This is a genomic window from Kitasatospora sp. HPM-01-4 (assembly GCF_051374625.1).
In the GTDB taxonomy this organism is placed as follows: domain Bacteria; phylum Actinomycetota; class Actinomycetes; order Streptomycetales; family Streptomycetaceae; genus Kitasatospora.
On record NZ_JBPQGP010000005.1, the window covers coordinates 6290700 to 6519183 of the forward strand.

A 228484-nucleotide genomic window follows, 5' to 3' on the forward strand; every position below is an offset into this window, starting at 1 on the left:
GTTGTCAGCAACGAGACGGAACCGCAGGCCCGAGAAGGGGGCACCCGAGGCCCATGAGCGACGGAATCATGAAGCGTATGGGGCTGATCTTCCGCTCCAAGGCGAACAAGGCCCTGGACCGGGCGGAGGACCCGCGCGAGACGCTCGACTACTCCTACCAGAAGCAGCTCGAACTGCTGCAGAAGGTCCGCCGGGGCGTCGCCGACGTGGCCACCTCCCGCAAGCGCCTGGAGCTCCAGCTGACGCAGCTGCAGCAGCAGTCGGCGAAGTACGAGGACCAGGGCCGCAAGGCGCTCTCGCTGGGCCGCGAGGACCTTGCCCGCGAGGCCCTGACCCGCAAGGCCAACCTCCAGTCGCAGATCAACGACCTGGAGACCCAGTACCAGCAGCTGCAGGCCGAGGAGGAGAAGCTCACGCTCGCCTCCCAGCGCCTTCAGGCCAAGGTGGACGCCTTCCGTACCAAGAAGGAGACCATCAAGGCCACCTACACCGCCGCCCAGGCGCAGACCCGGATCGCGGAGTCCTTCTCCGGGATCTCGGAGGAGATGGGCGATGTCGGCCTCGCCATCCAGCGGGCCGAGGACAAGACCGCGCAGATGCAGGCCCGGGCCGGCGCGATCGACGAGCTGCTCGCCTCCGGCGCGCTCGACGACATGAGCGGTATGGGCCGCAAGGACGACATCGAGGCCGAGCTGGAGCGGGTGGCCGGCGGCAACGACGTCGAGCTGGAGCTGGCCCGGATGAAGGCGGAGCTCACCGGTGGCCCGGCCGCCGGCCCGCAGGCGATCGAGCAGGGCAAGCCGGCCGCCACGCCGCAGGACGCGCCGCCCACCATCAACTACAAGAAGTGACCTGAGCCGCACCGTACAGAGCTGCAACGAACAGGGAGACGCACCGGCATGATCATGAGGGTCATGGGTGAGGGCCAGTTCGAGGTGGGCGAGGACCACCTCAACCACCTGAACCAGCTCGACGACGAGCTGCTGAAGGCGCTGGACTCGGGTGACGAGGCGAAGTTCCGGGAGGCGTACGGCAGGTTGCTGGACGCGGTCAGGCGACTCGGTACGCGGGTGCCGGACGACTCGCTGGAGCCGTCGGACCTGATCCTTCCGGACGCCGAGGCCAGCCTCGACGAGGTCAGGCAGCTGCTGCTGAGCGAAGGTGAGGGGATAATCCCCGGTTTCGCGGAGTAGGTTCCGCGGCGACATGCGAAAGGGCGGGCTCCCCTCGGGGAGCCCGCCCTTTCGCATGCGGTGCGGGGAGCGTTACGGCAGGGCCAGCATCCGGTCGAGCGCGGCCTTGGCGTGCTTCTCGGTCTCCGGGTCGACCGTGATCACGTTCGGCACCCGGCCCTCGACCAGCGACTCCAGCGCCCAGACCAGGTGCGGCAGGTCGATCCGGTTCATGGTGGAGCAGAAGCAGACCGTACGGTCCAGGAAGACGATCTCCTTGTCCGGGTGCGCCTTGGCCAGGCGGCGGACCAGGTTCAGCTCGGTGCCGATGGCCCACTTGGAGCCGGGCTCGGCGGCGTCCAGCGCCTTGATGATGTACTCGGTCGAGCCCACCATGTCGGCGGCGGCGACCACCTCGTGCTTGCACTCGGGGTGCACCAGGACGGTGACGCCGGGGATCCGCTCGCGGACCTCGCTCACCGAGTCCAGGCTGAACCGGCCGTGCACCGAGCAGTGCCCGCGCCAGAGGATCATCTTGGCGTCGCGCAGCTGCTCGGCGGTCAGGCCGCCGTTCGGCTTGTGCGGGTTGTAGAGGACGCAGTCGTCCAGCGAGAAGCCCATCTCGCGCACCGCGGTGTTCCGGCCCAGGTGCTGGTCGGGCAGGAAGAGCACCTTTTGTCCCTGCTCGAACGCCCACTCCAGGGCGCGCTTGGCGTTGGAGGAGGTGCAGATGGTGCCGCCGTGCCTGCCGGTGAACGCCTTGATGTCGGCCGAGGAGTTCATGTACGAGACCGGGACGGTCACGTCGGCTATCCCGGCCTCGGTCAGCACGTCCCAGCACTCGGCGACCTGCTCGGCGGTCGCCATGTCGGCCATCGAGCAGCCGGCCGCGAGGTCGGGCAGGACCACCTGCTGGGCGTCGGAGGTCAGGATGTCCGCCGACTCGGCCATGAAGTGCACACCACAGAAGACGATGTACTCGGCCTCGGGGCGGGCGGCGGCGTCACGGGCCAGCTTGAAGGAGTCGCCGGTGACGTCGGCGAACTCGATCACCTCGTCGCGCTGGTAGTGGTGGCCCAGGATGAAGACGCGGTCGCCCAGAGCGGCCTTGGCGGCGCGGGCGCGCTCGACCAGACCGGGGTCGGAGGCGGCGGGCAGGTCGCCGGGGCAGTCGACGCCGCGCTCGCTGTTCGGGTCGGCCTGGCGGCCGAGCAGCAGCAGCGCGAGGGGCGTCGGGTTGGGGTCGACGCCGTAGGTCTCGGTGGTGGTCACGGGCGGGTGCCCTCCTGTGCGGCCGATCTGTTTCGAACAGCCTTCTCGTCTATCTGACGCTATTGATGATAGCCGGTTAGCGTCACTCTGACGATGGCCATCGTGTCGATGTGATGAGAACCGCTCACCGGTATGGCAGCTTCCCGCGGCCCTTCCGGCGTGGCCGGATCGGCGGCCGCGCCGGATCGCGTTGGCTGGTGCCATGAAGGCAATCGCGATCAGACGGTACGGCGGCCCCGAGGTCGTCGAGTACACCGAGCTCCCCGACCCCAAAGTGGGCCCGGACTCGGTGCTGGTGCGGGTCAGGGCGGCCGGGGTGAACCCGGTCGACTGGAAGATCCGTGAGGGGTATCTGGACGGGATGATGGACGTCCACTTCCCACTGATCATGGGCTGGGACCTGGCCGGAGTGGTCCAGGCGGTGGGCGGCGCGGTCACCGAGTTCAGGCCCGGCGACGAGGTGATCGGCTACGTCCGCAAGGACTGGGTGGAGCACGGCACCTACGCCGAACTGGTCTCCGCGCCGGTCCGTACCCTGGCGCGCAAGCCCGCCGCCCTCGACTGGGCCCAGGCGGGCGGCCTCCCGCTGGCCGGGCTGACCGCCTACCAGAGCCTGGTCGAGGCGGCCCGGCTGCGGTCCGGCGAGACGGTGCTGATCCACGCGGCGGCGGGCGGGGTCGGCAGTCTGGCGGTCCAGATCGCCAAGGCGCTCGGCGCCCGGGTGATCGGCACCGCGAGCGAACGCAACCACGCCTACCTGAGGGGCCTGGGCGCCGAGCCGGTGACGTACGGGGAGGGGCTGGCCGATCGGGTCAGGGCGCTCGCACCCGACGGGGTGGACGCGGCGGTCGACCTGGTGGGCGGTCCGGCCGTGGCCGTCTCCCTGGAACTGGTCGCCGATCCGGGCCGGGTCGCCTCGATCGCCGACTACGGTGTGGCCGCCAAGGGCGGCCGCTACGTCTTCGCCCGCCCGGACGCCGCCGATCTCACCGAACTCGCCGCCCTGGCCGACGCGGGGAAGCTGACCGTGCCGGTGGCCTCGACCTTCCCGCTCGCCCAGGCGGCCAGTGCCCAGGCCCTCAACGCGGAGGGGCGGACCAGGGGCAAGATCGTCCTTCTGGTGGACTGATCGAGACTTCGTCAGAATAGGGCGGTGCGACGGTCGCGCGGACACCCCGTGAGACCGTCCCACCGCCCGACCGCCTGCCCGGTACCCCCGGCTGCGGCGAATCCTCGCCCACCGGCGACGCCAGACCAGCACGACACCCGTGGAGCCAGCACCGATGAGCACGCACCGACCGTCAGACCGCGGCGGAGCGTCACTGCTGGACGAGACGGACCGGCTGCTGCTGGAACACCTCAGCAGGGACGGCCGCGCCTCCTACGCGGAGATCGGGCTGCTCGCCAACCTCTCCGCCACCGCCGTCCGCCGCCGGATCGACCGGCTGCGGGCCCGCGGCGTGGTCCGCGGCTTCACCGTGGTGCTCGACCCCGCCCTGCTCGGCTGGCGTACCGAGGCCTTCGTGGAGGTCTACTGCCGCGCCCGCACCTCGCCGGAGGAACTGCTCGCCAGCCTGCGCCAGTTCCCCGAGGTGATCGCCGCCTGGACGGTCACCGGCGACCCCGACGCCCTGGTGCACCTGAGAGCCGCCGACACCCGCCACCTCGAAGCCGTCATCGAACGGATCCGCAAGGAACCGGGCGTCCAGCGCAGCCGCAGCTCGGTGGTGCTCTCCCAGCTCATCGGCTGAACCGTCCGGCGCACACATGCGCAGGAATCCTGCGCGGCGCGTTCTCAACACGCCCGAATCCTGCCCGAGCAGCCCCGTTCCGACGCGCGCGGCACCACGGCCGCTGCCTACGCTGATCGTGTCCGGAAGGCCCCACACGCCCCGGCCCTCCCTGCCACCCCACAGCGAAGGGGACACCCGTGTCCGCAGCCCCGAACCGCATGCACCGGCCCAACGCAGAGCTGGTCGACCTGGTATTCGACTACATGCGCGAGAGGCTGCAGTACGACCCCGTACCGCTGGACCACCCCGGTGACGGCGAGCATCTGAGAACCCAGCTGGCCGGCCTGCTGAACGAGCACGGGAACAACCCGGCCGACGTGCTCAAGCTCTACGACCACGAGCTCTCCCGGGCCGTCATCTCCGCCGACAGCCCGCGCTACCTCTCCTTCATACCGTGCGCCCCGACGAAGGCCGCGCTGCTCTTCGACATGGTGGTCTCCTGCGCCTCCCTGCAGGGCATCTCCTGGCTGGAGGCGGCCGGCGCGATCGCCGCCGAGAACCAGGTGCTGCGCCTGATCGCCGACCGGGCCGGGCTGCCCGGGACGGCCGGCGGCACCTTCGTCTCCGGCGGCTCGGCGGGCAACCTCTCCGCCCTGGTGGTCGCCCGCGACACCGCCCGCCGCAAGCTCGGCGTCGGCCCGGAGGCCCGGCTGCGGATCGCCGTCGCCGACCAGGTGCACTCCTCGGTGAAGAACACCTTCAACATCATCGGCGTCGAGGCGTTCAAGGTCCCGACCGTGGACCGCCGCTTCACCGGCGAGGCGCTGCGCGCCGCCCTGGCCGCCGACCCCCACCCCGAGACCGTGATCGCCGTGGTCGGCACCGCCGGCACCACCAACGAGGGCATCGTCGACGACCTCCAGGGCCTGTCCGAGGTCACCCGCGAGCGCGGCATGTGGTTCCACGTCGACGGCGCGTACGGCGGCGCGGGCCTGTTCGCCCCCTCGGTGCGCGAGCGCTACGACGGCATCGAGCACGCCGACTCCTTCGTGGTCGACCCGCACAAGTGGCTCTTCGCACCGTTCGACTGCGCCGCCCTGATCTACCGCAACCCGCAGCTGGCCCGCGCCGTGCACACCCAGGACGCCTCCTACCTGGACGTCCTGCACACCGAGGGCGACGAGTGGAACCCCACCGACTACGCCTACCACCTGACCCGGCGCGCCCGCGGCCTGCCGCTCTGGTTCTCGCTCGCCGTGCACGGCACCCAGGCGTACACCGACGCGATCGAGGAGGGCCTGACGCTGGCCCGGGAGACCGCCCGGCTGATCCGGGAGACCGGGCACCTGGAACTGCTGCACGACCCGCAGCTCTCCACCGTCTGCTTCCGGCGCAGGGGCTGGACCAACGACGACTACTACCGCTGGTCCCAGCAGCTCCTGGCCGACCAGATCGGCTTCGTCACCCCGACCGGCTGGGACGGCGAGACCGTCGCCCGCTTCGCCTTCCTCCACCCGGGCACCACCATGGACATGGTCCGCGAGATCCTCGACACCATGGCGTAGGCGGCCGCGCCCGCAGGGGCGCGGGAAACCGCGCGAGAGGCACAGGTCTATCGCACGGCTCCCCGCGCCCCTGGACGCGGCTTTGCCGGCCGGACGCGAGTCGCCCGGCGCCTCACAGCAGCATCCCGCTCGGGAGGTAGGGCGCGGGCGGCCGCATGCCCCGCAGGGCCAGGTACCCCCGGTTGGAAAGGGTGAGCCCCAGCTCCAGCCCGACGTCCACGGCCCACTCCTGCTCGGCGGTGACGAACTCCAGCCGGGCCTCCATACCGTCGGGCACCCGCGCCAGCGCCTCCCGCAGCAACCGCACGGCGATCCGCCGGGAGGTCGCCGCGAGCAGCCTGACCTCTCCGCCGTCCCGGTAGCAGTAGCCGCTGCCCGCCAGGGTGTCCGCGATCAGCACCTCCTCGAAGTGCGCCAGCATGTACTCGTGGTCGACCCCGTGGGCTGCCCCGCGCAGACTCCGGTCCACCGAGTCCAGCAGGTGGAGGTGGGTCGGGTTGCCCGGGTGAACCGGGATGTCCCCCGGATCGAGCAGCCCGGAGCGGTCCACCCGCCCGCTGAGGGCCATCGCGGGGTGCAGCGTGAACCCGGCCCGCCGGAAGCGCCGTGCCGCCGCAGGGGACGGCGGGGCGCACACCATCCCGCGCAGACAGCCCCGGCCGTACTCGCCGGCCCGCTCCAGCAGCAGCCGGCCCACCCCCTTGCCCTGGGCGCTCGGCAGTACCGCGTACCGCGCGAGCAGCCACAGCCCCTCCCGCCGCATCGACTGCGCCACGCCGACCGCCTCGCCGTCCTGTTCGGCGATCCAGCCGCCCCCGGCGTCGCACCGCACCAGATGCCGGGTGAGGGCCAGCTGCTGCACGGTGCCGCGGTGGTCGTCCGGCTGGTCGGCCGGAAGGCCGCAGAGGCCCCGGAAGGCGGCGCGGGCCACCCGCTGGGCGGCCAGCGCGTCGGCGGGGGTGTCCTGGAGCTGACGAATGATCACGCCTTCCATCCTGGCCGCCGCAGCCACCCCGGGTGGGCGCTTCGTTGGGATCGGATACCCGGCGAGTGCGCGGGGTGTGCGAGCATGGGTGCGTAGGGGAACGGGTTCCACGAACCGGCCCCGGGGAAAGAAACACCGACCGGAAATGAATCCGGGAGGCCGCTGGTTGGTACTGGCGGCACATTGTCGTCAAGACCGGGAGTAAGCATGACCGTCCAGGACGAGACCACTGTCGAGAGTGGCATCCTCCTCACCGATGCCGCCGCGGCCAAGGTCAAGGGCCTGCTTGAGCAGGAGGGCCGCGACGACCTGGCGCTGCGCGTCGCCGTTCAGCCGGGCGGCTGCTCCGGCCTGCGCTACCAGCTGTTCTTCGACGAGCGTTCGCTCGACGGCGACGTCGTCAAGGACTTCGGCGGTGTCAAGGTCGTCACCGACCGGATGAGCGCCCCGTACCTGGGCGGTGCGACCGTCGACTTCGTCGACACCATCGAGAAGCAGGGCTTCACCATCGACAACCCGAACGCCACCGGCTCCTGCGCCTGCGGCGACTCGTTCAGCTAAGACCGGTCGGTCTAAGCCTCACAGCTTCGGCAGCCCCTTCGGTATGAACGGCGGCGGCCCCCGGGATCACCCGGGGGCCGCCGCCGTTCGTGTGCCGGCTCTCCTACTGCGGACCGCCGATCGGCGGCGGGTCCATCGAGAGCGTCTGACCGGTGGCCGCGTCCACCACCGTGCGGCCGGCCAGCGGGTGGCTCAGCTTCGCCGTCACCGAGTTCCGCCTGACGAGGGCCGGGCACGCCTGGCCGCGCGGCGCGGTCTGGGTGACCACCACCCGGACGTCCACCTCACCCTGCTTGGACTCGTCGGCCTTCAGCCCGTACTTGTCGCAGGCCCCGCCGTAGAACCAGACCATCAGCTGGTCGTCCTGCGCCTGGTAGGCGAGTGCGGGCAGCTTGACGGGCGCGGGTTCGCCGACCGCGATGCCGGGGTTGCTCGGCGAACCGCCCGGGGCCTGGGTACCCGGATCCGGGGTGGCGGACTGCGTCGGGCCGGCGCTCGGGGTCGAGGGCGCCGCACTCGAGGGCGCCGCCGAGGCGGCCGTGGGACTCGCCGAGGCCCCGGCGGCCGCGTCAGAACCCCCGCCCGATCCGGTGGGCCCGCAGGCCGCGACCGCACCGATGGCGAGTACCAGCCCTGCCAGCCCGGTCACCCGGCGCCGAGCTCGCCCGCGCACGGGCCGGACCGCTGCGGCTGAGGTGTTCTCGTCCATGCTCTGACTTCCTCCCGAGGGCTCGCGCTCCGCCACACGGCGGCGCTGCGCGGATCTGACGTGCCCCGGGCGAATCCGGTTCCCCTCGCGGAGGGCGGGCGGTCAGCCCCCGTACTCGGGCATCTCGGCCACCAGCCTCCGGGCCCGGGACGGCACCGACACGCCCGCAGGCCGCAGCGCGACAGCGGCCTGCGGAGCACTGCCCGACGGCGGCCAGAACCGGCCGAGCCGCCGGGAGGAGCTGACCAGGGAGGCGATCGAGTCGGCCTCGATCTCGCCCGTCCAGGAACGGGCGGAGGGCCGGGCCGGGCTGGGCCGCAGCGCGGACGGGTTGGGCATCATCGGTGTCACCGCTCCGATCGCCGAGCCGTGGCGGCACTGCCACGGATCCGGGGCCGAGGGGCCTTCTGAGTGCGACCCTAGGCGGCCACCGGCCCCCGAACCAGTGGTACCGGCGGGTAGTACTCATTCGAGTGGCCGAGCCGCAGGTACGGGTACGGCGCTGCTGCCGGGTACCGTTGGGGGGTTCTGTCAACAGTTTTTCCCGGCCCAGCGCCATCAGAGGAGACCTTCGTGCGCATCGCCGTCGCCGGCTCGATCGCCACCGACCACCTGACGACCTTCCCGGGCCGTTTCGCCGACCAGCTGGTGGCCGATCAGCTGCACACGGTCTCGCTGTCGTTCCTGGTGGACACCCTCGACATCCGCCGCGGCGGGGTCGCCCCGAACATCTCCTTCGGCATGGGCGTGCTCGGCCTGCGCCCGATCCTGGTCGGCGCCGCCGGCGCGGACTTCCAGGAGTACCGCAGCTGGCTGGAGCGCAACAACGTCGACACCGCGTCGGTGCACATCTCCGAGACCCGGCACACCGCCCGCTTCATGTGCACCACCGACGAGGACCACAACCAGATCGCCTCCTTCTACACCGGCGCGATGGCCGAGGCCCGCAACATCGAGCTGAAGCCGATCGCCGACCGCGTCGGCGGCCTCGACCTGGTCCTGATCGGCGCCGACGACCCGGCCGCGATGGTCCGCCACACCCAGGAGTGCCGCACCCGCGGCTACGCCTTCGCCGCCGACCCCTCGCAGCAGCTGGCCCGCCTGGAGGGCGACGAGATCCGGCTGATCGTGGACGGCGCCTCGTACCTGTTCACCAACGAGTACGAGGCCGCGCTGATCGAGTCCAAGACCGGCTGGAGCGCGGACGAGATCCTCGGCCGGGTCGGCACCCGGATCACCACCCTCGGCGCCAAGGGCGTCCGGATCCAGCGCGAGGGCGAGCCGGACGTCACCGTCGGCTGCCCGGCCGAGGAGCGCAAGGCCGACCCCACCGGCGTCGGCGACGGCTTCCGCGCCGGCTTCCTGGCCGGTCTCTCCTGGAACCTCGGCCTGGAGCGCTCCGCCCAGCTCGGCTGCATGCTCGCCACCCTGGTGATCGAGACCATCGGCACCCAGGAGTACGAGCTGCGCCACCGCCACTTCCTGGACCGCTTCGCCGCGGCCTACGGCGAGGACGCCGCCGCCGAGGTCCGCGCCCGCATGGCCAACTAGCACCGCGTACCCGCGGGGGCGCGGGGAGCTGTCCGACCGACCGCGCGCCCTCACGGGGGACCGGTCGGGCAGCGCCCCGCGCCCCTCGGCGTACCGGTCGGGTCAGCCGGTCCGGCGGACCAGGTACGCCGAGCCACGCTCCCGCCCGTACTCCGCGGCCGGCCGCTCGCCCAGGTACTCCTGCTCGCGCATCCCGCACCAGGCCGGGATGTCCAGCCGCGCCGCCTCGTCGTCGGACAGCACCGCGACCGTCCCGCCCGGCTCGACCTCCCCGATCCGCCTGGCCAGCTCGATCACCGGCAGCGGACAGCGCTTCCCGAGCGCGTCGATCACCAGCGTCTGCCGCTCCGCCGCGGGCGCCGCCAGATCGAGCCCCAGCGGAGCCCGTACGCCCGCCACCACCTCGGGCAGGACGGACAGGAAGCGGTCGACGTCCGCTTCGGCGACGCCGTAGGGGAGCGAGACCCGGACGTTGCCCTCGGTCAGCACGCCCATCGCCGCCAGGACGTGGCTCGGCGTCAAGGTGCTGGAGGTGCAGGAGGAGCCGGAGGAGACCGCGAACCCGGCCCGGTCCAGCTCGCCCAGCAGCACCTCGCCGTCCACGTAGAGGCAGGAGAAGGTGACCAGGTGGGGCAGCCTGCGCACCGGGTCGCCGACCACCTCCACCTCCGGGACCAGCCGGGGCACCCGGGTCCGGATCCGGTCCACCAGCGCGTGCAGCCGGGCGTTCTCCCGTTCGGCCTCGGCCCGGACCGCCCGCAGCGAGGCCGCCGCGGCCACGATGGCCGGCACATTGACGTACCCCGGTGCCCGGCCGCCCTCGCGTTCGTCGGCGGGCAGCGGTGAGACGTACCTGACGCCCTTGCGGACGGCGAGCACCCCGACCCCGGGCGGGCCGCCCCACTTGTGCGCGCTGGCCGTCAGCAGCGACCACCCGGCAGGCACCGCCAGCCGTCCCACGCTCTGCGCGGCGTCCACCAGCAGTGGCACCCCGCCGATCGCGGTGGCGGTCTCGGTGACCGGCTGCACCGTACCGACCTCGTGGTTGGCGGACTGCAGGACCGCCAGCGCGGTGTCGGGGCGGACGGCGGCGGCGAAGTCCTCGGCGGCGGCCCGTCCGTTGCGGTCGACCGCGACCTCGCTCACCTCACCGCCCTCGGCGGCGTGCCGCTCGGCGGTGTGCAGAACGCTGGAGTGCTCCACGGCGGAGTGCACCAGATGACGGCCCGTCCGCCGGCGGCCGGCCAGCGCGCCGAGCATGCCCAGCTGGACGGCCTGGGTGCCGCTCGCGGTGAACGTGATCTCGTCCGGACGGGCGCCCAGGACCTCGGCGACCGTCTCCCGGGCCGCGTCCAGCAGCATCCGGGCCTGCCGCCCGGACCGGTACAGCCGGGCCGGATCCGCCCAGCCCTCGTCGAGCGCGGCGTTCAGCGCCTGCCGGGCGACGGGGTGCAGCGGAGCGGTCGAGGCCACGTCGAAGTAGGACACGTAGGACAGTATCTCGCCCGGATCCCCGGCCGGCCGGGTCGGGCGGTCCCGGACGTACCGGTCCGCGGTCGGCACCACCCGCCCGTCCGGCCCCTTCGCTCACCCCCGCGGGGGAACCGGTGGTCTCGACCGCAAGCGGCGGAGTGTCCTTTGAATCGCTCGTGGTGACCTCGTTTGTCCGATTCGCGAAGGCCCGACGGTCCGTCACCCGGGTGTCGCACTGCCATCCCACGATTGGGTGTGCAAAGCTCGAACGGCCACGATGACCAGGGATTCCGTGCGTGCCGGGGCTGATCGGGTAGGCGGGCGGCGCGTTAGCGGGACCTGCCCGTCAGGAGCGCATAAGGCTGGAGTAGGGTTTGGCCCGCATAAGCATTCAAACCGTGCCCGTGGCCGGGTCGCCGGGGAGGCGCACAGCACTCCCGGGGGCGACGCGATCCCCGGGCGAGACTTCGGGAAGGCGCTACGTGAGTCCCAACGGCTCCGACCGCTCGCCGCGGCGCACGATGCGGCGGAAGCTGCCTCAGGCGCTGGCACTGGGCCTCGTCATCGCGACCGCTACCGGCTGCTCGGCCAACGACCTGCCCAGGCTTGGCCTCCCGTCGCCCGTCACCAAGGAAGGCCCACTGGTCCTCCACATGTGGCAGGGCTCGTGGATCGCGGCGCTGGTAGTCGGCGTACTGATGTGGGGTCTGATCATCTGGAGCGTGATCTTCCACCGGCGCAGCCGCACCAAGGTGGAGGTCCCGGCTCAGACCCGGTACAACGTGCCGATTGAGGCGCTGTACACCGCGGTCCCCATCGTCATCGTCTCGGTGCTGTTCTACTTCGTCGCCCGCGACGAGGCCCGGCTCACCCAGACCTCCGCCAAGCCGCAGCACTACGTCAACGTGGTCGGCTTCCAGTGGAGCTGGGCGTTCAACTACGAGAACACCGAGAACCCCAACCCGGCGAACACCAACGCCGCGTACGAGGTCGGTACCCCCGCCGAGGCGCCGACGCTGTACCTGCCGATCAACGAGACGGTGCAGTTCCGTCTCACCTCGCGGGACGTTATCCACGACTTCTGGCCCGTCAACTTCATGATGAAGATGGACGTCGTGCCGGGTCTGGTCAACAGCTTCGAGGTCACCCCGACCTCGTACGGCACTTTCCGGGGCAAGTGCGCCGAGCTCTGCGGCGTCGACCACTCCCGGATGCTGTTCAACGTCAAGGTGGTCTCGCACGACGAGTACGAGCAGCACCTGAAGGAGCTCCGGGCCAAGGGCCAGAGCGGCGCGGTGCCCTCGGGCATCACGGGCATTGAAGGTGAGAAGTGACTATCCTCAACGAGCCCGCCGCCGCCGGCGGGACTTCCGGGCTCTCGGCAGGCGGGGCCACCAGGACCCGTAAGCCGGGTTCCACGATCATCAAGTGGCTGACCACCACCGACCACAAGACGATCGGCACGATGTACCTCGGTACCTCGTTCGCGTTCTTCCTGATCGGTGGCATCCTCGCGCTGGTCATGCGTGCCGAGCTGGCTCGTCCCGGGACCCAGATCCTGTCGAACGAGCAGTTCAACCAGGCGTTCACGATGCACGGCACGATCATGCTGCTGATGTTCGCGACGCCGCTGTTCGCCGGTTTCGCGAACTGGATCATGCCGCTCCAGATCGGCGCTCCTGACGTCGCGTTCCCGCGACTGAACATGTTCGCCTACTGGCTGTACCTGTTCGGCTCGCTGATCGCGGTGGCCGGCTTCCTCACCCCGCAGGGTGCCGCCGACTTCGGTTGGTTCGCCTACTCGCCGCTGTCGGACGCGGTCCGCTCGCCGGGTGTCGGCGCCGACATGTGGATCATGGGTCTGGCCTTCTCCGGCTTCGGCACGATCCTCGGTGCGGTCAACTTCATCACCACGATCATCTGCATGCGCGCGCCCGGCATGACGATGTTCCGGATGTCGATCTTCGTCTGGAACACCCTGCTGACCGCCGTGCTGGTCCTGCTGGCCTTCCCGGTCCTGGCGGCCGCGCTGTTCGCCCTGGAGGCGGACCGCAAGTTCGGGGCGCACGTCTTCGACCCGGCCAACGGTGGAGCGCTGCTCTGGCAGCACCTGTTCTGGTTCTTCGGCCACCCCGAGGTCTACATCATCGCGCTGCCGTTCTTCGGCATCATCTCGGAGATCATCCCGGTCTTCAGCCGCAAGCCGATGTTCGGTTACTCCGGTCTGATCGCGGCCACCATCGCGATCGCCGGTCTGTCCGTGACGGTGTGGGCGCACCACATGTACGTCACCGGCCAGGTGCTGCTGCCGTTCTTCTCCTTCATGACCTTCCTGATCGCGGTCCCGACCGGTGTGAAGTTCTTCAACTGGGTCGGCACCATGTGGAAGGGCTCGCTGAGCTTCGAGACCCCGATGCTCTGGACGGTCGGCTTCCTGGTCACCTTCCTCTTCGGTGGTCTGACCGGTGTTCTGCTGGCCTCCCCGCCGATCGACTTCCACGTCTCGGACTCGTACTTCGTCGTCGCCCACTTCCACTACGTGGTCTTCGGTACCGTCGTGTTCGCGATGTTCGCCGGCTTCCACTTCTGGTGGCCGAAGATGACCGGCAAGATGCTCGACGAGCGCCTTGGCAAGATCACCTTCTGGACGCTGTTCTTCGGCTTCCACACCACCTTCCTGGTCCAGCACTGGCTGGGTGCCGAGGGTATGCCGCGACGCTACGCCGACTACCTGGCTTCGGACGGTTTCACCACGCTGAACACCGTCTCCACCATCGGCTCGTTCCTGCTCGGTCTGTCGATCCTGCCGTTCCTCTACAACGTCTGGAAGACCGCCAAGTACGGCGAGAAGATCACCGTCGACGACCCGTGGGGCTACGGCCGTTCGCTGGAGTGGGCGACCTCCTGCCCGCCGCCGCGGCACAACTTCCTCACCCTGCCCCGGATCCGCTCCGAATCCCCGGCCTTCGACCTGCACCACCCGGAGATCGCCGCGCTGGACTACCTGGAGAACCACGGTGAGCCGGCCAAGCACTTCGAAGGTGTGACCCCCGCGAAGTACGACGCCCCGGCGCTGGGCAAGGGCAAGAAGGGTGGGAACGCCTGATGAAGGAACAGGGCAAGATCTTCCTGGGCCTGGCGGTCTTCGTTCTGGCGGTCGCCATCACCTACGGCCTGTGGGCCAAGGAGGCGGCCGGTACCACCGCGCTGTTCCTGGCCTTCGGTCTGTGTGCCTTCATCGGGTACTACCTCGCCTTCACCGCCCGCCGGGTGGACAGCGGCGCCGGTGACAACCCCGAGGCCGAGGTCGCGGACGACGCCGGTGAGCTGGGCTTCTTCGCCCCGCACAGCTGGCAGCCGCTCTCGCTGGCGGTCGGTGGCGCCCTGGCCTTCCTGGGCATCATCTTCGGCTGGTGGCTGATGTTCTGGGCGGCCCCGATCATCCTGATCGGCCTGTACGGCTGGGTCTTCGAGTTCTACCGGGGCGAGAACCAGAACCAGTAGGTTCGCATCGCTCCCCTCACGAGCCACCGGGGCGAGATCGCCCGTGGGTGAGTGAGGAGCAACGGCGTCGGGCCGGTCCCCTTCGGGGGGTCGGCCCGACGCCGTTCTGTTAATCGGATAAGTCCATAGGGATGTATCGCTTACCCGTTCGGTCCAGCCGGGGCTGTGAGCGGTAGTCCGTGCCGAAGCCGCCTTCCTACGCTCGGAAGCATCGTCAGAATCCTCTTCTGGGTGCGACCTGGAGGCAGCGTTGAGCGGCATTCACGGAGCGGGCCCCCGGCGGGCAGCAGTCGTCGTGGCACTTCTGGTACTGGCCCCGCTGGCGGGTTGTTCGGTCGGTGGTGACGGTTCGGTGGAGGCGGTCAGCGCCGTGGACGTGAAGCCCCTGGTGCGTCTCCCGGGGACCGAGGCGGTCGACCCGAACCTGCCCATCACGGTCACGGCCGAGCGGGGCGGCAGGCTCACCGACGTCACCGTCACCGGGCCGGACGGCCGGCAGGTCACCGGCAAGCTGGCCGACGACCAGCGCAGCTGGCAGAGCGTGGGGCGGCTCGCGGCCGGTACCAGGTACCTGATCCGGGTGGCCGCGGACGACGGCGACGGCGGCCGCGGCGAGACCGTCGGCTCGCTCACCACGGCGACGGGACAGGCCAGGCTGACCGCCGAGCTGGGCCCCGACGCCAACCACTCGGGCGTGTACGGCGTCGGACAGCCGCTCACCGTCAAGCTCTCCCAGCCGATCAAGGATCCGGCGGCCCGGCAGGAGGTCGAACGCAGCCTCACGGTGGTCTCCGATCCCGCCGTCACCGGTTCCTGGTACTGGGTGGACGACAGCAACCTGCACTTCAGGCCCAAGGAGTACTGGCCCGCCCACGCCAGCATCAAGTTCGGCTTCGACCGCCCCGGCGGCCGGATCGCCGACGGCCTGTACGCGGGCGACGCGGTCACCCGGACCATCAGGACCGGCGACCGGGTGGAGGTGCTGATCGACGCGGCCGCGCACTACCTGACCTACCGCCGCAACGGCGAGGTGGTGAACACCATCCCCGTGACCACCGGCAAGCCCGGGTTCTCCACCCGCAACGGCATCAAGGTGGTGCTCGGCCAGGAGGCCGACGTCCGGATGAAGAGCGAGACCATCGGAATCGCCGCGGACAGTCCCGACGCCTTCGACACCGACGTCAAGTGGGCCACCCGGGTCACCTGGAGCGGCGAGTACGTGCACGCGGCGCCCTGGTCGCTCTCCTCCCAGGGCGTGGAGAACATCAGCCACGGCTGTACCGGGATGAGCACGGCCAACGCCAAGTGGTTCTTCGACGAGACCAGGATCGGGGACGTGGTCCAGGTGGTGAACAGCCTGGGCCGGATGATGGAGCCGTTCGGCAACGGCTTCGGGGACTGGAACATCGCCTGGTCGGAGTGGACCAAGCACAGCTCCCTCGGCCGGACCGTCGAGACGTCGGGCAGGGCGGACGAGGCCGGGGCGGTCGGCACCCTGCTGCCGCAGGTCTAGGCTCCGGCCGTCAGGCCCCGTACGCCAGCCTGAGAGCGTCGTGGACCGTGCTCATCGCCTCGTCCTGGGAGAGACCGAGCCGGTGGGCACGGTCGGCGTACTCGGCGGCGGCGGTGGCGGCGAGGCGGTGCGCGGTGTCGCCGACGGCGGCGATCAGGGTGCCGCGCCGGCCGTGCGTCTCGACCACACCGTCCGCCTCCAGCTCCCGGTACGCACGGGCCACGGTGTTGGCGGCCAGGCCGAGCTGCTCGGCCAGTGCCCGGACGGTCGGCAGCTTGAGACCGGCCGGCAGGGCGCCGCTGCGGGCCTGCTCGGCGATCTGCGCGCGGACCTGCTCGTACGGGGGAGTGGCGGATGAGTGGTCGATGCGCAGCTGCACTGATGGGCTCCTGACGGTTCGTTGGATCCCATTGTGCCCGAATGGTCGCCACGCCAGGCCGTCGCGGCCCGGCAGCCCCGGTGTGCCCCCGGCGGCCCGGGCCGGCCGCCGCCGGAGCCGCCGGAGCCGACGGATGCGGGAGCGCACGGCGTCGCGGCGGGCGGGAGCAGCCCGGAGGCGGGTGGGCGGGAGCAGCCCGGAGGCGGGTGGGCGGGAGCAGCCCGGAGGCGAGTGGGCGGGAACGGCCGAGGGCCCCTGCCCGGCGTGTGCCGGGCAGGGGCCCTCAGGTGGCGATCAGCGGCGTTGCCGCGCGGGATCAGTGGTGGCCGTGGCCGCTGGTGATCTCGCGGTGCTCCTCCGCCGTCGGCTTGGGGATCTGGCCACCCTCGCCGAAGTAGCCCTGCGAGAGCTTGGCGCGGGTCTTCTCCATGCGGCCGACCTTGCGCTTGACGCCGTTCTCGTCGACCTGGGCCGGGAGCTCGAGCGGCTCGTGCTGCTCGTGCGCCACGTACTTGTAGAGCTTGTCCTGCGGCAGCTGGGCGTGGACCTCGACGAACTCACCGTGCGGCAGGCGCTTGATGACGCCGGTCTCGCGACCGTGCAGCACCTTCTCCTTGTCGCGGCGCTGCAGGCCGAGGCACCAGCGCTTGGTGATGAAGAAGACCAGCACCGGCACGACGAAGAAGCCGACCCGGACGAAGTACGTGATCGAGTTGAGCGACAGGTGGAAGTGCGTGGCGAACAGGTCGTTGCCACCACCGATCAGCAGGACCAGGTACTCGGCGATCCAGGCCGCACCGAGGGCGGTACGGACCGGGGCGTTGCGCGGGCGGTCCAGGATGTGGTGCTCGCGCTTGTCGCCGGTGATCCAGCTCTCGATGAACGGGTAGACCGCGATCGAGACCAGGACCAGCGGGAAGATCATCAGCGGGATGAAGACACCCAGGTTCAGGGTGTGGCCCCAGGCCCGGACCTCCCAGCCCGGCATGACACGGATCAGACCCTCGGAGAAGCCCATGTACCAGTCCGGCTGGGCGTCGGTCGACACCTGGTCGGGGCGGTACGGACCGTAGGCCCAGATCGGGTTGATCGTGGCGATCGCGGAGATCGCCGCGATGATGCCGAAGACCAGGAAGAAGAAGCCACCGGCCTTGGCCATGTAGACCGGCATCAGCGGCATGCCGACGACGTTCTTCTCGGTCTTGCCCGGGCCCGCCCACTGGGTGTGCTTGTGGTAGAAGACCAGGATCAGGTGCGCCACCAGCAGGCCCAGCATGATGCCCGGGATGAGCAGCACGTGGATGGTGAAGAACCGCGGCACGATGTCGGTGCCGGGGAACTCGCCGCCGAACAGGAACATCTGGATGTAGGTGCCCACCAGCGGAACGGCGAGGATCGCGCCTTCCATGAAGCGGATACCGGTACCGGACAGCAGGTCGTCGGGCAGCGAGTAGCCGAAGAAGCCGTCGAACATGCCGAGGATCAGCAGCAGGAAGCCGAAGACCCAGTTGATCTCGCGCGGCTTGCGGAACGCGCCGGTGAAGAAGACGCGCAGCATGTGCACGATCATCGCGGCGACGAAGACCAGCGCGGCCCAGTGGTGGATCTGGCGGATCAGCAGACCGCCGCGGACCTCGAAGCTGATGTTCATGGTCGAGGCGTACGCCTCGGACATCTTGATGCCGTCGAGCGGGGCGTACGGGCCGTGGTAGACGACCTCGGCCATGCTCGGCTTGAAGAACAGCGTCAGGTACACACCCGTGAGGATGATGATGACGAAGCTGTAGAGGCAGATCTCACCGAGCATGAAGGACCAGTGGTCCGGGAAGATCTTGCGCAGGTTGGCCTTGGCGAGGGAGTAGATCCCCAGCCGGCCGTCCGTCCAGTCAGCTGCCGCCTCCCACTTGTTGGCGGGCTTGGCGCGCGTGCTGCCGCTGCTGGGCTTGGCGTCGGTGCTGACGCTGCTCGCGGAACTCATGAGCGCTCCCAGAAGCTCGGGCCGACGGGCTCGGCGAAGTCGCCGGTGGCGACCAGGAAGCCCTTCTCGTCAGTGGTGATCTTCAGCTGCGGCAGCGGGTGACCGGCCGGGCCGAAGATCACGCGCGCACCGTCCGCCAGGTCGAAGGTCGACTGGTGGCAGGGGCAGAGCGCGTGGTGGGTCTGCTGCTCGTACAGGCTGATCGGGCAGCCGACGTGGGTGCAGATCTTGGAGTAGGCGAGAACACCCTCGAAGCCGAGGTCGCGGGACTTGGCGTCCTTGATGTCCTCCGGAGCGATCCGGACGATCATCAGCGCGTCCTTGGCGATGCGCTGCTGGAAGTCCTCGTCGGACTCCTCCAGGCCCTCCGGCTTGGCGAAGGTCAGCGAGCCGACGGCGATGTCCTCGGCCTTCATCGGCTGGTTGGTGTTCATGTTGATCAGCTGGATCGGCTTGGCCGTGGTGGCCTCGCGCCAGTTGGTCGACGCCAGCTTCTTCTCCGGCAGCGGGCCCAGGTCGCGCAGCAGGACGACACCGGAGAGCGGCACCAGTGCCATCGAGCCGATGAGGGTGTTGCGCAGCATCTTGCGGCGGCCGAAGCCGGACTCCGCGGCGCCGGTCTTGAACTGCTCGATGACGTCGTTGCGGACCTCGTCGTCAGCCTCGATCGCGTGGCGCTCGGCCGGCATCTCGACGTCGGACATCAGGGTGCGGGCCCAGTGGACCGCGCCCGCGCCGATGCAGAACAGCGCCACGCCCAGGGTCAGACCCAGCGCGAAGTTCAGCGCGCTGATGTGGCCCAGCGGGAAGACGTAGATGATCTTGTCGATCGGGAAGATCACGTACGACGCGATGAAACCGATCGTGGCGAGCATCGAGACGATGAACATCAGCGAGACCTGGCGCTCGGCGCGCTTGGCGGCCCGCTCGTCGATGTCGGTACGGCGAGGCTCGTGGGCCGGCAGGCCCGGGTCGGCGAACGGGTCGCCGTGCTCGGCCACCTCGTGGCCGTGGGAGGCGTCGTGCGCCTCCGGCAGCTTCTCTTCAGGAATGTCGTGGCTCATGACTTCTTGGCCTTGGTGGTGTGGGCGGCGACCCAGATCGCGACCGCGATGAGGGCACCGAGACCGAAGATCCAGCCGAACAGACCCTCGGTCACCGGACCGAGGCTGCCCAGGGCGAGACCACCGGGGTTGGGCTCCTCATTGGTGGTGTGGCGGACGAAGGCCACGATCTGCTTCTTCTGCTCCTCCGGCATGGTGGTGTCGGGGAACGACGGCATGTTCTGCGGGCCGGTCTGCATGGCCTCGTAGATGTGCTTCGCGTCGACGCCCTCCAGCGTGGGGGCGAACTTACCGCGGGTCAGGGCACCGCCCTGGCCGGCGAAGTTGTGGCACTGGGCGCAGTTGGTGCGGAACAGCTCGCCACCCTTGGCCACGTCGTTCGGGTCCGTGGAGGTGTACTGGTCCTTGGTCGGGGCAACCGGGCCGGGGCCGAGCGAAGCCACGAAGGCGGCCAGCTGGTCGATCTCGGTCTGGCTGTAGACGACCTTCTTGCGCGGGACCTGGGCGCCCGGCTGCTGCGCGGGCATACGGCCGGTGCCGACCTGGAAGTCGACAGCGGCGGAGCCGACGCCGACCAGGCTCGGGCCGTCGGAGGAACCCTGGCCGTTCAGGCCGTGGCAGGAGGAGCAGCCCACGGCGAAGAGCTTCCTGCCCTCATCGATCGCGAGCGACTGCGCCGAGGTGTCGGCCTGCGCCTTCTCGGCGGGCGCGAACGCGGCGTACAGCCCCCCGGTGGCCGCCAGGGCGAGAAGTAGGACGACCAGCGCCGCCAGTGGGTGGCGCCGTCGTGCGGAGAGCTTTTTCACGGAATAACCCCGGTGTCAGGATCTGGTCGTCGGCTGGTGGGCGTGCCCGGCGGCGCGGTCTGCTCTGGGCCGGCTTCGGGAACGCGCGTTCAGGTCGGAGCGGCACAGCCCTCTGGCGGGCGAGCGCTGCCTCCGACCGGCGGCCAGCGACCTGATCAGCTGGTTACTTGATCAGGTAGATGGTCGCGAACAGGCCGATCCACACGACGTCGACGAAGTGCCAGTAGTACGACACCACGATCGCGGCGGTGGCCTGCTCGTGCGTGAACCGCTTGGCTGCGTAGGTCCGTCCCAGGACCAGCAGGAAGGCGATCAGACCACCCGTCACATGCAGGCCGTGGAAGCCGGTGGTCAGGTAGAACACCGTGCCGTACGGGTCGGAGGACAGCGAGAGGCCGTCCTTCTTGACCAGTTCGGTGTACTCGAAGATCTGGCCGCCGATGAAGATCGCGCCCATCACGAAGGTGACCACGAACCAGGAGCGGAGCTTCTTCACGTCACCGCGCTCGGCGGCGAAGACGCCGAGCTGGCAGGTGAGGGAGGAGAGCACCAGGATCGTGGTGTTCACCGAGGAGAAGGGCACGTTCAGGGCGTGCGCCTTCTCGGTCCAGAACTCTGCGCCCTTGACCGAGCGGAGGGTGAAGTACATCGCGAACAGGGCCGCGAAGAACATCAGCTCCGAGCTCAGCCAGACGATGGTTCCGACGCTGACGAGGTTCGGCCTGTTGACCGCTCCGTGCGCGTGTCCGGTTTCTGTTGCTGTTGCTGTCGCCACGACGGACATTATGTCGGTCCCTTATTCCGTCTTCACGCCGGGGGTCTCCCTTCGGAGTGTCCGGTGCGTGCGGTATGCCCAGTTGGGCTCCGCCCGGGTGCCCGGGGGCGGGCCGAGTGGACCGGGGGCCCTTTTCTGATGGTTCTTCGGGCCGATCGGGGCTGGTCCGCGGGTCGGCGGCACTCCTCTGCCCCGCGTGTCGCTACCGCCCGAGCGGGTCCGGATGGGCTAGGGCATCCGCTGTACGGGTGGTGTGGCCGGGCCGGGGTGACGACCGGTCCTCCGGGTGGGTGAGAGTCGCGCGTGATGGCTTGAGCGAGATCGTGCCAGGGGCTCACCTCGGGCGGTGGGCGGGAGTAGCATCCGGAAGTGGACGTGGTCCGGATCACACTGGACTCGTCGGAGCAGACGTTATAAAGGACGAGCACCCGGGAGCAGGGCCCATGGCGCACACGACCGACGAGACGCTCACCGTTCTGGTCTACAGCGACGACCGCAACACTCGGGAGCAGGTGACCCTCGCGCTCGGCCGGCGGCCCGCCGCGGACCTGCCGGAGCTGCGCTACCTGGAGTGCGCGACGGTTCCCGCGGTGCTGAAGGCGCTGGAGCGCGGTGGGGTCGACCTCTGCATCCTCGACGGCGAGGCCGTCCCGGCCGGCGGACTCGGGGTGGGCCGGCAGATCAAGGACGAGATCTACGGCTGCCCGCCGGTGCTGGCACTGATCGGCCGGCCGCAGGACTCCTGGCTGGCCGCCTGGAGCCGGGCGGACGCGGCGATCTCCCAGCCGGTCGACCCGGTGGCCCTGGGCAAGGCCGTCGCCACCCTGCTCCGGGCCCGGATCGAGGCGCGGACGCCGGCCCGGAACTGATCCGCGGGTGCGGGCCGAAGGTCTCGGTACGCACCGACAGGAGAGAAGGCCACGGCACGGCCACCCGCCCGGTGGATAGGCTGACTCCATTCCTTTCGGTGAAACACGAGAGCTGGAGTCAGCCATGGTGAACGTGAACCCTGCGAACGGCGGTATCGACCCCGCGCAGGTGATCCGCACCTGGCCGGACATCCTGAGCACCCTGCTGTCAGGTACCGACCTCGCCCAGGCCGACGCGGCCTGGGCGATGGACCGGATCATGAGCGGTGAGGCGACCCCGGTGCAGGTGGCCGGGTTCATGGTGGCGCTGCGGGCCAAGGGCGAGACGGTGGACGAGATCGCCGGACTGGTCGAGTCGATGTACGCGCACGCCGAGCCGCTGCACATCCCCGGTCCCGCGGTGGACATCGTCGGCACCGGCGGCGACCGGGCGAAGACCGTCAACATCTCCACCATGTCGGCGATCGTGGCGGCGGCCGCCGGGGCGAAGGTGGTCAAGCACGGCAACCGGGCGAGCTCCTCGGCGAGCGGTTCCTCCGACGTGCTGGAGCGGCTCGGCGTCAGCCTGGACCTCAGTGCCCGCCGGGTCGCCGAGGTGGCCGAGGAGGTCGGCCTGACGTTCTGCTTCGCCGCCAGGTTCCACCCGGCGATGCGGCACGCCGCGCCCGCCCGGCGTGACCTCGCGGTGCCGACCGCCTTCAACATCCTCGGGCCGCTCACCAACCCGGCCCATGTCACCGCGCACGCGATCGGCTGCTTCGACACCCGGCTGGCCGGGCTGATCGCGGGCGTGCTGGCCCGGCGGGGCTCCTCCGCGCTGGTCTTCCGCGGTGACGACGGCCTGGACGAACTGACCGTCTCGACCACCTCGCGCGTCTGGATCGTGAAGGACGGTCGGATCACCGAGAACGCCTTCGACCCGCGTGACGTCGGCATCGAGCTGGTCGGTATCGAGGCGCTGCGCGGGGCCGACGCCGAGTACAACGCGGGTGTCGCACGCCGGGTCCTCGGCGGGGAGCGCGGGCCGGTGCGGGATGCCGTCCTGCTCAACACCGCGGCCGCGCTGGTGGCGCTGGACCTGACGGCCGCGCCGCTGGCCGAGCAGCTCAAGGCCGGGATGGAGCGGGCGGCGGCCGCCATCGACTCGGGGGCCGCGCAGGACGTCCTCAAGCGGTGGGCGGAGGCGACCACCCGGCGTTGAGGCCCGGCCCGGTCCCTTGGACAGGGGCGGGCGGACCAGGGCGAGGGGCCCTTGTCCGCCCGCCCCTGCGGGTGCGGGACCCGGGTGTGTCCGAACTCCGGGATGTCGGTTGACCGTTCTTCGAAGGCTGCCCTAGAGTCCAGCGCAGGTCATGAGTGACAGCGTCAAGCCCCAGCTTGCTGTCCGGCAACCCTCCGTCCGTGGCGGGGTGCCCTGGGTGAGGACCGGGCTGCGTGGCGATCCGTCCGCGCGGCAAGCGCGGACACCCGGCACATCCGTACTCCCGGGGTCCCCGACCTCGCAGGAGTGCATCCATGTCCGCCACCTCCGCCACCGCCGACGTCAGCGTCCCGCTCACCGTCCTCGGCCATGACGTCCAGGTCCCGCTGGTCAGCGGTGAGAAGGTCACGTACGCCGCGCTCGACTACGCCGCCAGCGCCCCGGCGCTCCAGCGGGTCTGGGACGACGTCGCCGCCTACGCCCCGTACTACGGTAGCGTGCACCGCGGTGCCGGCTACCTCTCGCAGCTGTCCACCGACCTGTTCGAGCAGAGCCGCCGGACCGTCGCCGACTTCCTCGACCTGCGGGAGGACGACCAGGTGGTGTTCACCCGGGCCACCACCGACTCGCTCAACCTGCTGGCCGGGGCGGTTCCGGCGGACACCCGGGTGTTCGCCTTCGAGACCGAGCACCACGCCTCGCTGCTGCCGTGGCGCCGCCGCGGACTGACGGTCGGTTACCTGCGGGCCCCGCGCTCGCACGCCGAGGCGGTCGCCGCGCTGGACGCCGCGCTGGCCGAGGCCGCCTCGAACGGGCCCGGGTGCCCGCTGCTGTTCTGTGTGACCGGTGCGTCGAACGTGACCGGGGAGCTGTGGCCGGTCGCCGAGCTGACCGAGGTCGCCCACCGGCACGGTGCCCGGGTCGTGCTGGACGCCGCGCAGCTGGCCCCGCACCACCGGGTCTCCGTCCGCGAGCTGGACGTCGACTGGATCGCCTTCTCCGGCCACAAGCTGTACGCGCCCTTCGGCGCGGGAGTGCTGGCCGGGCGGAGCGACTGGCTGGACGCGGCCGAGCCGTACCTGGCGGGCGGCGGTGCCAGCCGCACGGTGGCCAGGGCGGCGGACGGTGAGGTGGCCGTCGCATGGCACCAGGGGCCGGCCAGGCACGAGGCGGGGTCGCCCAACGTGATCGGCGCCTATGCCATCGCCTCGGCCTGCCGGGCGCTGACCGAGGCCGGGTTCGACGCGCTTCAGGCCCGGGAGCGGCGGCTGGTGGAGCGGCTGAAGGCCGGCCTGGCCCGGATCCCCGAGGTGAGGGTGCTCAGCCTGTTCGGCGCCGACTCCGCGCGGGTGGGGGTGCTCTCGTTCGTGGTGCAGGGCTGGAACAGCTCGCACTTCGCGGCGGCGCTCTCCGCCGAGTACGGGATCGGAGTGCGGGACGGGCTGTTCTGCGCGCACCCGCTGGTCCGTACGCTGCTGGGCGGCGAGGAGGCGGCACCTTCGGAGTGCGGTGCGCCCGAGCCCTCGCTGCCCGGTGAGCGCGGTCTGAACGCGATCCGGGTCAGCTTCGGCGCGGGGACGCCCGACGAGCACCTGGACCGCTTCCTGGCGGCCGTCCGCGAACTGGTCACGGACGGCGCGCGGTGGACCTACCGCAGCGAGGGCGGGCGCTGCGTGGCGGACACCCGGCGCGAGCGCGCGTAGCCCCTCCTGCCGGGCGCGGCGCCCGTGGTCCGCGCAGGGGACCGCTACTCGTCGAGGCCCAGCGCGAAGGCGGCCTCCAGGTCGTGCTGGGAGTAGGTGCGGAAGGCGATCTGGGTCTGGGTGTCCAGCACTCCGGGGACCTTGTTGAGCCTGCCGGGGATCACCTCGGCCAGATCGTCGTGCCGCCGCACCCGGACCATCGCCACCAGGTTGTAGCTGCCGGTCACCGAGTACACCTCGCTGACGCCCTCAAGGGCGGCGATGGCCTCGGCGATCTCGGGGATCCGGTCGACGCTGGTCTTGATGAGTACGATCGCGGTGATCACTCGTCGGCTCCTGTCCGTGGGGAGGGGGCCAGCGTATCGGGGCGGGTCAGCGTCGCCGCCCAGGTGGCCAGGTAGCCGGCGGTGAAGCCGATCACGTGCACCAGGTACGCCACCTCGGAGCCGCCCGAGTGCACCGACCACCACTGCGTCGCGAACCACAGCCCGAGCACCAGCCAGGCGGGGAAGCGCAGCGGCAGGAAGAACAGCAGCGGCACCAGTGCGGTGACCCGGGCCCTCGGGTAGAGCCGCAGGTAGGCGCCGAGCACCCCGGAGATCGCCCCCGAGGCGCCGACCAGTGCGCGTACCGCCTCCTGGGAGTGCACCTGCGCGCAGGCGTAGCCGTAGGTGGCCAGCGCGCCGACGGTGAGGTAGCCGAGCAGGAAGCGGGTCCGGCCGAAGCGCTCCTCGACGCCGGGGCCGAAGACGAAGAGGAAGAGCATGTTGCCGAGCAGGTGCAGCCAGCCGGCGTGGACGAAGAAGGCGGTGAGCACCGACAGGGCGGGGATCTTGCCCGGGTCGGGGGAGAACCGGCAGCCGGGTACCACCGGCGGCAGGGTGGCCAGCTGAGCGGCGGTCAGCGGGCGGCCCGAGACCAGTTCGGCGGGTACCGCTCCCCAGCGCTGTTCGTAGCGCTGTTCGGCGCAGACCCGGGCCGGGCCGGTGCCGTAGGCCGGGTTGAGGCCGACGCTGGGGCCGGCCAGCAGCAGTGCCGCGCTGACCGCGATCAGGGCGAGGGTGACCACCGGGGCCCTGACGGGCGGGACGCCGTCCTGAGCGGGGAGGTGGTCGAGGACGGGGGTCGCCATGGAGACGAGCATTCCTCGGGCGGTCCCGGACGACACCGAGGGGTACTGCGTGCGGGCTAGACCGACCGGCGATAGGGCCCGCGGCGTCGCGTGCCGATAGCTCTCTCTCCCTCCTTGCCCGCCATCGGGCGGGAGGGGCCGTCCTTGCCCGCCATCGGGCGGGGGGACCCCCTTCTTCACCCACGCTCCCTATCGCCGGGCGGTCTTGTCCGCCGGTCGCGGCCGCGCAGGTCCGCACCGGGTGGCGGGCCGGGTACGGGCAGGCAATAGGCTTGGGCCGCCATACCTACCGCACCAGCCACCGCAGCCGACCTGGGCGAGAGTCCGGGGAACGCACCGAGAGAGGACCGGCCCGATGAGCATCGCCGCCCCCACCGCCGAGACCCGCTGGCGCTGCACCCTCTGCGGCAACCTGACACGGTTCGACGTGACCCGCTCGGCGAAGGTCGTGGAGTACCTGCACTTCGACCTCGCGGGCGAGTCCAGGGTGGAGGAGACCGAGGTGCTGGCCGAGACCATCGAGTCGGTGCGCTGCCGCTGGTGCAACGCGGTGGACCAGGTGGAGCTGGTGGCCCGTCCCGGTGCCGGGGAGCGGCCGGGCGCCTGAACCCCGACGGCCCCGTCCCGGTACCGAGCGCCTGGCGGCGCGGTCCGGGAGGGGCCGCTGTCCCATGGGGCGGGGCTTGTCGCCCCGGTGTGTGACCGGGTCCCGGGCGGGGCACGGTACACGGGACAATTGCAGAGAGCGGTGGGTGTGAGGGCAGCGGCAAGGGGCCGTGCGGGACCCGCAGAGCAGGATCGGAGCCGAGGACGTGGTGGACACAGCGAGGGGGCCGGCCGAGCCGCAGGGGCGTCCGCCCGCTGTGGATCGGACCGGTGCCGTCCCGGTGGCCGGTGCCGCGCCCGGGCCCGAGGCCGAGCCGACCGGGCTCGAAGCCGTCGGGGCTGAAGCGGCCGCGGTCGAGGCGCCGGCGGCAGGGACGCCCGCTGCCGAGGCTGCGGATGACGCCTCGGCCGAGCCCGAGGTGGCCGAGCCCGAGGTGGCCGAGCCCGAGGTGGCCGGGGCCGCGGAGGCCGAGCAGCTGGACCGGCCGCTGCCCGAGGGGGTGCGCCGCCGGGTGGTCGGGATCGCCGCCGACGCGCTGGGCGGACTGCCGTCGGCCGATGTGCCCGCCTCGCTGCGCCAGTACGCGAAGTTCACCGCGGCCCGCCGGGCCAAGTACGCGGGCACGGCGCTGGCCGCCGCTCTGGAGTCGGAGCCGCTGTTCCGGCTCCGGATAGCGGACCGGCTTCGGCTGGGCCAGCCCGATCTGGTCAAGGCGCTGGAGGCCGGGAGTGTGCCCGGCGCCGCTGACCCGATGGACGTCGCCGCCGCCGCGTATCTGCTGCGGCCGGCCGGATGGGCCAGGCTGGTGGCCGAGGCCGGGGAGCAGGTGGAGCGGGCGGGCGCGGAGGGCGCGGCGGCCGAGGCCGCCCGGCTGGTGGAGAAGCTCCAGGAGGAGCTGGCCGCGGTACGCGCCCAGACCCGGGCCGAGCTGGACCGTCAGCGGGCCGACGCGGAGGGTGTCCGCCGGGAGGCGGAGTCGCTGCGCAAGCGGGTGCGCAGTCTGGAGAGCGACACCCGGCGGGCGCAGGCCGAGGCGCGCAAGCTGCAGCTGGAGCTGGACGCGGCCAGGGCCGCCGCGGGGGCCGAGCGCAGTGCGGCGGAGGGCGAGGCCCGGCGGCTGCGGCACCGGATCGCCGAGCTGGAGACCGCCCTCGAGGCCGGTCGGCGGTCGGCGAGGGAGGGGCGCGGTATCGAGGACATGCGGCTGAGGCTGCTGCTGGACACCGTGCTGCAGTCGGCCCAGGGGCTGCAGCGCGAGCTGGCGCTGCCGGTCTCGCAGATCCGTCCGGGCGACCTGGTGGACGCGGTGGTGCCCGGTTCGGCCTCGCCCAACGACGTGGCCCGGCGGGGGCTGGCGGAGGACGACCCGGCGCTGCTGGACCAGCTGCTGGCGATCCCTCAGGTGCACCTGGTGGTGGACGGCTACAACGTCACCAAGACCGGCTACCCGTCGCTGCCGCTGGAGCAGCAGCGGATCCGGCTGCTCGGCGGTCTGGCGATGCTGGCCCAGCGCACCCAGGCGGAGGTCACCTGCGTGTTCGACGGGCAGGACCTGGACGTCCCGGTGATCATGGCGCCGCCGCGCGGTGTCCGGGTGCGGTTCAGCCGGACCGGGGAGACGGCGGACGAGCTGATCCGGCGGCTGGTGCGGGCCGAGCCCAAGGGGCGTCCGGTGGTGGTGGTCTCCGCCGACAAGGAGGTCGCCGACGGGGTGCGGAAGGCAGGGGCCCGTCCGGTGTCCTCGGTGCTGCTGCTGAACCGGCTGTCCCGGTCCTGACCTGCGGGTTCGGTCTCCGCTGACAGCCTGCCGGGGGTGGCTTTGACGACACTTCGGACATTTTCGACAATGTGTGACGGTCCAGTGAATCCCGTGCGGGGGCTGGGGGTTGGGGCGGCAGGGGGAGTGGCGCTAATCCGTCATCTTCACTAGGGTCTGGAGTCAAACCTATTTTCCGGAATTCCGCCCGAACGGGCGGGTCCAGCAGGAAGAAGGAGCCAGTCCCTTGGCCAGCCACCGCCGTCCCAAGCAGCCGAGCCGCGCGCGGGTGTCCGTGCTGACCGCTGCAGCTGCGACCGCGGTCGCCCTGTCGGCCAACGCGAGCGCCCACGCGGCGCCCCAGCCGAGCAAGGACGAGGTCAAGGTCCAGATCGACCAGCTGAACAAGGAGCAGGAGCAGGCGGCCGAGAAGTACGACGGCGCCCAGGAGCACGCCGACCAGCTTCGCAAGCAGGCCGCCGATCTGCAGGACCAGGTCGCGCGGGGCCAGGAGCAGCTGACGCAGCTGCAGACCAGCCTGTCGGCGGTGGCCGCCGACCAGTACCGCTCGGGCGGGATCGATCCGTCCGTGGCCCTGATGCTCTCGTCGAACCCGAACGGCTACCTGGACCAGGCCTCCAGCGCCCAGCAGGTCAACCAGACCGAGGCCGACATCCTGAAGGCGCTGAAGGAGCAGCAGGCCCGCCTGGACCAGCAGAAGCAGGAGGCGGCCTCCGTCCTCGCCGAGCTGGACCGCAACACCCAGCAGCTGAACGACGCCAAGGCCCAGGTGCAGCAGAAGCTGCAGGACGCCAACAACCTGCTGAACTCGCTCACCGCGCAGGAGCGGGCCGCCGTCCAGGCCGCCGACCGGGCCTCGCGCGGCGACGCGCGCGCCGACCTCGGCTCGCTGCCGACCGCGGGCGGCTACGCCGGTGTCGCGGTGGCCGCGGCGCTGAGCATGCGCGGGCACGACTACCACTGGGGCTCGGCGGGTCCGGACGAGTTCGACTGCTCCGGACTGATGCAGTGGTCGTACGCCAAGGCCGGTGTCTCGCTGCCGCGTACCTCGGAGGAGCAGATGGGGATCGGCTCCCGGGTGCCCTCGCTGTCCCAGGCGCAGCCGGGTGACCTGGTCATCTACGAGGGCGGTGGCCATGTCGGGATGTACATCGGCAACGGCATGGTGGTGCACGCCCCGCACACCGGTGACGTGGTGCGGACGATGCCGGCGGACGCGATGACGATCGTCACCATCCGCCGCGTCTGACGGCCGCCGCGATCCGGGCTTCCGGCCCGCCGAAACCGTCCTGTGACGCAGGGCACTTCGGCGGGCCGTTTCCATGAGGACCTGTCAGCAAGTGGTGTCCGGTTCGTCACTCTCGGTCGGTTCACAAATGAACTTGTCGCTGATTCAGAATTTTTTCTGACAAGGATTTGAATGAATCACGGTTTGGTTACTAGGGTCGGGACTTGAACCACCGCACAGTTGATCACCCAGCCAGGGTGGCGGCGGGGGTTACCGTCGAGTCCGAGAGGCAGCTGGGCAGTTCAACTCCTCACAGGGAAGCCCCTGTTGGGGGTGCTGCGGATCGGAGCCGGGGAACCACGTTCCTCGGGGTGAATCGGCGCCAGGTCGGTCGGCCGTCGTGGGCGGCGACCGGTGAGGCGTCGTAGGGCATCTCTTCCAGCCCGAACCCGTCAGCTCACCCGGTAGGCGGACGTAGGAAGAAGGAGTCCGCCTTAGTGGCGTCCCATCGTCGTCCCAAGCCTCCAAGCCGTGCCCGCGTCAGCATCCTGACCGCGGCCGCCGCGACCGCGGTGGCGCTCTCCGCGCAGACCGGCGCGCACGCCGATCCGAAGCCGACCAAGGACGAGGTCGCGACCCAGGTCGACCAGCTCAACGAGCAGGCCGAGGTCGCGACCGAGAAGTACAACGCGGCCACCGAGAAGCAGCAGACCCTGCAGAAGCAGGTCAACGACCTGCAGGACCAGGTGGCCCGCCAGCAGGCGCAGGTGAGCACCGTGCAGGGCCAGCTCGCCCAGGTCGCGGCCGAGCAGTACCGCAACGGCGGTATCTCCCCCACGGTCCAGCTGATGCTCTCCAGCTCGCCGGAGAACTTCCTCGACCAGGCCGGCTCGGCCCAGCAGGTCGGCATGTCGCAGGCCGACGCGCTCAAGACGCTCAAGGGCGAGCAGGAGAAGCTCGACCAGCAGAAGTCCGAGGCGCAGTCGAAGCTGGCCGAGCTGGATGCCACCACCAACGAGCTCCGGGCCTCCAAGGAGGACGTCCAGGCCAAGCTGGCGAAGGCCAAGGATCTGCTCGACTCGCTGACCCAGCAGGAGCGCGACGCGATCCAGGCCGCCCAGAACCAGGCCGCCTCCGACGCGGCCGCCAACGCCCGTGCCTCGCGCGGTGACAGCCGTACCGACCTCGGTTCCGGCGGCGGTGGCGGCAGCAGCAACGGCGGCAGCGGCAAGGGCGGCGGTGGCAGCGTCAACGCGCCGTCCGGTTCGTACGCCGCCGCCGCGGTCGCCGCGGCCGAGAGCCAGGAGGGCAAGCCCTACCTGTGGGGCGCCGTCGGCCCGGGGGCCTTCGACTGCTCGGGCCTGATGGTCTGGTCGTACGCCAAGGCCGGTGTCTCGCTGCCGCGCACCTCGCAGGAGCAGGCCACGGCCGGGACCAATGTCGGGACCAACATCGCCAACGCCCGGCCCGGCGACCTGATCATCTACTACGACGACCAGCACCACGTCGGGATGTACGTGGGCGGCGGCCAGGTCATCCACGCCCCGCGCACCGGCAAGCCGGTCCAGTACATGAGCGCCACGGCGCTGCCGATTTCGGCCATCGTCCGGGTCTGACCCGGAGCCGGCCCGCCGCAGGCCCGACCCTCTTCCGGGGGCCGGGCCTGCGGCGTTTCCGAGCATCCGGATCGATGTCCGATTTGTGGTCAAATATTCGACACTGCAGGGGCTTGGACTAGATCCTCCGGAATCGCTAGTGTCTGGCGCCGGTCGGTCTTAGCCGAGGACGAATGGAGCAGCCGCCCCCATGTCGATGCACCGCCGTTCCCCCCTGTCGGGCCAGCCGCGGCTGGCCCGCGCCCTGGTGTTCACGGCAGCGGCCACCACCGCGCTCGGCATAACGTTCGGCGGTGCGGCCCAGGCGGCCCCGCACGCACCGGCGGACCCGTCCAAACAGGAGATCAGGGCCCAGGTCGACCAGCTGTACGAGGAGGCCGAGCGGGCGTCGGAGCGGTTCAACGCCGCCGAGGAGCGCCAGCGGCGGCTGCAGAGCGAGGCCGAGGGCCTGCAGAACCAGGTCGCCGCCGCACAGGAGGAGCTGAACCGGCTGCGCACCGATCTCGGCGCGGTCGCGGCCGCCCAGTACCGGGCCGGGGGTATCGACCCGGCCGTCGCGCTGATGCTGGACTCCGACCCGGCCGGGTACCTCAGCCGGGCCCGCAGCCTCGACCAGGCCGCCGAGCGGCAGAGCGCCACCGTCCGGCAGGTGATCGACCGGCAGCTGAGGCTCGACCAGCGCCGCGCCGAGACCGTCGCCAGACTCTCCGAGCTGGAGGACGCCCGCCGCGCCCTGGCGGAGAGCAAGCAGCAGATCCAGCAGCGGCTCGACCAGGCCCAGCGGCTGCTCAACACCCTCGGCACGGCCGAGCGGGTCAGGATGGCCACCGAGGACGCCAAGGAGGCCGAGTGGCGCGCCACCCGCGGCACCGACCGGCTCGATCTCGGTGATCTGCCGGCCTCCTCCGACCGCGCGGCCACCGCGCTGGCCGCCGCCGTCTCCCGGATCGGCTCGCCCTATGTGTACGGATCCACCGGTCCGCGTACCTTCGACTGCTCCGGTCTGATGTACTGGAGCTGGCGGCAGGCCGGAGTGACCCTGCCGCGCACCTCGCAGGCGCAGATGTACGCGGGGCGGCGGGTGAGCCTGAGCGAGGCGCGACCGGGAGACCTGGTGATCTTTTTCAGGGACATGCACCACGTCGGCATGTACGCCGGCGGCGGGGTGGTCGTGCACGCGCCCCACCCGGGCGCCAGGGTCCGCTACGAGAGTGTGAACGCGATGCCGGTGGCCGGGGTGGTGCGGGTCTGAACACGGACCAGGAACCGCTGGTCACCGACCTGCCCCGGCCGACCGGGGCAGGTCGGCCCGTGCTGTCCCGGCGCGGCGCGCTGCTGCTGGCGGCCGGCGGACTGGCACAGCTCTCCGGCCGGGGCGCGCGCCCCATCGCCCGCCCGGCCGCCGAACCCGCCGGGGCGGGCCCGTCCGCCAGGCCCCGGATCGAGGCCCTGCTGTCCCGGCGGGCCAGGGCGCTGCTCACTGCGGACCGGGCCGGGCTGCTCGCCGACGTCGCCCCCGAGGCCCAGGGCGCCCAGCAGTCGGCGCTGGCCCGCTGCCGCGCGCTGCCGTTCGCCGAACTCTCCTACCGCATGACCGACTTCACGCAGTCGCGGAGCGTGGACCGGGTCACGGTCCTGGCCGATCTCGGCTACCGGCTGCGCGGTGTGGACGACCACCCGGCGCTGCTCGGCCGCACCCTGGAGTTCGTCCGGCGCGACGGCACCTGGCTGCTGGCCGGGGACGAGCCGACCGGGGCCGCCGCGCTCTGGGACCTGGGTACCGTCCAGGCGGTGCACGGCAGCCGGTCCCTGGTCCTCGGGCTCGCCGGGAGCACCGAGCTGCAGATGATCGCCCAGATCGCGGACCAGGCGGTACCGGCGGTCCGGGAGGTCTGGGGCGACGGCTGGGCGGACCGGCTGCTGATCGAGACCGCGCGGAGCGAGGAGCAGTTCGCCCGGCTGCTGAACGTCTCCGCCGCCGACTACCAGGGCATAGCGGCCGTCACCACGGCGGCCGCCGGCGCCCCGCACGGCACCGCCGCGGACCGGATACTGCTCAACCCGGACGCCTTCGCCGGGCTCAGCGACCTGGGCCGCAGGGTCGTCACCACCCACGAGGCCACCCATGTCGCGACCCGGGCCGACACCAAGCCCTGGACCCCCCTCTGGCTCTCCGAGGGCGTGGCCGACTACACCGGCTACCGGGGCAGGGGCCGCACCGCCCGGCAGATCGCCCCGGAGCTCGCCGGCGACGTGACGGCCGGCCGGCTGCCCACCGCTCTCCCCCTGAACGCGGACTTCGCCGCCGGCTCGGCCGGCATCGCCCAGGCCTACGAACTCGCCTGGCTGGCCTGCGAGCTGATCGCCACCCGGTGGAGCGAGCAGCACCTGGTCGCGCTCTACCGGGCGGTCGGCGCGGCCGAACCGGCCGGGCCCCAGGGGCTCGACGGGCTGTTCCGCACGCAACTGGGCATCGGCCTGGACGAGTTCACCCGCCGGTGGATCGACGAGGTCCGCCGGCTGCCGACGCTCTCGTAGGGGTATCCGGCGTCGCGGACCGGCGCTACTGCCGCGCGGTCTCGGAGTCGAGGCCGTCCAGCAGGTCCTGCTCGTAGGCGATGCCGGGACGGACCGGGTAGCCGGTCCGCTCCAGTGCCGGCAGGACGACGGTGCGTTCCGCGTCGGGCCCCCGGGTGGAGCGCCACAGGCGGCGGCAGGAGACCACGGTGGCCGCCAGCAGCAGTCCGTTCCGTGCGGTCAGCACCGCCACGCCCCACGGCTGGCTGTGGTGCACCTGGCCGAACAGGAGCGGGAACTCCAGGGTGGTGAAGAACGTGGCGAGGAGGATCAGCGCCGCGACCGGCCGTTGGCTGGTGCCGCGTACGGTCAGACAGACCGCCGCCACCCCGACCAGCCAGACCAGGTACTGCGGGCTGATCACCCGGCTGGTGACGGTGAAGATCAGCAGAGCGGCGAGTGCCGCGTCGTACGTGGTGGCGGGCTGCCAGCGCTTGGCCCGCAGCCGCCACAGCAGCAGCCAGGCGAATCCCAGGGCGGTGGCCGCCACCGACAGCTGGGAGATCAGCGGCACCCAGGGGCCGAGCAGTTCCAGCGAGCCGTAGTTCATCGAGACCTGGCCGTTCCAGGTGCCCGCCAGCCGGGCGAAGTGCAGCGGCAGCGCGCCGAGGGACTCCACCTCGATGCCCCGGTCCCGCTGGAACTTCAGGAACTCGAAGGCGCCGTTCATCCCGGCCGCCAGCAGGAAGCACAGTGCGCCCAGGGTGGCCGCCGCGGCCGTCCAGGAGCGCCGGGTACGGCGGCCGCGAGGGGTGCCCGCCAGCGCCAGCACCGGCCAGATCTTCACCAGGCCGCCGATGCCCAGCAGGATCCCGCCGATCGCCGGGCGGCGCACCAGCACCAGCAGCCCGGCCACCGCGACGGCGGTGACCAGGATGTCGTACCGGCAGTAGACCGTGGGGCCGAGCAGCGGGACGCCCGCCACCCAGACCCAGGCGCCGCTGAAGCTGCGGCCCCTGCGGGTGCCGGCCCGCATCAGCAGCACCATCGTCAGCGCGTCCAGCACGCCGCAGACGACGAAGAAGGAGACCAGGTAGGACCAGGGCAGCAGGCCGGGCAGCAGGATCACCAGGGCCGCGCCCGGCGGGTACTGCCAGGTGACGTCGTCCAGCGGGAAGGTGCCGGTCTGCAGGACCTCGTACCAGCCGTGGTAGATCACCGAGACGTCGGAGGTGACGTCCGTGCCGGAGACCCACAGCACACCGGAGACCATCAGCACGATCAGGACCCGGGTGATCACCCAGCCGCCCGCGAGACCCCACAGCGCTCCGCCGGCCGGACGGCGGGGCGCGGGCAGCGCGGTACTACCGGTGTTGCCGGTGACACCGGCCGGGACCAACTCCACTGCGCTCCCTCGTACGACTGATGGGGCTGTACTCTTCCATGCCCCCGGGTGCTCGTGCCCGGTGCCCTGCGACATGGGGGTGGCGCCGATGGCGCCTCGGCCGTCCGACCGGCACGGGAGGGAAACGGTTGCGGTGCCCGGCCGCGTTCCCGGCGGGCCGCAGTGTTGACCTATGGTACGGATCACCGACCGGTACACCGAGCACCCCCTGACCGAGCGAGCCGTGGCATGCACAAGACCCTGATCGTCACCAATGACTTCCCGCCCAGGCCCGGCGGAATCCAGGCGTTCGTACACAATATGGCCGTGCGGCAGCCCGCCGGAAGCATTGTGGTGTACGCCTCCACCTGGCGTGACGGCAGCGAGGTCCGGCGGTTCGACGCGGAGCAGCCCTTCCCGGTGATCCGGGACCGGACGAAGATGATGGTGCCCACCCCGAGGGTCACCCGGCGGGCTGCCGAGATCCTGCGGGCCGAGGGCTGCGACTCGGTCTGGTTCGGCGCCGCCGCACCGCTCGGGCTGATGGCCCCCGCACTGCGCCGGGCCGGCGCCGGACGGCTGCTGGGCATGACCCACGGGCACGAGGCCGCCTGGGCCCAACTGCCCGGCTCCCGGCAGCTGCTGCACCGGATCGGCGCGGGCACGGACACGCTCACCTACCTCGGCGAGTACACCCGCTCGCGGATCGCCGCCGCGGTCGGTCCGGCGGCGGCGAAGCGGATGGTGCAGCTGCCGCCCGGGGTGGACGAGCAGACCTTCCGGCCGGACTCCGGCGGCGCTCAGATCCGGGCCCGGCTGGGCCTGAGCGACCGGCCGGTGGTCGTCTGCGTGTCGCGGCTGGTGCCGCGCAAGGGCCAGGACACCCTGATCGCCGCGATGCCGCAGATCCTCGCCTCGGTGCCGGACGCGGTCCTGCTGATCGTCGGCGGCGGCCCGTACCTGGCGGACCTGCGCAAGCTGGCCGAGGCCAAGGGGGTGAGCGGATCGGTGCGCTTCACCGGCGCGGTGCCGTGGGAGGAGCTCCCCGCGCACTACGGCGCGGGGGACGTCTTCGCCATGCCCTGCCGCACCCGCCGGGGCGGCCTGGACGTCGAGGGGCTGGGCATCGTCTACCTGGAGGCCTCGGCGACCGGGCTGCCGGTGGTCGCGGGGGACTCCGGCGGTGCGCCGGACGCCGTCCTGGAGGGCGAGACCGGGTACGTCGTCTCCGGGCGGTCGGCGGCGGCCGCGGCGGAGCGGATCACACGACTGCTGCACGACGAGGAGCTGCGCAGGCGGATGGGGGAGGCCGGGCGGCGCTGGGTGGAACGCTCCTGGCGCTGGGACCTCCTCGCGGGGCGGCTCACCTCGCTGCTCGCCGCTTAGGCCGCGGGGCCTTTCAGCAGCAGAGGGTGACCAGCGGTCACCAGGGGCGCGGGGAACTGCGCGCAGCGGAAGGCTTCGGCCCGCACGTACCTCGGATGAGCAGGGTGCACCGCCCCACCGGGGCTGTCGGGGTGCAACCGGCCCGACGGGCCCGGCTGACCGCAGCCGCCTTCCGCTTCGCGCCGTTCCCCGCGCCCCTGTCTGCTCGTCCGAGGGCCCTTGAACGCGGGCACGAGCTCCCCCGGAGCGTTCTCTCAGCGCTGGTAGAGCGCCTCGACGTCGGCCGCGAAGTCCTTGAGGACGACATTGCGCTTGAGCTTGAGCGAGGGGGTCAGATAGCCGCTGGCCTCGGAGAAGACGGTGTCGAGGATGCGGAACTTCTTGACGGCCTCGGCGTGCGAGACGGCCAGGTTGCCGTCGTCCACGGCCGCCTGGACGGCCGCCAGCAGATCGGGGTCCTCGCGGAGCTCGGCGAGCGTGGCCTCGGCGGGCTTGCCGTTGAGCTCCTTCCACTTGGGGAAGAAGTCCTCGTCGATGGTGACCAGACAGGAGATGAACGGCTTGCGGTCGCCGACCACCATCACCTCGCCGATCACGGCGTGCGCGCGGATCCGGTCCTCGATCACGGCGGGCGCGACGTTCTTGCCGCCCGCGGTGACGATGATCTCCTTCTTCCGGCCGGTGATGGTGAGGTAGCCCTCGTCGTCCAGGGAGCCGAGGTCACCGGTGGCGAACCAGCCGTCATGCAGGGCCTCGGCGGTGGCGGCCGGGTTGTTCCAGTAGCCGGTGAACACCTGCGGGCCCTTGAGCAGGACCTCGCCGTCCTCGGCGATCCTGGCCGAGGAGCCGGGCAGCGGCTGGCCGACCGTACCGATCTTCGGCTTGTCGTGCGGGTTGAAGGCGGTGGCCGCGCAGGTCTCGGTCAGGCCGTAGCCCTCCAGGACGGTGAAGCCGATGCCCCGGTAGAAGTGGCCGAGCCGCTCGCCGAGCGGGGCACCGCCGGAGATCGCGTGGGTGGCCCGGCCGCCGAGAGCGGCGCGCAGCTTGCTGTAGACCAGCTTGTCGAAGACCGCGTGCCTGAGTCTGAGGAACAGGCCGGGGCCGCCCTGGTCCAGCGCCCGGCTGTAGGCGATGGCGGTGTCGGCGGCCCGGTCGAAGATCTTGCCCTTGCCGTCGGCCTGCGCCTTGGTCCGCGCGGTGTTGTACACCTTCTCGAAGACCCGGGGCACGCCCAGGATGAGGGTCGGGCGGAAGGAGGCCAGCTCGTCGGTGACGTACTTGATGTCGGAGACGTGGCCCAGCTTGATCGGCGCGATGGCGGCGGCGATCTCGGCGATCCGGCCCAGGACGTGCGCCAGCGGGAGGAAGAGCAGTACCGAGGCCTCGCCGGTCCGGAAGAGCGGTTCCAAACGGGCCGTCACATTGCCCAGCTCGGCGAGGAAGTTGCCGTGCGTCAGCTGGCAGCCCTTGGGGCGCCCGGTGGTGCCCGAGGTGTAGACGATGGTGGCGATCGAGTCGGCGTCGGCGAGGGAGCGGCGCTCGGTGACCGTGTCGTCGTCGACCCCGGCACCGGCCTCGGCGAGGGCGGCGACGGCGCCCGTCTCGATCTGCCAGGTGTTCTGCAGCTCCGGAAGCCGGTCGCGGACACCGGCCACCACCGAGGCGTGGGTGTCGGTCTCGGTGATCACGGCGACCGCCCCGGAGTCGCCGAGGATCCACTCCACCTGCTCGGCGGAGGAGGTTTCGTACACCGGCACGGTGATCGCGCCCGCGGTCCAGATCGCGAAGTCCAGCAGCGTCCACTCGTAGCGGGTGCGGGACATGATGGCGACCCGGTCGCCCGGCTGCACACCGGAGGCGATCAGGCCCTTGGCCGCGCTGTGCACCTCGGCGAGGAACTGTACAGCCGTCAGATCCGACCAGTGCCCTCCCACCTTGCGGCTGATCACCGCAACACCCGGGTGCCGCTCGGCGTTCTGGTGGACGAGGTCGGCGAGGTTACCGGCGCTCGGTACCTGGTAACGGGCCGGAAGGCTGAACTCGAGCAAGACTGCTCCTCGTCTGCGACGCTGCGGGACGGCAGGACGTTACTGCCCGGTATACGGATTCGACCAGGGGGGCAGGTCCGGTTGTTCCGAGAGTCACACCGTTCGGCCGGGTCTGGCGGGATACCGGTCCGCCGGGGCGGGCGAACCGGGAGGTTTCGACACGCACCATACGACAGCGGCGATGTGACCCGCCGGTAGCCCGTTTCTCCCCTCCGCCCCCGGTGCCCCGCGGCACGGAAGCGCCCGTGCGGCGCGATAACCTGCCCTGGGCGCACATCGGAAGAGACGCGGAGGACCGTTCCATGGCGGAACACACCAGGTCGAGCATCACCATCGCCGCGACCCCGGCCGAGGTGATGGCCGTGATCGCGGACTTCGCCGCCTACCCGGCGTGGACCGGCGAGGTCAAGGAGATCGAGGTCCTGGAGAGCGCCGGGAACGGCCGGGCCACCCAGGTCCGCCTGCTGCTCGACGCCGGGGCGATCCGCGACGAGCACGTCCTCGCCTACACCTGGGACGACGACCGCGAGGTCTCCTGGACGCTGGTCAAGAGCCAGATGCTGCGCGCCCTGGACGGCTCCTACACCCTGATGCCGGTCGGTGGCGGCACCGAGGTCACCTACCAGCTCGCCGTGGACGTCAAGATCCCGATGCTCGGCATGATCAAGCGCAAGGCGGAGAAGGTCATCATCGACCGGGCGCTCGCCGGGTTGAAGAAGCGCGTCGAGGGCTGAGGCGCCGGTGCGGACGATCCTGGTCAGCGGAGACGGCTCGGCACTGATCGCCGCGGCCACCGCCCTGCACGCCGCCGGCCGGGGCCGGCGCACCCTGCTGCTCGCCGCCGACGACCCGCACCGCACGCTGGACGCCGCCCTCGGCATCCGGCTCACCGAACTGCCCACCCCGTGCACCGAGCACCTCACCGCGGCCCGGGTCGACCAGCAGCAGACCTTCCGCTCCGTCCTGGAGGGCTTCGGCGGCCGCCTCGGCCCCGCCCTCGACCTGATCGGCGCCACCCCGCTCGACCCCGAGGAGCTCACCCCGCTCCCGGGCACCGGCCGGCTCGCCCTGCTGCGCGCGCTGCGCACCGCCGACGCCGAGGTCCTGGTGGTCGCCGCCCCCGACCCGGCCGAACTGATCGCCACCCTCGCGCTGCCCGAACAGCTCGCCCGCTATCTCGACCGGCTGCTGCCCGAGCAGCGCCAGGCCGCCCGTGCGCTGCGCCCGCTGCTGGCCGCCGTCGCCGGAGTGCCGATGCCCGCCGACTGGCTCTTCGAGGCCCGGACCAAGGCGGCCGACGTGCTGGCCGAGGCCCGTGCGGCCGTTGAGCGGCCGGGCACATCCATCCGCCTGGTGGTGGACGCCGACCACCACAGCCTCGACGAACTGCGCCGGATCCGCGCGGGGTTCGCCCTGTACGGGCAGCGCCTGGACGCCGTGGTCGCCCACCGCGCGCTGCCCGCCGCCGCGTTGGAGTCCCCCGACCCCTGGCTCGCCGCCCAGGCCGCCCGCGAACGCGACCGGCTCGCCGAACTGGCGGGGGAGCTCGGTGGGTTGCCGCTGCTCGTGGGCCGCAGGACCGAGCCGACCCTGGAGGGGATGGCCGCGCAGCTGTACGACGAGCGGGAGTTGGTCCCGTACGACACCCCCTGGCAGGTCGTGGACCGGCTGGCCGACGAGGGGTTGCTGCTCTGGCAGCTCGCGCTGCCCGGCGCCGACCGCTCGGAGCTCGAACTCGTCCGGCGCGGCGACGAGTTGGTGGTCGGCCTGGGTGCCTACCGGCGGATCCTGCCACTGCCCTCCGCGCTGCGCCGTTGCACCGTGCAGGGCGCCGGGCTGGCCGAGGGCGTGCTCTCGATCCGCTTCGCGCCCGATCCGGCGCTCTGGCCGACCGGCTGGAACCAGGACATCAGGTAGCGTCTCGGACACGGCGGCCGCCGTGGCCGCCCCAGCAGAGAGGCGCCCGATGGCCGAGGAGAAGACCGACCAGCCCCTTGCCGGCGAACTCGGACCGCTGGTCGAGGAGGTGCGCCGGTTCGCCGCCGCGGTGGGGGAGAGGGCCCAGGAGGTCGGCGGCCGCCTGCGGGAACAGCACCCCGAGGTGTACGGACACCTGGCCGCCGCCGGGAGCGAACTGCTCGCCGCCTACCGTGCCGCCGTCTCCGGCCACGAACGCCGCTGGTCGGCCCCCGAACAGTCGGACCCGCAGCACATCGACCTCGACGCACCGTCGGACAATTAGTGAAAACACGGGCCATAACCCGTGGTCACCCGGTTTCACAACGTCACTGACCAGGGCATAACGTACGACTTTTGAAAGCGCACTCCCGGGAACTCGGCTAAATGTCTTCGGATAATGTATGCAGCGCTGTGTACGGGAGCGCCGTTGTCCGGGTACCGTTCGAGACAGCGGGAACGAGTGAATAGCTGAGGCACACATGGCTCTGACCATCGGCGTCGATGTCGGCGGTACCAAGATCGCGGCCGGCGTGGTCGACGAGAACGGCGGGATCCTCGCCCGGACCCGGGTACCCACCCCTGCCGACCCCCAGTGGGCGGTCGATGCCATCGCCCAGGCCGTTCGCGAGCTCAAGGAGCAGCACCCCGCCGTGACCGCCGTCGGCGTCGGCGCCCCCGGCTTCGTCGACCGCGACCGCTCCACGGTGATCTTCGCCCCGAACATCGCCTGGGAGAACGAGCCCCTGCGCAACCGGATCGAGGAGCTCACCGGCCTGCGCGCGGTCGTCGAGAACGACGCCAACTGCGCCGCCTGGGCCGAGTTCCGCTTCGGCGCCGCCGCCGCGTACGAGGACATGGTCCTGATCACCGTCGGTACCGGCATCGGCGGCGGCATCGTGCTGGACGGCCGTCTGCACCGCGGCCGCTTCGGCGTGGCCGGTGAGATCGGCCACCTCAACATGGTCCCGGACGGCCTGCTCTGCGGCTGCGGCGGCAAGGGCTGCTGGGAGCAGTACGCCTCCGGGCGCGCGCTGCGCCGGTACGGGCGCGAGCGTGCCGCCGCCGACCAGGTGCGGGGCAAGCGGATGCTCGAGCTGAACGACGGGGTCGCCGAGACCATCCGCGGCATCCACATCACCGAGGCGGCGGAGGGCGGCGACCCGCTCGCCCTGGAGTGCTACGAGGAGCTCGCCGAGTGGCTGGGCCGCGGCATGGCGGACCTCGCCGCACTCTTCGACCCGGCGGTCTTCGTCCTCGGCGGCGGGGTCTCCGACTCCGGCCAGCTGCTGCTCGACCCGGTCGCCAAGGCGTTCGAGAAGTACCTGACGGGCGGGGTGCACCGCCCGCGCGCGGAGGTCGTACTGGCCTCGATGGGCTCCGCGGCCGGCATCGCCGGTGCGGCCGACCTGGCCCGGAACTGACACCTCCCGGGGTAGTGCCCCGGCGCGCCCGCCCCTGAGACCGGCGGAGCCCCGCAGGAGTGCGGGGCTCCGCCGGGCCGGCCGAGGGCGGCGCTGCCGCACCGGCCAGGGGCCGGTGCGGCGGACCGAGTGCTTCTGCCGGGCCCGGATGTGGCTGATCATGGGGACATGTCGCTTCCTCAGCTGCCGGCCTCCGGGGACGAGCCCGACGGCGGGCGGCGTGTCCGCCTGCTGAGCTACAACATCCGCTCCCTGCGGGACGACCGCCGGGCCCTGGTCCGGGTGATCCGCGCCTGCCGGCCGGATCTGGTCTGCGTCCAGGAGTCCCCGCGCTACTGGCGCCCCGGCGGCCAGGCGGCCTGGCTGGCCCGGCGGACGGGCACCGTGATCCTCGCCGGAGGCGGCCGGATCGCCGCCGGCCCGCTGCTGCTGGGCAGGCCGGACGTCCGGGTGGTCGAGACCCGGGACCGCCTGCTCCCCAAGACCCGAGGCCTGCACGCCCGGGGCTTCGCCACCGCGGTGGTCCGCCTCGGCCGTGCGGCCCCGCTGGCGGTGACCAGCTGCCACCTCAGCCTCGACCCCGAGGAGCGCCACCGGCAGTTCGGGCTGCTCCCCGGCCAGCTCTCGCCGGGTGAACCCGGCGTCGTCGCGGGCGACTTCAACGAGCACCCGGAGGATCCGGGCTGGCAGCGCCTCGCCGCCCGGTTCCAGGACGCCCACGCCACCGCACCCTGGGGCGGTACCTGGACCTCGGTCCCCGAGAACCCGTACCAGCGCATCGACGGGGTCTTCGCCACTCCGGACATCGAGGTGCTGGCCTGCGGCGTCCCGCACGGTCTTCCGGGCGTCGCCCCGGCCGACCTGCTCGCGGCCACCGACCACCTGCCCGTGCTGGCGGTGCTCCGGGTACCGCCGGCCCGGGGGTGACCCGGGGTCGGGCGACGCCTTGGGCCGACCGGCGACAGGGAGCGTGGATCAAGGAGCCGGTCGGTCTCAGACGACGGCGCCGCCGTTCGGGTCCGGGGGCTCGTCCTCGTCGCGGTCCTTCATCCGGGCGATCAGCGTGACGAAGCCGCCGAGGAAGGCGCCGACGCCCACCCAGGCGGGCCAGCCGGAGAGTTCGCGCCAGACCAGGACGTCGAAGAGCAGCAGCGCCGGGCCGCCGAGCACCGCGAGCCAGGCGAACTTCGCCGTGGTGTCCATGGTCGGGAGGGGCGGGTCGGGCTGGACGAAGTGCTCCTCGTCCGGTTCCGCGGAGAGTTCGTAGTCGCGCGGTCCGGGGCCGGCCGGGCGGGGGCGCGGCTGCGGGGTGAACTCGGCGAGTTCGGGCGCGGTGCCCGGCCCGGTGCGGGGCTCGCCCTTGGCACGGAGGTTCTCGATCTCCGGCCACTGGGGGTCGGTGAGGTCCACCGGGTCGTCGAACTGGGCGACCAGGGCCGCGAAGATCGCGTCCTGCTCGGCCTGGCTGCCGGCCGCCGGCCGCCGGGGAGGTGTCTCGGACTCGCCCGGGGAGTCCCCCTTGGCCTCGCCGTCCCGCGGCAGCTCCTCGTCGCCGCCCGCCGCCGTGCTCATCGGTACCGCCTCTTCTGCACAACCAGCCCTTCAGCCCAGGTGGTTCACGGCCTCGGCGGTCGCCAGTGGTGCCAGCCGCCGGATGAAGTCGAGGCTCGCCTCGAAGATCAGCTCGGCGTCGTGGTCCAGCGTCGCCACGTGGAAGCTGCGCTCGCAGAGCAGCTCGGCCACGTCGGTCGAGGATATCCGGGCGAGCACCAGTGCGGAGTTGGCGGGGGAGACGACATGGTCCTGCGGACTGCGAAGCAGGAGGACCGGCTGCCGCACCTCGGGCAGTTCGGCCTGCACGGTCCGCCACAGCCGCCCCAGCGACCAGGCGGCGTGCAGCGGCGTACGGTCGTAGCCGGCCTCGGCGGCGCCCTCGAGCGCGATGTCGCCGGACACCCCCCTGGTGCTCGGCAGCAGGTGCCGCAGCACCGGCAGCAGCACACTCGCGGGGTTGTCGGAGCGGACGGACGGGTTGACGAGCACCAGTCCGGCGACGGCCGGACCGTGCCGGGCGGCCAGGTGCAGGGCGAGCGCGCCGCCCATCGAGAGCGCGCAGACGAACACCTGGTCGCAGCGGTCGGCCAGTTCCCGCAGCTCGCGGTCGACCTCGGCGTACCAGTCCTCCCAGCGGGTCACCTGCATGTCCTGCCAGCGGGTGCCGTGACCGGGCAGCAGCGGCAGCGAGACGGTCAGTCCGGCGGCGGCCAGCCGCTCGGCCCAGGGGCGCAGCGACTGCGGGGAACCGGTGAAGCCGTGGACGAGCAGTACGCCGGTCGGCCCGCCCCGGTGGCGGAACGGTTCGGCGCCGGGCAGCAGCGGTGACACCGGCATCTGCGGGCTCCTTCGCGGGCAGCACTGGGACCCGAATCGTCGCACGCGGCCACCGGCGCCGTACAGGCCCGCCGCCCCTGGCGGACCGGCCCGAAGCCGCCGGGCGTGGGCGCTCGCGGGCGAGCGGGCGAGTTACGGCCCCGGCGCGGGTGCGCATCGCGCAGGCCGAAAGCATTAGGATCGACCGGTCCGCGATACAGGAGGCCCGGGTTGTTCTACCGACTGATGAAGATGATCGTCGCACCGCTGCTGCGGATCTTCTTCCGGCCGTGGATGGAGGGCGCGGAGAACATCCCCGAGGAGGGGGCCGCGATCATCGCGAGCAACCACCTCTCCTTCTCGGACTCCTTCTTCCTGCCCGCGCTGATGAAGCGCCGGGTCACCTTCATCGCCAAGGCCGAGTACTTCACCACGCCCGGACTCAAGGGCAGGCTCACCGCCGCTTTCTTCAAGGGCGTCGGCCAGCTCCCGGTGGACCGCTCCGGTGTCCGGGGCGCGGGTGAGGCGGCGATCCGCAGCGCCATCGCGGTGATCGAGCGGGGCGAGCTGTTCGGCGTCTACCCCGAGGGCACCCGCTCGCCCGACGGCAAGCTCTACCGCGGCAAGGTCGGCGGCCTGGCCCGGGTCGCGCTGGCCACCGGCGCCCCGGTGATCCCGGTCGCGATGATCGACACCGAGAAGGTGCAGCCCCCCGGCCAGGTGATCCCCAACTTCGGTATCCGGCCCGGTATCCGGATCGGCCGTCCGCTCGACTTCTCCCGCTACCAGGGCATGGAGAACGACCGCTTCATCCTCCGTTCGGTCACCGACGAGGTGATGTACGAGATCATGCGGCTCTCCGGCCAGGAGTACGTGGACATCTACGCGACCGCCGCCAAGCGCCAGATCGCCGAGGACAAGAAGCGCGCCGATGCCGAGCGCAAGGCCGAGCAGAAGGCCCTGAAGGCCCAGCAGGACGCCGAGAAGGCCGCCGCCGAGAAGGACCGGGCCGAAACGGAGAAGGGCACGGACTAGCCCCGGACTTCGCATGTGCGAAGGACGGGACTGGCGGGGAGCCGGGCAGGGGGGACGATGGCGGACCACGGATCGGGGACCGCACCGGCCCCCGGCCCCGGCGGGACCGTCACCGCCGGCGGCATGTCGGTCGAGATGCCGATCTGGCGCGCCATCTCCTTCTTCCGGATCCTGGCCCTCGGCTACGCGGTCGTCCGCTACTTCCACTCCTACCTGCACTTCCTCCACCCGGTCTCCGGCTGGATCTACCTCGGCGTCCTGACCCTCTGGACGCTCGCCAGCACCCGCGCCTTCGCCAACCCGCACCGCTGCTCCCGGTACGTCCTGGGCACCGACCTCGCCATCGCCGTCACCGGCATCGTGCTGAGCGGCGCCATCGACACCCCCGCCCGGATCCACGCCGGTGCGCTCACCCTGCCGACCATCTGGGCGGCGGGCACCGTCCTCGGCTTCGCGGGCAGGAGCGGCCGGCGGGCCGCCGCCTTCGCGGGCACCGTGATCGGCCTGGCGAACTTCGCCGGCCACGGCGGCCTCACCGGCGACAACGTGCACAACACCGTGCTGCTGCTGGTGGCCGGCTGCGCCATCGGGTACGTGCTGGAACTCGCCCGGGCCGGCGAGGCCGCCCTGGTGCGGGCCCTCCAGGTGGAGGCGGCCACCCGCGAGCGCGAGCGGCTCTCCCGGGACATCCACGACGGAGTGCTCCAGGTGCTCGCGCTGGTCCAGCGCCAGGAGGGCGGCCTCGGTGAACTCGGCCGGCTGGCCGGTGAGCAGGAGCGCGCGCTGCGCACCCTGATGACCGGTGCGCCGCTGCCCCGGCAGTCCGCCGGCGCCGAAGCGGACCTGCGGGTGCTGCTCACCCCGTACGCCGACGACCGGGTCACCCTCTCCGCCCCGGCGACCCCGGTGCTGCTGCCCGGCAGGGTCGCCGGCGAGCTGGCCGCCGCCGTCGGCGCGGCCGTGGACAACGTGCACCGCCACGCGGGCGAGCGGGCGCGCGCCTGGATCCTGGTCGAGGACGAACCGGAGGCCGTCACCGTCAGCATCCGCGACGACGGCCCCGGTTTCCCGGCCGGGCGGCTCGGCGAGGCGGAGCGGGCCGGCCGGCTCGGGGTGGCCCAGTCGATCCGGGGCCGGCTGCTGGACCTCGGCGGCACCGCCGAGCTGTACTCGGTGCCCGGTGAGGGCGTCGAGGTGGAACTGCGAGTGCCCAGGGAGGGTGAGTGACCGTCGAACTGATCCGCGTCATGGTGGTGGACGACCACCCGATGTGGCGGGACGCGGTCTCGCGGGATCTCGCCGAGGCCGGTATGACCGTGGTCGCCACGGCCGGCGACGGCGAGGAGGCGGTCCGCCGGGCCCGCGCCTCCACCCCGCAGGTCCTGGTCCTCGACCTCAACCTGCCGGGCCTGTCCGGAGTCGAGGTCTGCCGCCGGGTGCTGGCGTACGACCCGTCGGTGCGGATCCTGATGCTCTCCGCGAGCGGCGAGCACGCGGACGTGCTGGAGGCCGTCAAGTCCGGTGCCACCGGCTATCTGGTCAAGTCGGCCAGGCGCGAGGAACTGCTGGACGCGGTCCGCCGGACCGCGCTGGGCGATCCGGTGTTCACCCCCGGCCTCGCCGGCCTGGTCCTGGGCGAGTTCCGCCGCCTGGCCGCCGAACCCGCCGCGCCCGCGCCTTCGCCCGCCGTCCCCAGGCTGACCGCCCGGGAGACCGAGGTGCTCCGGCTGGTCGCCAAGGGCCTGTCGTACCGCCAGATCGCCGACCGGCTGGTGCTCTCGCACCGCACGGTGCAGAACCACGTCCAGAACACGCTCGGCAAGCTGCAGTTGCACAACCGGGTCGAGCTGGTGCGCTACGCGATCGAGCAGGGGCTGGACGACGTGAGCTGACCCTCGGGGCAGCGCCGCCGGCCAGGCGCTGCCCGTGCCCCTTCGACGGTGGCAGGTGAGTCAGCTGCGGACGGCGCTCGCCGCGCGCAGGAGGTCGGCGACGATGGTGACCCCCTCGCGGGTGAGGACCGACTCGGGGTGGAACTGGAGGGCGGCGAAGCCGGGGCCGCGCAGGGCGTGGACGTCCCCGGTGAGGGGGTCGCGGGCGGCCTCGACGCCCTGGGCGGCCAGCCGGCCGGCGTCGGCCTCGGTGCAGCGGGCGGTGAAGGTGTTGTAGAAGCCGACCGTCCGCCGGGTACCGAAGAGGTCGATGGTCTCCTGGGCGCCCTGGTACGGCACGGCCTTGCGGGCCAGCGGCAGCCCGAGCTCGGCGGAGAGCAGCTGGTGGCTGAGGCAGACCGCGAGCAGCGGAGCGGTCCTGGTGCCCGCCCGGGCGGCGGCCAGCGCGTCGGCGGTGATCGGCCGCAGCAGCGCCATCTTGGGGTCGGCGGGGTCGGCCGGGTCGCCGGGGCCGGGGCCGAGCACCAGCGGGCCGGTGTGGGCGGCGGCCAGCGACCGCAGCCCGGGGGTGTCGAAGCGGCGCACGGTGACCCGGTGGCCGAGCGAGGTGAGCAGATGGGCGAGCATCGAGGTGAAGGTGTCCTCGCCGTCCACCACCAGGGTCTCCAGCGGTTCGGTGACGGAGGCCGGCTCCTGCATCCGCAGCCAGAACGGGGCGAGGCCGAGGCGGCGGGCGTCCAGCGCGCGCTGGACCCGGTGGTCGTCGGCCAGCCGGGGGCCCTGGGAGCCGGCGGTGCCGCGGGCGGGCGCCGGGCGGGCGCCGATCGCGGCGAGTACCCCGGCGGCCTTGGCGTGGGTCTCGGCGACCTCGGACTCGGGCACGGAGTGGCGGACCAGGGTGGCCCCGACGCCGACCCGCAGCCGTCCGGTGGCCGGGTCGATGTCGGCGGTACGGATGCAGATCGGCGAGTCCAGCTGCTGGGCGCCGCCCGCGGAGCGGCCGATCAGCGCCAGCGCGCCCGAGTAGTAGCCCCGTCCGGTGGTCTCGTAGCGGCGGATCACCCGGGTGGCGTTCTGCACCGGGCTGCCGGTGACGGTGGCCGCGAACATGGTCTCCCGCAGCACCTCCCGGACGTCCAGCGAGGTGCGCCCGCGCAGCTCGTACTCGGTGTGGGCGAGGTGGGACATCTCCTTCAGCCGGGGGCCGAGCACCTGGCCGCCGAGGTCGCCGACGGTGCACATCATCTTGAGCTCCTCGTCGACCACCATGGTGAGCTCCTCCAGCTCCTTGGGGTCGTGCAGGAAGGCGAGCAGCGAGTCGATGTCGGGGCCGCCGGCCGGATGGCGGTAGGTGCCGGAGATCGGGTTCATCACCACCGTGCCGCCGCTCTGCCTGACGTGGACCTCGGGCGACGCTCCCACGAGCACTCGCTCCCCGGTGTGCACCAGATAGGTCCAGTACGCGCCGCGCTCCTGCTCCAGCAGCCGCCGGAAGAGCGAGAGCGCGAGGGCCGGGGTGAAGTCGTCCAGCCGGGCCCGGAACTCGCGCCGGATCACGAAGTTGGCGCCCTCGCCGCGCCCGATCTCGTCCCTGATCACCCGGCGGACGATCTCCGCGTACTCGGCGTCGTCGACGTCGAAGCCGCCGCCGGAGAGCGAGACGGGCAGCCGGGGCAGCGCCGGGCGCAGCTCGGCGAGCGGGAAGGCGTACTGCTCCTGGATACGGATCGCCTGCAGCGGGGTGCCGTCCTCGTGCGCCTCGAAACCGCGCTCGCGGATCTGCCGGTACGGGACGAGCGCCAGCAGGTCGTGGCGCGGACCGCCGTCGGGCACCCCGGCGGGTACGGGCAGCTCCGCGAGAGTCGGGTACTCGCCGATTTCACCGAGCAGGATCTCGACGGTGTCGGGGGCGAGCCGGGGTGTGCGGCGGTGCAGCAGGGCGAAGGCCGGGGCGCCGGGTGCGGTGAGGCGGGCGAGCAGGTCGGTGAGGTGCACGGTACGGCTCTCTTCCGGTGGTCGGCAGGGCGGTGGCTGGTCCGCTCTTCCCGGAGGGCCTGCGTGCGAGAACGCCGACGGCCGCCCCGAGGGGCGGCCGTCGTGTCGTCTAGGAACGCGCGAGCTGTGGGCCACCCGGAGGGTCGGCCCACCACCAGCAGAGGGTGTGCGGCGCGGTCATGGGCATGAGGGTAGCCCATCGGGTCCGGGGGCGAGAGCGATCACCGGGAATGACCAGATCTCGTCTCACCCATCGGGCGATGGTCACAAACCGCTTGCCTCACCCCGTAGCCTTGACCCCGTGACCGTGACAACTGAGACAAACGGGGCCGGCCAGTACAGCTGGCAGTCCCTTCCCGCGGCGCAGCAGCCTGAATGGCCGGACCAAGAGGCTCTGCGCAAGGTGCTTGCGGAGCTCGCCTCGTATCCGCCGCTCGTCTTCGCAGGCGAGTGTGACCAGCTGCGCGCCCGGCTCGGTGCCGTCGCGCGCGGTGAGGCGTTCCTGCTGCAGGGTGGTGACTGCGCCGAGGCGTTCGACGCCGTCTCCGCCGACCACATCCGTAACAAGCTGAAGACCCTGCTGCAGATGGCGGCGGTGCTCACCTATGCCGCCTCCGTCCCCGTGGTCAAGGTCGGGCGGATCGCCGGCCAGTACTCCAAGCCGCGTTCCAAGTCCACCGAGACCCGGGACGGCGTGACCCTCCCGGTGTACCGGGGCGACTCGGTGAACGGCTTCGAGTTCACCCCCGAGTCCCGGATCCCGGACCCGGAGCGCCTGAAGCGGATGTACAACGCGTCCTCCTCGACGCTCAACCTGGTCCGCGCCTTCACCACCGGTGGTTACGCCGACCTGCGCCAGGTGCACGCCTGGAACCAGGACTTCGTCCGCAACTCGCCCGCCGGCCAGCGCTACGAGCGCCTGGCCAAGGAGATCGACAACGCGCTGGCCTTCATGAAGGCGTGCGGGGTGGCTCCGGAGGAGTTCAAGACGGTCGAGTTCTTCTCCTCGCACGAGGCGCTGGTGCTGGACTACGAGACCGCGCTGACCCGCACGGACTCGCGGACCGGCGACCTGTACGACGTGTCCGGCCACATGGTCTGGATCGGTGAGCGCACCCGTCAGCTGGACCACGCGCACATCGAGTTCGCGTCCAAGATCCGCAACCCCGTCGGGGTGAAGCTCGGCCCGACCACCACGGCCGACGAGGCGCTCACCCTGATCGACCGGCTCGACCCGGACCGCGAGCCCGGCCGGCTCACCTTCATCACCCGGATGGGCGCGGGCAAGATCCGCGATCACCTGCCGAACCTGGTGGAGAAGGTCACCGCGACCGGTGCCAAGGTGGTCTGGATCTGCGACCCGATGCACGGCAACACCTTCGAGGCCGCCACCGGCCACAAGACCCGCAGCTTCGACGACGTGCTCGACGAGGTCAAGGGCTTCTTCGAGGTGCACCGCGCGCTCGGCACCCACCCGGGCGGCATCCACGTCGAGCTGACCGGTGACGACGTCACCGAGTGCGTCGGCGGTGGCGACGAGGTACAGGTCGACGACCTGTACCAGCGCTACGAGACGGCCTGCGACCCGCGGCTCAACCGCAGCCAGTCGCTGGACCTGGCGTTCCTGGTCGCGGAGATGTACCGCGGCAACTGACGCCGGAGCGCCGCCCTGAGGCGAGCGGGCGAGTAGCTGTGACGAAGGCCCCTCCGTTTTCGGTGAATCCGACAGCGGAGGGGCTTCGTCGTACCCGCGGGCTTTAGGTAAGGTAAGGCTTAGCGAGCTAAGGCAAGCCTTGGCTAAGATCGTTTAGTGCGACCCCCGGGAGAGACCGCGATGTACGTCTGCATGTGCCATGCGGTCACCGAGGACGAGGTCAAGCGGCAGATCGACGGCGGCGCCGGCACGCCGCGCCAGATAGCCAAGGGCTGCAAGGCCGGCACCGACTGCGGCTCCTGTGTGCGGCGGATCCAGGCGATGCTGGGCGAGCACGGGGCGCGCCCGTGTCCGACCGCCCGGCTGGCCGCCAGGCTGGGCCTGGCCGAGCCGGACACCGGGCTGGTCGAGCCGCTGCGCGCGGCCTGAGCACCCGGGGCTCAGGAGTCCGGCTGCTCGATCACCTGCGCGATGTAGAGGGCCTCTCCGAGCTTCTCCACCAGTTCGAGCTGGGTGTCGAGGTAGTCGATGTGGTGCTCCTCGTCCGCCAGGATGTCCTCGAAGATGTTGGCCGAGGTGACGTCGTTCTTGGCCCGCATCACCACGATGCCGCGCTTCAGCCGGTCGATGGCCTCGGCCTCGATCTGGCGGTCGGCCTCGAACATCTCCCTCACCGTCTGCCCGATCCGGACGTGGAACAGCCGCTGGTAGTTGGGCAGTCCTTCGAGGAAGAGGATCCGGTCGGTGAGCACCTCGGCGTGCTTCATCTCGTCGAAGGACTCGTGCCGGGTGTACTTCGCGAGCTTCGTCCAGCCGAAGTTCTCCTGCATCTTGGCGTGCAGGAAGTACTGGTTGATGGCGGTCAGCTCGGCGGTGAGCTGCTCGTTCAGGAACTCGATGACCTCGGAATCGCCTTTCATGGCGGTGCCTTCCTGCTCGTGCGACGCGCGAAACCCACGGCTGTGACCGCATCGTGACACTCTCTTGGGCGAAAATTCCAGTAAGTTCACACTTAGTGGAGCTTGCGGCGGAATATCCGATTTGCCGGTGAGGTGCTCGGCAGGTAGTCGGCCAGGGCCGCGCGCGGTGTCCGGGCCCCGGTCTGTCACCATGGATCCATGGGTCAGCACGAACGAGAACAGCTCCAGCCGTCTGACCCGAGGCTCCCTCCCGGCCAGCGGCTGCAGCGCGGCTGGCCGGTGCTGCACTACGGGCCCGTTCCCCGATTCAAGCCGCTGACCTGGGACTTCCAGGTCTTCGGTGCCACCGCCTCGGCCGAGAAGCACAGCTGGGACTTCGAGGGTTTCCGCGCGCTGCCCAGGACCACCGTGCGCGGTGACTTCCACTGCGTGACCAGGTTCTCGATGCTCGACAGCGAGTGGAGCGGCGTGGCGGCCCACACCATCCTCGACCTGGTACCGCCGACCCCGGACACCACGCATGTGATGGTCTGGGCGGAGTACGGGTACAGCTCCAACCTGCGGCTCGCGGACTTCGCCGATCCGCGTACGGTCTTCGCCACCCACCACAACGGCGAACCGCTCACCGTGGAGCACGGTTTCCCGGTCCGCCTCGTCGTTCCGCACCTGTACGCCTGGAAGGGGCCGAAGTGGGTGCGCGCGGTGGAGTACATGCGGGCCGACCGCCGGGGCTTCTGGGAGGAGCGCGGCTACCACAACCTGGCCGACCCGTGGGCCGAGCAGCGCTACTCCTACCAGGAGGAACCCGGCGACGGGCCGCTGCGGTGAGCCGGCCGGGGCGCGGAGCCGGCTCCTGTGTTCCCCGCTCCTGAGAGGGTCAGAAGGCCGGGAGCCTGAGGGTCACGACGGTGTCCTGCGGGGAGGGCGTACCGGCGGCCGGGGTCTGGCTGACCACCCGGCCGGTGCCGAAGAAGTCGAGGCCGCTGCTCTGGGTCTGGAAACCGGCGTCGGCCAGGGCCTTGGCGGCCGCGTCCTTGGTCATGCCGACCACGTTCGGTACCGGGGTCATGCCCTTGGAGACCACCATCGCCACCGGGGTGTTCAGAGCGACCTGCTGTCCCGTGGCCGGGGTGGCGCTGATCACCGAGCCCTGCGGGACGGTGTCGCTGTAGGTCTCGGTGGTCGTCCCCGGGACGAGTCCCGCGCCGGTGAGCGCCTTGCGGGCCTGGTCCAGCGGCCGGCCGGCCAGGTCGGGCACGGTGATCCGCTGCGGCCCCTTGGAGAGCGTCACCTTCACCGGATCGCTCTTGCGCACCCGCTGCCCGACGCCCGGGTCGGAGGCCATCGCCTGCCCGGCCGGCACGTTCTCGCTGAACTGCTGGCTGAACACCCCGTGCAGCCCCGCCCCGTCCAGCGTCCGCACCGCCTGCTCCTGGGTCTGCCCCAGCACGCTCGGCACCGTCGCGTAGACCGCGCTGGACAGGAAGTACGTCGCCCCGCCGACCAGCACCAGCAGGACGGCCGCCACCGAGGTCCAGATCAGCGGCTTGCGCGAGCGGCGCCGCCGCCGGGCGGGCCGTACGTCCTGGGGTTCGTCGTAGGGACGCGGGCGGGCGAAGTCGAGCGCGGCGACGTCCATCACGCTGGTGCGCTCCACCTGCCGGTCGACCACGGCGGTGACCTCGCCGGTGGGATACCGCGGGCTGGTCAGGGAGGAGGCGGGGGGCTCGGCGTCCAGCTGCTCGGGCGTGAGCGAGCGGCGGGCCCGCTGGAGGACGGCCAGCAGCTCGACGGCGTCGTACGGACGGCCTTGCGGATCCCGGGCGGTGGCGGCCGTCACCAGGGCGTCCAGGGCGGGCGTGACGGCGGGCGCCACCAGTGAGGGCGGCGGGACGTCCTCGTGCAGATGGCGGTAGATCACCTGCATCGGGTTGTCGCCGGTGTGCGGCTTGCCGCCGGTGAGCATCTCGTACAGCAGGATGCCGGCCGCGTAGACGTCGACCCGCTGGTCGGTGGGCCTGCCGGGCTGGATCTGCTCGGGGGCGAGGTAGGAGACCGTACCGAGCACGCTGGTGGCCGAGGTGGTGTCGGTGGCCGCGCCGTCCTCGCCGGACAGCACCCGGACCAGGCCGAAGTCGGCCACCTTCACCAGGCCGCCGTCGGTGATCAGGACGTTCTCCGGCTTGACGTCCCGGTGCACCAGCCCCGCCCGGTGGGCGGCGCCGAGGGCGGCCAGCACCGGCTCCAGGATGTCCAGGGCGGCCCGGGCGCTCAGCGCGCCGCGCTCGCGCAGCAGGTCGCGCAGGGTGCAGCCGGGAACGTACTCCATGGCCAGGAAGACCGTGCGGCCGTCCGCACCCTGGTCGAAGACGTTGACCACGTTGGTGTGGGTGAGGCGGGCGACGGCCTTGGCCTCGCGGATGAACCGGGCGGTGAAGTCGGGGTCGTCCACCAGGGACGGGTGCATCACCTTGAGCGCGACCACCCGGTCGAGCCGGGTGTCGGTGCCCTGGTAGACCGTGGCCATGCCGCCGGCGGCGATGCGCTGATCGACCCGGTACCGGCCGTCGAGGAGGGTACCGATCAGGGGGTCGTACAGCGTTGTGTCCACCAGAGGAGTGTAGGGGCTCGGGCATTTTCGGCGGGGCACGGAAGCGTGTCGGGGCGGGGTGCGCCCGGGGGCACACCCCCGCCCCGTGGGGCGCCGGGCCCGGTCAGAAGGCGGGCCGTTCGCGGTGGTCGAGGTCGGCGCGGCCGGCCATGGCGGAGGAGGCCTCGGCGTGGAAGCGGCGCGGGATGCGGCCCGCGCGGTAGGCGAGGCGGCCGGCCTCGGCCGCGTGCCGCATCGCCTCGGCCATCAGCACCGGCTCCTGGGCCCGGGTCACCGCCGAGGCCAGCATGACGGCGGCGCAGCCGAGTTCCATCGCCAGCGCCACGTCGGAGGCGGTGCCCGCGCCCGCGTCCAGGATCACCGGGACCTCGGCGCTCTCCACGATCAGCTGGAAGTTGTGCGGATTGCGGATGCCGAGACCGGAGCCGATCGGCGAACCCAGCGGCATGATCGCCGCGCAGCCGACGTCCTCCAACTTCCGTGCCAGCACCGGGTCGTCGTTGGTGTACGGGAGCACGGTGAAACCGTCGTCCACCAAGGTCTCGGCGGCGTCCAGCAGTTCCACCGGGTCGGGCAGCAAGGTGCGTTCGTCGGCGATGACTTCGAGCTTGACCCAGTCGGTGCCGAGGGCCTCGCGGGCCAGCCGGGCGGTCAGTACGGCCTCCCCGGCGGTGAAGCAGCCGGCGGTGTTGGGGAGGATGCGGATGCCGTTGCGGGTCAGGACGTCCAGTACCGAACCGTGGGTGTTCGGGTCGACCCGGCGCATCGCGACGGTGGTCAGCTCGGTGCCCGAGGCACGCAGCGCCTGTTCCAGGATCTCCAGGCTCGGCGCACCGCCGGTTCCCATGATCAGACGGGAGTCGAAGGTGGTGCCGGCGATGGTGAGACGGTCTTTTTCGTCGTCCGGGCGAGTGTCGGCCATGGTGCGGTCAGCCTCCCTGCACGGCGGTGAGGATCTCGACGCGGTCGCCGGAGCCGAGCACGGTGTCGGCCCAGGCGCCGCGCGGGACGACGGTCTCGTTCAGTGCGGCGGCCACTCCGGTCGGCGCCTTGCTCAGCGCGGCCACCACCTCGGCGAGCGTGGTCGCGGGCGGGATGCGGCGCGGTTCGCCGTTGACGGTGAGTGAGATCTCGTTCATGCGGGGACCTTCGTGCCGAAGCGGCTGGGGGAGAAGGGGACGGCGAGCGGGGGGACGGTGCCGGTGGCCAGGTACTCGCCGAGCAGGTCGCCGGTCACCGGGGTGAGCAGGACGCCGTTGCGGTAGTGGCCGGTGGCCGCGACCAGCCCGGCCATGGCGGTCGGGCCGAGCAGCGGGGCGTTGTCGGGCGAGCCGGGCCGCAGTCCCGCACCGGTCTCCACCAGCGGGAGTTCGGTCAGCCCCGGTACCAGCTCGTGTGCGTCCCGCAGCAGTTCGTACACCCCGCCGGCGGTGACGGTGGTGTCGTAGCCCTGCTCCTCGGTGGTCGCGCCGATCACCAGCTCGCCGTCGGCACGCGGTACCAGGTAGACGTGCCGGCCGCGCACCACCGCGCGGACGTTGCGGGAGAGGAACGGCGCGTAGGTCCGCGGAATGCGCAGCCGCAGCACCTGGCCCTTCACCGGCCGGATCGCGGGCAGCACGCCTTCGGGCAGACCCGGCAGCAGGTGGCTGCGGCAGCCCGCGGCGAGCACGGTGCGCTCCGCGCGCAGCAGTTCGCCGGTGGACAGGCGCACGCCCGCCGCCCGGTCGCCCTCGACCAGCAGCTCGGTCGCCTCGGCGCGGTGCAGGCGCGCTCCGGCGAGTTCGCAGGCGCGCACCAGGGCCTTGGCGAGCCGCCGGCCGTCCACCTGGTGATCGCCCGTCACCTGGAGGCCGCCGCGCACCCCCGGGGCCAGCATCGGCTCCAGCCGGCGGCACTCGCGGCCGGTCAGCCAGTGCGACTCCAGGCCGAGCCGCTGCTGGAAGGCGTGCAGTTCGCGGAGTTCCTCGCGGTCGTCGGAGTCCAGCGCGACCGCGAGGGTGCCGGTCTGCCGGTAGCCGGTGTCCAGGCCGGTGAGCTCGGAAAGTTCGGCGGTGAAGGCCGCGTACCGCTCGTTCGAGGCCATACCGAGCCGCAGCAGCGGCTCCTCGCCGTACTGGAGCTCGGTGACCGGCGCCAGCATCCCGGCCGCGACCTGGGCCGCACCGCCGCCGTGGGCCGGATCGACCACGGTGACCGCGAGCCCGCGCTGGGCGGCCCGCCAGGACACGCCCAGACCGATGATGCCGCCGCCGATCACCAGGACGTCGGTGCCCGACCCGCTCACAATGCGTGTCAAAGCTGCTCTTCTCCCTTCGCCGGCATGACCCGGATCAGGTTCGGACGGTCGCGGGCCGCCTCAGCCCGCCTCTCAGCCCGGTGCACCGGGCTCCCGTGATGGTCCAACCACCATAACGCCGGGCCCGGCCCGGGCCGAAGGCGCGTGCGGGCGGCCAGGGTGCGTACGGCCCCGCCGGAGGCGCGTACGGCGCGAACCGAAGACGTATGCGGATTGCGGACAACCACCCGGATGCCGCGCCCCGGCTCGGTAGGGTGATCGCGTGGCTGAGCTGAACATCACGGATCAGGTCGTCGTCGTGGGCGCCGGAATGGCGGGGGCCCAGACGGCCCTCGCGCTGCGGCAGGGGGGCTGGCGCGGGCCGATAGCCCTGGTCGGCGAGGAGCGGCACCCGCCGTACGACCGGCCGCCGCTGTCGAAGGACGTCCTGCTGGGCAAGCGCGACTCCACCGAACTGGACATCGACTGGCAGGACCTCGGCATCGAGCTGCTGACCGGCCGCCGGGCCACCGCGGTGGCTCCGGGCATCCTGCACACCGACGGCGGTGAACTCCCGTACCGCGGTCTGGTGATCGCCACCGGCGCCGCGCCGATCGCCCTGCCGGGATCGGACGGCGCCCGGGTGCTGCGCACCGTGGACGACGCGCTGGCACTGCGAGCCGATCTGGTGCCGGGGGCGAGGCTGGTCCTGGTCGGGGCGGGCTGGATCGGTGCCGAGACCGCCACCGTGGCACGGCAGTCGGGCTGTGAGGTGACCGTGGTCGAGGCCGGCCCGGCCCCGCTGGCGGGCGCCCTGCCCGCCGGACTCGGCGCGCTGATGGCCGACTGGTACGCGGCCGCCGGGGCCGAACTGCGCTGCGGCACCGGCGTTTCGGCCATCGAGGCGGACGCGGTCGTCCTCACCGACGGCACCCGGCTGCCCGCCGACCATGTCGTGGTCGGCATCGGTGCCCGCCCGGCCACCGGCTGGCTCGCGGGCAGCGGAATCGAGCTGGACGCGGCCGGCGCGATCCTGGTGGACGGGTGGCTGCGGACCAGCGCCGAACACGTCTGGGCGGCCGGCGACTGCGTCTCGTACCCCTCGGCCCGCTCCGGTACCCGGCTGTCCGTCCAGCACTGGGACCACGCGCTGCAGTCCGGGCGCGCGGTGGCCGCCTCGGTGCTCGGTACGGCCCTCGGGCAGGCGGCGGGCGAGGCCTACGACCCGGTGCCGTACTTCTGGTCGGAGCAGTTCGGGCGGATGGTCCAGTACGCCGGGCGGCACACCGAGGGGGACCTCCTGGTGTGGCGCGGCTCGGCGCAGGACCCGGACTGGGCGGTGCTCTGGCTGCGCGAGGGCCGGCTGGCCGGGGTGCTCGGGGTGGACCGGCCGCGCGACGTCAACCAGGCGCGGCGGCTGATCGCGGCGGGCACCGTGCTCGATCCGGTGAAGGCGGCGGACCCGTCGGTCCAGCTGAAGGCGGCGGTGGCCTGAGGACCTCGGCTGAGGGTGACGGGCGGCGGCGCCGCGCGGGGGTTAGGTGCGCGGGGGCGCCGGAAGGTGAGAGTCTGGTGCCGTGAGTGAGATCGATCCCAAGATTGAAGCCCTGGTCCCCGACTGGATGTACCTGCCCGACATCTCCGAGCAGTGGGGTGTCCTGGTCACCGAGGTCCGCAACCAGGTGAAGGCGGGCAGCCTGCTGGCTGTCCGGCGCGGCGAGAACAAGTCGCTGCAGGTCCCGGCCGCGTTCATCGACGCCGACGGCCCGGTCAAGCACCTGGTCGGCACGCTGACGGTGCTGCGTGACTGCGGGTTCAACGACGAGGAGATCCTCGAGTGGATGTTCACCGAGGACCCGTCGCTGCCCGGCAGCCCGATCCAGGCGCTCCGGGAGAACCGGGGCACCGAGGTCAAGCGCCGCGCGCAGGCCATGGCGCTCTGATGGCGGACCCCCGTACCCGGCTCGCCGAGGCCAGGCTCTACCTGTGCACCGACGCCCGGCGGGAGCAGGGTGACCTGCCGGAGTTCCTGGACGCCGTGCTGGCCGGCGGCGTGGACATCGTCCAGCTGCGCGACAAGGGGCTGGAGGCCAGGCAGGAGCTGGAGTACCTGGAGGTCTTCGCCGACGCCGCCCGGCGGCACGGCAAGCTCCTCGCGGTCAACGACCGCGCCGACGTCGCCCACGCCGCCCGTCCGCACGTGCTGCACCTGGGGCAGGACGACCTGCCGGTGCCGGCGGCGCGGGCGATCCTCGGCGACGAGGTGATCATCGGGCGGTCCTGCCATGCCGAGTCCGAGGTGGACGCGGCGATCGCCGAGCCGGGTGTGGACTACTTCTGCACCGGGCCGGTCTGGCCCACCCCCACCAAGCCGGGCCGCCCGGCCCCCGGGCTCGGCCTGGTCTCGTACGCGGCCAAGGCGGGGACGGACCGCCCGTGGTTCGCGATCGGCGGTATCGACCTGTCCAACCTGGACGAGGTACTCGCGGCCGGCGCCCGCCGGGTCGTGGTGGTCCGCGCGATCACCGCGGCCGAGGACCCCGGCGCGGCGGCCGTCGAGCTGGCCCGCCGAGTCCGCGCGGTCTGAGGCGGGAGGGTGCGGCCGGGGCCCCTGGGCCCGGCCGCACGGCGGTCGTCCCTCCTGCCGCGCAGTTCCCCGCGCCCCCGCCGGCCCCGCCGGGATCAGTACTTGCGGACGGTGGCCGCCTCGGCGAGGGCGAGCAGCGCTGCCCTGGCCGGGCCGTCGGCCAGCGGAGCGCTGTCGAGGGCGTCGAGGGACTGCCGCATCAGCTCCGTGATCCGCTCCTCCACCAGGTCGGCCGCGCCGCTGCGCTCGACCAGGCGGCGCAGCGCGGGTACCTCCTCGGCGGTCAGGTCCGGAGCCCCGAGCCGCTCGTCCAGCAGGCGGGCGTCGGCGGCGCCCAGCCCGCGCATCGCGTGCGCGATCAGCAGGGTCCGCTTGCCCTCGCGCAGGTCGTCCCCGGCGGGCTTGCCGGTGACCGCAGGGTCGCCGAAGACGCCGAGCAGGTCGTCGCGGAGCTGGAACGCCTCGCCGAGCGGCAGCCCGAACTCCGAGTAGGCGGTGAGCAGTTCGGGGCCGGCCCCGGCCAGCAGGGCGCCGATCTGGAGGGGGCGCTCGATGGTGTACTTGGCCGACTTGTAGTGCAGGACGGTCCGGGTGCGCGACAGCGCGCCCTCGTCGGTGGAGTCCCCGGCGACCGGCTCCAGCACGTCCAGGTACTGACCGACCATCACCTCGGTCCGCATCAGGTCGAAGACCGGCTTGGCCGCCAGGACCGGCCCGGCGGGCAGCCCGGAGCGCAGGAAGAGCTCGTCGCACCAGATCAGCAGCAGGTCGCCGAGCAGGACCGCCGCCGAGGCGCCGTACTGCTCGCGGTCACCGCGCCAGCCGCTGCCGCGGTGCAGCGCCTCGAAGCGGCGGTGCACCGAGGGCAGGCCGCGCCGGGTGTCGCTGCGGTCCATCAGGTCGTCGTGCACCAGGGCGCTGGCCTGGAGCAGCTCCAGTGCGGCGGCCGCCCGGGCGATGGACGGGTCCTCGGCGGCTCCGCCCGCGCCGCGCCAGCCCCAGTAGCAGAAGGCCGGGCGCAGCCGCTTGCCGCCGTCCAGCAGGAACTCGCGCAGCGCCTCGGTGACGGGCAGCAGCTGGGTTGAGATCCCGGAGAGCAGTGCGGACTGCCCGTCCATGAACTCCGCGAGGGCCGTGTTGACGCGCTCGCGGACATCCTCCATGGCTATGGGGTCGACCGACTGGCTGCTGGACGAGGGCACGAAGAACTCCGGATCACTGGGGTGACAATCAGACTAACGGGAGGGGGGTCCAAGGGCCCCATCAAGGACGTCCGCAGGCCGTCCAACCGACGTCTCAGTTGGTGGACAAGTGTTGTCAGGCCCTCGATCGTGCCCGCTAACCTGCCAGCATGGCACTTGGCATCTCGTCCACCAGGACTGACCGCGCACAGACGGTTCACGACCTGCTGGCAGCGGGGGACCGTTCGTTCTCCTTCGAGTTCATGCCCCCGCGCAGCGAGGACGCCGAGCGCCGCCTGTGGGACGCGATCCGCCGGCTGGAAGCGCTCAGCCCCAACTTCGTCTGTATGACGTACGGCGCCGGCGGCTCCTCCCGGGGCCGCACCGTGGACATGGTCGGCCGGATCGCCACCGAGACCACCCTGACCCCGGTCGCCCACCTCACCGCCGTGGACCACTCGCTGGCCGAGCTGCGCAACATCATCGGCCACTACGCGGACCAGGGCGTCCGCAACGTCCTCGCCGTCCGGGGCGACCCGCCCGGTGACCCGCAGGGCGAGTGGGTCCGTCACCCGGAAGGCGTCTCCTACGCGTACGAGCTGGTCGAGCTGATCAAGGGCATCGGCGAGTTCTGCGTCGGCGTGGCCGCGTTCCCGCAGATGCACCCGCGTTCGGACAACTGGGACGACGACATCCGGCACTTCGTCAACAAGATCCGCGCGGGTGCCGACTACGCGATCACCCAGATGTTCTTCGAGGTGGAGGACTACCTGCGGCTGCGCGACCGGGTCGCCGCGGCCGGCTGCGAGGTGCCGATCATCCCGGAGATCATGCCGGTCACCAACATCCGCCAGCTGGAGCGTTTCCCGCAGCTCTCCGGGTCGGCGTTCCCGGTGGAGCTGGAGCGCCGCTTCCGGGTCGTCGCCGACGACAAGGAGTCGGTGCGCGCCATCGGTATCGAGCACGCCACCGCGATGTCCGAGCGGCTGCTCGCCGAGGGCGCTCCCGGCCTGCACTTCATCACCCTCAACCACTCCACCTCGACCCTGGAGATCTACCAGAACCTCGGTCTCCACCAGCGCTGAACCGGCCGCTGGGAGCAGCCCGTCGGCGATGCGGCTCCGGGGCCGCCGAGACGGTACAGTCGCCCGCAGACGCGCGGTTCGCGACTGGAGGTAGCGGATGGGCATCGGATATCTGCTGCTGTACGTCGCGCTGGCGGTGGTGGCGCTCTGGCTGTTCGCCGAGCTGCTGCTGCAGAACCGCGCGCCGCTGCACTGGAGAGCACTCGCGCTGGCGGGCTTCCTCACGGTGGTCGCCGGGATGCAGCTCCGGTCGGTGGTGGTGATCGGGGCCGGCGGGGCGGCCTTCGCCCTCGGCCAGACCCTCGTCACCCTCGCGGTCAAGCGCGGTACGGCCACCGCCTGGTCGCTGCGCGGCCGGGACGGCGGCCTGCCGGGCCCGCTCGCCCGGATCCCGCTGCTCAGCGCCGCGACCGGCGGCGCCGTCGCCGCCGCCGCGGTGGTGCGGCAGGTCGGCGAGGTCGGCCCGGTCGAGGAGGCCGGACCGGTCGCGGCGGTGCCCGGCCCGCGCGACCCGAGCCCGTTCGAATCGGTACCGTCCGATCCGGCCGCCTACGGTGTGGTCGCCCATGACCCGGTCGCCCATGATCCGGCTCCCTACGACCCGGCTCCCTATGACCCGGGTGCCTATGCCCCGTACGGGCAGCCGTCCGCCTACGATCCGTACGGGCAGGCATCCCCGTACGGGCAGCTGCAGGAGATCGGCGACGGCAGCGTGTACGTCGAGCCCGTCCAGCAGCCGGAGCCGTATCCGCCGACCGCCTTCCAGCCGCAGCCCGGAGCCTCCCCGTACACCGACCAGCACTGGCCGCAGCAGCCCGGGGCCGGGTACGACCAGTCGTACGCGCAGCCCGGGTACCAGGACCCCTACGCCCAGCCACAGCCCCAGTACCAGGACGTCCCCCAGCAGTACGCCCAGCCCTGGGAGTACCAGCAGCCGCAGGCCGTGGAGCAGCCCGGCTACGGCCACAACCCCTGGGGTCACCAGCAGCAGGGCTGAGCCCCGGCCCGGTCAGGACTCGTAGGACTCGACCTGGGAGGCCGGGCGGACGTGGGCCTCGTCGGGGTTCTCGCCGTACTGGGTGCGGGCGCGGCGCTGGCGCAGCAGGTCCCAGCACTGGTCGAGCCTGATCTCCAGGGCGGCGAGTTCCTGCTGGGCACTGGCGGTGTCCGCCTCGCCGGCGGCGATCCTGGCCCGCAGGACCTTCTCGGCGGCGACCATGTCGCCGATGGTCGCGAGGATGTCGGCGTCGGTCATGGCGTCCTCCCTGGCGGGAGCGCGGTTGGTTCCACTGCTCATCCTCGGTTCGCCTCCGCCGGGCCGCATCCGGCGGAGCCCTGACCGCCGGGCCCGGAACACAGCGCCCGGAACACATCGGCGGCCGCGGTGGTTGAAGCGGCCGTCCAGCCCGTCCGTACCGGGAGGAGCCGTTCCGGTGAGCTATCACGAGTACCAGCGCGCGGTCCTGTTCTTCGACTCCGAGGACTACGTCGGGGCGGCCCGGATCCTCGAACCGCTCGTCGAGCAGGACCCGGCCAACCGCTCCGCCGTCGAACTGCTCGGCCGTGCGTACTTCCACAGCGCCCGGCTCGGCAGCGCCGAACGGCTCTTCCGGCGCCTGGTGGAGCTCGACCCGGCCAACGGCTGGGCGTACGAGGCGCTGGGTCGGACCCTGGAGCGGCAGGGCGACGCGGCCGGCGCGGATCGGTTCCTCAAGCTCGCCCGGGCGATGGGCGGTTAGCGCCCTGGGGGCGCGAACCGGTGTGAACTGCCCATTGCCACCGGATGGTTCACCGGGCAGGCCGGTCGCGCCCCTGTCGCGGAACCCGTGACCGATCGGACAACCGAGCCGTACGCTGGTCGAGTTGACGTGCCGTCGGTCAGTTGCGGGGGTGCCCGTGTCCCATACCGTCACGGTCGAGGTCGCGGCTGTGCCCGCGCGGATCTGGCAGGTGCTCACCGAGGTCGAGCGCTGGCCATCCTGGACCGCCACCGTCTCCGAGGTGCGCCGCCTGGAGGAGGGCCCCTTCGGTGTCGGCAGCACGGTGCGGATCCGGCAGCCCAGGCTCCGCCCGGCCGTCTGGCAGGTGACGGTGTACGAACCCGGGCGCTGCTTCGCTTGGCAGAGCGGCGCCCCGGGGGTGCTGACCGTCGCCGACCACCGGATCGACCCGCGACCGGACGGCGGCGCGGAGGTCACGCTGACGCTCAGCCAGTTCGGCCCGGCCGCTCCGGTGCTCGGTGTGGTCTACGGGCCGCTGACCCGCCGCTATCTGGCCATCGAGGCGGCGGGCCTGAAGCGCGCCGCCGAGCAGCCGCCGGGCTGAGGGCGGCCGGCGACAGGGGTCGTGCCGGCCGCTCGATCCGCACTCCCCGCCGCCGGTCGGCGCGGCCCGGTCCGCGGCCCGTTCAGGCCGGGCCGATCCCGGTGGCCGCGATCGAGGCGGACATCCCGGCCCTGGCCAGGCCTCCACCGGGATGGACGGTGGCGCCGACCAGGAGCAGGCCCGGGATGCCGGACTCGTTCGGCGGGTTGAGGAACCGCCCGCCGAGCCCCGCCAGCGACGGGTGGGCCAGGGCGGCGGACGGCGGCAGCACCTCGCGCCACAGCACCCGCTCGCGCAGATCGATCCCGGCGGTCGCCAGGTGGTCGAGCAGATGGTCGGCATACGCCTCGAAGTCCGGTGCGAGATCGGCGAGTTCGTCCGGATCTGGCACGGTGACGGTGAGCGTGGCGGCCTCGTGCGCATCGTCCGGGCGCAGTGTGGCGTCATCGGGCCGGTGCACCTGGACCGTGGGGTACTCGGGCAGATCGGGGTGCTCGAAGACCTGGTCCAGTTCGCGCTGCGAGTCCCGGGCGTGCACCACCGTGCGGTACGCGGTTCCGGCCGGGCGTGCGCCCCGCAGGGCCAGCAGGACCGTGAGCCGGCCGGTGGACCCGCCCGCGCCGAACTTCGGGTCGAGGCCGGGCACGATGCCGCGCCGGGCCAGGGTGGCGGCGTCGACCGCCGAGAGCACCAGATCCGCCTCGAAGCGGCGCTCCCCGGCCGCGACCCCGCAGGCCCTGCCGCCCGCCATCAGCACCTCGGTGACGCGGGTGTCGAAGTGGAACTCCACCCCGCGCTGTTCGCACCGCCGGTACACCGCCTCGGCCAGCGCCCGGTTGCCGCCGGTGACGTACCAGACGCCGAAGGACTGCTCCATGTACGGCAGCACACTGGCCCCGGCCGGTGCGTCCTCGGGGGAGAGCCCGAAGCGCAGCGCGTACTCGTACAGCAGCGCGGTCAGCCCGGGGTGGCCGCCGAGTTCGCGTTCGGCGACGTCGGAGAGGGTCTTGGTGCGGTGGGACAGCCGGGCCAGTCCGCGGCGCGGCGGCGCCGGGTAGGGGTCGGTGTGCAGCGGACGGGGGTCGGCCGGCAGCGGCTCTTCGAGCAGCGGCCGCCGGGTGGCCTCCCAGACCGCGCGGGCCCGGATCATCACCTCGCCCCAGCGCTCGCCCGAGCCCGGGCCGAAGGCCGCGTCCAGGGCCTGGGCGACCCCGCCGCGCGAGGCGTTGGGCAGCAGCAAATCCGTACCGTCCGGGAACACGTGCCGGCTCTCCGGGGACAGCGGCGCCAGCTCGACCAACTGCTCCAGCGGGTCGCGGCCGGACTTCAGCGCCAGGTCGCGGTAGACGGCGGGCAGAGTGAGCAGACCGGGGCCGGTGTCGAAGGCGAAGCTGTCCCGCTCGTAGCGGCCGAGCATCCCCCCGTACGTCCCGCTCGCCTCACAGACCGTCACCCGGTGTCCGAGGGTGGCCAGCCGGGCTGCGGCGGCCAGTCCGCTGATTCCTGCTCCGATGATGACGATCCGTGCCATGGGATCCGATCCTAGATCCCGCCCGCCACCTCCCCGAGCCACCTCTCCGGGCCACTCCAGGGACGGACGGTCCGTGTCCGCACTCAGTACCGTTGTGCGCCGACCGGCTGGGGCTGCCGCCCGGCGGCCCGCTGCGCCCTGCGCTCGCGGCGCCGCTGGCGGAAGCGGCGGATCCGGGAGAACGCGAACCAGACCAGCACCAGGCCGGCCGCCAGCAGGATCGCGGCGACGGAGGCGGCGAACCACGGGTGGAAGATCGCCAGGGTGACCAGCCCGGCCACCGAGAGGTCCTCGACCAGACTGACGATGATGTTGCTGGCCGGCTCGGGGGAACTGTTGACCGCCATCCGCAGTGAGGCCTTGACGAGATGGCTGACCAGCGCCGTGGCACCGCCCATCGCGCCCGCCGCGACCTCGCCCAGCGAGCCCGGGTGCGCACTGGCCAGCAGGGCGCCGACCGTCGCACCGGCGATCGGGCGGATCACCGTGTGGATCGCGTCCCAGACCGTGTCCACGTACGGGATCTTGTCGGCGACCGCCTCGCAGAGGAACAGCACGGTCGCGGCGATCAGCACATCGGTGCGCTCCAGCACCGGTGGGACCGACTCCGCCCCGGCGAAGCGCCCGAGCAGACCGAGCAGCATCACCACGGCGTAGGCGTTGATCCCGCTCGCCCAGCCGCTGGTGAAGATCAACGGGACGATGCCCACTTTCGTGCCCCCTTGGAAACCACGTCTAACGGTCGGGCCACACGGTACCCGGGCCGGCGGACGGCCCGGGTTCTCAGGACGCCGCCGGCCGCCGGCCGGTTCCGGCGACCGGACCGGTCGCCGGGGTCGCCGGGGTCGACGGCTCGTGCGGCCTGCGCGGCCTCTGCGGCTTCGCGGCCCCCGCGGCCTCCGCGGCCTCCGCGGCCTCCGCGGCCCCCGCGGCCTCCGCGGACGGATCAGCGGACGGATTGTCAGTGGTGCCGTTCAGGATGGAATCGCACGGGCCACCCGGCCCGCGCCATCCGCTTTGGACCGGGGGATGCCATGACCATCAGCCGCCCTGAGACCGTCACCCGCCGCCAAGTCGCCGATCCTCGTGTCCCCGCTCCCCAGTACGCGCCGTCCCGGCAGGAGCCGTACCGGAGCCCGCCGCCGCAGGGCCGGGGAGCCGACGTCCACCCCGTGCAGCGCAGGGCCGCCGCCCCGCCCGCCGCCCTGGACCTCCTCCACCACGCCGACCTGACGCTGCTCCGCGCCCGCCAGTTCGAGGACCCGCTGGAGCGGTACGCCGCCGCGCACCTGGCCGCGCTGCGCACCACCGCGGCCGTGCTCGCCGTGCGCGGGCGGCCGGAGCGGAACCCGCGCCGCCGCCGGGCCATCCGCAGCGCCTGGGACGTCCTGCCCGAGGTCGCCCCCGAACTCGCCGAGTGGGCCGTCTACTTCGCGGCGGGCGCCCGCCGCCGGGCCGCCGCCGAGGCGGGCATCCGCGGTGCGGCCAGCCCGCGTGACGCGGACGACCTGATCCGCAACACCGCGCTCTACCACCGCATCGTGCAGCGCCTGCTGGGCCTTCACCCCGACCCGCCGGCCCAGCCGCTACCGCTCGACCCGCTCGCCACCGCGGCGGAGGAAGGCTCCCCGGGGTAGGCCCCGGCCGGCCGCCGGCAGGGCCGTGGTGTGGAGGCGCTGTGCCGCCGGTGTGGCCGGGGTGGGGCGGGGCCCGGCAGGGGCCGGTCGGTCTAAGGTGGTGGCAACAGCGAACCCCCGCCACGAGGAGCCCCAGCCTTGTACCCGACGCGTCCCCGCAGCGCCCTGCGTACCGCCGTGGTGTGGGAGGTGGTGAAGACGGCCCTGGAACGCCGGGCCGCCGAACTGGACCAGCCGGTGCTGGACGTGCTCGACACCGGCGGCGGCACCGGTAACTTCGCCGTGCCGGTGGCCCGGCTGGGCCACCGGGTGACCGTGGTCGACCCGAGCCCGGACGCGCTCTTCGCGCTGGAGCGCCGGGCCGCCGAGGCGGGTGTCACCGAGCTGATCCGTGCCGTGCAGGGCGACACCCAGACCCTGCCCGAGGTGATCAGCCCGGCCAGCGTGGACGCGGTGTTCTGCCACGGTGTCCTGGAGGTGGTGGACGACCCGGCCGAGGCGCTCGGCAACCTCACCGCGACCCTGCGCAAGGGCGGTCTGGTGAGCCTGCTCGCCGCCAACCGCAACGGTGCCGTGCTGGCCCGCGCCCTCGGCGGGCACTTCGCCGATGCCCGCGCCGTGCTGGACGCCCCCAACGGCCGCTGGGGCGAGCAGGACCCGATGCCGCGCCGGTTCACCGGCGAGGAGCTCGACCGCCTGGCCCGCGCCGCCGGTCTGCGGGTGGATTCGGTGCACGGCGTACGGGTCTTCGCCGACCTGGTCCCCGGCGTCCTGGTCGACACCGAGCCCGGCGCGATGGAGGCACTGCTCAGGCTGGAGCAGGCCGCGGCGGCGGAGCCCGCCTTCCACGCCGTGGCCACCCAGCTGCACCTGCTCGCCTCGCTCACCTGACCCTTCGGCCATAACTGCGAGAGATTCCTCCGTCTCGGGCACTTGTCCGTGCACTGCGGCGTTGGGAACCGTACGGAAAGCGCACACGCGAGCGGCCCGAGCCACGTGTGCCCGACCGTCCCGAACCCGGCCTCCGGACCGTATGATCTGGGTAAAGCCGGAAAGCATGACAGCCAGAACCATGGGGCATATGGACCACACAGGGCCGAGCCAGGGGTGGCGGACCGGTCGCCCCGCGACCGACGAGTAGGAGGACTCCGTGCCGCTCTCGGAGCACGAGCAGCGACTGCTCGAGCAGATGGAGCGAGCGCTGTACGCAGAAGATCCCAAGTTCGCGTCAGCGCTCGAGGGAACCGGGCTGCGCACCTACACCCGTCGGAAGGTCTACCTGGCCGCCGCAGGGTTCGTCGTGGGTGTGGGCCTCCTGATGGGGGGCATGGTCGCTCAGTACATCTGGGTGGGCGTCGTCGGGTTCCTCGTGATGCTGGGCTGCGCGGTCCTCGCCGTTACCTGGTGGAGGCGCGGCCCTGCCGGGCAGGGGGCGGGTCCGAGGACGGCCCCGGCTCCGCGTCGGAAGGCCGGTGTGATGGACCGGATGGAGCAGCGCTGGCAACGCCGCAGGGATGAGCACAACGGCCTGTAGCCGGTCGGTGTTCTGGACGTACGGGTGAGGGCGGGCAGTCGGTGGACTGCCCGCCCTCACCCGTGTACGTGGCCGCGGTGGCGGAGCCCCGGGCGCTCGGCCCGGCTCCTCGGGGTGCGGGGCACCGTCCGGCCGGGACGGCGGGAGCCGGGCATGCGGCCGCCCGGGGCGCGGGAACGGAGGGAAGCCGCCCACCGCCGTCCGCGGGCCGGCCACGCGACTCCCCGCGCCCCTGGGCGGTGCTACCGCCTGCGGAACACCGCCGTGAGGCGGGTGGGCAGCCGGGCCACCGCGTCCCGGGCGGCGGCGGTCCGCTCCTGGTTCCGCCACCGCAGCCGTGCCGAGGACGGCGGCAGCAGGACGGCCCTGGCCCGGCCGCGCCGCCCGGCCGCGGCCCGCAGGCCCGCCGCGGTGGTCCGTACGTCGGCCCCGAGCCCGGACTGGGGCTGCGGGAGGCGCGCGTAGAGCACCTGTTCGGCGGCCAGGGCGACCCGGCCGGCGGCGGCCGCGGCGGACTCGTCCAGCTGCCCGGCCTCGGCGATCCGCTGCGCCGCCCGGCGCGGGGTCCGCGCCTCGTCGGGCGGGACCCCCAGGTCCCAGGCGGTGTCGATCAGCTCCTCCCAGGCGGCCAGCACCTGCTGGTCGGTCATCCGGGCGGACGGGCCGCCGGGCTGGTGCCGGCCGGTGCCCAGGCGCCGGCGGCGCTGCCGGACCCGCCAGAGCATCGGCGTGGCCAGCAGGGCGAGGACCAGCAGGCCTGCGGCGGCACAGGCCAGGGTCTGGCCGCCGACCCTCCACGGTGCCGACGCCGTGGAGGCGCGCGAAGCGGGCTTGCCCTGGTCCCCGCAGTCCCCGGCGCGGCGCTGCTGAGCCTTGCAGCCGCCGTCGGCGCTGGGCGCCGCGGAGGCGCTGGCGGTCGGCGTGGCGGTGGGCTGCTCGGAGGGGGCACTGGGCGCGGGCGCGGTCCGCTCCTGGGAGTAGCTCGGGGTGACACCGCGGCTGGGGGTCGGCTCGAAGCGCAGCCAGCCGGAGCCGGGGAAGAACAGCTCCGGCCAGGCGTGGTAGTCCTGCGCGTGCACCACGTAGCGGCCGTTGCCCTGGTCGGTGCCGGGCGCGAACCCGATGGCGACCCGGGCGGGGATGCCGAGCGTCCGGGCCATGGCGGCCATGGTGGCCGCGAAGTGGACGCAGAAACCGGTCCGCTCCCGCAGGAACCGGACGATGGCGTCGCTCCCGGTGGCGGCCGGGACCGACAGGCTGTAGTGGAAGTCCGGCGAGTTGAACCAGTTCTGCAGGGCCACCGCCCGGTCGTAGGCGTCGTTCTTCCCGGCGGTGACGCGCCGGGCGGTCTCGGCCACCACCGGCGGAAGGCCCTGCGGCAGCCCGAGGTACTTCTGCGCGAAGTCGGCGGGTGCCTCCCCGGCCGAGCGCAGCTGCGCCGGGCTCGGCTCGATGTCCAGGCTGTCGACCCGGTACTTCAGGCCGTTGCTCTGCTGGCCGTTGTCGGCGACCACGGTGCGGGTGCCGGGCTCGTACCTCCAGCGGCCCGGCACCGTGACGGTGTCGGCGGGGTACGGCATCGGCAGGGTGTCGGTGCTGAGGCTGTCGGAGATGGTGACGTTCGTGGACACCGGGGTGACCGGCACACCCGAACCGAGGCCCTCCGGGGCGGGGAAGGTCGTGGGCAGGGGCTGCAGCGGCTGGTCGGAGTACTTCCACTCGACGCCGTCGAAGTCGTCCAGCGCGTTGATCCGCAGGTACATCTGGCTGGCGTTGCTGGCGTCCGTGGTGTAGCTGAACATCTCGACGTTGCCCGGCCGGTTCAGGCTGGCGGTCAGCGCCACCACCGGATTGAGCGAGGTGATCCGCCCGGCGGAGCCGGACCCGTGGCCCGCCCCCGAGCCCTTGCCGATCAGGCCGAGGCTGCCCTGCGGGACCAACCCCGGGAGGACCAGCGCGCACACCAGGGCGAGCAGTCCGACCAGGTGGCCGTTGTGGGAGAGGCTACGGCTGCCGTGCCGGGCGGTGCCGTGGAAGATCCGGCCCCAGCGGGAGAGCCGGTCCTGGCCCTCCGCGAACAGCAGCAGCAGGTAGCCGACCGCAGTGGGCAGGAACCAGGCCCAGGAGTGCCCGGCGGGGTTCAGGCCGGTGCCGACCGAGTACAGCGCGAGCAGCGGCAGACCCGCGACGGCGGCCCGGCGGAAGGTCACCGCGAGGGCGTCCACCAGGACGGCGACCAGGGTCACCGAGCCGATCAGGATCAGCCTGAGCCCGGGCGAGGCGGGTGCCGGGATCGTGTAGTCGCGGATGGTCGCGACGCCGTCGGCCACCAGCGTGCCGACCGCGTCGATCGCCCTCGGGCCCGGCAGCACGCCGCCCGTCAGCGAGGACGCGACGGTCAGGAACATCAGCAGGTACAGCACGGCCAGCAGCTGGAGCGGCACCACCAGAACCCGGGAGAGGGCGAGGCGGCGCAGCCCGGCGCCGACCGCGGCGACCGCGATGATCTGGACGGCCGCGGCGAGGTACCAGGCGCTCTGGGCGACCAGGGGGGTCAGGCAGAGCGTCGTCAGCGCGGTGGCCAGCGCCGAGTAGAGCGTCAACTTGGCCCGGGTGGTCACGAACCGGCCTCGTCTCGGTAGGGGCCCCGCACCGGGGAGCCCTGGGCGGAGCGGTCGGCGAGGCGCCAGAGTTCGGGCACCGAGTCGACCGACCTGGCGGGCAGTACGGTCCAGCCGGCCTCGCGGAGCAGCCGGATTTGCCGGGCGCTCCGGTGGTCGGGAGCGTCGGGCAGGACCGCGCGCAGCCCGGCCCAGGTCTCGACGGACAGGACGAAGGCGATGCCGACGGCGGCCCGGCGGCGGAGCTTGCAGAGCCGGGTGATCTGCTCCTCGTCCAGTTCGCCGAGGACGGCCACCAGCAGGCCCTCGCCGCCGGACCGCAGTACGTCCTCGGCGCGGCCGAAGCCCCCGCCGTCGGAGTGCTCGATCACGGCCAGCGCGTCCAGCAGCAGTCCGGCGGACTCGCCGGCGGTGGCCGCGCCGGCCTCGGCGCCGGCGACCGAGCCGCCGGCGTCGGTCAGCAGCCGGGTCCGGTAGCCGAGTTCCAGCAGATGGACGCCGACCGAGGCGGCGCAGCTGACGGCCCACTCGAAGGAGGAGGCGAGGCCGGTGCCCCGGTGGGCGAGTTCCCGGGTGTCCAGCAGCACGGTGGCACGGGCCTGGACGGGCTGCTCCTCCCGGCGGACCATCAGTTCGCCGTACCGGGCGGTGGACTTCCAGTGCACCCGGCGCAGGTCGTCGCCGTGCCGGTACTCGCGCGGGATGACGTCGTCGTCACCGGCCAGCGCGAGGGTGCGGGTGTTGCTCTCACCGCGGCCGGGCGACTCGCCGGCCAGCCGTACGGGGGGCAGCGGCTGCACCTGCGGCACCACGGTGAGGGTGTCGAAGGCGGCGAAGGCCCTGGTCAGCTCGCACATCCCGAACGGGTCGGCGACCCGCAGCTGGAGCGGCCCGAGCGGGTAGAGCCCGCGCACGTCCGAGCGGACCCGGTAGGAGACCTCGCGGAAGCCGTGCGGCTCGACCCGGTCCAGCACGAAGCGGGGGCGCGGCCCGAGGACGTACGGGACCTGGTCCTCCAGCAGCAGCAGTCCGGTGGGGACCCGGGAGACGTTGTCCAGGCGCAGGTGGACCCGGGCCTCCTGCCCGGCCGAGGCGCGGTGCGGGGCGAGCCTGCGCCCTCCGGCGACCCGGTAGCGGGTGCGCAGCAGCAGGACGGCGGCGCACAGCGGCAGCGCGGCCAGCAGCACGCCGACCTGGAGCAGGGTCTCCTGGCCGAAGACGTACGCGCACCCCATGGCGGTGATCCCGGCGGCGAGGAAGGAGCGGCCCCTGGTGGTCAGGCCCTGCAGCCCGGTGCGCAGGCCTGCGGGCTTGTCGGGCTGAGCCACCTCAGCCGCGCCCCTGCGGACGCGGGATCGGCAGCCGGGTCACCAGGTCGAGCACGATCTGCTCGGCGCCGCGGCGGCTCAGCTGGGCCTCGGCGGTGGGCATCAGACGGTGTGCCAGGACGGGGACGGCGAGGGCCTGGATGTCGTCCGGCAGCACGTACTCGCGGCCGTCCAGCGCGGCGGCGGCGCGGGCGGCGCGGACCAGGTGCAGGGTGGCCCGGGGGGAGGCGCCCAGGCGCAGCTCCGGGTGGTTGCGGGTGGCGCCGACCAGGTCGACGGCGTAGCGGCGGACCGGGTCGGCCAGGTGCACCGTGCGGACCAGGCCGATCAGCCTGAGGATGTCGTCGGCGTGCGCGACCGGCTTCAGGCCGTCCAGCGGGTTGGCGCCGGCGTGGTGGTCGAGCATGGCGAACTCGGCCTCGGGGCTTGGGTAGCCGATCGAGATCCGGGCCATGAAGCGGTCGCGCTGGGCCTCGGGCAGCGCGTAGGTGCCCTCCATCTCGACCGGGTTCTGGGTGGCGATCACCATGAACGGGGAGGGCAGCTCGTGGCTGGTGCCGTCGATGGTGACCTGGCGCTCCTCCATCGACTCCAGCAGCGCGGACTGGGTCTTGGGCGAGGCCCGGTTGATCTCGTCGCCGACCACGATCTGGGCGAAGATGGCGCCCGGGCGGAACTCGAAGTCCAGCCGCTGCTGGTCGAAGATGTTGGTGCCGGTCACATCGGAGGGCAGCAGGTCCGGGGTGAACTGAATCCGGCGGACCGAGCAGTCGAGCGAGCGGGCGAGCGTCTTGGCGAGCATGGTCTTGCCGACGCCGGGGACGTCCTCCAGCAGCAGGTGGCCCTCGGCCAGCAGCACGGTCAGCGCGATCCGGACGGCCTCCGGCTTGCCGTCGATGACGCTCTCCACCGAGGCGCGGACCCGCTCCGCCACCGCACTCAGCTCGTGCAGTCCGGGCTCGTGCAGTCCGGCCGGACGCGGGCCGCTCGCCCGCACGGCGGCGGTCTGTCCGTTGTAGGTCGTCACCCGTAAGCTCCCATGGCCCAGTCGCCGGCCCTCGTCCCGGGTCCGGCCCCACCCCGATTACGCGGCCCGCCGCCACTTCGGTTCCGGTAGCGGACCCGCGGTTCCGGAGGGGGACCTGAGTGTCTTCGGGAATCAGGCGGAGGACCGGTGCGGGGCGGTGGCGCGGTCAGGCAGCCCCAGGTGGTACGGGGTCAGCCTGCAGGCGCATTCTTCCCTGCCGGGTGGCCGAAAGTCACCCGGGAGGGCGAGACGCGAGCACTGTCCCGGTTCGTCCCCCGGACGGAGCGCGGTCCCACCGGCCCGGACGCCGTCCGCCGGGCCGGTGGGGGTGGCGGTCCTAGTCGATCTCGCGCAGCAGGCCGGTGTGGACGTCGAAGACGAAGCCCCGGACGTCGTCGGTGTGCAGCAGGAACGGGGAGGTGCGCACCCGCTGCATCGACTGGCGGACATCGCTGTCCAGGTCCACGAAGGCCTCGACGGCCCACTGCGGGCGCTGGCCGACCTCCAGTTCCAGCTCGCGGCGGAAGTCCTCGGTGAGCCCGAGCAGACCGCAGCCGGTGTGGTGGATCAGCACCACCGAGCGGGTGCCGAGGGCGCGCTGGCTGATGGTGAGCGAGCGGATGGTGTCGTCGGTGACGACGCCGCCGGCGTTGCGGATGATGTGTGCGTCGCCGAGCTCCAGGCCGAGCGCGGCGAACAGGTCGAGCCGGGCGTCCATGCAGGCCACCACGGCGACCTTCTGGACGGGCCGGGCGTCCATGCCGCCGTCGCGGAAGCCGACCGCATAGGCGCGGTTGGCCTCGACGAAGCGGTCGGTGATGGTGGGGGCGGCAGCGGTGGACGGCGTGGGCCGCTCAGGGGTCACTGTCATGCCGACGACGGTAATAGGATTTCTCGCTCCGTGGTGGGGGAGGACCGCCGGATCGAGGGCGGTGTGATGGAGCGCATAGCGGAGCGCGCCCGGCGGACGGGACGACTTGACCGCTTGTGCCCCGGTCTGTCCGGCGCGCGCGGTACGCGGTGCGCGCCTCGCCCGGGCCGTCCCCCCACCGGCCGCGGAGCCCGTCGCACCCCCGCCGACCTGCGGAGACCCGATACCTCCGGCTGGGTGGTGCGCCGTCGCGGACGATTGACTGACCACCTCCGCGCGATAGAGTTGCGGCGCAGCGAAGCAGTGGTGTCACACACCGTCAACCACGCCTTTCCGGCCGGTCGGTGCGGTCCGTACGCCGCCTGCGGCCTCCACCCGCTCCGTGCCACCTGGCGCACCTTCCCCGGTGCCGGGCGGTACTCCTTCCCCAGGTGAGCGGGCGGGGACCGGAGGCGGCGTGTGTGCTGCCCCCGCCCGGTGGTCCAGAATGGTGGGATGAGCAGCGAGAACTCGGCACCCAAGCACGTCCCGGTGATGCTCCAGCGCTGTATGGACGCGCTGGCCCCCGCGATCTCCGCCCCCGGCGCCGTGGTGGTGGACGCGACCCTCGGCCTCGGCGGGCACAGCGAGGCGCTGCTCACCCAGTTCCCCGAGGTCCGGCTGGTGGCAGTGGACCGCGACCCGGCCGCCCTGAAGCTCTCCGCCGAACGGCTGGCCCGCTTCGGCGACCGGGCCACCCTGGTGCACGCCGTGTACGACGAGATCCCGCGGGTGCTGGCCGAGCTGGGCATTCCCGAGGTGCAGGGCGTCCTCTTCGACCTCGGGGTCTCCTCGATGCAGCTGGACGAGGCCGACCGTGGCTTCGCGTACGCGCAGGACGCGCCGCTGGACATGCGGATGGACCAGTCCCGGGGCCTGAGCGCCGCCGAGGTGCTGAACACCTACAGCCACGGCGAGCTGGCCCGCATCCTCAAGTTCTACGGCGAGGAGCGGTTCGCCGGGAAGATCGCCTCGGTGATCGTGCGGGAGCGCGAGAAGGAACCGTTCACCAACAGCGCGCGTCTGGTGGAGTTGGTGCGCAACGCCATTCCGGCCGCCACCCGGCGGACCGGGGGCAACCCGGCCAAGCGGACCTTCCAGGCGCTGCGGATCGAGGTCAACGGTGAGCTGGAGGTCCTGGACCGGGCCATCCCCGGTGCGCTGGACGTGCTCGCACTGGGCGGCCGGATCGTGGTGATGTCGTACCAGTCGCTGGAGGACCGCCTGGTCAAGCAGTACTTCGCGGCCGGGGCGACCAGCACCGCCCCGCCCGGCCTGCCGTTCGTCCCGGAGGAGCTCCAGCCCTGGCTGAAGCTGCTCACCCGGGGTGCCGAGCTGGCCACGGAGGAGGAGATCGAGGAGAACCGGCGCGCCGCGCCCGTACGGCTGCGCGTGGCGGAGAGGATCAGGGAGACTCGGGCCTGATTCCGGCCGGGGGGAGAGCAGGCGAGGGAGAGACGCGGTGCCGGTGGCCGGTGGTGGGCCCCGCTTGCCCGTGGGCGGGCAGGGAGGGCGGGTCCGTGGCGGCAGGACGCTGCCCGGTCAGAGTGGAAGAGCGCGGATCACCGTACGGCCGGGCCGGCGGTCGACGCGGGGGCGGACACCGTTCGCGGTGCTGGTGGTGGTGCTGCTCTCGGGCGGGCTGCTCGGGCTGCTGATGCTGAACACGGCGCTGAACGAGGGCTCCTTCGAGCTGTCCCGGCTGCAGAAGCAGACCACCGGGCAGACCGATCAGCTGCAGACCCTGCAGCAGCAGATCGACCAGGCCTCGGCGCCGGACGCGCTGGAGCGGCGGGCCCGTGAGCTGGGCATGGTGCCCGGCGGCGATCCCGCCTTCCTGCAGGACGACGGAAAGGTGCTCGGCAAGCCGGGCCAGGCGCAGGACAGCCCGCCGGTGAAGCGTTCCAGCACCGAGCTGTGGCAGCAGCAGAACCGGACCGCCCAGCCGTCCGCCCCCGCGTCCGCCGCACCCTCGCCCAGTCCCACCGGGGACGGCACCGTGCAGATCGATCCGGCACCGCCCGCCACCCCGTCAGCTCCGGCCGGAGGTTCGCCGCGATGAGTACTCCCCGTCAGCCCTCGCGTGGCTCCGGTGACCGCAAGCCGCGGCGCCCCGACGGCGCCCGTTCCAGACCCGCCGGTGACACGGGCCGCAAACCGGCGCGCGGCGCAGCCCGTACGCCGTCGCGCAATCCGGGCGAGCGCCCGCGCGCGCCGCGACAGCGCACCTCCGATCAGCGCCGTCCGCAGGGCGGCCACCCGCGCCCGCCCGCCCGTCCGCAGCCGCGCACGGTCAAGCTCGGCGACTCGCGCCGCCGGCTGCGGCTGATCACGGTCGCGCTGACCCTGGTGTTCTCGGTCTTCGCGGGCCGGCTGGTCCAGCTGCAGCTGCTCGACTCGGACACGCTGGCCGTCGCGGCGGGTGCCAACCAGTACTACGACGCCAAGCTCTCCGCCGAGCGCGGCTCGATAACGTCGTCGGACGGCGTCGCGCTGGCCACCACCGTGGACGCGTACGACGTCGTCGCCGATCCGACCTTCTACCCCGCCGACAAGACCAGGATCCCGGACGCGCCCGAACAGGCCGCCGCCCTGCTGGCCCCCATCCTGGGCCGCAGCAAGGAGCAGCTGGCCGCGGCCCTGCACACCCCGAAGACCAAGTGGGTGATGCTGGCCCCCCGGCAGAGCCCCGAGGTCAAGAAGCAGATCACCGACCTGCGCACCTCGCTCACCAAGCAGACCGACACCAAGGAGTGCCGGGCCCAGCGGTTGCTCCTCGGCAAACCCGCCGAGCAGGGCGGCCGCCAGTACCTGGACAACGCCTGCGTCAACCCGCTGGTGGGCCTCGGCTTCACCGACAGCAAGCAGCGGGTCTACCCGGCCGGCGGCCTGGCCGCCAACCTGGTCGGCTTCGTCAACTCGGAGGGGGTCGGCACCGGCGGTCTGGAGCTCCAGTACCAGAAGGACCTGGCCGGCAGGGACGGCCGGGTCACCTACGCCTCCGGGGCCGGCCGGGTGGTGCCCACCTCCGCCGGCGGCAGCCAGCAGCTCCCGGTGCCCGGACTCGACCTGCGGCTGACCGTCAACCGGGACATCCAGTGGGCGGCCCAGCGCGCCATCACCGACCAGGTGGCCAACGCCGGGGCCGAGAAGGGCTACGTGGTCGTCCAGGACGTGAAGACCGGCCAGATCCTGGCCATGGCCACCTCGCCCGGTTTCGATCCCAACAACCTGCGCGCGGCCAAGGCGGACCAGCTCGGCAACGCGGCCGTCCAGGACGCGTACGAGCCCGGCTCCACCGCCAAGCTGATGACCATGGCCGCCGTGCTGGACAGCGGCTCGGCGCAGTGGGACACCCACGTCACCGTGCCCAACACGCTGCAGCGCTCCGACCGGGTCTTCCACGACGACATCGACCACCCGACCTGGTACCTGACGCTGGCCGGGGTGCTGGCCAAGTCGTCCAACATCGGGACCATCGAGGCCGCCGAGCACCTGGGCAAGAACCAGCAGGAGTCCAACCGGATCCTCGGCGACTACCTGCACCGCTTCGGCATCGGCCAGCCCACCGGGCTCGGCTTCCCGGGCGAGACCAGGGGCATCCTGGCCAAGCCGGAGACCTGGAGCGGCTCGCAGCAGTACACCATCCCGTTCGGCCAGGGCCTGTCGGTCAACGCCCTCCAGGCCACCTCGGTGTTCTCCACCATCGCCAACGGCGGGGTGCGGGTGACCCCGAGCCTGCTGGCCGGGACCACCGGACCCGACGGCCGGTACACCCCGGCGCCGGCCGGGGAGCAGACCCGGGTGGTCAAGCCGGAGACCGCCAAGACCCTCTCCGAGATGCTGGAGTCGGTCGTCTCCGACGAGCAGGGGACCGGTGGCTCGGCGCAGATCCCCGGCTACCGGGTGGCCGGGAAGACCGGCACCGCCAACCGGGTCGACCCCAAGACCGGCAAGTACTCCGGCTACACCGCCTCCTTCATCGGCTTCGCCCCGGCGGAGGCGCCCAGGGTGACGGTCTCCTGCGTGATCCAGGACCCGGTCAACGGCCACTTCGGCGGCCAGCTCTGCGGGCCGGTGTTCAAGCAGGTGATGGAGTTCACTCTGAAGACCCTGCACGTCGCTCCCAGCGGGAGCGAGGCGCCCAACCTGCCCGTCGACTGGAAGCCCTGATGAACCACCGCCCAGACCTCCTTCCCGACCCGACGCCGCGGCCCGAGCAGGCCGGTGGAACCACCGGAACCGCCTGGCAGGCCGAGGGCGGCGCGGCCGCCGGTGCCCGCCCCGGGAGGGACGGCCGAGGGTCGGGGGAGCAGGCCGGCACGGGTGGCCCGTCCGGCCCGCCGGCGGACGAGGAGGGCGGCCGCCGGCAGGTGCGCCGGGCGCCCGGCGGCGGCTCGGGCCGGAGCGGGGGAACGGCCCGGTTTGGCCCTGGAGGCCCATCGGCAGATAGCCTTCCCGCCGTGCCGAAACCCGATCAAACCAACGCGACCCCGCCCCGTCCGACCAGCCCGGCGGTGACCCCGCTCGCCGAGGTCGCCCGTCTGCTGGGCCTGGAGCCCGTCGAGGGCGGGCAGGTCACCGGCATCACCCACGACTCCCGCGCGGTGCGCCCGGGGGACGTGTACGTGGCCTTCCCGGGCGCCAACCACCACGGAGCGGCCTTCGCCGCCCAGGCGGTGGCCGCCGGAGCCGTAGCCGTACTGACCGACCGGACCGGAGCCGAGCTGGCCGCCGACACCGGCGTGCCGCTGCTGGTGGTCCCCAGCCCGCGCGCCGTGATGGGCCTGCTGGCCGCCGCGATCTACGGCGGCCCCAGCGAGCAGCTGCTGACCATCGGCCTGACCGGCACCAACGGCAAGACCACCACCTCGTACCTGGTCGAGGGCGGCCTGCGCGGCGCCGACCTGGTGCCCGGCGTGATCGGCACCGTGGAGATGCGGGTCGGCACCGAGCGGATCAAGAGCGAGCGCACCACCCCCGAGGCCACCGACCTGCACGCCATCCTCGCGGTGATGCGCGAGCGCGGCGCCGACGCGGTGGTCATGGAGGTCTCCAGCCACGCCCTGGTCTACGGCCGGGTGGACGGGGTCGTCTACGACGTCGCCCTGTTCAACAACCTGACGCCCGAGCACCTGGACTTCCACCCGGACATGGAGGACTACTACCGGGCCAAGGCCCGGCTCTTCCAGCCGGACAAGGCCCGCCGCGGCGTGGCCAACCTGGACGACCAGTACGGCCGCCGGCTGGCCGGCGAGGCGCCGATCCCGATGACCACCTTCTCCGCCAAGGGCGACCAGGACGCCGACTGGCGCGCCGTGGACGTCCAGCTCGGTCCGGTCGGCTCGACCTTCCGGGTACTCGGCCCGGAGGGTGCCGCCGCCGACGCCTCGGTGCCGCTGCCGGGGCCGTTCAACGTCGCCAACGCGCTCGGGGCGATCACCGCCCTGGTCACCGCCGGGATTCCGCTGGAGGCGGCCGTCGCGGGGGTGGCCTCGATCGCGGGCGTCCCCGGCCGGCTGGAGCGGGTCGACGCCGGCCAGCCGTACGTCGCCGTGGTCGACTACGCGCACAAGCCGGACGCCCTGGAGGCCGTGCTGAACTCGCTGCGCGAGATCACCAAGGGCCGGCTGCACGTGGTGGTCGGCTGCGGCGGCGACCGGGACCCGCACAAGCGCGGCCCGATGGGCGCCATCGCCGCCCGGATCGCCGACACCGCCGTCCTCACCAGCGACAATCCGCGCTCCGAGGACCCGCTGGCGATCCTCGCCACCATGCTGGCCGGCGCCGCGGGCGTGCCCGAGGCCGAGCGCGGCGAGGTCCTGGTCGTCCCCGACCGGGCCGAGGCCGTCGCCGCCGCCGTCGCCCGCGCCCACGCCGGGGACACCGTCCTGGTGGCCGGCAAGGGCCACGAACTGGGCCAGTACGTACGGGACGAGATCCGTCCCTTCGACGACCGCGAGGTGCTGCGCGAGGCCATCGCGCACGGAACCTGCGAGCGGGCGAGCAACGGAGTGGAGCAGCAGTGATCGCACTGACCCTGGCAGAGATCGCCGCCGCCGTCGGCGGCACCCTGGACGCCGCGGACCCGCAGGCGCAGGTCACCGGCCCGGTCGAGGTGGACTCCCGGCAGCTGCGCCCCGGCGGCCTGTTCGCGGCCATCGTCGGCGAGCACGTGGACGGCCACGACTTCGCCGACAGGGCGGTGGCCGCCGGAGCCGTCGCGGTGCTGGCGACCCGTCAGGTCGGCGTCCCGGCCGTACTGGTGGACGACGTGGTGGTCGCCCTCGGCCGGCTCGCCCGCGCCGTGGTGGACCGGGCGAAGGACACCGAGGTGGTGGCGGTCACCGGCTCGGCCGGCAAGACCAGCACCAAGGACCTGATCGCCCAGGTGCTCCGGCGCCGGGGCGAGACGGTCTTCCCGCCGGGATCGTTCAACAACGAGATCGGCATGCCGCTGACCGCGCTGCGGGTCGAGGAGTCCACCCGGCACCTGGTGCTGGAGATGGGCGCCCGCGGCAAGGGCCACATCGACTACCTGACCGGGATCGTGCCGCCGCGGATCGGCGTGGTGCTCAACATCGGCACCGCGCACCTCGGCGAGTTCGGTTCCAGGGCCGCGATCGCCGAGGCCAAGGGCGAACTGGTGGAGGCGCTCCCCTCGGAGGGCGTCGCGGTGCTCAACGCGGACGACCCGCTGGTGCGGCCGATGACCGAGCGGACCAAGGCCAGGGTGCTGCTCTTCGGCGAGCACCCGGAGGCCGACGTCCGGGCGGCGGACGTTCGTCTGGACGCCACCGGGCGGCCATCGTTCACGTTGATCACCCCGGCCGGTTCCGCAAGTGTCCAGCTGCGCCTGTACGGTGAACACCACGTCTCGAACGCCCTCGCCGCCGCCGCGGTGGCGGTGGCGCTCGGCATGTCCGTCGACGACACCGCCGCCGCCCTGGGCGAGGCGGGTGCGCTGTCCCGCTGGCGTATGGAGGTCGTCGACCGGGCCGACGGAGTCACCGTCGTCAACGACGCCTACAACGCGAACCCCGAGTCCATGAGGGCCGCGCTGCGGGCTCTGGTGTCGATCGGGGGCCGGGGCCCGGAGCGCCGCCGTACCTGGGCGGTGCTCGGCGAGATGCGGGAGCTCGGCGAGGACAGCCTCGACGAGCATGACGCCATCGGCCGGCTCGCGGTCCGACTGGACGTCACCAAGCTGGTGGCGGTCGGCGGACGCGACGCGGCGTGTATGGAACTCGGCGCGAGGAACGAAGGTTCGTGGGGTGAGGAGTCGGTGCTGGTGTCCGACGCGGACGCGGCGATCGAGCTGCTGCGGGCGGGGCTGCGACCAGGGGACGTGGTGCTGGTGAAGGCGTCCCGGTCGGTGGGGTTGGAGAAGGTCGCCGAGGCGCTGCTCGCGGACGGTGAAGCCCGGTGAAGCAGATCCTGTTCGCGGGCATGATCGGCCTGGTGCTGTCCCTGCTCGGCACCCCCGCGCTGATCAAGCTGCTGGCGAGGAACGGCTATGGGCAGTACATCCGCGATGACGGCCCCAAGGCCCACCACAGCAAGAAGGGCACGCCCACCATGGGCGGCATCGCCTTCATCATGGCGACCCTGATCGCCTACTTCGTCACCAAGGCGATAACGGGCGAGAAGCCCACCTACTCCGGTCTGCTGGTGCTGTTCCTGACGGCGGGGCTGGGCCTGGTCGGCTTCCTGGACGACTACATCAAGGTGGTCAAGCGCCGTTCGCTGGGCCTGCGGGCCAAGGCGAAGCTGCTCGGCCAGTCCTTCGTGGGTCTCGCCTTCGCGATCCTGGCGCTCCAGTTCAGGGACGACCGGGGGCTGACCCCGGCCTCGACCCACCTGTCCTTCGTCAGGGACTTCAGCTGGTCGATCGGCCCGGTGCTGTTCGTCATCTGGGCCTATTTCATGATCGCCGCGATGTCCAACGGCGTGAACCTCACCGACGGTCTGGACGGCCTGGCCACCGGCGCCTCGGTGATGGTCTTCGGTGCCTACACCTTCATCGGTGTCTGGCAGTACGGCCAGCGCTGCTCCTCGATGATCACCGCGACCGCCAACTGCTACGACGTACGCGACCCGTTGGACCTCGCCGTGGTGGCCGCCGCCCTGATGGGCTCCTGCTTCGGCTTCCTGTGGTGGAACACCTCGCCCGCCAAGATCTTCATGGGTGACACCGGCTCGCTGGCCCTCGGCGGCGCGCTGGCCGGTCTGGCGATCTGCTCCCGTACCGAGATGCTGCTGGCGCTGCTCGGTGGCCTCTTCGTGATCATCACCCTGTCGGTGATCATCCAGGTCGGCTCCTTCCGGATGACCGGCAAGCGTGTCTTCAAGATGGCCCCGCTGCAGCACCACTTCGAGCTCAAGGGCTGGAGCGAGGTACTGATCGTGGTCCGGTTCTGGATCATCCAGGGCCTCTGCGTCGCGGTCGGCCTCGGCCTCTTCTACGCGGGATGGGTGACCGGATGACCGAGCTCGTCTGGGACGGCCTGCCGGTCACCGTGGCCGGTCTGGGCGTCTCCGGGATCAGCGCGGCGAGGGTGCTGCGCGAGCTGGGCGCCGAGGTCACGGTGGTCGACGGCGGCGACGGCGAGGGCCTGCGCGGCCGCGCCGCCGAGCTGGAGCGAGCGGGCGTCCGGGTCCGGCTCGGCGACGGCGACAGCCTGCCCGAGGGCACCCGGCTGATCGTCACCTCGCCCGGCTGGCCGCCGAGCAGCCCGCTGTTCCTGGCCGCCGCCGAGGCGGGCATCGAGATCTGGGGCGACGTCGAGCTGGCCTGGCGCCTGCGCAGGCCGCTGCCGTCCACCGGCGAGCCGGCCCCCTGGCTGGCCGTCACCGGCACCAACGGCAAGACCACCACCGTCCAGATGCTGGCGTCCATCCTGACGGCCGCCGGGAAGCGCACCGCCGCCGTCGGCAACGTCGGCGTCTCGGTGCTGGACGCGGTACTCGCCGAGGAGCCGTACGACGTCCTCGCGGTCGAGCTCTCCAGCTACCAGCTGCACTGGGCGCCCTCCCTGCGCCCGCACTCGGCCGCCGTGCTCAACCTGGCGCCCGACCACCTGGACTGGCACGGCTCGATGGCGGCGTACGCCACCGACAAGGGCCGGATCTACCAGGGCAACCAGGTCGCCTGCGTCTACAACCTGGCCGACCCGGCCACCGAGGCGCTGGTCCGCGAGGCCGACGTCGAGGAGGGCTGCCGGGCCATCGGCTTCGGCCTGGGCTCGCCGGGCCCGTCGCAGTTCGGCGTGGTGGACGGCCTGCTGGTGGACCGGGCCTTCGTGCCCGACCGCCAGAAGAACGCCGCCGAGATCGGCGCGGTTTCCGACGTCGTGCCGCCGGCCCCGCACAACATCGCCAACGCCCTCGCGGCGGCGGCCCTGGCGCGGGCCTACGGGGTGGACACCAAGGCGGTCAGGGACGGCCTGCGGGCCTTCCGCCCGGACGCCCACCGGATCACCGAGGTGGCGGTCGTGGACCAGGTCACGTACGTCGACGACTCCAAGGCGACCAACACCCACGCCGCGGCGGCCTCGCTGGCCGCCTACGAGCCGATCGTCTGGATCGCGGGGGGCCTGGCCAAGGGCGCGACCTTCGACGAGCTGGTGCAGGGCGCGGCTTCGCGGCTGCGCGCGGTGGTGCTGATGGGTGCCGACCGCGGGCTGATCCGCGACGCGCTGGCGCGACACGCGCCGGATGTTCCGGTGATCGAGGCGGCAGCGGGCCAGACTGGCGCGGTGGCGATGACCGAGGTGGTCCGTGAGGCCGCCAAACTCGCTCATCCGGGTGACACCGTCCTGCTGGCCCCGGCGTGTGCCTCGATGGACATGTTCACCAACTACGGCGAGCGCGGCGACCTGTTCGCCGCGGCCGTTCAGGATCTGCGGAAGTAGGGCGAGCGAGCCGCGGGGTGCCGTCAACGGCCCCCGCGGCTCGTCGCCCCCAGCTGTGTGAGGGGGAGCCGCCGTGGCGGGTGAGGGCAAGGCGGGCACGGCTGCTCCACCCGAGCGCACGAGCTCCCGGCTGCGGCTGATCTCGGCGACCACCACCACCTTCAAGTCCGCGGGCCCGATCGCCCGGCTACGGGCCTTCCGGGACCGCGCCCGCTACACCCTCGGGCGGCCGCTGACGCCGTACTACCTGATCCTCGGCTCGGCACTGCTGCTGGTGGTGCTCGGCCTGGTGATGGTCTTCTCCTCCTCGCAGATCCTGGTGATGCAGCGGCACCTGCCGATCACCTTCTTCTTCCGCAAGCAGCTGATCGCCGCCCTGCTCGGGCTGGTGCTGGCCGTACTGCTGGCCCGGATGCCGGCGAAGCTCCAGCGCAGACTGGTCTACCCGCTGCTGATCTGCGTGATCGGGGCGCTGGTACTGGTCGCCATCCCGGGCATCGGCATGGAGGTCAACGGCAACCGGAACTGGATCAACCTGGGCTTCTTCCAGATCCAGCCCTCGGAGTTCGCCAAGCTGGCGCTGGTCCTCTGGGGCGCCGACCTGCTCGCCCGCAAACAGAAGGCCAAGCTGCTGGACCAGTGGAAGCACCTGCTGGTGCCGCTGGTCCCCGGCACCGTGCTGCTGATGCTGCTGATCATGCTCGGCGGCGACATGGGCACCACCATGATCCTGATCGCGATGCTCTTCGGCCTGCTATGGATGGTCGGCGCTCCGCTGCGGCTGTTCGGCGCCACCCTGGGCATCGCCGTGGCCGCCTGCACCGCGTTGGTGATCACCGTGCCGCACCGGCTCGACCGGCTGGCCTGCGTCGGCGTCACCAGCCCGCCGCCGGACTCGGGCGTCGACTGCTACCAGGCGCTGCACGGACTGTACGCGTTCGCGGCCGGCGGCCCCTTCGGATCCGGACTGGGCGCGGGCGTGGAAAAATGGGGCCAACTGCCCGAGGCGCACACCGACTTCATCTTCGCCGCGACCGGTGAGGAGCTGGGTCTGGTGGGGACGCTGTCAGTACTGGGTCTCTTCGCGGCACTAGGGTATGCGGGTATCCGTGTGGCCATCGGTACGAAGGATCCTTTCGTCAGGTACGCGGCGGGTGCCGCCACCACGTGGATCATGGCGCAGGCCATGATCAACCTGGGGTCGGCACTGGGACTCCTGCCCATCGCGGGTGTCCCGCTCCCGCTGTTCTCCTACGGCGGCTCCGCCATGCTGTCGGCCATGTGCGCCATCGGGGTGCTGCTCTGCTTCGCACGCAACACCCCGGGGGCGAAGGCGGCCCTGGCCGCCCGGAGCAAGAACTCCCGGTCCAGGGCATTCCTGGCCCGGGTGCTGCCACGACGACGAACCACAGCGCGCCCTGCTCCCCGGCCGGCGCGCAGGGAGCGGTGAATTTCGGTGCATGTCGTACTCGCCGGCGGCGGGACCGCCGGTCACATCGAGCCGGCCCTCGCCCTCGCGGACGCCCTCCGCAGGCACGACCCGAGCTGCGGGATCACCGCCCTGGGCACCGAGCGCGGACTGGAGACCAGGCTGGTCCCCGAGCGGGGCTACGAGCTGGCGCTGATCCCGGCCGTTCCGCTGCCACGCAAGCCCACCCCTGAGCTGATCACCGTCCCGGGCCGGCTGCGCGGTACCGTCCGCGCCGCCCAGGACATCATCGAGCGGGTCCAGGCCGACGCGGTGGTCGGCTTCGGCGGCTACGTCGCCATGCCCGCCTATCTGGCCGCCAAGCGCGCCGGCGTGCCGATCGTGGTGCACGAGGCCAACGCGCGCCCCGGTCTGGCCAACAAGATCGGCGCCCGCTACACGGACTACGTCGCGGTCTCCACGCCCGACTCCAAGCTCCGGGACTCCCGCTACATCGGCATCCCGCTGCGCCGCACCATCGCCACCCTGGACCGCAACGCGGTGCGCCCCGAGGCCCGGCACTACTTCGGCCTCGACCAGCGTCTGCCCACCCTGCTGGTCTCCGGCGGCTCCCAGGGCGCCCGCCGCCTGAACGAGACCGTCCAGGCGATCGCCCCGCGCCTGCAGCAGTACGGCGTGCAGATCCTGCACGCGGTCGGCCCCAAGAACGAGCTGCCGCACGTCGACGACATCCCCGGGATGCCGCCGTACCGGGCGCTGCCGTACCTGGACCGGATGGACCTCGCCTACGCCGCCGCGGACATGATGCTCTGCCGGGCCGGGGCGATGACCGTCGCCGAGCTGGCCGCGGTCGGGCTGCCCGCCGCCTTCGTGCCGCTGCCGATCGGCAACGGCGAGCAGCGGCTGAACGCTCAGCCGATGGTCAAGGCCGGCGGCGGTCTGCTGGTGGACGACGCCGAGCTCACCCCCGACTGGGTGCTGCAGAACGTCCTGCCGGTGCTCACCGACCCGCGCCGGCTCTGGGACATGAGCCGGTCCGCCGCCGAGTTCGGCCGCCGCGACGCGGACGAGCTGCTGGTCGGCATGGTCTACGAGGCGATCGAGGCATCCAGGGGCGGCCGCCGCCGTGGCTAAGGCCTCGGTCCACGACCCGCTGGACGAGGAGCCGGAGTCCGGTCCCGGACTCCGGCTCTCCCGGCGCGGCATCGTGGTGCTGAGCGTCTTGGGCGCCCTGGTGCTGGGGGCGCTCGGCTGGCTGGTCTTCTTCTCCTCGGCCCTGGACGTGCGCACCGTCGCGGTCCAGGGCCTGGAGAGCGGCAAACTGACCGACGACCAGGTCCGGGAGGCGCTCGGCGGGCTCCGGCACGGTCCGCTGGCCCGGATCGACCTGACCGAGGCGGAGCACCGGGTGGAGGGGCTTCCCCGGGTCGCCAAGGCCGAGGTCTGGCGGGGCTGGCCGCACACCCTCAGGGTCAAGCTGGTGGAGCGCAGACCGGTCGCGGCGGTCAAGAACCAGGACGGCACCTTCTCGCAGGTGGACGCCGGCGGAGTGAGCTTCGCCACCGAACCGTCCGCCCCGACGGGCGTCCCGCTGCTGGAGCTGGCACTCAGTCAGCAGGCGAACGACGCCCTGGCGGTGGTCGACCGGCCGACCCTGCTGCGAGCGGCGGTCACGGTGGCCGCAGGGCTGCCCCCCGAGGTCGCCAAGCGCACGGGCGCGCTTCAGATTCACTCGTACGATGACATCCGACTGCAGCTCAGCGGGGGTGTGACGGTGCGCTGGGGGAGTGCGGAGCGCACCGCGCGCAAGGCCGTCGTGCTCACCGCGCTGCTCGGCCAGCGGGGGACGAATTATGACGTGAGTGCGCCGGACGCCCCAGCGGTGTCGCCTTGATCCGGTAAGTTCTCCTCCCGAGGGCGATGTTGACGCAGTCACAGCTCCGCACCGACCCTTGGTGGTCCACCCCCCGGTTTCGCCGGGCGGTCGATGATCACATAGGCTCAAAAGAAAAACGGGAAGCTCGGCGTGTTCGTTGAACACGAGCCGGATGCGACCTACTGTCCTGTGTCACCAGGCTGTGTCCAACGGTGATATGACGCAGGCACAGCGGTAACCCTAAACCTCAAGTTTAGGGTTCGGGTCGGTGGTCGGCATTTCGGACATTCAGTCCTGAAACCCTGCTCCCCACCCATCGACATCCGTCGGCCTTCACGACAGGGGGAAGCCGACCCCGGAAAATTCGAGGCGAGAGGCCTTCGACGTGGCAGCACCGCAGAACTACCTCGCAGTCATCAAGGTCGTCGGTATCGGCGGCGGTGGTGTCAACGCCATCAACCGGATGATCGAGGTCGGTCTCAAGGGCGTCGAGTTCATCGCGATCAACACCGATGCGCAGGCCCTCCTGATGAGCGACGCCGACGTCAAGCTCGATGTGGGCCGGGAACTCACCCGGGGCCTCGGCGCCGGCGCCAACCCCGAGGTCGGCCGCAAGGCCGCCGAGGACCACCGCGAGGAGATCGAGGAGGTCCTCAAGGGGGCCGACATGGTCTTCGTGACGGCCGGCGAGGGCGGCGGCACCGGCACCGGCGGCGCGCCGGTCGTGGCCAACATCGCACGCTCCCTCGGCGCGCTGACCATCGGTGTGGTCACCCGCCCGTTCACCTTCGAGGGCCGCCGCCGCGCCAACCAGGCCGAGGACGGCATCGCCTCGCTGCGCGAGCAGGTCGACACCCTGATCGTGATCCCGAACGACCGTCTGCTGTCCATCTCCGACCGCCAGGTCAGCGTGCTGGACGCGTTCCGCTCGGCCGACCAGGTGCTGCTCTCCGGTGTCCAGGGCATCACCGACCTGATCACCACCCCGGGTCTGATCAACCTCGACTTCGCCGACGTCAAGTCCGTCATGTCGGACGCCGGTTCGGCCCTGATGGGCATCGGCTCCGCCCGGGGCGAGGACCGCGCCAAGGCCGCCGCCGTGATGGCGATCTCCTCGCCGCTGCTGGAGGCGTCCATCGACGGGGCCCGCGGCGTCCTCCTCTCCATCTCCGGTGGCTCGGACCTCGGTCTGTTCGAGATCAACGAGGCGGCCCAGCTGGTCAGCGAGGCGGCCCACCCCGAGGCCAACATCATCTTCGGCGCGGTCATCGACGACGCGCTCGGCGACGAGGTCCGGGTCACCGTGATCGCGGCCGGCTTCGACGGTGGCCAGCCGCCGGCCATCGTCCGCGATCCGGTGGTCAAGGCGACCCCGCCGAGCACCCCGCCGGCCGCTCCCGAGCGGCCCACCACCCGGCCCTCGTACGGGAGCATCGGCTCGGTGACCTCCCGTGAGGAGTCCCGCCCGACCGAGGCCCCGGCCACCACGACCGCTCCGCCGGTGCCGCCGCAGGTGCAGCCGGTCCGGCACCCCTTCGTGGAGAGCCCGGCCGAAGAGCTCGACGTGCCGGACTTCCTGAAGTAAACAGTCTTAAGTGATCGATACGACTGAACGCTACGGTGCTCACTTCGCCTTCACCGACCGGTGGGGCGGGGTGAGCACCGGGCCGTACGGGGAGCTCAACCTCGGCGGCGCGGTCGGGGACGACCCGGCCGCCGTGCGGGAGAACCGCGAACTCGCGGCCCGCGGGCTGGGCATAGACCCGGCCGACGTGGTCTGGATGAACCAGGTGCACGGCGCCGAGGTCGCCGTGGTGACCGAACGCCAGTCGCACGGAGCGGCGCCGACGGTGGACGCGGTGGTCACCGACCGGCCGCTCGCTCTCGCGGTGCTCACCGCGGACTGCACGCCCGTCCTGCTGGCCGACCCGGTCGCCGGGATCGTCGGTGCCGCGCACGCGGGCCGTCCGGGGCTGGCCGCCGGGGTCGTCCCGGCGCTGGTCGAGGCGATGCTCGCCAAGGGCGCGTCGGCGGAGCGGACGGTGGCCGCCATCGGACCCGCCGTCTGCGGCCGCTGCTACGAGGTGCCGGCCCCACTGCGCGCCGAGGTCGCCGCCCTGGTCCCCGCCGCCCACGCGGAAACCTCCTGGGGCACACCCGCACTGGACGTCCCCGGTGGCGTCGCGGCGCAGCTCGCCGAGGCAGGGATCACCGAAGTAGTGCGATCATCTGTCTGCACCCTTGAGTCGGCAGATCACTTCTCCTACCGCCGTGAGCAGCGCACCGGCCGGCTCGCGAGCTACGTCTGGTTGGGCTCTGAACTCTCATGACGAATGACATCTACGGACCGTTCCCGGGCCGGGCGGACTTCCCTGCCCGGCTCACGGAACGGCAGCGGGCCCGCTACGAGCAGCTCGGAGCCAACCTGGAGGTCGTCGAGCGCCGGATCGCCGCGGCCTGCGAGGCGGCGGGGCGGCCCCGCGAGGACGTCACGCTGATCGTGGTCACCAAGACCTACCCGGCGGAGGACACCGCACTGCTCGCCGCGCTCGGGGTGACGGATGTGGCGGAGAACCGCGACCAGGACGCCGCCCCCAAGGCCGAGACCTGTGTCCAACTCCCGCTGACCTGGCATTTCGTGGGTCAGCTGCAGACCAACAAGGTGCGCTCGGTGGTCCGTTACGCGGACGCGGTGCACTCGGTGGACCGGCTGCGGCTGGTGGAGTCGCTCTCCGCGGCCGTCCTCAGGGCCGAACGGCCGCCCCTGGACTGCCTGGTGCAGGTCGCGCTGGACAAGGACGTGCCGGCCGGCGGCATCGCCGAGCAGGGCGGGACCGGGCACCGGGCCGGGGTCGCGCCGGCCGATGTGCTCGCACTGGCCGACCGGATCGCCGACACGCCCGGGCTGCGAATGGCCGGTGTGATGACCGTCGCACCGCTGGCCGGACCGCTCGCCGACAGGCCGGACCAGGCCTTCGCGCGGCTGGCGGAAATCGCAAGCACCGTACGGGCGAGCCATCCTGCTGCCACCATGGTGTCGGCAGGGATGAGCGGTGACCTGGAGCAGGCCGTGGCTGCCGGGGCGACACATGTACGCGTCGGTACGGCGGTACTCGGAGTGCGGACACCGCTCGGGTAACGTCACCGAGTAAGTAGATCAGACTGCAGGACAAAACAGGACATAAAACCTAGCAGCTTGCCACAGCGCTAGCGAACCGTGGATCGCATCCCCCGCAGCCGCCCCACCCCACCATTGACGAGCCGTCATCGAGATGACGGTGCGTCGGCGGCTGACGGGAAGCCAACAGGTCAGGACTCGGGCCGCAGGTGACGATCCACCACAGAGCGGAGGAGACAGGAGCATGGCCGGCGCAATGCGCAAAATGGCGGTCTACCTCGGCCTCGTGGAGGACGAGACGTACGACGGCCAGGGGTACGACCCCGACGACGACTACGACGCGGACCCCGAGCCGATCAGGACGGGCCGGACCGAGGACCTGCAGCGGCCTGCCGCGGTGCCGGCTCCGGCGCCCGTCGCGCACATCGCGCCGCAGCCGGTCCCGGCCGCCGCGGTGCCGGTTCGGCAGGAGACCCCGAGGATGGCCCCCGTGTCGTCCATCACACCCGAACGCCGCCACAATCTGGAGAAGAGCGCACCGGTGATCATGCCCAAGGTCGTCAACGAGCGAGAGCCGTACCGCATCACCACACTCCACCCGCGAACTTACAACGAGGCCCGCACAATCGGCGAGCAGTTCCGCGGCGGTACCCCGGTGATCATGAATCTGACCGAGATGGACGACACCGACGCCAAGCGGCTCGTAGACTTCGCGGCTGGACTCGTCTTCGGTCTGCACGGCAGTATCGAGCGAGTGACACAGAAGGTGTTCCTGCTGTCGCCTGCTAACGTCGATGTAACGGCGGAGGACAAAGCTCGGATCGCCGAGGGTGGGTTCTTCAACCAGAGCTGACCCGGCCACGACTTCATGTGTGGATCCAACGACAGTGAGAAGTAGTGACTGACGGCACGTCGGTCGGGGAGAGGGAGACGCGATGGGGATCGTGTGGGAGGTGCTCTACTACGCGCTGACCGTCTTCCTGCTGTTCCTGCTCTTCCGGCTCGTCATGGACTGGGTCTTCCAGTTCGCCCGCTCGTGGCGTCCGGGGAAGGCCATGGTCGTGATTCTTGAAGCCACGTACACTGTCACGGATCCGCCACTCAAGCTTCTTCGGCGATTCATCCCGCCGTTGCGTCTCGGGGGCGTGGCGCTCGACCTGTCCTTCTTCGTACTGATGATCATTGTGTTTGTCCTGAGATCGCTCGTGCTGACTCTGCCGTCTTGAGCGCTGCGACAGGATGCCGGTGTGCCGACGATCACGTTGAGGTGAAGAGATGCCATTGACCCCCGAGGACGTTCGGAACAAGCAGTTCACGACCGTCCGGCTGCGTGAAGGCTATGACGAGGACGAGGTCGATGCCTTCCTCGACGAGGTCGAAGCCGAGCTGACGCGTCTGCTCCGCGAGAACGAGGACCTGCGCGCCAAGCTGGCGGCCGCCACCCGCGCCGCCGCGCAGAACCAGGCGAACATGCGCAAGGAGCAGGCGCCGCCGCAGGACGCCCGTCCCGGCGCTCCCGTGCCCGCCGCCATATCCGGCCCGCCGGTTCCTGGTCAGCAGAACGGCCCGCAGCCGATGGGCGGTCAGCCGATGGGCGGCCCGCAGCAGATGGGTGGCCCGCAGCAGCAGATGGGCAACCAGCCGCTCGGCCTGCCGTCCGGTGCCCCGCAGCTCCCGGCCGGCCAGGGCGCTCCGATGGGTGCCCCGCAGCAGCAGATGGGTCAGACCATGGGCGGCCAGCAGCAGCTGGTGCAGCCGATGGGCGGACAGATGCTCCAGCCGCTCGGTGGCCCGATGGGTCAGCAGCCCCAGCTCGGTGGCCCGCAGCCGATGGGCGGACAGCCGATGGGCGGCCCGCAGCAGCAGATGGGTCAGACCATGGGCGGCCAGCAGCAGCTGGCGCCGATGGGTCAGCCGCAGCAGCTCGGCGGCGGCCCGCTGGGCGGCCCGATGGGCCAGCAGCAGGGCCCCGGTGGCGACAGTGCCGCCCGCGTGCTCGCGCTTGCCCAGCAGACCGCCGACCAGGCGATCTCCGAGGCCCGTTCCGAGGCCAACAAGATCGTGGGCGAGGCGCGCAGCCGCGCCGAGGGCCTGGAGCGGGACGCCCGCGCCAAGGCCGACGCGCTGGAGCGGGACGCGCAGGAGAAGCACCGCGTGGCGATGGGCTCGCTGGAGTCCGCCCGCGCGACGCTGGAGCGCAAGGTCGAGGACCTGCGTGCCTTCGAGCGCGAGTACCGCACCCGCCTGAAGTCCTACCTGGAGACCCAGCTGCGTCAGCTGGAGTCGCAGGCGGACGACTCGCTCGCCCCGCCGCGGCTCCCGGCCACCGCTTCGCTGCCGCCGGCCGCGTCGTCGATGACCCCGGCTCCGGCACCGGCGATGAGCAGCTCCTCGCCGAGCTTCGGCAGCCAGCCGTCCTTCGGCGGTAACGGCCAGTCCTTCGGCGGCCAGAGCTCCTTCGGCGGCGGCAGTGGCAGCCAGCCCTCCTTCGGTGGGCAGGCCGGCAACTCGACCGGTTCCGCGCAGATGGCTCCCGCCGGGATGACCCAGCCGATGGCCGCGGTCCGTCCGCAGCCGCCGCAGCCGATGCAGCAGGCTCCGGCCCCGATGCGCGGCTTCCTCATCGACGAGGACGGCGACAACTAAGAGCAGTACCCACTTCGAGGGCGCCCCCACTGTGACGACCGGTCACGGCGGGGGCGCCCTCGTTGTGTGAGGCAGGGGCGCGAGGCAACCGGCAGGGGCGCGCGGAACCGCGCGAGCACCCGGGGATGGCCTCCGGCAGGGCAGCCGATCACCTGGGGGCGCGAGGAGGCGGGCGAGCGGCGTGCTCCGAGTCGCGGGGGCCCGCTCATCTCCTCGCGCTACGGGGGAAGCCGGGGCGGTCCGGACCGGTCGCCGAGCTGCCGGGCAGGCTGCGAGATGCCGAGCGCCGCCGCACTCCGCCCGGCCCCTCGCGCGGTGCGGGGCGGACGGCCGTCGTGCGGTGGAAAGCGAACGGCCGGTGGCCGCCGTCTCCCGTGGAGGAGACGGCGGCCACCGGCCGTTTCGGTGCGTCAGGCCTTGCGGAGCTGGAAGGCGAGGCCGAGGCTGTCGTCGGAGAAGGTCTCCGACTCCCAGTCGGCGGCGCCGGCCGCGAAGTCGGTCGCGAGGACCTCTTCGGCGACCAGCCGGCCGTGCTCGGCGATGGCCTCGGCGGTCTCCTCGTCGGTGGCGCGCCAGCGGAGGACGATGCGGTCGGCGACGTCCAGGCCGGAGTTCTTCCGGGCCTCCTGGATCTGGCGGATGGCGTCGCGGGCGACGCCGAGCCGCTTGAGCTCCGGGGTGATGGCCAGGTCGAGGGCGACGGTGGCACCGGACTCGTTGGCGACGGCCCAGCCCTCGCGCGGGGTCTCGGTGATGATGACCTCGTCGGGGGAGAGCTCGATCTGTTCGCCGTTCAGTTCGACGCTCGCACTGCCGCTCGCGCGCAGCGCGGCGGCGAGGGCGGCGGCGTCCGCGGCGGCGATGACCTTGGCGACGTCCTGGACACCCTTGCCGAAGCGCTTGCCCAGCGCGCGGAAGTTGGCCTTGGCGGTGGTGTCCACCAGCGAGCCGCCGTCCGCCCCGGACGGGGACGACGCGGAGAGCGATTCGAGCACCGAGACGTTGAGCTCCTCGGCGATCTGCGCGCGCAGGTCCTCGGGCAGCTCCTCCCAGCCCTGAGCGGCGACCAGCGCCCGGGACAGCGGCTGACGGGTCTTCACACCGGACTCGGCGCGGGTGGCGCGGCCCAGCTCGACCAGCCTGCGGACCAGGGCCATGTGCCGGGAGAGCTCGGTGTCGATCAGCGACTCGTCCACGGCCGGCCACGCGGCGAGGTGCACCGAGAGCGGAGCCTCAGGGTCGACCGGGACGACCAGGTCCTGCCAGACCCGCTCGGTGATGAACGGGGTGAGCGGGGCCATCAGCTTGGTGACGGTCTCCAGCGCCTCGTGCAGGGTGGCGAGCGCGGCGGCGTCACCCTGCCAGAAGCGGCGACGTCCGCGCCGGACGTACCAGTTGGAGAGGTCGTCGACGAAGCCGGAGAGCAGCTTGCCGGCCCGCTGGGTGTCGTACGACTCCAGCGCGGCGTCCACCTCGCGGACCAGGGTGTTCAGTTCGGAGAGCACCCAGCGGTCCAGCTGCGGACGCGTCGCGGGGGCCGGGTCGTTCGCGGAGGGGGCCCAGCCGGTGGTGCGGGCGTACAGGGCCTGGAAGGCGACGGTGTTCCAGTAGGTGAGCAGCGTCTTGCGCACCACCTCCTGGATCGTGCCGTGGCCGACCCGGCGGGCCGACCAGGGCGAGCCGCCGGCCGCCATGAACCAGCGGACCGCGTCGGCGCCGTGCTCGTCCATCAGCGGGATCGGCTGCAGGATGTTGCCCAGGTGCTTGGACATCTTGCGGCCGTCCTCGGCGAGGATGTGGCCGAGGCAGACCACGTTCTCGTAGGAGGACTTGTCGAAGACCAGGGTGCCGACGGCCATCAGCGTGTAGAACCAGCCGCGGGTCTGGTCGATCGCCTCGGAGATGAACTGGGCCGGGTAGCGGCCCTCGAACACCTCCTTGTTCTGGTACGGGTAGCCGTACTGGGCGAAGGGCATCGAGCCCGAGTCGTACCAGGCGTCGATCACCTCGGGGACCCGGACCGCGGTGGCGGAGCACTGCGGGCAGGCGAAGGTGACGTCGTCGATGAACGGGCGGTGCGGGTCCAGGCCGCTCTGGTCGGTGCCGGTCAGCTCGGAGAGCTCGGCCAGCGAGCCGACGCAGGTGAGGTGGCCCTCCTCGCAGCGCCAGATCGGCAGCGGGGTGCCCCAGTAGCGGTTGCGGGAGAGCGCCCAGTCGATGTTGTTGTTCAGCCAGTCACCGAAGCGGCCGTGCTTGACGTTCTCGGGGAACCAGTTGGTGTTCTCGTTCTCCCGGATCAGGGCGTCCTTGACCGCGGTGGTGCGGATGTACCAGGACGGCTGCGCGTAGTACAGCAGCGCGGTGTGGCAGCGCCAGCAGTGCGGGTAGCTGTGCTCGTACGGGAGGTGGCGGAAGAGCAGGCCGCGCGAGTCGAGGTCGGCGACCAGGGTCTCGTCGGCCTTCTTGAAGAAGACACCGCCGACCAGCGGGACGTCGGTCGCGAAGGTGCCGTCCGCCTCGACCGGGTTGACCACCGGCAGACCGTACCTGCGGCAGGTCGCGAGGTCGTCCGCACCGAAGGCCGGGGACTGGTGGACGATACCGGTGCCGTCCTCGGTGGTGACGTAGTCGGCGTTGAGGACGAAGTGCGCGTCCTCGCCCCCCTCAACAGGAGGAATGTCCACCAGATCGAACGGGCGCCGGTAGGCCCAGTACTCCATCTCGGCGCCGGTGAAGCGCTGACCGGTGGGCTCGAAGCCGTCGCCGAGTGCCTTGCCGACCAGCTGCTCGGCGACGACCAGCTGCTCGTTGCCGTCGGTGGCCACCACATAGGTGACCTCGGGGTGCACGGCGGCGGCGGTGTTGGAGACCAGGGTCCACGGGGTGGTGGTCCAGACCAGCAGGGAGGCCTGGCCGGCCAGCGGGCCGCTGGTCAGCGGGAAGCGGACGAAGACCGAGGGGTCGACCACGGTCTCGTAGCCCTGGGCCAGTTCGTGGTCGGACAGGCCGGTGCCGCAACGGGGGCACCAGGGGGCGACCCGGTGGTCCTGGACCAGCAGGCCCTTGTCGAAGATCTGCTTGAGCGACCACCAGACCGACTGGATGTAGGAGGGGTCCATGGTCCGGTACGCCTCGTCGAGGTCGACCCAGTAGCCCATGCGCTCGGTGAGCTTGGCGAACTCGTCGGTGTGCCGGGTGACCGAATCGCGGCACTTGGCGTTGAACTCGGCGATGCCGTACCGCTCGATGTCCTGCTTGCCGGAGAAGCCCAGCTCCTTCTCGACGGCCAGCTCGACCGGGAGGCCGTGGCAGTCCCAGCCGGCCTTGCGGGCGACGTGGTAGCCCTTCATGGTCCGGTAGCGCGGGAAGACGTCCTTGAAGACGCGGGCCTCGATGTGGTGGGCGCCCGGCATGCCGTTGGCGGTCGGGGGGCCCTCGTAGAAGACCCACTCCGGGCGGCCCTCGGACTGCTCCAGGCTGCGCTGGAAGACTTTGCTGTCACGCCAGAAGCTCAGGATCTGGTGCTCGAGGGCAGGCAGGTCCACCTGCGCGGGGACGGGGTTGTAGGTGCTCATCGCGGGTGTCTACCTCCGGCGGATGCTTGGACTGGATCCTCCGGAGGGACGAGACGGCGAGCCGTCCCGCGGTACCACCCTCCTTGACCGCGGTACTGCTGGTCGCGGCCCTCTTGTTTGGGTTCTGCTGCCGGTTCTACTTGGCCCAGTGGCCGTTCTTCCGGCGGCTCAGGGTGATCTTCCCGCCGCGCACACCCCCGGGCTCGCACCGTCCCCGGGTCGCTCATGGCTGCGTACGTCGGTACTCGTCCCGTCAGCGCCTCGCAGGCTCAGTGTATCCGGCCTCGTGTCCGGCCTCACAAGTCGAATTCGAGGTGGGGCCGACGGGCGCCGTGACCCGCCGTCCCGCCTCCGGCCGCGCCGCCGCCGGGGTGCGGTTAGCGGATGACGATCTGGGCACAACTTGGTCAGCAACCCGCTGGGGCGGCAGCGGCGGCTGCTCGGGTGGGTTGAAAACGAGGCATCGGTATGTCCCGTTGTGACCGGATTCGTAGGGGATTATCGTTCCGGCACTGGAGGCCGCCGGGAACCGGCGGTTCATTTCGTTCGTAGATGAGGTCGAAGCCATGGCTGACAAGGCAATCGGCGGTACCGCCACCAAGCGGGCACGCAAGGCCGTGGCGGGCGACCCAGGGGAGGGGACCGTGACCACTGCACGGCACAAGACCAGCACCACGACCGGCCACGCTGCCACCACCACCCGCAACCACACCCCGGTGGGCACCGGAGCCCGGGGCGGCGCCGAGTCGGTGGACCCGGCGGAGCTGCCCGTCCGACCCGGTGAGGACCCCTGGACCTCGGCCGAGGTCGCCGAACTGCACGCCGAGCTGAACGACGAGCTGGAGCGGCTGCGGGCCGAGATCGAGGCCGCCGAGGCCGCCATCACCGGCCTGATGCGCGACTCCAACGACGGCGCGGGGGACGACCAGGTCGACGCCGGCACCAAGAACATCAACCGGGAGAGCGAGCTCGCGCTCGCCAACAACGCCCGCGACAGCCTCGCCCAGGCCGAGCGGGCGCTGGCCCGCCTCGAGGGTGTGGGCTTCGGCGTCTGCGAGTCCTGCGGCCAGGCGGTCGGCAAGGCCAGACTGCAGGCGTTCCCGCGGGCCACCCTCTGCGTCAGCTGCAAGGCGAAGCAGGAGCGCAGGTAGCCGACGCCTTCGCGCCTCCTCGACCGGATCGCTGTGTCGGCCGGGTCGAAGTGGACCTGGGGGTCCGGCGTTGCCGTACGCTCGACCCCGTAACGTCGGCCCTCTTTCCCCCAGCCCTCGGCCGGGGGTAACCCCTAGGCAGCGGAGCGGATCATCAGTACGCCAGGTTCCCCCCAGACCCAGGACGACTCCGTCCCGACCGCGTCCGTGGAGGCCGCCGTGGACGAGCCAGTCGGTGCCACCGCCGCCGGAGCGGTAGCGGGAGCCGTCCGGCGCCGCCGGATCGGCGTGCTGCTGCTCATCGCGCTCTTCGCCTACCTGGTCGACCTGGGCAGCAAGGTGCTCGTGGTGGCCCGGCTGGAAGGCCACCAGGCGATCCAGGTGATCGGTGACGTGGTCACCCTCCAGGTGATCCGCAACGGGGGCGCGGCCTTCGGCATGGGCCAGGCGATGACGGTCGTCTTCACCATGATCGCCTCTGCCGTGATCGTGGTGATCTGGCGGATCGCCCGCAAGCTCTACAGCCTCCCCTGGGCGATCGCGCTCGGCCTGCTGCTCGGCGGTGCGCTCGGCAACCTCACCGACCGGCTGTTCAGGACCCCCGAGGTCTTCCGCGGGCACGTGGTCGACTTCATCTCGGTGCAGCACTTCGCGGTCTTCAACCTGGCCGACTCGGCCATCGTCTGCGGCGGCATCCTGGTGGTCCTGCTCTCCTTCCGCGGCAGCAACCCGGACGGGACCGTCCACCAGGCCGGCAAGGGGGAGTAGGGCCCAGCCCGGCGGCGGGGGCGCGGGCCGCCCCGGTGGGCGGTCCGGGCGGGGTCCGTGTTCCGGCATACTCGTACGGGTGAGTACCGCAGCGCAGACCCGCAGCCTCCCCGTACCCGACGGCCTGGAGGGCGAGCGACTCGACGCCGCCCTCGCCCGGATGTTCGGCTTCTCCCGGACCAAGGCCGCCGAGCTGGCCGCCGACGGCAAGGTCACGCTCGACGGGGCCAGGGCAGGCAAGTCGGACCGGGTGATGGCCGGCAGCTGGCTGGAGGTCGAGATCCCGGCTCCCGCCGCACCCGTGCAGATCGTCGCCGAGGCCGTCGAGGGCATGCGGATCGTGCATGACGACGACGACATCGTGCTGATCGACAAGCCGGTCGGGGTGGCCGCGCACCCCAGCCCGGGCTGGACCGGCCCGACCGTGATCGGCGGCCTGGCCGCCGCCGGGTACCGGATCTCCACCTCGGGCGCGGCCGAGCGGCAGGGCATCGTGCACCGTCTGGACGTCGGCACCTCCGGTCTGATGGTGGTCGCCAAGTCCGAGCGCGCGTACACCGACCTCAAGCGGCAGTTCCACGACCGGATCACCGAGAAGCGCTACAACACCCTGGTCCAGGGCCACCCCGACCCGCTGAGCGGCACCGTGGACGCGCCGATCGGCCGCCACCCCAGCTCGGACTGGAAGTGGGCGGTGACCAGGGACGGCAAGCCCTCGGTCACCCACTACGACCTGATCGAGGCGTACCGGGCGGCCTCGCTGCTGGACATCAAGCTGGAGACCGGCCGTACCCACCAGATCCGGGTGCACATGTCGGCGCTGCGCCACCCCTGCGTCGGGGACATCACCTACGGCGCCGACCCGACGCTGGCCAAGCGCCTCGGGCTGACCCGGCAGTGGCTGCACGCCGTCGCGCTCGGCTTCGAGCACCCGGCGGACGGCCAGTGGGTCGAGTTCACCAGCTCCTACCCGGCCGACCTGCAGAAGGCCCTGGACATCATCGCCTCGGAGAGCTGAGATGGCGCGGATCCGGGTCGCCGCGACCGAGGACGAGCTGGCACTGGTCTACGGCGTCCGGCGCGAGGTCTTCGTCGACGAGCAGGACGTGCCCGCGGAGCTGGAGTACGACGAGCTCGACGCGACCTCGGTGCACCTGCTGGCGCGGGCCGAGGACGGCTCGCCGCTCGGGACCGGCCGGCTGATCCACGGTGAGCAGGCGCTGGAGCTGACCGGCCGCCAGGGCCGGGTGCTGCTCGGGCGGCTCGCCGTGGTCAGGACCGCCCGGGGGACCGGGCTGGGCGCCGAGCTGGTCCGCGCGATCGAGCGGGAGGGTCGTGAGCGCGGCGGAGTGGAGCTCGAACTGCACGCTCAGGTAAGGGCGTTGGGGTTCTACGAGCGGCTCGGCTATGTCGCCGAGGGGCCGGTCTACGACGACGCCGGGATACCGCACCGGACGATGACCCGGGTGCTCTGAGGGACTTCGTACGGACCGGGGGCCGCGGGCGGACTGCCCGCGGCCCCACGTCCAGCGCTGCCGCCGGGCCTCACTCCTCGCCGGTGCGGACCCGGGGGAGGGCGTACGGGTGCTCCTCGCGGAGGTAGGCGAACAGGTGCTCGCGCACCTCGAAGCGGAGGGCGGCCGCGTCGTCCGGGGTCCGGGCCGTCATGGCGGCCCGGATGACCAGGGTGCTCGGGGTGGAGTCGGTGACCTGGAGGGACCACTCCATGCCGTCCCAGAGCGGTGAGTCCACCAGGAACCGGTGCAGGACGGCGCGCAGCACCTCGACCGGTGTGGTGTGGTCGAGGTGCAGCAGCACCCAGGCGAGCAGACCCGGGTCCTTGCGGGTCCAGTTCTCGAAGGGCTTGCTGACGAAGTAGGAGACCGGGACGATCAGGCGGCGGTAGTCCCAGAGCCGTACCACCAGGTAGGCGAGGGTGATCTCCTCCACGGTGCCCTGCTGGTTGTCCACCAGCACGGTGTCGCCGATCCGCACGGTGTCGCCGAAGGCGATCTGCAGACCGGCGAAGAAGTTGCCCAGGGTGCTCTGGGCGGCGATGCCGGCGACGATGCCCAGGAGGCCGGCCGAGGCCAGCAGGCTGGCACCGACGGTGCGCATGGCGTGGAAGGTCAGCAGCATCACCGCCGCGGTGACCACGGCGATCACGGCGCTGACCACCCGGCGCAGCATGCTGATCTGGGTCCTGACCCGCTGCACCCGGGCCGCGTCGTCGGTGATGCTCTCGTAGCGGCCGAGCACCGCCTCCAGCGCCGCCGCCACGATCCTGACGGTCAGCCAGCCCAGGCTGGCGATCAGGAGCAGCAGGACGGTGTGGTGCAGACCACCGTCGCGTACGGCGAAGAGCCGCTCCAGGGGGCGTCCGGTCAGCAGCAGTCCGGCGGCGACGACCAGTTGGAGCGGTACCCGGCAGCGGCGCAGCAGCGGCCAGACCGGTGTCTGCGGGTGGCGGGTGGCGACCCGCTGCAGCACCTGGTCGACGATCCAGCCGACCGCCAGGGTGACGGCGACGACGGCGAGCAGGGTGGCGAGCGGCCAGAGCAGCACGGGACACCTCGACGAGGTCGGCACCGGGTGATCTTCCGGGGTGGTTCGCACCATATCCCGTGGATTCGTCCCACCCGGTGATTGGCGTCAGGTGAGGGCGTTCCGGGGTGCGGGGGCTTACAGGTTCCCTACCCGAGAGACGGATAGGATCGCTGCCCATGGGCTTCGGTGGGGCATGGCGCCGCTGGCGCGGACGGCTGACGACCCGCAGGGTGCTGGCCGGCTCGGTGGCGCTGGTACTGCTGGCCGGGGGCGGCACGGCCGCGGTGGCGGCCGGGTCCGGCGAGGCCGCGGTGCACCAGGAGGATCGTTTCCTCGACATGCCCGAGACTCCGGGCAGCAAGCAGACCGTCCGGCTGGACACCTCCTTCTTCACCACCGGCGGCAGCCCCCGTCCGGCCGTCCTGCTGGCACACGGGTTCGGCGGCAGCAAGGACGACGAGCGCGCCCGGGCCCAGCAGCTGGCCCGCTCCGGGTACGCAGTACTGACCTGGTCGGCGCGCGGTTTCGGGGCCTCCGGCGGCCGGATCGGACTGGACGCGCCGGACCGGGAGATCGAGGACGTCAAGCACCTGGTCGACTGGCTGGCCACGCGCCCCGAGGTGCAGCTGGACGCCCCGGGCGACCCCAGGGTCGGGATCACCGGTGCCTCGTACGGCGGCGCCGCCGCGCTGCTGGCGGCGGCGTACGACCCCCGGATCGACGCGGTGGCCAGCGGGATCACCTGGTGGAACCTGGCGGACGCGCTCTTCCCGCAGGGCGTCCGGGGGAGCGGCGCGGCCGACGGGGTGTTCAAGAAGCTCTGGGCCGGGATCTTCTTCACCACCGGTTCGGCCGGGGACCTGACCGCGCCTTCCGCCAAGCGGCAGGGCGGAGCCCCGGGCCCGGTGGGCTGCGGACGCTTCCTGGACTCGCTCTGCGCGATGTACGACCGGATCGCCACCGCCGGCCACGCGGACGCCGACGCGATCGCCACCCTGGAGCGGTCCAGCCCGTCCTCGGTGGCCTCGCGGATCAAGGTGCCCACCCTGGTGGTGCAGGGGCAGCAGGACTCGCTCTTCCCGCTGGACCAGGGCGACGCCATCGCCAAGGCGGTCGCCGCCAACGGCGCGCCGGTCGACGTCGACTGGTTCGCCGGGGGCCATGACGGCGGCACCGAGGGCAGCGCCCGGACGGACGGCCGGGTGACCGCCTGGTTCGACCACTACCTGAAGCACGCCGGGAACGACACCGGCCCGGCCTTCCGGGTCACCCGGACCGGCGGGGTCGACTCCACCGGCTTCCAGGCCGTGCTGCGCGGCGCCGACGCCGACGGCTACCCCGGCCTGTCCGGTACGGGCTCGCGCGGCATCAAGCTCACCGGCCGGCCCCAGGACGTCGCCAACCCGCCCGGCGGTGCGCCGCCGAACATCTCCACACTTCCGGGAATCGGCGCGCTCTCCCAGTTCGCCTCGGTCGGCGGCGGGCTCTCGGTGGACTTCCCCGGCCAGTTCGCCTCCTTCGACTCCGCGCCGCTGGACACCGGCCTGCACCTGACCGGCGCACCCAGGGTCTCCGTCCACGTCCAGGCCGACCGGCCCGACGCGGTGCTGTTCGCGAAGCTGTACGACGTCGCCCCGGACGGCAGCAGGCAGCTGCCCCAGCAGCTGGTCGCCCCGCTGCGGGTGACCGGCGCGGACGCGCCCGGCGGACGGACCGTCGAGATCGCCCTGCCCGCCGTGGACCACGGCTTCGAGGCCGGGCACCGGCTCAGGTTGGTGCTGGCCTCCACCGACCTGGCGTACGCCTCGCCCGCCCAAGCCGCCACCTACCGGATCTCGGTGGCGTCGCCGCTGACCGTGCCCACCGTGGCGGGGCTGCGCACCGAGGCGGCCCCGCTGCCGGTGCGGACCTGGCTGCTGCCGCTGGGCGCCGTGGTGCTGGCCGCGCTGCTGCTGTTCGGCCGCCGGCTGCGCCCGCGCCGGGAGCGCAGGCCGGCACCCGATCCGGCCCTGGCCGAAGTCCCGCTGCAGATCAGCTCGTTGAGCAAGCGCTACCACGGGGCGGCGGACCGGTACGCGGTCCGGGACCTGAGCTTCAGGGTGGAGCAGGGCCAGGTGCTCGGCCTGCTCGGCCCCAACGGCGCCGGTAAGACCACCACGCTGCGGATGCTCATGGGCCTGATCCGGCCGGACGCCGGGGAGATCAGGCTCTTCGGGCACGCGGTGCGCCCCGGCGCGCCCGTCCTCTCCAGGGTGGGCTCCTTCGTGGAGGGCGCCGGCTTCCTGCCGCACCTCACCGGCCGGGCCAACCTGCACCTGTACTGGCGGGCCACCGGCCGCCCGGCCGAGGACGCCCACTTCGAGGAGGCCCTGGCCATCGCGGACCTGGGCGAGGCACTGGACCGCGCGGTGCGCACCTACTCCCAGGGCATGCGCCAGCGCCTGGCGATCGCACAGGCCATGCTCGGGCTGCCGGACCTGCTGATCCTGGACGAACCCACCAACGGTCTCGACCCGCCGCAGATCCGCGAGATGCGCGAGGTGATGATCCGGTACGCCGCCGCCGGACGCACCGTCATCGTCTCCAGCCACCTGCTCTCCGAGGTGGAGCAGAGCTGTACCCACCTGGTGGTGATGGACCGGGGCCGGCTGGTCAGCGCGGGCGCCGTCGCCGAGATCGTCGGGGCGGGCGAGCTGCTGCTGGTCGGCACCCCGGCCGACTACCCGGCACACCGGCTGGCGGCGGCCGCCGAGAAGGCGGCCGCACTGGCGGGCGTCGGCTCGGTCTCGGCGGTGGAGCGGGGCCTGCTGGTGCGGCTGGACGGCATGACGGCCGGTCAGCTGGTCGCCGAGCTGGTCGGGCTGGATGTCCCCGTGGAACGGGTCGGGCCGCACCGGCGGCTGGAGGACGCGTTCCTGTCCCTGATCGGAGGCTCGGCGTGAGCACCTTGGCGGCTGACCACGCGGCGGGGTACCGGGCCGGCCGGACCCTGCCGCTGCGGGTGGAGATCGTCCGCCAGCTGCGGCGGCGGCGCACCCTGGTGATGACCGGGGTGCTGGCGGCGATGCCGCTGGTCATCCTGGCGGCGTTCCAGATCGGCGGCACCCCGAGCCGGCCGGACCGCACCACCTTCATCGAGCTGGCCACCGCCTCCGGGCCCAACTTCGCCGCCACCATGCTCTTCATGGGCACCGGCTTCATGCTGGTCATCCCGGTCGCGCTGTACTGCGGGGACACCGTGGCCTCCGAGGCCGGCTGGTCCTCGCTGCGCTACCTGCTGGCCGCGCCGGTGCCCAGGGCCAGGCTGCTGCTGCGCAAGTTCACGGTCGGGCTGCTCTTCTCGGCGGCCACCATCGTGCTGCTGCCGCTGCTCGGCCTGGCGGTGGGCACCGCCGCGTACGGCTGGGGCGACCTGAAGCTGCCCACCGGGGTCAGCCTGCCCGCCTCGGCGGCGCTGCCCCGGCTGGCGATCGCGGTGCTCTTCGTCCTGCTCAGCGAACTGGGCGTCGCCGCACTGGCGTTCTGGCTGTCGACGGTGACCGACGCCCCGCTCGGCGCGGTCGGCGGGGCGGTGTTCATCACGATCGTCACCGGGGTGCTGGACGCGGTCACCGCGCTCGGCTCGCTGCGCGAGTGGCTGCCCGCGCACTGGCAGTACTCCTGGGCGGACGCACTGCAGCCCCAACTGGAGTGGGGCGGCATGGTCCAGGGCGTCTCGCTCTCGGTCAGCTACGCGATCGTGCTGCTCGCCCTCGCCTTCCGGGGGTTCGCCCGCAAGGACGTGGTGTCGTAGCGGACGCGCCGCTCGGGCGGGGCCTCCACCGCGCGCGGCCGGTCCGGCCCGGGAGCCGGGTGGCTGCCCCGCGGTGTCAGAGGGATGGGCGATGATGGTCGGGACCGTGGTGTCTGTCAGTGAAGGATCGAATCCGTGGCCCAGATCGTGCTCATCCACTCCGCCTACGGACTGCGTCCTGCGGTGTCGGCCGCTGCCGAGCGACTGCGTGCGGCCGGGCACGTGGTGCACACCCCCGACCTGTACGAGGGACGGGTCTTCGAGGACGTCGAGGCCGGGATGGCCTACCGGGACGAGGTGACCAACGACGAGCTGCTGCGGCGGGCCATCAAGGCGGTCGCTCCGCTGCTGAGCGCGGGCGCGGGCACCGAGCAGGGGCTGGTGTACGCCGGGTTCTCGCTCGGCGGGGCGCTGGCGCAGAACCTGGCGCTGGCGGACGAGCGGGCCCGGGGCCTGCTGCTCCTGCACGGCACCTCGGACATCCGGGAGGACGCGCGGACCGGGATCCCCGTCCAGCTGCACGTGGCCGAGCCCGACCCGTTCGAGCCCGAGGACTGGCTGAACACCTGGTACCTGCTGATGACCCGGGCCGGTGCCGACGTCGAGGTCCACCGCTACCACGGTGCCGGCCACCTCTACACCGACCCCGAGCTGCCGGACTACGACGCCGAGGCCGCCGAGCTGACCTGGGCCGCCGCACTGGACTTCCTGGCGGAACTGGACGGCTGACCGGCCGGTCCGGGGTCCGGGAGCCGCCCACGGCGGCGGCCCCGGACCCGCTCCGGGAGGTGCGGCAGGGAAGCACGGTGAAGGACTAGACTCGTTGGCGCGGATGCGAAAGTCGTGGTCCGGGCCCTGAGAGTGGCTCGGGCCTTACGTGTTTCACCGCCCCGTGATCCAGTACCGAGACCCCGGAGGCCCCGCCTTGAGCGACCAGCCGTACGCGCATCTGCACGTCCACACCGAGTACTCGATGCTGGACGGTGCCGCGCGGCTGAAGCAGCTGTTCAAGGAGGTCGACCGGCTGGGCATGACCCATGTGGCGATGACCGACCACGGGAACATGTTCGGCGCGGCCGAGTTCCACAAGCAGGCCAAGGACGCCGGGATCACCCCGGTGATCGGCATCGAGGCGTACGTCGCACCCGAGGCCCGCCACAACACCAAGCGCATCCTCTGGGGCCAGCCGCACCAGAAGAGGGACGACGTCTCCGCGTCCGGTGCGTACACCCACAAGACCATCTGGGCCCGTGACAGGCAGGGCCTGCACAACCTGTTCCGGCTGAGCTCCCGCTCCTACGCCGAGGGCTGGCTGGTCAAGTGGCCCCGGATGGACAAGGAGATCATCGCCGAGCACGCCGGCGGCCTGATGGCCTCCACCGGCTGCCCCTCGGGCGAGCTCCAGACCAGGCTGCGGCTGGGCCAGTTCGACGAGGCGCTCAGGTCGGCCGCCGAGTACCAGGAGATCTTCGGCAAGGAGAACTACTTCCTGGAGCTGATGGACCACGGCCTGGACATCGAGAAGCGGGTCCGCGACGGTCTGATCGAGATCGGCAGGAAGCTCGGCATCCCGCCGGTGGTCACCAACGACTCGCACTACACCACCGAGGCCGACGCCACCGCCCACGACCTGCTGCTCTGCGTCCAGACCGGCAAGAACCTCTCCGACCCGGACCGGTTCAGGTTCGACGGCACCGGCTACTACATCAAGTCCGCCGCCGAGATGTACGCCGTCGACTCCTCCGAGGCCTGGCAGGAGGGCTGCCGCAACAGTCAGCTGCTGATCGCCGAACGGGTCGACACGGCCGGCATGTTCGAGTTCCGCAACCTGATGCCGCGCTTCCCGGTGCCGGAGGGCTTCGACAGCGAGGACGCCTTCTTCCGCGCCGAGGTGTGGAAGGGCATGGACCGCCGCTTCCCGAACGGCTACGACGAGGAGCACCGCCGGCAGGCCGAGTACGAGATGAACACCATCTGCCAGATGGGGTTCCCGGCGTACTTCCTGGTGGTCGCCGACTTCATCATGTGGGCCAAGAACAACGGGATCGCGGTCGGCCCGGGCCGTGGTTCGGCGGCCGGCTCGCTGGTCGCCTACGCGATGGGCATCACCGACCTCGACCCGATCCCGCACGGGCTGATCTTCGAGCGCTTCCTCAACCCCGAGCGCGTCTCGATGCCCGACATCGACGTCGACTTCGACGAGCGCCGGCGCGCCGACGTGATCCGCTACGTGTCCGACAAGTGGGGCGCCGACAAGGTCGCCATGATCGTCACGTACGGCACCATCAAGGCCAAGGCCGCCATCAAGGACACCTCGCGCGTCCTCGGCTACCCGTACGCGATGGGCGACCGGATCACCAAGGCGATGCCGCCGGACGTCATGGGCAAGGGCATCCCGCTCTCCGGCATCACCGACAGCTCGCACCCGCGCTACAGCGAGGCCGGTGAGATCCGCGGCCTGTACGAGAACGACCCGGACGTCAAGAAGGTCATCGACACCGCGCGCGGTATCGAGGGCCTGATCCGCCAGCCCGGTGTGCACGCGGCCGGTGTCATCATGTCCGCCGAGCCGCTGGTCGACCACATCCCGGTCTGGACCCGGCACACCGACGGTGTGACCATCACGCAGTTCGACTATCCGACCTGTGAGGGCCTCGGCCTTCTCAAGATGGACTTCCTCGGCCTGCGCAACCTCACCATCATGGACGACGCCGTCAAGGCGATCGAGAAGAACAAGGGCGTCAGGATCGACCTGCTCGAGCTGCCGCTCGACGACAAGCCCGCGTACGAACTCCTCGCCCGGGGCGACACGCTGGGCGTCTTCCAGCTCGACGGCGGGCCGATGCGCTCGCTGCTGCGCCTGATGAAGCCCGACAACTTCGAGGACATCTCCGCGGTTCTCGCGCTGTACCGACCGGGCCCGATGGGCGTCAACTCGCACACCAACTACGCCCTGCGCAAGAACGGCCAGCAGGAGATCACCCCGATCCACCCGGAGCTGGAGGAGCCGCTCAAGGAGATCCTGGAACCCACCTACGGCCTGATCGTCTACCAGGAGCAGGTGCAGAAGGCCGCGCAGATCCTGGCCGGCTACTCGCTCGGCCAGGCGGACCTGCTGCGCCGGGCCATGGGCAAGAAGAAGAAGGAGATCCTGGACGCGGAGTTCATCCCGTTCCAGAAGGGCTGCCGCGAGCGCGGCTACTCGGACGCGGCCATCCAGGCCGTCTGGGACGTCCTGGTCCCCTTCTCCGGCTACGCGTTCAACAAGGCGCACACCGCCGGGTACGGACTGGTCTCCTACTGGACCGCCTACCTCAAGGCCAACTACCCGGCCGAGTACATGTCCGCGCTGCTCACCTCGGTCAAGGACGACAAGGACAAGTCGGCCGTCTACCTCAACGAGTGCCGCAAGATGGGCATCCAGGTGCTCCCGCCGGACGTCAACGAGTCGGACGCGGACTTCACCCCGCACGGCAGCGAAACCGTGCGATTCGGTCTGACCGCCGTCCGCAACGTCGGCGGTCCGGTGGTGGAGTCGATGATCCGCACCCGGAAGGCCAAGGGGAAGTACGTCTCCTTCCCGGACTTCCTGGACAAGGTCGAGTCGGTGGTCTGCAACAAGCGGACGGTCGAATCCCTCATCAAGGCGGGCGCGTTCGACTCGCTCGGGCACACCCGCAAGGGACTGAGCGCCCAGTTCGAGCCGATGATCGACAACGTGGTCGGGATCAAGCGCAAGGAGGCCGAGGGGCAGTTCGACCTGTTCGGCGGGGATGCCACCAGCGACGAGCCGAGCTTCGGCCTCGACGTGGTGTTCTCCGAGGAGGAGTGGGACAAGGGCTTCCTGCTCACCCAGGAGCGGGAGATGCTCGGTCTCTACGTCTCCTCGCACCCGCTGCACGGCATCGAGCACGTCCTCACCGAGAAGGCCGACTGCGCCGTCGCCGACCTCGCCGAGCGCCCCGACGGCGCCATCGTCACCATCGGCGGCATCATCTCGGGCCTCCAGCGGAAGATGACCAAGCAGGGCAACGCCTGGGCCATCGCCACCGTGGAGGACCTGGCCGGTTCGATCGACTGCATGTTCTTCCCGGCCAGCTACCAGCTGGTCTCCTCCCAACTGGTCGAGGACACCGTGGTGTTCGTCCGCGGCAAGCTGGACAAGCGGGAGGACGTACCGCGGCTGATGGGCATGGAGCTGTCCGTGCCGGACCTCGCCAACGCGCACGCCGAGGCGCCGATCGTCATCTCGATCCCGAGCGGGAAGATCACCCCGCCGCTGGTGGCCCGGCTCGGTGAGGTACTCGCCCACCACCGGGGCACCACGGAGGTGCGGCTGCGCCTGGAGGGGGAGCGGCAGACCACGGTGCTCCGGCTCGACCGGCACCGGGTGAAGTCGGATCCGGCGCTCTTCGGGGATCTCAAGCAGCTGCTCGGGCCCAGCTGCCTGGCGAGCTAGCGGAAGCGGGGAGCCGCGCGAACGGCCACCTTCGTGGTGGTCCGTTCGCGCGGCTCCCCGCGCCCGTGCGCTAGCCCTCCTTGACGACGAGGGTCCTGGCGGCCTTGTCGTGGAGGCACTGCTGGAGCGGCTTGTCCCACAGGTGCCAGAGGACGTTGAGGATCCAGAAGAGCGTGCCGAGGCAGTAGACGGCCAGCGGGAGCGAGAAGACCGCCGCCCTGGTCCAGAGCGCGCCGTCGGCCGGGCGGCCGCCCTGGGCCAGGTCCACCGCCCGGATCTTCATGACCTTCTTGCCGACCGTCTGGCCGCCCTGGGTCAGCAGCATCGCGGCCTCGTACCCGAAGTTCACCAGGCCGGCCGCGAGGTAGTACAGGATGCCGCTCTGCGCTGCCAGCAGCACGTACAGCACCAGGGTGGGGATCAGCAGGACCGCGGTGTCGATCAGCCGGGCCAGGAAGCGGTCACCGGCGGAGGCCAGGGTCCTGGTCCCGGGCGTGACCGCGCCGTACGGGCCGGGGGCGGACAGCCAGTGCGGCCAGTTGGCCTGCGGGGCGCCGCCGTAGGGCGGTGGTGGCGGAGCGCCGTACGGCTGCTGCGGGGCACCGTACGGCTGTTGCGGTGCGCCGTACTGTTGCTGAGGTGCGCCGTACGGTTGCTGCGGGGCACCGTACGCCTGCTGGTCGTACGGCGACTGCGGTGGCGGTGGTGCCTGGTCGTACGGCGACTGAGGCGGTGGTGGCGGCGGCTGCTGCGGGTAGCCGTACGGCTGTTGCGGCGGTGTGCCGCCGTGGCCGGGCCGGCCCTGCGGGGGCTGCTGCCCATAGGGGTTCTGCTGAGGATCTGTCGGATATCCGTAGCCCGACGGCTCGTTGGCGCTCATATCCCCCGGCTCGTTTCGTGGGGTCTCCGTGACCGCAGTTCTATCGGGCCTGGACTCCGCATGGGGAAAACTGGACCAAATCGTTACCCACTCACCGATATGACGCGCGGTCGATCCGACGTCCGGTCAACCCCGCTCGGCCTCAGGCGGAACGGCCACCCAGTCCGGCCGGGACTGCGGTGTGCAGGGCGGCGATGAAGGCGGCCACGGCCGGGTGCGCACCGGCTCCGGCGCGGAACGCGGTACGGGTGCGCCGGTACATCGGCAGCCGGGTGAGGACCACCCCCGGATGCGCGCCCTCGGTCACCCCGAGGTGCGGGACCAGGGCCACCCCCTGGCCGGCCGCCACCAGGGCCAGCACGGTGGTGAAGTCGTCGATCCAGTGCCTGACCTGAGGGGTGAACCCCGCCGCCTCGCAGGCACGTTGGGCCATCGTGTGGCAGAGCGTGCCGAGCGGCGCCATGATCCACGGCGCGTCCCGGTGCTCGGCGAGCCCGCCCTGGGAGAGCGCGGCGAGGTACATCGGTTCGGTGAACAGCGGCGCGGTGACCGCCAGCCCCGGCTCCGGTTCGGCCGGGACCAGGTCGTACTCGTGGACCAGTGCCACGTCCAGCTCACCCGCCCGCACCGCGGCGGCCACCCCGGCCGGGTCCACCTCGGTCACCATCGGCACCAACCCCGGGTGGCGGCCTGCCAGTTCGGCCAGCGCGGCCGGGATGATCGCGCGGGCGGCCGACGGATAGGTCCCGATCCGCAGCGGACCCGCCAGCCCCTGGCGCGCGTGCGCCAGCTCCGCCCCCGCCTGCTCGAGCCGCTCCAGCACCGCCTCCGCGTGCCGGACCAGGTTCCGCCCGGCCGGGGTCAGCGAGACCCGCCGCCCGGTGCGCTCCAGCAGTGGCACCCCGGCCTCGCGCTCCAGCGCCGACAGCTGCTGGGAGACCGCCGACGGACTGAAGGAGAGCGAGTCGGCGACCGCGGCGATGGTCCCGAGGTGGGCGAGTTCGCGCAGCAGGCGCAGACGGCGGACGTCGAGCATCAGGCCACCTTACGAGAAGCTTCGGAAATGTGAACTGGACCTGCACGGTACCTGGGCCGCAGGCTCTGAGACATGGAACTGCACGGGATCTACGTACCGCTGATCACACCGTTCGAGCAGGACGGCTCGGTCGCCGCCGGGGCACTGGAGCGGCTGGCCCACTCGATGCTGGACCAGGGGGCCGCCGGGCTGGTCGCGCTCGGCACCACCGCCGAGCCCGCCACCCTGGACGAGGACGAGCGGCGCACCGTCACCGAGGTCTGCGCCAGGGTCTGCCGGGAGCGCGGCGCCACGCTGATCGTGGGCGCGGGCGGCAACGACACCAGGCGCAGCGCCGAGCAGCTCGCCGGCCTGACCGGGGCGGACGCGGCGCTGGTCACCGTCCCGGCCTTCACCCGTCCGGGCGAGGCGGGGGTGCTGGCGCACTTCGAGTACCTGGCCGAGCGCAGCGCCGTACCGCTGGTCGTGTACCACATCCCCTACCGCACCGGGCAGGCGCTCGGCACCGCCACCCTGCGCCGGCTGCTGTCGCTGCCCGGGATCGCGGGGGTCAAGTACGCCGTGGGCGGGATCGACGAGGGCACCGTCGAACTGCTCGCGAACGGCGGCACCGGGGTGCTGGGCGGGGACGACACGGTGTTCTCGCCGCTGCTCGCGCTGGGCGCCGCCGGCGGCATCCTGGCCTCGGCGCACCTGGCCACCGGGCGGTTCACGGAGCTGGTGGACCTCTGGCGCAAGGGCGACGCGGTACCGGCCAGGGAGCTGGGACACCGGCTCGCGGCACTCTCGGGGGCGCTCTTCGCGGGCCCCAACCCGACGGTGATCAAGGGGGTGCTGCACGCGCGGGGAGTGATCCCCACCCCGGCGGTGCGGCTGCCGCTGCTCGCGGCGGAGGCGGCGCCGGTCGGCCGGGCGCTGGAACTGCTCGCGGAACTCGACGACTGACCGCGGCCGGGACCGGGGAAAGGCGCCGCCCCCGGCGCGGAAGCGGGTTCCCCGCCAGGCGTTCCAGGCGCCCTTGAATGTTCGTCCCGCGTCCCTGAGGCTCACCATGACCGCCCTTGCGGCGAAGCCCCTCGGGGAGCCCCCGGCCGGTGACCACAGGGTGGGACGAATCTCGGATCGGGGCTCCGACCAGGCATGATGGGCCATGTGCGGGGCCAGACCGAGCACAGCAGAACAACAGGAGGAGTCCGATGAGGATCGGCATCGTAGGAGCCACCGGCCAGGTCGGCAGCGTGATGCGCCGCGTACTGGCCGAGCGCAACTTCCCGGTGGAGCAGCTGAGGCTCTTCGCCTCGGCCCGCTCGGCCGGTCAGACCCTGGAGTGGCAGGGCACCACGATCACCGTCGAGGACGCCGCCACGGCCGACTACAGCGGCCTGGACATCGTGCTCTTCTCGGCCGGCGGCGCCACCTCCAAGGCGCTGGCGCCCAAGGTCGCCGCGGCGGGCGCCGTCGTGATCGACAACTCCTCGGCCTGGCGCCGCGACCCCGAGGTCCCGCTGGTGGTCGCCGAGGTGAACCCGCACGCGATCCCCGACCGCCCCAAGGGCATCATCGCCAACCCGAACTGCACCACCATGGCCGCGATGCCGGTGCTGCGCCCGCTGCACCGGGAGGCCGGCCTGGTCTCCCTGGTGGTCTCCACCTACCAGGCGGTCTCCGGCAGCGGCCTCGCCGGCGTGGCCGAGCTGCAGGAGCAGGCGGTCAAGATGGTGGACGACGCCCAGGCGCTGGTCCACGACGGGTCGGCCGCCGAGTACCCCGAGCCGCAGGTCTACAAGCGCCCGATCGCCTTCAACGTGGTGCCGCTGGCCGGCTCGATCGTGGAGGACGGCTCCTCGGAGACCGACGAGGAGCAGAAGCTCCGCCACGAGAGCCGCAAGATCCTGGAGATCCCCGGGCTGAAGGTCTCCGGCACCTGCGTCCGGGTCCCGGTCTTCACCGGCCACTCGCTGCAGGTCAACGCCCGCTTCGCGGCCGGGATCACCCCGCAGCGCGCGGCCGAGCTGCTGGCGGACGCGCCCGGCGTCGAGCTGTCCGAGATCCCGACCCCGCTGCAGGCGGCCGGCCAGGACCCGACCTACGTGGGCCGGATCCGGGCGGACGAGACGGTCGAGCACGGCCTGTCGCTCTTCCTCTCCAACGACAACCTGCGCAAGGGCGCCGCGCTCAACGCCGTCCAGGTGGCCGAGCTGGTCGCCGCCGAGCTCCAGGGCCACCAGGACTCGTAGGGCGGTTCCCGACGGACGCGCCGAGCGGACCGTCGGACAAGCCCTGACCGGGTGCCGGGCCTCCCGAGGAGGCCCGGCACCCGCGGGCCGGGTCAGGCCTGGGGATGCGGCGCGACGGAGACCGTGAGCGGGGACGAGACCGCGTTCCCCGTCCACTTGTCGCCGGGGGAGTACCACTGGTACTCGCCCGAGGCCGTGGCCCGGACCTTCGCGCTGACGGTGCCGGTGGCGTCCGAGAGGGCGGTGGCGACCGTGGTCCAGTGGGAACTGCCGTGCGGGCGGAACTGGAGATAGGCCGTCCCGCCCTCGTAGCCGTGGTACCTGTTGTCGCTCCAGAACGCCCGGTTCAGCCAGCCCTTGACCGTCAGCTCCTCGCCCGCGGTGGCGTGCTGGGGCACGTTGTAACCGGAGATCCGGGCCGCCCGCTTGAGTGAGAAACCGCCCGCGGTCTGGTTGACGTAGCGGTCGCCGTCATTGGCGTTCACCTTGAGGTCCACGAACCAGGTGCCGGCCTCGTCGTTGAAGACGTCCTTCCTGGCCGGGTCGACCGTCGCCGTGCCCCGGCAGACCGAGACGGTGTGCGAGGTCGGCGAGCACGTCATCGGGCTGACCTTCAGCACCCCGTACGAAGGCCCCCAGACGCCGATCGGGGACACCGACCGGATGCCGGAGTCGTCCTCGGCCGTCACCTCCACCGGGAAGGTGACCGGCTCGGTCGGGCCGACCAGGACCGTACGGCCCTCGTTGACGGTGATCCCGAGCACCCGGGTGTCGCCCCGTGAGGTGTCGGTGGTGACGGTGGGGACCAGCAGTACCGCTCCCGCTACCAGGACGCCTGCCGTGGACAGGACCACGATTCTCTTCCGCATCAATCCCTCAGTATTGCCAGTGGCCGAGCCCGCTCCCGCCACGCATGATCCGTCCGGACGGTTCACCGCCCGATCGGAGGGTAAGGAAGTGCGCAACGGTAGTGCGGTCCGGGGTCCAGCGCCCCCGCAGGGTGCCCGGCGCACCTCCGGTCACCGGTGGCCGACCCGGAGAAGAGGTGCGGATCATGGACCGCTGCGTCGTCCTCGTGGACGCCGGATACCTGCTGGGAGCAGCCGCCAGCCTACTGGCCGGAGAACCCTCCCGGTCCCGGGTGGCGGTGGACCACACCGCTCTGATCGCCGCCCTGCGGGCCCGCGCCGAGGCGGAGACCGGCCTCCCGCTGCTCAGGATCTACTGGTTCGACGCCGCACCGGACCGCCGGCCGCTGCCCGAGCACCGCAGGCTCCGGGTACTGCCCCGGGTCACCGTACGGCTGGGCGCGCTCACCAGAGCGGAGGGCCGCTGGGTGCAGAAGGGCGTGGACGCCGTGATGCACGCCGAGCTCGCCGAACTCGCCCGCAACCGCGCCTGCGCCGATGTGGTGCTGGTCACCGGGGACGGCGACCTGCTGCCCGGCATGATGTCCGCCAAGGAACACGGCGTGGTCGTCCACCTCTGGGCGCTGCAGGCCGCCGACGGCGACTTCAACCAGTCCGAGGACCTGGTCGGTGAGGCGGACGAGCGCCGGGTCCTGGACCGCGAGTGGATCGAGGCCTGGGTACGGCTGCGCGAGGCCGCACCCGCGCACCCGCTCGGCGAGCCCCGTCCCGAGATCGCCCAGCTGCTCGCCGCCCCGCCCGCCGCGGGCCACCCCGGGCACCCGGTCGCCCCGGTCCACCCGGAGCAGCCCGCCGCCCTCGCCGACGAGCCCCGGCAGGCCGCCCTCAAGGTGGTACCGACCCCCAGGGACCTCGCCCACCGGACCACCGCCCCCGCGCCCCCCGTCGCACCCGTGCCCGCCTCGATCGTGCTGCGCTGGTCGTCCGAGCGCGGCTGGGTGGACCGGCCGGCCCCGGAGAGCCACGGCGCCGCCGACAGCCTCCCGATACTGGCCCAGCTCACCACGGCCGAGCAGCGCTGGACCGACCGCGAGGAGGACATCACCAGCATCGGCGGCGACGCCCACGAGGTCGGACAGGTCTTCGCCCGGCGCTGGATCGACCGGATCGGCTCGCCCACCCGGCTCACCCCGCTGTGGGCCGACTACCCGCGCATCCCGCACCGGCTGGACGGTGAGCTGCTCCGCTACGCCGCCCGCTTCGGCCTGCTCGCGCACAAGGACGACCAGATCGACGAGCACGACCGCTACGCGATCCGGGCCGGCTTCTGGAAGGAGCTCGCCGCCCGGGTGCCGGGAGGCGAGCCCCTGGCCGCCGCCGAGGGCCGCACGGACGGCTGAGTGCCGACGGGCGGCCCGGGGCCGGTGCGGGGGCGGCGATGGTGATTGCGGCCCCCTTGTCCTGATCTGCTCTGCCAGCGCGTAGAGTCTTCGACCGTGAGCGACACCGACCGGCCGGCACCGCAGGCCAGGCCGCAAGGCGACCTCGGCGGCACCGGGCAGTACACCGGGCTGTGCTGCACCGTGCGAGACCTTGCGAAGACGTACCGCAGCCCGGGCCGGGGCCTCGGCCGAGGCCGTGGCCGCAGCGCGGCCGAAGGCGGTGCCGAGGACGGCGGCAGCGGCGTGATCCGGGCCAACGACGGCATCGACCTGGACGTCCGGCGCGGCGAGATCTTCGGCCTGCTCGGCCCGAACGGCGCCGGGAAGTCCACCCTGGTCCGCCAGCTCACCGGGCTGCTCCGCCCCGACCGGGGCAGCGTGCACATCCTCGGCCACGACATCGTCCGCCACCCCGAACGGGCCGCCAGGCTGCTCGCCTACCTGGGCCAGGAGTCCACCGCGCTGGACGAGCTGACCGTGGCCCTGGCCGCCGAGACCACCGGCCGCCTGCGCGGACTCACCCTGGCGGGGGCACGGAGCGAGACGGCCGACGTCCTGGCCGAACTCGGCCTCGAACCGCTCGCGCACCGCCCGCTCGCCAAGCTCTCCGGCGGTCAGCGCCGGCTCGCCTGCTTCGCCGCCGCGCTGGTGGGCGAGCGGCCGCTGCTCGTCCTGGACGAGCCCACCACCGGCATGGACCCGGTCGCCCGCCGCGCGGTCTGGTCGGCGGTGGACCGCCGGCGCGCCGAGCGCGGTACCACCGTGCTGCTGGTCACCCACAACGTCATCGAGGCGGAGACCGTGCTGGACCGGGTCGCCGTGGTCGACCACGGCAGGGTCATCGCCTGTGACACCCCCGGCGGGCTGAAGGCCCTGGTGGACGGCGACGTCCGGCTCGACCTGGTCTGGCGGACCGAGGCCCCGACCGAGGTCCCCGCCGTCGCCAGGCTCGCCGAGCAGGCCGAGTGCACCGGCCGCCGCTGGACCGTGCGCACCAGCCCCGAGCGGGCCCGCGAACTGGTCGCCGCCGTCACCACGGGGCCCGCCTTCGCGGCCCTGGACGACTTCACCCTGGCCACCCCCAGCCTTGAGGACGCCTATCTCAAGCTGGGCGGACGAGGCGGAGGGCTGACGAGGTGAGGCCGGGGTACCGGGAGGCCGCCGGTCGGGGACCGGCGGCGGTCGGTGACGTACGAGTGACGATCATTTCTTTCGAGGTGGACCGGTGACCCTGCTCGACCGTCCGGTGGCGGCGACCGAGAGCGAGGCGCCGCTCGCGCCCGCCGCGCGGTTCCTGCCCTCGCTGGCCGCCGTCTACCGGGCCCAGCTGGCCCGGGCCAGGGTGGCCCGGATCCCGCTGCTCTTCGTGGCGACCTTCCAGTCGCTCGGCATCCTGGTGATGATGCGCGGAGTGGTGGACCCGGGCGCCAACTCCGCCGCGTACGCCGTGGTCGCGGGGTCCAGCGTGCTGGTGGTCGCCTTCGTGGCGCTCAACCTGCTCGCCCAGTACTTCGGCAGGCTCCGGGCGACCGGCGGGCTGGACCACTACGCGACACTGCCCGTGCCGCCCGCCGCCGTGGTGCTCGGGGCGGCCGGCGCGTACGCCTCGTTCACCGTGCCCGGTGCGCTGGTGACGGCCGCCGCGGGCGCGGTGATGTTCTCGCTGCCGCTGGCGAACCTGTGGGTACTGCTGGCCGTGGTCCCGCTCGCGGGCGCCGCGCTCTCCGGTCTCGGCGCGGCCTGCGGGCTGCTCGCGCCGCGGCAGGAGATCGCCACCCTGCTGGGCCAGCTCGGGATGTCCGCCGCGCTGCTGCTGGGCGTCCTGCCGGTGGACCACCTGCCGCAGGCCGTCCGCTGGCTGCGTGACCTGCTGCCCTCGACCTACGGGGTCGAGGCCTTCGCCCGTACCTTCACCCCCGGCCCGGACTGGGCGGCCGTGGGCGGGGACCTGGCGGTCTGCGCGCTGGTCGGCCTGGTCTCGCTGACGCTGGCGACCTGGGCGTACCGGCGGGCGACCACCCGCTGAGCGGGTACCGAAGGCGCCTTCCGCCGAGGGCGGGCCCGTCCCGATCCGGCGAGTCGTGAAACGATGGGGCCGTGACCGTACCGAACACACCCGCGGGTCCGGGCGCCGGGCAGCTGCCCGAGCCCGATCCGTACGCAGTCGATTCCGACCTCCGCGAGCCGGCGCGGGAACGGCGGCCGCTGCTGCCGGAGCTGCGGCTCGGCGCAGTGCTGACGGTGGCCGGTGTACTGCTGGGTGTCGTCGTCGGCCTGCTCTGGCTCTGGCTGGCCCCCCGGGTGATGCTCGTCGTGGTCGGCAACGCCATCCAGTACGTCGACCCCGAGGGGGAGCAGCGGGCCGGTGCCGACAGCGTCTTCGTGCTGCTCGGGCTGGGCGCCGGAGCGCTCAGCGCGCTGGCCGCCTTCCTGTTCACCAGGGCGCGGGGCGGCGGCATCGCCGTCGCGGCCGGGCTGGCGGCGGGCGGGCTGGCGGGGTCGTATCTTGCCTGGCGTCTGGGGTGCTGGCTCGGGCCGACCATGGACGTGGTCGCGCACGCCAAGGCGGTCGGGACGGGCGTGCAGTTCAGCGCCCCGCTCAAGCTCGGCGCGGAGGGTGCGCTGCTGGCGTGGCCGATGACCGCGCTGGTGGTGCTGCTGATCCTGTCGGCCGCGTTCGGCAAGCGGGAGGAGGACCCGCCGCCGTACTGGGCGGGCCCGGAGTGGACGGGCCCCGGTGAGCCGGCCGTCCACCCCGAGGAGGGAGGCAGCGCCGCGGCGGCGGAACCGGCGGACAAGCCCCGGACGGACCCGGAGCCCCCGGCCGCCCCGACCGGGCAGGGACCCACGCCGCCCGCGTAGCGGCCGCCCGGGGGCAGCCTTGCGCCTCGCCCCCGTCTTCCCCCGGGATTCGCTGTTCCATCGCTGCCGCACCGCACCCGGAGGCCGGCCCCGAGCGGAGTCCGCCTCGATGCGCCTAGCGGCTGATGGGGGCGGTGCGGGCGTTGGTGAGGGCGGCGAGGTCGGCGGGGGAGAGCTCGACCTCAAGGCCCCGCCGGCCGGCGGAGACGTAGACGGTCGGGTGGTCGAGGGCGCTGCTGTCCAGGACGGTGCGCAGGGGGCGGCGCTGGCCGAGCGGGGAGATGCCGCCCCGGACGTAGCCGCTGCTGCGCTCGGCGGCCGCGGGGTCGGCCATCGCCGCCCGCTTCCCGCCGACGGCGGCGGCCAGCGCCTTGAGGTCCAGCTGCCCCAGGACCGGGACGACACCGACGGTCAGGGTGCCGTCCACCTCGGCGACCAGGGTCTTGAAGACCCGGCTGCCGTCCACGCCCAGGGCCTCGGCGGCCTCGCCGCCGTAGGAGGCGGCCGCCGGGTCGTGCGCGTACGCGTGCACGGTGAACGCGACCCCGGCCGCCTCCAGTGCCACCGTCGCGGGCGTGCCCTGCCCGCCCTTCGTCTTCTTCGCCACAGTCGGCCCTCCCGGCGCTGTCGGTACGGTCAGTTCGGGCTGAACGCCTGGCGGGTCAGGTCCGCCGCGGGCAGCGAGGGCAGCCGGGCGATCAACGCGCTCTCCCTGCGCAGCAGTTCGAGTTCGAGGGTGAGCCGCTGCGCGGTGTCGGGGCAGGCCAGCAGTTCCTGCTTGACCTGGGTGGGCAGTACGGAGGCCGCCGCGACCAGGTAGGAGAGCACCTGCGGGTCGGACGGCAGCTCCTGCTCCCCGGCCAGGCTGGCCTCGCGCGCGCCCGCCAGCCGCTTGCGGTAGGCGAAGAAGGCCCGCTCCACACCGGCCGCGAGCGCGCCCGCGCCGTCGCCCGGCCGCTCCTCGATCGGCTCGGTCTCGCCGACCAGGTAGGCGCCGCCGGTGTCCACGTCGTGCAGCCGGAACCGGGTGGTGCCGGTGACGAGCAGCTCGTACCGGTCGCCGGGGAGCTCCTTCACGGAGGCGATCGAGGCCACGCAGCCGACCTCGTACAGGGCCTCCAGCGGATGGCCGGTCACCGTGCCCAGGCCGTCCAGCGGACCGGCCGGGCCGTCCGGCTCGCGGACCGGGGCGACCTCACGGCCGTCCCGGATCGCCACCACGCCGAACCGGCGGGGCGGGTCCTCGGGCTGGACCATCAGATCGCCGACCAGCCGCCGGTAGCGCTCCTCGAAGACACGCAGGGGCAGTACGAGTCCCGGGTAGAGGACCGTGTTGAGCGGGAAGAGCGGGAGCCGTTCTGTCACGGCGGACAGACTAGACGGCCGACGGCCCGCCGCGCGCCGGGCTTGTGCCGGGGAGGGGGCGAACGGGACACCGGGCGGGCGGCCCGGTACGCGACCGCGAGGCCGCCCGCCGGCCGGTTCGGGGGAGGCGACACGCCCGGGTCGTGCGGAAGGGCCGCGGCACGCGGGCGGTCACCTCGGCCCGGACCATCCGCCCGGGGCCCCGCCGATGGTCCGAAAAGGGGTCGTCCACACCGGTGTGTTCCACGCCATGTCCATCCGGGTTCATCCGCTTCCGAGGTGGGGCGGAACACGTTTCGGTGCGGTCGGGAAAGGCCCGCGGATCGTATGTCCCCCCATTGCGGAAGGCATCCCACAGGCCTTGTTCCGCCGCCGTCCGCCCGCTCGGCGGCCGCTCTGCCGCGGTTCTTCCGTGATCTTGGTTTGTCTCGGCTCACGTATCACGGACTGAAATGCGAGACCGCCACTTCTGGCCACTCCTTACACTTGCTTCTGTGATCTCCCGAATTGATCTGCGCGGCTCCTCCTACCAGGACCTGCGCGACGTGCTGCCCCGTGCCGAGTTCGACGTGGAAGCCGCCCTGGAAAGGGTGCGGCCGATCTGCGAGGACGTACGCCATCGCGGCGTGGCGGCACTGATCGAGATCACCGAGCGCTTCGACGGCGTCCGGCTGGAGACCACCCGGGTCCCGCAGGCGCGGATCGACGAGGCACTGGCCACCCTGGACCCGAAGGTGCGGGCCGCGCTGGAGGAGTCGATCCGCCGCGCCCGGCTGGTCCACCGCGAGCAGCGCCGTACCGACCACACCACCCAGGTGGTGCCCGGCGGCACGGTCTCCGAGCGCTGGGTGCCGGTCGACCGGGTCGGCCTGTACGTGCCCGGCGGCCTGGCCGTGTACCCGTCCTCCGTGGTGATGAACGTCGTCCCGGCGCAGGAGGCCGGGGTCGCGGGCATCGCCGTCACCTCGCCGCCGCAGAAGGCCTTCGGCGGCTCGGTGCACCCGACGATCCTGGCGGCCTGCGCGCTGCTCGGCGTCACCGAGGTGTACGCGGCCGGCGGCGCCCAGGCGATCGCGATGTTCGCGTACGGCACCGAGGAGTGCCGCCCGGTGAACCTGGTGACCGGCCCCGGCAACATCTACGTGGCCGCCGCCAAGCGCCTGCTCAAGGGCCGGATCGGCATCGACGCCGAGGCGGGCCCGACCGAGATCGCCGTCCTGGCCGACGACAGCGCCTCGGCGCGGGACGTCGCCGCCGACCTGATCAGCCAGGCCGAGCACGACCCGATGGCCGCCTCGGTGCTGGTCACCGACTCGGTCGCGCTGGCCGAGGCGGTCGAGCTGGAGCTCAAGGAGCAGGTCGCCCGGACCAGGCACCGTGAGCGGGTCACCACCGCGCTGGGCGGCAGGCAGTCCGGCATCGTGCTGGTGGACGACGTCGAGCAGGGCCTGGACGTGGTCAACGCCTACGCCGCCGAGCACCTGGAGATCCAGACCCGGGACGCCCGCGCGGTCGCCGCCCGGGTGCGCAACGCTGGCGCGATCTTCATCGGCCCGTTCGCGCCGGTCTCGCTGGGCGACTACGCGGCCGGCTCCAACCACGTGCTGCCCACCGGCGGCTGCGCCTGCCACTCCTCCGGCCTGTCGGTGCAGTCCTTCCTGCGCGGCATCCATGTGGTCGACTACTCCCGCGAGGCGCTGGCCGACATCGCCGCGCACGTGGTGAACCTGGCCGAGGCCGAGGACCTCCCCGGTCACGGCGACGCGATCAGGGCGAGGTTCGATTGGACGGTGCCGGGGCAGTGAAGATCGACGACCTCCCGATCCGCGACGAGCTGCGCGGCCAGTCCCCGTACGGCGCACCGCAGTTGGACGTTCCCGTCCAGCTGAACACCAACGAGAACCCGTACCCGCTGCCGGAGCCGATCGTCGCCCGGATCGCCGAGCGGGTCGCCGAGGCCGCCCGCACCCTCAACCGCTACCCCGACCGGGACGCGATCGAGCTGCGCGAGGCGCTGGCCGCGTACCTGACCAGGACCACCGGCTTCAGGCGCACCCGAGAGCAGGTCTGGGCCGCCAACGGCTCCAACGAGGTGCTCCAGCAGCTGCTGCAGACCTTCGGCGGCCCCGGCCGCACCGCGCTCGGCTTCGAGCCCTCGTACTCGATGCACGCGCTCATCTCCCGTGGCACCGGCACCGGCTGGATCTCCGGCCCGCGCAACGACGACTTCACCATCGACCTGGCCGCGGCCAAGGCGGCGATCGCCGAGCACCGCCCCCACGTGGTCTTCGTCTGCTCGCCGAACAACCCGACCGGTACCGCGGTCGACACCGACACCGTCCTCGCGCTGTACGAGGCCGCGCAGGCCGCCCGGCCCAGCCTGGTGGTCGTGGACGAGGCGTACGTCGAGTTCTCGCACCGCGCCTCGCTGCTGCCGCTGCTGGAGGGCCGCCCCAACCTGGTGGTCAGCCGCACCATGTCCAAGGCCTTCGGTGCCGCCGGGCTGCGCCTGGGCTACCTGGCCGCCGACGCCGCCGTGGTGGACGCCGTGCAGCTGGTCCGGCTGCCCTACCACCTGTCGGCCGTCACCCAGGCGACCGCGCTGGCCTGCCTGGAGTACACCGACACCCTGCTCGGCTACGTCGCCCAGCTGAAGGACGAGCGGGACCGCGTGGTGGACGAGCTGCGCGGGCTCGGGCTCGAAGTCACCGACTCCGACGCCAACTTCATCCAGTTCGGCCGCTTCGCCGACACCCACGCGGTCTGGCAGGCGATCCTCGACCAGGGTGTCCTGGTCCGCGACAACGGAGTGCCCGGGTGGCTGCGGGTCACCGCCGGCACCCCCGCCGAGAACGACGCCTTCCTGGACGCCGTCCGCCTCGTTCTCCCGCCCTCCTCGCCCGCCATCGGGCAGGAGGGGGCCGAGCTCACTTCCACCCTCGCCGGAGCGCGCTCCGCGCGCGCGGCCAGTCAGGAGTTGTAGGAACCTCATGTCCCGTATCGGACGCGTTGAACGCACCACCAAGGAGACCTCGGTCCTGGTCGAGATCGACCTCGACGGCACCGGAAGGACCGACATCTCCACGGGCGTCGGGTTCTACGACCACATGCTCGACCAGCTCGGCCGGCACGGTCTGTTCGACCTGACCGTCAAGACCGACGGCGATCTGCACATCGACACCCACCACACCATCGAGGACACCGCCCTGGCCCTGGGCGCCGCCTTCCGGCAGGCGCTCGGCGACAAGGTCGGCATCTACCGCTTCGGCAACTGCACCGTGCCGCTGGACGAGTCGCTCGCCCAGGTCACCGTGGACCTCTCGGGCCGCCCCTACCTGGTGCACACCGAGCCCGAGGGCATGGCGCCGATGATCGGCACCTACGACACCACGATGACCCGGCACATACTCGAGTCCTTCGTCGCCCAGGCACAGATCGCGCTGCACGTCCACGTCCCGTACGGGCGCAACGCGCACCACATCGTGGAGTGCCAGTTCAAGGCCCTGGCGCGGGCCCTGCGGTACGCGTGTGAACACGACCCGCGCGCGGCGGGCATCCTCCCCTCGACCAAGGGGGCGCTGTGAGCAAGTCCGCCACGCTGCTGATCATCGCCGGGCTGTTCCTGTCCGGCGGCGTGTACTCGTTCTGGAAGCAGAAGCACTCCAAGAGCGTGATCGCGGTCCTCGCGATCGGCGCCGTGATGTGCCTCGCCGCCGGCCTCCTGCGCCTCTAGAGACCCGGAAGACTGACATGTCCAAGAATGTTGTGGTGCTGGACTACGGCTCCGGTAACCTCCGCTCCGCCCAGCGCGCCCTCGAGCGCACCGGCGCCGATGTCACCGTGACCTCCGACTTCCAGCAGGCGTTGGACGCGGACGGCCTGCTGGTCCCTGGTGTGGGCGCCTTCGAGGCCTGCATGCGCGGGCTGAAGGCGGTGCGCGGCGACCAGATCATCGGCCGCCGGCTGGCCGGCGGCCGCCCGGTGCTCGGCATCTGCGTCGGGATGCAGATCCTCTTCGAGCGCGGCGTCGAGCACGGCGTGGAGACGGCCGGCTGCGACGAGTGGCCCGGAACCGTCGAGCCGCTGGACGCGCCGATCGTCCCGCACATGGGCTGGAACACCGTGGACGCGCCCGAGGGCAGCCGCCTGTTCGCCGGCCTCGACCCGGACACCCGGTTCTACTTCGTGCACTCCTACGGTGTGCGCCGCTGGGAGCTGGAGACCCACAGCCAGCGGATCAACGCCCCTCTGGTCACCTGGGCCACCCATGGGCAGCCCTTCGTCGCCGCCGTGGAGAACGGTCCGCTCTGGGCCACCCAGTTCCACCCCGAGAAGTCCGGCGACGCCGGCGCAGCCCTGCTGACCAACTGGGTCAACACCCTCTGAAGCCTGGAAAGTTGCATACGATGAGCCGTCTGGAACTCCTTCCCGCCGTCGACGTCCGCGACGGCCAGGCCGTCCGGCTGGTCAAGGGCGCCTCCGGCACCGAGACCTCCTTCGGTGAGCCGCTCGCCGCCGCCCTCGCCTGGCAGAACGCCGGCGCCGAGTGGCTGCACCTGGTCGACCTGGACGCCGCCTTCGGCACCGGCAGCAACCGTGAGCTGCTCGCCGAGGTCACCGGCCGGCTCGACATCAAGGTCGAGCTCTCCGGCGGTATCCGCGACGACGAGTCGCTGGCCGCCGCCCTCGCCACCGGCTGCACCCGCGTCAACCTCGGCACCGCCGCCCTGGAGAGCCCCGAGTGGGTCGCCAAGGTCATCGCCGAGCACGGCGACAAGATCGCGGTCGGCCTGGACGTGGTCGGCACCACCCTGCGCGGCCGCGGCTGGACCCGGGACGGCGGCGACCTGTACGAGGTGCTGGCCCGCCTCGACTCCGAGGGCTGTGCCCGCTACGTGGTCACCGACGTCAACCGCGACGGCACCCTGACCGGCCCCAACCTGGAGCTGCTGCGGAACGTCTGCGCCGCGACCGACAGGCCCGTAGTTGCCAGCGGCGGCGTCTCCTCGCTGGACGACCTGCGCGCCATCGCCACCCTGGTCCCCGAAGGTGTCGAGGGATCGATTGTGGGCAAGGCCCTCTACGAGCAGAAGTTCACTCTCGAAGAGGCCCTGGAGGCTGTGTCCCGATGACCGAAATCCCGGCCCCGCAAAGCTCGTTGAGGATCTCCGGTACTTCTCCCTGGGAGGAGGAGTTCGGGTACTCCCGCGCCGTGCGGGCCGGGGACTTCGTTCTGGTGGCAGGCAGCACCGCGTACGACAACGGGGTCGTCCTGAACGAGGGCGACCCCTACCAGCAGACCCTCGCCGCTTTCGGCGTGGTGTTCAAGGCCCTGGCCCACTACGGCCTCGACCCGGCGGACGTGGTCCGCACCCGGATGTACATCACCCACGTCCGGGACTCCGAGGAGGTCGGCCGGGCGCACAAGAAGCTCTTCGACGCGATCCGCCCGGTGACGAGCATGGTCGTGGTGGAGGGCCTGATCGACTCCCGGATGATGGTCGAGGTCGAAGTCGACGCCTACCGTCCCGGGCTCGCAACCTCCCTGGAAGGCAAACCGTGACCCTCGCAGTACGTGTCATCCCCTGTCTGGACGTCGACGCCGGGAGGGTGGTCAAGGGAGTCAACTTCCAGAACCTGCGCGACGCCGGCGATCCGGTCGAGATGGCCAAGCTCTACGACGCCGAGGGCGCCGACGAACTGACCTTCCTCGACATCACCGCCTCCTCCGGCGACCGGGAGACCACCTATGACGTGGTCCGCCGCACCGCCGAGCAGGTCTTCATCCCGCTCACCGTGGGCGGCGGCATCCGTACGGCGGAGGACGTCGACCGGCTGCTGCGCGCCGGGGCCGACAAGATCGGCGTCAACACGGCGGCGATCGCCCGTCCGGAGCTGATCCGGGAGATCGCGCGGCGGTTCGGGCGGCAGGTGCTGGTGCTGTCGGTCGACGCGCGGCGCTGCCCGGAGGGGACGGAGACCGCCTCGGGGTTCGAGGTCACCACGCACGGCGGGCGTCGCGGCACCGGGCTGGACGCGGTCGAATGGGCGGGCCGGGCGGCCGAGTTGGGGGCCGGCGAGATCCTGCTCAACTCGATGGACGCCGACGGGACCAAGGACGGCTACGACCTGGAGATGATCCGCGCCGTACGCAAGGCCGTCTCCATCCCGGTGATCGCCTCCGGCGGGGCGGGGAAGCTGGCCGACTTCGCCCCCGCGGTGACGGCGGGCGCCGACGCGGTGCTGGCCGCCAGCGTCTTCCACTTCGGCGACCTGCGGATCGGCGAGGTCAAGAACGCCCTGCGGGAGGCGGGTCACCCGGTCAGGTAGCACCCGCCGGGCAGTCCCCGCGCTCCCGGGGAACGCGTCATCGCCCGGAGGGCTCGGAGGCGGGCAGCGGAAGTACGGCGCCGAGGGTCTCGACCGCGGAGGCTGGGCCCTCGACCCGGAGGGTGGTGTGGGCGCCGCGGCCGAAGGCGAAGAGGGTCAACTCGGCGGGGGAGCCGGTGAGTTCGACCTGGTCGGTGCCGTGGGGGCCGAACTCGAGGCTGCCCGCGCCGGGCCAGCGCAGCGACAGCCGTACCGGGGTCTTGCGTCCGGCCTCCAGACGGCTGAGCATCGGCAGGCGCCGCCACAGGGCCTGGGCCAACTCCGGTGCGACCTCCTGCGGTTGCCACTCGACCGCGCGGCGGACGTCCTCGGCGTGCACGAAGTACTCGACCGTGTTGGCCGCCTCGTCCACCCCGGGCAGTGCGAACGGCGACAGCCGCGGCGGCCCCGAACGGAACAGCCGCACCAGCTCCTCGTACGGCCGCTCCGCGTAGCCGGCCTGCACCCGCGCCGTCCACCCCGCCAGCGCCTGCACCCGGATCCCGGGCGCGGCGTCCGCGCGCCGCTCCCGCAGGACCAGGTGGGCGGCCAGATCGCGGGTGGACCACCCCTCGCACAGCGTCGGGGCGTCGGGACCGGCGGCGATCAGCAGCTCGGCGAGCCGCTGACGCTCCGTACGGGCGGAGTTCGACATGCGTTCCAGCCTACGCCGCCCCGGGCGCGCCCGGCGACGCCGGATGATCACCCGTCAGCGGGCAGCTGCGAGCGGAAGTGCCCGGTCGTCTTCGGGCCGCCCTGCTGGTCACTGACCGTCATGGTGCACGTCGCGTCCCGGAAACCCTGCTGGTAGAACTTCAGATAAGGACCGATGGGGAAGCCGTAGAACTGCCCGCCGCCCTGCTCCCGCTCCCACTCGGTCAGCGGCGCCTGGCACAGCCCGCGCAGGGCGCGGCCGATCACCAGGTCGTCGGTCAGCCCCTCGGGCAGCACCACGTTGGCGATCGCCTCCCCGTCGTGCGGCTGGGCGCACGGGCGCTGCTCGGGCTTGGTGATCCCGGTGCTCAGCTGCTGGTGGTCGAAGCACGTACCCGGTGGGAAGTACGGGTAGGGCAGCACCTTCGACGGGCTCGCCGACGGGCTGGACGGGAACGCGACCGCGGGCGGAGGAAGGGCCACCCGGTGCCGCTCCGGCCACAGGAACAACCCGCCCAGCGCCGCCGCCACGACCACGGCCAGCAGCGCCATCCGCCACCACCGCCGCCGTCCGGACGCCCGGCCGTACTCCGGCGGCACGCCTCCCATAGGCCCCTTGTCCACCTCAACCCCCTTGGCTCGCAGCCATTCTGGCCGTGCGGAGGGCCGCTTGGCAGGGGATTGACGACAACGGTCCGGGCGGAAGCACCCCGAACGCGGCCGGGTGCGGACCGGCTGCGGCACGGGTCTGATCACGAGCGGTCCGACGCGGGCCGGGAGCGCCGGTCGCGGGCGGCTCCCGGATCTCCCCGGCCTCCCGGAGCCGCCGGTCCGCGGTGCTACACGGCGCCCGGTGGCCACGGCGGGTGACCACCGCCGGTAACCACACGCACCTGCGAGAATGGCCGTATGTCCACCACTCCCGCCGCCCCCGGCAGCACCGCTCTGGCCGCCGACATCGCCGCCCGCCTCAAGCGCACGCCCGACGGCCTGATCCCCGCCATCGCCCAGCAGTACGACACCGGTGAGGTGCTGATGCTCGGCTGGATGGACGACGAGGCGCTGCACCGCACGCTGACCACCGGCCGCTGCACCTACTGGAGCCGCAGCCGCCAGGAGTACTGGGTCAAGGGCGACACCTCCGGGCACTACCAGCACGTCAAGTCCGTTGCGCTGGACTGCGACGCCGACACCCTGCTGGTCCGGGTCGACCAGGTCGGCGCGGCCTGCCACACCGGCACCCGCACCTGCTTCGACACCGACGTACTGCCCCTCGCTGGTTAGTCTTTCCACCCGTCAGTCCCTGCTCACGAACGGTGAAGTACCCCATGGACATTGAGGCCTTCCGCAAGCTCGCCGTAGACACCCGGGTCATCCCGGTCACCCGCCGGCTCCTCGCGGACGGGCTCACGCCCATCGGTCTGTACCGCAGCCTGGCCGCCGAGCGCCCCGGCACCTTCCTGCTGGAGTCGGCCGAGCAGGGCCGCAGTTGGTCGCGCTACTCGTTCGTCGGGGTGCGCAGCGCCGCCACGCTCACCGCCGACCAGGACGGCAACGCGCGCTGGCACGGCACCCCGCCGGTCGGCATCCCCACCGGCGGCGACCCGCTGGAGGTGCTGCGGGCCGCGCTCGCCGCGCTGCACACCCCGCGCGGCGCCGACGACGGCCTCCCGCCGCTCACCGGCGGCCTGGTCGGCTACCTCGGCTACGACATCGTCCGCCGGCTGGAGAAGCTGCCCGACCGCACCCCGGACGACCTGAAGCTGCCCGAGCTGACCATGCTGCTCGCCACCGACCTCGCGGTGCTCGACCACTGGGACGGCTCGGTGATCCTCATCGCCAACGCGGTCAACCACAACGACCTGGCCAGCGGCGTGGACGAGGCCTACGCGGACGCGGTGGCCCGCCTCGACGCGATGGAGGCCGATCTGCTGAAGCCGGTCCCCTCGGGGCTCGCCACCTTCACCCCGACCGCGGTGGACGCCCACTCGCCCTTCGGCGGCGAGCCGTACGGGCAGGCGGTGGAGGAGATCAAGGAACGGATCCGGGCCGGCGAGGCCTTCCAGGTGGTCGTCTCGCAGCGCTTCGAGGCGCCCTGCCCGGCCAGCGCGCTGGACGTCTACCGGGTGCTGCGCACCACCAACCCCAGCCCGTACATGTACCTGTTCCGCTTCCCGGGCCCCGACGGCACCGCGCAGGGCGGCTTCGACGTGGTGGGCTCCAGCCCGGAGGCGCTGGTCAAGGTGACGGAGGGCGAGGCGCTGCTGCACCCCATCGCCGGTACCCGGCCGCGCGGCGCCACGCCGCAGGAGGACGCCGAGCTCGCCGCCGAGCTGCTCGCCGACCCCAAGGAGCGGGCCGAGCACCTGATGCTGGTCGACCTCGGCCGCAACGACCTGGGGCGGGTCTGCACGCCGGGCAGCGTCGAGGTGGTCGACTTCATGACGATCGAGCGGTACAGCCATGTGATGCACATCGTCTCCACCGTCACCGGTGAGGTGTCCGAGGGGAAGACCGCCTTCGACGTGCTCACCGCCTGCTTCCCGGCCGGGACGCTCTCGGGGGCGCCCAAGCCGCGTGCGATGCAGATCATCGAGGAGCTGGAGCCCACCCGCCGGGGCCTGTACGGCGGCTGCGTCGGATACCTGGACTTCGCGGGCGACGCCGACACCGCGATCGCGATCCGGACCGCCGTGCTCCGCGACGGCACCGCCTACGTCCAGGCCGGCGCGGGCGTGGTGGCCGACTCCACCCCGGAGGGCGAGGACACCGAGTGCCGCAACAAGGCGGCGGCCGTACTGCGGGCCGTTGCCACGGCCAACACGCTCCGTACGCCGCTGGCGTGATGCCATCGAGGCACTGAGTCACGCGCAGCAGGAGAAGGTCCCGTTCGGCGAGGACCTGCACGTCCCGCTGGAGGGCCGCACGCTGGTGATCAGCACCGACGAGTTCCCGAAGGACCCCGCCTGACCCGGGCGGGTGTGCGGTCGGGGATAGTGGACGGGTGAGTGCTACTACCTCGTCCGAGTCCGCCGCATCCGTCCCCGCCGAGCGCAGGGGTGGCCGGCGCAGTCTCGGGATGATGCTGCTGCTGACCGCGCTGGGCGCGGTGCTGGTGCTGACCTCGGTGGGGCGGACCTGGGCCGAGGGGTCGCTGCCGGGGAAGATGGCGGTCTCGGTGACCGGCAGTGCGGTCTCCGGGTTGCCGACCGGGCTGACGCTGGCCGTGATGGCCGCGGCGGTGGCGGTGTTCGCCGTGCGCGGAGTCGGCCGGATCGCGGTCGGTGCGCTGGCGGTGCTGGCCGGGGCCGGGGTGGCCCTCGCGTCCGCGCTCGGGGCTTCGGACACCGCCGCGCTGGACGCGGAGGCGGCCCGCAAGCTGGCGCTGGTGAGCGCGCAGGCCGAGCTCCCCAGCCACACCGCCTGGCCCTGGGTGGCGGTGGCCGGCGGAGTGCTGCTGACGCTGGCGGGGCTGGTCACCGTGCGCTCGGGGCGGGGCTGGCCCGCGATGGGCGCACGGTACGAGGCGCCGGCGGGCAAGGGCCAGGGGGCGCGGAAGCAGCCGAAGCCCGCCGGGACTCCGGCCGAGCTGTGGCAGGCCCTGGACCGTGGCGAGGATCCCACCGGTTGATTGCCGCCCCCGCTTGGGTCCGTATGTCAGGGCCCGGCACAATGGATGACGTCAACCCTCCCCCAGCCTTCGGGCGGGGCCCCGGAGACTCAAGGAGCACCATCAATGTCGGCAGCAGCGCGCCAGGCCCACGGCCACACTCCCGCCGCCTGGACTGGCGTGACCATCAGCTTCATCGGCTTCATGGTCAGCGGCGTGGCCATGATCCTCCCGAACGTCCTGATCGTCTGGGCCGGGATCGCAGTCGTCCTGCTCGGCGGCGTGGTCGGCAAGGCCATGCAGATGGCGGGCATGGGCAAGCAGCCGAGCAAGCACGTCGGCGCCACCGCCACCGACAAGCCGGCCACGGTCTCCGTCTCCTGACGGCACCCGGTAGGAACCATCGAGCGGCGGGCGCCACCACGCCCGCCGTTTCGTGCTCCCGCCACGCCCTGCCGGTACGGGTACACGGGGGCGCCCGCAGGGAAGAATCGGCGGGATGAAAGCGACTCCCGGACCATCCGTCCCCCAGCCCTCCGTGCTGCGGCGGCTGAGCCGACCGCTGACCGCGCTGGCGGCTGTCGCCCTCCCGACCGGGTACGTCGCGGCGGTGGATCCCAACGCGCCGGGCCACTACCCCACCTGCCCGGTGCTCCAGGCGACCGGCTGGTGGTGCCCCGGCTGCGGCGGACTGCGCTGTGCGCACGCGCTGACCCGGGGGGACCTGATCACGGCGGGCCACGACAACCTGCTGGTGCTGCTGCTGGCGGGGGCGGTGGGCGTGCTCTGGCTGTGCTGGCTGTGGGCGGCGCTGACGGGCGGCCGCGCGCCGCGCGTCGCCATCGGCGGGCGCGGGGCGGTGGTGCTGGTCCTGGTGCTCACGCTCTTCACGGTGGTGCGCAACCTGCCGATCGGTGCGGGCCTGGCACCGCCGGCGGCCTGACCGGTGTGACCAACCGTTCACGACCCCTTCGGCCTGCTGCTTTCCGCAGGCGCCGGGCGCGGACGGCCGAGCAGCGCGGAGGGCGCGTACGCCGGTCCGCCCAACGAGACGTACGCCGGACTGATGCGGTTCGCGCCCCCGGCGCCCGATACCATCGAAGAGCCGATGGGGACGGATACGAACAGGATCGTCACCGTTCCTGACCAGTCCACACCCCACGGCCTTGACTGGATCTGCCAGGTCGGAGGGCCGCTCGCCCTCCGGCATCAGCTGGCCGAATGCCTAGCAGAGAATGATGGGGGCGCTCTCGTGAGTGTGCTCGACGAGATCATCGACGGGGTCCGGCAGGACCTCGCCGAGCGACAGACCAGGGTCTCCCTGGACGAGCTCAAGGAGCTGGCTGCCAAGGCGCCCGACGCCAAGGACGGCGTGGCCGCACTGCGCGGTGACGGTGTCCGGGTGATCTGCGAGGTCAAGCGCTCCAGCCCGTCCAAGGGCGCGCTGGCGGCGATCGCCGACCCGGCCGCCCTGGCGCGTGACTACGCGGCGGGCGGCGCGGCCGCGATCAGCGTGCTGACCGAGCAGCGCCGCTTCGGGGGTTCCCTCGCCGACCTGGACACCGTCCGGGCCGCGGTGGACACCCCGATCCTGCGCAAGGACTTCATCGTCACCTCCTACCAGCTCTGGGAGGCCCGCGCCCACGGCGCCGACCTCGCGCTGCTGATCGTGGCGGCACTGGAGCAGCCCGCTCTGGTCTCGCTCATCGAGCGGGCCGAGTCGATCGGGCTGACCCCGCTGGTCGAGGTGCACGACGAGGAGGAGATCGCCCGCGCGGTGGACGCCGGAGCGAGGATCATCGGCGTCAACGCCCGCAACCTCAAGACCCTCGAGGTGGACCGCAACACCTTCGGCAACGTGGTGGACGCCATCCCGGACCACATCGTCAAGGTGGCCGAGTCCGGGGTCCGCGGCCCGCACGACCTGATCGCCTACGCCAACCTCGGCGCGGACGCGGTCCTGGTCGGTGAGTCGCTGGTGACCGGCAAGGACCCGAAGGCCGCGGTCGCCGACCTGGTCGCGGCCGGCGCCCACCCGGCGCTGCGCAACACCGGACGGGGCTGACCCGCAGCCGTGTCCGTACTCGCCCGCCTCGCCCCCGGCTGCCGCCCGCGCGGCTGCCGCGCGCCCGCACGCCGGGTGCTGGGGCGGCGGGTGCGGTACGTGATCGGCTGCGAGCCCGGGCAGGTGCAGGGCCGTCGATGGCGTAGGACGTCCGGCTGAGAAGCCACCCCGACGTCACCGCAGACCATCACACCCTAGGACGTATCAAGAGATGTCCGAGAACGACTACCTGCCGGGTGCCCAAGTCCCCGACGCACGAGGCTACTTCGGCGCGTACGGCGGCCGCTTCATCCCGGAGGCGCTGGTCGCCGCCGTCGAGCAGGTCGCCGAGGAGTACGAGAAGGCCAAGGCCGACCCGGCCTTCGCGGCCGAGCTCGACGCGCTGCTCAAGGACTACACCGGCCGCCCCAGCCCGCTCACCGACGTCCGCCGGTTCTCCGCCGAGGCGGGCGGCGCGCGGATCCTGCTCAAGCGCGAGGACCTGAACCACACCGGTTCGCACAAGATCAACAACGTGCTGGGCCAGGCGCTGCTCACCCGGCGGATGGGCAAGACCCGGATCATCGCCGAGACCGGCGCCGGCCAGCACGGCGTGGCCACCGCCACCGCCTGCGCGCTCTTCGGCTTCGACTGCACCATCTACATGGGCGAGGTCGACACCCAGCGCCAGGCGCTGAACGTCGCCCGGATGCGGATGCTCGGCGCCGAGGTCGTCGCGGTGAAGTCCGGCAGCCGCACGCTGAAGGACGCCATCAACGAGGCGTTCCGCGACTGGGTCGCCAACGTGGACTCCACCCATTACCTGTTCGGCACGGTGGCCGGCCCGCACCCGTTCCCGATGATGGTCCGCGACTTCCACCGGGTGATCGGCGTGGAGGCCCGGCAGCAGGTGCTGGACCGCACCGGCAGGCTGCCGGACGCCGTGGTCGCCTGCGTCGGCGGCGGCTCCAACGCGATGGGCATCTTCCACGAGTTCATCCCGGACGCCGGTGTCCGCCTGGTCGGCTGCGAGGCGGCCGGCGAGGGCGCGGACACCCCGAAGCACGCCGCCACCCTCACCAAGGGCGACCCGGGAGTGCTGCACGGCTCGCGCACCTACGTCCTCCAGGACGAGGACGGCCAGACCATCGAGAGCCACTCCATCTCGGCCGGTCTGGACTACCCGGGGGTCGGCCCCGAGCACGCCTGGCTGAAAGACACCGGCCGCGCCGAGTACCGTCCGGTCACCGACGACCAGGCCATGCAGGCGCTGCGCCTGCTGTCCCGTACCGAGGGCATCATCCCGGCCATCGAGAGCGCCCACGCGCTGGCCGGCGCCCTGGAGCTGGGCCGCGAGCTCGGCCCCGAGGCCACCATCCTGGTCTCGCTCTCCGGCCGCGGCGACAAGGACATGCACACCGCCGCCGAGTACTTCGGTCTCTACGACAGCGAGGGCAAGTGACCATGGCTTCGAAGCTCACCGCGGCCCTGGCCGCCGCCAAGGCCGAGAACCGCGCCGCGCTGATCGGCTACCTCCCGGCCGGGTTCCCGACCGTGGCGGGCGGGATCGAGGCGGCGGGCGCCCTGATCGAGGGCGGCTGCGACGTCGTCGAGATCGGGCTGCCGCACTCCGACCCGGTGCTGGACGGCCCGACCATCCAGACCGCGGACGACATCGCGCTGCGCGGCGGCGTCCGGATCAAGGACGTGCTGCGCACCGTCGCCGAGGTGGCCGCCGCGCACCCCGAGGCCGCGGTGCTGGTGATGACGTACTGGAACCCGGTCGACCGCTACGGCGTGGCGCGCTTCGCCGCCGACCTGGCCGCCGCCGGGGGAGCGGGCTGCATCCTGCCGGACCTTCCGGTGGAGGAGTCCGAGGAGTGGCGCAAGGCGGCGGGTGAGCACGGTCTGGACACCGTCTTCGTGGTGGCCCCCAGCAGCAAGGACGCCCGCCTCGCCGAGGTCACCGCGGCCGGCTCCGGCTTCGTGTACGCCGCGGCCGTGATGGGCGTGACCGGCACCAGGTCCGCCGTCGGCAACCTGGCCGAGGACCTGGTCGCCCGCACCCGGGCCACCACCGAGCTGCCGGTCTGCGTCGGCCTCGGGGTCTCCAACGCGGCCCAGGCCGCCGAGGTGGCCCGCTTCGCGGACGGTGTGATCGTCGGCTCCGCGTTCGTCCAGCGGATCCTGGACGCCGACGGCGACCAGGCGGCGGCACTGGCCGCGGTCCGCACCCTCGCGGGTGAACTGGCGGAGGGCGTCCGCCGCCGCTGACGGCAGTCACCGGAGCGGCCCGTCACCTCCCCCGGGGAGGTGACGGGCCGTCGTGCGTACCGAAGCCGGTGAATCCGTACGGGTGAAGAGTCGGCGGCTCACGCATCAGGGGTGATTGACCGGCGTTGAGTGGAGGGACCACTGTGCGGTGCCGCTCCGCGGTGCCGTGCGCCCCGTGTGGTCCGCGCACCGCCCGGTGTCCGTGACCGCCGACTGCCGTGAGGGAGCAAGTCTGTGCCGTGTCTCCACCGAGCCGTACTCCTGCGGGCCGCCGCCGCCGCGCTGACGCTCTGCGCGGCCGTCGGGCTGGAGGCCGCCGTCGGGCACTCGCTGGCCGCCCGGGGAGCGGAGCGGGCCGAGCGGGACGCGGTGGTGTGCGCGGAGACGGCACGGGTGGCCGAGGCGGTGCGGATGGCCGAGGCGGTGCGGGCCGACCGCACCCGGGCGCAGCGCGGACACCTCACCGGCCATGCCGTCCCCAAGGGCGCGCGGACCTGCGCGGGCGGCGGTACGAGCCCGTAGCGGCCGGATCGCGTGCTGCGACGGCGCAGTCGAACAGATCGGACATCAACCTCCAGATGTCACTCATTCGGCGTAATGTGCGAATTGGGAGGAACCATCACTCTTCCCCTACGGTTCATCAGGAAGCGTGAGCGGGAGCGAGACCCAGGGGGAGACCTGATGGCCAGTCAGATCGCCGAGTCGCGGACCAGTGACCGGCCGGTGCTGCGGCGGGCGGTGGACGGGCCGGTGGGGGAGTGGGTCGGGCTGGCCGTACGGCTGGCTCTGGCGACGGTCTGGGGCTGGGCCGGACTGGCGAAGATCTCCGATCCGGCCGAGGCGGCACAGGCCGTGCGGGCGTACGAGATCCTGCCGGAGTCGCTGGTCAAGCCGGTCGGTTACGGGCTGCCGTTCCTGGAGCTGGCGCTGGCGCTGCTGCTGGTGATCGGCCTGGGCGTGCGTGCGGTCGCCGTCATCTCCGCCCTGCTGCTGCTCACCTTCATCGGCGGGATCAGCTCCGCGTGGGCGCGCGGCATCTCGATCGACTGCGGCTGCTTCGGCGGCGGCGGGGCGGTCGACGCCTCCAAGACCGAGTACCTGCAGGAGATCCTGCGCGACTGCGGCTTCCTGCTGCTCGCCGCCTGGCTGCTGTTCCGGCCGCGCACCAGGCTCTCGGCCGACGCCTGGCTGGCCGCCTAGCCACCCATCGACCCGACCCCCACTTGGACACGGCAGGTATGAGCGAGAAGAACCGAGAAGGCAAGCGCAGCGCCCGCGAGCGGATGCTGGAGGCGCGCGCGGCCGAGGAGGCGCGCGCCAAGCGCAACAAGAAGCTGGGCGTCGTCGGTGTGGTGGCCGCGGTCATCGCCGTCGCCGTGGTGGCCGGCGTGACGGTGCAGAACCAGCGCTCCAAGCCGGAGACCCCGGCCGCCGCCCCGGCCGGCACGATCGGCGACAAGAAGCTGGTGATCCCGTCCGGGCCGGCCAACGCACCCTCCGTACTCACCGTGTACGAGGACCCGCGCTGCCCCGCCTGCGGCGCCTTCGAGCGGACCTTCGCGCCGACCATCGACCGGCTGGAGGACCAGGGCAAGCTGTACGTCAACTACCACATCGTCTCGTTCATCGACCGCTCGCTCGGCGGCAAGGGCTCCAAGTACGGTGCCAACGCGCTGGCCTGCGCCCAGGACGCGGGCCACTTCCGCGACCTGCACGACGTGTTCTACCGCAACCAGCCGGAGGAGACCTCCGACTCCTTCGGTGACAAGGCCACGCTGCTCAAGCTGGCCAAGCAGGTCAACGGCCTGGACACGCCGGCCTTCGAGAGCTGCGTCAACGGCAACAAGTACGGCGGCTGGGTCTCCTCGGTGCAGCAGGACTTCGACAAGTCCAGCTACAAGTCGACCCCGACCGTGCTGCTCAACGGCAAGCCCGTCTACCCGAAGAACGGCGAGGAGCAGATCTCCCCGGAGAGCCTGGTCAAGTGGGTCGACGCGGCCAACCAGGGCAAGCCGCTGGGCACCACCGGGTCCGGCAAGGAGAGTCCCGCGCCGACCAGCACCGCCGTCGAGACCAACACCCCGCCCACGCCGTAACGGCTCCCGGCGGCAGAGAAGAGGGGACTGTTCGGAAGCTGTGACCCCGTCCGGTGCCGTTCCACCGGGCGGGGTCCGGTAGCGTCGACCTTGTCATGGAACTCGCTTACATCCCGAGCCCGTCGCGGGGCGTCCTCTACCTTGGACCCGTCCCGCTGCGCGCCTACGCCTTCTGCATCATCATCGGTGTCGTCGTGGCCGTGTGGCTCGGCAGCAAGCGCTGGGTCGCCCGCGGCGGCGCCAAGCACACCGTCGGGGACATCGCCGTCTGGGCCGTTCCGTTCGGACTGGTCGGCGGCCGCCTCTACCACGTGATCACCGATCACCAGCTCTACTTCGGTGACGGCAAGGACCCGTGGAACGCCCTCAAGATCTGGGAGGGCGGCCTCGGCATCTGGGGTGCCATCGCGCTGGGCGCGGTCGGTGCCTGGATCGGGGCCCGCCGCCGCGGCGTCCCGCTGCCCGCGTACGCCGACGCCATCGCGCCCGGTATCGCGCTGGCCCAGGCCTGCGGCCGCTGGGGCAACTGGTTCAACCAGGAGCTCTACGGCAAGGCGACCACCCTGCCCTGGGGACTGAAGATCCACAAGGTGCTGCCGGACGGCACGGTCGTGGAGGGCGTCTACCACCCGACCTTCCTGTACGAGTCGCTCTGGTGCGTCGGTGTGGCGCTGCTGGTGATCTGGGCCGACCGCCGCTTCACCCTCGGCCACGGCCGGGCCTTCGCCCTCTACGTCGCCGCCTACACGGTGGGCCGGGCCTGGATCGAGTACCTGCGGATCGACGAGGCGCACCACATCCTCGGCCTGCGGCTGAACGACTGGACCGCGATCGTGGTCTTCCTCGCCGCGGTCGCCTACCTGGTGATCGTCGGCAGGAAGCGCCCGGGTCGGGAGGCTCCCGACTCGATCGATCCGGCGGCCCGGGCCGAGGAGTCGACGGAGTCCGGTCAGGAGGTGACGGAGTCCGGCAAGGAGGGCGTCCCGTCGCCGGCCCCCGCTCCGGCCGAGTCGAAGCCGGCCGCCGAGAAGAAGCCAAGCAACCCCTGACCTGCGTTTACGTCGAGCTCCGGCCGCTTCCACCAGCTCGGTGGCAGGCGGCCGGTGCCATGTTCGGACAGCCTTACTTTCCTGGAATACGTCTAAAGTTCGGACTAGTTTAGGGAAGGTGAGACCCCGCCGGGCCGGGGGGAAGTGTACGAACGGAGGCCGACCCGCCATGACTGCGACCATCGCCCAGCCGAACCTGGACGACCAGCCCAAGCCGCGCATCCCGGCGGACGGTCACCATCGCGACGTCAACGGAGGCTGGCTGCGGCCGGCCGTGTTCGGCGCGATGGACGGACTGGTCTCCAACTTCGCTCTGATGACCGGCGTGGTCGGCGGTGCCGTCAGCAGCAACACGGTGATCCTCACCGGCCTCGCGGGGCTCGCCGCCGGCGCCTGTTCGATGGCGGCCGGCGAGTACACCTCGGTGGCCTCCCAGCGTGAGCTGGTCGAGGCCGAGATCGAGGCCGAACGGCTGGAGCTCAGCCGCAACCCGCACGGTGAGCTGGCCGAGCTGGCGCAGATGTACATCGGGCGCGGCGTCGAGCCGGAGCTCGCCCACGAGGTCGCCCGGCAGCTCTCCGCCGACCCGGACCAGACGCTGGAGATCCACGCCCGGGAGGAGCTGGGCGTGGACCCGAACGACCTGCCCTCGCCGCTGGTCGCGGCGGCCTCGTCGTTCCTGTGCTTCGCGGTCGGTGCGCTGCTGCCGCTGCTGCCCTACCTGCTGGGGGCGACCTCGCTGCTGCCGGCGCTGCTGCTCTCGCTGGTCGGCCTGTTCGCCTGTGGTGCGGTGGTGGCCCGGGTGACCGCACGGAGCTGGTGGTTCAGCGGGCTGCGGCAGCTGGTGCTCGGCAGCGCGGCGGCGGGGGTGACGTACCTGCTCGGTGCGCTGATCGGCGGGCACATCGGCTGACGGGCCCCTTCGGGGCAGCTCTCCCAGGGGTGCGGGAACCGTGAGATCTCACGGTTCCCGCACCCCTTTCGGCGTTGTGGGGCCGGGCCGTCGGACGTCCGGCGCCGGGGCCGGACAGGTGCTTCGGACCTCCCCTGTGCCCCCGGACGGGCCGCGGGGGTCTGCGGTGAGCTGCATGGATATGCCAGTGATTGCGTGATGTTCCGCACATGGGTCGAGAGGGTTGGCCTGGCCTAACCGCGTCCGTGAGCGCGTTGGGCCGCAGATTCATGGCCGGCGGTCGGCCGCCGGAGATGGAATCGCAGGTGGTGCCGTTCTCAGTATGTGGACAGCGGATTTCGGCTCTGTTTCGGGACGGGTGTCCGGGGGCACACTGGTGGCAGCGTGCGGACGGGTGTTCGCCTCCGCTCGCTCCGGTCGCCAGTCGGGAAACCCCTGTGAACTGGGCCCTCTGCCCGCGATGTGGACGTGATGTTCCACTTCTCGGGATCTTCAGCATCATGTAACTCGCACGACACCGCATCAGGGCCAACGTCGTCCCTATTGCACTCAGCACCTTGCCAATGACGACGACGGGAGAGCCGATGCTGCCTGCATCCATGCACTCCGCCAACGAGCCCGGGCAGGCCAGCCGCCCGTACGCGCTCGTTCCGGATGCGCGCCCCACAGCCCAGGGTCTGTACGACCCGCGCAACGAGCACGACGCCTGCGGTGTCGGTTTCGTCGCCACGCTGACCGGCATCGCCGACCACACGATCGTCGAGCAGGCGCTGGCCGTACTGCGCAACCTGGAGCACCGGGGCGCCACCGGTGCCGAACCGGACTCCGGTGACGGAGCGGGCATCCTGACCCAGATCCCGGACGCCTTCCTGCGCTCCAAGGTCTCCTTCGAGCTTCCCGCCGCCGGCTCCTACGCCGTCGGCATCGCCTTCCTGCCGGACGAGGACGGAGCCGACCTCGCCGCCGTCGCGCAGATCCAGGCCATCGCGGCCGAGGAGGGCCTCACCGTCCTCGGCTGGCGCGGCGTCCCCGTCGCCCCCGAGCTGCTCGGCGCCACCGCGCGGAGCGTGATGCCGCGGTTCCGCCAGCTGTTCCTCGGCCACGGCGAGAAGACCGGGATCGAGCTGGACCGGGTCGCCTTCGTGGTGCGCAAGCGGGCCGAGCGCGAGGCCGGGGTCTACTTCCCGTCGCTGTCGGCGCGGACCATCGTCTACAAGGGCATGCTGACCACCGGCCAGCTGGAGCCGTTCTTCCCCGACCTGTCGGACCGGCTCTACGCCTCCGCGATCGGCCTGGTGCACTCGCGGTTCTCCACCAACACCTTCCCGAGCTGGCCGCTGGCCCACCCGTACCGGTTCATCGCCCACAACGGCGAGATCAACACGGTCAAGGGCAACCGCAACTGGATGACCGCCCGGGAGTCCCAGCTCGCCACCGACCTGATCCCGGACAACGGGAACGGCCAGGGACTGAGCCGGATATTCCCGGTCTGCACCCCCGACCACTCCGACTCGGCCTCCTTCGACGAGGTGCTGGAGCTGCTGCACCTCGGCGGGCGCTCGCTGCCGCACTCGGTGCTGATGATGATCCCGGAGGCGTGGGAGAACCACGCCACCATGAGCCCGGCCCGGCGCGCCTTCTACCAGTACCACTCCAACCTGATCGAGCCCTGGGACGGACCGGCCTGCGTCACCTTCACCGACGGCACCCAGATCGGTGCGGTCCTGGACCGCAACGGCCTGCGCCCCGCCCGGTACTGGGTCACCGAGGACGGCCTGGTGGTGCTCTCCTCCGAGGTCGGCGTGCTGGACGTCGCTCCGGAGCGGGTGGCCAGGAAGGGCCGGCTGCGGCCCGGCCGGATGTTCCTGATCGACACGGCCGAGGGCCGGATCGTCGAGGACGAGGAGATCAAGTCCGCCCTCGCCGCCGAGCACCCCTACGAGGAGTGGGTCGCCGCCGGGCAGATCCAGCTCGCCAAGCTGCCCGAGCGCGAGCACGTCCACCACACCCACGCCTCGGTGACCCGCCGCCAGCAGACCTTCGGCTACACCGAGGAGGAGCTGCGGGTCATCATCGCGCCGATGGCCAGGACCGGCGCCGAGGCACTCGGTTCGATGGGCACCGACTCGCCGATCGCCGCGCTCTCCGAGAAGCCCCGCCTGCTGTTCGACTACTTCGTGCAGCTCTTCGCCCAGGTCACCAACCCGCCGCTGGACGCCATCCGCGAGGAGCTGGTCACCTCGCTGCTGAGCAACCTCGGCCCCGAGGGCAACCTGCTCGACGCCAGCCCGGCGCACTGCCGCTCGGTCGGCATCACCTTCCCGGTGATCGACAACGACGAGCTGGCCAAGCTGATCCACATCAACGCGGACGGCGACCAGCCGGGGCTGAAGGCCGTCACCCTGTCGGGCCTCTACAAGGTCGCCCGCGGCGGCGCGGGCCTGGCCGAGCGGCTCGCCGAGATCGCCGCCGAGGCGGACGCGGCGATCGCCGACGGCGCCCGGATCGTGGTCCTCTCCGACCGGCACTCGGACGCCGAGCACGCGCCGATCCCCTCGCTGCTGCTCACCTCGGCCGTCCACCACCACCTGATCCGCACCAAGCAGCGCACCCAGGTCTCGCTGGTCGTCGAGGCCGGTGACGTCCGCGAGGTGCACCATGTGGCGCTGCTGATCGGCTACGGCGCCGGCGCGGTCAACCCGTACCTGGCCATGGAGTCGGTCGAGGACCTGGTCACCCAGGGCGTCTTCATCGAGGGCTTCGAGCCGCAGAAGGCGATCCGGAACCTGATCAAGGCGCTCGGCAAGGGCGTGCTCAAGGTGATGTCCAAGATGGGCATCTCGACCGTCGCCTCCTACCGCGGCGCCCAGGTCTTCGAGGCGATCGGCCTCTCGCAGGAGCTGGTGGACGCCTACTTCGCGGGCACCACCAGCAAGCTCGGCGGCATCGGCCTGGACGAGATCGCCAGGGAGGTGGCCGCCCGGCACGCCAAGGCGTACCCGGCCTCCGGGATCTCCGCCGCGCACCGCGCACTGGAGATCGGCGGCGAGTACCAGTGGCGCCGTGAGGGCGAGCCGCACCTGTTCGACCCGGACACCGTCTTCCGGCTGCAGCACTCCACCCGCTCGCGCCGGTACGACATCTTCAAGCAGTACACCGGCCGGGTGAACGAGCAGTCCGAGCGGCTGATGACCCTGCGCGGCCTGTTCAAGCTGGACGCCCTCGGCCGCACCCCGGTCCCGATCGACGAGGTCGAGCCGGTCTCCGAGATCGTCCGGCGCTTCTCCACCGGCGCCATGTCGTACGGCTCCATCTCGCGCGAGGCGCACGAGACGCTGGCGATCGCGATGAACCGCCTCGGCGGCAAGTCCAACACCGGTGAGGGCGGCGAGGACCCGGACCGCCTCTACGACCCGGAGCGCCGTTCGGCGATCAAGCAGGTCGCCTCCGGCCGGTTCGGCGTCACCAGCGAGTACCTGGTCAACGCGGACGACATCCAGATCAAGATGGCCCAGGGTGCCAAGCCCGGCGAGGGCGGCCAGCTGCCCGGCCACAAGGTCTACCCGTGGGTCGCCAGGACCCGGCACTCCACCCCGGGTGTCGGCCTGATCTCGCCGCCGCCGCACCACGACATCTACTCCATCGAGGACCTGGCCCAGCTGATCCACGACCTCAAGAACGCCAACCCCGAGGCCCGGATCCATGTGAAGCTGGTCTCCGAGGTCGGCGTCGGCACGGTCGCCGCAGGTGTCTCCAAGGCGCACGCGGACGTGGTGCTGGTCTCCGGCCACGACGGCGGTACCGGTGCCTCACCGCTGACCAGCCTGAAGCACGCGGGCGGCCCCTGGGAGCTCGGACTGGCCGAGACCCAGCAGACCCTGCTGCTCAACGGTCTGCGCGACCGGATCGTGGTGCAGACGGACGGCCAGCTGAAGACCGGCCGCGACGTGGTGATCGCGGCGCTGCTCGGTGCCGAGGAGTTCGGCTTCGCGACCGCGCCGCTGGTGGTCTCCGGCTGCATCATGATGCGCGTCTGCCACCTGGACACCTGCCCGGTCGGCGTCGCCACCCAGAACCCGGTGCTGCGCGAGCGGTTCTCCGGCAAGCCCGAATTCGTGGTCAACTTCTTCGAGTTCATCGCCGAGGAGGTCCGTGAGCTCCTCGCGGAGCTGGGCTTCCGCTCGGTCGAGGAGGCCGTCGGCCACGCCGAGCACATCAACGCCACCGCCGCGATCGACCACTGGAAGGCCGCCGGGCTCGACCTGGCCCCGCTGTTCCACGTCCCCGAGCTGCCCGCGGGCGCGGCCCGGCACCGCACCGTCGACCAGGACCACGCGCTCGACAAGGCCCTGGACAACCAGCTGATCGAGCTGGCCGAGGACGCCCTGGAGCGCGGCGACGCGGTCCGGATCCAGCTGCCGATCCGCAACGTCAACCGCACGGTGGGCACCATGCTCGGCCACAGGGTGACCAAGCGGTACAGGGGCGAGGGCCTGCCGGAGGGGACGATCGACGTCACCTTCACCGGCTCGGCCGGCCAGTCCTTCGGGGCCTTCGTGCCCAAGGGCGTCACGCTGCGGCTGGAGGGCGACGCCAACGACTACGTCGGCAAGGGCCTTTCGGGCGGTGTGGTGATCGTCCGGCCGGCCCGCGAGGCCGCCGCGATCGGCAACGACGCCCAGAACCACGTGATCGCCGGCAACACCATCGGCTACGGCGCCACCAGCGGCCGGATCCACCTGCGCGGCAAGGCCGGTGAGCGCTTCGCCGTCCGCAACTCCGGTGCCACCCTGGTGGTCGAGGGCGTGGGCGACCACGGCCTGGAGTACATGACCGGCGGCCGGGTGGTCATCCTGGGCGAGACCGGCCGCAACCTGGCGGCGGGGATGTCCGGCGGTATCGCCTACGTGCTGGACCTGCGCCCGGCCAACGTCAACGGCGGCATGGTGGGCATCGAGGCCCCGGACGCCGACGACCGCGACTGGCTGCGCGAGACCGTGCAGCTGCACTACGAGGAGACCGGCTCGACGGTCGCCGCCGAGCTGCTGGCCGACTGGGGCAGCGGGGTCTCCCGCTTCTCCAAGATCATGCCGACCGACTACAAGGCTGTGCTCGCCGCCAAGGACGCCGCTGAGCGCGATGGACTCTCCGAGTCCGAGACCACTCGCAAGATGATGGAGGCGGCACATGGCTGACCCCAAGGGCTTCCTGACCACGCCCAAGCAGCTGGCGGAGCGCCGCCCGGTGGACGTGCGGATCCGCGACTGGAACGAGGTCTACGTCGAGCGCAGCCTCCTGCCGGTCATCAGCAAGCAGGCCGGCCGGTGCATGGACTGCGGCATCCCGTTCTGCCACAACGGCTGCCCGCTCGGGAACCTCATCCCCGAGTGGAACGACCTGGCGTACCGGGACGACTGGAAGGGCGCCATCGAGCGGCTGCACGCCACCAACAACTTCCCGGAGTTCACCGGGCGGCTGTGCCCGGCGCCCTGCGAGTCGGCGTGCGTGCTGGGGATCAACCAGGACGCGGTGACCATCAAGAACGTCGAGGTCACCATCATCGACAAGGCCTGGGACCGGGGCGGGGTCATCCCGCAGGTGCCCGAGCGCCTCTCCGGCAGGACGGTCGCGGTCGTCGGCTCGGGCCCGGCCGGTCTGGCGGCCGCCCAGCAGCTCACCAGGGCCGGGCACACGGTGGTGGTGTACGAGCGCGCCGACCGGATCGGCGGCCTGCTGCGCTACGGCATCCCCGAGTTCAAGATGGAGAAGCGCCACATCAACCGCCGGATCGAGCAGATGCGCGCGGAGGGCACCCGGTTCCGTACCGGCGTGCACGTCGGCGAGGACATCACCGGTCAGCAGCTGCGCGAGCGCTTCGACGCGGTCGTGATCGCCGCCGGCGCCACCACCGCGCGGGACCTGCCCGTTCCCGGACGGGAGCTGAAGGGCATCCACCAGGCGATGGAGTACCTGCCGCTGGCCAACAAGGTGCAGGAGGGCGACTTCGTCGAGTCGCCGATCACCGCCAAGGGCAGGCACGTGGTGGTCATCGGCGGTGGCGACACCGGCGCGGACTGCGTGGGCACCGCCCACCGCCAGGGCGCGGCCTCGGTCACCCAGCTGGAGATCATGCCGCGGCCGGGCGAGGAGCGCCCCGAGCACCAGCCCTGGCCCACCATGCCGATGACCTACAAGGTCACCTCCGCGCACGAGGAGGGCGGCGAGCGCGTCTACTCCGTCAATACCACCCGCTTCACCGGCGACGAGGACGGCAATGTGGCCGAACTCCACCTGGTGGAGGTCGAGTTCAGGGACGGCCGGTTCGAGCCGGTCCCCGGCACCGAGCGCTCGATCCCGGCACAGCTGGTCACCCTGGCCATGGGCTTCACCGGCACGGACGTGAAGAACGGACTGGTCGAGCAGCTGGGCGTCGAGCTGGACGCACGGGGTAATATCGGCCGTGATGGGAAGTTCGGCACCAATGTGGACGGCGTGTACGTCTGCGGTGACGCCGGTCGCGGCCAGTCGCTGATCGTCTGGGCCATCGCCGAGGGCCGTTCCGCGGCCGCCGCGGTGGACAGGTACCTGGGTGGCAAGACCCCGCTGCCCGCCCCGATCCGGCCGACCGATCGTCCGCTCGTCGTCTGACAACGTAGTCCGACGACGATGGTCCCACGCTGTGGTCCGACGACGCCGTCCGACCACGGCGGTCCGTGGTGGGTGGTCTGACAACCCTCGCATGAACCGCCGGGCATCTTCCCGCCCGGCTGCACCACCCGCCCGCCCGTCAGCGCCGCCGGGCAACAGCGGTCCAGACGGTACCTGCCCTCTCCCCGACCAGTTGGGGGCAGGTGCCGTTGCGCTTTTCCGGCCAAGGAAGTCGGCTCGACAGTAGGATGACGACCGATCAGGTCGAATGCCGGAAAGCTGAAAAGGTGATCGGGTGTCTTACTTCTCTGAGCTGTCGCAGCAGTACATCGACGGCCGGTGGCGGTCCGGCAGCGGTTCGTGGGACATCGTCGACCTGAACCCCTACAACGGCGAGAAGCTGGCCTCCATCACCGTCGCCACGGTGGCCGAGGTCGACGAGGCGTACCGGGCCGCCGAGCGGGAGCAGCGGGAGTGGGGCCGGCTCAACCCGTACAGCAGGCGGCTGGTGTTCGAGCGGGCGCTGCGGATCATAGAGGAGCGCGAGCCGGAGATCACCGAGACGATCATCGCCGAGCTCGGCGGCACCCGGCTGAAGGCGGCCTTCGAGCTGTCGCTCGCCAGGGACATGCTGCGCGAGTGCATGCAGCTGTCGCTGCGGGCGGAGGGGCGGATCCTGCCGTCACCGGTGGACGGCAAGGAGAACCGGCTCTACCGGCTGCCGGTGGGTGTGGTCGGCGTGATCAGCCCGTTCAACTTCCCGTTCTTCCTCTCGCTCAAGGCCGTCGCCCCCGCGCTCGCGCTCGGCAACGGCGTCGTCCTCAAGCCGCACCAGGAGGCGCCGATCACCGGCGGCACCCTGATCGCGAAGATCTTCGAGGAGGCCGGGCTGCCGGCCGGTCTGCTGAACGTGCTGCTCACCGACATCGCGGAGATCGGTGACGCCTTCCTGGAGCACCCGGTGCCCAAGGTGATCGCCTTCACCGGCTCCGACCACGTGGGCCGGCACGTCGCCCGGGTGGCGGCGGGCCACTTCAAGCGGACGGTGCTGGAGCTCGGCGGCAACAGCGCGCTGATCGTGCTGGACGACGCCGACCTCGACTACGCCGTGGACGCCGCGGTGTTCAGCCGCTTCGCGCACCAGGGCCAGGTCTGCATGGCGGCGAACCGGGTGCTGGTGGACCGGAGCGTGTCGGCGGAGTTCACCGAGCGGTTCGTCGCCAAGATCCGCACGCTGAAGGTCGGGGATCCGGCGGATCCGGCGACCCAGCTCGGCCCGCTGATCAACAGCGCCCAGGCGGAGTCGATCACCGCGCAGGTGGACCAGGCGGTCGCGGAGGGTGCGACGGTCCTGCTGCGCGGGGACGTGGTCGGCACGCTGATGGAGCCGGTGGTGCTGACCGGTGTACCGGCCGAATCGGAGATCCTGCGGCGGGAGCTGTTCGGGCCGGTGGTCGTGGTGGTGCCCTTCGACGGCGAGGAGGAGGCGGTCAGGATCGCCAACGACACGCCGTTCGGTCTGAGCGGGGCGGTGCACACCGGCGATGTCGAGCGCGGGGTGCGGGTGGCCAAGCGGATCGAGACCGGCATGATCCACATCAATGACGGGACCATCCACGACGAGGCGATCGTGCCGTTCGGCGGCGAGAAGAGCTCGGGCGTCGGACGGCTGAACGGCGAGGCCACGGTCGAGGCCTTCACCACGGTGAAGTGGATCTCGATCCAGCACGAGCGGAGCCGGTTCCCGTTCTAGCGGCGGGCGCAGCAGGCCCCGCGCCCCTCAGCCGGTGCGTGGCCGGCGCAGCCAGGCCCAGCGGGAGGCCAGCACGCCGATACCGAGGGCGATCAGGTGCCCGGCGTCGGCGAGCTCCTGGTCGAGTGCCCAGGCGGCCGCCAGCAGCAGGGCGAGGGCCGGCAGGCCGTAGCGCCGCAGCCGGTCGGGGCCGAGGGCGAGCAGGAAGCCGCCGGTGGCGACCAGGCCGTAGCTGATGCCCACGTCCCGGGCGCGGGAGAGCGCGCCCGGGATGTGGACGGTGAGCATCACCCACATCGCGCCCTCGGTGAGGAGGGTGGCCCCCAGGTGCCCCAGGAGGAAGACCACGGCGGCGCGGGCGGCTCCCCAGCGCCACTCGGCCAGCCCGACCACGACGGCCACCGCCGTGATGCCGGCCCAGGCGGGCACGCCGTCCACCACCAGGCCGCTGGTGAACAGCGTCCACCACTTGCCGACCTCCATGTGGTGCACGTTGCTGCTGTTGTACCGGACGAACCGGGCCCGCCCGGCCCGGCTCTGGCTGGAGAGCCACCAGGCCATCGCGGTCAGCAGCAGCACGTACACCGTGGTCAGCGGGAGGCGCGCCAGCACCCGGACGGCCGGGCCGTGGGACGGCGCCGGCCGCGCCGCGCCGGGGCGGCCGCCGGTACTCGTCGCGCCGAGATCTCTCATCGTGCCTGTGGTCCCTGACTCTTGCTCAGGCCCGCTTCGGGCCACTGCCCGTTCCCGGCAGCCTCGTCAGAAGCCTACGACGCGGCCTGTGCGCCCGTGGTTCTCAGAGCTTGTAACCGATCTGCCGCAGCAGGCGGTGCCGGTCCGCGGCGTCGGCGTCGGTCTCCACGCCGACCGGCGGTACGCCGTCGATCACCCCGATCACGCCGCGGCCCCGTTCGGTGACCGCGACCAGGACGTCGACGGGGTTGGCGGTCGCACAGAAGATGCCGCAGACCTCGGGCACGGCCTTGACGGAGTTGAGGACGTTGACCGGGTAGCCCTCGCGCAGCAGGATCACGAAGGAGTGCCCGGCGCCGACCGCCAGGGCGCTCGCGACCGCGAGCCGCACCAGCTCCTCGTCGTTGCCGGACCTGCGGACCAGGCAGGCGCCGGAGGCCTCGCAGAAGGCGATCCCGAAGCGGAGGTGCCCGCCCACCCCGACCAGTGCCTCGTGCAGGTCCTCCACGGTCTTGATGAAGTGCGACTGGCCGACGATCACATTGACGTCATCGGGCTTCTCGATGTGCACCACATCGAAGGACAATCCGGCAGTGGCCACCGGGACCTCCCGTACTCGCTCTGTACTCGGACGATTGACGGCACGCCGATCATCGCGAGGTGCGGGCCGCCGAGTCCAGGTGGCGCGCGCAGGCGGGCCGACCTCAGCGGATCCGCCGGACTGACCGGAGGGCGGCGGCCGCGACCGCGGCCACCCCGTACCAGGTCCAGGCGAGCGCCCGGTACGCCAGGCCGGCCGACCGGTACCACAGCTCGCCCGCCCCGCCGAGGACCAGGTACCAGGCGACGCCGAACGGCATGGCGATCCAGAACCACGAGGGCGGCGCGAACTCACCGGGCCGCCGGGAGCCCTCCCTGGCCCACCGGCGGCAGCGCTCGGCGCCCTCCCGCCGCCACCGGGCACAGCGACGGGCGCCCTCCCCGGCCCACCGGGTACGGGGCTCGACGTGGCGGGCGCGCCACTCATCACGCCTGGTCCCACCGCAGCCCGACATCTCGCCTCCCACCGTTCCGGTCCGTCCGTCCTGGTGCGGCGCCAGGTCAGCACCTGCGGATCCGCGGGTCAACGGGGCGCACCGCCGACCGGCGGCGGGAGGGACCGTTCGGCGGTCGGACGGCCTCGCGGGACCGGGCAGGGCTCGCGGCCCGGGAGGGGGCGCACTGCTGTTCACGTGCCGGAACCGGCGGTGTTCACCTTGCGGATGGCAGGCTGACGGGCCATGAGCCCTGTGAGGAATGTCAGTCGGCGTGGTCTCCTGGCGGGTGCCACCGGATTGGGTGTCGGCGGCGCCGTGGCGCTCGGCACCGGCACGGCCGTCGCCGCTCCCACCGCACCGAGCCCGTTGCTGTGGTCGAGGCCGGGACGCACCGGTGCGCCCCGAGTGGCCGGGCTGCACCTGCAGTTCGGGTCCGACGCCTCCCGGGAGGTGGTGGTCTCCTGGCACACCACCGTCTCGGTGGCACGCCCCAGGGTGCTGTTCGGAACGGCGCACGGCGGCTTCGGCCGACTGGAGCAGGCGCAGACCACCACCTACCGGGACGCCAAGTCGGGCACCGAGGTGCAGGTCCACCACGCCAGGATCGGCGGGCTGCAGCCGGACACCGACTACGTCTACGCGGCGCTGCACGAGGGTGCGGCACCGGAGCTCGGCACGGTCCGGACCGCGCCGCGCGGCCGGGGCGCCTTCACCTTCACCAGCTTCGGCGACCAGGGCACGCCCACGCTCGGGCGGCAGGGCGCGAACGGCTGGGTGAACGACAACCTCGGCAGCCCGGCGGCCGGCGACACCACGGCCGGGGTCGAGCGGATCGCGCCGCTGTTCCACCTGGTCAACGGCGACCTCTGCTACGCCAACCTGTCCAACGACCGGGTGCGCACCTGGTCGGACTGGTTCGAGAACAACTCCCGTTCCGCGCGTCACCGTCCGTGGATGCCCGCCGCAGGGAACCACGAGAACGAGCTGGGCAACGGACCGATCGGGTACGGCGCGTACCAGGCGTACTTCAGCCTCCCCGACGCCGGGGCGGACGGCGAACTGCGCGGCCTGTGGTACGCGTTCACCGCGGGATCGGTACGCGTGATCAGCCTCAGCAACGACGACGTCGCCTACCAGGACGCCGGGAACTCCTATGTGCACGGCTACTCCGGCGGTGCCCAGCGGCGCTGGCTGGAGGCCCAGTTGGCGGCCGCCGACGCCGACCCGGGCATCGACTGGATCGTGGTCTGCATGCACCAGGTGGTGATCTCCACGGCCGACAAGTTCAACGGCGCCGACCTGGGGATCCGGGAGAGCTGGGTGCCGCTGTTCGACAAGTACGGGGTGGACCTGGTGGTCTGCGGCCACGAGCACCACTACGAGCGCTCCCACCCGATCCGGGGCCAGCAGCCCACCGACACCCGCACCCCGGTCCCGGTCGCCACCGACACCGAGGTGATCGACACCACCAAGGGCACCGTCCACATGGTGATCGGAGGCGGCGGGACCTCGGCGCCCTCCAACCAGCTGCTCTTCAGCCCCGCCCGCTGCCGGGTGATCACCGGGGTGGGCCCGGTGGACTCCGCCACCGGCAAGCGCCCGCCGAAGTACGTCATCGAGGACGCCCCCTGGTCCGCCTTCCGCGACGCCGACCACTCCTACGGCTTCGCCGCCTTCGAGGTCGACCCGGGCGTACGGGGCGGCCACACCTCGATCGCGGTCACGTACTACGCGGTGACCGGCCCGTACGGCGACCTGCTGCCGGTGGACCGCTTCAGGCTCACCCGCCCGCGCGGCCGCCGGGGCGCCCGGCGCCCGTAGCCCCTCAGTTGCGGGTGAAGGTCCGGCCGGCGGCCGCGGCGATGGCGATGCCCAGGGTCCAGCCCAGAACGGTCAGGACGACGGTGACCACGGCGGGAACGCCGTGGTACTGCCAGGCGTCGCTCTGGCCGAAGCGGACCACGGGGATCAGGTGGTCGGCGGCGTACAGCACCGGGTTGAAGGTCGCGGAGCTGTCGGAACCGGTGCGCTGCGGATGCACCCGGCCGAAGTACACGCTGCTCGCGACCAGCAGACCGATCGCCCAGCCGAACGCGCGCAGCGGGCGGTAGCCGTAGCCGACCAGCAGGTCGAGCAGGTAGCCGGGCAGGCGGCGCGGGAAGGAGAGCTCCGCGCGTACGGCGCGCTGCCTGGCCAGCAGCACGGTCCTGGCCTCGCCGTCGTTGCCCAGCGAGCGGTAGTAGGCGGCCAGCTGCTCGTACGGCTGGGCGCGGAAGCCCCCGGTCCTGGCGGGGTCGGACCGGCGGACCTGGCGCCTGACCATGTCCAGCCGGTCCACCGCGTCGGCGTACCGGCTGAACGGGCCGTAGGTGAAGCCGTCGAGGTTCAGCCGGTTCGGCCAGGAGCCGGGCTGGTCGCCGATGCCGCCGGCGGCGGACGCCGCGTAGAGGGTGAGCAGGGCGTCGGGGCTGGCCATCCCGATCAGGTCGAGGTGGCCGGCGATACGCGCACCCGTCAGCCGGATCTCGCCCTCGGTCCTGAAGCCCTTGTTCAGATGGAGGCTGCCCGCGACCTGCAACCGGTTGGCGCGCAGTGCGGGCTGCCCCGGGGTCGGAGTGAGCCGGGCGCCGCTGAAGGTCAGTCCGCTGCCGAACTTCGCACCCGGCAGGCGCACCGTGCCGATGGCCGTGAAGGGCTGGGTGAGCTCCTCGGTCCGGTGCGGGCCGAAGAAGGAGTAGCCGGCCACGGTGAGCGAGTCACCGTGCAGCGCCCAGTGGCCCCGGCCGTCCAGCCGGGCACCGGTCAGGTACAGCGAACTGCCGATGTGCGCACCGGCCAGCCGCAGCGCCCCCGTGGTCCGCAGCCGCTGGGCCAGCAGGCTGCGCCCGATCCGCATCCCGCCGGCGTTGAGCGACTCGCCGTCGGCCCTCGCGTCGACCAGCCTCGCGTCCATGAGGTTGACCCGGCCGTCTATCCGGGCGCCGATCAGGCCGAACGAGCCGTTCACCTCGGCCCGTTCGGCGAGCAGGCTGCCGTCGACGCGGATGCCGTCGGCGAGGACGGCGCGCACCTCCTCGTCCTCCGCCTCCGTCCCCCCGGCGGCGGGCCCGGAGACGACGGTGCGGCTGAGGTCCAGGGTCCCGCGCACATGCGCGCCGGACGCGCTGAGCGTGGTCAGACGGGACCCGCTCAGGTCGATCGACCCGGTGACGGCACCGTCGAGCACGACCGGCCCGTCGAACCGGCAGCCCTGGAGCAGGAGCAGGGGTGAGACCTCCCCGTGGCCGAGGAGCAGCTCACCGGTGATCCGTGCCCCGGCGAGCCGCACCGCCGCCACGGCCCCCGCCACGGTGGGGCAGGCCCCCAGCAGCAGTGCGGCGATCACCCCGCCGCGTACCACCCGGTCGGCCGGCCACCGGTCGGCCCCGGCCGGATCGTCCGCGGCGGCGTGACCGGTGCGCAGGTCGACCAGTCCGCCGTGCGGGAAGGCCTGCCAGAGCCGGCGTTCGGTCGCGGTGAGCCTGCCGAGCCGGCCGGGTACGGGGGAGCCTGAGGGAACTGGCGTACGGCGCATGGCGGTTATCCTGCCCTACTCCCGGCTTCCCCATGGCGCCCCCGGGGACGCACCGTCAGTTCGACGCGGTGAGGCGGAAAGCCTCCAGCTCGCTCTCGTACCAGCGGTCGGTCCGGCCCAGCGGGGTCATGCCGAGCCGGCGGCAGACCGCCTGGGAACGGTGGTTGTCCGGATGGGTCACCGCGTAGATCTCGGCCAGCCCGTCGGCGAAGCCCTTGGCCACGGCACCGGCGGCCGCCTCGGTCGCGAACCCCTGGCCCCAGGAGTCCGGGTGGAAGTGCCAGCCGACCTCCACCTCGCCCTCCCCACCGGGGATCGGCACCAGCAGCACCGAACCCGCCACCACACCGGTGTCCCGGCACTCCACCGCCCAGACCCCGTAGCGGGGATCGGCCGAACGCTGACGGAACCGCTCGATCAGGGCGTCCGCCTCCGTGAGGTGCGCCAGCGTGCGGCTGCGGCCGAGCCAACCGGTCACCTCGGTACGGGAGTACAGGTCGAAGGCCCGCTCCCGGTCCTCGGCGCGCCACTGGCGTATGGTCAGGCGGTCGGTGGTGAGGACGGCGGACATCGGTGGAGCCTCCCAGGCGTTTACCGCAGACGAGATGATCGACCATCAGGCTAACGCGGCACACCGGCCGCCGCCCGGCCCACCCGAAGGCGGCACCGGACGGCGGCCACAGGCGCCGGGGAGCGCGGAACTCAGAACAGCGGGACGCCCGCCCGCACCAGACGCCAGTCGACCGCCGCGAACTGCGCCGGGTCGATGACACCCTTCGCCTTCACCCAGGAGATCATGGTGTTGCGGATCTCGTCCGAACTGGTCCACACCTGCTTGGCCGAGGCGACGTGCGGGAAGTTACCGCCTCCGTTCGCCCGGTAGTTGTTCACCGCCAGCACGAACTGCGCCGCCGGATCGACCGGCTTGCCGTTGTACGACAGGCCCGTGATCCGCGAGCCGACCGGCTTGCTGATGTCGATGTCGTACGAAACGCCGTACACCGAGTCGTAGTTGTAGTCCGGGGTGTCCTGCTGGTTGGTCAGCTTGCCCAGGTCGACCGGGTCGCCGGGAGCCAGCTGGGCGAAGTACTTCGCCGAGAACTCCAGGTAGTCCTTTATCTGGGCACCCGTCAGGATCCGGGCCTCCAGGGTGTTCTCGTAGATGTACAGGCCCGCCGCGTCCCGCAGCTTGACCGTGCCCGCCGGGATGTGCGCGGTCCGGTTGAACGGCGCCGCCTGGGCCAGCACCGGCAGATCCGCGTACGGGGTACCGGCCATCGCCGCCTTCACCGTGTCCGCCTGCACCCGGCCGATCAGGTCGATGATCGGCACATCCTTGAACCGGGCCTCGGCGATCGACAGATCGGCCTTACAGGTGCCGATCACCTGGTTGACGTACGCCACCACCTTCCTGTGCTGGGCACCGATCAGCTTGGCGATCCTCGGGTCCTCCGGAACCGTGTTGGTGTTCAGCACCCGCGAGGCCACCTTGGCGACATGCCACTGGCCCTTGCTGAACTCCACCTCGAAGTCGAAGCAGGACAGCCGCTGCGCCCAGCAGAGCGGCTCGGACAGCACCACCGTCCTGCCGGTCTTCTTGTTGACGACCAGCCGCTGCGCCACCTCCTTGTGGGTGTGGCCCACCAGCACCGCGTCGATCCCCGGCACCGTCTCGGCCATCTCGCCCGAGGCGTCCTCCGGCCAGGGCAGCTGGTCGCCGTAGGTGGTCGGCTCGTCGATGCCCGAGTGGGCCGCGACCACCACCACGTCCGCGCCCGCCGCCTTCATCCGCGGCACGTACTTCGCGGCCATCTCCACGATGCCGGGGAAGACCATCTGCCCGGAGACGTTGGCCTTGTCCCAGACCGCGATACCCGGGTTGGTCAGACCCAGGATGCCCACCTTCAGCGGACGGCCCCGGCCCAGGTACAGCTCCCGGATCACATACGGCGGGAAGGCCGGCTTCTCGTTCTTGGCGTGCAGGGCGTTCGCGCCGAGCAGCGGGAACTCCAGCTGCTCCTCGAAGGCCCGCACGGTCGGGATGCCGTAGTTGAACTCGTGGTTGCCGAGCGCGGCGGCGTCGTAGCCGATCGCGTTCATCGCCTCGGCCATCGGGTGCTTCGGCGGCTTCTTCCCGGTGATCGGCTCGACCCGGGCGTAGTAGTAGGTGAGCTGGGTGCCCTGGATGATGTCACCCGCGTCGATCAGCAGGGTGCGGTGGTGGCCCTTCTGCGCCCGGATCCGGTTGACCAGGGTGGAGATCTTGGCCAGGCCGACGTCGTTGTGTGCCGCGTCGTCGTACTCGGCGTCGGTGAAGTAGTCCCAGTTGAGCACCCGGCCGTGCAGGTCACTGGTGCCCATCACGGTGAAGCTCTCCTTGATCACAGGATGCTTCGCGAGGTCCGCCTCGGCCTGAGGCGCCTCGCTCGCCGCGGCGGCCGGGGCGGCGGCGGCGAGCGGGGCGCCACCGACGAGGGCCGCGCCGGCGGCGGTGGCGGCCGAGCGGGTGACGAAGTCACGACGATTCAGGGGCATGGACGACTCCAGCGGTGGGGCGGACGGACCGTCAACTACGTGATGACGCGCGTAGAGAAACGCGCGTAGAAGTCTGCCGGGTAAACAACCCGCCGAACAGACCTCCGACATGTCCAACAGGTGAGATCTGCATTACTCCCGGGTAGGTGCCCGCTGAACGAGCGCGGTCCGCCATCGTCGTGCGGCAGTCGGGCGAGCCGGTCCCCGTCCGGGGTCAGACCGGTCGCCGTGTGGTCACTCGATACGGTGGTGCTCCCGGTTGGCGGCGGGCCGGCCGGAAAGGCGAACCCGCAGTCGCCCGGGTCGGTGCCGGCCATCGACCGCGATCCGGCGGTCTCCACGGTGCCCTTGAAGCCCTTGGCCTCCAACTCGTCGGTCACCGCCTGTCGTTGAACAAGTCCGGGCCTCTCGGAACCGATTCACCGACGGGCTGTCGCCGTCCGGTCCTTCTTTGGAGTATCGCGAAGGCCACCCCCGCCGGCGGCAAGGCCGCCGGCACGCCCCCGGCGCGTCTCATCGCCAACCCTTCCTCCGGGCACGGCCGTTCCGGAATCCCCCCGGATCCCCGAGTCTCCCGCCGCCGGAGCGCGGCTCGGCCGGACGGTGAACCGGAGCTGAACGGACGCTCATGAACGCGCACCGGCGAGTGCGGGCCCTTTGGCCAACTGCCGTTCGAACAACTGGAAGTCACGAGGCGTCAGAAGATTTCAAGAGTTAACCGAATCGTTTGCCAACCGCCACCCGGCGACGCCCTGGAACGCCGTTGTTACGCACCGGTAATGCCTACGCTCTTGACTCATGCGCCGAGCAAAAATCGTCTGCACCCTCGGGCCCGCCACCGACTCGTACGACCAGATCAAGGCCCTGGTCGAAGCCGGCATGGACATCGCCCGTTTCAACCTCAGCCATGGCACCCAGCTGGAGCACGAAGAGCGCTACCGCCGGGTCCGCAAAGCCTCCGATGAGTCGGGACGCAGCATCGGCGTCCTGGTCGATCTCCAAGGCCCGAAGATCCGGCTGGGCACCTTCGCCGAAGGACCCGTACTCCTTGAACGCGGCGACGAGTTCACCATCTCCGTCGAGGACGGGGTGAGCGGGGACCGCGAGATCTGCGGCACCACCTACAAGGGCCTCGCCGCCGACGTCTCCCGCGGCGAACGCATCCTGGTCGACGACGGCCGGGTCTGCCTGGAGGTCACCCACGTGGACGGCCCGCGCGTCCACTGCATCGTCATCGAAGGCGGCCTGGTCTCCGACCACAAGGGCCTCAACCTGCCCTCGGTCGCCGTCTCGGTGCCCGCGCTCAGCGACAAGGACGTCGCCGACCTGCGCTGGGCCCTGCGGACCGGCGCCGACCTCATCGCCCTCTCCTTCGTCCGCACCGGACGCGACATCGACGACGTCCACCGGATCATGGCCGAGGAAGGCCGCCACCTCCCCGTCATCGCCAAGATCGAGAAACCGCAGGCCGTCGAGAACCTCGACGGCATCGTGGACGCCTTCGACGGCATCATGGTCGCCCGCGGCGACCTGGGCGTCGAGATGCCGCTGGAGCAGGTGCCGATCGTCCAGAAGCGCGCCATCAAACTCGCCAAGCGCAACGCCAAGCCGGTCATCGTCGCCACCCAGATGCTCGACTCGATGATCCACGCCTCCCGGCCCACCCGCGCCGAGGCCTCCGACGTCGCCAACGCGGTCGTCGACGGCACGGACGCCGTGATGCTCTCCGGCGAGACCTCCGTCGGCAAGTACCCCATGGAGACCGTCAAGACCATGGGCCGGATCATCGAGGCCGCCGAGAACGAGATCCTCTCCGCCGGCCTCCCACCGCTCACCGAGAGCAGCAAGCCCCGCACCCAGGGCGGGGCCGTGGCCCGCGCCGCCGCCGAGATCGGCGACTTCCTCGACGCCAAGTACCTCGTCGCCTTCACCCAGAGCGGCGACACCGCCCGCCGGCTCACCCGCTACCGCTCGCCCATCCCCGTCCTCGCCTTCACCTACGAACCGGCCGTCCGCAGCCAACTCGCCCTCACCTGGGGCGTGGAGACCTTCCTCGGCCCCTTCGTCCAGACCACCGACGAGATGGTCGCCCAGGTCGACGCGCAGCTGCTGAGCCTCGGCCGCTGCCAGCGCGGCGACATCGTCGTCATCACCGCCGGCTCACCCCCCGGCCTGGCGGGCTCCACCAACCTGGTGCGGGTGCACCACGTGGGGGAACTCGACAACTGAGAAGGTGAGTCGGCGACGGCGCGGCTCCTGCGGGGGCTGCGCCGTCGTCAGTACTTGGGTCCGATGTGCCTGTCCATCAGTGCGACGGAGGCGCGGCGGGCGATCGAGACGTTGACGGCTCCGGTCGGGCGCCGGACCGCCTTCCAGTGCACTCCGACGGCGTCGAGGGTGTCGGTGAAGATGCGGATGATGTCGGTCGACGTGTTGGTGAAGAAGTAGCGCGGGTACTCGTAGCGCTTGGTCTGGCCACCGACTGTCCTGGTGGTCCAGTTGGTGATCCGGCAGCCGTCGGAGTGGATCAGTCCGCGTAGAAAATCCCAGGGACAGGCATCGGTGATCTCCTGTTGCCATGATTCCAGCGCTATCCGGCGCTCGTGCTTCTTGCCAGGGCCGTGTTGGGGGAAGTAGCAGGTCAGGTGGTTCGAGTAGACCTTGACATCGCGGCAGCCGGTTCGCCGGACCCGGCAGGGCTTGTTGTTGGGGAGGACTTGGCGCATGGCCTGTTCGACGGAGTCGATGATGCCCGGCCAGCGCTCGTCGCAGGTTATCTGGAGACTCATCGTCCTGCGGTATTCGTTGGGCAGGAGGATGTGGCCATCGCCGAGGTAGAGGCCGAGCAGGTAAGCGTAAGCGGGCCGATTGAGCTCGTCGCCGTGGCAGTGCGAGCAGGTGGAGCGCTTGCGGCCGGGGAGCTTGCCGCGTTTGGCGAGATCGTGATGCTTCCACGAGCCGACCGTGCCGGGAGGTACAGCAAGACGCCGTGAGACCTCGCAGTTGCGGGCGCCTCGGTGAAGCAGGAGAACGGCTTCTTCTCGGATGGATCGAACTGCCATGCGGCTGATCCTGCAGTCGATGCATCGACCACGTGGCGAATCCTCATAGGTGCCACTCGAAGGGATGAAGATCACCAACTGTTAGGTTGCCCTAAGTGGCTTTTGAATTGAAGGAAAAGTACCCCGGGTGGGATTCGAACCCACGCTGTCGGCGGTTTGAGCGCCGTGCCTCTCACCACTGGGCTACCGGGGCATCCACAGATTCGAAGGCTGCCCCCGACCCTGCGTGAACTCAAACATACCGTGTCTGGGTAGGCTCGTGCACGCAGTCCCCGCTTGAACAAGGAGCCACGTGAGCACCGCCGACGAGCAGCCCCAGGCGCTTGAGACCGACTCGCCCCAGATCACCCGAATTGTGATCGCCGAGGACGAGGCGCTGATCCGCCTCGATCTCAAGGAGATGCTGGAGGAGGAGGGCTACACCGTCGTCGGCGAGGCCGGGGACGGGGAGACGGCGGTGCGGCTGGTCGAGGAGCTGAGGCCTGATCTGGCGATCCTCGATGTGAAGATGCCGGTCCTGGACGGGCTGTCGGCGGCCGAGCGGATCCACCAGAAGCACCTGGCCCCGGTGCTGATGCTGACCGCGTTCTCGCAGCGCGAGCTGGTCGACCGGGCACGTGACGCGGGCGCGATGGCGTACATCGTGAAGCCGTTCAGCAAGAGTGACCTGGTTCCCGCGATCGAGATGGCGGTGTCCCGGCACACCGAGATGCGGGCGCTGGAGAAGGAGATCGCCGACCTCAGCCAGCGGCTGGAGACCCGCAAGCTGGTGGACCGGGCGAAGAGCGTGCTGCAGACCAAGTTCGGGCTGAACGAGCCGGCCGCCTTCCGCTGGATCCAGAAGACCTCGATGGACCGCCGGATGACCATGGCGGCGGTGGCCGAGGCCGTGATCGAGGAGGGGCAGGCCCAGGACCGCAAGAAGGCCGAGGAGGCCCAGCCCGAGGGCTGATCCGGGTGTGCGCGGGGCCCGGCCGTCGGACGCGGCCGGGCCCTTGGCGTACGGTCAGTCCTCGCCCAGGTACGCCTTGCGGACGGACTCGTCGTGCAGCAGGTCGGCACCCGTACCGGTGAGGACGATACGGCCGGTCTCCATCACATAGCCGTGGTCGGAGAGCGAGAGCGCGGCCTGGGCGTTCTGCTCGACCAGCAGGATGGTGGTCCCGCCGGCCTTGAGCTCGACGATGGTGGCCATGATCTTCTGCATCATCAGCGGGGACAGGCCCATCGAGGGTTCGTCCAGCATCAGCAGCTTGGGGCGGGACATCAGCGCGCGGCCCATCGCGAGCATCTGCTGCTCGCCGCCCGAGAGGGTCCCGGCGGCCTGCCGGCGCCGTTCGCCGAGGATCGGGAAGAGGGTGTAGGCGCGTTCCACGTCCTCGGTGACACCGGCCGGGTCGCGGCGCAGGAAGGCGCCGAGCAGCAGGTTCTCCTCGATGGTCATCCGGGGGAAGATGTGGCGTCCCTCGGGGGAGTGGGCGAGGCCGAGTGAGACGATCCGGTGGGCGGGGACGGCTCGCAGGTCCCGTCCGTCGAAGGTGATCCTGCCGCCGGTCGGGCGCAGCAGGCCGGAGACGGTGCGCAGGGTGGTGGTCTTGCCGGCGCCGTTGGTGCCGATCAGGGTGGTGACCTCGCCCTGGTTGGCGGTGAAGCTGATGCCTTTGACGGCCTCGATCTTTCCGTAGGCGACGCGGAGGTCCTGGACCTCGAGCAGTGCGGTCACTGGTCTGCCTCCGTACGGTCGGTGCCGGTGCCGGTGCCGGTGCCGTTCTCGGTCGCGGGCCCGGTCTCAGTCGCGGTAGTGGGCTCGGTCGCGGGCTCGGTGAGCGGGGTGCCGAGGTAGGCGGTGATGACGCGCTCGTCGTTCTGGACGGTCTCCCGGTCGCCTTCGACGATCTTCTGGCCCTGGACCAGGACGGCGGTGCGGTCGCAGAGGTTGAAGATGAACCGCATGTCGTGCTCGATGACCAGGACCGCGACGCCCCGGTCGCGGATGGCGAAGACCAACTCCTCGGCGGCGCGGGTCTCCTGGGGGTTCATTCCGGCGGTGGGCTCGTCCAGCAGCAGCAGTCCGGGGTCGCTGGCCAGGGCGCGGGCGATCTCCAGTTTTCGCTGCTCGCCGTAGGGGAGGTTGCGGGAGAGGTGGTCGGCCTTGGCGGCGAGGCCGGTGAACTCCAGGAGTTCCATGGCCTTTTCGCGGCTCTCGGCCTCGGCGCGGCGGTAGCCGGGGCCGCGCAGGACGGCGGAGATGAGGCCTTCCCTGGTGCGGGTGTGCCGGCCGACCAGGACGTTCTCCAGCACGGTCATGTTGGCGAACAGCCGGATGTTCTGGAAGGTGCGGGCGATCCCGGCCTGGGTGACCAGGTGCGGTCTGGGCGGCAGGACGGCGCCCCGGAAGGTGACGGTGCCCTCGGTCGGGACGTACAGGCCGGTGAGGCAGTTGAAGAAGGTGGTCTTGCCGGCGCCGTTGGGGCCGATCAGGCCGATGATCTCGCCCTGGCCGACGGTGAGGGAGACGTCGTTGACGGCGGTGAGGCCGCCGAAGCGCATGGTGACGCCGCTGACGTCCAGAAGGGTGTCGGTCATGGCTCTATGCCTCTGCCTTGGTGAGGGCGGCCGTCGCGGAGGCGGCCTGGGCGGGGACGTCGGCCTCGTGGAATTCGAGCTGCCGCCGCCGGTTGGCGATCAGGCCCTCGGGGCGGACCCGCATCAGGACGATCAGCGTGATTCCGAAGGCGAGCAGTTGGTAGTCGGAGAGGAACTCCAGCTTCTTCGGGATGAGGAAGAGCAGGGTGGCGCCGACCAGGGGGCCGCTGATGGTGCCCATGCCGCCGAGGATGACGGCGGCGAGCAGGAAGGCGGAGTTGGGTGGGAGGGCGTCGGCGAAGGTGTACTGGTCGGGGGTGACGGTGTAGCTGACGTGGGCCTGGACGGTTCCGGCGAGTCCGGCGAGGCAGGCGCCGAGGGCGAAGGCGAGCAGTTTGAGCCGGAAGCCGTTGATGCCCATGGCCTCGGCGGCGGTCTCGTCCTCGCGGATGGCGATCCAGGCGCGGCCGATCCGGGAGTTGCCGACCCGGGCGAAGACCAGTACGACGAAGGCGGTGACCAGCAGCATCAGCAGGTAGTAGTTGGAGAAGCGGCCGAGTTCGATGCCGCCGATGTCGTGTCGGGTGCCGAAGTCGAAGCCGAGGATGTTCAGGTCGGGGATGCGCGGGATGCCGTTGGAGCCGTTGGTGAGGGAGGGGCCGGTGGTGCCGTTGAGGTTGTTCATGGTGATGCGGAAGATCTCGCCGAAGCCCAGGGTGACGATGGCGAGGTAGTCGCCGCGCAGGCGCAGGGTGGGGGCGCCGATCACCACGCCGAACACGATGGACACCGCCGCTCCGGTCAGCATGGCTGCCCAGAAGGGGAGTTGGACGTGGATGGGGGAGGCGGGCGAGCCGGAGACCAGGGCGGCGGCGTAGGCGCCGACGCCGAGGAAGGCGACGTAGCCGAGGTCGAGGAGTCCGGCGAGGCCGACGACGATGTTGAGGCCGAGGGCGACGGTGGCGAAGATCAGGATGTTGGTGGCGACCGAGGTGTACTGGTCGCTGGTCTGGGTGAAGGGGAAGCCGGCGGCTGCGGCGAAGGCGGCGCCGGTGGTGACCGGGCGGTGTTTGACGGTGAGCGCGCGCAGCCGGGTGATCAGGCCGGACCTGGTGAGTGCGGCGACGGTGAAGCCGGCGAGCAGCAGGTAGCCGGTGAAGAGTTCGCCGTAGTCGGTGTCGACGCCGTAGGTGATCGCGACCAGGCCGGCGGCGAAGGCGGCGATGATGAGCAGTACCTCGGCCCAGGAGGGGAGTTCGCGGGCGGCGGGGAGCGGCCGGTCGGCCTTGGCGAGGCGCAGCCCGAGGTGGCGGGTGATGCCCTGGCCGGTGCCGCGCGGGTGGCGGTCCAGGGGGAGGGCGAGGGCGCCGAGCAGGGCGAGCAGGGCGGTGGCGCCGGCGATCCAGCCGCCGGGTTCGAGGTTGGCGAGGCCGCCGAGTTCGGCGGAGATGGCGATCAGGGTCAACCAGGTGGTGGCGGCGGTGCCGAGGGCGGCGTGGAGGACGCCGTTGTTGCTTCCGCTGGGGCTCAGCCAGCGCAGTCCGGGCAGGCGGAGGGGGCCGGCGAGGGTGAGCAGGAGGGTGGCCACTCCTCCGGTGAGGGTGAGCCACTGGAGGCCGCCGGGGTATCCGGTGACGGTGAGGTCGCCGGGGAAGGCTGAGGTCCAGGTCCAGGAGAGGAAGGCGGAGGCGGTGGCGCCGGCGGATCCGGCCAGGGTGAGGACGCGGGCGCCGCCCCCGGGTATCGGGATGACGGGTGTGGTCTCGGTGCTGCCGGTCGGGGTGCTGCTCATGGTGGTCACGCCCTGTCCGCGACGCGCTCGCCGAGCAGCCCCTGGGGCCGGACGAGCAGCACGACGATGAGGAGTACGAAGGCCCAGACGTCCTTCCAGGCACCGCCGCCGAACAGGTGCATACCGGGCAGGTGCTGGATGTAGGCGGTGGCGAGGCCTTCGGCGAGGCCGAGGACGAGGCCGCCGACCATGGCGCCGTAGATGTTGCCGATGCCGCCGAGGACGGCGGCGGTGAAGGCCTTGAGGCCGAGGATGAAGCCCATCCGGAAGTCGACCTGGCCGGTGCGCAGTCCGTAGGCGACGGCGGCGACGGCGGCGAAGGCGGCGCCGATGGCGAAGGCCATGACGATGATCCGGTCGGTGTCGATGCCCATCAGCTTGGCGGTGTCCGGGTCCTGGCTGGTGGCCTGCATGGCGCGGCCGGAGCGGGTGCGGGTGACGAACCAGCCGAGGATCAGCATGCAGACGGGGGCGGCGGCGAGCAGGAAGAGGTCGCTGCGCTGGATGGTCATGCCGAGGAACTGGAAGGGGTCGCCGGGGATCCTGGGGAAGACCCGGGCCTTCTTGGCGTTGGGGTAGAAGGAGAAGACGAGTTGCTGGAGGACGATGGAGAGGCCGATGGCGGTGATCAGCGGGGCGAGCCTGGGGGCGCCGCGCAGCGGTCGGTAGGCGAATCGCTCCGCGCCGACGGCGACCAGGGTGGAGACGAGGATCCCGGCGAGGAGCATGAGCGGGATGGCGAGCCACAGGGTGGTGCCGCCGGGCAGGGCGAGGTAGGCGGTGAGGGCGCCGAAGCCGCCGACCATGAAGATCTCGCCGTGGGCGAAGTTGATGAGCTGGACGATGCCGTAGACCATCGTGTAGCCGATCGCGATGAGTCCGTAGAGGGCTCCGAGGATCAGGCCGTTGGCCAGCTGCTGCGGTAGTTCGTGCACCGCTCGGCCTCCGTTGTGCGGGGTACGCGGGGTGGGTGTGGGCGCGCGGGGGCGGATCGGCGCCCCCGCGACGGTGATGCGCTGCCTGGTTCTCGGTCAGTCGGTGAAGGTGCCGGAGGCCTCGACCGCCCACTTGCCGCCGTCGACCTTGTAGACGGTGAGCTGCTTGTTGGTGGTGTCGCCGTACTGGTCGAAGGAGACCTTGCCGGTGACCCCGTTGAAGCTGACCTTCTGGACGGCGTCGACGACCTTGGCGCGGGCGTCGGAGGGCAGTTTGCCGTTGTTGGCGGCGACCACGGCCTTGACGCCCTGGATGATGGCCCAGGCACTGTCGTAGGAGTAGCCGCCGTAGGTCTCGTACGGGTCCTTGTAGCCGGCGGCGGCGTAGTCGGAGATGAACTTGGCGGCGGAGGGCAGTTTGGTGACCGAGAGGCCGACGGCGGTGGCGAGGTCGCCCTGGCTCTTGGGGTTGAGTTTGATGAACTCGTCGCTCTGCATGCCGTCGCCGCCCATCAGCGGGATGGCGACGCCGGCGTTCTTGAGCTGGAGCGAGAGCGGGCCGGCGGCGGGGTACTCGCCGCCGTAGTAGACGGCGTCGGCGCCGGAGCTCTTGACCTTGGTGACGATGGCGCTGAAGTCGCGGTCGTCGGGGTTGATGTGCTCCTCGCCGACGATGGTGCCGCCGAGCTTGGTGAACTCGCCCTTGAACGTGGCGGCGAGGCCCGCACCGTAGGTCTTCTGGTCGTCGATCAGGAAGACCTTGGTCTTCTTGGCGTTGTTGTACAGGTAGCGGGCGGCGAACGGGCCTTGGACGGCGTCGGTGGTGGCGGTGCGGAAGTAGGTCTTGAACGGGCGGACCTTGGTGCCGCTGGCCCACTTCTCGCCCTGGCTGAGGGCGACGCCGGTGTTGGCGGGGGAGATCTCGACCAGGTTGGCGTCGTTGAAGATCTGCTGCATGGACTGCGCCACACTGGAGTTGAGCGGTCCGACGACGCCGAGGACCTTGCTGTCGGCGACCAGCTGGGTGGCGTTCTGCTGGCCTGGGGCGGGTTTGGCGGTGTCGTCCAGGGCCTCGATCTCGAACTTGACGCCGGGGACTTCGTTGGTGCTGTTGGCGGTCTTGACCGCGAGGTCGACGGAGTTCTTGATGCCGAGGCCGAGGGCGGAGAGGTCGCCGGTGAGCGGGGCGTCGACACCGATGACGACGGTGGTGCTCTGGCCGCCGGCGGAGCTGCCGCCGGTGTCGTGGTTGCGGGAGCCGCAGGCCGATACGGTGAGCGCTCCCGCAACTGCGATGCCCACGACAAGCATTGAACGATGACGCACGAGGGTTCCCTTTCAGCGGAGGGCACCCGCCCGAACGTGCGGCGGGGCGCCAGGGCGTGCACTGAGGCCAGGCCCGGTCTGTCGGCGCGGTGACTGGGCGTGACTCTAGAGTGCGTTCGACAACTCGGGCAGGGGGCCGGACAGGCTGTGATTCTCTTGTTATAGGAATCCGCCCGGGTGCTCTCGCAATTCGGTCCGCCTTGCTCGACGGGATAGCGCTGGTCGGGGCACGGGGTGCGGCCGGTTTTGCGGCCGATGGCCCAACGTCCGTTTGCCGACAGGGGAGTTCGTAATGCGAACGTCCGCGTCCGGTTTGCCGTGGTCGGTCGGTCGTGTCCGGTCAGCGGAGCGCGGGCGAGGTCGACGACGCATCGCCGGGGTGTTCGCGGCAGGGGGCGCGCCCGGAAAACCGCTGGAAAGTGCGGATTTCACATTCATTACGCAGCGTTACGTCGAGAGTGCCCGTCCGGTATGACGTGCTGAGCCGACCAACCGTCAATCACGTTGAACGGCCTGGTGGAAGCCCCCTTGCCGCCCTCGGCCCGGGCGCAGGCTGCCCGGCTGGTACGCGGTTCAAACGGAGGGGAGGCCGGGGGAGCAGTGGGACGGGAGTGGTCCACGGGGCTTGGCGGACCGGCGAGTTGGGGACGCGATGGTCGCTCTCGGGTGCCGGTGGTCGTCGCACTCCGCTTCGGCGGGGAGGTCTCTTCGCCTCCACCCGCCGCGCTTCCCGTCGCGCCGGGGTCCGGTGCGCCGCCCGCCCCGGGGCCGAAGCCGCCGCTTCGCCCCGAGGCCGGCCGGGGGTCTCTCAGAGGTCCCTGAGCATGCAGGTGAGCCGGCAGCTGGTGATCCGCTTGCCGGTGTCGTCGGTGATCGCGATCTCGTACGTCGCCGCGGTGCGGCCCTTGAAGACCGCCGTGGCCACGCCGGTCACCAGGCCCGAGGTGGCCGAGCGGTGGTGGGTCGCGTTGAGGTCGACGCCGACCGCGTAGCGGCCGGGGCCGGCGTGCAGCATGGCGCCGATCGAGCCGAGCGTCTCGGCCAGCGCCGCGGAGGCGCCGCCGTGCAGCAGTCCGTACGGCTGCTGGTTGCCCTCGACCGGCATGGTGCCGACCACCCGGTCCCCGGAGGCCTCCACGATCCGGATGCCGAGCCGGTCGCCGAGGAGGCCGCCGGAGAAGGTGGACGCGTCGACGCCCAGTTTCGCGAAGTGGTCGAGGACGTCCTGCGGGACTTTCAGTACCGGTGCCGCGTCGGTCATGGTGCTCCTGCCGTTCGGGGTTCACATCGTCGTGCGCCGTGGGCGTGCCGACTGTGATCGTACGACCGCCCGCCCGCGGGGGAGCGGCCGCCGGTGCGCGCGCTCGCGGGCGTTGTCGGCGGCGGGCCATAGGATCGGTGGCGAGAAGTGGAATCGGCAGGAACGGACGTTGACGTGGCTACGCAGAGTGCAGACAAGGGTGCGGCCGGTGGCGCTGCGGGGCCCCGCCCCCGGCTGATGCTGCTCGACGGGCATTCGATGGCGTACCGGGCGTGGTTCGCCCTGCCCGTGGAGAACTTCAGCACCTCCACCGGTCAGTCCACCAACGCGGTGTACGGCTTCGCCTCGATGCTCGCCAACACCGTGCGGGACGAGCAGCCGACCCACCTCGCGGTCGCCTTCGACGTCTCCCGGAAGACCTTCCGCTCCGAGGAGTTCCCCGACTACAAGGCCAACCGGGCCAAGACGCCGGACGAGTTCAAGAGCCAGATCGGCCTGATCCACGAACTGCTCGACTCCATGAAGATCTCCCGGCTGTCCGTGGAGGGCTTCGAGGCGGACGACATCATCGCCACCCTGGCCACCGCCGCCGCGGCCGAGGGCTTCGAGGTGCTGATCGTCACCGGCGACCGCGACTCGCTCCAGCTGGTCGGCGAGCACGTCACCGTGCTCTACCCGACCAAGGGCGTCTCCGAGCTCACCCGCTACACCCCGGAGAAGGTGGCGGAGAAGTACGGCGTCCAGCCCAACCAGTACCCGGACCTGGCCGCGCTGCGCGGCGACCCGTCCGACAACCTGCCCGGCATCCCCGGTGTCGGCGAGAAGACCGCCGCGAAGTGGGTCAACCAGTTCGGATCCTTCGACGAGTTGGTCGCCCGCGCCGACGAGGTCAAGGGCAAGATCGGCGAGAAGCTGCGCGAGCACCTCGACTCGGTCAAGCGCAACCGGGTCCTCACCGAGCTGGTCCGGGACGTCGAACTTCCGCTCGGCGTCACGGACTTGCTGCGTACGCCGTTCGACAAGGCGGCGGTCGGCCAGATCCTGGAGGCGCTGGAGTTCCGCAACCCCAACTTCCGCGACCGCGTCTACGGCGTCGACCCGGGCGGTGTCGAGGAGACCGCCGAGCTCGCCGCGGCCCCCTCCGTCGCCGTCGAGGGCGAACTGCTCACCGAGCCGGGCGCCCTGGCCGCCTGGCTGGAGGCGCACGACCAGGGCCTGATCGCCGTCGCCGCCGTCTACGAGTGGGCGCTTGGCACCGGCAGCGTCCAGGAGATCGCGCTGTCCGCAGGAGAGGACTCCGCCTGGTTCGACCCGGCCGGGCTCGCCGAGGCCGACGAGCGCGCCTTCGCCGCCTGGCTCGCCGACGCCGCCCGCCCCAAGGCCCTGCACATCGCCAAGCAGGTGATGCGGGCCTTCGCCGAGCAGGGCTGGCAGATCGCCGGGGTGGCCGCCGACACCGCACTCGCCGCCTACCTCGACAAGCCGGGCCGCCGCACCTTCACCCTCGACGTGCTCGCCGAGGAGTACCTGGCCCGCTCGCTCGCGCCCGCCGCCGCCGCGGAGAGCGGCCAGCTCTCCTTCGACACCCCCGAGCACGACCCCACCGCCGGCGCCCAGGCCCTGATGACCCAGGCGCGAGCCGTGCTGGACCTCGCGGCGTACTTCGACACCAGGCTCGCCCAGGTCGGCGCCGACAAGCTGATGCACGAGATGGAGCTGCCCATCGCCGAGCTGCTGGCCCGGATGGAGCGCACCGGTATCGCCGCCGACCGCGCGTGGCTGACCACCATCGAGTCCCAGTTCGCCGCCGAGATCCAGCGCTGCGTGGAGGAGGCGCACGCCGCCGCGGGGCACCCGTTCAACCTCGGTTCGCCCAAGCAGCTCCAGGAGATCCTCTTCGGCGAGCTGGGCCTGCCCAAGACCAAGAAGATCAAGACCGGTTACACCACCGACGCCGACGCGCTGACCTGGCTCGCCACCCAGACCACCAACGAGCTGCCGGTCATCCTGCTCCGCCACCGCGACCAGGCCAAGCTGCGCACCACGGTCGAGGGCCTGCTCAAGACGGTCTCCCCGCAGGGCCGGATCCACACCACCTTCAACCAGATGGTCGCCGCCACCGGCCGCCTCTCCTCGCAGGACCCGAACCTGCAGAACATCCCGGTCCGCACCGAGGAGGGCCGGATGATCCGCCGCGCCTTCGTGGTCGGCGAGGGCTACGAGGCGCTGCTGACCGCCGACTACTCGCAGATCGAGCTGCGCATCATGGCCCACCTCTCCGAGGACGAGGCCCTGCTCGAGGCCTTCGCCAGCGGCGAGGACCTGCACACCACGGTCGCCTCCCAGGTCTTCGAGGTCGCCCCCGACGCGGTCGACGCCGAGATGCGCCGCAAGATCAAGGCGATGTCCTACGGGCTGGCGTACGGGCTGTCCGCGTACGGGCTGTCCCAGCAGCTCGGCATCAAGCCCGCCGAGGCGCAGGGCCTGATGGACACCTACTTCGAGCGCTTCGGCGGTGTCCGCGACTACCTGCGCCGGGTGGTCGAGGAGGCCCGCGCCACCGGCTACACCGAGACCCTGCTCGGCCGCCGCCGCTACCTGCCCGACCTCACCAGCGACAACCGCCAGCGCCGCGAGATGGCCGAGCGGATGGCCCTCAACGCCCCGATCCAGGGTTCGGCGGCCGACATCGTCAAGATCGCGATGCTCCGGGTCGACGAGCAGCTGCGCCAGGCCGGGCTGCGCTCCCGGATGCTGCTCCAGGTGCACGACGAGATCGTGCTCGAGCTCGCCCCCGGCGAGCGCGAGCAGGTCGAGAGGATCGTCCGCGAGCAGATGGCGGGGGCGTACCCGCTGCGCGCCCCGCTCGACGTCTCGGTCGGCATCGGTGCCAACTGGGAGACGGCGGCGCACTGATCCCCGGTCGGTGGCGGGCGGTCGGCGGCGGCCGCCCACCACCGACGGTCCGTCAGTCCCCCTTGCACGGTGGTTCCGGGACGGGGACGCTGGGGGGTATGGGTGCTGACAGCATGCTGGAGCGCGGCCCCCATCGGACCGCCCTGATCTTCCGCAGCGGCGGGGGTACGCGCGGCTTCGCGCGCCGCCAGGTGCTGCGCAGCGGTGGGCCGGCGCTGCTGAGTCTGCTGCTGGTGGTACCGGCCGTGGTGCCGGTGGTGGCGGTGCTGCTGACGCTGGGGGCGGGCCGGGCGTCGGCGCTGTCGATCGCCGCCGTGCTGGCGGCCGCCGGGGTGGCGGTGGTCTGGGTGCGCACCGCGAGGGAGGCGCTGGGGCAGATCCGCCGGGTGGAGTTCGTCCCCGCCGAGGCCCCCACCGCCCTGCGGTTCGTGCGGGCGGGCGAGCCCGGCGGCTGGCTGCCGATCGCCGAGCTGGAGAAGATCGTGCTGGTCCAGTGGACCGTCCGGCCGTACCCGGGTGACCGGCGGCCGGAGGGCGGCTTCTTCACCGTCCGGCTGGCCATGCGGTACGGCGTGGAGAACCCGCACCTGGTCCGGCACCGGCCGGACTCGCGCCGCCTGGCGAGGGCACTGAGGGGTCTGCTCGCCGGAAGCGGTGTCCCGGTGGAGCTGGAGACCCGGCAGGTGGTTCGCCGGCGGCCGCGGCCGGGCGGTTGGGCCGGCGGTGGCTCGGCCTCGGCGAATTCGGCCGGCTGACCCCGTCGGGCGGCCAGGGCCGGTCCGGGCCTCGTTGGCTGCCAGGCTTCGACGAAAGCATGTCTGACTGCTCGTCGGATCTTCGCTGTGTGAGACGGCTCCGGTATCGCCCCTGCCGCCCGCAGTGACCGGACCGGGCTGATCCGGCAAGGCTGCCGCGCGGGTCAGCACGCGCCGCCCCTGGGCCAGGTGTAGCCGGTGTCGATCCGGTAGGTTCCGGGGGCCGGCGCCTCCAGGCGGGTCCAGTCCCCCTCCCGGGCGAGGCAGGCACCGCTCGGACCGTGTACGGAGAGCCAGGGCGACCAGGCGATCCTGACGGTCACCGGTCCGGGCGCGGAGACCGTGAGCACGACCCGGTCGGCGTCGGCCCGCTCGACGGTCGCGTTCGGTTCGGCGAGCGGGCGGGCGTCGGTGACGCGGTAGAGCCGCCAGTCCCGGTCGTGCCACACCTCCGTCAGCCCGGCCGGGGCGTTGCCGCGGATCACCGCCGCCTCGGCCTTCCCGCCCTCGTCCAGCGCGCCCTCGGGCAGGGCGACGTACTGCACGGCCCAGTGCCGCAGCCAGTCGTGGTAGCCCGCGGCGGTGAGTGTGCCGTCGTAGAAGAGCGGGTTGCGCTCCACGTCCACCTGGCGGTTCCAGCCCCGGGCCAGTTCGACCGGGCCGGCCAGCGCCCAGGACTCCCAGTGGTTGACCATCGGGACCGCTTCCAGCCGGCCTCGGTCGGCGTGCAGCCGGTGCAGTTCGGCCACCAGCCCGGCGGCCTGCCCGGGCGGCGTCGGCGCGGGCAGGCCCACGATGTTCCCGCAGACCGTCCAGTAGCCGGTCACCGCGAACGCCACCACCGGGGCCAGCCTCCGCAGCCGGGACCCGGCCGGAGCGGCACACAGTGCGGCAAGGGCCACCACGCTGCCGAAGAGCAGCCCGAGCCGCTGCACATTGGCGCCGATCGGGGTGTCGAACATCCAGGTCAGGACGGTTCCGAGGGCGTAGACGGCGGCGCCGGCCCGGACCGTCCGCCAGGACCTCGGGCTGACCAGCAGCACCGCCGCGGTACAGAGGACGGTGGCCGCGACGGTGGGCAGTGCGATCGGATCGACCCCCGAGAACGGGAACAGCAGCGTCGTCGCCAGCACCACCAGCGGCGGCGGCACGGCCAGCGCCCAGCCGGTCCGGTACCGCCCGGTGAGCAGCAGTGCGGCCGCCGCGACGGCCACGAACAGGCCCGCCACCGGACTGGCGGCGGTGGCGAGCAGGGCGAGGACGGCCGCACCCGCCGTCCGGCGCCACCCGGCGGTGCGCTCCGGACCGGCCGCCACCAGCGCGGCCAGGCCGAACGCGGTGCCGAGCGCGAAGGTCACCCGGCCGGCCGCCACATTCGCGGACAGCGCGAAGGCCCCCCACAGCGCCACCGGCAGCGGCCGCCGGATCCGCGAGCGCAGCACCAGCCGGGCCAGCAGGACGGCGGAGCCGGTGGCGGCGGCCACGGCGACCGTGCGCACCCCGAACAGCGCCATCAGGCCGGGCGCCAGCAGGCTGTAGGAGGCGGGGTGCATACCGCCGTACCAGGCCAGGTCGTACGCCGAACCCGGGTGCCGCGCCGCGAAGTCCGCCCACGCCCACTGCGCGGCGAGGTCCCCGCTGACCGAGGCCAGGCAGCGGGCCCACAGCAGGCACAGCAGCAGTGCGAAGGCGCCGGCGGCCCAGACCGGACCGTCCGTACGGAACCGAACCGGCGCTGAGGGAGCCGGGGCGGTCGGCGCGGGGGCGGTCATGGGCGGGTACGCGGATTGCAGGGTGGTCACTGCGCTTGGATCTCCGGTCGTCGAAGGGGGCCGGACCGCCGGGCCGTCTGCGGTGACCGGCATGGCCAGGGGGCCCGGCCGGTGTCGCAGGGCCGGACGCCGTCCCGCCGGTCGCTTACGTGGTCAACCTGTCACCGTGGGGCGGGAGTTGGCGGTCGGAAGGCCGCACATCCCGGAGGTCGGGGCAACGGTGCCGTCGGCACGGTCGCGGGCCGCTCGCGCGGTTCCCCGCGTGCCTTGGACGGAGCGCGTCCGGATCCCCGGATCCGCCGCGGAGGTGCGGGCACGGCCGCGGCTTCGCGTGCCCGGGGGCTCGGGCCCGGGGGCGCGGCGGGTGGCCGGGCGGCTCCCGCTCACGGCTCCCGGGGTACGGCGGCGAGGCTGTGTTCGGGCGAGAGCAACTCGATCAGGTGGCGGGCGGAGGCGTCCCAGGACCAGGTGTCCCGGACCCAGTCGCGGCCCGCGGCGCCCATCGCCGCACGCCCTGGGTCGAGCAGCAGGTCCGTGAGCGCCCCGGCGACGGCGGCCGGATCCGTCCCGTCCACCACCCGGCCGGTACGGCCGTCGAGCACGGTGTCGGGGGCGCCGCCGGAGTCGCCGACGACCACCGGCAGCCCGCTCGCGGCGGCCTCCAGGAAGACGATCCCCAGGCCCTCGGCCTCCAGGCCCGCCTTCCGGGTGCGGCACGGCATGGCGAAGACGTCGGCGGCGGCGTAGTAGGGCGGTGTCTCGGTGTGCGACCTGCCGCCGGCGAAGCGCACCGTCCCCGGTTCGGTGTGACGCTGCGCCAGTTTGCGCAGCCGTGTCTCGTCGGGCCCCTGGCCGACCACCAGCAGGACGGCGTTCGGCACGGACCGCCGCACCATCGGCAGCGCCCGGATCAGCATGTCCTGACCCTTGCGGGGCACCAGCCGCGCCACGCAGAGGATCACCATCGCACCGTGCAGCCCGAGTTCGGTGCGGAGGTCGAAGGCGGAGTCGGAGTCGGGCCGGTACACCTCGGCGTCGACGCCCGGCACCAGGCGGCTCAGCCGGGCGCGGGGTCCGAGGGCGGGCTCGATCCGGTCGCGGGTGTACCGGCCGAGGTAGGTGACGACGTCGACACCGTCACCGATCCGCCGCATCAGCCGCCGGGCGCCGGGCGTTCTGGCCCACCAGATCTCGTGGCCGTGCGTGGTCGCCACGGTGCGCCGGATGCCGCTGCGGTGCAGGGCCGGTGCCATCAGGGCGAGCGGTGCGGCGGCCCCGAACCAGACCCGGTCGCAGCCGTGGGCCCTGGCGATCTCGACCGCCCGCCGGGTCGCCCGTCCGGTCGGCAGCAGCATCCGGGCGGTGTCCCGGACGACGGGGAAAGGGAGCGTCGCGTCGAAGGCGGTGTCGCCCGGCTCGTGCGAGGTGTAGACGACGACCTCGTCGGCCGGCATCCGGGTCGCCATGGCGTGCACGAAGGTCTCGATCCCGCCCTGCCGGGGTGGGAAGTCGTTGGTGATGACGAGGGTGGAGCCCATGGCGGAGTGTCAGGCCCTTCGGGTCGTGGTAAGCGGTCGAGCGGTGAAGAGGTAGTTGCGGCAGTCCTCGGTGACCTTCGCAACCGGCTCCCAACTCCCGTGCTCGCGGCGGTACATGGCGTAGCCGAGGTCGGTGAGGCGGTGGACGAGGTCGCCGGAGTCCAGGCCGTACTTGGCGAGGTGGCGGTCCTCGATCTCCAGCAGGAGTGCGGGCCGGTGGCGCAGCAGGGTGTCGCCGGCGCCCGAGAGCACGGCGGCTTCCGCGCCTTCGACGTCGGCCTTGACGAAGTCGACCCGCCTCAGCCGGAGCCGCCGGCACAGGCCGTCCACGGTCTGCACCGGGGTGGGGACCGAAGTGGCGGCGGGGAACTCGGAGTTGGGGCCGGGGCCCGAGGTGCCCTCGGTCAGGTAGGCGCGTCCGTGGACGGGCAGCAGACGGCGCCGGGGCAGGCTCATCACGCCGTTCTGCGGCCGCTCGCCGAGCGCGGTGCGGTGCACGGTGACGTTGTCGCAGCCGAGCAGGGTCGCCGTGGCGGCCAGCCAGCGGGCCGGGCCGGGCAGCGGCTCGATGCTGTGCACCTGGCCGCCAGGCCCGGCGAGTGCGGACAGGCTCCAGGTGTAGAGCCCGTACTCGGCGCCGATGTCCAGGCACACGGCGCCCGGGCGCACCAGCGGACGCAGGCCCGCCACCTCCTCCTCGACGAACGGCCAGCGCTCGGCCGCCCAGCGCAGCCCGCGCGCCACGGAGGTGACCCGGACCCCGGGGTACCGGCGGTCGGCGGGGGTGTGACGGTCCTGCCGGTCGGCTGGTATCGAGTCGCGGTCCAACGGTGACCTTCCAGGTTCTCGTGCAGCGTGTGCGGGGCGGACGGGGGCGGGGCGCGGCCAGGCGCCGGGAGTCGACGCTAGGTGCCGGTGGCGGTGGGGCGCGTCAGCCCCCGCATTGACATCCGGTCAATCGCTGGGACGACCCGGCGGTCGCGTCATCCCAGCGATGTACGACCGTGGGATCGCGGGGCTTGACTGACGGAGCGTCAGTTATGCCGGAAGGCGGGGCCGTACGACGGGTCCCATGACCCGGGCACCTGCCGGAGGTGTCTGACCGCCGTGCCGGTTCCGTGGCTTCGATCACCTGGTCAACGGTGCCGTGGGCGGCCCGGCCGGCGCATCGGACCACCGGTGGCAATCACGGCAGCACCATCAGCCCCTGGGCTTAAGCCCACGGGCTGATGGTCTCCCCTAGGGGGTGCGTGGCGACCAACGTGCGGCTTGGCGGCGTCTCGTCGGGCGCCGCATCGCCGGGTTTCGGATCGCCGGGCGTCGGACTGTCGAGTGTCGGACCGCCGGACGTCGACCGCTGCTACCGGCCGCTCGGGTCCTCGGGCCACGCGTGGCGCGGGTAGCGGCCGCGCAGCTCGGCGCGGACCGCGCGGTAGCCTTCGCGCCAGAACGAGGCGAGGTCGCCGGTGACGGCGGCCGGACGGCCGGCGGGCGAGAGCAGGTGGACCGTCAGCGGCACCAGGCCGTCCACCAGCGCGGGCGCGGCCTGCCAGCCGAAGAACTCCTGCAACTTCGCTGCCAGCACCGGGCGTTCGCCCGAGTAGTCCACCTTGATCCGGGCGCCGCTCGGCACGGTGATCCGCTCGGGTACCAGCTCGTCCAGCCGCCCGGCCTCACCGGTGGCCCAGGGCAGCAGCCGCTGGAGTGCGGCGGCGGTGTCGATCCGCTCCAGGTCGGACCGGCGGCGGGCCCGGGACAGCTCGGGCTCCAGCCAGTCCCCGGCGGCGGCCAGCAGCGCCCGGTCGCTGACGTCCGGCCAGGGCCCGCCGAGTACCCGGTGCAGCAGGGCCAGCCGCTGCCGCAGCACCACCGCCCTGGGCGACCAGTCGAGCAGCGGGCCGACGCCCTCGCGGGCCAGCCCCTCCAGCAGGGCCTCCCGCAGCAGCCCGGGGTCCGGGGCCGTCAGCGGCAGAGCGGTGAGCTCGATCGCCCCCAGCTCCTCGACCCGGCGCGCGGCTACGTCCCCGCGCCGTCCACCCGGCGGAACCACCCAGCGCACCTCCGTGCGCTCCGTCAGCAGCGCGGCGCCGGCCAGCCGGGCGGTCTCCTCGTCCAGTGCCACTGCGCGCTGGATCCGCGCCGAGGGCGAACCCGCCGGGCGGTCCGCGACCGCCACCGCCAGCCAGCCCGCCCCGGCGAGCGCCGAACCGGACCCGGTCTCCGCCGCTGTCCCCGAGGCCATCAGGTAGGGGCCGTCCGCCGACCGGGCCCGGGCGATCCGCTCGGGATGGGCGAGCGCGACCACCAGCCCGGCGGCGACCGCGTCGGACGCATCGGACGCGTCGGCGCCACCGCGACCGGTCGAATGCCCGGCAGCCGAGGCGTCGGCACCGTCCGGAAGCCCGGCGGGTGAGGCGGCACCGCGCAGCCGGCGGACCTCCCGCTGCCAGCGGGAGGCGTACGGGTCACGGGCGCCGCGTACCGTGCGCCAGACGGCCAGCAGGTCGTCGCCCAGGGCGCGCGGGGGCTCCTCGGAGAGCAGGGCCACCAGCTCGGCCGCGCGGCGGGCGCCGACCAGGCCGGTGCCGTCCAGCAGGGCACGGCCTAGCCGGGGGTGCAGACCGGTGCGGGAGATCCGGATCCCGCGCTCGGTGGCCCGCCCGTTCTCGTCCACCGCACCGAGCGCGGTCAGCGTCTGCCGGGCCGCGGCCATCGCGCCGCCGGGCGGGGAGTCGGGCAGCGCGAGGCCGCGGGCGTCCGGATCGCCCCAGCAGGCGGCCTGGAGCGCGAACCCGGTCAGATCGGCGAGCGCGATCTCGGGGGTGGGGAAACGCGGTGCCCGGGCGTCCTCGACCTCCGCCCAGCAGCGGTACACCGCGCCCGGTGCCTCGCGTCCGGCCCGCCCCGCGCGCTGCCGTCCCGCCGCGAGTGAAGCCCGTACGGTGACCAGACCGGACAGCCCGCGCGCATGGTCGGTACGCGGCTCCCGGGCCAGGCCGCAGTCCACCACCACCCGGACCCCGGGGACGGTCAGCGAGGACTCGGCGACCGAGGTGGCCAGGATGACCCGGCGCCGCTCGCCGGCCGCCAGCGCCGCGTCCTGCACCGGCTGCGGCGCCTGTCCGTGCAGCTGCAGCACCTCGGCGTCGACCGTACCGGCGAGCATCCCCGCGACCCGGGCGATCTCGCCGACACCCGGCAGGAAGCAGAGCAGGTCGCCGGAGCGCTCGGTGAGCGCCCGGCGGACGGTCGCGGCGACATGGTCGAGCAGCGCCGGGTCGGTACGGGTCCCGTGCGGGGGGCGCACCGCGCGCGGCGGGGGCGCCCAGACCACCTCGACGGGGTACGAGACGCCGTGCGCCTCGACCACCGGGGCCGGGCCGTCCGCTCCGCCGAGCAGCTCTGCCCAGGCGGCGGTGTCCGAGGTCGCGGAAGCGCAGAGCAGCTGCAGCTCGGGCCGCAGCGCGGCCCGGACGTCCAGCAGGAAGGCGAGTGCGGTGTCCGCGTCCAGGTGCCGCTCATGGCACTCGTCCAGGACGACTGCGTCCACCCCGCTCAGCTCGGGGTCGCGCTGGAGACGTTGCAGCAGCACACCGGTGGTGACCACCTCGACCACGGTGTCCGGGCCGGTCTTCCGCTCACCCCGGACCGTGTACCCCACCCGGCGCCCCACGCTCTCGCCCAGCAGCCAGGCCATCCGGCGCGCCGCCGCCCGTACCGCCAGCCGGCGCGGCTCGGCCACCAGCACGCGCCGGCGCACGGGCGCGGCGGAGTCCTCGACCAGCCCGGCGAGCGCGAGCGGCACCAGGGTGGTCTTCCCGGTGCCGGGCGGCGCCGAGAGCACGGCGACGCCCCGTGCCTCCAGGGCCTGCCGCAGCGGGGCGACGGCGGTGCGGACGGGGAGTTCGAGCCAGGCGGGATTCACGTGCAGCAGTATGTGCGAAGTGCGGTGCGGGCCGTGAAACGGTCAGGGGCGCGGGGCTCCGCGTGATCGACCGTGTCCGCCGGTCCGGTGGCCGGTCGGGCTCAGGCGCCCGGCCGGGCACGGTGTCCCGCGCATACGGTCGATCAAGCAGAGGCCCCGCGCCCCTGAACGGTGCGCTCCGGCTACCCGGTACCCCCGTGGTGAGGCGCGGGGACGGCCGCCCGTCCCCGCGCCCCCGGGGCACCCGTCAGTGCGCGGGCCGGCAGGAGTAGAGCTCCTGCTGGGTCTGCTGGGCCGCGGCGCCGTACTCGGTGGGGGAGACCACGGTGCAGGTGGTGCGGACCCAGGACTCGTTCTGCGCCGTCGTCGGGTTGGCCGAACCGCCCATGCCACCCATGCCGCCCATGCCGCCCTTGCCCGTGAGCAGGACGTACTGCAGCTGGCCCGAGCGGACGAGCTGCTGGAACTGTGAGGTGGACGGCGACGGTGCCGAGCCGCTGAAGCCGCCCATGGGCAGTACTTCGGCACCGGTGGCGAGGATGAACGGCGAGGCGCTGCTCCAGTTGGTGGTGGCGAACAGGTAGCGGGCGCCGTTCCGATGGGCCTGGAGGTAGTCGAAGAGGGCCTGCTGCGGTGCGGTCAGGTGCTCCGAGGAGCCACCGAAGCCGCCACCGAAGCCGCCGCCCGCACCGCCGCCGAACCTCGCCTGCTCGGCCCGCATCAGCCCGGCGAGCTCCGGGGCGGTCGCCGAGCGGTGGTTGCCGCCGCCGTGCCCGCCGCCGGCGGGGCCGACCGTGCCCATGCCCGAGTTCCCGTACTTCGGGTCCAGCACCGAGGACGCCCAGGCGGCCGGGGCGACCAGCACGGCCGCGATACCCGTCAGCGCGCCGGCGAGCGCGAGCCGCCGCCCGACCGGACCGGCGGGCCGTCCGCCGCCGGCGCCCTTCCGGGCCACCCCCAGCAGGACCAGGGCCAGCACGCCCAGGGCGATCGCGGCCGGCGCCAGCCACGGCAGGAACGTCGGGTACATCCGGGCCAGGTAGGCGCACCACGCGACCGTACCGGCGATCGCCACCGGCAGGGCCCAGGCCCGTCGGCCGCCCGCACGGAACGCCCGCCACATCAGTACCAGCCCCGTGCCGCTCAGCGCCGCCAGCGGAGTCGCGATCACGCCCATGTAGTAGCTGTGGCCGCCGACACTGCCCGCGCTGAAGACCAGGAAGAAGACCGTCAGCCAGGTTCCCCACAGGACGAACCCGGCCCGCCGCGCGTCGGTGCGCGGCGCACGCCGCCGCCAGAGCAGGCCGCAGACCAGCGAGACCAGCGCCAGCGGGTAGAGCCAACCGGTCTGCGGGGCGAACTGCGAGTTGAACATCTTGGTCCAGCCGCCGTCGCTCATGCCGCCGCCGCCTCCGCCTCCCGCGCCGGCCCAGAGCGCCCCGGCTCCGGCTCCGGCTGCGGCCGTCCCGGGCGCACCGGTGGCTCCGGCGGACCCGCCGTTCTGGGCCCCCGCCCGCCGACCGCCATGGCCGCCGTGGCCACCCTGACCCGTCGCCCCGGCCTGACCCGCGGCGCCCGCGTTGCCGGTACCGCCCGCACCGGAGACCGCCTGACCGCCGCCGAGGCCACCGGCGCCGAAGCCGCCGCCGTCCCCGCCGCCATGGCCGACACCGTGGTTGCCACCGCCGCCACCGCCCCCGCCGCCGCGGACCGCCTGGACACTCCCGGTCTGCGAGGCAGACAGCCCCACCGACGAGAAGCGGTTCAGGAAGTTGTAACCGACCACCATGCTGAAGGCCGAGTTGTCGGTCGTGCCGTCGACGTACGGACGGTCCTTGGCCGGGGTCAGCGTGACGGCCAGCATCCAGGAGGCCGAGACGGCGACCGTGACCAGACCGGCCAGCGCCACATGGCCGAACCGCCGGCGCAGCGTGACCGGCGCCGAGACCAGGTAGACCGCGGCGAGCGCGGGCAGCACCGCCCACGCCTCCAGCATCTTGGTCTGGAACGCCAGCCCGACCCAGACCCCGGAGAGCAGCAGCGGCCGCAGCCGCCCCGACTGCGCGGCCCGCTGCGCCGCGTCGGCGGCCAGCAGGAGCAGCAGCGTGAACGCGGCGTCCTCGACCGCGGTACGGAACAGCCCGGCGGCCACCGGTGTCAGGGTGAAGGCCGCGGCCGCGAGCAGTCCGGCGTTGGCACCGGCCCACCGCCGCACCACCCGGTAGAGCACCAGTACGGCGAGCACGCCCTCGATCACCTGCGGCAGCGTGAGCGCCCAGGGGTGGAAGCCGAAGAGCCGTGCCGACAGCGCCTGCGGCCACAGGAAGCCGGGCAGCTTGTCGAGCGTGATGGTGTTGGCCGGGTCGAAGGAGCCGAAGAAGAACGCCTTCCAGCTCTCCGTCATGCTGCGCACGGCGTCGGCGTAGAAGGCGTGGTACTGGCTGTGGTTGATGTCCCACGCGTACAGCACGGCGGCGAGGGCCGCGATCCCCAGCAGTGCGGGCCGGGCGTACCCGGGCTGGCCGTCAGGGGACCGCCACGGGGCCCTGCGGCCGCCCGGCGGGGCGGCCGCGGTCCGGGGAGGCGCGGTGAGCAGATCGGTAGCCATACGGGGCACCATCTGCTGCGCTCATGAGAGTTCTCTTGGAGACTTCCCCAGGTTTGGTCATCTTTGTCCCCAGAGCGTCTCTGCAGGCCCAGGCGTCACTCCGGCCGGGCCGGAGCGACGCCCGGCCGGTCTCAGTCCCGCTCGGCGACGAAGATCGCCGTTCCCGGGATCAGCCGCCCGCGCAGCGGGCTCCAGCCGCCCCACTCCTGTTCGTGTCCGGCCGGCCACTCGGGTTCGACCAGGTCGAGCAGCCGGAAGCCGGCGGCGGTCAGTTCACGGACCCGGTCGCCCAGGGTGCGGTGGTGCTCGACGTAGGTGGCGCGGCCGTGCTCGTCCTGTTCGACGTAGGGCGTGCGGTCGAAGTACGAGGCGCTGGCGGTCAGCCCCTCCGCGCCGGGCTCGTCGGGGAAGGCCCAGCGGATCGGGTGGGTGACCGAGAAGACCCAGCGCGCGCCGGGCCGCAGCACCCGGTGCACCTCGCGCATCAGTGCGGCGGTGTCCGCGCTGAACGGCACCGCCCCGTACGCCGAGCAGGCCAGGCCGAACGCGCCGTCGGCGAACGGGAGGACGACCGCGTCCGCCTGCACCACGGTGACCGGCTCGCTGCCGGCCTCCAGGTCGATCCGGCGGGAGTGCTGGAGCTGCCGGTAGGAGATGTCCAGGGCGACGGGTACCGCGCCCTGCGCGGCGAGCCAGCGGGAGCACTGGGCCGCGCCCGCGCCGATCTCCAGCACCTTCGCGCCCCTGAGCGCCTCGGGGGAGCCGAGCAGATGGGCGTCGGCCTCGTCCAGCCCTTCGGGGCACCAGGTGAACCGGGCGTCGCCGAGGAACTCGCCGTGCTCGTCCTGGTACTCGTCCGCGTTGCGGTCCCACCAGCGGCGGCTGGCCCGGCTGCTCTCGACGGGCGCGGCCTCGCGGCGGACGGCCTCGCTGTCGTCGTCCTTGCAGGGCTGGTCCCCGAGGGCGGCCAGCGCCCTGAGATCGGTGGGGTCCGGAAAGTCGGGGGTGGTGGGCAAAGTGTGAAACCCGTCGCGTAGGCTGTGGCTGCGGAAGCGCTGCTGCCATGAACCGGCCCGGTCGAACGGGGCGGATCGGGCGGTGGCATCCGGGGACCGGAACCGGCCCCTCACCGCTGCGCTCCGGCGCTGGTGATCACCTCAGGATACCCCTCGAAGGTACTAGGGTGATCATGGGCGCAGGTTGCGCAGACGGAGGATATGGTCCGATCCGTCCCGGCCTCTGTCGTCTCGCCTTCCTTGGCGTTGACCGTGCCCGGCTGTCCCCGTATGCTACAAGTTGCGCTGCGGGCCTGCGCGCCTCGGACGGAGCAGGTCGCGCTCGCATCTGTCGAAGACCCCACGGTCGCAAGACGGACACCTTCTGGAGAAATTTCAGCAGGTGGGCCGTGCTCTTGGCTGTCCGGCTTTCGGTGGGAGCGATACGGGCCCTCCGCGTGGCATTACCTACGACTTCATGTCCGTACCGGAGCCCCTTTCCTAATGACGAGCCCCACCGACACCATCAGCACCACCCCGCAGGTCGCGGTCAACGACATCGGCGACGCGGAGGCGTTCCTTGCCGCGATCGACGAGACCATCAAGTACTTCAACGATGGCGACATCGTCGAGGGCGTCATCGTGAAGGTCGACCGTGACGAGGTGCTCCTCGACATCGGTTACAAGACCGAGGGCGTCATCCCTTCCCGTGAGCTCTCGATCAAGCACGACGTTGACCCGCACGAGGTCGTCTCCGTCGGTGACAACATCGAGGCCCTGGTTCTCCAGAAGGAGGACAAGGAGGGTCGTCTCATCCTGTCCAAGAAGCGCGCTCAGTACGAGCGTGCCTGGGGCACGATCGAGAAGATCAAGGAAGAGGACGGCATCGTCACCGGTACCGTCATCGAGGTCGTCAAGGGTGGTCTCATCCTCGACATCGGCCTCCGTGGCTTCCTCCCGGCCTCGCTGGTCGAGATGCGCCGTGTCCGCGACCTCCAGCCCTACGTGGGCAAGGAGCTCGAGGCCAAGATCATCGAGCTGGACAAGAACCGCAACAACGTGGTCCTGTCCCGCCGTGCCTGGCTGGAGCAGACCCAGAGCGAGGTCCGCCAGACCTTCCTCACCACCCTGCAGAAGGGCCAGGTGCGCTCCGGCGTCGTCTCCTCGATCGTCAACTTCGGTGCCTTCGTGGACCTGGGTGGCGTCGACGGTCTGGTTCACGTCTCCGAGCTGTCCTGGAAGCACATCGACCACCCGTCCGAGGTTGTCGAGGTCGGCCAGGAGGTCACCGTCGAGGTCCTCGACGTCGACATGGACCGCGAGCGTGTCTCCCTGTCGCTGAAGGCGACCCAGGAGGACCCGTGGCAGCAGTTCGCCCGTACCCACCAGATCGGCCAGGTCGTTCCGGGTAAGGTCACCAAGCTGGTTCCGTTCGGTGCGTTCGTCCGCGTCGACGAGGGCATCGAGGGTCTGGTCCACATCTCCGAGCTGGCCGAGCGCCACGTCGAGATCCCGGAGCAGGTCGTCCAGGTCGGCGACGAGATCTTCGTCAAGGTCATCGACATCGACCTCGAGCGTCGTCGCATCAGCCTCTCGCTGAAGCAGGCCAACGAGGCCTTCGGCCCGAACCCGGCCGAGGTCGAGTTCGACCCGACCCTGTACGGCATGGCTGCCTCGTACGACGACCAGGGCAACTACATCTACCCGGAGGGCTTCGACCCCGAGGCGAACGACTGGCTGCCCGGCTACGAGAAGCAGCGTGAGGAGTGGGAGCGCCAGTACGCCGAGGCGCAGGCCCGCTTCGAGCAGCACCAGGCCCAGGTCATCAAGAGCCGTGAGGCGGACGCCGAGGCTGCTGCGGAGGCCGGCGAGGCCGTCGCCGCCGCCGCCGGTGGCTCGTACTCCTCCTCCAGCGACGAGGGCTCCGGCGCGCTGGCCTCGGACGAGGCGCTCGCCGCTCTGCGCGAGAAGCTGGCCGGCGGCCAGAGCTGAGCTCACGCTCGGCGCTGACCGGCGCTGGTAACTGACAGAACCCCCACCCGGGGCTCCCGGGTGGGGGTTCTGTCGTCTTCCGGTGCCTTCGCCCGAGGGGCCGCCGGGTGCGGTGCCGCCGTGCGAAGAGTGCCCGTCTCCGGTGTGAGATGTAGCTCATCATCCGCCTATAGGAGGTTTGGGCCGGTCCGCTTATTTTTGGGTGAACTGCCCGAAAGGCTCTCGCACATGCGCCACCCGCTCGCTGTAGCTGACGAACCTGCCGCTGCCGCCTCCGTCCAGGTCGACGGGCGGCTCGCGGCCCTCGGCCGGTTCTGCCACCGGCGGCGGGGCTGGGTGCTCGGCTTCTGGGTGCTGGTGCTCGCCCTCGGTGTGCTGATCGGCGGACGGGTCTTCGAGGGTTCGGTGGCCGGTACCGGGGCGGGCGGTTCGGAGTCCGCCAGGGGCGACGCGCTGGTCGCCGCCATCGACTCCGCCAAGGGCACCGTCACCGCCGTGGTGGACGGCGCACCCGTGACCGACCCGGCCGTACGGGACGCGGTGACCGCCGCCACCGACCGGATCGGCAGGCTGCCCGGGGTAGCCTCGGTCGCCGACACCTACCGCGCGGGCCCGGCGCTCACCGCCACCGACGGCCGGGCGAGCCTGGTCTCGGTGCGGATGGCGGACGGCTCGACCGACGCCCAGCTCGCGGCGGTGACCAAGCAGCTGCAGTCGATCAAGGCGGGCGGCGCGCACACCACGGTGGGCGGGGATCTGCTGCTGCAGCGGGAGGTCAAGGACCAGACCGCCAGCGACACCCGTTTCGGTGAACTGGTCACGCTGCCGCTGACGCTGATCGTGATGGTCCTGGTCTTCGGCGGGCTGGCCGCGGCCGGGCTGCCGGTGATCGGTGCGGTCGCCTCGGTGGGCGGGGCGCTGCTGGCCATGTTCGGGTTCAGCAAGATGATGGACATCGACACCAGCGTGCTGCCGATCGCCACCGTACTGGGCCTGGGGCTGTCGATCGACTACGCGCTGCTGATGGTCAACCGCTTCCGCGAGGAGCGCGGCTGCGGGGCCACGATCCCGTGCGCCGTCGAGCGCACCGCCGCCACCGCGGGCCGGACCGTCGCCTTCTCCGGGCTGACCGTGGCCGTCGCGCTGGCCGGGCTGTTCGTCTTCACCAGCCCGGTCTTCCGTGCCGTCGCGGCGGCCGGGGTCAGTGTGGTGGTCATCGCCGTCGCCGCGGCACTGACCCTGGTCCCCGCGCTGCTCGGCTTCGTCGGCCACCGGGTCAAGGCGCCCGTCGCGCCGGCCCTGGACGATGGCTTCTTCGCCCGTACGGCACGCCGGGTGCAGCGGCGGCCGGTGCCCGTGGTGCTCGGCTGCATCGCGCTGCTGCTGGCGGCCGGCGCCCCCTTCCTGGGCTCGCAGTGGCGCAGCTCGGGAGCGGCCGTGCTGCCCACCTCCTCCGCCGGACGCCAGGTCACCGAGGTCATCGGGCAGCGCTTCCCGCAGCAGGCGCCCGCCCCGGTCACGGTGGTGGTCGAGGCGGACCGGAACACCGCGCAGGCGTACGCCGAGGACGTGGCGGCCAAACTGCCCGGGGTCAGCGGGATCCGGGCCGTCGTCCCGGTCACCGACCGGGTGAGCACGGTCGAGGTGCTGGTGCACGGGGACCCGCAGGGCGCCGAGGCGAAGCGCGTGGTGGGTGAACTGCGGGCCGACCGGGGCGGGCTCACCACCTATGTCACCGGGGACGCCGCCTCGGTGGTCGACTTCCAGCACGAGATCGCCACCCGGGGTCCCTGGGCGCTCGGGCTGGTCGCGGCAGGAACGCTGGTACTGCTCTTCCTGATGACCGGCTCGGTGGTGATGCCGGTCAAGGCGCTGCTGATGAACGTGCTCTCACTGGGCGCCTCGCTCGGTGCGCTCACCCTGGTCTTCCAGCACGGCTACTTCAGCGGGCTGCTCGGCTTCAGCCCGACCGGTGGTCTGGAGACCTTCATCCCGGTCCTGGTGTTCGCCTTCGCCTTCGGGCTCTCGATGGACTACGAGGTCTTCCTGCTCGCCCGGATCAAGGAACTCCGGGACCAGGGCCACGGCTGTTCCCGCTCGGTGGAGCTCGGACTGCAGCGGAGCGGCCGGATCATCACCTCGGCGGCGCTGCTGATGGTGATCGTCTTCGCCGGGTTCGCGGCCGGGCGGATGCTCATGGTCAAGGAGATGGGCATCGCGCTGGCGGTGGCCGTCGCGGTCGACGCGACTCTGGTCCGGTGCCTGCTGGTACCGGCCGCGATGACGCTCTTCGGCGAGTTGAACTGGTGGGCGCCGGGCCCGCTGCGGCGGCTGCACCGGAGGATCGGGCTCAAGGAGCACGTGGTGCTGCCGCCGATCCCGGGTGCCTCGGTACCGGCTCCGGCGGCGCGGGCCGGACGGGACGTGGAACGGCACCCGCTGCGGGAGGCCGAGCGCGCCGGGGTCGGCGGCTGAGCCGGTGAGCCCGGGGCGGCCCGGGCTACGCGCGCCGGCGCGGCTCAGGCCAGCCGCTGGAGCAGGGTGACGCTGTCGCGGAGGCGGCGCTGCTCGTCCGGGGTGAGCCGTTCGCTGATGGCCGCGGCGATCCTGCCCTCGCGGCGGGTCCGCTGGGCGTACAGCGCGGCGGTGCCGGCCTCGGTGGCGGCGATCAGCACCTTGCGGCCGTCGGTGGCGTGCCGCTGCTGTTCGACCAGCCCCGCCTCGGTGAGCAGTGCGACCGTACGGGCCATCGACTGGTGCCGGACCCGCTGCAGTTCGGCCAGCTGGCTGGTGGTGCGCGGCCCCTCGCGGACCAGCCAGCCGAGCACGGCGGCCTGGTTCTGCGGCAGCTCGTCGTCCACCCGGAGCCGGCGGACCAGTGTCCCTATGGCCAGCCGCAGCTCGGCGGCGATCTCGATCGGGTCGACGGGGTCTGCGTGCTCCTGTGGCTCCATGGGATCAGCTTATCCGGGTGCCGGATTTATATACAGCGAAACTGCACAGCTCTGCTGTATAGTTTCGGGTATGCGACTTACCAAGTTCGGACATGCCTGCGTTCGCATCGAGCATGCGGACGCCACCGTCGTCATCGACCCCGGAATGTTCACCGCGCCGGAGGCCATCGAGGGCGCGGACGCGGTACTGATCACCCACGAGCACTACGACCACTTCGTCGAGGACCGGCTGCGGGCCGCCGCCGAGGCCGACCCCGGGCTGCGGATCTGGACCAACCGCGCGGTGGCCGACCAGCTCTCCGGGCTCGGCACCCGGGTCACGGTGGTGGGTGCGGGCGACGCCTTCGACATCAACGGGCTCGGGGTGAGCGTGCACGGCGAGTGGCACGCCGTGATCCACCCCGACATCCCGCTGGTGCGCAACATCGGCTTCCTGCTGGACGGCCGGGTCTTCCACCCGGGCGACGCCCTCACCGTGCCGGAGCAGCCCGTGGAGACGCTGCTGCTGCCGATCGCGGCGCCGTGGTCCAAGGTCTCGGAGCTGGTCGACTACGTGCGTGAGGTCAAGCCGCAGCGGGCGCTGTCGGTGCACGAGGCCGTGCTCAGCGAGACGGGCCAGGCGATCTACGGCCGCCTGCTGGGCGAGGGCGGTCCGGGCACCGGTGCCGGGCTCCACCAGCCGGCGGTGGGCGAGCGGATCGACCTCGGCTGAGCCGTGCCCGCTCCGGGTGGGAGCCGTCGCGCTCCCACCCGTCCGACGTCGGACCGGTGCCGTGGCCGGACCGTTCTCTCCGTGATCACCGCCGGCCGGGTGCCGCTCCGGACGCGGGACCGGCCGCAGGGGCGGTGCGAGGGAGGCCGCCGCCTCCGGGTGCGCCGGTGGTCACTGTCCCTGGTTCTGCGGCTGCGCGGGGCTGTTCGGGTCGCCCGGGTCGGAGGGGCTGCCCGGGTCGGCCGGCGTGCCGGGGTCGGTCGGGCTGCCGGGGTCGGCCGGGCTGCCCGGGTCGGTGTTCGAGCCGGTGCCGGGGCTGGTGACGGGCGGCTGGATGGAGGTGAAGCTGCTCGGCGCGACATTGGCGAGGGAGCCCTCCATGGCCTCCTTCCAGATCGGACCGGCGACCGTGCCACCGAAGACGTTCGAGAGGTAGTCGCCGCCCATCCGCTGCCCCTCCAGCGGCTTCGGGCTGACGGTGTCGCCGACCACGGTGGCCCCGGCCAGGTCGGGGGTGTAGCCGACGAACCAGACCTGCTTGCTGTCGTTGGTGGTACCCGTCTTGCCCGCGTTGTCCCGGTCGCTGAGGCCGACCGTCTTGCCGGTGCCGTCCTGGACCACGCCCTTGAGCATGTAGGTGATGCTGTCGGCGGTGTCCGGGGTCATCGCCTGGGTGCAGTCGGCCTGCGGCACGCTCAGGCTCTTTCCGCCGGGCGCGGTGACCGAGGTGATCGCGGTCGGCGAGCAGTAGGTGCCGTGCGCGGCGAAGGTGGCGTACACCTCGGCCATCTCCAGCGGGGTCAGGTCGTTGCTGCCGAGGACCATCGAGGGCACCACGGCGAGCTTCTCGCCGCCGGCCTGCTGGGTGATGCCCAGCTTGTTGGCCATCTGGGCGACGTTGCACAGCCCGGCGCCGTGCTCCAGCTCGGCGAAGTAGGTGTTGACCGACTGGGCCATCGCGTCCGGCATCGAGAAGTTCCCGGCCAGCGTGGTGGCGTCGTTGTGCACGTCGCCGAGGTTCTTCCAGACCTTGCCCGAGCAGTCCGTCATCGTGGGCCACGGAATGCTGTAGGGCGTGTTGTAGGAGGTGCTCATGCCGTAGCCGGCCTCCAGTGCGGCCGCCGCGACGATCGGCTTGAAGGTCGAGCCGGTCGGGTAGCCCAGGCCGCCGCCCATGCTCTTCGGCACGTTCAGGTTGATCTGGGTCTGGTTGTCGTCCACCCCGTACGGACGGCTCTGCGCCATGCCGAGGATCTTGCCGGTGCCCGGCTGGACCAGGGTCATCACCGCGGCCGGCTTGTCGGTGGCGTCCGCGTGGTTGGTGACCGCGTCCTGGACCGCCTTCTGGTCCTTCGGGAGTAGCGTGGTGTGGATCTGCAGACCGCCGCGGCTCCACAGGGCCTGGCGCTCGTCGGCGGTCCGCCCGAAGGCGGGGTTGGAGAGCACCGTGCGGTGTACGTAGTCGCAGAAGAAGCCCTCGCCCAACTGCGCGGTGATGCAGCCCTGGTGGGGGCGGGTGACCTTCAGGTCGAGATCGGAGTTGATGGCGTCCTGGGCCTGCTGCTGGGTGATGTGCCCCATCTCGGCCATCTTGCGCAGCACGGTGTCCCGGCGCTGTTTGGCCTGGGTCGGGTGGACGGTCGGGTCGTAGTTGGTGGGCGACTGCTCCAGACCGGCCAGCAGCGCGGCCTGCGGCAGGCTCAACTCGCTCGCGTGGACGCTGAAGTAGCGCTCGGAGGCGGCCTCGATGCCGTAGGCCCGCTCACCGAAGAAGGTGATGTTGAGGTAGTTGGTGAGGATCTGGTCCTTGCTGAGGGTCTCCTCGACCTTGATCGCGTACTTGAGTTCCTTGATCTTCCGGTCGAGGGTGGCCCGTTGGGCCTCCCGGACCTTGGCCGGGTCGTCCCCGGCCTCCTCGACGAAGACGTTCTTCACGTACTGCTGGGTGAGGGTCGAGCCGCCCTGCGAGGTGCCTCCGGAGCTGGCGTTGGTGTTGAGGGCGCGCAGTACGCCCTTCAGGTCGATCGCGCCGTGCTGGTAGAAGCGGTTGTCCTCGATGTCCACCAGTGCGGTCTTCACCAGCGGGGATATCTGGTTGCTCGGCACGACCGTACGGTCCCGGTCGTAGACGGTGGCGATCACACCGCCCTCGGCGTCGTAGATGGTGGACGCCTGCGAGAGCGGCGGGGTCTTGAAGTCGTCCGGCAGGCTGTCGAAGTTCTGCACCGCCGACTGAGCGCCCAGACCGGCGGCGCCGACCGCGGGCAGCACGAGCCCCGCGGCCAGCACGCCCCCCACCACGCAGGCGCCGATGAAGCTGGCGCTGAGGCTTATGTTCTTGCGGAGACCGTTCGGCGTTCTGCGTGGCATGGGCCGACCATACGTCGGTCCCGGTAAAGCCAATACCTGGTTTTCGGCACACCTTCGTCACAGGATTGTGACGACGAGTCAGATGAGTGAAGGCTGGGTGTCAGCTGAGGGTAGCCGGAGTTTCGGCCTGGGTGAAGGGGCGGCCGTCCAGGGTCCAGTGCGGGTCCGGGACGATCTCCAGCGCGGCGTAGACGTGTGCGGCGACGTCGGTGTGGTGCAGCGGCCCGACCGGTGCGCCCGGGGTGATGCCGGGGCCCTGGGCGGCGATCCAGGCGGTGCGCTCGAGTTCGCTGCGGCCGCCGTGGCCGCCCTGGTCGACATGCCCGTGGTCGGTCACCACGATGACCGTCCACTCCTCGTCCGGGTGGCTCCCGATCGCCGCCAGCAGTCGGCCCAGGCGGGCGTCGGCGGCCTCGATCGAGCGGCGGTACTCCTCACCGCAGCCGAGGAAGTGCGCGGTCTCGTCGACCGCGCCGAGGTAGACGAAGGACGCCTGCGGCCGGTCCTCGCCGCCCAGTACGTGCACCGCCTCCGCGGTGACCCGCTCGTCGCAGACCTCCCAGGCCTCGGGGGTGTCCTCCAGCGGCGCTATGTACGACAGCCGGCTCGGCGCGGCGAACAGCGGGCCGCCGCTGCGGGCCAGGAACAGCGGCTCCCAGCCGCCCACGGCGAAGGTCCGGCGACGGTGCACGGCGGCCAGCCGGGTGGTGAAGTCCGGGAAGACGTCCAGCCGGTTGCCGCCCAGGTGGTTGCCGAGCACACCGTGCTTGGCCACCCCGACCCCGGTGACGATGGTCGCCCAGCACGGGCCCGACATGGTCGGGGTCGCCTCGTCCACCTGGACGGGGGCGAGGAAGCCCGCGGCGGCGACCGAGTCCAGATGCGGGGTGTGCAGCCCGGGCAGCAGGTCGAGACGGACGCCGTCGATACCGACGACCAGGACGCGGCGGGGGCCGGCGGGCCACAGGCTGGACACGGGTGACTCCAAGGGGACGAGCGGCAGGCAGGGGTACGCCCGGCACCCTAACCGGGGCGAACGGCCGGCTCCGGCGGCCGGCGTGCGGCCTCCCCGTGTTTCCGGGCGCGCCGTCCGTACTGTTCGCCGGCCGGGGGTGCGATGTTCACCCGCCGTTCGCGGGCTCATCCGCCGTCAAGGCGCCCGGACGGCGGCGGTAGCCTGGCGGCATGCTGAGGATCGGACTGACGGGCGGGATCGGCGCGGGCAAGAGCGAGGTGTCACGGCAACTCGCCGCACTGGGTGCGGTGATCGTGGACTCCGACCTGATCGCCCGTGAGGTGGTGGCACCGGGCACCGAGGGGCTGGCCGCGGTGGTCGAGGAGTTCGGTCCCGGGATCCTCCGGGAGGACGGCTCGCTCGACCGCCCCGCGCTCGGCGCGGTGGTCTTCGCCGACCCGGCGCGGCTGGCGGCGCTCAACGCGATCGTCCACCCGCTGGTCCGGGCGCGCTCGGCCGAACTGGAGGCCGCGGCGGGGCCCGAGGACATCGTGGTCCACGATGTGCCGCTGCTCGCCGAGAACGGGCTGGCGCCGCTGTACGACCTGGTGATCGTGATCGACGTCGAGGACGAGGTGCGGCTCGAGAGGCTGGTGCGCCTGCGCGGCATGGCCGAGGCGGAGGCCAAGGCCCGGATGGCGGCCCAGGCCTCCCGCGAGGAACGGCTCGCGGTCGCCGACCTGGTGATCGACAACAGCGGGTCGCTGACGGAACTGGCCCCCAGGGTCCGGGAGGTCTGGGCCCGTCTCAAGGCGCGCGGGTAGGGAGCCGCGCGAGCGGTCGCCCCCTCGCCGGGGAGCCCGCCGCCGCGTGAACGGCCCCGGGTGGCGCGGACTCACGGCTTGCGGGCGACGCCGGCCCAGATCGCGGCGGTGGTCTCGGCGCCCCTGGCCTCCTGGTCGGGGCGCCAGAACGGGGCGGTGACCAGCCCGGGCTCCAGCAGTTCCAGGCCGTCGAAGAAGCGCAGCACCTGCTCCCGGTCGCGAGGGGTCAGCCGGGCGGAGGCGGTGCGGTAGACGGCCGCGCCCCTGCCGCGGTCGGCGGGCGGGAGGAACTCCGAAGTGCCGTGCGAGAGCGCGAGATAGCTGCCGGAGGGCAGCGCGTCGACCAGCTGCCGGACGATTCCGTGCGGGTCCTCGGCGTCGTCGACGAAGTGCAGGACCGCGCAGAGCAGCAGGGCCACCGGCTGTCCGAAGTCGATGGCCCTGCGCACCTCGGGGTCGTCCAGGATGGCGGCGGGCCGGCGCAGGTCGCCGTCGACGACGACGGCGGTGCCGTGGCCGGCCGCGAGCAGGGCGCGGCTGTGCACCAGCACGATCGGGTCGTTGTCCAGGTAGACGACCTTGGCGTCGGGGTGCACCCGCTGGGCGATCTCATGGGTGTTGCCGGCGGTCGGGATGCCGGTGCCGATGTCCAGGAACTGCTTGACGCCCAGCTCGGAGAGGTGGCGGACGGCCCGCTGCAGGAAGGCGCGGTTGGCGCGGGCGCTGATCCGCACCACCGGCCCGAGCGCCATGACCCGCTCGGCGGCCTCCCGGTCGGCGGGGAAGTTGTCCTTCCCACCGAGGTAGTAGTCGTACATCCGGGCGGGGTGGGGTATCTCGGGGCGCAGGTCGGCGGGCGGGCGCAGCTCACTGCCCTCGGACGACATCCAGTCCAGCGAGATGTTCTGATGGTCGGTCATGTCGAATCCCGTTCCCCCGCGACTTCCCCGTGACTGCTAGGTGTCCTGGCACGCAGCATAGATGGACGATCCGTCCGGCGGGTGCGGTTCCGGTCCGTCGGACGGATCCCGGGTGAGCAGATAGCGCGCTCCGGAGCCGGCGGCGGCGGCGCGGTCCTCGGCGTTGTAGAGGGCGCAGCGCGTCAGGGAGAGGCAGCCGCAGCCGATACAGCCCGTCAACTTGGACTTCAGCAGCTCCAGTTCGGCGATCTGCCGGTCGATCCGGGACTGCCAGGACTGGGCCACCCCGCTCCACTCGGTGGTGCTGGGCGCCCGGTCCACGGGCAGCCGGTCGAGTGCGGTGCGGGCCTCCTCCAGGGAGAGGCCGACCCGCTGGGCGGCCCGGACGAAGGCGATCCGGCGCAGCGTGGCACGGGCGTAGCGGCGCTGGTTGCCGGCGGTGCGCTCGGCGTGGATCAGTCCGAGCTTCTCGTAGTAGCGCAGCGCCGAGGCGGCCAGCCCACTGCGTTCGGCGAGCTGGCCGATGGTGAGGAGGTCGTGCCTGGAGAGTGCCATGGGCCCGAGAATAGCGCTTGACCTGAAGTCGGCTTCAAGTTGCACGCTCTATCCATGACCACCGCAGAGACCACTCCCCGGCGAAGCCGCTCCTCGCACCCGTACGGCTTCGGCGACCTCCCCGGGCTGATGTCCAGGATGACCGGCGACGAGAAGCACGGACCGGCCGCCACCTCCACCCTCGACGCCCTCTGGGTGCTCTACGACCGGGTGCTCCGCGTCTCCCCCGAGACCGCCGGCAGCCCGGACCGCGACCGTTTCCTGCTCTCCAAGGGCCATGGCCCGATGGCCTACTACGCGATTCTGGCCGCCAAGGGCTTCCTGGACCCGGAGGTCCTCGCCGGCTTCGGCGCGTACGACTCGCCGCTCGGCCACCACCCGGACCGGCTGCTGGTCCCCGGCGCCGAGATCTCCTCGGGATCGCTCGGCCACGGGCTGCCGCTGGCGGTGGGCACCGCGCTGGGCCTGCGCGCCCAGGGGCTGACGGACCAGGCGGTGTGGGTGCTGATCGGGGACGCCGAGTTCGACGAGGGCAGCAACCACGAGGCGGTCGCCTTCGCGGGCGCCGCCGGGCTGGAGCGGCTGCACGTGGTGGCCGTCGACAACTCCTCGGCCACCCACGGCTGGCGCGGCGGAATCGCCTCCCGCTTCGAGGCCGAGGGCTGGTCCACGGTCACCGTGGACGGGCGCGACCACCAGGCCCTGTACCGGGCGTACACCGCGCCGCACCCGGGCCGTCCGCACGCCGTCGTCGCCCGCGTCGAGCCCAAGGACTCCTGAGTCCTCCTCCAGTCCCGAGCCCCGCCCCTCCCAGCCGAGAGAGACCACCGATGGAAACCATGCGTGAGCGCTTCTTCGACGTCACCGCCGACCTGCTCGACCAGGACCCCAGGATCGCCCTGCTGCTCGCCGACATCAGCGCGGCCTCCTTCACCGAGGCCGCCCGCCGCCACCCCGACCGGGTGATCAACGTCGGGATCCGGGAGCAGCTGCTGATCGGCGCCGCCGGCGGGATGGCGCTGACCGGGATGCGGCCGATCGCCCACACCTTCGCCAGCTTCCTGGTGGAACGCCCCTTCGAGCAGGTCAAGCTGGACCTTGAGCACCAGGGCGTCGGCGCGGTGCTGGTCAGCGCCGCGGGTTCATACGACTGGCCGGCCGGTGGCCGTACCCACATGGCGCCGGGGGACGTCGCGCTGCTCGACACCCTGCCCGGCTGGACGGTCCACGTGCCCGGCCACCCGGACGAGGCGGAGACCCTGCTGCGGCACGCGGCGGCGGACGGCGACACCAAGGTGTACGTCCGGCTCTCCGTCCACCAGAACGCGGACGCCCGGCCGGTCACGCCGGGCCGGTTCCTGCGGGTGCGGGAGGGGAGGCACGGGGTGGTGCTGGCGGTCGGGCCGATGCTGGACGCGGTGCTCGACGCCACCGAGGGGCTGGACGTCACCGTGCTCTACGCCGCCACGGTCCGTCCCTTCGACGCGGCCGGTCTGCGTGCCGCCCTGGGGGAGCGGCCGGACGTGGTCCTGGTCGAGCCCTACCTGGCGGGCACCTCCGCCAACGAGGCCCACGCGGCTCTGGCCGACCGCCCGCACCGGGTCCTGGGCCTCGGCGTCCCCCGCGAGGAGCACCGCCACTACGGCTCGATCCCCGAGCACCTCGCCGCCTACGGCCTGGACGCGGCCGGTCTGCGCGACCGCATCACCAGCCACCTGTGGTGACGGGCCTTTCGCCTGGTGCGCCGCCCGCTCCCTGGGGGGTCAGTCGACCTGGATCACCGCGACCGAGTCGGGGGCGAGGAAGAGCGAGTTCTCCGCGTCGCCCGGCCAGCAGTCCCCGAACAGGGCCGGCGTCCCCGCGTAGGGCCGGTCCAGCATCACCGAACGCGGGGCCGTCCCGCCGAGGTTGACCACCACGCGGTACGGGCCCCGGTGCACCACCAGCCAGCCCTCCTCCTCGTCGTACGCGACCCGGACGGCCGACAGGTCGGGGTCGGCCAGCTCGGGGTGGGTCCGCCGCAGCCGGATCAACCGCCGGTACCAGTCCAGCAGTCCGAGGTGCGGCTCCCGCCGGGGCTCGGTCCAGTCCAGGACGGAGGCCAGCACCGTCGCGGGCGCCTGCGGGTCGGGCACCTCCTCCGCCGCCCAGCCGAACTCGGTGAACTCCCGTCGCCTGCCCTCCCGTACGGCATCGGCGAGGGCCGGGTCGGTGTGGTCGGTGAAGTACCGCCAGGGCGTGGTGGCGCCCCACTCCTCGCCCATGAAGAGCATCGGTGTGAACGGTGAGGTGAGCACCAGCGCCGCGCCGGCGGCCAGCCGCCCGGGGGAGAGGGCGGCGGAGATCCGGTCGCCGGCGGCCCGGTTGCCGATCTGGTCGTGGGTCTGCAGATAGCCCAGCAGCCGGTGTCCGAAGGCCGGGGGGAACGGCCGCCCGTGGCGGCGCCCCCGGAACGAGGACCAGCCGCCGTCGTGGAAGTAGCCGCAGGTCAGGGTCTTGGCCAGGGCGGCCAGTGGCCGGCGCGCGAAGTCGGCGTAGTAGCCCTGGCTCTCGCCGGTCAGCACCACGTGCAGCGCGTGGTGGAAGTCGTCGCTCCACTGCGCGGTCAGCCCGAACCCGCCCGACTGGCGCGGATCGGTCACCCGGGGATCGTTGAGGTCGGATTCGGCGACCAGGAACAGCGGCCGCCCGGTGGCCTCACCCAACTCGGTGACCGCGCAGCCGAGTTCCTCCAGGAAGTGCAGTGCCCGGCCGTCCACCAGGGCGTGCACCGCGTCCAGCCGCAGCCCGTCCACCCGGTAGTCCCGCAGCCAGGCCAGCGCGCTGCCGATCAGGAAGTCCCGCACCTCGTCGGACCCCGGTGCGTCCAGGTTGACCGCCGCTCCCCACGGGGTGTGGTGCCGGTCGGTGAAGTACGGGCCGAAGGCGGGCAGATGGTTCCCGGACGGGCCGAGGTGGTTGTGGACCACGTCCAGGATGACGCCGAGGCCCAGGAGGTGGGCCCTGTCCACGAAGCGCTTCAGACCGTCCGGGCCGCCGTAGGGTTCGTGCACCGCCCAGAGCGCGACCCCGTCGTACCCCCAGCCGCTGCGCCCGGGGAACGGGCAGACGGGCATCAGCTCCACGAAGTCCACGCCGAGCTCGACCAGGTGGCCCAGGCGTTCGGCCGCCGCGTCGAAGGTCCCGGCGGAGGTGAAGGTGCCGATGTGCAGCTCGTAGACCACGCAGCCGGGCAGCGCCCGCCCGTGCCATGAGACGTCCGGGCCCTCCGACCAGCGGAACTCCTCGTGCGCCACCGGGCGGCTCAACCCGTCGGGCCCGTACGGCTGGCGCGGTGAACGCGGGTCCGGCAGCGGCGGGCCGCCGTCCAGCCGGAAGCCGTAGTCGCCGATCGGCGCCTCGCCCTGCCACCAGCCGAGCCGCCGGGTGTCCGGCGCCATCGGGTGCGCGACGCCGTCCACGTCGACCTCCACCAGGGTGGCCTCGGGGGCCCAGACCCGGTACGTGTTCACCGGCTCCCACCCCGCTCGGCGCGGAGCAGCGCGACCGGGTACCGCTCGAACAGCACGGCCGCCGGCAGGGCGCCGCCCGGGACGTGGCGCTGGGTCAGTTCGTCGACCCACCGCCCCTCGGGCAGCTCCAGCTCGGTCTCCCGCCAGCCGCCCCGCCGTTCGAGCCCGTACGGCAGCCTGGTCACGGCGGTGACCAGCTCCGGGCCGCGGGCGAAGGCCAGCAGATGGGCGGCGGCCGGGCCCCTCGCGGTCAGCGGGCGGTAGGGCCCGAGCGGGCGGTCGCGGCGCAGGTGCAGGGCGGTGGTGGTCAGGTGCAGCTTCTCCCTGGCCAGGTCGTGCGGCCGGTCGGTGGCGGAGTCGGTCAGGCGGACCGCCAGTGCCAGGAGGTCCACCGGGGCCCGGTTGTCCGGGTCCACCAGGGTGTACAGCGGCTCCTCGCCGCCCTGGTAGAGGTCGGGCACGCCCGGCACGGTGAGGTGCAGCAGGGCCGCGGCCAGGGTGTTGCTGCGCGCGTAGGGGGAGATCATCGCGACGAAGCCGGCGATCCTCGGGCAGAGTCCGGGGTTGGCGAACACAGCGTGCGCGTAGTCGGTCAGCGCCTTCTCGAAGCGGGTGTCGGGCGCGGTCCAGGAGGTGTGCAGCTTCGCCTCCCGGGCCGACTTCAGCAGCACGGACACCAGCCGGTCGGCGGACAGCGGCCAGCCGGCCACCAGGGTCTGCCACAGCAGCCAGGCGGTGCTGCGGTCCGGGCAGAAGCCGGCCGAGCCCGTCCAGGCCAGGCACTCGTCGGTCCAGAGGCCGGGCAGCTCGGCCAGGACCGCGAGCCGGGCCCGGGCGTCGGCGCTGCGCTTGGTGTCATGGGTGGACAGCACGGTCATCGAGTACGGCCAGTGCTGTTCCAGCTCCCGGCACCAGTCGTGGAACTCGGCCGGTCTCAGGCCCGGGCGCGAGGGCTCTCCGCCGACCTCGTTCAGGCTCAGCAGGGCGTTCCAGCGGTAGAAGGCGGTGTCCTCCACCCCCTTGGCGGCCACCGCCGAGGCGGTCTGCGCGAAGCGGGTGCAGAACTCGTCCTTCGCCACCGTGCGCCCCAGCCGTCCGAGCACCAGATCGCGGACCAGCACGACGGTCGCCTCTGCCCCGGGCAGGTCCAGCAGCTGCGGCGGGGCGGCCCCGAGCGCCGCCTGGACCTGTGCCACCGACTCCTCGGGCGCGCTCTCGCCCGGCCGGACGTAGGGCCGGTACACGGGGTAGGCCGTCAGCAGGTGGCGCAGCGTCTCCCGGACGGTCCACGGCGCGTGGTCACAGAGCTCGGGCTCGGCGGCGCAGATCCGCTGCACCAGCCGCACCAGACGGTCCAGCTCGGTGGCCAGTTCGCCGTCGGGGGTGGTGAGTTCGGCCCGCCCCCGGGTGGCGGCGGCCACCGCCGTACCGGCGCCGGTGTCCCGCCGGTAGGCCGTGATCAGCTGCTCGGCGCCCGCGTGGTCGGTGAGCACGCCGTCGATCCGGCGCAGCGCGTCGTAGCCGGTGGTGCCCGCGCACGGCCAGTCGGCGGGCAGCCGCTCCGGGCCGGTGAGGATCTTCTCGACCACGGTGTACGCACCGCCGGTGGCCTCGGCGAGCCGCTCCAGGTAGCCGCGCGGATCGGCCAGGCCGTCCGGGTGGTCGATCCGGAAGCCGTCCAGGACGCCGTCGGCGTGCAGCCGCAGCAGGGTGCGGTGGGTGGCCTCGAAGACCTCGGGCACCTCGACCCGGACCGCGATCAGCTCGTTGACGGTGAAGAACCGCCGGTAGTTCAGCTCGGCGCTGGCCAGCTGCCACCAGGCCAGCCGGTACCACTGGTGGTTCAGCAGCTCGGGCAGCGGCAGGTGGGCGGTGCCGGGGCGGAGCGGGAAGGCGTGCTCGTGGTAGCGCAGCACCTCCCCGTCGGTCTCCAACCGGCCCAGTACCGCGCCGAGTCGGTCGCCCAGCAGGGGCAGCAGCAGCCGGCCGCGCTCCGGGGCGTCGGCCGGTCCCGGCTGGGCGGTCCAGTCGATGTCGAACCAGTGCGCGTAGCCGGAGTCCGGGCCGTCCCGCAGCACCTGCCAGAGCGGCTGGTTGAGCTGCTCGGGCACCGGGAGCGCCATGTGGTTGGGGACCACGTCGGCGATCAGGCGCAGGCCGTGCCGGTGCGCCTCGGCGGCCAGGGACCGCAGGGCGCGCTCGCCGCCGAGCTGCTCGCTGATCCGGCCGTGGTCGACGGTGTCGTAGCCGTGGGTGGAGCCGGGTACGGCCTCCAGCAGCGGTGACAGGTGCAGATGGGAGACGCCGAGCGCGGCGAGGTAGGAGACCGCGTGCTCGGCGTCGTGCAGGGTGAACCCCGGCTGGAGCTGGAGCCGGTAGCTGGCCGTCGGGTGGGATACGGCGGCGGATGTCATGGGGGGATGCCTACCCGGGCTCGGGGGCCGCTATGGCCGCCTTGGTGTGAATGGTCCAAGCAGCGTGGTGCGCCGTTCAGGCGGACCGCCGCAGCACCAGCAGCGAGTGGTCGGTGAGCCGGCAGCTGTCGCCGGCCTTGACCTTGCTCCCGGTGCCCGGGGCGGGCAGCACGGGCAGCGTGGTGTCCACCACGACCTGCCAGACCTCGCCGTGGTCGGCGGGGACGGTGAAATCCAGCGCTTCGGAGTGGGCGTTGAACATCAGCAGGAAGGAGTCGTCCACGATCTTCCCGCCGCGCCGGTCCGGCTCGGAGATGGCGTCGCCGTTCAGGAAGACCGTCAGCGACTTGGCGTAGCTGGTGTCCCAGTCCCCCTTGGTCATCTCCTCGCCGGCGGGGGTGAACCAGGCGATGTCGGTGAGGTCGTTGTGGGTGCCGGAGACCGGGCGGCCGTGGAAGAACCGGCGGCGCCGGAAGACCGGGTGGTCGCGGCGGAGCCAGATCATGCCCTGGGTGAACTCCAGCAGCCGCGCCTGGGGGCCGTCCTGCTCGGGCCAGTGCACCCAGGTGAGTTCGTTGTCCTGGCAGTAGGCGTTGTTGTTGCCGAGCTGGGTGCGGCCGAGTTCGTCGCCGTGGGCCAGCATCGGCACGCCCTGGGAGAGCATCAGGGTGGCGATGAAGTTCCGCTGCTGGCGGGCGCGCAGCTCCAGTACCGCGAGGTCGTCGCTCTCGCCCTCCGCGCCGCAGTTCCAGGAGCGGTTGAAGGACTCGCCGTCCCGGTTCTCCTCGTGGTTGGCCTCGTTGTGCTTCTCGTTGTGGGAGACCAGGTCGCGCAGGGTGAAACCGTCGTGGCAGGTGACGAAGTTGATCGAGGCGATGGGCCGGCGGCCGTCGTCCTGGTAGAGGTCGGAGGAGCCGGTCAGCCGGGAGCCGAACTCGGCCAGCGTGGCGGCCTCGCCGCGCCACAGGTCGCGGACGGTGTCCCGGTACATGCCGTTCCACTCGGTCCACAGCGGCGGGAAGTTGCCGACCTGGTAGCCGCCCTCGCCCAGGTCCCAGGGCTCGGCGATCAGCTTGGCCTGGGAGACGATCGGGTCCTGCTGGACCAGGTCGAAGAACGAGGAGAGCCGGTCCACCTCGTGGAACTGCCGTGCCAGCGTGGCCGCGAGGTCGAAGCGGAAGCCGTCGACGTGCATCTCGGTGACCCAGTAGCGCAGCGAGTCCATGATCATCTGGAGCACGTGCGGGCTGCGCATCAGCAGGCTGTTGCCGGTGCCGGTGGTGTCCTCGTAGAAGCGGCGGTCCTTGGCCAGCCGGTAGTAGGAGGCGTTGTCCAGGCCCCGGAAGGAGAGGGTGGGGCCCAGGTGGCTGCCCTCGGCGGTGTGGTTGTAGACGACGTCCAGGATCACCTCGATCCCGGCCGCGTGCAGCGACTTGACCATCGACTTGAACTCCTGCACCTGCTGGCCCCGGTCGCCGCCGGAGGAGTACGAGGAGTGCGGGGCGAAGTAGCCGATGGTGTTGTAGCCCCAGTAGTTGGACAGGCCCAGGTCCCGCAGCCGGTGGTCGCGGACGAACTGGTGCACCGGCATCAGCTCGATCGCGGTGATGCCCAGCTTCGCCAGGTGCTCGATCACCCCGGGGTGGGCGAGGCCCGCGTAGGTGCCCCTGATCTCCTCCGGGATGCCCGGGTGGAGCTTGGTCAGCCCCTTCACATGGGCCTCGTAGAGCACCGTGCGGTGGTAGTCGGTGCGCGGCGGCCGGTCGGTGCCCCAGTCGAAGTACGGATTGATGACCACCGAGTGCATGGTGTGCGGGGCGGAGTCCAGGTCGTTGCGGCGCTCGGGGGCGCCGAAGTGGTAGCCGTAGACGGACTCGTCCCAGTCGATGTGACCGCTCATCGCTTTGGCGTAGGGGTCCAGCAGCAGCTTGGCGCTGTTGTGCCGCTGGCCCAGGCCCGGGTTGTGCGGGCCGTGCACGCGGAAGCCGTACCGCTGGCCGGGCTGGACCCCCGGGAGGTAGGCGTGCCGGACGAAGGCGTCCGTCTCCCGCAGCTCGACGGCCGTCTCCGAACCGTCCTCGCCGAGCAGGCAGAGTTCGATCCGGTCGGCGCTCTCGGAGAACACCGCGAAGTTGGTGCCGGCGCCGTCGTATGTGGCGCCGAGCGGGTACGGCTGCCCTGGCCAGACCTGCATATGCCTCAACTCACCTCGGAATGACGGCAATTGGTGCTTGAACGGGCTCGCGCCGCGAAATGCTCCACCATGTGCGGCCCGGCTGCACCGTGATGTACGGCACACGGGGCATCCTCTCCAACGGCCGACCGCCAACCGTGCTCATTCGTTCGTTGTTCGCCCGAACGGGTGTCCGCGGACCGGTAGCGAACCGCTCGCGTTGTGTCACGACCCGTCTCCGAGAGGGTCGTTGTCCGGTCAACGGGCTGCGTCGCGCGGCGCGTGCGCAGTACCCTTGATCGTCCGGCACGCTCCGGACCCCATGCGGAGACAGGCCCTGCCAGGACCGCCAGGGTTGAGACTGTGTCAGCGGATGGTCCGTCACGCACGGTGAGTCGGACCGAGAGGTGAGGTAGCGCATGGTGGTCCCCGCAGACGGCCGGGGCGGCCCCGAGGGCCCCGGGCGGAGCGAGGCGCCGACGGTGGTCATGCACACGTCCTCGCCCGGCCGGATCGCCGTCCCCGTCCAGTCCGGGCCGCCCGACGGCCCGGCCCTCGCCTGGTCCGCCGACCAGTGGGAGCTGGCCCACCAGCGCGTCCGGCTGGCGGGGCGCGCTTACGTCTGGCTCAACCTGGTCGAGCAGCGGCTGCGTGCCCTGGTCGGCGAGGTGCTGCGGCCCGTCTACACCCCCGCCCACGGCGAGGACTGGGTGACCGCCGCCGCGGGGCCGGCCGGCGAGGAGTGGGTCTACCGGGCCGGTGCGGTCCGCGAGGTCAGCCGCCGCAAGGGCTATCTGCTGGACCCGGCCGACGACGATCCGCTGGTCTTCCTCACCCTGCCCCAGCTGCGCGAGCTGATGGTGCAGCACTGGCCCCTGTTCGAGCCGTACGTGCTGGACCGCCGCGAGGTCGAACTGGCGCTGGACGAGCTGGAGGTCGCCCGGCACGTGGTCTCGCGCAACCGCAGCCTCTCGCAGACCGTGCTGGCCCAGACCGAACGGGCGGCCGCCCGGCTACTCGCGCTGCTGGACGGCGGTGCCGGCGGGGTGCCGGCCGACGTGGTCGAGCAGCTGATCGCCGGCCGCTACGCGGACGTGGTCGCGGTGCACCCGGACCGGGTCAGGCTCCAGCGCGACCTGCCGGTGGAGGACCTGCTGGACGGCGCCCGGAGGCTGGACGCGATCGGCATCGGGCTCGGCATGCTCTGCCAGAACTACACCGGCAAGCGGCTCGTCCGGCTCGCCTCCGAAGGCTGCCGGGTGCGGCTGCTCTTCCTCAATCCGGCGAGCAGCGCGGTGCGCCGCAGGGAGCGCGAACTCGGGCTCGGCCGAGGCGAGTTGGCCCGCTCGATCGAGATGAACATCATGCACGTACGCCGGGTGCGGGCCCGTCTGCGCGACCAGGGCGGCTTCGAGATCCGGGTGTTCGACGAGACTCCGCGCTTCACCGCCTACCTGGTGGAGGGCCCCCGCTCGGTGGCCTCGGCCGGCGGCCGGCGGCGCTCGGACGGCCTCGGCGTGGTCCAGCCCTACCTCCGGCGCTCCCGGGGCATCGAGTCCCCGGCCCTGGTGCTGCGCGGCGGTGCCGGACAGCAGCCGGGCGGCCAGGAGGCCGGGCTGCTGGAGATCTACCGCGAGGAGTTCGAGGGGGTCTGGACGGACTCCCGGCCGGTGTCCTGAGGCCCGCCCGGCGAGGGATCGGGCCGGCATGCCGGGGCGGGGCCTCGCGGGAGGACGTCGCGGATGTGGGCGGTGGGCCGCCCGGTTCCCGGCATCCCTGATGGGGCTCCGGCCGTCTGCAGAGCCGAGCCTGCCTCGGGTTTTACCATCCCCATAGGAGCACTTGACCCTCTCATTACTAAGGCACGCCTAAGCTAAGTGCCCGGCGCCCTGGACAGTTCCTGTCCGGGGCGTCGTTTCTGAGAACAGGCACTGCCGGGCCGCACCCGGAGAGGAGAGCCCTCGACATGTGGGACGACGCGTTTCCCAGTTTCCTGATCGGCCTACGTGAGGGTCTGGAAGCGGGGCTGATCGTTTCCATCCTGGTGGCCACCCTGGTGCGCTCCGGCCAGAAGGCCCGGCTGCCGCAGGTCTGGACCGGTGTCGCGGCCGCCGTGGCACTCGCCCTGAGCTTCGGCTCGGTGCTGACCTTCACCGCCGCCAAGCTCTCCGGCCCCGCCCAGGAGGCCTTCGGCGGAACGCTCAGCCTGATCGCGGTCTGCTTCGTCACCGCGATGGTGTTCTGGATGCGCAAGTCCGCGCGCAACCTCTCCTCGGAGATCCGCGAGAAGGTCACCGCCGCGCTCGCGATGGGCGCCGGCACGCTGGTCCTCACCAGCTTCCTGGCCGTCGGCCGGGAGGGCCTGGAGACTTCGCTCTTCCTGTGGAGCACCATCCAGACCGCCAACGAGTCCACCGGCCCGCTGGTCGGCGCGGCGGCCGGCCTGGTCCTGGCCACCGGACTCTGCTGGGCGCTGTACCGCCGGGTGCTGAAGATCAACCTCACCAAGTTCTTCACCTGGACCGGCGCCGTACTGATCGTCATCGCGGCCGGTGTGCTCAGCTACGGCCTGCGCGACCTGCAGGAGTCGGGCGTGCTGGGCGGCGGCACCGCGTACGCCTTCGATCTCGGCAAGCACATCGACGCCTCGTCCTGGTACGCGACCCTGGTCCAGGGCGTGCTCAACCTGACCGTCACCATGACCGTCGTCCAGGTGGTGGCCTATGTGGCCTACCTGTCGATCGTGATGACGCTGTTCGTCCAGGGCGTCCGGCTGACGGCGGCGCCCAAGCCCGCCGAGGCCAAGCCCGCCGAGGCCAAGCCCGCCGAGGCCAAGCCCGCCGAGGCCAAGCCCGCCGAGAGCAAGCCCGCCGAGAGCAAGCCCGCCGAAACCGAGCAGGCCGAGGCCGAGCCGGTCGAGGCTGACCCGGCCGAGGCCGAGCCCGCCGATGCTCCGGCGCCCGCCCGGGGCGGCCGTCCGCGCTGGCTGGTCCCCGCGGCGCTGGTCGCCGTCCCCGCCGTGGTCGCGGGCGCGGTGATCGCGGTCAGCGGCGGCAAGCCCGCCGGCAGCTCCACCGTCTCGGTCTCCGAGGAGGACTGCGGCAAGGGCTTCACCACCCCGCAGCCCGGCCGGCAGGTGTTCCAGATGCACAACACCGGCAACAAGGCCTCCGAGGTCTACCTGATCAACCCGGGCAGCGGCGCCGTCTACGGCGAGATCGAGGGCCTGGCCCCCGGCACCACCCGCGCGCTGACCGCCACCATAGGCTCCGGCGACTACGCCTGGCGCTGCGTCCCGACCGGCGGAAAGTCCGTCACCTCCGCGAGCGTGCACGTCACCGGCGGCGCCGAGATCAAGGCCGTCGTCCCGGTCGCCGCGGGCGACCTCGACGCCCCGCTCGCCGCGTACAAGGCGTACGTCGCCAAGGGCCTGGCCACCCTGCTGACGCAGAGCCAGCGGCTGCAGTCGGACATCCACGAGGGCAACCTGGACGCCGCCCGCACCGACTGGCTCACCGCCCACACCCAGTACGCCTCGCTCGGCGCCGCCTACGGCACCTTCGCCGACTTCGACAAGAAGATCGACGGCCGCCCCGACGGCCTGCCGGACAAGGCACAGGACAAGGACTTCACCGGCTTCCTGCGCCTGGAGTACGGCCTGTGGCACAACCAGAGCGCCGCCGACCTGACCCCGGTGGCCGACCAGTTGGTCAGCGACGTGGAGGGCCTCGGCAAGGACTTCCCCACCCAGAAGTTCGACCCCACCGACCTTCCGCTGCGCACCCACGAAATTCTTGAGAACACCCTGCAGTTCGAGCTCACCGGGGACACCGACCAGGGCAGCGGCACCAACCTGGCGACCGCCCAGGCCAATGTCGCGGGCACGAAGGAGCTGCTGACCGTCCTCCAGCCGCTGCTCCAGCCGCGCGCACCCGAGCTGCTGACCAGGATCGACGCCGGCATGGCCCAGATCGGCGGGCTGCTCGACGCGGCCCACCGCCCGGACGGCAGCTGGACCCCCGTGGACCAGCTCACCCCCACGGCCCGCCGCCAGCTGAACGGCGTCAGCGGCCAGCTGCTCGAAGACCTCGCCAACGTCCCCACCCTGCTTGAGATCCGGAAGGCCGCCTGATGACCGACCAGCCCGCTGTCACCGGCTCGTGCCCCTTCGGCTTCGGTGGCTCCGGCCGCCGCAGCTTCGTCAAGGCCGCGCTCGGTGCGGGCGCCGGCGCCGCCGCCGTCGCCGGGGGCGTGCTCACCCTCGGCGCGACCCCGGCCACCGCCGACGGCCCGGGCCGGCCGAAGAACGGGGCCGTCCCCTTCCAGGGCGAGCACCAGGCCGGCATCACCACGCCCGCCCCCGGCTACGCGCTCTTCGTCTCCTGCGAGGTGGTCGCGAAGGACCGCAAGGCGCTGGAGGACCTGTTCCACACCCTGACCGACCGGATCCGCTTCCTCACCGCCGGCGGCACCCCGCCGGACCTCGGTGTCGGCGCCCCGCCCTCCGACAGCGGCATCCTCGGCCCGGTGCTGCCGAGTGACAACCTGACCGTCACGGTCGGCGTCGGAGCCTCGCTCTTCGACGACCGCTTCGGTCTGGCCAAGGCGAAGCCGGTCAAGCTCGCCCCGATGAGGACCTTCCCCAACGACAACCTGAACGCCGCCGAACTGCACGGCGACCTCTCGCTGCAGATCTGCGCGGACAGCCAGGACACCGTGCTGCACGCGCTGCGCGACATCGCCCGGCACACCCGCGGCGCGATGCAGATCAAGTGGCGGATCGACGGTTTCCAGAGCCCCAGCCGTCCGGACGGCGCCCAGCGCAACCTGCTCGGCTTCAAGGACGGCATCGCCAACCCCGACACCACCTCCTCCCGGGAGATGGACAAGCTGGTCTGGGTCACCGAGGGGATGGGCGAGCCCGGCTGGGCGGTCGGCGGCAGCTACCAGGTCATCAGGATCATCCGGATGCTGGTCGAGTTCTGGGACCGGGTCTCGCTCGCCGAGCAGGAGCAGATGTTCGGCCGCCGCAAGGACACCGGTGCTCCGCTCGACGGCGCCAACGAGACCGACGCACCCGACTACGCCAAGGACCCGGACGGCAGCGCCATCCCGCTGACCGCGCACATCCGGCTCGCCAACCCGCGCACCGACAAGACCGACGACTCGCGCATCCTGCGCCGCGGCTTCAACTACGACCGCGGCGTCGACAACGTCGGCAACCTCGATATGGGTCTGGCCTTCTGCTGCTACCAGCAGGACGTGGTGCGGCAGTTCGAGGCCACCCAGACCCGCCTGATCGACGAGCCGCTGGTCGACTACATATCGCCCACCGGCGGCGGCTACTTCTTCGCGCTGCCCGGCGTCAAGGACAACGCCGATTGGCTCGGCCGCGGGCTCTTCGCCGCCGTCTGACCACCGCCCCCCGGCCCCGCAGCGGCCCCGGCACCGACCGTGCCGGGGCCGCTCGGTCTCGGCCCGCGCCGTGCCGGGGCCGCTCGGTCTCGGCCCGCGCCGTTCCGGCTGTCACAGGCACCCGCGATGATGAGGGGCAGACCACGGCGAACGGACGGAAGGACACCCAGGATGAGCTGGTGGAAGGAGCCACTGGTCGGCTTCGACCTGGAGACCACGGGTACCGACCCGGCGCAGTCGAGGATCGTCACCGCGGCCCTGGTGGACACCCTCGGCGGTCGGGTCGAGAAGTCGTTCGGCTGGCTGGTGGATCCCGGCGTGCCGATCCCGGCCGAGGCCGCCGCGATCCACGGCATCACCGACGAACACGCCCGCGGCCACGGCCGCCCGGCCGCCGAGGCCGTCGAGGAGATAGCCACCGCCCTCTGCGACCGGCTGGCGCTCGGCCGTCCCATGGTCGCCTTCAACGCCCCCTTCGACCTCTCCCTGCTCGACGCCGAGCTGCGCCGCCACGGCCGGCCCGCCCTCGCCGAGCGCCTCGGCGGCAGCGTCGGATCGGTGGTGGACCCCCTGGTGATCGACCGCTCGGTGGACCGCTACCGCAAGGGCTCCCGCACGCTCCAGCACGTCTGCGAGGTGTACGGGGTCGAGCTGGCCGACGCCCACGAGGCGGGCAGTGACGCCCTGGCCGCCGTCCGGGTCGCCGTCGCCCTCGGCGAGCGCTACCCCGCCCAGGTGGGCGATCTGACCGCCGCGCAGCTGCACGAGCGTCAGATCGACTGGCACCGGGCCTGGGCCGAGGGTCTCCAGGCCTGGCTGCGCAAGGGCAAGGACACCGAAGCCGTCATCGACCCGCGCTGGCCGCTGCGCTGACCCCGGCGGGGGCCCGGGAGCTCCGGGCCTCCCCGCCGGGGCGGGGAGGCGTGCGGCGTAGTGGGTCCAAGTCCGGTGGCGCGGTGGGTGGTTGGCCGTACGGATCCCGGCAGGGCAGGGCAGGGCAGGGCAGGGCAGGGCGCTGCGGCGCGCGGCACTCCGCGCCCCGCGGGCTCAGTCGGCGGGGAAGTCGAAGCCGTAGCCGTGGGCGGTGAGCCAGGGGAGGAGCTGGCGGAGGGCGGCGACGGTCTGGCTGCGGTCGCCGCCGCCGTCGTGCATGAGGACCACCCCGCCGGGCCTGAGGTCGTGCTGCACGGCGGCGACGATCGAGGCGACCCCGGGGCGGGACCAGTCGCGGGTGTCGACCGACCAGCCGAGCGGGCGCAGCCCGTTCTGAACAGCGATCTGCCGGTTCTCGGCGCTGAAGTCCCCACCGGGCGCACGGAACCAGGAGATCCGGGTACCCGGCCCGCCCGCCTTGGCGATCATCTCCTTCGCCGCCGTGATCTCGTACGTCTGCCGCTCGTGCGACAGCGTGTGCATCGGCTGGGGGTGGTGGACGGTGTGGTCGCAGAGGCGGTGCCCCTCGGCCAGGATGCGCTTCACGACGGCCGGCCGGGCGCTCGCCTGCGGGCCGATCTCGCAGAACGTGGCGTGCGCACCGTACTGGGCGAGCAGGTCGAGGATCTGCCCGGTGTACTGGCTGGGGCCGTCGTCGAAGGTGAGCGCGACCGAGCGGCCGCCGGAGGCGGTGCGGTACACGATCGAGCTCGGACCGCCCGAGGACACCGGTGGCGGTGCGGGTGTCGGACTCCCGGCCGGGACACCGGTGTGCGGTGTGGACCCGGTGCCCGCGGCGGGGGTCGTGGAGGTCCTGCCCGGGGCGGGGGAGGCGGGGCTCGGACCGGATGGGGAGCCCGTGCCGGACGGGGACGCGGCCGAGGAGCCGGCGCCGGCCGAAGTGCCGGGCGTCGCCGCCCCGGCGGCGTGGGGGTCGGCGGGGCCGCAGGCTGCGAGCAGGGCGGGCGCGAGCAGTGCGGCCAGACCGTACCCGAGTGCGTGGACGAGCGGTGACCGAGGACTGGGTATCCGCATGGCAACGGCTCCTGACGTCGTACCGGCTGCCCGGGGGAGTGCGGGCGGCAACCGGTACGACGATCGCCGTCGGGGCGCGGTTCCGGCGGTGCGTGTGGAAACGGCCCTTGTTGCGGAAGGGGATCGAGGGGATCGAGGGACGCTCAGAAGGGGTACCAGCGCACCGCGGTCGCCCCGTCCCGGAGCGAGGCCACCCGGCGGCGGAACTCGGTGAGGGCGGCCTGGTTGCCCGGGACCTGCTGGGCGACCCAGGAGGCACTGGCGGTCTCCCGGGCGCCGCGCAGCACGGCGAACCCGGGCCAGTCGCGGACGTCCCAGCCGTAGGCGGCGGTGAAGGCGAGGTAGTCCTCGGCGGGGACGCCGTAGCGGTCGTGGCTGAGGGCCAGCACCACCAGGTCGTGCTCGCGCAGGTCGTGGGAGACGTTCTCCAGGTCGAGCAGGACCGGCCCGTCGGCGGTCAGGTGGACGTTGCGCGGCAGGGCGTCGCCGTGGATCACGCCGGGCGGCAGCTGCGGGGCGAGGTCCGCGATCGCCGCGGCGAAGCCGGCCTTGCGCTCGCGCAGGAAGGCGGCGTCCGCCGGGTCGATGTGGCCGTCGGCGCTCGCCAGCCAGCGCTCGACGGGGGCGAGCAGGTCACGGCGGCCGAGCGTGAACGGCGGCGCGGGCAGCCGGTGCAGGGCGCGCAGCAGCGGGGCGAGGTCGGCGGGCGCCGCGGCCCGGACGGCGGGAGCGAGCCGGTGCCAGAAGGTGACGGGGTGTCCGTCCGCGACCAGCGGCTCGGCCAGGTACGGGCGGACCACGGGCACGTCCTGCCGCCCGAGCCAGTCGGCGACGGCCAGCTCGCGGCGGGCGCGCTCGGTGAGTTCGGGGCCGCGTCCGACCTTGGCGACCACGGCGGGGTCCCCGAGGTCGAAGACGGCGTTCTCGCCGAGGGCCAGCAGCCGGGCGTCCGCCGGTGCGGGCAGCCCGGCGGCGGCGCAGGCGGTGGTGAGCAGGGCCCGGGCGCGCGGCTCGTCGAAGGTGGTCATGCGGTGAATCATCGCGCACCGGGGCTCAGGGTAGGTCTCGGGGTTCCCCGAGCCCAGGTCAGGGGCGGGTCAGGGCGGTGGAACAGGGCGGAGGCGGGGTTCTCCCCGCGCCCCGGGGGCGGATCCTCCTTCTTGGGGTAGGCGGGTCCTCCTTCTTGGGGTAAGGGGGCGGATCCACCCTGAGGGGGAGGGATCTCCACCCGGAGCACGAGGCGTCGGGGCAGGTCAGGAGGCCAGGATGGACCGGGGCCGGATTCCGGGCCCAGGGGGAGCCACGATCCATCGGGGGTCACTTGCCGGGCGGCAAGTAAGAACCCGTAGGATGCACTCAGTTACTTACCTGCCGACCGGCTAGAGCGCTGCTCTGCCCCGGTCCTGCCGTCGCCCGACGTCCCGTCCCCCAAGGGCTGCGGTGAACCATGCCCAGGAGGCATCACGAGCATGTTCCACCGAATAGGACAATTCGTCGTCAGACGGGCGTGGTGGGTGATCGCCGCCTGGCTCGTCGGTGCGATCGCGATCGCCGTCACCGCGCCGACCGTCACCGCGCAGACCGACGAGAGCGCCTTCCTGCCCAAGCACTATGAGTCCATCCAGGCCGCGCAGCTGCAGGAGAAGGCCTTCCCGGCCAACTTCTCGCCCGGTGCGATGCTGCTCTTCGAGCGCAACGACGGCGGCAAGCTCGACGAGGGCGACCAGGCCACCATGAAGAAGGTGGTCCAGGGCCTGACCGACAAGCACATCAAGAACGTCCAGCAGATCATCCCGGTCGGCCCGCAGACCACGTCCAAGGACGGCAAGTACGCGCTGTCCATGGTGGCGATCGACAAGAGCGTCGCCAACAAGCCCGAGTACAGCGACGTCGCCAAGGACCTGCGCGCGGACGGCGGCAAGCTCGCGGACGGTACGGGGCTGAAGTTCCAGGTCGGTGGACCGTCGGCGTCCGGCCTCGACGCCAAGGACTCCTCCACCCTCGCCAACGCCCTGATCGGAATCGGCAGCTTCCTCCTGATCCTGGTGATCCTGGCGGTCATCTTCCGCAGTCTCCTGATCGCGCTGGCGCCGCTGCTGCTGATCATGATGGTGGTCTCGCCGACCGCCAACGGCTTGATCAACTACGCCACCAAGCTCTTCGACCTGAAGGCCGACAACACCATGTCGGCGATCCTGATCGTGGTGCTGCTCGGCGTCGGCACCGACTACTTCCTCTTCCTGATGTTCCGCTACCGCGAGCGGCTGCGGGCCGGTGAGGACCGCAAGACGGCCGTGGTCAACGCGGTCGGCCGGGTCGGCGAGGCGATCACCTCCGCGGCCGGTGCGGTCACCGCCGCCTTCGCGGTGCTGGTGCTCTCCAGCCTCGGGATGTTCAAGGCGATCGGCCCCGCGCTCGCCATCGCGGTCGTCGTCACCGCCATCGCCTCGGTCACCCTGGTGCCCGCGGTGCTCTCGGTGATCCCCGCCAAGGGCCTGTTCTGGCCGGGCAAGAAGTGGATGGAGGAGCGTGAGGGCGCCCGCTTCGCCGCTCTGGGCCGGATGGTCCAGCGCCGTCCCGGCATGGTCGCTCTGGCCTCCGGCGGCATCCTGGTCGCCCTGACCCTGGCGGCCCTCGGCTACAAGGGCACCTTCGACCTGGCCGGCAGCGCGATGCCGAAGAACAAGGAGTCCATGGTCGTCCAGACCAAGCTGATGGACGCCTTCTCGGCGGGCGCGGCCGACCCGAGCCACGTCTACCTCACCGCCGACGGCGGCAAGCTCGACGAGGGCGCGCTGAAGACCTACGCGGGCAAGCTCGCCGAGGTCCCGGGTGTGGCCCAGGTCATGCCCCAGCCGCAGCTCAGCAAGGACGGCGCCACGGCGGACTTCACCGTCCTGCTCAAGGACGACCCGTCCAGCAACGCCGCCATCGACACCATGACCAAGCTGCGCAAGGCCGCCCACGCCGACGCCCCGGACGGCGCCCAGGCCCTGGTCGGCGGCACCACGTCCGTGTACAAGGACATCAACACGGCGATGGCGCACGACTACAAGCTGGTCTTCCCGGCCGCCGGCCTGCTGATCATGCTGATCCTCGGCCTGCTGCTGCGCAGCGTGGTCGCCCCCTGGTACCTGATGGCCTCGGTGGGTCTCGGCTTCGGCGCCACGCTCGGTGCCACCAGCCTGATCTTCCAGCACGTGGCCAAGCAGCCGGGCCTGATGTTCATGCTGCCGATCTTCATCTACCTGTTCGTGGTGGCGATCGGTACCGACTACAACATCCTGATGGTCGCCCGACTGCGCGAGGAGGCCGCCGAGGGGCGCTCGCCGCGTGAGGCGGCGGCCGAGGCGATCCGCCACGGCGGTCCCACCGTCGGTGCGGCCGGCTTCATCCTGGCCGCGTCCTTCGCCACCTTCATGCTGGCCGGCAACGTGCTGTTCAGCGAGATCGGCTTCTCGATCGCCTTCGGCATCATCGTCGCGGCCTTCGTGATGGCGCTCTTCTTCACCCCGGCGGTGACCGCGCTGATCGGCCGTGCCGCCTGGTGGCCCGGCCACGGCGCGATGCCCGAGCGCGGGACCGCGGCCCCGCTGACGGTCGTCCCGCACGAGGAGGACCCGGAGCCCGCCGGCCGTCGCTGACGGCTGGGCGGCAGCCCGTAGTACCCGGATGGGGGCATGCGGTGAACACACCGCGTGCCCCCTTATCCGTGCAGGTAAACTCCGGTGGACGCACTGTGGCGAGGGAAACTTTTCCGATCATTTGACCGCCCCACCGTGCTACAGTCGATGCAGTTGCAGTTTTGGTTCCCATGAACGTATGTGTGCGCCTGCTGGTACCAACCAACAGGCGCATTTGTTTTGTCCGGTGTTTTGTCTCCGGATGGGGATCGCGGCTACCCGGGGCCTGCGAGGTGTGGGTCCCGTGCCCCAGAAAGAGGAGACGGTTATGGCTACCGGCACCGTGAAGTGGTTCAACAGCGAGAAGGGCTTCGGCTTCATCGAGCAGGCCGAGGGCGGCCCGGACGTCTTCGCCCACTACTCGAACATCGTTGCCCAGGGCTTCCGTGAGCTGGTCGAGGGTCAGCAGGTCGAGTTCGACGTGACCCAGGGCCAGAAGGGCCCGCAGGCCGAGAACATCCGCGTCATCGGCTGATCATCGGCTCACGCCGACAGCTATGTCGTGAAGCGAGGGCCCGCACCGCAAGGTGCGGGCCCTCGCCCATGCCGCCGAACGGCCGGGGCGGCGCATCTCCACACCCTGACGGCCGACCTGTCCCTGGCGTCCGCCCGGGGCGATCCCATGGTCCGTTGCCACGGCACCCGCGATCCTCTGCGATCATCACGCGGTACCCGCGGCCATCGGCCGAACAGGACTGGAGAACCCATGACCACCCCTGCCCGCCCGCCGCGCCGCCGCGCCGCCGACCGCACCCACGGCGCCGAGCGCTCCGGAACCGACCGCAGCCGCGCCGCCGACCGCTCCCGCTCCGCCGACCGCTCCCGCGGCTCGTCCGCGCCGCGCCGCGCCCCGCGCGCCCGTACGGCCGCCGCGCCGCAGGCCGCCGAGGACTTCACCGTGGTCGAGGGCACCCCCGCCCGCCCGGCTGCCGAGAGCTTCGCCGAGCTGGAGATGCCCAAGGCGCTGCTCTCCGCGCTCGGCAAGGAGGGCGTCACCGAGCCCTTCCCGATCCAGGCCGCCACCCTGCCCGACTCGCTCGCCGGGCGCGACGTGCTCGGCCGGGGCCGTACCGGCTCCGGCAAGACCCTGGCCTTCGGTCTGCCGCTGCTGGCCCGCACTGCCGGAAAGCGCGCCTCGGCCCGCCGCCCGCTGGCCCTGGTCCTGGTGCCCACCCGCGAGCTGGCCCAGCAGGTCACCGAGGCCCTCACCCCGTACGCGATCGCCGTCAACCTGCGGATCACCACCGTGGTCGGCGGGATGTCGATCAACAAGCAGTCCAACGCGGTGCGGCGCGGCACCGAGGTCCTGGTCGCCACCCCCGGCCGACTGGACGACCTGATCAACCGGCAGGACGTCCAGCTCGACGAGGTCGCCATCACCGTCCTCGACGAGGCCGACCAGATGGCCGACATGGGCTTCCTGCCGCAGGTCACCAAGCTGCTCGAGCAGGTCGCCGAGGGCGGGCAGCGGATGCTGTTCTCCGCCACCCTGGACCGCAACGTCGACCGCCTGGTGCGCCGCTTCCTGACCGACCCGGTCACCCATTCGGTGGATCCCTCGGCCGGCGCGGTGACCACCATGGACCACCACCTGATCCAGCTGGAGCCGGCGGACAAGGCCGAGACCACCGCGCGGATCGCCGCCCGCGAGGGGCGCGTGATCATGTTCGTGCACACCAAGCACGGCGCCGACCGGCTGGCCAAGCAGCTGCGCGCCAACGGTGTGCAGGCCGCCGCGCTGCACGGCGGCAAGTCCCAGCCGCAGCGCAACCGCACCCTGGACCAGTTCCGCGACGGCCAGGTCACCGCGCTGATCGCCACCAACGTCGCGGCCCGGGGCATCCACATCGACGGCCTCGACCTGGTCGTCAACGTCGACCCGCCGATCGACCACAAGGACTACCTGCACCGCGGTGGCCGCACCGCACGGGCCGGCGAGTCCGGCACCGTGGTCACCCTGGTGCTGCCCGAGCAGCGCCGCGAGGTCAACCGCCTGATGTCCACGGCCGGTATCCGGCCCACCATCACCAAGGTCCGCCCGGCCGACGCCGAACTGACCCGGATCACCGGTGCCCGCACCCCCAGCGGCGTCGCCCTCCTTCCGATCGCGGCCCCGGCGCAGGCTCAGCCCGCGCCCGCCGCCCGCTCCGCCGCCTCGGGCACCGAAGCGGCGGCGCCCGCCCGCCGCCGCGCGCCCCGCCGCTCCGGCCTGCCCACCGACGTGGACGTCAACGGCAACGCCAAGCGGCCGCGCCCCAAGCAGCGCCTCGGTGCCGCAGGCTCGGGTGAGGGCGGCGGCCGCCGGATGGCCGCCGGCTTCATCGGCAAGACCTCCGGCCGCGCCAAGCCGGGCTCCGGTTCCAAGAGCGGCTCCAACTACGGCACCGGCCGTCAGCGCCGCAAGTCGGACTGACACGGCGTCAATATCGCCCGGGTGGCCACCGGTTGACCGGTGGCCACCCGAACTTCCCGGTGTCTGGCCTGTGTTGCGGCTCTTCTCCCCGGTGGCTGCGGCGGCCTGCCGGAGCGGTTTCGGCGCGATCTCTTCGACGGATGTGGACGGATGGAACTCGGCGAGCGGATGGCCCGGCAGGAGGGTTGCCTGGACGAGTTGTTGGCGGCCCTCGGGGTCGAGTGGACGGAGCCGGACGACCCCAGGGTGGCCGCGTTCGCCGAGCGGGAGCCGCACTTTCCGCAGTACCACCGGATCGGCCACAAGCGGCAGGCGGCCGTCCAGGAGCTGTCCGGGCGGCGGGCGCCGGTCGAGAGCCACTACGAGCTGGTGGTCCGGGCGTTGGTGAGCGACGACGACCGGAGTTCGCCGCGCCTGCTGGCCGCTGCCCTGATGGCGGCGGTCGGGCGGCGGCGGGTCCAGGAGAGCCTGGTGCGGGCGGTCGAGGACGGCGACCCGTACCAGCAGGTCTGCGCGACGGGTGCCTGGCCCTGGGTGCTCTCACCCCTCGACTACGCGAGCGAGGAGGACTTCCGGGCCGGGCGGCCGACCCCGCGGAGCCTGGCCGCCCGGGAGGCCCTGGCCGACCTGGCCGAGCGCTTCGAGGCGGGCCTGCGTCAGGCGTCGGCGTCCTGCCCTGACACCTGGGCGCGAGAGCAGCTGACGCGGCGTCTGGCCGACTGAGCCTCATCGCGGGCGGCCCGGACGGCCCGGGCCGGAGGGCGTGTTGATCTCCGCGCGCCCGGTGAATGCTCCCGAGCGCCGTCACGCGGAGTGGTGACTCGGACAGGATGAGTGCAATGCATTTGCATCACACTGCTGGTCGTGCATAGTGAGATCTACTGGACCGACCGGTCCGAGGAGCACATCGCCAGGCACGGTGTCACGCCCGTCGAGGTTGAGCAGATCGTCTTCACCCGTCCCCACTGGTTCGCCAGGGGAAGGGAAGGATCCACACTCTGCCTCGGAGTGACGGACGCGGGACGGTTCCTCGTGGCGGTGCTGGTGTCGAGCAATACGCAGGGGTCCAGCTGGTACTGCGTCACCGCGCGGGAGATGACCGTCGCGGAGCGGCGCCTGTTCCTCAAGCGAACGAGCTGAGGTGACGTGATGACGGACAACGGTAACGAGACCGATGCGCTCGCCGAGTACTACGAGACGCATGAGCTGACCGAGGACGAGATCATGGGCGCGGAGCCCGCAGAGGCGCGGCCTGCGGACACGGTGATGATCACCACGTCCCTGCGTCTGCCCAAGCCGGTCATGGACGAGGTGCGGCGGCGTGCCCAGGTGCGGGGGGTGCGGCCCACCTCGATCATGCGGGAGTGGATCGAGGCGGCGATCGCCGATCAGGAGGCGACGGTGCCGCTCAGTGTGATCACCGCGGCCGTGGCCGAGTACCAGCACCGCAAGGCATCCTGAGCCGCCGCACCCGGCCCGGCGGAGCGGGCGGGTTGTGGATCAGGCGGGGGAGGTGCCGCGCCCCGGCTTGGCGAGGACGCTCGACCATACGGAGGCGAGCAGCAGGACGCCCGGTGCGATGCCCGAGACCGCCGCGATGACCGCGGGGGAGAAGCCGGAGGCGGCCAGGGCCAGGCCGACGGCGCCGCAGGCCGACAGTGCGGCGGCGAGCCGGCGCAGGGACGGCATCCGCCAGACGGCCGCGAGGCCGAAGAAGTGCACGCCGACGACCAGGGCGATCCAGCCGACCACCGCGTGCGGGGCGTGCAGCACGGAGTTGATGACGACGAGTCCGGCGGCCAAGGCGATCACCTCGGCGGCCACCACGAGCCAGTAGCCCCGGCCGAAGGTCCGCTGCGGCGTGTCGGCGGTCCGGGGTGCGCGGGCCCTTCGCAGTGCGACGAACAGCCCGAGGAACGCGGCGGCCCCGAGTACTCGCAGGGGGACGCCGACGGCCTGTGGGAGGGCGCCGGCGTTGGCCTGGATGAAGACCAGTCCGAATATGCCGCCGATGAGTGGGCCGGTCTGATTCGATGTCATGACGCCCAGTCTCGACGATCCCGCTTGACGCGCAAGAAACGCCGGTTCGGCGCGGAGGCGGCGCGAGCGCTCAGGCGATCAGCGCGGTGGTCCGGTCGGCGGCCCGGCGCGCCCGGTCGTACCGGTGCAGCAGGAGGCGGGCGAGTTCCGGCGCGGCGCCGAGGACGGGGGCGGTGAGGTCGACTCCGGCGTCGGCGGCGGCCTCGGCGATGCGGTCGGGGAGCAGCCCGGGGGCCAACAGGTAGGGCGCGACGGCGACTTGGGCGGCGCCCGAGGCGCGCAGCGCGGCAACGGCCTCGGGGACGCGCGGGCCGGCGGCCGAGGCGTAGGCGACCTCGACGGCGGCCCAGCCCCGGGTGCGCCGCCAGTCGGCGGCGAGCGCCCGGGTGGCGGCGTCGGCGGCCGGGTCGGAGGAGCCGGCCGCGGCCAGGACCACCCCGGTGCGGGCGCGCACGGCGGCGGAGCGTACGTCGCAACCCGCCTCGGCCAGCCGGCGGTCGAGGGCGGCGAGGAGCAGCGGGGACGGGCCGAGGACCTCGGCCAGCGGCAGGTCGGCGCCTGCCTCGCGCAGGGCGGCCGGGATGTCGCTCTTGGCGTGGAAGGCCCGGTTGAGCAGTAGCGGTACGGCGACTGCGGGGGCGGTGCCCAGCCGGCCGAGCACCTGGGGGATGCGCGGGGCGCAGTGGTCCAGGTAGGCGGTGGCGATCTCCAGTCCGGGGCGCAGCGGGCGCAGCAGCCCGGCGAGGGCGTCCACGGTGGCGGCGTGCCGGGGGTCGCGGCTGCCGTGCGCGATCAGCAGCAGAGCGGGGGCCTGGAGCGCCGTACGGGGAGAGGGGGTTCGCGCTGAGTCCGGGAGCGGGCGGAGGCGGCCGAGCGGGCCTTCGGCGAGCCCGGCCGAGGGGCCGGCCGCTTCCGGGCAGGCCGCCGCCGACCGGCCGGCGGTGCGGCGGGCCGGGGTGGAGGCGGGCGGTCTGCTCGTGGACATGGGCGGCCCTTCGGTGTGATCAGGCGTCGGTGGGGGAGTCCGGCGGCTGCGGCGGGCGGGTGTCAGCGGGTGGTGACCAGCAGGCCCCGGCCGCGCAGCACGCGGCGTTCGATCGGGGAGAAGACCAGCAGGTCGATGGCGATGCCGACGACGAGGATCAGGATGATGCCGAGCAGGACGCCGGGCATGTCGATGTCCTCGCGCCGGTTCTCCAGGTAGCGGCCCAGGCCCAGCCCCAGGTCGGGGGAGGAGGCGATGAGTTCGGCGGCCATCAGGGAGCGCCAGGAGAACGCCCAGCCCTGCTTGAGGCCGGCCAGGTAGCCGGGGAGGGCGGCGGGCAGCAGGACGTGGCGGGCGCCGGCCAGGCCGGTGGCGCCCATGGTGCGGCCGGCCCGCAGGAAGAGCGGGGGGACCTGGTCGACGCCGGAGACCAGGCCGTTGGCTATGGAGGGGACGGCTCCGAGCAGGATCACGGCGTACATCGCGGAGTCGTTGATGCCGAGCCAGATCACGGCGGCGGGCACCCAGGCGACCGAGGGCAGCGACTGGAGGCCGGAGAGGATCGGTCCGAGCGCGGCGCGGACGAACTTCAGCCGGGCGACCAGCAGTCCGATCGGTGTGCCGATCACGACGGCGGCGAGGAAGCCGGAGACGCCGCGCCAGACGCTGGTCCAGATGATCGAGAACAGCGTTCCGGCGTACCAGAGTTCGGTCAGCGAGTGCCAGACCATGGCGGGGCTGGGCAGCTTGTAGGTGTCGGCGAGGTGGAGGCTGAAGGCCAGCTGCCACAGGCCGAGCACCACCACTGTGGCGACCACCGGCGGGAGGACCTTGTCCCGCAGGGTCCGGGCGATCGGGATGCGCTGGACGACCACGCTGTCCAGCGCGTCCAGGCCGGCGCCGAGGTCCTCGGTGCTGACCGGGCCCTTGGCCGGTGCGTCCCCGGCCGGGGAGCCCTCGACCGGCACGGGTGCGGTGTCAGTGCTTGCCATGGCGGCGGATCTCCCCACGCAGTTCTTCGGTGATCTCGACGGACAGGTCCGCGACGCCGGAGTCCTCGATGCGGCGCGGCTGGGGCAGGTCGATCCGCCACTCGCGGCGCAGGCGGCCGGGCCGGGAGGAGAGCAGTACGACGCGCTGGGCGAGCCGGACGGCCTCGCGGACGTTGTGCGTGACGAACAGGACGGTGAGCTGCCGCTCGGCCCAGATCCGGGTGATCTCGTCGTGCAGCACGTCCCGGGTGATGGCGTCCAGGGCCGCGAACGGCTCGTCCATCAGCAGCACCCGGCTGCCCTGGGCGAGCGCGCGGGCCAGTGCCACGCGCTGGCGCATACCGCCGGAGAGTTCGTGCACCCGCTTGCCGTACGAGCCGGCGAGCCGGACCAGTTCGAGCAGGCGCTCGGCCTCCGGGCGGCGTTCGGCGCGCGGTACGCCGGCCAGTCGGAGGGCGAGCTCGATGTTGCGGCCCGCGGTGAGCCAGGGGAAGAGCGCGTGCTCCTGGAACATCAGCGCCGGACGGCCGCCGGGGACCTCGATGGTGCCGGCGGTGGGCCGGTCGAGTCCGGCGACCAGGTTGAGCAGGGTGGACTTGCCGCAGCCCGAGGCGCCGAGCAGGGTCACGAACTCGCCGGGCGCGACGTCGAGCGAGATGTCGTCGAGGACCGGGGCGGCGGTGCCGGGGCGGCCGTAGGTCTTGTGGACGTGCGAGAGCCGGACGGCGGACGCGTCGGCGGCCTCGTCGCCGGTGGCGGCCTTCGAGATGGTCGGAGCCGGGGTCATTCCGGGAGTCTCCTGAAGAGTGGTCATGGGCCGGGTCCCTCCTGTCCGTCGGGGTCGAGGAGGGAGCCCCTCCTGTCCGTCGGGGTCGAGGAGGGCGGCCGGGCGGGAGGCCGGGGCCGGTGCCCGGCCCTGCGCCGTCCGGTGACTTGGCATCGACGGGGACGGAGCGGGGGCGGGCCACGGGGCTGTGCGGGCGGTTACCTGGCGCCGAGTCCGGCGTCCGCGACGGCGGGCCGGCCCTTCTCCTTGAGCACCTTGTTGAGCAGGGTCAGGTCGTAGATCCCGGCCAGATCGGGCTTCTTGAGCAGCCCGGCGGTCACCGCGTGGTCGGCCTCGGCCTGCAGGGTGCCGGCCAGCGGGTCGTCGACGAAGTCGATGTCCTGCCAGGCGGGGTCGAGGACCGCCGCGTCCAGCGAACTGCCGGCGTCTGTCTTGAGCTGGGCGTTGGCGTCGGCCTTGGCCTTGTCCGGGTCGGCCTTGATGTAGGCGTTGGCGTTCACCGAGCCGCGCAGTACGGCCTCCACCACGTCCGGGTGCTCCTTGAGGAACTTCTGCGAGACGATGATGTTGGTGATCACGAACTTGTCGTCGGGCCACAGGGACTTCTCGTTGAGGAGTTCTCTGGCGCCGAGGGTGATCAGCTTGGAGGCGGTCGGCTCGGGTACCCAGGCACCGTCGATGGAACCGGACTTGTACGCGTCCGGGGTGACCTTGTTGTCGGTGCGGACCACCGAGACGTCCCCGCCCCCGGTCTGCGGGTCGACCTTGTAGCCCTTGCCGGCAAGGTAGTTGAGCAGGGCGACGTCCTGGGTGTTGCCGAGCTGCGGGGTGGCGATCCTCTTACCGCCGAGGTCGTCCAGCGACTTGATCCGCTCGGGGTTGACCACCAGCCGGACGCCGCCGGAGGCGGAGCCGCCGATGATCCGCAGCGACTGCCCGTTCGACTTGGTGTAGCCGTTGATCGCGGGGGAGGGGCCGATCCAGCCGATGTCGATGGAGCCCGCGTTCAGCGCCTCGATCTCGGACGGTCCGGCGTTGAAGGTCTGGGTCCTGATCCGGGTGGCGCCCAGCTCCTTCTGGAAGAAGCCGTCCCTGATCCCGACCAGGGCGGTGCCGTGGGTCAGGTTCGGGAAGTAGCCGATCTTCACGGTGTCGGCGGACAGCTTCGTGCCCGAGGCGGTGGCGGCGGCCGGTGCGGCGTTTGCCTGGCTGTCGCGCTGGGAGCCGTAGCCGCAGGCCGAGAGCAGTCCGACGGCGGTCAGGCCCGCCACCGCGGTGGTGACCGACCGTCTGATCCGGCCGGGGCCGGGGTGCTTGCGGGTATGCGGGATCGCCGGGTTGGGTGCCATGGGGGCCGTCCTGTTCACGGAGGTCGAGGTGGAGTGCGGTCGGCATCGGGGTGCCGGGCGGACCGGGCGGACCGGGCGGACCGAGTGGTCGGCGCGGCGACGGCCCGGTGGCAGCGGCTCAGCGCCGCTGCCCGCCCGCACATCGGTTCAGACCGCCCCGGCCGCTGCCGAGGGTCCCTCCGCCGATGCGGCCGCCTTCCTTGTCCATGCCCGAGAAGGCCGAACCTCGCATCAGACCCAGTCCTCCTCGTCGGGGTCCCCCTCGCCGCCCGCGGTGCCGAAGGCCTCGCCCGCCATGCCGGCGGTGAGGGTGGCACCGTCGGCCGGGTCGATCAGGAGGAACGATCCGGTGCGGCGGTTGTCCGAGTAGTCGTCCAGGGCCAGCGGCTCGGCGGTGCGCAGCACCAGGTGGCCGAGGTCGTTGACGGTCAACTCGGTGGCGTCGCCGCGCCGTTCGAGAGTCTCGGTGTCGATCCGGTAGCTGATCTCCTTGACCAGGGCGCGGACCGTACGGGTGGTGTGCTTGAGCAGCACCTTGTCGCCGCCGCGCAGCGGGCGCTCGTTCAGGTGGCAGACGGTGGCCTCGATGTCCCTGGTGGGAACCGGGGCGGGTGCTGCCGCGATCAGGTCGCCGCGGGAGACGTCGATGTCCTCGGCGAGGCGGACGGTGACGGACTGGGGGGCCCAGGCGACGTCGGTCGGGCCGCCGAGGGCGTCGATGCCGGCGACGGTGGTGGTGTGGCCCGAGGGGAGCACGGTGACCGGGTCGCCGACCCGCAGCACTCCGGAGGCCAGCTGGCCCGCGTAGCCGCGGTAGTCGGGGTGCTCCTCGGTCTGCGGGCGGATCACGTACTGGACCGGGAAGCGGGTGGGCTCCCGGCTCGGGTCGCTGCCGACCGGGACGGTCTCCAGGTGCTCCAGCAGGGTCGGGCCGCCGTACCAGTCCATGTGGGCGGAGGGCTCGACCACGTTGTCCCCGGCGAGCGCGGAGATCGGGACGGCGACGACGTCGCGTACGCCGAGCGAGGCGGCGTACACGGTGAACTCCTCGGCGATGGCGGCGAAGACGGGCTCGGCGTAGTCGACCAGGTCCATCTTGTTGACGGCGAGGACGACGTGCGGCACCCGCAGCAGGGCGGCGACGGCGGCGTGCCGGCGGGTCTGCTCGACGACGCCGTTGCGGGCGTCGACCAGGACGACGGCGAGCTCCGCGGTGGAGGCGCCGGTGACCATGTTGCGGGTGTACTGCACATGCCCCGGGGTGTCGGCCAGGATGAACCGCCGCCGGGGGGTGGCGAAGTAGCGGTAGGCCACGTCGATGGTGATGCCCTGCTCGCGCTCGGCGCGCAGGCCGTCGGTGAGCAGCGCGAGGTCGGGAGCGTCCTGCCCGCGGTTGCGGGAGGCGTGCTCGACGGCCTCCAACTGGTCGGCGAGCACGGACTTGGAGTCGTGCAGCAGACGGCCGACCAGGGTGGACTTGCCGTCGTCGACGGATCCGGCGGTGGCGAAGCGCAGCAGGGAGGTGGCGGTCGCCTCCCGGGTGGTGGTGGTCATTTCTAGAAGTACCCCTCGCGCTTGCGGTCTTCCATGGCGGCCTCGGAGAGCTTGTCGTCGGCGCGGGTGGCGCCGCGCTCGGTGAGGCGGCTGGCGGCGATCTCGGCGATGACGTCGGCGATGGTGGCGGCGTCGGAGTCGACGGCGCCGGTGCAGGACATGTCGCCGACCGTGCGGTAGCGGATCAGGCGGCGCTCGGTGCGCTCGTGCTCCTTGGGACCGCCCCAGTCGCCGGCGGTCAGCCACATGCCGTCGCGGGCGAAGACCTCGCGCTCGTGGGCGTAGTAGATCTCGGGGAGTTCGATCCCCTCCCGCTCGATGTACTGCCACACGTCCAGCTCGGTCCAGTTGGAGAGCGGGAAGACGCGGACGTGCTCGCCGGGCGCGTGCCGGCCGTTGTAGAGCGACCACAGTTCGGGGCGCTGGCGGCGCGGGTCCCAGGCGCCGAACTCGTCGCGCAGGCTGAAGACCCGCTCCTTGGCGCGGGCCTTCTCCTCGTCGCGGCGGCCGCCGCCGAAGACCGCGTCGAAGCGGCCCGTCTCGATGGCGTCCAGCAGCGGGACGGTCTGCAGCGGGTTGCGGGTGCCGTCGGGGCGCTCGCGCAGCCGTCCGTCGTCGATGAACTCCTGGACGGAGGCGACGTGCAGCCGCAGGTTGTGCCTGGCGACGGTGCGGTCGCGGTAGGCGATGACCTCGGGGAAGTTGTGCCCGGTGTCCACGTGCAGCAGTGCGAACGGCACCGGCGCCGGGTGGAACGCCTTCAGCGCCAGGTGCAGCATGACGATGGAGTCCTTGCCGCCCGAGAACAGGATCACCGGACGCTCGAACTCGCCCGCCACCTCGCGGAAGACGTGCACCGACTCCGCCTCCAGGGCGTCCAGGTGCGACAGCGCGTACGGGCTCTCGTCGGCCTCGATCGGGCGGTGGGTAGCGGTCGTCATGCCAGGCCCCTCGTGGTCAGGAAGGTGTGCAGCTCGGCGGCCGACTCGGCCACCGTCCGGCCCTGGGTCTCAAGGCGCAGCTCGGGTGCGGTCGGAGCCTCGTACGGGTCGTCCACGCCGGTCAGCCCGGAGATCTCGCCCGCGGCCTGCTTGGCGTACAGGCCCTTGACGTCCCGCTGCGAGCAGACCTCGACCGGGGTGGCGACGTGGATCTCCAGGAAATCGGTGCCGCGCGCGGTGTGGCGCTCGCGCACGGCGGCCCGGGAGTCGGCGTACGGGGCGATCACCGGGGCGAGCACCTTGACGCCGTTGGCGGCCAGCTTCTCGGCGACGAAGCCGATCCGGGTGACGTTGGTGTGCCGGTCCTCGCGGCTGAAGCCCAGCCCGGCGGAGAGGAACTCGCGGATCTCGTCACCGTCGAGGACCTCGACCCGGTGGCCCTCCGCGCGCAGCCGTTCGGCCAGTGCGAACGCGAGGGTGGTCTTGCCCGCACTCGGCAGTCCGGTCAGCCACACGGTGGCGCCGCGCTCGCAGGGGTCGGCCGCGAGGGCCGCCTCCGCGGCGTCCCCGGCGGCCCAGGTGTCGGCTGTGGTCACGGTGGTGTCCCTTGCTGTCTGGGTTGATTGACTGTGTGTCAGTTGTGGATGCCGCACTCGGTCCTGCCCGAGCCCGCCCATCGGCCGGCCCGGCCCGACTCGCCCTCGCCGGGCTTGGCGGTGCAGGAGAGCGGTGAGCACCCGATGGAGGTGTAGCCCTCCCACAGCAGCGGGTTGAGCAGCACCCCGTTGGCGTTGACGTAGTCGTCCACGTCGTCCTGGGTCCAGCGGGCGATCGGCGCGATCTTCACCTTGCGGCGCCTGGCGTCCCAGGCCACCACCGGGGTGTTCGCGCGGGTCGGCGACTCGTCGCGGCGCAGCCCGGTCGCCCAGGCGTCGTACCCGCCCAGGCCCCGGTTGAGCGGCTCGACCTTGCGCAGGGAGCAGCACAGGTCCGGGTCGCGGTCGTGCAGCCGCGGCCCGTACCGGGCGTCCTGCTCGGCCACGGTGAGTTTCGGGGTGAGGGTGACGACGTTGACCGGCATGGTCGCCGCCACCGCGTCCCGGGTGCCGATGGTCTCGGCGAAGTGGTAGCCGGTGTCCAGGAACACCACGTCCACGCCGGGGAACACGGTTGCGGCGAGATGGGCGACGACGGCGTCCGCCATCGAGGAGGTGACGCAGAGCCGGCTGCCGAAGGTGTCGGCGGCCCAGCGCAGGATCTCCTGAGCGGTGGCCTCCTCCAGCTCGCGGCCGGCCCTGGTCGCGAGCTCCTCCAGATCAGTGCTCATGTGCCGTTCCCCCGTTGGCAGTCGACAGCAGTCCCAGGAACTTCAGCTGGAAGGCCCGGCGGCAGGCCGCGCACTCCCAGGAGCCGTGGCCGGCCTCGGAGGGGCGCAGGTCCTCGTCCCCGCAGTACGGGCAGTAGAACGGTGCGGCTCGCTCGCTCATGACAGGGCCTCCTCGTCGGCGCGGGCGGCCCACTGGGCGAACCGCTCGCCCTCGTGGCGCTCGGCCCGGTAGCGGGTCAGCAGCCGCTCGACGTAGTCGGGCAGGCCGGCGCTGGTGACCTTGAGCCCGCGGACCTTGCGGCCGAAGCCGGCCTCGAGGCCCAGTGCGCCGCCGAGGTGCACCTGGTAGCCCTCGACCTGTTCGCCGTTCTCGTCCGTCACCAGCTGGCCCTTGAGGCCGATGTCCGCGACCTGGATCCGGGCGCAGGCGTTCGGGCAGCCGTTGATGTTGATGGTCAGCGGCTCGTCGAACCCGGGCAGGCGCCGCTCCAGTTCGTCGATCAGGGTGCGGCCGCGCTCCTTGGTCTCGACGATCGCGAGCTTGCAGTACTCGATGCCGGTGCAGGCCATGGTGCCGCGGCGGAACGGGGACGGGGCGACCCGCAGGTCCAGTGCCTCCAGGCCCGCCACCAGCGACTCGACGCGGTCCTCGGCGATGTCGAGGATCAGCATCTTCTGCTCGGCGGTGGTGCGCACCCGGTCGGAGCCGTGCTCGGCGGCCAGGTCGGCGATCTGCGAGAGCAGCTTGCCGTTGACCCGGCCGACGCGCGGGGCGAAGCCGACGTAGTACCTTCCGTCCTTCTGCCGGTGCACGCCGACGTGGTCGCGCCAGCGGCCGGCGGGCTCCTCGGGCGCGGGGCCGTCGGTCAGCCGGTGCCCGAGGTACTCGTCCTCCAGCACCTGACGGAACTTCACCGCGCCCCAGTCGGCGACCAGGAACTTCAGCCGGGCACGGTTGCGCAGCCGCCGGTAGCCGTAGTCGCGGAAGATGCCGATCACGCCGCCGAAGACGTCCGGTACCTGCTCCAGCGGTACCCAGGCGCCGAGCCGGACGCCCAGCCTCGGGTTGGTGGACAGGCCGCCGCCGACCCACAGGTCGAAGCCCGGCCCGTGCTCGGGGTGGACCACGCCGACGAAGGCGACGTCGTTGATCTCGTGTGCCACGTCCAGCAGCGGCGAGCCGGAGATCGCGGTCTTGAACTTGCGCGGCAGGTTGGAGTAGTCGGGGTTGCCGATGAAGCGGCGCTGGATCTCCTCGATGGCGGGCGTGCCGTCGATGATCTCGTCCTCGGCGACACCGGCGACCGGCGAGCCGAGGACGGTGCGGGGGGTGTCACCGCAGGCCTCGGTGGTGGACAGGCCGACGGCCTCCAGCTTCCGCCAGATCGCCGGGACGTCCTCGATGCGGATCCAGTGGTACTGGACGTTCTGCCGGTCGGTCAGGTCGGCGGTGCCCCGGGCGTACTCCTCGGAGACCTCGCCGACCGTCCTGAGCTGGGCGGCGGTCAGCCGGCCGCCGTCGATGCGCACCCGCAGCATGAAGTACTCGGCGTCCAGCTCGTGCGGCTCCAGGATGGCCGTCTTGCCGCCGTCGATGCCCTCCTTGCGCTGGGTGTACAGGCCCCACCAGCGCATCCGGCCGCGAAGGTCGGCCGGGTCGATGGAGTCGAACCCCCGGTGCGCGTAGATCGTCTCAATACGTGTCCGTACATTGAGACCGTCGTCGTCCTTCTTGAACTGCTCGTTGGCGTTCAGCGGGGTGAAGTGGCCCATGCCCCACTGGCCCTCGCCACGGTGGCGGGTCACCTTGCGGGCGGCGGCAGGGCGGCGCGCGGGTGCGCCGTCGGCCGCGGGCTCGACCGTCTCGGGAGTGGTGGCCATGGTGTCGTCCTTAGGCAGCAGGCTGGGGGCGGGCTGGCATCCCGACCGCGAAACCGCCACTGACCTGCGGAAACAAGCAGATTCAGGCGGACAGTGACCTCGGCCGGAGGGCGCCGATGCGTCCGCGTCTGCGGGAACGGCAAGGGGTGGCGCCGGGTGCGGGGGGCTGGGGCTCAGGTCACCGGACAGATGGCGCTGGACACGCGAAGGAGATCGACGTGCAGTCGACCTACCAGGGTGGCTCCGGCGCTAGGCATGGCAAGAGATTCGCACGGCGAACGACTCGCGGTCCACTAACATCCGAATAGTGGACCCAGCGGTTTCACTACTTGAGACACAGTGGGTCGGCCGCAGGCCCGGGTCGCCGGGGCGGGTGCCGCTCTGCGCGGACGGCCGGGGCAGCCGTCCGATCACTCCCCTATATATGTCGTACGCGATGCCGTCCGGGGCGTACCCGCACCACCGTCTGACGGCACGGCAGGCAGGCCGGTCGACGGGCCCCGGCGGGTGCGTCGCCGCTCGGACCGGGAGGGGGCGGCGGGCCCGCTACCGTAGGGGCGTGCAACCAGCAGGGGAAACCTCCAGGACGACGCCCGACCGGCCTACGCGACGCCGTGGCAGGCGCCGGCGTGCCCGGGCGGCATGGCGGACCACACTCTGGGCACTGATCAAGGACACCACCAACACCTGCGTCGAGTACCGCGTCACCGGACTCGCCGCGGAGGCCGCGTTCTTCACCCTGCTCTCCATCCCGCCGCTGCTGCTCTGCCTGGCCGGCACCCTCGGCTACCTGGACGAGATCCTCGGCGCCGGCACCATCGACAAGCTCAAGCAGGACATCGTCTCGGCAGCCGGGACGGTGCTCTCACCCAGCTCGATCGACCAGATCGTCCAGCCGCTGCTCACCGGGGTCTTCGACAACGGCCGTCCCGACCTCATCTCGATCGGCTTCCTGTTCTCGCTCTGGTCCGGCTCACGCGCCCTGTACATCTTCATCGACACCATCACCGTGATGTACGGACTCGACGGCAAGCGAGGCATCGTCAAGACCCGGCTGATGTCGCTCGGCCTCTACCTCGGCGCCCTGGTGATCGGCTCGCTGGTACTGCCGCTGCTGGTGGCCGGCCCGGGGCTGGTCGTCTACGAGCTGCCCATGGCGGCGGGCGTGATCAACGCGCTGTACTGGCCCGCCAGTATCCTGCTGCTGGTCGCCTTCCTCACCACGCTCTACCACGTGGCCGTCCCGGTCAGCACCCCCTGGCGCGAGGACATCCCCGGCGCGCTGGTCGCCCTCGGCGTACTGGTGGTCTGCAGCGTGCTGCTCCGGATCTACCTGGTGCACTCGGTCGAGGGCCCCTCGGTGTACGGGTCGCTGGCCGCACCGGTGGCCGTACTGCTGTGGATCGGCGTGGTCGCACTGGCCGTGCTGATCGGCGCCGCGATGAACGCCGCCATAGACCGCAGGTGGCCGACGGTGCAGACCGCCGACGCCCGGGCCGAGAACGAGCGGGCCGACGAGGAGGCCGCGGCGGCGGTGGTCCGGGAGGTCAGCCGGCGCCGGGCGGTGGAACGGGCCCGGCTGGCACGGGAGCTCGGGCTCGCGGAGGGGCACGAGGAGGACCTCGAGGACGAGGAGGAGGACTTCGACGTCCCGTCCGAGTACCCCGAGCGGTGGGCGGAGGTCCTGCCTCCCAAGGACCTGCGCGGCCGGCTGCGGGGCGGCGGCACCCACCGCCGCCAGCCCCCGCCCCCACCCGACTCCGACCGGCCGACCGGCCCGCACCACAACCCCCACCACGGATCCTGGAGCAGATGAGCCGTCAGGAGTGCGCGCCTGAACGGTGCTGCGGTCGGACGGGCCGGCCATGCGGTGCCCAGCCAGGGCGGCCGCTGAGGGTCCCGGGGCGCCGCCGGCCGGTCCGGCGTGGAACGGGTGTTCCGCATACTGGTTGACCGTGACCAACGACAGTTCGCCGTCGCCGACCCGTTCCCGGCCGGTGTGGCTTCCGCCGGCCCTGCTCACCCTGCTGCTCGGACTCTGGGGCATCGAGCGGGGCGGGAGCATCTGGCGCGACGAGGTGGTGAGTTATCAGGTCGCCCACCGCAGCCTGCCGGAGATCTGGCGGCTGCTGCACGGGATCGACGCGGTGCACGGGCTGCACTACCTGATCCTCAACACCGTCTTCCGGTTCTGGGACGGCGGCCTGCCGGCACTCCGCCTGCCCTCGGTGCTCGCCATGGCGCTCGCCGCGGGAGCGCTGGCCGAGACCGGCCGCCGCCTCGCCGGGCGCCGGGCCGGGCTGCTGGCCGGGCTGGTCTTCGCGTTGCTGCCCGCCGTGCAGCAGTACGCGCAGGAGGGCCGCAGTTACGCCTCGGTGTGCGCGGCGGTGGCGGTCGGCAGCCTGCTGCTGGTCCGCGCCTGGCAGCGGCCGGCCATCCGCACCTGGACGGCGTACGGCGCGGTGATGCTGCTCGGAGCGGTGCTGCACGAGTTCGCGGTGCTGGCGGTGGCCGGCCATGCGCTGACGCTCTGCTGGGGCCGGGCCGGACGCCGGGTGTGGGCCGGCTGGGCCGTGGCGACGACGGCGGTACTGGTGGGCCTGCTGCCGCTGGTACTGATCAGCCGGGCGCAGGCGGACCAGGTCGCCTGGATCACGACGCCCGGCTGGTCC

The 228484-nt window shown here is 72.1% G+C and carries 200 protein-coding genes, 1 tRNA gene, 1 pseudogene and 3 riboswitches (1 of these 205 running past the window's edge); of the genes and pseudogenes, 121 read left to right on the top strand and 81 right to left on the bottom strand.

All coding sequences use genetic code 11. The features are described from left to right. Positions 1-77 precede the first annotated feature (77 nt). Positions 78-851 (top strand): PspA/IM30 family protein, encoded by a 774-nt coding sequence (locus ACSMTC_RS27440; protein WP_436562382.1) that lies wholly within the window; start codon positions 78-80, stop codon positions 849-851. Between the two features lie 48 nt (positions 852-899). Continuing rightward, the gene (gene pspAA / locus ACSMTC_RS27445; protein WP_436562383.1) at positions 900-1193 is read left to right on the top strand and encodes a PspA-associated protein PspAA; all 294 of its coding nucleotides are present in this window, start codon (positions 900-902) and stop codon (positions 1191-1193) included. Positions 1194-1265: 72 nt separating this feature from the next. Here the strand turns inward: pspAA and nadA are convergent, their stop codons facing one another. Then, complete coding sequence (gene nadA / locus ACSMTC_RS27450) at positions 1266-2444, bottom strand: quinolinate synthase NadA (protein ID WP_436562384.1); 1179 nt, start codon at positions 2442-2444, stop codon at positions 1266-1268. Positions 2445-2646: 202 nt separating this feature from the next. On the opposite strand from nadA, the gene ACSMTC_RS27455 reads away from it, so the two are divergent. From ACSMTC_RS27455 to ACSMTC_RS27465, 3 genes are all read left to right on the top strand, one after another. Continuing rightward, the gene (locus tag ACSMTC_RS27455; protein ID WP_436562385.1) at positions 2647-3573 is read left to right on the top strand and encodes an NADP-dependent oxidoreductase; all 927 of its coding nucleotides are present in this window, start codon (positions 2647-2649) and stop codon (positions 3571-3573) included. 193 nt (positions 3574-3766) lie between these two features. Continuing rightward, on the top strand, positions 3767-4195 hold the full coding sequence (locus tag ACSMTC_RS27460) for an Lrp/AsnC family transcriptional regulator (protein ID WP_436564823.1): 429 nt from the start codon (positions 3767-3769) through the stop codon (positions 4193-4195). A 179-nt stretch (positions 4196-4374) separates the two neighbouring features. Further along, positions 4375-5742, top strand: coding sequence for a pyridoxal phosphate-dependent decarboxylase family protein (locus tag ACSMTC_RS27465; RefSeq protein WP_436562386.1), 1368 nt, complete (start codon positions 4375-4377; stop codon positions 5740-5742). A 112-nt stretch (positions 5743-5854) separates the two neighbouring features. Here the strand turns inward: ACSMTC_RS27465 and ACSMTC_RS27470 are convergent, their stop codons facing one another. After that, positions 5855-6727, bottom strand: coding sequence for a GNAT family N-acetyltransferase (locus tag ACSMTC_RS27470; RefSeq protein ID WP_436562387.1), 873 nt, complete (start codon positions 6725-6727; stop codon positions 5855-5857). A gap of 207 nt (positions 6728-6934) precedes the next feature. Between ACSMTC_RS27470 and ACSMTC_RS27475 the strand changes: the two genes are divergently transcribed. Then, positions 6935-7288, top strand: a complete 354-nt coding sequence (locus ACSMTC_RS27475; RefSeq protein ID WP_095876996.1) for a HesB/IscA family protein — start codon at positions 6935-6937, stop codon at positions 7286-7288. A gap of 103 nt (positions 7289-7391) precedes the next feature. On the opposite strand, the gene ACSMTC_RS27480 is transcribed toward ACSMTC_RS27475, so the two are convergent. Both ACSMTC_RS27480 and ACSMTC_RS27485 read right to left on the bottom strand, forming a co-directional pair. Next, positions 7392-7997 (bottom strand): hypothetical protein, encoded by a 606-nt coding sequence (locus ACSMTC_RS27480; RefSeq protein ID WP_436562388.1) that lies wholly within the window; start codon positions 7995-7997, stop codon positions 7392-7394. Between the two features lie 102 nt (positions 7998-8099). Next, positions 8100-8336 (bottom strand): hypothetical protein, encoded by a 237-nt coding sequence (locus ACSMTC_RS27485; RefSeq protein ID WP_436562389.1) that lies wholly within the window; start codon positions 8334-8336, stop codon positions 8100-8102. Positions 8337-8570: 234 nt separating this feature from the next. On the opposite strand from ACSMTC_RS27485, the gene ACSMTC_RS27490 reads away from it, so the two are divergent. Further along, complete coding sequence (locus ACSMTC_RS27490) at positions 8571-9548, top strand: carbohydrate kinase family protein (RefSeq protein WP_436562390.1); 978 nt, start codon at positions 8571-8573, stop codon at positions 9546-9548. 102 nt (positions 9549-9650) lie between these two features. Here ACSMTC_RS27490 and ACSMTC_RS27495 read toward each other — a convergent pair whose 3' ends face one another. Next, positions 9651-11036, bottom strand: coding sequence for a cysteine desulfurase/sulfurtransferase TusA family protein (locus tag ACSMTC_RS27495; RefSeq protein ID WP_436562391.1), 1386 nt, complete (start codon positions 11034-11036; stop codon positions 9651-9653). Positions 11037-11503: 467 nt separating this feature from the next. Here ACSMTC_RS27495 and ctaC point away from each other — a divergent pair, with 467 nt between their 5' ends. From ctaC to ACSMTC_RS27515, 4 genes are all read left to right on the top strand, one after another. Beyond that, a complete protein-coding gene (gene ctaC, locus ACSMTC_RS27500) occupies positions 11504-12355 on the top strand; it encodes an aa3-type cytochrome oxidase subunit II (RefSeq protein WP_436562392.1) in 852 nt (283 codons plus the stop codon). Then, positions 12352-14127: an aa3-type cytochrome oxidase subunit I gene (gene ctaD / locus ACSMTC_RS27505; RefSeq protein ID WP_436562393.1), complete on the top strand. Its 1776-nt coding sequence runs from the start codon at positions 12352-12354 to the stop codon at positions 14125-14127. The genes ctaC and ctaD overlap by 4 nt, the downstream gene beginning before the upstream one ends. Beyond that, positions 14127-14525, top strand: a complete 399-nt coding sequence (locus tag ACSMTC_RS27510; protein WP_436562394.1) for a cytochrome c oxidase subunit 4 — start codon at positions 14127-14129, stop codon at positions 14523-14525. Before ctaD ends, ACSMTC_RS27510 begins: the two co-directional genes overlap by 1 nt. Positions 14526-14820: 295 nt before the next feature. Further along, on the top strand, positions 14821-16038 hold the full coding sequence (locus ACSMTC_RS27515) for a L,D-transpeptidase (RefSeq protein ID WP_436562395.1): 1218 nt from the start codon (positions 14821-14823) through the stop codon (positions 16036-16038). 10 nt (positions 16039-16048) lie between these two features. Here the strand turns inward: ACSMTC_RS27515 and ACSMTC_RS27520 are convergent, their stop codons facing one another. The 5 genes from ACSMTC_RS27520 to ctaE form a co-directional block, all read right to left on the bottom strand. Then, a complete protein-coding gene (locus ACSMTC_RS27520) occupies positions 16049-16417 on the bottom strand; it encodes a GntR family transcriptional regulator (protein WP_436562396.1) in 369 nt (122 codons plus the stop codon). A 316-nt stretch (positions 16418-16733) separates the two neighbouring features. Next, positions 16734-18395: a cytochrome bc1 complex cytochrome b subunit gene (gene qcrB / locus ACSMTC_RS27525; RefSeq protein WP_436562397.1), complete on the bottom strand. Its 1662-nt coding sequence runs from the start codon at positions 18393-18395 to the stop codon at positions 16734-16736. Further along, entirely contained in the window at positions 18392-19459 is a 1068-nt protein-coding gene (gene qcrA / locus ACSMTC_RS27530) for a cytochrome bc1 complex Rieske iron-sulfur subunit (RefSeq protein ID WP_436562398.1), read from the bottom strand. Before qcrA ends, qcrB begins: the two co-directional genes overlap by 4 nt. Then, entirely contained in the window at positions 19456-20265 is an 810-nt protein-coding gene (gene qcrC / locus ACSMTC_RS27535) for a cytochrome bc1 complex diheme cytochrome c subunit (RefSeq protein WP_436562399.1), read from the bottom strand. Before qcrC ends, qcrA begins: the two co-directional genes overlap by 4 nt. Positions 20266-20428: 163 nt before the next feature. After that, positions 20429-21049: an aa3-type cytochrome oxidase subunit III gene (gene ctaE, locus ACSMTC_RS27540; protein ID WP_436562400.1), complete on the bottom strand. Its 621-nt coding sequence runs from the start codon at positions 21047-21049 to the stop codon at positions 20429-20431. 434 nt (positions 21050-21483) lie between these two features. Between ctaE and ACSMTC_RS27545 the strand changes: the two genes are divergently transcribed. The 3 genes from ACSMTC_RS27545 (at position 21484) to ACSMTC_RS27555 (ending at position 24813) form a co-directional block, all read left to right on the top strand. Next, positions 21484-21909 (top strand): response regulator, encoded by a 426-nt coding sequence (locus ACSMTC_RS27545; RefSeq protein ID WP_436562401.1) that lies wholly within the window; start codon positions 21484-21486, stop codon positions 21907-21909. Between the two features lie 124 nt (positions 21910-22033). Continuing rightward, a complete protein-coding gene (gene trpD, locus ACSMTC_RS27550; RefSeq protein ID WP_436562402.1) occupies positions 22034-23110 on the top strand; it encodes an anthranilate phosphoribosyltransferase in 1077 nt (358 codons plus the stop codon). Between the two features lie 147 nt (positions 23111-23257). Further along, a riboswitch (SAM riboswitch) is annotated at positions 23258-23375 on the top strand. A gap of 49 nt (positions 23376-23424) precedes the next feature. Beyond that, positions 23425-24813, top strand: a complete 1389-nt coding sequence (locus ACSMTC_RS27555) for an aminotransferase class V-fold PLP-dependent enzyme (RefSeq protein ID WP_436562403.1) — start codon at positions 23425-23427, stop codon at positions 24811-24813. Between the two features lie 44 nt (positions 24814-24857). Here the strand turns inward: ACSMTC_RS27555 and ACSMTC_RS27560 are convergent, their stop codons facing one another. Together ACSMTC_RS27560 and ACSMTC_RS27565 are read right to left on the bottom strand one after the other, a co-directional pair. Then, positions 24858-25139 (bottom strand): Lrp/AsnC family transcriptional regulator, encoded by a 282-nt coding sequence (locus tag ACSMTC_RS27560; protein WP_436562404.1) that lies wholly within the window; start codon positions 25137-25139, stop codon positions 24858-24860. After that, positions 25136-25945: a rhomboid family intramembrane serine protease gene (locus ACSMTC_RS27565; RefSeq protein WP_436562405.1), complete on the bottom strand. Its 810-nt coding sequence runs from the start codon at positions 25943-25945 to the stop codon at positions 25136-25138. Before ACSMTC_RS27565 ends, ACSMTC_RS27560 begins: the two co-directional genes overlap by 4 nt. A 355-nt stretch (positions 25946-26300) precedes the next feature. Between ACSMTC_RS27565 and ACSMTC_RS27570 the strand changes: the two genes are divergently transcribed. The 6 genes from ACSMTC_RS27570 (at position 26301) to ACSMTC_RS27595 (ending at position 33711) form a co-directional block, all read left to right on the top strand. After that, on the top strand, positions 26301-26552 hold the full coding sequence (locus ACSMTC_RS27570; protein WP_436562406.1) for a hypothetical protein: 252 nt from the start codon (positions 26301-26303) through the stop codon (positions 26550-26552). A gap of 418 nt (positions 26553-26970) precedes the next feature. Next, complete coding sequence (locus ACSMTC_RS27575; protein WP_436564824.1) at positions 26971-28329, top strand: NYN domain-containing protein; 1359 nt, start codon at positions 26971-26973, stop codon at positions 28327-28329. A gap of 226 nt (positions 28330-28555) precedes the next feature. Continuing rightward, on the top strand, positions 28556-29578 hold the full coding sequence (locus ACSMTC_RS27580) for a C40 family peptidase (RefSeq protein ID WP_436562407.1): 1023 nt from the start codon (positions 28556-28558) through the stop codon (positions 29576-29578). 303 nt (positions 29579-29881) lie between these two features. Further along, positions 29882-30044, top strand: a riboswitch (cyclic di-AMP (ydaO/yuaA leader). Positions 30045-30054: 10 nt separating this feature from the next. Beyond that, complete coding sequence (locus ACSMTC_RS27585; protein WP_436562408.1) at positions 30055-31173, top strand: C40 family peptidase; 1119 nt, start codon at positions 30055-30057, stop codon at positions 31171-31173. Positions 31174-31363: 190 nt separating this feature from the next. Continuing rightward, positions 31364-32425, top strand: a complete 1062-nt coding sequence (locus ACSMTC_RS27590) for a C40 family peptidase (RefSeq protein ID WP_436562409.1) — start codon at positions 31364-31366, stop codon at positions 32423-32425. A 59-nt stretch (positions 32426-32484) separates the two neighbouring features. Beyond that, positions 32485-33711: a hypothetical protein gene (locus tag ACSMTC_RS27595; RefSeq protein ID WP_436562410.1), complete on the top strand. Its 1227-nt coding sequence runs from the start codon at positions 32485-32487 to the stop codon at positions 33709-33711. A 25-nt stretch (positions 33712-33736) separates the two neighbouring features. On the opposite strand, the gene ACSMTC_RS27600 is transcribed toward ACSMTC_RS27595, so the two are convergent. Further along, on the bottom strand, positions 33737-35047 hold the full coding sequence (locus ACSMTC_RS27600; protein WP_436564825.1) for a glycosyltransferase 87 family protein: 1311 nt from the start codon (positions 35045-35047) through the stop codon (positions 33737-33739). 276 nt (positions 35048-35323) lie between these two features. On the opposite strand from ACSMTC_RS27600, the gene ACSMTC_RS27605 reads away from it, so the two are divergent. Continuing rightward, positions 35324-36460, top strand: coding sequence for a glycosyltransferase family 4 protein (locus ACSMTC_RS27605; protein ID WP_436562411.1), 1137 nt, complete (start codon positions 35324-35326; stop codon positions 36458-36460). A 254-nt stretch (positions 36461-36714) separates the two neighbouring features. Here the strand turns inward: ACSMTC_RS27605 and ACSMTC_RS27610 are convergent, their stop codons facing one another. Then, complete coding sequence (locus tag ACSMTC_RS27610) at positions 36715-38508, bottom strand: AMP-dependent synthetase/ligase (protein ID WP_436562412.1); 1794 nt, start codon at positions 38506-38508, stop codon at positions 36715-36717. A 302-nt stretch (positions 38509-38810) separates the two neighbouring features. On the opposite strand from ACSMTC_RS27610, the gene ACSMTC_RS27615 reads away from it, so the two are divergent. The 5 genes from ACSMTC_RS27615 to ACSMTC_RS27635 all read left to right on the top strand — a co-directional run bounded on the left by ACSMTC_RS27615 (position 38811) and on the right by ACSMTC_RS27635 (position 42815). Then, positions 38811-39242: an SRPBCC family protein gene (locus tag ACSMTC_RS27615; RefSeq protein ID WP_436562413.1), complete on the top strand. Its 432-nt coding sequence runs from the start codon at positions 38811-38813 to the stop codon at positions 39240-39242. Positions 39243-39249: 7 nt separating this feature from the next. Continuing rightward, a complete protein-coding gene (locus tag ACSMTC_RS27620) occupies positions 39250-40425 on the top strand; it encodes an ArsA family ATPase (RefSeq protein WP_436562414.1) in 1176 nt (391 codons plus the stop codon). 49 nt (positions 40426-40474) lie between these two features. Next, a complete protein-coding gene (locus ACSMTC_RS27625; RefSeq protein ID WP_436562415.1) occupies positions 40475-40750 on the top strand; it encodes a DUF5304 family protein in 276 nt (91 codons plus the stop codon). A 196-nt stretch (positions 40751-40946) separates the two neighbouring features. After that, positions 40947-41888 (top strand): ROK family glucokinase, encoded by a 942-nt coding sequence (locus tag ACSMTC_RS27630; protein ID WP_436562416.1) that lies wholly within the window; start codon positions 40947-40949, stop codon positions 41886-41888. A 168-nt stretch (positions 41889-42056) separates the two neighbouring features. After that, entirely contained in the window at positions 42057-42815 is a 759-nt protein-coding gene (locus tag ACSMTC_RS27635) for an endonuclease/exonuclease/phosphatase family protein (protein ID WP_436562417.1), read from the top strand. A 66-nt stretch (positions 42816-42881) separates the two neighbouring features. On the opposite strand, the gene ACSMTC_RS27640 is transcribed toward ACSMTC_RS27635, so the two are convergent. Continuing rightward, positions 42882-43460 (bottom strand): hypothetical protein, encoded by a 579-nt coding sequence (locus ACSMTC_RS27640; RefSeq protein ID WP_436562418.1) that lies wholly within the window; start codon positions 43458-43460, stop codon positions 42882-42884. Positions 43461-43490: 30 nt separating this feature from the next. Then, positions 43491-44279 carry an alpha/beta hydrolase gene (locus ACSMTC_RS27645; RefSeq protein ID WP_436562419.1) on the bottom strand — a complete coding sequence of 263 codons (789 nt, stop codon included), beginning with the start codon at positions 44277-44279 and terminating at the stop codon, positions 43491-43493. A 225-nt stretch (positions 44280-44504) separates the two neighbouring features. Here ACSMTC_RS27645 and ACSMTC_RS27650 point away from each other — a divergent pair, with 225 nt between their 5' ends. From ACSMTC_RS27650 to ACSMTC_RS27660, 3 genes are all read left to right on the top strand, one after another. Continuing rightward, positions 44505-45293, top strand: a complete 789-nt coding sequence (locus tag ACSMTC_RS27650; RefSeq protein ID WP_436564826.1) for a lysophospholipid acyltransferase family protein — start codon at positions 44505-44507, stop codon at positions 45291-45293. Positions 45294-45416: 123 nt separating this feature from the next. Beyond that, positions 45417-46520, top strand: coding sequence for a MacS family sensor histidine kinase (gene macS, locus ACSMTC_RS27655; RefSeq protein ID WP_436564827.1), 1104 nt, complete (start codon positions 45417-45419; stop codon positions 46518-46520). A gap of 20 nt (positions 46521-46540) precedes the next feature. After that, positions 46541-47185 (top strand): response regulator, encoded by a 645-nt coding sequence (locus ACSMTC_RS27660; protein ID WP_436564828.1) that lies wholly within the window; start codon positions 46541-46543, stop codon positions 47183-47185. Between the two features lie 60 nt (positions 47186-47245). On the opposite strand, the gene ACSMTC_RS27665 is transcribed toward ACSMTC_RS27660, so the two are convergent. After that, complete coding sequence (locus ACSMTC_RS27665; RefSeq protein WP_436562420.1) at positions 47246-49180, bottom strand: anthranilate synthase family protein; 1935 nt, start codon at positions 49178-49180, stop codon at positions 47246-47248. A 301-nt stretch (positions 49181-49481) separates the two neighbouring features. Here ACSMTC_RS27665 and ACSMTC_RS27670 point away from each other — a divergent pair, with 301 nt between their 5' ends. Both ACSMTC_RS27670 and ACSMTC_RS27675 read left to right on the top strand, forming a co-directional pair. Next, positions 49482-50834, top strand: a complete 1353-nt coding sequence (locus ACSMTC_RS27670) for a class II 3-deoxy-7-phosphoheptulonate synthase (RefSeq protein WP_436562421.1) — start codon at positions 49482-49484, stop codon at positions 50832-50834. A 180-nt stretch (positions 50835-51014) separates the two neighbouring features. Next, complete coding sequence (locus tag ACSMTC_RS27675; RefSeq protein ID WP_436564829.1) at positions 51015-51263, top strand: (2Fe-2S)-binding protein; 249 nt, start codon at positions 51015-51017, stop codon at positions 51261-51263. A gap of 11 nt (positions 51264-51274) precedes the next feature. On the opposite strand, the gene bfr is transcribed toward ACSMTC_RS27675, so the two are convergent. Beyond that, complete coding sequence (gene bfr, locus ACSMTC_RS27680; RefSeq protein ID WP_436562422.1) at positions 51275-51754, bottom strand: bacterioferritin; 480 nt, start codon at positions 51752-51754, stop codon at positions 51275-51277. Between the two features lie 198 nt (positions 51755-51952). On the opposite strand from bfr, the gene ACSMTC_RS27685 reads away from it, so the two are divergent. Beyond that, complete coding sequence (locus tag ACSMTC_RS27685) at positions 51953-52582, top strand: sulfite oxidase-like oxidoreductase (protein WP_436562423.1); 630 nt, start codon at positions 51953-51955, stop codon at positions 52580-52582. A gap of 49 nt (positions 52583-52631) precedes the next feature. On the opposite strand, the gene pknB is transcribed toward ACSMTC_RS27685, so the two are convergent. From pknB to thiO, 4 genes are all read right to left on the bottom strand, one after another. Further along, on the bottom strand, positions 52632-54365 hold the full coding sequence (gene pknB / locus ACSMTC_RS27690) for a Stk1 family PASTA domain-containing Ser/Thr kinase (RefSeq protein WP_436562424.1): 1734 nt from the start codon (positions 54363-54365) through the stop codon (positions 52632-52634). Positions 54366-54468: 103 nt separating this feature from the next. Next, complete coding sequence (locus tag ACSMTC_RS27695; protein WP_436562425.1) at positions 54469-55287, bottom strand: thiazole synthase; 819 nt, start codon at positions 55285-55287, stop codon at positions 54469-54471. A 7-nt stretch (positions 55288-55294) separates the two neighbouring features. Further along, a complete protein-coding gene (gene thiS / locus ACSMTC_RS27700; protein WP_436562426.1) occupies positions 55295-55504 on the bottom strand; it encodes a sulfur carrier protein ThiS in 210 nt (69 codons plus the stop codon). Next, positions 55501-56664, bottom strand: a complete 1164-nt coding sequence (gene thiO / locus ACSMTC_RS27705; RefSeq protein ID WP_436562427.1) for a glycine oxidase ThiO — start codon at positions 56662-56664, stop codon at positions 55501-55503. The genes thiS and thiO overlap by 4 nt, the downstream gene beginning before the upstream one ends. After that, positions 56659-56771: riboswitch (TPP riboswitch) on the bottom strand. (Overlaps the previous gene by 6 nt.) Before the next feature lie 203 nt (positions 56772-56974). Here thiO and ACSMTC_RS27710 point away from each other — a divergent pair. The 3 genes from ACSMTC_RS27710 (at position 56975) to thiE (ending at position 59230) form a co-directional block, all read left to right on the top strand. Next, entirely contained in the window at positions 56975-58138 is a 1164-nt protein-coding gene (locus ACSMTC_RS27710) for an NAD(P)/FAD-dependent oxidoreductase (RefSeq protein WP_436564830.1), read from the top strand. Positions 58139-58220: 82 nt separating this feature from the next. Continuing rightward, positions 58221-58586: an Rv2175c family DNA-binding protein gene (locus tag ACSMTC_RS27715; RefSeq protein WP_436562428.1), complete on the top strand. Its 366-nt coding sequence runs from the start codon at positions 58221-58223 to the stop codon at positions 58584-58586. Continuing rightward, positions 58586-59230, top strand: coding sequence for a thiamine phosphate synthase (gene thiE, locus ACSMTC_RS27720; protein WP_436562429.1), 645 nt, complete (start codon positions 58586-58588; stop codon positions 59228-59230). The genes ACSMTC_RS27715 and thiE overlap by 1 nt, the downstream gene beginning before the upstream one ends. Positions 59231-59325: 95 nt before the next feature. Here the strand turns inward: thiE and ACSMTC_RS27725 are convergent, their stop codons facing one another. Then, the gene (locus ACSMTC_RS27725; RefSeq protein WP_436562430.1) at positions 59326-60432 is read right to left on the bottom strand and encodes a polyprenyl synthetase family protein; all 1107 of its coding nucleotides are present in this window, start codon (positions 60430-60432) and stop codon (positions 59326-59328) included. Between the two features lie 149 nt (positions 60433-60581). On the opposite strand from ACSMTC_RS27725, the gene metF reads away from it, so the two are divergent. Continuing rightward, on the top strand, positions 60582-61496 hold the full coding sequence (metF, locus tag ACSMTC_RS27730; protein ID WP_436562431.1) for a methylenetetrahydrofolate reductase [NAD(P)H]: 915 nt from the start codon (positions 60582-60584) through the stop codon (positions 61494-61496). Positions 61497-61593: 97 nt separating this feature from the next. Further along, positions 61594-62493: a hypothetical protein gene (locus ACSMTC_RS27735; RefSeq protein ID WP_436562432.1), complete on the top strand. Its 900-nt coding sequence runs from the start codon at positions 61594-61596 to the stop codon at positions 62491-62493. A 12-nt stretch (positions 62494-62505) separates the two neighbouring features. Here ACSMTC_RS27735 and ACSMTC_RS27740 read toward each other — a convergent pair whose 3' ends face one another. Further along, entirely contained in the window at positions 62506-62751 is a 246-nt protein-coding gene (locus tag ACSMTC_RS27740) for a DUF2630 family protein (RefSeq protein WP_436564831.1), read from the bottom strand. Positions 62752-62929: 178 nt separating this feature from the next. On the opposite strand from ACSMTC_RS27740, the gene ACSMTC_RS27745 reads away from it, so the two are divergent. Together ACSMTC_RS27745 and ACSMTC_RS27750 are read left to right on the top strand one after the other, a co-directional pair. Then, complete coding sequence (locus tag ACSMTC_RS27745; RefSeq protein ID WP_436562433.1) at positions 62930-63235, top strand: tetratricopeptide repeat protein; 306 nt, start codon at positions 62930-62932, stop codon at positions 63233-63235. 157 nt (positions 63236-63392) lie between these two features. Next, on the top strand, positions 63393-63821 hold the full coding sequence (locus tag ACSMTC_RS27750; RefSeq protein WP_436562434.1) for an SRPBCC family protein: 429 nt from the start codon (positions 63393-63395) through the stop codon (positions 63819-63821). 82 nt (positions 63822-63903) lie between these two features. Here ACSMTC_RS27750 and ACSMTC_RS27755 read toward each other — a convergent pair whose 3' ends face one another. Both ACSMTC_RS27755 and ACSMTC_RS27760 read right to left on the bottom strand, forming a co-directional pair. Then, positions 63904-65352, bottom strand: a complete 1449-nt coding sequence (locus ACSMTC_RS27755) for a phytoene desaturase family protein (protein WP_436562435.1) — start codon at positions 65350-65352, stop codon at positions 63904-63906. Between the two features lie 83 nt (positions 65353-65435). Then, entirely contained in the window at positions 65436-66062 is a 627-nt protein-coding gene (locus ACSMTC_RS27760) for a DUF4126 domain-containing protein (RefSeq protein ID WP_436562436.1), read from the bottom strand. A gap of 324 nt (positions 66063-66386) precedes the next feature. Between ACSMTC_RS27760 and ACSMTC_RS27765 the strand changes: the two genes are divergently transcribed. From ACSMTC_RS27765 to ACSMTC_RS27775, 3 genes are all read left to right on the top strand, one after another. Then, the gene (locus ACSMTC_RS27765) at positions 66387-66989 is read left to right on the top strand and encodes an SAV_6107 family HEPN domain-containing protein (protein ID WP_436562437.1); all 603 of its coding nucleotides are present in this window, start codon (positions 66387-66389) and stop codon (positions 66987-66989) included. A 138-nt stretch (positions 66990-67127) separates the two neighbouring features. Beyond that, a complete protein-coding gene (locus ACSMTC_RS27770) occupies positions 67128-67880 on the top strand; it encodes a methyltransferase domain-containing protein (protein ID WP_436562438.1) in 753 nt (250 codons plus the stop codon). A 259-nt stretch (positions 67881-68139) separates the two neighbouring features. Beyond that, positions 68140-68523, top strand: coding sequence for a DUF3040 domain-containing protein (locus tag ACSMTC_RS27775; protein ID WP_436562439.1), 384 nt, complete (start codon positions 68140-68142; stop codon positions 68521-68523). Between the two features lie 242 nt (positions 68524-68765). Here ACSMTC_RS27775 and ACSMTC_RS27780 read toward each other — a convergent pair whose 3' ends face one another. From ACSMTC_RS27780 to ACSMTC_RS27795, 4 genes are all read right to left on the bottom strand, one after another. After that, complete coding sequence (locus tag ACSMTC_RS27780; RefSeq protein WP_436562440.1) at positions 68766-71144, bottom strand: transglutaminase TgpA family protein; 2379 nt, start codon at positions 71142-71144, stop codon at positions 68766-68768. Then, entirely contained in the window at positions 71141-72472 is a 1332-nt protein-coding gene (locus ACSMTC_RS27785; RefSeq protein ID WP_436562441.1) for a DUF58 domain-containing protein, read from the bottom strand. Before ACSMTC_RS27785 ends, ACSMTC_RS27780 begins: the two co-directional genes overlap by 4 nt. A 1-nt stretch (position 72473) precedes the next feature. Next, on the bottom strand, positions 72474-73439 hold the full coding sequence (locus ACSMTC_RS27790) for an AAA family ATPase (RefSeq protein WP_436564832.1): 966 nt from the start codon (positions 73437-73439) through the stop codon (positions 72474-72476). Between the two features lie 397 nt (positions 73440-73836). Beyond that, on the bottom strand, positions 73837-74370 hold the full coding sequence (locus ACSMTC_RS27795) for a beta-class carbonic anhydrase (protein ID WP_436562442.1): 534 nt from the start codon (positions 74368-74370) through the stop codon (positions 73837-73839). A gap of 495 nt (positions 74371-74865) precedes the next feature. On the opposite strand from ACSMTC_RS27795, the gene rsmH reads away from it, so the two are divergent. The 16 genes from rsmH (at position 74866) to ACSMTC_RS27875 (ending at position 93392) form a co-directional block, all read left to right on the top strand. Further along, a complete protein-coding gene (gene rsmH, locus ACSMTC_RS27800; protein ID WP_436562443.1) occupies positions 74866-75834 on the top strand; it encodes a 16S rRNA (cytosine(1402)-N(4))-methyltransferase RsmH in 969 nt (322 codons plus the stop codon). Positions 75835-76021: 187 nt separating this feature from the next. Next, positions 76022-76471: a cell division protein FtsL gene (gene ftsL / locus ACSMTC_RS27805; RefSeq protein WP_436562444.1), complete on the top strand. Its 450-nt coding sequence runs from the start codon at positions 76022-76024 to the stop codon at positions 76469-76471. Next, positions 76468-78582 (top strand): peptidoglycan D,D-transpeptidase FtsI family protein, encoded by a 2115-nt coding sequence (locus ACSMTC_RS27810; protein WP_436562445.1) that lies wholly within the window; start codon positions 76468-76470, stop codon positions 78580-78582. Before ftsL ends, ACSMTC_RS27810 begins: the two co-directional genes overlap by 4 nt. Positions 78583-78872: 290 nt before the next feature. Beyond that, a complete protein-coding gene (locus ACSMTC_RS27815) occupies positions 78873-80438 on the top strand; it encodes a UDP-N-acetylmuramoyl-L-alanyl-D-glutamate--2,6-diaminopimelate ligase (protein WP_436562446.1) in 1566 nt (521 codons plus the stop codon). Beyond that, positions 80435-81838: a UDP-N-acetylmuramoyl-tripeptide--D-alanyl-D-alanine ligase gene (locus ACSMTC_RS27820; protein WP_436562447.1), complete on the top strand. Its 1404-nt coding sequence runs from the start codon at positions 80435-80437 to the stop codon at positions 81836-81838. The genes ACSMTC_RS27815 and ACSMTC_RS27820 overlap by 4 nt, the downstream gene beginning before the upstream one ends. Next, on the top strand, positions 81835-82896 hold the full coding sequence (gene mraY / locus ACSMTC_RS27825) for a phospho-N-acetylmuramoyl-pentapeptide-transferase (protein ID WP_436562448.1): 1062 nt from the start codon (positions 81835-81837) through the stop codon (positions 82894-82896). Before ACSMTC_RS27820 ends, mraY begins: the two co-directional genes overlap by 4 nt. Next, a complete protein-coding gene (gene murD, locus ACSMTC_RS27830; RefSeq protein ID WP_436562449.1) occupies positions 82893-84323 on the top strand; it encodes a UDP-N-acetylmuramoyl-L-alanine--D-glutamate ligase in 1431 nt (476 codons plus the stop codon). The genes mraY and murD overlap by 4 nt, the downstream gene beginning before the upstream one ends. Positions 84324-84396: 73 nt before the next feature. After that, on the top strand, positions 84397-85773 hold the full coding sequence (gene ftsW, locus ACSMTC_RS27835) for a putative lipid II flippase FtsW (RefSeq protein ID WP_436562450.1): 1377 nt from the start codon (positions 84397-84399) through the stop codon (positions 85771-85773). 6 nt (positions 85774-85779) lie between these two features. After that, positions 85780-86886 carry an undecaprenyldiphospho-muramoylpentapeptide beta-N-acetylglucosaminyltransferase gene (murG, locus tag ACSMTC_RS27840; protein WP_436562451.1) on the top strand — a complete coding sequence of 369 codons (1107 nt, stop codon included), beginning with the start codon at positions 85780-85782 and terminating at the stop codon, positions 86884-86886. Beyond that, positions 86879-87646 carry a cell division protein FtsQ/DivIB gene (locus ACSMTC_RS27845; RefSeq protein WP_436562452.1) on the top strand — a complete coding sequence of 256 codons (768 nt, stop codon included), beginning with the start codon at positions 86879-86881 and terminating at the stop codon, positions 87644-87646. Before murG ends, ACSMTC_RS27845 begins: the two co-directional genes overlap by 8 nt. 367 nt (positions 87647-88013) lie before the next feature. After that, complete coding sequence (ftsZ, locus tag ACSMTC_RS27850) at positions 88014-89213, top strand: cell division protein FtsZ (RefSeq protein ID WP_436562453.1); 1200 nt, start codon at positions 88014-88016, stop codon at positions 89211-89213. A gap of 10 nt (positions 89214-89223) precedes the next feature. Next, positions 89224-89958: a peptidoglycan editing factor PgeF gene (gene pgeF / locus ACSMTC_RS27855; RefSeq protein WP_436562454.1), complete on the top strand. Its 735-nt coding sequence runs from the start codon at positions 89224-89226 to the stop codon at positions 89956-89958. Then, positions 89955-90767, top strand: coding sequence for a YggS family pyridoxal phosphate-dependent enzyme (locus tag ACSMTC_RS27860; protein WP_436562455.1), 813 nt, complete (start codon positions 89955-89957; stop codon positions 90765-90767). The genes pgeF and ACSMTC_RS27860 overlap by 4 nt, the downstream gene beginning before the upstream one ends. A gap of 223 nt (positions 90768-90990) precedes the next feature. After that, complete coding sequence (locus tag ACSMTC_RS27865) at positions 90991-91599, top strand: cell division protein SepF (protein WP_436562456.1); 609 nt, start codon at positions 90991-90993, stop codon at positions 91597-91599. An 82-nt stretch (positions 91600-91681) separates the two neighbouring features. Beyond that, positions 91682-91972, top strand: a complete 291-nt coding sequence (locus ACSMTC_RS27870; protein ID WP_436562457.1) for a YggT family protein — start codon at positions 91682-91684, stop codon at positions 91970-91972. A 49-nt stretch (positions 91973-92021) separates the two neighbouring features. Next, positions 92022-93392, top strand: coding sequence for a DivIVA domain-containing protein (locus ACSMTC_RS27875; protein ID WP_436562458.1), 1371 nt, complete (start codon positions 92022-92024; stop codon positions 93390-93392). 410 nt (positions 93393-93802) lie between these two features. On the opposite strand, the gene ileS is transcribed toward ACSMTC_RS27875, so the two are convergent. Continuing rightward, positions 93803-96967 carry an isoleucine--tRNA ligase gene (gene ileS / locus ACSMTC_RS27880; protein ID WP_436562459.1) on the bottom strand — a complete coding sequence of 1055 codons (3165 nt, stop codon included), beginning with the start codon at positions 96965-96967 and terminating at the stop codon, positions 93803-93805. A 566-nt stretch (positions 96968-97533) separates the two neighbouring features. Here ileS and ACSMTC_RS27885 point away from each other — a divergent pair. From ACSMTC_RS27885 to ACSMTC_RS27900, 4 genes are all read left to right on the top strand, one after another. Next, positions 97534-98118 carry a TraR/DksA family transcriptional regulator gene (locus ACSMTC_RS27885; RefSeq protein ID WP_436562460.1) on the top strand — a complete coding sequence of 195 codons (585 nt, stop codon included), beginning with the start codon at positions 97534-97536 and terminating at the stop codon, positions 98116-98118. Positions 98119-98337: 219 nt separating this feature from the next. Continuing rightward, on the top strand, positions 98338-98886 hold the full coding sequence (gene lspA / locus ACSMTC_RS27890) for a signal peptidase II (RefSeq protein WP_436562461.1): 549 nt from the start codon (positions 98338-98340) through the stop codon (positions 98884-98886). Positions 98887-98965: 79 nt separating this feature from the next. Next, a complete protein-coding gene (locus ACSMTC_RS27895; protein WP_436562462.1) occupies positions 98966-99904 on the top strand; it encodes an RluA family pseudouridine synthase in 939 nt (312 codons plus the stop codon). Position 99905: 1 nt separating this feature from the next. Next, entirely contained in the window at positions 99906-100361 is a 456-nt protein-coding gene (locus tag ACSMTC_RS27900) for a GNAT family N-acetyltransferase (RefSeq protein WP_436562463.1), read from the top strand. A 70-nt stretch (positions 100362-100431) separates the two neighbouring features. Here the strand turns inward: ACSMTC_RS27900 and ACSMTC_RS27905 are convergent, their stop codons facing one another. Further along, complete coding sequence (locus tag ACSMTC_RS27905) at positions 100432-101451, bottom strand: mechanosensitive ion channel family protein (protein ID WP_436562464.1); 1020 nt, start codon at positions 101449-101451, stop codon at positions 100432-100434. A 158-nt stretch (positions 101452-101609) separates the two neighbouring features. Between ACSMTC_RS27905 and ACSMTC_RS27910 the strand changes: the two genes are divergently transcribed. The 4 genes from ACSMTC_RS27910 (at position 101610) to dnaE (ending at position 109685) form a co-directional block, all read left to right on the top strand. Then, positions 101610-104375 carry an alpha/beta fold hydrolase gene (locus ACSMTC_RS27910; RefSeq protein WP_436562465.1) on the top strand — a complete coding sequence of 922 codons (2766 nt, stop codon included), beginning with the start codon at positions 101610-101612 and terminating at the stop codon, positions 104373-104375. Further along, complete coding sequence (locus ACSMTC_RS27915) at positions 104372-105226, top strand: ABC transporter permease (protein WP_436562466.1); 855 nt, start codon at positions 104372-104374, stop codon at positions 105224-105226. The genes ACSMTC_RS27910 and ACSMTC_RS27915 overlap by 4 nt, the downstream gene beginning before the upstream one ends. Positions 105227-105361: 135 nt before the next feature. Further along, positions 105362-105955, top strand: coding sequence for a dienelactone hydrolase family protein (locus ACSMTC_RS27920; RefSeq protein ID WP_436562467.1), 594 nt, complete (start codon positions 105362-105364; stop codon positions 105953-105955). Positions 105956-106151: 196 nt separating this feature from the next. After that, positions 106152-109685, top strand: coding sequence for a DNA polymerase III subunit alpha (gene dnaE / locus ACSMTC_RS27925; protein WP_436562468.1), 3534 nt, complete (start codon positions 106152-106154; stop codon positions 109683-109685). A 70-nt stretch (positions 109686-109755) separates the two neighbouring features. Here dnaE and ACSMTC_RS27930 read toward each other — a convergent pair whose 3' ends face one another. Next, complete coding sequence (locus tag ACSMTC_RS27930; protein ID WP_436562469.1) at positions 109756-110565, bottom strand: RDD family protein; 810 nt, start codon at positions 110563-110565, stop codon at positions 109756-109758. A gap of 142 nt (positions 110566-110707) precedes the next feature. Then, complete coding sequence (locus tag ACSMTC_RS27935; RefSeq protein ID WP_436562470.1) at positions 110708-111601, bottom strand: LysR family transcriptional regulator; 894 nt, start codon at positions 111599-111601, stop codon at positions 110708-110710. A 72-nt stretch (positions 111602-111673) separates the two neighbouring features. Between ACSMTC_RS27935 and ACSMTC_RS27940 the strand changes: the two genes are divergently transcribed. Together ACSMTC_RS27940 and ACSMTC_RS27945 are read left to right on the top strand one after the other, a co-directional pair. After that, the gene (locus ACSMTC_RS27940; RefSeq protein ID WP_436562471.1) at positions 111674-112546 is read left to right on the top strand and encodes a dihydrodipicolinate synthase family protein; all 873 of its coding nucleotides are present in this window, start codon (positions 111674-111676) and stop codon (positions 112544-112546) included. A gap of 251 nt (positions 112547-112797) precedes the next feature. Beyond that, positions 112798-113838: an aspartate-semialdehyde dehydrogenase gene (locus ACSMTC_RS27945; protein WP_436562472.1), complete on the top strand. Its 1041-nt coding sequence runs from the start codon at positions 112798-112800 to the stop codon at positions 113836-113838. A 92-nt stretch (positions 113839-113930) separates the two neighbouring features. Here the strand turns inward: ACSMTC_RS27945 and ACSMTC_RS27950 are convergent, their stop codons facing one another. After that, positions 113931-114707: a hypothetical protein gene (locus ACSMTC_RS27950; protein WP_436562473.1), complete on the bottom strand. Its 777-nt coding sequence runs from the start codon at positions 114705-114707 to the stop codon at positions 113931-113933. A gap of 185 nt (positions 114708-114892) precedes the next feature. Between ACSMTC_RS27950 and ACSMTC_RS27955 the strand changes: the two genes are divergently transcribed. The 4 genes from ACSMTC_RS27955 to ACSMTC_RS27970 all read left to right on the top strand — a co-directional run bounded on the left by ACSMTC_RS27955 (position 114893) and on the right by ACSMTC_RS27970 (position 119011). Continuing rightward, on the top strand, positions 114893-116107 hold the full coding sequence (locus ACSMTC_RS27955; protein ID WP_436562474.1) for an NYN domain-containing protein: 1215 nt from the start codon (positions 114893-114895) through the stop codon (positions 116105-116107). A gap of 171 nt (positions 116108-116278) precedes the next feature. Next, a complete protein-coding gene (locus tag ACSMTC_RS27960; protein WP_436564833.1) occupies positions 116279-117289 on the top strand; it encodes an ABC transporter ATP-binding protein in 1011 nt (336 codons plus the stop codon). Between the two features lie 85 nt (positions 117290-117374). Continuing rightward, entirely contained in the window at positions 117375-118175 is an 801-nt protein-coding gene (locus tag ACSMTC_RS27965) for an ABC transporter permease (protein WP_436562475.1), read from the top strand. A gap of 71 nt (positions 118176-118246) precedes the next feature. Beyond that, positions 118247-119011 (top strand): hypothetical protein, encoded by a 765-nt coding sequence (locus tag ACSMTC_RS27970; protein WP_436562476.1) that lies wholly within the window; start codon positions 118247-118249, stop codon positions 119009-119011. A 115-nt stretch (positions 119012-119126) separates the two neighbouring features. Here the strand turns inward: ACSMTC_RS27970 and ybaK are convergent, their stop codons facing one another. Continuing rightward, complete coding sequence (gene ybaK / locus ACSMTC_RS27975) at positions 119127-119618, bottom strand: Cys-tRNA(Pro) deacylase (protein ID WP_436562477.1); 492 nt, start codon at positions 119616-119618, stop codon at positions 119127-119129. Between the two features lie 29 nt (positions 119619-119647). Continuing rightward, positions 119648-120376 (bottom strand): LON peptidase substrate-binding domain-containing protein, encoded by a 729-nt coding sequence (locus ACSMTC_RS27980; RefSeq protein WP_436562478.1) that lies wholly within the window; start codon positions 120374-120376, stop codon positions 119648-119650. A gap of 494 nt (positions 120377-120870) precedes the next feature. Here ACSMTC_RS27980 and hisD point away from each other — a divergent pair, with 494 nt between their 5' ends. From hisD to hisF, 8 genes and pseudogenes are all read left to right on the top strand, one after another. After that, positions 120871-122181, top strand: a complete 1311-nt coding sequence (hisD, locus tag ACSMTC_RS27985) for a histidinol dehydrogenase (protein WP_436562479.1) — start codon at positions 120871-120873, stop codon at positions 122179-122181. Continuing rightward, positions 122178-123254: pseudogene (locus tag ACSMTC_RS27990) on the top strand (histidinol-phosphate transaminase); the annotation flags it as partial. The gene hisD and the pseudogene ACSMTC_RS27990, both read left to right, overlap by 4 nt. A gap of 112 nt (positions 123255-123366) precedes the next feature. Further along, positions 123367-123960 carry an imidazoleglycerol-phosphate dehydratase HisB gene (gene hisB / locus ACSMTC_RS27995; protein ID WP_436562480.1) on the top strand — a complete coding sequence of 198 codons (594 nt, stop codon included), beginning with the start codon at positions 123367-123369 and terminating at the stop codon, positions 123958-123960. Further along, on the top strand, positions 123957-124109 hold the full coding sequence (locus ACSMTC_RS28000; RefSeq protein WP_436562481.1) for a hypothetical protein: 153 nt from the start codon (positions 123957-123959) through the stop codon (positions 124107-124109). The genes hisB and ACSMTC_RS28000 overlap by 4 nt, the downstream gene beginning before the upstream one ends. Before the next feature lie 17 nt (positions 124110-124126). Next, the gene (gene hisH, locus ACSMTC_RS28005) at positions 124127-124762 is read left to right on the top strand and encodes an imidazole glycerol phosphate synthase subunit HisH (RefSeq protein ID WP_436562482.1); all 636 of its coding nucleotides are present in this window, start codon (positions 124127-124129) and stop codon (positions 124760-124762) included. A 20-nt stretch (positions 124763-124782) separates the two neighbouring features. Then, a complete protein-coding gene (gene priA, locus ACSMTC_RS28010; RefSeq protein ID WP_436562483.1) occupies positions 124783-125508 on the top strand; it encodes a bifunctional 1-(5-phosphoribosyl)-5-((5-phosphoribosylamino)methylideneamino)imidazole-4-carboxamide isomerase/phosphoribosylanthranilate isomerase PriA in 726 nt (241 codons plus the stop codon). Beyond that, positions 125505-125939 carry a RidA family protein gene (locus ACSMTC_RS28015; protein ID WP_436562484.1) on the top strand — a complete coding sequence of 145 codons (435 nt, stop codon included), beginning with the start codon at positions 125505-125507 and terminating at the stop codon, positions 125937-125939. Before priA ends, ACSMTC_RS28015 begins: the two co-directional genes overlap by 4 nt. Then, positions 125936-126706 carry an imidazole glycerol phosphate synthase subunit HisF gene (gene hisF / locus ACSMTC_RS28020; RefSeq protein ID WP_436562485.1) on the top strand — a complete coding sequence of 257 codons (771 nt, stop codon included), beginning with the start codon at positions 125936-125938 and terminating at the stop codon, positions 126704-126706. The genes ACSMTC_RS28015 and hisF overlap by 4 nt, the downstream gene beginning before the upstream one ends. 37 nt (positions 126707-126743) lie before the next feature. Here the strand turns inward: hisF and ACSMTC_RS28025 are convergent, their stop codons facing one another. Together ACSMTC_RS28025 and ACSMTC_RS28030 are read right to left on the bottom strand one after the other, a co-directional pair. Continuing rightward, positions 126744-127400 carry a TIGR03085 family metal-binding protein gene (locus ACSMTC_RS28025; protein ID WP_436562486.1) on the bottom strand — a complete coding sequence of 219 codons (657 nt, stop codon included), beginning with the start codon at positions 127398-127400 and terminating at the stop codon, positions 126744-126746. Positions 127401-127447: 47 nt separating this feature from the next. Continuing rightward, positions 127448-128023, bottom strand: coding sequence for a hypothetical protein (locus tag ACSMTC_RS28030; RefSeq protein WP_436562487.1), 576 nt, complete (start codon positions 128021-128023; stop codon positions 127448-127450). A 285-nt stretch (positions 128024-128308) separates the two neighbouring features. On the opposite strand from ACSMTC_RS28030, the gene hisI reads away from it, so the two are divergent. The 18 genes from hisI to ACSMTC_RS28120 all read left to right on the top strand — a co-directional run bounded on the left by hisI (position 128309) and on the right by ACSMTC_RS28120 (position 147786). Further along, on the top strand, positions 128309-128683 hold the full coding sequence (hisI, locus tag ACSMTC_RS28035; RefSeq protein ID WP_436562488.1) for a phosphoribosyl-AMP cyclohydrolase: 375 nt from the start codon (positions 128309-128311) through the stop codon (positions 128681-128683). 44 nt (positions 128684-128727) lie between these two features. Continuing rightward, a complete protein-coding gene (locus ACSMTC_RS28040) occupies positions 128728-130245 on the top strand; it encodes an anthranilate synthase component I (RefSeq protein WP_436562489.1) in 1518 nt (505 codons plus the stop codon). After that, positions 130208-130369, top strand: coding sequence for a hypothetical protein (locus tag ACSMTC_RS28045; RefSeq protein WP_436562490.1), 162 nt, complete (start codon positions 130208-130210; stop codon positions 130367-130369). The genes ACSMTC_RS28040 and ACSMTC_RS28045 overlap by 38 nt, the downstream gene beginning before the upstream one ends. 34 nt (positions 130370-130403) lie before the next feature. Beyond that, on the top strand, positions 130404-131030 hold the full coding sequence (locus tag ACSMTC_RS28050) for a TIGR02234 family membrane protein (RefSeq protein WP_436562491.1): 627 nt from the start codon (positions 130404-130406) through the stop codon (positions 131028-131030). A gap of 105 nt (positions 131031-131135) precedes the next feature. Next, complete coding sequence (locus ACSMTC_RS28055; protein WP_436562492.1) at positions 131136-131393, top strand: HGxxPAAW family protein; 258 nt, start codon at positions 131136-131138, stop codon at positions 131391-131393. A 115-nt stretch (positions 131394-131508) separates the two neighbouring features. Then, a complete protein-coding gene (locus ACSMTC_RS28060) occupies positions 131509-131952 on the top strand; it encodes a DUF2752 domain-containing protein (protein ID WP_436562493.1) in 444 nt (147 codons plus the stop codon). Between the two features lie 309 nt (positions 131953-132261). Next, on the top strand, positions 132262-133074 hold the full coding sequence (gene trpC / locus ACSMTC_RS28065; RefSeq protein ID WP_436562494.1) for an indole-3-glycerol phosphate synthase TrpC: 813 nt from the start codon (positions 132262-132264) through the stop codon (positions 133072-133074). Between the two features lie 9 nt (positions 133075-133083). Next, positions 133084-133233, top strand: coding sequence for a tryptophan biosynthesis modulator TrpM (gene trpM, locus ACSMTC_RS28070; RefSeq protein WP_436562495.1), 150 nt, complete (start codon positions 133084-133086; stop codon positions 133231-133233). 52 nt (positions 133234-133285) lie between these two features. Next, on the top strand, positions 133286-134515 hold the full coding sequence (gene trpB, locus ACSMTC_RS28075) for a tryptophan synthase subunit beta (protein ID WP_436562496.1): 1230 nt from the start codon (positions 133286-133288) through the stop codon (positions 134513-134515). 2 nt (positions 134516-134517) lie between these two features. Then, positions 134518-135327, top strand: coding sequence for a tryptophan synthase subunit alpha (gene trpA / locus ACSMTC_RS28080; RefSeq protein WP_436562497.1), 810 nt, complete (start codon positions 134518-134520; stop codon positions 135325-135327). 234 nt (positions 135328-135561) lie between these two features. Continuing rightward, positions 135562-135849 carry a hypothetical protein gene (locus tag ACSMTC_RS28085; protein WP_436562498.1) on the top strand — a complete coding sequence of 96 codons (288 nt, stop codon included), beginning with the start codon at positions 135562-135564 and terminating at the stop codon, positions 135847-135849. Between the two features lie 159 nt (positions 135850-136008). Then, positions 136009-136527 carry a MauE/DoxX family redox-associated membrane protein gene (locus ACSMTC_RS28090; protein WP_436562499.1) on the top strand — a complete coding sequence of 173 codons (519 nt, stop codon included), beginning with the start codon at positions 136009-136011 and terminating at the stop codon, positions 136525-136527. A gap of 38 nt (positions 136528-136565) precedes the next feature. Next, positions 136566-137423 (top strand): DsbA family protein, encoded by an 858-nt coding sequence (locus ACSMTC_RS28095; RefSeq protein ID WP_436562500.1) that lies wholly within the window; start codon positions 136566-136568, stop codon positions 137421-137423. 95 nt (positions 137424-137518) lie between these two features. After that, positions 137519-138472 carry a prolipoprotein diacylglyceryl transferase gene (lgt, locus tag ACSMTC_RS28100; protein WP_436562501.1) on the top strand — a complete coding sequence of 318 codons (954 nt, stop codon included), beginning with the start codon at positions 137519-137521 and terminating at the stop codon, positions 138470-138472. Positions 138473-138641: 169 nt separating this feature from the next. After that, entirely contained in the window at positions 138642-139385 is a 744-nt protein-coding gene (locus ACSMTC_RS28105; RefSeq protein WP_436562502.1) for a VIT1/CCC1 transporter family protein, read from the top strand. 599 nt (positions 139386-139984) lie between these two features. Beyond that, complete coding sequence (gene gltB, locus ACSMTC_RS28110; protein ID WP_436564834.1) at positions 139985-144580, top strand: glutamate synthase large subunit; 4596 nt, start codon at positions 139985-139987, stop codon at positions 144578-144580. Then, on the top strand, positions 144573-146033 hold the full coding sequence (locus ACSMTC_RS28115; protein ID WP_436562503.1) for a glutamate synthase subunit beta: 1461 nt from the start codon (positions 144573-144575) through the stop codon (positions 146031-146033). The genes gltB and ACSMTC_RS28115 overlap by 8 nt, the downstream gene beginning before the upstream one ends. Positions 146034-146328: 295 nt before the next feature. Beyond that, a complete protein-coding gene (locus ACSMTC_RS28120) occupies positions 146329-147786 on the top strand; it encodes an aldehyde dehydrogenase family protein (protein WP_436562504.1) in 1458 nt (485 codons plus the stop codon). Positions 147787-147813: 27 nt separating this feature from the next. Here the strand turns inward: ACSMTC_RS28120 and ACSMTC_RS28125 are convergent, their stop codons facing one another. The 3 genes from ACSMTC_RS28125 to ACSMTC_RS28135 all read right to left on the bottom strand — a co-directional run bounded on the left by ACSMTC_RS28125 (position 147814) and on the right by ACSMTC_RS28135 (position 149534). After that, positions 147814-148479: a rhomboid-like protein gene (locus tag ACSMTC_RS28125; protein WP_436562505.1), complete on the bottom strand. Its 666-nt coding sequence runs from the start codon at positions 148477-148479 to the stop codon at positions 147814-147816. Between the two features lie 103 nt (positions 148480-148582). Continuing rightward, the gene (locus tag ACSMTC_RS28130) at positions 148583-149080 is read right to left on the bottom strand and encodes an adenosine-specific kinase (RefSeq protein WP_436562506.1); all 498 of its coding nucleotides are present in this window, start codon (positions 149078-149080) and stop codon (positions 148583-148585) included. A 103-nt stretch (positions 149081-149183) separates the two neighbouring features. Beyond that, positions 149184-149534, bottom strand: a complete 351-nt coding sequence (locus ACSMTC_RS28135; protein WP_436562507.1) for a hypothetical protein — start codon at positions 149532-149534, stop codon at positions 149184-149186. 225 nt (positions 149535-149759) lie between these two features. Here ACSMTC_RS28135 and ACSMTC_RS28140 point away from each other — a divergent pair, with 225 nt between their 5' ends. Further along, positions 149760-151337 carry a purple acid phosphatase family protein gene (locus tag ACSMTC_RS28140; RefSeq protein ID WP_436562508.1) on the top strand — a complete coding sequence of 526 codons (1578 nt, stop codon included), beginning with the start codon at positions 149760-149762 and terminating at the stop codon, positions 151335-151337. A gap of 4 nt (positions 151338-151341) precedes the next feature. Here ACSMTC_RS28140 and ACSMTC_RS28145 read toward each other — a convergent pair whose 3' ends face one another. From ACSMTC_RS28145 to ACSMTC_RS28155, 3 genes are all read right to left on the bottom strand, one after another. Beyond that, a complete protein-coding gene (locus ACSMTC_RS28145; RefSeq protein WP_436562509.1) occupies positions 151342-153090 on the bottom strand; it encodes a bactofilin family protein in 1749 nt (582 codons plus the stop codon). 55 nt (positions 153091-153145) lie between these two features. Further along, on the bottom strand, positions 153146-153661 hold the full coding sequence (locus ACSMTC_RS28150) for a GNAT family N-acetyltransferase (RefSeq protein WP_436562510.1): 516 nt from the start codon (positions 153659-153661) through the stop codon (positions 153146-153148). Between the two features lie 131 nt (positions 153662-153792). Next, complete coding sequence (locus tag ACSMTC_RS28155) at positions 153793-155625, bottom strand: bifunctional metallophosphatase/5'-nucleotidase (RefSeq protein ID WP_436562511.1); 1833 nt, start codon at positions 155623-155625, stop codon at positions 153793-153795. Between the two features lie 798 nt (positions 155626-156423). On the opposite strand from ACSMTC_RS28155, the gene pyk reads away from it, so the two are divergent. Further along, on the top strand, positions 156424-157854 hold the full coding sequence (gene pyk, locus ACSMTC_RS28160; RefSeq protein ID WP_436562512.1) for a pyruvate kinase: 1431 nt from the start codon (positions 156424-156426) through the stop codon (positions 157852-157854). Positions 157855-157901: 47 nt separating this feature from the next. Here the strand turns inward: pyk and ACSMTC_RS28165 are convergent, their stop codons facing one another. Together ACSMTC_RS28165 and ACSMTC_RS28170 are read right to left on the bottom strand one after the other, a co-directional pair. Beyond that, positions 157902-158687 (bottom strand): helix-turn-helix domain-containing protein, encoded by a 786-nt coding sequence (locus ACSMTC_RS28165; RefSeq protein WP_436562513.1) that lies wholly within the window; start codon positions 158685-158687, stop codon positions 157902-157904. Between the two features lie 119 nt (positions 158688-158806). Beyond that, a tRNA-Leu gene (locus ACSMTC_RS28170) sits at positions 158807-158880 on the bottom strand. 99 nt (positions 158881-158979) lie between these two features. Here ACSMTC_RS28170 and ACSMTC_RS28175 point away from each other — a divergent pair. Continuing rightward, a complete protein-coding gene (locus tag ACSMTC_RS28175; RefSeq protein WP_436562514.1) occupies positions 158980-159639 on the top strand; it encodes an ANTAR domain-containing response regulator in 660 nt (219 codons plus the stop codon). Between the two features lie 54 nt (positions 159640-159693). Here the strand turns inward: ACSMTC_RS28175 and ACSMTC_RS28180 are convergent, their stop codons facing one another. The 6 genes from ACSMTC_RS28180 to ACSMTC_RS28205 all read right to left on the bottom strand — a co-directional run bounded on the left by ACSMTC_RS28180 (position 159694) and on the right by ACSMTC_RS28205 (position 166587). Beyond that, complete coding sequence (locus ACSMTC_RS28180; RefSeq protein ID WP_436562515.1) at positions 159694-160410, bottom strand: ABC transporter ATP-binding protein; 717 nt, start codon at positions 160408-160410, stop codon at positions 159694-159696. Further along, positions 160407-161273 (bottom strand): ABC transporter ATP-binding protein, encoded by an 867-nt coding sequence (locus tag ACSMTC_RS28185; RefSeq protein WP_436562516.1) that lies wholly within the window; start codon positions 161271-161273, stop codon positions 160407-160409. The genes ACSMTC_RS28180 and ACSMTC_RS28185 overlap by 4 nt, the downstream gene beginning before the upstream one ends. A gap of 4 nt (positions 161274-161277) precedes the next feature. Then, positions 161278-163065, bottom strand: coding sequence for a branched-chain amino acid ABC transporter permease (locus ACSMTC_RS28190; RefSeq protein WP_436562517.1), 1788 nt, complete (start codon positions 163063-163065; stop codon positions 161278-161280). Between the two features lie 5 nt (positions 163066-163070). Further along, positions 163071-164000, bottom strand: coding sequence for a branched-chain amino acid ABC transporter permease (locus tag ACSMTC_RS28195; protein ID WP_436562518.1), 930 nt, complete (start codon positions 163998-164000; stop codon positions 163071-163073). Positions 164001-164096: 96 nt separating this feature from the next. Next, the gene (locus ACSMTC_RS28200) at positions 164097-165326 is read right to left on the bottom strand and encodes a branched-chain amino acid ABC transporter substrate-binding protein (protein ID WP_436562519.1); all 1230 of its coding nucleotides are present in this window, start codon (positions 165324-165326) and stop codon (positions 164097-164099) included. Between the two features lie 808 nt (positions 165327-166134). Continuing rightward, positions 166135-166587 carry a PaaI family thioesterase gene (locus tag ACSMTC_RS28205; protein ID WP_436562520.1) on the bottom strand — a complete coding sequence of 151 codons (453 nt, stop codon included), beginning with the start codon at positions 166585-166587 and terminating at the stop codon, positions 166135-166137. Positions 166588-166824: 237 nt separating this feature from the next. On the opposite strand from ACSMTC_RS28205, the gene polA reads away from it, so the two are divergent. Together polA and ACSMTC_RS28215 are read left to right on the top strand one after the other, a co-directional pair. Next, a complete protein-coding gene (gene polA, locus ACSMTC_RS28210; RefSeq protein WP_436564835.1) occupies positions 166825-169503 on the top strand; it encodes a DNA polymerase I in 2679 nt (892 codons plus the stop codon). Positions 169504-169601: 98 nt separating this feature from the next. Continuing rightward, positions 169602-170258, top strand: coding sequence for a hypothetical protein (locus ACSMTC_RS28215; RefSeq protein WP_436562521.1), 657 nt, complete (start codon positions 169602-169604; stop codon positions 170256-170258). A 164-nt stretch (positions 170259-170422) separates the two neighbouring features. On the opposite strand, the gene ACSMTC_RS28220 is transcribed toward ACSMTC_RS28215, so the two are convergent. From ACSMTC_RS28220 to ACSMTC_RS28245, 6 genes are all read right to left on the bottom strand, one after another. Next, the gene (locus ACSMTC_RS28220) at positions 170423-172060 is read right to left on the bottom strand and encodes an MFS transporter (RefSeq protein WP_436562522.1); all 1638 of its coding nucleotides are present in this window, start codon (positions 172058-172060) and stop codon (positions 170423-170425) included. A 353-nt stretch (positions 172061-172413) separates the two neighbouring features. Continuing rightward, entirely contained in the window at positions 172414-173568 is a 1155-nt protein-coding gene (locus ACSMTC_RS28225) for a glycosyltransferase family 4 protein (RefSeq protein WP_436562523.1), read from the bottom strand. A 9-nt stretch (positions 173569-173577) separates the two neighbouring features. After that, positions 173578-174396, bottom strand: coding sequence for an FkbM family methyltransferase (locus tag ACSMTC_RS28230; RefSeq protein ID WP_436562524.1), 819 nt, complete (start codon positions 174394-174396; stop codon positions 173578-173580). A gap of 532 nt (positions 174397-174928) precedes the next feature. Continuing rightward, entirely contained in the window at positions 174929-177493 is a 2565-nt protein-coding gene (gene hrpB / locus ACSMTC_RS28235) for an ATP-dependent helicase HrpB (protein WP_436562525.1), read from the bottom strand. 247 nt (positions 177494-177740) lie between these two features. Further along, a complete protein-coding gene (locus ACSMTC_RS28240; protein WP_436562526.1) occupies positions 177741-180101 on the bottom strand; it encodes an ArnT family glycosyltransferase in 2361 nt (786 codons plus the stop codon). 131 nt (positions 180102-180232) lie between these two features. After that, positions 180233-181072 carry a class I SAM-dependent methyltransferase gene (locus ACSMTC_RS28245; RefSeq protein ID WP_436564836.1) on the bottom strand — a complete coding sequence of 280 codons (840 nt, stop codon included), beginning with the start codon at positions 181070-181072 and terminating at the stop codon, positions 180233-180235. Between the two features lie 528 nt (positions 181073-181600). Here ACSMTC_RS28245 and rpsA point away from each other — a divergent pair. Together rpsA and ACSMTC_RS28255 are read left to right on the top strand one after the other, a co-directional pair. Further along, a complete protein-coding gene (gene rpsA, locus ACSMTC_RS28250) occupies positions 181601-183088 on the top strand; it encodes a 30S ribosomal protein S1 (protein WP_436562527.1) in 1488 nt (495 codons plus the stop codon). 228 nt (positions 183089-183316) lie between these two features. Then, complete coding sequence (locus ACSMTC_RS28255) at positions 183317-185563, top strand: MMPL family transporter (RefSeq protein ID WP_436562528.1); 2247 nt, start codon at positions 183317-183319, stop codon at positions 185561-185563. 44 nt (positions 185564-185607) lie between these two features. On the opposite strand, the gene ACSMTC_RS28260 is transcribed toward ACSMTC_RS28255, so the two are convergent. Then, positions 185608-186042, bottom strand: a complete 435-nt coding sequence (locus ACSMTC_RS28260; RefSeq protein WP_436562529.1) for a MarR family winged helix-turn-helix transcriptional regulator — start codon at positions 186040-186042, stop codon at positions 185608-185610. A 70-nt stretch (positions 186043-186112) separates the two neighbouring features. Between ACSMTC_RS28260 and ACSMTC_RS28265 the strand changes: the two genes are divergently transcribed. Then, positions 186113-186754 carry an MBL fold metallo-hydrolase gene (locus ACSMTC_RS28265; RefSeq protein ID WP_436562530.1) on the top strand — a complete coding sequence of 214 codons (642 nt, stop codon included), beginning with the start codon at positions 186113-186115 and terminating at the stop codon, positions 186752-186754. Positions 186755-186925: 171 nt separating this feature from the next. Here the strand turns inward: ACSMTC_RS28265 and ACSMTC_RS28270 are convergent, their stop codons facing one another. After that, positions 186926-189124: a transglycosylase domain-containing protein gene (locus tag ACSMTC_RS28270; RefSeq protein WP_436562531.1), complete on the bottom strand. Its 2199-nt coding sequence runs from the start codon at positions 189122-189124 to the stop codon at positions 186926-186928. 100 nt (positions 189125-189224) lie between these two features. After that, a complete protein-coding gene (locus tag ACSMTC_RS28275) occupies positions 189225-190100 on the bottom strand; it encodes an alkaline phosphatase family protein (RefSeq protein WP_436562532.1) in 876 nt (291 codons plus the stop codon). Between the two features lie 209 nt (positions 190101-190309). Here ACSMTC_RS28275 and coaE point away from each other — a divergent pair, with 209 nt between their 5' ends. After that, positions 190310-190903 carry a dephospho-CoA kinase gene (gene coaE, locus ACSMTC_RS28280; RefSeq protein ID WP_436562533.1) on the top strand — a complete coding sequence of 198 codons (594 nt, stop codon included), beginning with the start codon at positions 190310-190312 and terminating at the stop codon, positions 190901-190903. 71 nt (positions 190904-190974) lie between these two features. Here the strand turns inward: coaE and ACSMTC_RS28285 are convergent, their stop codons facing one another. Beyond that, a complete protein-coding gene (locus tag ACSMTC_RS28285) occupies positions 190975-191823 on the bottom strand; it encodes an SAM-dependent methyltransferase (protein ID WP_436562534.1) in 849 nt (282 codons plus the stop codon). Positions 191824-191859: 36 nt separating this feature from the next. After that, complete coding sequence (gene soxR / locus ACSMTC_RS28290; protein WP_436562535.1) at positions 191860-192378, bottom strand: redox-sensitive transcriptional activator SoxR; 519 nt, start codon at positions 192376-192378, stop codon at positions 191860-191862. A gap of 54 nt (positions 192379-192432) precedes the next feature. On the opposite strand from soxR, the gene ACSMTC_RS28295 reads away from it, so the two are divergent. Both ACSMTC_RS28295 and ACSMTC_RS28300 read left to right on the top strand, forming a co-directional pair. After that, a complete protein-coding gene (locus ACSMTC_RS28295; RefSeq protein WP_436562536.1) occupies positions 192433-193158 on the top strand; it encodes a transketolase in 726 nt (241 codons plus the stop codon). Positions 193159-193208: 50 nt separating this feature from the next. Then, positions 193209-194102, top strand: coding sequence for a transketolase family protein (locus ACSMTC_RS28300; protein WP_436562537.1), 894 nt, complete (start codon positions 193209-193211; stop codon positions 194100-194102). A gap of 39 nt (positions 194103-194141) precedes the next feature. Here ACSMTC_RS28300 and treZ read toward each other — a convergent pair whose 3' ends face one another. The 3 genes from treZ to glgX form a co-directional block, all read right to left on the bottom strand. Beyond that, positions 194142-195890, bottom strand: coding sequence for a malto-oligosyltrehalose trehalohydrolase (treZ, locus tag ACSMTC_RS28305; protein WP_436562538.1), 1749 nt, complete (start codon positions 195888-195890; stop codon positions 194142-194144). Continuing rightward, entirely contained in the window at positions 195887-198304 is a 2418-nt protein-coding gene (treY, locus tag ACSMTC_RS28310; RefSeq protein WP_436562539.1) for a malto-oligosyltrehalose synthase, read from the bottom strand. The genes treZ and treY overlap by 4 nt, the downstream gene beginning before the upstream one ends. Positions 198305-198380: 76 nt before the next feature. Next, positions 198381-200498, bottom strand: a complete 2118-nt coding sequence (gene glgX, locus ACSMTC_RS28315; RefSeq protein WP_436562540.1) for a glycogen debranching protein GlgX — start codon at positions 200496-200498, stop codon at positions 198381-198383. Between the two features lie 398 nt (positions 200499-200896). Here glgX and ACSMTC_RS28320 point away from each other — a divergent pair, with 398 nt between their 5' ends. The 4 genes from ACSMTC_RS28320 to ACSMTC_RS28335 all read left to right on the top strand — a co-directional run bounded on the left by ACSMTC_RS28320 (position 200897) and on the right by ACSMTC_RS28335 (position 206765). Then, positions 200897-202156: an SAV2148 family HEPN domain-containing protein gene (locus ACSMTC_RS28320; RefSeq protein ID WP_436562541.1), complete on the top strand. Its 1260-nt coding sequence runs from the start codon at positions 200897-200899 to the stop codon at positions 202154-202156. Between the two features lie 287 nt (positions 202157-202443). Continuing rightward, the gene (efeU, locus tag ACSMTC_RS28325) at positions 202444-204609 is read left to right on the top strand and encodes an iron uptake transporter permease EfeU (protein ID WP_436562542.1); all 2166 of its coding nucleotides are present in this window, start codon (positions 202444-202446) and stop codon (positions 204607-204609) included. Next, the gene (gene efeB, locus ACSMTC_RS28330; RefSeq protein ID WP_436562543.1) at positions 204609-205892 is read left to right on the top strand and encodes an iron uptake transporter deferrochelatase/peroxidase subunit; all 1284 of its coding nucleotides are present in this window, start codon (positions 204609-204611) and stop codon (positions 205890-205892) included. The genes efeU and efeB overlap by 1 nt, the downstream gene beginning before the upstream one ends. A 171-nt stretch (positions 205893-206063) precedes the next feature. Further along, positions 206064-206765, top strand: coding sequence for an exonuclease domain-containing protein (locus ACSMTC_RS28335; protein ID WP_436562544.1), 702 nt, complete (start codon positions 206064-206066; stop codon positions 206763-206765). A gap of 174 nt (positions 206766-206939) precedes the next feature. Here the strand turns inward: ACSMTC_RS28335 and ACSMTC_RS28340 are convergent, their stop codons facing one another. Next, positions 206940-207860, bottom strand: coding sequence for a polysaccharide deacetylase family protein (locus ACSMTC_RS28340; RefSeq protein ID WP_436562545.1), 921 nt, complete (start codon positions 207858-207860; stop codon positions 206940-206942). Between the two features lie 143 nt (positions 207861-208003). Beyond that, positions 208004-208888 carry a phosphotransferase gene (locus ACSMTC_RS28345; protein WP_436562546.1) on the bottom strand — a complete coding sequence of 295 codons (885 nt, stop codon included), beginning with the start codon at positions 208886-208888 and terminating at the stop codon, positions 208004-208006. A 441-nt stretch (positions 208889-209329) separates the two neighbouring features. On the opposite strand from ACSMTC_RS28345, the gene ACSMTC_RS28350 reads away from it, so the two are divergent. From ACSMTC_RS28350 to ACSMTC_RS28375, 6 genes are all read left to right on the top strand, one after another. Further along, positions 209330-211504, top strand: coding sequence for an MMPL family transporter (locus ACSMTC_RS28350; RefSeq protein WP_436562547.1), 2175 nt, complete (start codon positions 209330-209332; stop codon positions 211502-211504). A 307-nt stretch (positions 211505-211811) separates the two neighbouring features. Further along, positions 211812-212018 (top strand): cold-shock protein, encoded by a 207-nt coding sequence (locus ACSMTC_RS28355; protein ID WP_436562548.1) that lies wholly within the window; start codon positions 211812-211814, stop codon positions 212016-212018. A gap of 231 nt (positions 212019-212249) precedes the next feature. Next, positions 212250-213956: a DEAD/DEAH box helicase gene (locus ACSMTC_RS28360; RefSeq protein WP_436562549.1), complete on the top strand. Its 1707-nt coding sequence runs from the start codon at positions 212250-212252 to the stop codon at positions 213954-213956. A gap of 150 nt (positions 213957-214106) precedes the next feature. Further along, positions 214107-214679, top strand: coding sequence for a hypothetical protein (locus ACSMTC_RS28365; protein ID WP_436562550.1), 573 nt, complete (start codon positions 214107-214109; stop codon positions 214677-214679). A 141-nt stretch (positions 214680-214820) separates the two neighbouring features. Beyond that, on the top strand, positions 214821-215096 hold the full coding sequence (locus ACSMTC_RS28370) for a hypothetical protein (protein WP_436562551.1): 276 nt from the start codon (positions 214821-214823) through the stop codon (positions 215094-215096). Positions 215097-215105: 9 nt separating this feature from the next. After that, positions 215106-215417 (top strand): hypothetical protein, encoded by a 312-nt coding sequence (locus ACSMTC_RS28375; RefSeq protein WP_436562552.1) that lies wholly within the window; start codon positions 215106-215108, stop codon positions 215415-215417. A gap of 39 nt (positions 215418-215456) precedes the next feature. Here the strand turns inward: ACSMTC_RS28375 and ACSMTC_RS28380 are convergent, their stop codons facing one another. The 12 genes from ACSMTC_RS28380 to ACSMTC_RS28435 all read right to left on the bottom strand — a co-directional run bounded on the left by ACSMTC_RS28380 (position 215457) and on the right by ACSMTC_RS28435 (position 226069). Next, entirely contained in the window at positions 215457-215996 is a 540-nt protein-coding gene (locus tag ACSMTC_RS28380; RefSeq protein WP_436562553.1) for a hypothetical protein, read from the bottom strand. A 70-nt stretch (positions 215997-216066) separates the two neighbouring features. Continuing rightward, a complete protein-coding gene (locus tag ACSMTC_RS28385; RefSeq protein WP_436562554.1) occupies positions 216067-216981 on the bottom strand; it encodes a sirohydrochlorin chelatase in 915 nt (304 codons plus the stop codon). A 62-nt stretch (positions 216982-217043) separates the two neighbouring features. Beyond that, positions 217044-217973: an ABC transporter permease gene (locus ACSMTC_RS28390; RefSeq protein WP_436562555.1), complete on the bottom strand. Its 930-nt coding sequence runs from the start codon at positions 217971-217973 to the stop codon at positions 217044-217046. After that, complete coding sequence (locus ACSMTC_RS28395) at positions 217960-218760, bottom strand: ABC transporter ATP-binding protein (RefSeq protein WP_436564837.1); 801 nt, start codon at positions 218758-218760, stop codon at positions 217960-217962. Before ACSMTC_RS28395 ends, ACSMTC_RS28390 begins: the two co-directional genes overlap by 14 nt. 197 nt (positions 218761-218957) lie before the next feature. Further along, positions 218958-220109 (bottom strand): aliphatic sulfonate ABC transporter substrate-binding protein, encoded by a 1152-nt coding sequence (locus ACSMTC_RS28400; protein ID WP_436562556.1) that lies wholly within the window; start codon positions 220107-220109, stop codon positions 218958-218960. A 231-nt stretch (positions 220110-220340) separates the two neighbouring features. Continuing rightward, the gene (locus ACSMTC_RS28405) at positions 220341-221663 is read right to left on the bottom strand and encodes a sulfate adenylyltransferase subunit 1 (protein ID WP_436562557.1); all 1323 of its coding nucleotides are present in this window, start codon (positions 221661-221663) and stop codon (positions 220341-220343) included. Positions 221664-221665: 2 nt separating this feature from the next. Further along, the gene (gene cysD, locus ACSMTC_RS28410) at positions 221666-222604 is read right to left on the bottom strand and encodes a sulfate adenylyltransferase subunit CysD (protein ID WP_436562558.1); all 939 of its coding nucleotides are present in this window, start codon (positions 222602-222604) and stop codon (positions 221666-221668) included. Next, complete coding sequence (gene cysC, locus ACSMTC_RS28415) at positions 222601-223200, bottom strand: adenylyl-sulfate kinase (protein WP_436562559.1); 600 nt, start codon at positions 223198-223200, stop codon at positions 222601-222603. The genes cysD and cysC overlap by 4 nt, the downstream gene beginning before the upstream one ends. Before the next feature lie 38 nt (positions 223201-223238). Next, positions 223239-223931, bottom strand: a complete 693-nt coding sequence (locus ACSMTC_RS28420) for a phosphoadenylyl-sulfate reductase (RefSeq protein WP_436562560.1) — start codon at positions 223929-223931, stop codon at positions 223239-223241. After that, positions 223921-224091, bottom strand: a complete 171-nt coding sequence (locus tag ACSMTC_RS28425) for a hypothetical protein (protein WP_436562561.1) — start codon at positions 224089-224091, stop codon at positions 223921-223923. The genes ACSMTC_RS28420 and ACSMTC_RS28425 overlap by 11 nt, the downstream gene beginning before the upstream one ends. After that, positions 224088-225812: a nitrite/sulfite reductase gene (locus ACSMTC_RS28430; protein ID WP_436562562.1), complete on the bottom strand. Its 1725-nt coding sequence runs from the start codon at positions 225810-225812 to the stop codon at positions 224088-224090. The genes ACSMTC_RS28425 and ACSMTC_RS28430 overlap by 4 nt, the downstream gene beginning before the upstream one ends. 173 nt (positions 225813-225985) lie before the next feature. Further along, positions 225986-226069 (bottom strand): putative leader peptide, encoded by an 84-nt coding sequence (locus ACSMTC_RS28435; protein ID WP_317634116.1) that lies wholly within the window; start codon positions 226067-226069, stop codon positions 225986-225988. A 302-nt stretch (positions 226070-226371) separates the two neighbouring features. Here ACSMTC_RS28435 and ACSMTC_RS28440 point away from each other — a divergent pair, with 302 nt between their 5' ends. Further along, the gene (locus ACSMTC_RS28440; RefSeq protein ID WP_436562563.1) at positions 226372-227628 is read left to right on the top strand and encodes a YihY/virulence factor BrkB family protein; all 1257 of its coding nucleotides are present in this window, start codon (positions 226372-226374) and stop codon (positions 227626-227628) included. Between the two features lie 139 nt (positions 227629-227767). Further along, a protein-coding gene (locus ACSMTC_RS28445; protein ID WP_436562564.1) for a glycosyltransferase family 39 protein crosses the window boundary here: on the top strand, positions 227768-228484 show its beginning. 750 nt of this gene lie beyond the right edge of the window; only the first 717 of its 1467 coding nucleotides appear in the window; it begins with the start codon at positions 227768-227770; its stop codon lies off the right edge, out of view.

What these genes read in the sequence shown, in the direction of transcription:
- ACSMTC_RS27440 (WP_436562382.1), top strand. Translation starts at nt 78, where the DNA reads ATGGGGCTGATCTTCCGCTCCAAGGCGAACAAGGCCCTGGACCGGGCG.
- pspAA (WP_436562383.1), top strand. Translation starts at nt 900, where the DNA reads ATGATCATGAGGGTCATGGGTGAGGGCCAGTTCGAGGTGGGCGAGGAC.
- ACSMTC_RS27455 (WP_436562385.1), top strand. Translation starts at nt 2,647, where the DNA reads ATGAAGGCAATCGCGATCAGACGGTACGGCGGCCCCGAGGTCGTCGAG.
- ACSMTC_RS27475 (WP_095876996.1), top strand. Translation starts at nt 6,935, where the DNA reads ATGACCGTCCAGGACGAGACCACTGTCGAGAGTGGCATCCTCCTCACC.
- ACSMTC_RS27480 (WP_436562388.1), bottom strand. Translation starts at nt 7,997, where the DNA reads ATGGACGAGAACACCTCAGCCGCAGCGGTCCGGCCCGTGCGCGGGCGA.
- ACSMTC_RS27485 (WP_436562389.1), bottom strand. Translation starts at nt 8,336, where the DNA reads ATGCCCAACCCGTCCGCGCTGCGGCCCAGCCCGGCCCGGCCCTCCGCC.
- ACSMTC_RS27510 (WP_436562394.1), top strand. Translation starts at nt 14,127, where the DNA reads ATGAAGGAACAGGGCAAGATCTTCCTGGGCCTGGCGGTCTTCGTTCTG.
- qcrB (WP_436562397.1), bottom strand. Translation starts at nt 18,395, where the DNA reads ATGAGTTCCGCGAGCAGCGTCAGCACCGACGCCAAGCCCAGCAGCGGC.
- qcrA (WP_436562398.1), bottom strand. Translation starts at nt 19,459, where the DNA reads ATGAGCCACGACATTCCTGAAGAGAAGCTGCCGGAGGCGCACGACGCC.
- ctaE (WP_436562400.1), bottom strand. Translation starts at nt 21,049, where the DNA reads ATGTCCGTCGTGGCGACAGCAACAGCAACAGAAACCGGACACGCGCAC.
- ACSMTC_RS27545 (WP_436562401.1), top strand. Translation starts at nt 21,484, where the DNA reads ATGGCGCACACGACCGACGAGACGCTCACCGTTCTGGTCTACAGCGAC.
- trpD (WP_436562402.1), top strand. Translation starts at nt 22,034, where the DNA reads ATGGTGAACGTGAACCCTGCGAACGGCGGTATCGACCCCGCGCAGGTG.
- ACSMTC_RS27555 (WP_436562403.1), top strand. Translation starts at nt 23,425, where the DNA reads ATGTCCGCCACCTCCGCCACCGCCGACGTCAGCGTCCCGCTCACCGTC.
- ACSMTC_RS27565 (WP_436562405.1), bottom strand. Translation starts at nt 25,945, where the DNA reads ATGGCGACCCCCGTCCTCGACCACCTCCCCGCTCAGGACGGCGTCCCG.
- ACSMTC_RS27570 (WP_436562406.1), top strand. Translation starts at nt 26,301, where the DNA reads ATGAGCATCGCCGCCCCCACCGCCGAGACCCGCTGGCGCTGCACCCTC.
- ACSMTC_RS27590 (WP_436562409.1), top strand. Translation starts at nt 31,364, where the DNA reads ATGTCGATGCACCGCCGTTCCCCCCTGTCGGGCCAGCCGCGGCTGGCC.
- ACSMTC_RS27605 (WP_436562411.1), top strand. Translation starts at nt 35,324, where the DNA reads ATGCACAAGACCCTGATCGTCACCAATGACTTCCCGCCCAGGCCCGGC.
- ACSMTC_RS27615 (WP_436562413.1), top strand. Translation starts at nt 38,811, where the DNA reads ATGGCGGAACACACCAGGTCGAGCATCACCATCGCCGCGACCCCGGCC.
- ACSMTC_RS27625 (WP_436562415.1), top strand. Translation starts at nt 40,475, where the DNA reads ATGGCCGAGGAGAAGACCGACCAGCCCCTTGCCGGCGAACTCGGACCG.
- ACSMTC_RS27630 (WP_436562416.1), top strand. Translation starts at nt 40,947, where the DNA reads ATGGCTCTGACCATCGGCGTCGATGTCGGCGGTACCAAGATCGCGGCC.
- ACSMTC_RS27635 (WP_436562417.1), top strand. Translation starts at nt 42,057, where the DNA reads ATGTCGCTTCCTCAGCTGCCGGCCTCCGGGGACGAGCCCGACGGCGGG.
- ACSMTC_RS27640 (WP_436562418.1), bottom strand. Translation starts at nt 43,460, where the DNA reads ATGAGCACGGCGGCGGGCGGCGACGAGGAGCTGCCGCGGGACGGCGAG.
- ACSMTC_RS27645 (WP_436562419.1), bottom strand. Translation starts at nt 44,279, where the DNA reads ATGCCGGTGTCACCGCTGCTGCCCGGCGCCGAACCGTTCCGCCACCGG.
- ACSMTC_RS27650 (WP_436564826.1), top strand. Translation starts at nt 44,505, where the DNA reads ATGAAGATGATCGTCGCACCGCTGCTGCGGATCTTCTTCCGGCCGTGG.
- macS (WP_436564827.1), top strand. Translation starts at nt 45,417, where the DNA reads ATGTCGGTCGAGATGCCGATCTGGCGCGCCATCTCCTTCTTCCGGATC.
- ACSMTC_RS27660 (WP_436564828.1), top strand. Translation starts at nt 46,541, where the DNA reads ATGGTGGTGGACGACCACCCGATGTGGCGGGACGCGGTCTCGCGGGAT.
- ACSMTC_RS27675 (WP_436564829.1), top strand. Translation starts at nt 51,015, where the DNA reads ATGTACGTCTGCATGTGCCATGCGGTCACCGAGGACGAGGTCAAGCGG.
- bfr (WP_436562422.1), bottom strand. Translation starts at nt 51,754, where the DNA reads ATGAAAGGCGATTCCGAGGTCATCGAGTTCCTGAACGAGCAGCTCACC.
- ACSMTC_RS27685 (WP_436562423.1), top strand. Translation starts at nt 51,953, where the DNA reads ATGGGTCAGCACGAACGAGAACAGCTCCAGCCGTCTGACCCGAGGCTC.
- ACSMTC_RS27695 (WP_436562425.1), bottom strand. Translation starts at nt 55,287, where the DNA reads ATGGCCGACACTCGCCCGGACGACGAAAAAGACCGTCTCACCATCGCC.
- thiS (WP_436562426.1), bottom strand. Translation starts at nt 55,504, where the DNA reads ATGAACGAGATCTCACTCACCGTCAACGGCGAACCGCGCCGCATCCCG.
- ACSMTC_RS27710 (WP_436564830.1), top strand. Translation starts at nt 56,975, where the DNA reads ATGGCGGGGGCCCAGACGGCCCTCGCGCTGCGGCAGGGGGGCTGGCGC.
- thiE (WP_436562429.1), top strand. Translation starts at nt 58,586, where the DNA reads ATGGCGGACCCCCGTACCCGGCTCGCCGAGGCCAGGCTCTACCTGTGC.
- metF (WP_436562431.1), top strand. Translation starts at nt 60,582, where the DNA reads ATGGCACTTGGCATCTCGTCCACCAGGACTGACCGCGCACAGACGGTT.
- ACSMTC_RS27735 (WP_436562432.1), top strand. Translation starts at nt 61,594, where the DNA reads ATGGGCATCGGATATCTGCTGCTGTACGTCGCGCTGGCGGTGGTGGCG.
- ACSMTC_RS27740 (WP_436564831.1), bottom strand. Translation starts at nt 62,751, where the DNA reads ATGACCGACGCCGACATCCTCGCGACCATCGGCGACATGGTCGCCGCC.
- ACSMTC_RS27755 (WP_436562435.1), bottom strand. Translation starts at nt 65,352, where the DNA reads ATGGCACGGATCGTCATCATCGGAGCAGGAATCAGCGGACTGGCCGCC.
- ACSMTC_RS27765 (WP_436562437.1), top strand. Translation starts at nt 66,387, where the DNA reads ATGACCATCAGCCGCCCTGAGACCGTCACCCGCCGCCAAGTCGCCGAT.
- ACSMTC_RS27795 (WP_436562442.1), bottom strand. Translation starts at nt 74,370, where the DNA reads ATGACAGTGACCCCTGAGCGGCCCACGCCGTCCACCGCTGCCGCCCCC.
- rsmH (WP_436562443.1), top strand. Translation starts at nt 74,866, where the DNA reads ATGAGCAGCGAGAACTCGGCACCCAAGCACGTCCCGGTGATGCTCCAG.
- ACSMTC_RS27810 (WP_436562445.1), top strand. Translation starts at nt 76,468, where the DNA reads ATGAGTACTCCCCGTCAGCCCTCGCGTGGCTCCGGTGACCGCAAGCCG.
- murD (WP_436562449.1), top strand. Translation starts at nt 82,893, where the DNA reads ATGACCGAGCTCGTCTGGGACGGCCTGCCGGTCACCGTGGCCGGTCTG.
- ACSMTC_RS27860 (WP_436562455.1), top strand. Translation starts at nt 89,955, where the DNA reads ATGACGAATGACATCTACGGACCGTTCCCGGGCCGGGCGGACTTCCCT.
- ACSMTC_RS27865 (WP_436562456.1), top strand. Translation starts at nt 90,991, where the DNA reads ATGGCCGGCGCAATGCGCAAAATGGCGGTCTACCTCGGCCTCGTGGAG.
- ACSMTC_RS27870 (WP_436562457.1), top strand. Translation starts at nt 91,682, where the DNA reads ATGGGGATCGTGTGGGAGGTGCTCTACTACGCGCTGACCGTCTTCCTG.
- ACSMTC_RS27875 (WP_436562458.1), top strand. Translation starts at nt 92,022, where the DNA reads ATGCCATTGACCCCCGAGGACGTTCGGAACAAGCAGTTCACGACCGTC.
- ileS (WP_436562459.1), bottom strand. Translation starts at nt 96,967, where the DNA reads ATGAGCACCTACAACCCCGTCCCCGCGCAGGTGGACCTGCCTGCCCTC.
- ACSMTC_RS27885 (WP_436562460.1), top strand. Translation starts at nt 97,534, where the DNA reads ATGGCTGACAAGGCAATCGGCGGTACCGCCACCAAGCGGGCACGCAAG.
- ACSMTC_RS27900 (WP_436562463.1), top strand. Translation starts at nt 99,906, where the DNA reads ATGGCGCGGATCCGGGTCGCCGCGACCGAGGACGAGCTGGCACTGGTC.
- ACSMTC_RS27910 (WP_436562465.1), top strand. Translation starts at nt 101,610, where the DNA reads ATGGGCTTCGGTGGGGCATGGCGCCGCTGGCGCGGACGGCTGACGACC.
- ACSMTC_RS27930 (WP_436562469.1), bottom strand. Translation starts at nt 110,565, where the DNA reads ATGAGCGCCAACGAGCCGTCGGGCTACGGATATCCGACAGATCCTCAG.
- ACSMTC_RS27935 (WP_436562470.1), bottom strand. Translation starts at nt 111,601, where the DNA reads ATGCTCGACGTCCGCCGTCTGCGCCTGCTGCGCGAACTCGCCCACCTC.
- ACSMTC_RS27940 (WP_436562471.1), top strand. Translation starts at nt 111,674, where the DNA reads ATGGAACTGCACGGGATCTACGTACCGCTGATCACACCGTTCGAGCAG.
- ACSMTC_RS27945 (WP_436562472.1), top strand. Translation starts at nt 112,798, where the DNA reads ATGAGGATCGGCATCGTAGGAGCCACCGGCCAGGTCGGCAGCGTGATG.
- ACSMTC_RS27950 (WP_436562473.1), bottom strand. Translation starts at nt 114,707, where the DNA reads ATGCGGAAGAGAATCGTGGTCCTGTCCACGGCAGGCGTCCTGGTAGCG.
- ACSMTC_RS27955 (WP_436562474.1), top strand. Translation starts at nt 114,893, where the DNA reads ATGGACCGCTGCGTCGTCCTCGTGGACGCCGGATACCTGCTGGGAGCA.
- hisB (WP_436562480.1), top strand. Translation starts at nt 123,367, where the DNA reads ATGTCCCGTATCGGACGCGTTGAACGCACCACCAAGGAGACCTCGGTC.
- hisH (WP_436562482.1), top strand. Translation starts at nt 124,127, where the DNA reads ATGTCCAAGAATGTTGTGGTGCTGGACTACGGCTCCGGTAACCTCCGC.
- priA (WP_436562483.1), top strand. Translation starts at nt 124,783, where the DNA reads ATGAGCCGTCTGGAACTCCTTCCCGCCGTCGACGTCCGCGACGGCCAG.
- ACSMTC_RS28015 (WP_436562484.1), top strand. Translation starts at nt 125,505, where the DNA reads ATGACCGAAATCCCGGCCCCGCAAAGCTCGTTGAGGATCTCCGGTACT.
- ACSMTC_RS28025 (WP_436562486.1), bottom strand. Translation starts at nt 127,400, where the DNA reads ATGTCGAACTCCGCCCGTACGGAGCGTCAGCGGCTCGCCGAGCTGCTG.
- hisI (WP_436562488.1), top strand. Translation starts at nt 128,309, where the DNA reads ATGTCCACCACTCCCGCCGCCCCCGGCAGCACCGCTCTGGCCGCCGAC.
- ACSMTC_RS28040 (WP_436562489.1), top strand. Translation starts at nt 128,728, where the DNA reads ATGGACATTGAGGCCTTCCGCAAGCTCGCCGTAGACACCCGGGTCATC.
- ACSMTC_RS28055 (WP_436562492.1), top strand. Translation starts at nt 131,136, where the DNA reads ATGTCGGCAGCAGCGCGCCAGGCCCACGGCCACACTCCCGCCGCCTGG.
- ACSMTC_RS28060 (WP_436562493.1), top strand. Translation starts at nt 131,509, where the DNA reads ATGAAAGCGACTCCCGGACCATCCGTCCCCCAGCCCTCCGTGCTGCGG.
- trpB (WP_436562496.1), top strand. Translation starts at nt 133,286, where the DNA reads ATGTCCGAGAACGACTACCTGCCGGGTGCCCAAGTCCCCGACGCACGA.
- trpA (WP_436562497.1), top strand. Translation starts at nt 134,518, where the DNA reads ATGGCTTCGAAGCTCACCGCGGCCCTGGCCGCCGCCAAGGCCGAGAAC.
- ACSMTC_RS28090 (WP_436562499.1), top strand. Translation starts at nt 136,009, where the DNA reads ATGGCCAGTCAGATCGCCGAGTCGCGGACCAGTGACCGGCCGGTGCTG.
- ACSMTC_RS28095 (WP_436562500.1), top strand. Translation starts at nt 136,566, where the DNA reads ATGAGCGAGAAGAACCGAGAAGGCAAGCGCAGCGCCCGCGAGCGGATG.
- lgt (WP_436562501.1), top strand. Translation starts at nt 137,519, where the DNA reads ATGGAACTCGCTTACATCCCGAGCCCGTCGCGGGGCGTCCTCTACCTT.
- ACSMTC_RS28105 (WP_436562502.1), top strand. Translation starts at nt 138,642, where the DNA reads ATGACTGCGACCATCGCCCAGCCGAACCTGGACGACCAGCCCAAGCCG.
- gltB (WP_436564834.1), top strand. Translation starts at nt 139,985, where the DNA reads ATGCACTCCGCCAACGAGCCCGGGCAGGCCAGCCGCCCGTACGCGCTC.
- ACSMTC_RS28115 (WP_436562503.1), top strand. Translation starts at nt 144,573, where the DNA reads ATGGCTGACCCCAAGGGCTTCCTGACCACGCCCAAGCAGCTGGCGGAG.
- ACSMTC_RS28125 (WP_436562505.1), bottom strand. Translation starts at nt 148,479, where the DNA reads ATGAGAGATCTCGGCGCGACGAGTACCGGCGGCCGCCCCGGCGCGGCG.
- ACSMTC_RS28135 (WP_436562507.1), bottom strand. Translation starts at nt 149,534, where the DNA reads ATGTCGGGCTGCGGTGGGACCAGGCGTGATGAGTGGCGCGCCCGCCAC.
- ACSMTC_RS28140 (WP_436562508.1), top strand. Translation starts at nt 149,760, where the DNA reads ATGAGCCCTGTGAGGAATGTCAGTCGGCGTGGTCTCCTGGCGGGTGCC.
- ACSMTC_RS28145 (WP_436562509.1), bottom strand. Translation starts at nt 153,090, where the DNA reads ATGCGCCGTACGCCAGTTCCCTCAGGCTCCCCCGTACCCGGCCGGCTC.
- ACSMTC_RS28150 (WP_436562510.1), bottom strand. Translation starts at nt 153,661, where the DNA reads ATGTCCGCCGTCCTCACCACCGACCGCCTGACCATACGCCAGTGGCGC.
- ACSMTC_RS28155 (WP_436562511.1), bottom strand. Translation starts at nt 155,625, where the DNA reads ATGCCCCTGAATCGTCGTGACTTCGTCACCCGCTCGGCCGCCACCGCC.
- pyk (WP_436562512.1), top strand. Translation starts at nt 156,424, where the DNA reads ATGCGCCGAGCAAAAATCGTCTGCACCCTCGGGCCCGCCACCGACTCG.
- ACSMTC_RS28165 (WP_436562513.1), bottom strand. Translation starts at nt 158,687, where the DNA reads ATGGCAGTTCGATCCATCCGAGAAGAAGCCGTTCTCCTGCTTCACCGA.
- ACSMTC_RS28185 (WP_436562516.1), bottom strand. Translation starts at nt 161,273, where the DNA reads ATGACCGACACCCTTCTGGACGTCAGCGGCGTCACCATGCGCTTCGGC.
- ACSMTC_RS28190 (WP_436562517.1), bottom strand. Translation starts at nt 163,065, where the DNA reads ATGAGCAGCACCCCGACCGGCAGCACCGAGACCACACCCGTCATCCCG.
- ACSMTC_RS28205 (WP_436562520.1), bottom strand. Translation starts at nt 166,587, where the DNA reads ATGACCGACGCGGCACCGGTACTGAAAGTCCCGCAGGACGTCCTCGAC.
- polA (WP_436564835.1), top strand. Translation starts at nt 166,825, where the DNA reads ATGCTGCTCGACGGGCATTCGATGGCGTACCGGGCGTGGTTCGCCCTG.
- ACSMTC_RS28215 (WP_436562521.1), top strand. Translation starts at nt 169,602, where the DNA reads ATGGGTGCTGACAGCATGCTGGAGCGCGGCCCCCATCGGACCGCCCTG.
- ACSMTC_RS28225 (WP_436562523.1), bottom strand. Translation starts at nt 173,568, where the DNA reads ATGGGCTCCACCCTCGTCATCACCAACGACTTCCCACCCCGGCAGGGC.
- ACSMTC_RS28240 (WP_436562526.1), bottom strand. Translation starts at nt 180,101, where the DNA reads ATGGCTACCGATCTGCTCACCGCGCCTCCCCGGACCGCGGCCGCCCCG.
- rpsA (WP_436562527.1), top strand. Translation starts at nt 181,601, where the DNA reads ATGACGAGCCCCACCGACACCATCAGCACCACCCCGCAGGTCGCGGTC.
- ACSMTC_RS28255 (WP_436562528.1), top strand. Translation starts at nt 183,317, where the DNA reads ATGCGCCACCCGCTCGCTGTAGCTGACGAACCTGCCGCTGCCGCCTCC.
- ACSMTC_RS28260 (WP_436562529.1), bottom strand. Translation starts at nt 186,042, where the DNA reads ATGGAGCCACAGGAGCACGCAGACCCCGTCGACCCGATCGAGATCGCC.
- ACSMTC_RS28265 (WP_436562530.1), top strand. Translation starts at nt 186,113, where the DNA reads ATGCGACTTACCAAGTTCGGACATGCCTGCGTTCGCATCGAGCATGCG.
- ACSMTC_RS28270 (WP_436562531.1), bottom strand. Translation starts at nt 189,124, where the DNA reads ATGCCACGCAGAACGCCGAACGGTCTCCGCAAGAACATAAGCCTCAGC.
- coaE (WP_436562533.1), top strand. Translation starts at nt 190,310, where the DNA reads ATGCTGAGGATCGGACTGACGGGCGGGATCGGCGCGGGCAAGAGCGAG.
- ACSMTC_RS28285 (WP_436562534.1), bottom strand. Translation starts at nt 191,823, where the DNA reads ATGACCGACCATCAGAACATCTCGCTGGACTGGATGTCGTCCGAGGGC.
- soxR (WP_436562535.1), bottom strand. Translation starts at nt 192,378, where the DNA reads ATGGCACTCTCCAGGCACGACCTCCTCACCATCGGCCAGCTCGCCGAA.
- ACSMTC_RS28295 (WP_436562536.1), top strand. Translation starts at nt 192,433, where the DNA reads ATGACCACCGCAGAGACCACTCCCCGGCGAAGCCGCTCCTCGCACCCG.
- ACSMTC_RS28300 (WP_436562537.1), top strand. Translation starts at nt 193,209, where the DNA reads ATGGAAACCATGCGTGAGCGCTTCTTCGACGTCACCGCCGACCTGCTC.
- treY (WP_436562539.1), bottom strand. Translation starts at nt 198,304, where the DNA reads ATGACATCCGCCGCCGTATCCCACCCGACGGCCAGCTACCGGCTCCAG.
- glgX (WP_436562540.1), bottom strand. Translation starts at nt 200,498, where the DNA reads ATGCAGGTCTGGCCAGGGCAGCCGTACCCGCTCGGCGCCACATACGAC.
- ACSMTC_RS28320 (WP_436562541.1), top strand. Translation starts at nt 200,897, where the DNA reads ATGGTGGTCCCCGCAGACGGCCGGGGCGGCCCCGAGGGCCCCGGGCGG.
- efeU (WP_436562542.1), top strand. Translation starts at nt 202,444, where the DNA reads ATGTGGGACGACGCGTTTCCCAGTTTCCTGATCGGCCTACGTGAGGGT.
- efeB (WP_436562543.1), top strand. Translation starts at nt 204,609, where the DNA reads ATGACCGACCAGCCCGCTGTCACCGGCTCGTGCCCCTTCGGCTTCGGT.
- ACSMTC_RS28335 (WP_436562544.1), top strand. Translation starts at nt 206,064, where the DNA reads ATGAGCTGGTGGAAGGAGCCACTGGTCGGCTTCGACCTGGAGACCACG.
- ACSMTC_RS28340 (WP_436562545.1), bottom strand. Translation starts at nt 207,860, where the DNA reads ATGCGGATACCCAGTCCTCGGTCACCGCTCGTCCACGCACTCGGGTAC.
- ACSMTC_RS28345 (WP_436562546.1), bottom strand. Translation starts at nt 208,888, where the DNA reads ATGACCACCTTCGACGAGCCGCGCGCCCGGGCCCTGCTCACCACCGCC.
- ACSMTC_RS28350 (WP_436562547.1), top strand. Translation starts at nt 209,330, where the DNA reads ATGTTCCACCGAATAGGACAATTCGTCGTCAGACGGGCGTGGTGGGTG.
- ACSMTC_RS28355 (WP_436562548.1), top strand. Translation starts at nt 211,812, where the DNA reads ATGGCTACCGGCACCGTGAAGTGGTTCAACAGCGAGAAGGGCTTCGGC.
- ACSMTC_RS28360 (WP_436562549.1), top strand. Translation starts at nt 212,250, where the DNA reads ATGACCACCCCTGCCCGCCCGCCGCGCCGCCGCGCCGCCGACCGCACC.
- ACSMTC_RS28365 (WP_436562550.1), top strand. Translation starts at nt 214,107, where the DNA reads ATGGAACTCGGCGAGCGGATGGCCCGGCAGGAGGGTTGCCTGGACGAG.
- ACSMTC_RS28375 (WP_436562552.1), top strand. Translation starts at nt 215,106, where the DNA reads ATGACGGACAACGGTAACGAGACCGATGCGCTCGCCGAGTACTACGAG.
- ACSMTC_RS28380 (WP_436562553.1), bottom strand. Translation starts at nt 215,996, where the DNA reads ATGACATCGAATCAGACCGGCCCACTCATCGGCGGCATATTCGGACTG.
- ACSMTC_RS28385 (WP_436562554.1), bottom strand. Translation starts at nt 216,981, where the DNA reads ATGTCCACGAGCAGACCGCCCGCCTCCACCCCGGCCCGCCGCACCGCC.
- ACSMTC_RS28390 (WP_436562555.1), bottom strand. Translation starts at nt 217,973, where the DNA reads ATGGCAAGCACTGACACCGCACCCGTGCCGGTCGAGGGCTCCCCGGCC.
- ACSMTC_RS28395 (WP_436564837.1), bottom strand. Translation starts at nt 218,760, where the DNA reads ATGACCCCGGCTCCGACCATCTCGAAGGCCGCCACCGGCGACGAGGCC.
- ACSMTC_RS28400 (WP_436562556.1), bottom strand. Translation starts at nt 220,109, where the DNA reads ATGGCACCCAACCCGGCGATCCCGCATACCCGCAAGCACCCCGGCCCC.
- ACSMTC_RS28405 (WP_436562557.1), bottom strand. Translation starts at nt 221,663, where the DNA reads ATGACCACCACCACCCGGGAGGCGACCGCCACCTCCCTGCTGCGCTTC.
- cysD (WP_436562558.1), bottom strand. Translation starts at nt 222,604, where the DNA reads ATGACGACCGCTACCCACCGCCCGATCGAGGCCGACGAGAGCCCGTAC.
- ACSMTC_RS28420 (WP_436562560.1), bottom strand. Translation starts at nt 223,931, where the DNA reads ATGAGCACTGATCTGGAGGAGCTCGCGACCAGGGCCGGCCGCGAGCTG.
- ACSMTC_RS28425 (WP_436562561.1), bottom strand. Translation starts at nt 224,091, where the DNA reads ATGAGCGAGCGAGCCGCACCGTTCTACTGCCCGTACTGCGGGGACGAG.
- ACSMTC_RS28430 (WP_436562562.1), bottom strand. Translation starts at nt 225,812, where the DNA reads ATGGCCACCACTCCCGAGACGGTCGAGCCCGCGGCCGACGGCGCACCC.
- ACSMTC_RS28435 (WP_317634116.1), bottom strand. Translation starts at nt 226,069, where the DNA reads ATGCCTAGCGCCGGAGCCACCCTGGTAGGTCGACTGCACGTCGATCTC.